Origin of the sequence: Nocardia macrotermitis, assembly GCF_009604405.1 — a bacterium.
Lineage (GTDB): Bacteria > Actinomycetota > Actinomycetes > Mycobacteriales > Mycobacteriaceae > Nocardia > Nocardia macrotermitis.
The window spans coordinates 403,700-619,597 of sequence record NZ_WEGK01000004.1 but is presented as its reverse complement, the minus strand read 5'-3'; the positions used below and the strand labels follow the sequence as shown (position 1 = coordinate 619,597).

The 215,898-nt window shown below is 66.4% G+C and carries 215 protein-coding genes, 5 tRNA genes and 1 pseudogene (1 of these 221 running past the window's edge); 128 read left to right on the top strand and 93 right to left on the bottom strand.

All coding sequences use genetic code 11. From position 1 onward, the window contains the following. Window positions 1-162: 162 nt before the first annotated feature. A complete protein-coding gene (locus NRB20_RS12880; RefSeq protein ID WP_153410245.1) occupies window positions 163-873 on the bottom strand; it encodes a DUF4253 domain-containing protein in 711 nt (236 codons plus the stop codon). 476 nt (window positions 874-1,349) lie between these two features. On the opposite strand from NRB20_RS12880, the gene NRB20_RS38045 reads away from it, so the two are divergent. The 3 genes from NRB20_RS38045 to NRB20_RS12870 all read left to right on the top strand — a co-directional run bounded on the left by NRB20_RS38045 (window position 1,350) and on the right by NRB20_RS12870 (window position 3,426). Continuing rightward, the gene (locus tag NRB20_RS38045) at window positions 1,350-2,015 is read left to right on the top strand and encodes a GTP-binding protein (RefSeq protein ID WP_319944839.1); all 666 of its coding nucleotides are present in this window, start codon (window positions 1,350-1,352) and stop codon (window positions 2,013-2,015) included. Between the two features lie 72 nt (window positions 2,016-2,087). Beyond that, complete coding sequence (locus NRB20_RS38040) at window positions 2,088-2,528, top strand: EF-Tu/IF-2/RF-3 family GTPase (RefSeq protein ID WP_227833430.1); 441 nt, start codon at window positions 2,088-2,090, stop codon at window positions 2,526-2,528. A 373-nt stretch (window positions 2,529-2,901) separates the two neighbouring features. Next, the gene (locus NRB20_RS12870; protein ID WP_319944827.1) at window positions 2,902-3,426 is read left to right on the top strand and encodes a helix-turn-helix transcriptional regulator; all 525 of its coding nucleotides are present in this window, start codon (window positions 2,902-2,904) and stop codon (window positions 3,424-3,426) included. A 38-nt stretch (window positions 3,427-3,464) separates the two neighbouring features. Here NRB20_RS12870 and hsaB read toward each other — a convergent pair whose 3' ends face one another. From hsaB to hsaA, 4 genes are all read right to left on the bottom strand, one after another. Further along, on the bottom strand, window positions 3,465-4,040 hold the full coding sequence (hsaB, locus tag NRB20_RS12865; RefSeq protein WP_153410244.1) for a 3-hydroxy-9,10-secoandrosta-1,3,5(10)-triene-9,17-dione monooxygenase reductase subunit: 576 nt from the start codon (window positions 4,038-4,040) through the stop codon (window positions 3,465-3,467). 13 nt (window positions 4,041-4,053) lie between these two features. After that, complete coding sequence (hsaC, locus tag NRB20_RS12860) at window positions 4,054-4,953, bottom strand: iron-dependent extradiol dioxygenase HsaC (RefSeq protein ID WP_153410243.1); 900 nt, start codon at window positions 4,951-4,953, stop codon at window positions 4,054-4,056. A 70-nt stretch (window positions 4,954-5,023) separates the two neighbouring features. Further along, complete coding sequence (gene hsaD, locus NRB20_RS12855) at window positions 5,024-5,905, bottom strand: 4,5:9,10-diseco-3-hydroxy-5,9,17-trioxoandrosta-1(10),2-diene-4-oate hydrolase (RefSeq protein WP_153410242.1); 882 nt, start codon at window positions 5,903-5,905, stop codon at window positions 5,024-5,026. After that, window positions 5,905-7,074 (bottom strand): 3-hydroxy-9,10-secoandrosta-1,3,5(10)-triene-9,17-dione monooxygenase oxygenase subunit, encoded by a 1,170-nt coding sequence (gene hsaA / locus NRB20_RS12850; RefSeq protein WP_153410241.1) that lies wholly within the window; start codon window positions 7,072-7,074, stop codon window positions 5,905-5,907. The genes hsaD and hsaA overlap by 1 nt, the downstream gene beginning before the upstream one ends. Window positions 7,075-7,300: 226 nt before the next feature. Between hsaA and NRB20_RS12845 the strand changes: the two genes are divergently transcribed. Together NRB20_RS12845 and NRB20_RS12840 are read left to right on the top strand one after the other, a co-directional pair. Continuing rightward, window positions 7,301-8,500: a Rieske 2Fe-2S domain-containing protein gene (locus NRB20_RS12845; RefSeq protein ID WP_153410240.1), complete on the top strand. Its 1,200-nt coding sequence runs from the start codon at window positions 7,301-7,303 to the stop codon at window positions 8,498-8,500. Next, window positions 8,500-8,820 carry a hypothetical protein gene (locus NRB20_RS12840; protein ID WP_153410239.1) on the top strand — a complete coding sequence of 107 codons (321 nt, stop codon included), beginning with the start codon at window positions 8,500-8,502 and terminating at the stop codon, window positions 8,818-8,820. The genes NRB20_RS12845 and NRB20_RS12840 overlap by 1 nt, the downstream gene beginning before the upstream one ends. Before the next feature lie 66 nt (window positions 8,821-8,886). Here NRB20_RS12840 and NRB20_RS12835 read toward each other — a convergent pair whose 3' ends face one another. Together NRB20_RS12835 and NRB20_RS12830 are read right to left on the bottom strand one after the other, a co-directional pair. After that, a complete protein-coding gene (locus NRB20_RS12835; RefSeq protein WP_319944826.1) occupies window positions 8,887-9,294 on the bottom strand; it encodes a cupin domain-containing protein in 408 nt (135 codons plus the stop codon). 17 nt (window positions 9,295-9,311) lie between these two features. Further along, window positions 9,312-9,962, bottom strand: a complete 651-nt coding sequence (locus NRB20_RS12830; protein ID WP_194289819.1) for a TetR/AcrR family transcriptional regulator — start codon at window positions 9,960-9,962, stop codon at window positions 9,312-9,314. Between the two features lie 166 nt (window positions 9,963-10,128). Here NRB20_RS12830 and NRB20_RS12825 point away from each other — a divergent pair, with 166 nt between their 5' ends. Then, complete coding sequence (locus NRB20_RS12825) at window positions 10,129-10,875, top strand: SIR2 family NAD-dependent protein deacylase (protein WP_153410237.1); 747 nt, start codon at window positions 10,129-10,131, stop codon at window positions 10,873-10,875. Between the two features lie 257 nt (window positions 10,876-11,132). Here the strand turns inward: NRB20_RS12825 and NRB20_RS12820 are convergent, their stop codons facing one another. The 3 genes from NRB20_RS12820 to NRB20_RS12810 form a co-directional block, all read right to left on the bottom strand. Beyond that, the gene (locus NRB20_RS12820) at window positions 11,133-11,690 is read right to left on the bottom strand and encodes a hypothetical protein (RefSeq protein ID WP_153410236.1); all 558 of its coding nucleotides are present in this window, start codon (window positions 11,688-11,690) and stop codon (window positions 11,133-11,135) included. Between the two features lie 252 nt (window positions 11,691-11,942). Beyond that, the gene (locus tag NRB20_RS12815; RefSeq protein ID WP_227833429.1) at window positions 11,943-13,220 is read right to left on the bottom strand and encodes an MFS transporter; all 1,278 of its coding nucleotides are present in this window, start codon (window positions 13,218-13,220) and stop codon (window positions 11,943-11,945) included. A gap of 27 nt (window positions 13,221-13,247) precedes the next feature. Continuing rightward, window positions 13,248-13,706: a MarR family winged helix-turn-helix transcriptional regulator gene (locus tag NRB20_RS12810; protein ID WP_319944825.1), complete on the bottom strand. Its 459-nt coding sequence runs from the start codon at window positions 13,704-13,706 to the stop codon at window positions 13,248-13,250. 179 nt (window positions 13,707-13,885) lie between these two features. Between NRB20_RS12810 and NRB20_RS12805 the strand changes: the two genes are divergently transcribed. The 3 genes from NRB20_RS12805 to NRB20_RS12795 are packed head-to-tail and all read left to right on the top strand — an operon-like array spanning window position 13,886 to window position 16,505. Beyond that, window positions 13,886-14,392 carry a hypothetical protein gene (locus NRB20_RS12805; RefSeq protein ID WP_153410234.1) on the top strand — a complete coding sequence of 169 codons (507 nt, stop codon included), beginning with the start codon at window positions 13,886-13,888 and terminating at the stop codon, window positions 14,390-14,392. Beyond that, complete coding sequence (locus NRB20_RS12800; protein ID WP_153410233.1) at window positions 14,389-16,026, top strand: hypothetical protein; 1,638 nt, start codon at window positions 14,389-14,391, stop codon at window positions 16,024-16,026. Before NRB20_RS12805 ends, NRB20_RS12800 begins: the two co-directional genes overlap by 4 nt. After that, on the top strand, window positions 16,023-16,505 hold the full coding sequence (locus NRB20_RS12795; protein WP_194289818.1) for a hypothetical protein: 483 nt from the start codon (window positions 16,023-16,025) through the stop codon (window positions 16,503-16,505). Before NRB20_RS12800 ends, NRB20_RS12795 begins: the two co-directional genes overlap by 4 nt. Before the next feature lie 105 nt (window positions 16,506-16,610). Here the strand turns inward: NRB20_RS12795 and NRB20_RS12790 are convergent, their stop codons facing one another. From NRB20_RS12790 to NRB20_RS12770, 5 genes are all read right to left on the bottom strand, one after another. Further along, the gene (locus NRB20_RS12790; protein WP_319944824.1) at window positions 16,611-17,660 is read right to left on the bottom strand and encodes an acyl-CoA dehydrogenase family protein; all 1,050 of its coding nucleotides are present in this window, start codon (window positions 17,658-17,660) and stop codon (window positions 16,611-16,613) included. Between the two features lie 172 nt (window positions 17,661-17,832). Continuing rightward, window positions 17,833-18,819 (bottom strand): acyl-CoA dehydrogenase family protein, encoded by a 987-nt coding sequence (locus NRB20_RS12785; protein WP_153410232.1) that lies wholly within the window; start codon window positions 18,817-18,819, stop codon window positions 17,833-17,835. 28 nt (window positions 18,820-18,847) lie between these two features. Then, the gene (locus NRB20_RS12780) at window positions 18,848-19,978 is read right to left on the bottom strand and encodes an acyl-CoA dehydrogenase family protein (protein ID WP_153410231.1); all 1,131 of its coding nucleotides are present in this window, start codon (window positions 19,976-19,978) and stop codon (window positions 18,848-18,850) included. Then, window positions 19,979-20,899 carry an enoyl-CoA hydratase gene (locus NRB20_RS12775; RefSeq protein ID WP_319944823.1) on the bottom strand — a complete coding sequence of 307 codons (921 nt, stop codon included), beginning with the start codon at window positions 20,897-20,899 and terminating at the stop codon, window positions 19,979-19,981. It abuts the gene before it with no gap. Next, the gene (locus NRB20_RS12770) at window positions 20,896-22,464 is read right to left on the bottom strand and encodes a FadD3 family acyl-CoA ligase (RefSeq protein WP_319944822.1); all 1,569 of its coding nucleotides are present in this window, start codon (window positions 22,462-22,464) and stop codon (window positions 20,896-20,898) included. The genes NRB20_RS12775 and NRB20_RS12770 overlap by 4 nt, the downstream gene beginning before the upstream one ends. Window positions 22,465-22,540: 76 nt before the next feature. On the opposite strand from NRB20_RS12770, the gene NRB20_RS12765 reads away from it, so the two are divergent. Continuing rightward, window positions 22,541-23,827 carry an acyl-CoA dehydrogenase family protein gene (locus NRB20_RS12765; RefSeq protein ID WP_319944821.1) on the top strand — a complete coding sequence of 429 codons (1,287 nt, stop codon included), beginning with the start codon at window positions 22,541-22,543 and terminating at the stop codon, window positions 23,825-23,827. 70 nt (window positions 23,828-23,897) lie between these two features. After that, window positions 23,898-24,698, top strand: coding sequence for an SDR family oxidoreductase (locus NRB20_RS12760; protein WP_319944838.1), 801 nt, complete (start codon window positions 23,898-23,900; stop codon window positions 24,696-24,698). Between the two features lie 245 nt (window positions 24,699-24,943). On the opposite strand, the gene NRB20_RS12755 is transcribed toward NRB20_RS12760, so the two are convergent. Further along, the gene (locus tag NRB20_RS12755) at window positions 24,944-25,333 is read right to left on the bottom strand and encodes a winged helix-turn-helix transcriptional regulator (RefSeq protein ID WP_153410228.1); all 390 of its coding nucleotides are present in this window, start codon (window positions 25,331-25,333) and stop codon (window positions 24,944-24,946) included. A 105-nt stretch (window positions 25,334-25,438) separates the two neighbouring features. Between NRB20_RS12755 and NRB20_RS12750 the strand changes: the two genes are divergently transcribed. Continuing rightward, entirely contained in the window at window positions 25,439-25,807 is a 369-nt protein-coding gene (locus NRB20_RS12750) for a DoxX family protein (protein WP_319944820.1), read from the top strand. 166 nt (window positions 25,808-25,973) lie between these two features. Further along, the gene (locus NRB20_RS12745) at window positions 25,974-26,762 is read left to right on the top strand and encodes a VOC family protein (RefSeq protein ID WP_153410227.1); all 789 of its coding nucleotides are present in this window, start codon (window positions 25,974-25,976) and stop codon (window positions 26,760-26,762) included. Between the two features lie 123 nt (window positions 26,763-26,885). Here NRB20_RS12745 and NRB20_RS12740 read toward each other — a convergent pair whose 3' ends face one another. The 13 genes from NRB20_RS12740 to NRB20_RS12680 form a co-directional block, all read right to left on the bottom strand. Then, entirely contained in the window at window positions 26,886-27,536 is a 651-nt protein-coding gene (locus tag NRB20_RS12740; RefSeq protein ID WP_153410361.1) for a cation transporter, read from the bottom strand. A 20-nt stretch (window positions 27,537-27,556) separates the two neighbouring features. Then, window positions 27,557-27,931, bottom strand: coding sequence for an ArsR/SmtB family transcription factor (locus NRB20_RS12735; protein WP_153410226.1), 375 nt, complete (start codon window positions 27,929-27,931; stop codon window positions 27,557-27,559). A 45-nt stretch (window positions 27,932-27,976) separates the two neighbouring features. Continuing rightward, complete coding sequence (locus NRB20_RS12730; RefSeq protein ID WP_153410225.1) at window positions 27,977-28,387, bottom strand: PPOX class F420-dependent oxidoreductase; 411 nt, start codon at window positions 28,385-28,387, stop codon at window positions 27,977-27,979. A gap of 44 nt (window positions 28,388-28,431) precedes the next feature. Then, a complete protein-coding gene (locus NRB20_RS12725) occupies window positions 28,432-28,794 on the bottom strand; it encodes a hypothetical protein (RefSeq protein ID WP_153410224.1) in 363 nt (120 codons plus the stop codon). A gap of 208 nt (window positions 28,795-29,002) precedes the next feature. Further along, on the bottom strand, window positions 29,003-29,782 hold the full coding sequence (locus tag NRB20_RS12720; RefSeq protein WP_153410223.1) for a hypothetical protein: 780 nt from the start codon (window positions 29,780-29,782) through the stop codon (window positions 29,003-29,005). 25 nt (window positions 29,783-29,807) lie between these two features. After that, the gene (locus tag NRB20_RS12715; protein ID WP_153410222.1) at window positions 29,808-32,021 is read right to left on the bottom strand and encodes an ATP-binding protein; all 2,214 of its coding nucleotides are present in this window, start codon (window positions 32,019-32,021) and stop codon (window positions 29,808-29,810) included. Between the two features lie 139 nt (window positions 32,022-32,160). Next, window positions 32,161-32,877, bottom strand: a complete 717-nt coding sequence (locus tag NRB20_RS12710; protein ID WP_227833428.1) for a Crp/Fnr family transcriptional regulator — start codon at window positions 32,875-32,877, stop codon at window positions 32,161-32,163. Window positions 32,878-33,051: 174 nt separating this feature from the next. Then, window positions 33,052-33,816 (bottom strand): ESX secretion-associated protein EspG, encoded by a 765-nt coding sequence (locus NRB20_RS12705; protein WP_153410221.1) that lies wholly within the window; start codon window positions 33,814-33,816, stop codon window positions 33,052-33,054. Window positions 33,817-33,936: 120 nt separating this feature from the next. Continuing rightward, window positions 33,937-35,097 (bottom strand): WXG100 family type VII secretion target, encoded by a 1,161-nt coding sequence (locus tag NRB20_RS12700; RefSeq protein ID WP_153410220.1) that lies wholly within the window; start codon window positions 35,095-35,097, stop codon window positions 33,937-33,939. Further along, entirely contained in the window at window positions 35,097-35,618 is a 522-nt protein-coding gene (locus tag NRB20_RS12695; protein ID WP_153410219.1) for a hypothetical protein, read from the bottom strand. The genes NRB20_RS12700 and NRB20_RS12695 overlap by 1 nt, the downstream gene beginning before the upstream one ends. Before the next feature lie 42 nt (window positions 35,619-35,660). Then, on the bottom strand, window positions 35,661-36,245 hold the full coding sequence (locus NRB20_RS12690) for a DUF3558 domain-containing protein (RefSeq protein WP_153410218.1): 585 nt from the start codon (window positions 36,243-36,245) through the stop codon (window positions 35,661-35,663). Window positions 36,246-36,540: 295 nt separating this feature from the next. Then, entirely contained in the window at window positions 36,541-37,146 is a 606-nt protein-coding gene (locus NRB20_RS12685) for a hypothetical protein (protein ID WP_153410217.1), read from the bottom strand. Beyond that, window positions 37,143-38,015 (bottom strand): DUF4254 domain-containing protein, encoded by an 873-nt coding sequence (locus tag NRB20_RS12680; protein ID WP_194289817.1) that lies wholly within the window; start codon window positions 38,013-38,015, stop codon window positions 37,143-37,145. Before NRB20_RS12680 ends, NRB20_RS12685 begins: the two co-directional genes overlap by 4 nt. Before the next feature lie 20 nt (window positions 38,016-38,035). On the opposite strand from NRB20_RS12680, the gene NRB20_RS12675 reads away from it, so the two are divergent. Together NRB20_RS12675 and NRB20_RS12670 are read left to right on the top strand one after the other, a co-directional pair. Beyond that, on the top strand, window positions 38,036-38,920 hold the full coding sequence (locus tag NRB20_RS12675) for a Scr1 family TA system antitoxin-like transcriptional regulator (protein WP_153410215.1): 885 nt from the start codon (window positions 38,036-38,038) through the stop codon (window positions 38,918-38,920). After that, window positions 38,911-39,120: a DUF397 domain-containing protein gene (locus NRB20_RS12670; RefSeq protein WP_406603819.1), complete on the top strand. Its 210-nt coding sequence runs from the start codon at window positions 38,911-38,913 to the stop codon at window positions 39,118-39,120. The genes NRB20_RS12675 and NRB20_RS12670 overlap by 10 nt, the downstream gene beginning before the upstream one ends. Window positions 39,121-39,314: 194 nt before the next feature. Here NRB20_RS12670 and NRB20_RS12665 read toward each other — a convergent pair whose 3' ends face one another. Further along, a complete protein-coding gene (locus NRB20_RS12665) occupies window positions 39,315-40,028 on the bottom strand; it encodes a hypothetical protein (protein WP_153410214.1) in 714 nt (237 codons plus the stop codon). Window positions 40,029-40,216: 188 nt separating this feature from the next. Here NRB20_RS12665 and NRB20_RS12660 point away from each other — a divergent pair, with 188 nt between their 5' ends. From NRB20_RS12660 to NRB20_RS12630, 7 genes are all read left to right on the top strand, one after another. After that, a complete protein-coding gene (locus NRB20_RS12660; protein WP_153410213.1) occupies window positions 40,217-40,540 on the top strand; it encodes a WXG100 family type VII secretion target in 324 nt (107 codons plus the stop codon). Then, entirely contained in the window at window positions 40,537-40,836 is a 300-nt protein-coding gene (locus tag NRB20_RS12655; protein WP_153410212.1) for a WXG100 family type VII secretion target, read from the top strand. The genes NRB20_RS12660 and NRB20_RS12655 overlap by 4 nt, the downstream gene beginning before the upstream one ends. Before the next feature lie 256 nt (window positions 40,837-41,092). Continuing rightward, window positions 41,093-42,751 carry a hypothetical protein gene (locus NRB20_RS12650; RefSeq protein ID WP_153410211.1) on the top strand — a complete coding sequence of 553 codons (1,659 nt, stop codon included), beginning with the start codon at window positions 41,093-41,095 and terminating at the stop codon, window positions 42,749-42,751. Beyond that, window positions 42,742-43,227: a hypothetical protein gene (locus tag NRB20_RS12645; protein WP_153410210.1), complete on the top strand. Its 486-nt coding sequence runs from the start codon at window positions 42,742-42,744 to the stop codon at window positions 43,225-43,227. The genes NRB20_RS12650 and NRB20_RS12645 overlap by 10 nt, the downstream gene beginning before the upstream one ends. After that, window positions 43,224-43,766: a hypothetical protein gene (locus NRB20_RS12640; RefSeq protein WP_194289816.1), complete on the top strand. Its 543-nt coding sequence runs from the start codon at window positions 43,224-43,226 to the stop codon at window positions 43,764-43,766. The genes NRB20_RS12645 and NRB20_RS12640 overlap by 4 nt, the downstream gene beginning before the upstream one ends. Before the next feature lie 73 nt (window positions 43,767-43,839). Continuing rightward, a complete protein-coding gene (locus tag NRB20_RS12635) occupies window positions 43,840-44,160 on the top strand; it encodes a MerR family DNA-binding protein (RefSeq protein WP_319944818.1) in 321 nt (106 codons plus the stop codon). Window positions 44,161-44,293: 133 nt separating this feature from the next. After that, window positions 44,294-45,145 (top strand): alpha/beta fold hydrolase, encoded by an 852-nt coding sequence (locus NRB20_RS12630; RefSeq protein WP_153410207.1) that lies wholly within the window; start codon window positions 44,294-44,296, stop codon window positions 45,143-45,145. 104 nt (window positions 45,146-45,249) lie between these two features. Here NRB20_RS12630 and NRB20_RS12625 read toward each other — a convergent pair whose 3' ends face one another. Further along, the gene (locus tag NRB20_RS12625) at window positions 45,250-45,828 is read right to left on the bottom strand and encodes a hypothetical protein (RefSeq protein WP_153410206.1); all 579 of its coding nucleotides are present in this window, start codon (window positions 45,826-45,828) and stop codon (window positions 45,250-45,252) included. 182 nt (window positions 45,829-46,010) lie between these two features. Here NRB20_RS12625 and NRB20_RS12620 point away from each other — a divergent pair, with 182 nt between their 5' ends. The 4 genes from NRB20_RS12620 to NRB20_RS12605 all read left to right on the top strand — a co-directional run bounded on the left by NRB20_RS12620 (window position 46,011) and on the right by NRB20_RS12605 (window position 50,994). Next, entirely contained in the window at window positions 46,011-46,742 is a 732-nt protein-coding gene (locus NRB20_RS12620) for a hypothetical protein (RefSeq protein WP_153410205.1), read from the top strand. 25 nt (window positions 46,743-46,767) lie between these two features. Beyond that, window positions 46,768-47,436, top strand: coding sequence for a TetR/AcrR family transcriptional regulator (locus NRB20_RS12615; protein ID WP_153410204.1), 669 nt, complete (start codon window positions 46,768-46,770; stop codon window positions 47,434-47,436). A 42-nt stretch (window positions 47,437-47,478) separates the two neighbouring features. Then, window positions 47,479-48,630, top strand: a complete 1,152-nt coding sequence (locus NRB20_RS12610; protein ID WP_153410359.1) for an acetyl-CoA C-acetyltransferase — start codon at window positions 47,479-47,481, stop codon at window positions 48,628-48,630. A 402-nt stretch (window positions 48,631-49,032) separates the two neighbouring features. Next, complete coding sequence (locus tag NRB20_RS12605; RefSeq protein WP_319944817.1) at window positions 49,033-50,994, top strand: molybdopterin-containing oxidoreductase family protein; 1,962 nt, start codon at window positions 49,033-49,035, stop codon at window positions 50,992-50,994. 266 nt (window positions 50,995-51,260) lie between these two features. On the opposite strand, the gene NRB20_RS12600 is transcribed toward NRB20_RS12605, so the two are convergent. Genes NRB20_RS12600 through NRB20_RS12585 form a run of 4 tightly spaced genes read right to left on the bottom strand, consistent with a single transcriptional unit; the run spans window position 51,261 to window position 54,747 of the window. Beyond that, the gene (locus tag NRB20_RS12600; RefSeq protein ID WP_319944816.1) at window positions 51,261-52,346 is read right to left on the bottom strand and encodes an NAD(P)H-dependent flavin oxidoreductase; all 1,086 of its coding nucleotides are present in this window, start codon (window positions 52,344-52,346) and stop codon (window positions 51,261-51,263) included. Continuing rightward, on the bottom strand, window positions 52,343-53,101 hold the full coding sequence (locus NRB20_RS12595; RefSeq protein WP_153410203.1) for a CoA-transferase subunit beta: 759 nt from the start codon (window positions 53,099-53,101) through the stop codon (window positions 52,343-52,345). Before NRB20_RS12595 ends, NRB20_RS12600 begins: the two co-directional genes overlap by 4 nt. Beyond that, a complete protein-coding gene (locus NRB20_RS12590) occupies window positions 53,101-53,976 on the bottom strand; it encodes a CoA transferase subunit A (RefSeq protein WP_153410202.1) in 876 nt (291 codons plus the stop codon). Before NRB20_RS12590 ends, NRB20_RS12595 begins: the two co-directional genes overlap by 1 nt. A 6-nt stretch (window positions 53,977-53,982) precedes the next feature. Next, the gene (locus NRB20_RS12585) at window positions 53,983-54,747 is read right to left on the bottom strand and encodes an enoyl-CoA hydratase family protein (RefSeq protein ID WP_153410201.1); all 765 of its coding nucleotides are present in this window, start codon (window positions 54,745-54,747) and stop codon (window positions 53,983-53,985) included. Window positions 54,748-54,802: 55 nt separating this feature from the next. Between NRB20_RS12585 and NRB20_RS12580 the strand changes: the two genes are divergently transcribed. From NRB20_RS12580 to NRB20_RS12560, 5 genes are all read left to right on the top strand, one after another. Beyond that, window positions 54,803-55,591, top strand: a complete 789-nt coding sequence (locus NRB20_RS12580; protein ID WP_319944837.1) for an SDR family oxidoreductase — start codon at window positions 54,803-54,805, stop codon at window positions 55,589-55,591. Window positions 55,592-55,648: 57 nt separating this feature from the next. After that, window positions 55,649-56,563 carry an SDR family oxidoreductase gene (locus NRB20_RS12575; RefSeq protein WP_153410200.1) on the top strand — a complete coding sequence of 305 codons (915 nt, stop codon included), beginning with the start codon at window positions 55,649-55,651 and terminating at the stop codon, window positions 56,561-56,563. A gap of 386 nt (window positions 56,564-56,949) precedes the next feature. Then, the gene (locus tag NRB20_RS12570) at window positions 56,950-58,557 is read left to right on the top strand and encodes a hypothetical protein (protein ID WP_153410199.1); all 1,608 of its coding nucleotides are present in this window, start codon (window positions 56,950-56,952) and stop codon (window positions 58,555-58,557) included. Window positions 58,558-58,568: 11 nt separating this feature from the next. Further along, window positions 58,569-59,081, top strand: coding sequence for an ImmA/IrrE family metallo-endopeptidase (locus tag NRB20_RS12565; protein WP_153410198.1), 513 nt, complete (start codon window positions 58,569-58,571; stop codon window positions 59,079-59,081). A 223-nt stretch (window positions 59,082-59,304) separates the two neighbouring features. Beyond that, window positions 59,305-60,324: a hypothetical protein gene (locus NRB20_RS12560; protein WP_153410197.1), complete on the top strand. Its 1,020-nt coding sequence runs from the start codon at window positions 59,305-59,307 to the stop codon at window positions 60,322-60,324. A gap of 308 nt (window positions 60,325-60,632) precedes the next feature. Here the strand turns inward: NRB20_RS12560 and NRB20_RS12555 are convergent, their stop codons facing one another. Next, complete coding sequence (locus tag NRB20_RS12555) at window positions 60,633-61,049, bottom strand: helix-turn-helix domain-containing protein (protein WP_011207048.1); 417 nt, start codon at window positions 61,047-61,049, stop codon at window positions 60,633-60,635. A 501-nt stretch (window positions 61,050-61,550) separates the two neighbouring features. Next, window positions 61,551-62,717, bottom strand: a complete 1,167-nt coding sequence (locus tag NRB20_RS12550; protein WP_153410196.1) for a steroid 3-ketoacyl-CoA thiolase — start codon at window positions 62,715-62,717, stop codon at window positions 61,551-61,553. A gap of 135 nt (window positions 62,718-62,852) precedes the next feature. Here NRB20_RS12550 and NRB20_RS12545 point away from each other — a divergent pair, with 135 nt between their 5' ends. After that, window positions 62,853-64,088 carry a cytochrome P450 gene (locus NRB20_RS12545; RefSeq protein WP_319944815.1) on the top strand — a complete coding sequence of 412 codons (1,236 nt, stop codon included), beginning with the start codon at window positions 62,853-62,855 and terminating at the stop codon, window positions 64,086-64,088. 82 nt (window positions 64,089-64,170) lie between these two features. Here NRB20_RS12545 and NRB20_RS12540 read toward each other — a convergent pair whose 3' ends face one another. From NRB20_RS12540 to NRB20_RS12520, 5 genes are read right to left on the bottom strand one after another with little or no spacing between them, the layout of a single operon-like run. Further along, window positions 64,171-64,584 carry a nuclear transport factor 2 family protein gene (locus NRB20_RS12540; protein WP_319944814.1) on the bottom strand — a complete coding sequence of 138 codons (414 nt, stop codon included), beginning with the start codon at window positions 64,582-64,584 and terminating at the stop codon, window positions 64,171-64,173. Beyond that, complete coding sequence (locus NRB20_RS12535; protein WP_319944813.1) at window positions 64,581-65,453, bottom strand: TIGR03619 family F420-dependent LLM class oxidoreductase; 873 nt, start codon at window positions 65,451-65,453, stop codon at window positions 64,581-64,583. The genes NRB20_RS12540 and NRB20_RS12535 overlap by 4 nt, the downstream gene beginning before the upstream one ends. After that, complete coding sequence (locus NRB20_RS12530; RefSeq protein ID WP_153410195.1) at window positions 65,450-66,616, bottom strand: thiolase domain-containing protein; 1,167 nt, start codon at window positions 66,614-66,616, stop codon at window positions 65,450-65,452. The genes NRB20_RS12535 and NRB20_RS12530 overlap by 4 nt, the downstream gene beginning before the upstream one ends. Continuing rightward, the gene (locus NRB20_RS12525; RefSeq protein WP_153410194.1) at window positions 66,613-67,644 is read right to left on the bottom strand and encodes a thiolase domain-containing protein; all 1,032 of its coding nucleotides are present in this window, start codon (window positions 67,642-67,644) and stop codon (window positions 66,613-66,615) included. The genes NRB20_RS12530 and NRB20_RS12525 overlap by 4 nt, the downstream gene beginning before the upstream one ends. A 10-nt stretch (window positions 67,645-67,654) precedes the next feature. Then, a complete protein-coding gene (locus NRB20_RS12520) occupies window positions 67,655-68,653 on the bottom strand; it encodes a Zn-ribbon domain-containing OB-fold protein (RefSeq protein ID WP_153410193.1) in 999 nt (332 codons plus the stop codon). Window positions 68,654-68,732: 79 nt separating this feature from the next. Between NRB20_RS12520 and NRB20_RS12515 the strand changes: the two genes are divergently transcribed. From NRB20_RS12515 to NRB20_RS12500, 4 genes are all read left to right on the top strand, one after another. Further along, window positions 68,733-69,770, top strand: a complete 1,038-nt coding sequence (locus tag NRB20_RS12515) for an LLM class F420-dependent oxidoreductase (protein WP_153410192.1) — start codon at window positions 68,733-68,735, stop codon at window positions 69,768-69,770. Between the two features lie 237 nt (window positions 69,771-70,007). Further along, window positions 70,008-71,660, top strand: a complete 1,653-nt coding sequence (locus NRB20_RS12510) for an acyl-CoA synthetase (protein ID WP_319944812.1) — start codon at window positions 70,008-70,010, stop codon at window positions 71,658-71,660. 304 nt (window positions 71,661-71,964) lie between these two features. Beyond that, complete coding sequence (locus NRB20_RS12505) at window positions 71,965-72,969, top strand: aldo/keto reductase (RefSeq protein ID WP_227833427.1); 1,005 nt, start codon at window positions 71,965-71,967, stop codon at window positions 72,967-72,969. 108 nt (window positions 72,970-73,077) lie between these two features. Further along, window positions 73,078-74,067 (top strand): sigma-70 family RNA polymerase sigma factor, encoded by a 990-nt coding sequence (locus NRB20_RS12500; RefSeq protein WP_153410190.1) that lies wholly within the window; start codon window positions 73,078-73,080, stop codon window positions 74,065-74,067. Between the two features lie 7 nt (window positions 74,068-74,074). Here NRB20_RS12500 and NRB20_RS12495 read toward each other — a convergent pair whose 3' ends face one another. Next, a complete protein-coding gene (locus tag NRB20_RS12495) occupies window positions 74,075-74,488 on the bottom strand; it encodes a VOC family protein (RefSeq protein WP_153410189.1) in 414 nt (137 codons plus the stop codon). A gap of 90 nt (window positions 74,489-74,578) precedes the next feature. Beyond that, a complete protein-coding gene (locus NRB20_RS12490; protein ID WP_153410188.1) occupies window positions 74,579-75,145 on the bottom strand; it encodes a TetR/AcrR family transcriptional regulator in 567 nt (188 codons plus the stop codon). A 96-nt stretch (window positions 75,146-75,241) separates the two neighbouring features. On the opposite strand from NRB20_RS12490, the gene NRB20_RS12485 reads away from it, so the two are divergent. From NRB20_RS12485 to NRB20_RS12475, 3 genes are all read left to right on the top strand, one after another. Continuing rightward, window positions 75,242-76,150, top strand: a complete 909-nt coding sequence (locus tag NRB20_RS12485; protein WP_153410187.1) for an aldo/keto reductase — start codon at window positions 75,242-75,244, stop codon at window positions 76,148-76,150. A gap of 69 nt (window positions 76,151-76,219) precedes the next feature. Beyond that, window positions 76,220-76,417 carry a hypothetical protein gene (locus tag NRB20_RS12480; RefSeq protein WP_153410186.1) on the top strand — a complete coding sequence of 66 codons (198 nt, stop codon included), beginning with the start codon at window positions 76,220-76,222 and terminating at the stop codon, window positions 76,415-76,417. Continuing rightward, the gene (locus tag NRB20_RS12475; protein WP_406603818.1) at window positions 76,414-76,785 is read left to right on the top strand and encodes a type II toxin-antitoxin system death-on-curing family toxin; all 372 of its coding nucleotides are present in this window, start codon (window positions 76,414-76,416) and stop codon (window positions 76,783-76,785) included. Before NRB20_RS12480 ends, NRB20_RS12475 begins: the two co-directional genes overlap by 4 nt. A gap of 73 nt (window positions 76,786-76,858) precedes the next feature. On the opposite strand, the gene NRB20_RS12470 is transcribed toward NRB20_RS12475, so the two are convergent. Beyond that, a complete protein-coding gene (locus NRB20_RS12470; protein ID WP_153410184.1) occupies window positions 76,859-77,971 on the bottom strand; it encodes an acyl-CoA dehydrogenase family protein in 1,113 nt (370 codons plus the stop codon). Window positions 77,972-77,991: 20 nt separating this feature from the next. Further along, window positions 77,992-79,185 carry an acyl-CoA dehydrogenase family protein gene (locus NRB20_RS12465; RefSeq protein WP_153410183.1) on the bottom strand — a complete coding sequence of 398 codons (1,194 nt, stop codon included), beginning with the start codon at window positions 79,183-79,185 and terminating at the stop codon, window positions 77,992-77,994. Between the two features lie 191 nt (window positions 79,186-79,376). Here NRB20_RS12465 and NRB20_RS12460 point away from each other — a divergent pair, with 191 nt between their 5' ends. The 12 genes from NRB20_RS12460 to NRB20_RS12405 all read left to right on the top strand — a co-directional run bounded on the left by NRB20_RS12460 (window position 79,377) and on the right by NRB20_RS12405 (window position 91,048). After that, window positions 79,377-79,565, top strand: a complete 189-nt coding sequence (locus tag NRB20_RS12460; RefSeq protein WP_040818010.1) for a ferredoxin — start codon at window positions 79,377-79,379, stop codon at window positions 79,563-79,565. 43 nt (window positions 79,566-79,608) lie between these two features. Further along, the gene (locus NRB20_RS12455) at window positions 79,609-80,514 is read left to right on the top strand and encodes a 3-oxoacyl-ACP reductase (protein WP_319944811.1); all 906 of its coding nucleotides are present in this window, start codon (window positions 79,609-79,611) and stop codon (window positions 80,512-80,514) included. A 271-nt stretch (window positions 80,515-80,785) separates the two neighbouring features. Then, window positions 80,786-81,550 carry an MlaE family ABC transporter permease gene (locus NRB20_RS12450; protein WP_040818015.1) on the top strand — a complete coding sequence of 255 codons (765 nt, stop codon included), beginning with the start codon at window positions 80,786-80,788 and terminating at the stop codon, window positions 81,548-81,550. A gap of 4 nt (window positions 81,551-81,554) precedes the next feature. Then, window positions 81,555-82,406: an MlaE family ABC transporter permease gene (locus NRB20_RS12445; protein ID WP_153410182.1), complete on the top strand. Its 852-nt coding sequence runs from the start codon at window positions 81,555-81,557 to the stop codon at window positions 82,404-82,406. A gap of 6 nt (window positions 82,407-82,412) precedes the next feature. Continuing rightward, window positions 82,413-83,636 (top strand): MCE family protein, encoded by a 1,224-nt coding sequence (locus NRB20_RS12440; protein WP_153410181.1) that lies wholly within the window; start codon window positions 82,413-82,415, stop codon window positions 83,634-83,636. Continuing rightward, window positions 83,633-84,664 (top strand): MCE family protein, encoded by a 1,032-nt coding sequence (locus NRB20_RS12435; protein WP_319944810.1) that lies wholly within the window; start codon window positions 83,633-83,635, stop codon window positions 84,662-84,664. The genes NRB20_RS12440 and NRB20_RS12435 overlap by 4 nt, the downstream gene beginning before the upstream one ends. Next, window positions 84,661-85,725 carry an MCE family protein gene (locus tag NRB20_RS12430; RefSeq protein ID WP_319944809.1) on the top strand — a complete coding sequence of 355 codons (1,065 nt, stop codon included), beginning with the start codon at window positions 84,661-84,663 and terminating at the stop codon, window positions 85,723-85,725. Before NRB20_RS12435 ends, NRB20_RS12430 begins: the two co-directional genes overlap by 4 nt. Then, entirely contained in the window at window positions 85,722-87,011 is a 1,290-nt protein-coding gene (locus tag NRB20_RS12425) for an MCE family protein (RefSeq protein WP_153410180.1), read from the top strand. The genes NRB20_RS12430 and NRB20_RS12425 overlap by 4 nt, the downstream gene beginning before the upstream one ends. Next, a complete protein-coding gene (locus NRB20_RS12420; RefSeq protein WP_153410179.1) occupies window positions 87,011-88,249 on the top strand; it encodes an MCE family protein in 1,239 nt (412 codons plus the stop codon). Before NRB20_RS12425 ends, NRB20_RS12420 begins: the two co-directional genes overlap by 1 nt. Beyond that, window positions 88,246-89,670 (top strand): MCE family protein, encoded by a 1,425-nt coding sequence (locus tag NRB20_RS12415; RefSeq protein WP_319944808.1) that lies wholly within the window; start codon window positions 88,246-88,248, stop codon window positions 89,668-89,670. Before NRB20_RS12420 ends, NRB20_RS12415 begins: the two co-directional genes overlap by 4 nt. A gap of 104 nt (window positions 89,671-89,774) precedes the next feature. Then, window positions 89,775-90,557 (top strand): hypothetical protein, encoded by a 783-nt coding sequence (locus tag NRB20_RS12410; protein WP_153410178.1) that lies wholly within the window; start codon window positions 89,775-89,777, stop codon window positions 90,555-90,557. Then, window positions 90,554-91,048: a h domain protein gene (locus NRB20_RS12405; RefSeq protein ID WP_153410177.1), complete on the top strand. Its 495-nt coding sequence runs from the start codon at window positions 90,554-90,556 to the stop codon at window positions 91,046-91,048. Before NRB20_RS12410 ends, NRB20_RS12405 begins: the two co-directional genes overlap by 4 nt. A 125-nt stretch (window positions 91,049-91,173) precedes the next feature. Here NRB20_RS12405 and NRB20_RS12400 read toward each other — a convergent pair whose 3' ends face one another. Both NRB20_RS12400 and NRB20_RS37530 read right to left on the bottom strand, forming a co-directional pair. Then, window positions 91,174-92,706, bottom strand: a complete 1,533-nt coding sequence (locus NRB20_RS12400) for an alpha,alpha-trehalose-phosphate synthase (UDP-forming) (RefSeq protein ID WP_406603817.1) — start codon at window positions 92,704-92,706, stop codon at window positions 91,174-91,176. Window positions 92,707-92,782: 76 nt separating this feature from the next. Beyond that, window positions 92,783-92,950: a hypothetical protein gene (locus NRB20_RS37530; RefSeq protein ID WP_169541807.1), complete on the bottom strand. Its 168-nt coding sequence runs from the start codon at window positions 92,948-92,950 to the stop codon at window positions 92,783-92,785. Between the two features lie 169 nt (window positions 92,951-93,119). On the opposite strand from NRB20_RS37530, the gene NRB20_RS12395 reads away from it, so the two are divergent. From NRB20_RS12395 to NRB20_RS12385, 3 genes are all read left to right on the top strand, one after another. Continuing rightward, entirely contained in the window at window positions 93,120-93,953 is an 834-nt protein-coding gene (locus tag NRB20_RS12395) for an alpha/beta fold hydrolase (protein ID WP_153410175.1), read from the top strand. A gap of 153 nt (window positions 93,954-94,106) precedes the next feature. Next, the gene (locus NRB20_RS12390; protein WP_153410174.1) at window positions 94,107-94,349 is read left to right on the top strand and encodes an MbtH family protein; all 243 of its coding nucleotides are present in this window, start codon (window positions 94,107-94,109) and stop codon (window positions 94,347-94,349) included. Between the two features lie 121 nt (window positions 94,350-94,470). Further along, window positions 94,471-94,542: transfer RNA gene (locus NRB20_RS12385), tRNA-Thr, on the top strand. A gap of 100 nt (window positions 94,543-94,642) precedes the next feature. Here the strand turns inward: NRB20_RS12385 and NRB20_RS12380 are convergent. Further along, entirely contained in the window at window positions 94,643-95,422 is a 780-nt protein-coding gene (locus NRB20_RS12380; protein WP_153410173.1) for an SDR family NAD(P)-dependent oxidoreductase, read from the bottom strand. 86 nt (window positions 95,423-95,508) lie between these two features. Here NRB20_RS12380 and NRB20_RS12375 point away from each other — a divergent pair, with 86 nt between their 5' ends. Further along, window positions 95,509-96,360 carry a helix-turn-helix transcriptional regulator gene (locus tag NRB20_RS12375; protein ID WP_153410172.1) on the top strand — a complete coding sequence of 284 codons (852 nt, stop codon included), beginning with the start codon at window positions 95,509-95,511 and terminating at the stop codon, window positions 96,358-96,360. A gap of 225 nt (window positions 96,361-96,585) precedes the next feature. Here the strand turns inward: NRB20_RS12375 and NRB20_RS12370 are convergent, their stop codons facing one another. After that, a complete protein-coding gene (locus tag NRB20_RS12370) occupies window positions 96,586-97,386 on the bottom strand; it encodes an SAM-dependent methyltransferase (RefSeq protein ID WP_319944807.1) in 801 nt (266 codons plus the stop codon). Window positions 97,387-97,690: 304 nt separating this feature from the next. Between NRB20_RS12370 and NRB20_RS12365 the strand changes: the two genes are divergently transcribed. The 3 genes from NRB20_RS12365 (at window position 97,691) to NRB20_RS12355 (ending at window position 100,848) form a co-directional block, all read left to right on the top strand. Then, window positions 97,691-98,317 (top strand): hypothetical protein, encoded by a 627-nt coding sequence (locus NRB20_RS12365; RefSeq protein WP_153410171.1) that lies wholly within the window; start codon window positions 97,691-97,693, stop codon window positions 98,315-98,317. 268 nt (window positions 98,318-98,585) lie between these two features. Next, window positions 98,586-99,323, top strand: coding sequence for a response regulator transcription factor (locus NRB20_RS12360; RefSeq protein ID WP_194289815.1), 738 nt, complete (start codon window positions 98,586-98,588; stop codon window positions 99,321-99,323). A 148-nt stretch (window positions 99,324-99,471) separates the two neighbouring features. Next, window positions 99,472-100,848, top strand: a complete 1,377-nt coding sequence (locus NRB20_RS12355; protein ID WP_319944836.1) for a sensor histidine kinase — start codon at window positions 99,472-99,474, stop codon at window positions 100,846-100,848. Between the two features lie 61 nt (window positions 100,849-100,909). Here the strand turns inward: NRB20_RS12355 and NRB20_RS12350 are convergent, their stop codons facing one another. Next, window positions 100,910-101,335 carry an HIT family protein gene (locus NRB20_RS12350; protein ID WP_153410169.1) on the bottom strand — a complete coding sequence of 142 codons (426 nt, stop codon included), beginning with the start codon at window positions 101,333-101,335 and terminating at the stop codon, window positions 100,910-100,912. Between the two features lie 154 nt (window positions 101,336-101,489). On the opposite strand from NRB20_RS12350, the gene purD reads away from it, so the two are divergent. Next, complete coding sequence (gene purD / locus NRB20_RS12345; RefSeq protein ID WP_319944806.1) at window positions 101,490-102,770, top strand: phosphoribosylamine--glycine ligase; 1,281 nt, start codon at window positions 101,490-101,492, stop codon at window positions 102,768-102,770. Between the two features lie 239 nt (window positions 102,771-103,009). On the opposite strand, the gene NRB20_RS12340 is transcribed toward purD, so the two are convergent. Continuing rightward, complete coding sequence (locus NRB20_RS12340; RefSeq protein WP_153410168.1) at window positions 103,010-104,032, bottom strand: peptidoglycan DD-metalloendopeptidase family protein; 1,023 nt, start codon at window positions 104,030-104,032, stop codon at window positions 103,010-103,012. A 125-nt stretch (window positions 104,033-104,157) separates the two neighbouring features. On the opposite strand from NRB20_RS12340, the gene NRB20_RS12335 reads away from it, so the two are divergent. From NRB20_RS12335 to NRB20_RS12315, 5 genes and pseudogenes are all read left to right on the top strand, one after another. Further along, window positions 104,158-105,342, top strand: coding sequence for a pyridoxal phosphate-dependent aminotransferase (locus NRB20_RS12335; protein WP_319944805.1), 1,185 nt, complete (start codon window positions 104,158-104,160; stop codon window positions 105,340-105,342). A gap of 185 nt (window positions 105,343-105,527) precedes the next feature. After that, window positions 105,528-106,142 (top strand): annotated as a pseudogene (locus tag NRB20_RS12330) (TetR/AcrR family transcriptional regulator); the annotation flags it as partial. Window positions 106,143-106,357: 215 nt separating this feature from the next. Then, entirely contained in the window at window positions 106,358-107,779 is a 1,422-nt protein-coding gene (gene purB / locus NRB20_RS12325; protein ID WP_319944803.1) for an adenylosuccinate lyase, read from the top strand. 77 nt (window positions 107,780-107,856) lie between these two features. Further along, window positions 107,857-108,291, top strand: coding sequence for an HIT family protein (locus NRB20_RS12320; protein WP_153410167.1), 435 nt, complete (start codon window positions 107,857-107,859; stop codon window positions 108,289-108,291). 136 nt (window positions 108,292-108,427) lie between these two features. Beyond that, a complete protein-coding gene (locus tag NRB20_RS12315; protein ID WP_153410166.1) occupies window positions 108,428-109,384 on the top strand; it encodes an alpha/beta hydrolase in 957 nt (318 codons plus the stop codon). A 15-nt stretch (window positions 109,385-109,399) separates the two neighbouring features. Here the strand turns inward: NRB20_RS12315 and NRB20_RS12310 are convergent, their stop codons facing one another. Further along, window positions 109,400-109,612 (bottom strand): DUF397 domain-containing protein, encoded by a 213-nt coding sequence (locus NRB20_RS12310; RefSeq protein WP_406603815.1) that lies wholly within the window; start codon window positions 109,610-109,612, stop codon window positions 109,400-109,402. A gap of 196 nt (window positions 109,613-109,808) precedes the next feature. Here NRB20_RS12310 and NRB20_RS12305 point away from each other — a divergent pair, with 196 nt between their 5' ends. Continuing rightward, the gene (locus NRB20_RS12305) at window positions 109,809-110,024 is read left to right on the top strand and encodes a hypothetical protein (RefSeq protein WP_153410165.1); all 216 of its coding nucleotides are present in this window, start codon (window positions 109,809-109,811) and stop codon (window positions 110,022-110,024) included. Between the two features lie 105 nt (window positions 110,025-110,129). Further along, window positions 110,130-112,316, top strand: a complete 2,187-nt coding sequence (locus tag NRB20_RS12300; RefSeq protein ID WP_153410164.1) for a S9 family peptidase — start codon at window positions 110,130-110,132, stop codon at window positions 112,314-112,316. Between the two features lie 280 nt (window positions 112,317-112,596). On the opposite strand, the gene NRB20_RS12295 is transcribed toward NRB20_RS12300, so the two are convergent. After that, window positions 112,597-112,887 carry a hypothetical protein gene (locus NRB20_RS12295; protein ID WP_153410163.1) on the bottom strand — a complete coding sequence of 97 codons (291 nt, stop codon included), beginning with the start codon at window positions 112,885-112,887 and terminating at the stop codon, window positions 112,597-112,599. An 81-nt stretch (window positions 112,888-112,968) separates the two neighbouring features. Then, complete coding sequence (locus NRB20_RS12290; RefSeq protein ID WP_153410162.1) at window positions 112,969-113,259, bottom strand: hypothetical protein; 291 nt, start codon at window positions 113,257-113,259, stop codon at window positions 112,969-112,971. Window positions 113,260-113,479: 220 nt separating this feature from the next. Here NRB20_RS12290 and NRB20_RS12285 point away from each other — a divergent pair, with 220 nt between their 5' ends. Then, window positions 113,480-114,187 (top strand): DUF2334 domain-containing protein, encoded by a 708-nt coding sequence (locus NRB20_RS12285; protein WP_153410161.1) that lies wholly within the window; start codon window positions 113,480-113,482, stop codon window positions 114,185-114,187. 191 nt (window positions 114,188-114,378) lie between these two features. Here NRB20_RS12285 and NRB20_RS12280 read toward each other — a convergent pair whose 3' ends face one another. Further along, window positions 114,379-115,797 (bottom strand): glutamate decarboxylase, encoded by a 1,419-nt coding sequence (locus NRB20_RS12280; protein ID WP_153410160.1) that lies wholly within the window; start codon window positions 115,795-115,797, stop codon window positions 114,379-114,381. Between the two features lie 99 nt (window positions 115,798-115,896). Here NRB20_RS12280 and NRB20_RS12275 point away from each other — a divergent pair, with 99 nt between their 5' ends. Beyond that, window positions 115,897-117,288 carry a dipeptidase gene (locus NRB20_RS12275; RefSeq protein ID WP_406603814.1) on the top strand — a complete coding sequence of 464 codons (1,392 nt, stop codon included), beginning with the start codon at window positions 115,897-115,899 and terminating at the stop codon, window positions 117,286-117,288. Between the two features lie 154 nt (window positions 117,289-117,442). On the opposite strand, the gene NRB20_RS12270 is transcribed toward NRB20_RS12275, so the two are convergent. From NRB20_RS12270 to NRB20_RS12255, 4 genes are all read right to left on the bottom strand, one after another. Next, window positions 117,443-118,087 (bottom strand): MBL fold metallo-hydrolase, encoded by a 645-nt coding sequence (locus tag NRB20_RS12270; RefSeq protein ID WP_153410159.1) that lies wholly within the window; start codon window positions 118,085-118,087, stop codon window positions 117,443-117,445. Window positions 118,088-118,151: 64 nt separating this feature from the next. Beyond that, the gene (locus NRB20_RS12265) at window positions 118,152-119,702 is read right to left on the bottom strand and encodes a serine/threonine-protein kinase (RefSeq protein WP_153410158.1); all 1,551 of its coding nucleotides are present in this window, start codon (window positions 119,700-119,702) and stop codon (window positions 118,152-118,154) included. Continuing rightward, a complete protein-coding gene (locus NRB20_RS12260; protein ID WP_454786539.1) occupies window positions 119,695-120,915 on the bottom strand; it encodes a DUF7373 family lipoprotein in 1,221 nt (406 codons plus the stop codon). The genes NRB20_RS12265 and NRB20_RS12260 overlap by 8 nt, the downstream gene beginning before the upstream one ends. A 68-nt stretch (window positions 120,916-120,983) precedes the next feature. Then, window positions 120,984-122,498 (bottom strand): serine/threonine protein kinase, encoded by a 1,515-nt coding sequence (locus tag NRB20_RS12255; protein WP_194289814.1) that lies wholly within the window; start codon window positions 122,496-122,498, stop codon window positions 120,984-120,986. A gap of 216 nt (window positions 122,499-122,714) precedes the next feature. On the opposite strand from NRB20_RS12255, the gene purS reads away from it, so the two are divergent. Together purS and purQ are read left to right on the top strand one after the other, a co-directional pair. Then, window positions 122,715-122,948 (top strand): phosphoribosylformylglycinamidine synthase subunit PurS, encoded by a 234-nt coding sequence (gene purS / locus NRB20_RS12250; protein WP_319944802.1) that lies wholly within the window; start codon window positions 122,715-122,717, stop codon window positions 122,946-122,948. After that, the gene (gene purQ, locus NRB20_RS12245; protein ID WP_153410155.1) at window positions 122,948-123,628 is read left to right on the top strand and encodes a phosphoribosylformylglycinamidine synthase subunit PurQ; all 681 of its coding nucleotides are present in this window, start codon (window positions 122,948-122,950) and stop codon (window positions 123,626-123,628) included. The genes purS and purQ overlap by 1 nt, the downstream gene beginning before the upstream one ends. Before the next feature lie 120 nt (window positions 123,629-123,748). On the opposite strand, the gene NRB20_RS12240 is transcribed toward purQ, so the two are convergent. Next, complete coding sequence (locus NRB20_RS12240) at window positions 123,749-124,789, bottom strand: substrate-binding domain-containing protein (protein ID WP_319944801.1); 1,041 nt, start codon at window positions 124,787-124,789, stop codon at window positions 123,749-123,751. Window positions 124,790-124,873: 84 nt separating this feature from the next. Here NRB20_RS12240 and NRB20_RS12235 point away from each other — a divergent pair, with 84 nt between their 5' ends. Both NRB20_RS12235 and NRB20_RS12230 read left to right on the top strand, forming a co-directional pair. Continuing rightward, window positions 124,874-125,314 carry a MarR family transcriptional regulator gene (locus NRB20_RS12235; protein WP_153410153.1) on the top strand — a complete coding sequence of 147 codons (441 nt, stop codon included), beginning with the start codon at window positions 124,874-124,876 and terminating at the stop codon, window positions 125,312-125,314. Between the two features lie 79 nt (window positions 125,315-125,393). After that, the gene (locus NRB20_RS12230; RefSeq protein WP_153410152.1) at window positions 125,394-126,686 is read left to right on the top strand and encodes a M18 family aminopeptidase; all 1,293 of its coding nucleotides are present in this window, start codon (window positions 125,394-125,396) and stop codon (window positions 126,684-126,686) included. On the opposite strand, the gene NRB20_RS12225 is transcribed toward NRB20_RS12230, so the two are convergent. After that, window positions 126,632-127,981, bottom strand: a complete 1,350-nt coding sequence (locus NRB20_RS12225; RefSeq protein ID WP_319944800.1) for a glycosyltransferase 87 family protein — start codon at window positions 127,979-127,981, stop codon at window positions 126,632-126,634. The genes NRB20_RS12230 and NRB20_RS12225 overlap by 55 nt on opposite strands. A 241-nt stretch (window positions 127,982-128,222) precedes the next feature. On the opposite strand from NRB20_RS12225, the gene purL reads away from it, so the two are divergent. From purL to NRB20_RS12210, 3 genes are all read left to right on the top strand, one after another. Further along, window positions 128,223-130,514, top strand: coding sequence for a phosphoribosylformylglycinamidine synthase subunit PurL (gene purL, locus NRB20_RS12220; RefSeq protein WP_319944799.1), 2,292 nt, complete (start codon window positions 128,223-128,225; stop codon window positions 130,512-130,514). Window positions 130,515-130,576: 62 nt separating this feature from the next. Next, window positions 130,577-130,798, top strand: coding sequence for a type II toxin-antitoxin system VapB family antitoxin (vapB, locus tag NRB20_RS12215; RefSeq protein ID WP_153410151.1), 222 nt, complete (start codon window positions 130,577-130,579; stop codon window positions 130,796-130,798). Further along, entirely contained in the window at window positions 130,789-131,205 is a 417-nt protein-coding gene (locus NRB20_RS12210) for a PIN domain nuclease (protein ID WP_153410150.1), read from the top strand. Before vapB ends, NRB20_RS12210 begins: the two co-directional genes overlap by 10 nt. Window positions 131,206-131,263: 58 nt before the next feature. On the opposite strand, the gene NRB20_RS12205 is transcribed toward NRB20_RS12210, so the two are convergent. After that, entirely contained in the window at window positions 131,264-131,551 is a 288-nt protein-coding gene (locus NRB20_RS12205; RefSeq protein WP_153410149.1) for a YiaA/YiaB family inner membrane protein, read from the bottom strand. A gap of 135 nt (window positions 131,552-131,686) precedes the next feature. On the opposite strand from NRB20_RS12205, the gene NRB20_RS12200 reads away from it, so the two are divergent. Genes NRB20_RS12200 through NRB20_RS12190 form a run of 3 tightly spaced genes read left to right on the top strand, consistent with a single transcriptional unit; the run spans window position 131,687 to window position 134,652 of the window. Continuing rightward, entirely contained in the window at window positions 131,687-133,444 is a 1,758-nt protein-coding gene (locus tag NRB20_RS12200) for an alpha/beta hydrolase (RefSeq protein ID WP_153410148.1), read from the top strand. Beyond that, window positions 133,441-134,241, top strand: a complete 801-nt coding sequence (locus tag NRB20_RS12195) for a CPBP family intramembrane glutamic endopeptidase (protein ID WP_153410147.1) — start codon at window positions 133,441-133,443, stop codon at window positions 134,239-134,241. The genes NRB20_RS12200 and NRB20_RS12195 overlap by 4 nt, the downstream gene beginning before the upstream one ends. Window positions 134,242-134,265: 24 nt before the next feature. Then, window positions 134,266-134,652, top strand: a complete 387-nt coding sequence (locus tag NRB20_RS12190) for a sterol carrier family protein (RefSeq protein WP_319944798.1) — start codon at window positions 134,266-134,268, stop codon at window positions 134,650-134,652. 34 nt (window positions 134,653-134,686) lie between these two features. On the opposite strand, the gene NRB20_RS12185 is transcribed toward NRB20_RS12190, so the two are convergent. Next, complete coding sequence (locus NRB20_RS12185) at window positions 134,687-135,919, bottom strand: YhgE/Pip domain-containing protein (RefSeq protein ID WP_153410145.1); 1,233 nt, start codon at window positions 135,917-135,919, stop codon at window positions 134,687-134,689. A 193-nt stretch (window positions 135,920-136,112) separates the two neighbouring features. Between NRB20_RS12185 and purF the strand changes: the two genes are divergently transcribed. The 6 genes from purF (at window position 136,113) to NRB20_RS12155 (ending at window position 145,414) form a co-directional block, all read left to right on the top strand. Further along, on the top strand, window positions 136,113-137,690 hold the full coding sequence (gene purF, locus NRB20_RS12180) for an amidophosphoribosyltransferase (protein WP_319944797.1): 1,578 nt from the start codon (window positions 136,113-136,115) through the stop codon (window positions 137,688-137,690). 223 nt (window positions 137,691-137,913) lie between these two features. Continuing rightward, complete coding sequence (locus NRB20_RS12175) at window positions 137,914-139,470, top strand: ABC transporter substrate-binding protein (RefSeq protein WP_153410144.1); 1,557 nt, start codon at window positions 137,914-137,916, stop codon at window positions 139,468-139,470. A gap of 281 nt (window positions 139,471-139,751) precedes the next feature. Continuing rightward, entirely contained in the window at window positions 139,752-141,308 is a 1,557-nt protein-coding gene (locus NRB20_RS12170; protein ID WP_153410337.1) for an ABC transporter substrate-binding protein, read from the top strand. A gap of 134 nt (window positions 141,309-141,442) precedes the next feature. Further along, entirely contained in the window at window positions 141,443-142,396 is a 954-nt protein-coding gene (locus NRB20_RS12165; protein WP_454786541.1) for an ABC transporter permease, read from the top strand. Between the two features lie 17 nt (window positions 142,397-142,413). Further along, the gene (locus NRB20_RS12160) at window positions 142,414-143,385 is read left to right on the top strand and encodes an ABC transporter permease (protein ID WP_153410336.1); all 972 of its coding nucleotides are present in this window, start codon (window positions 142,414-142,416) and stop codon (window positions 143,383-143,385) included. Continuing rightward, window positions 143,378-145,414 (top strand): dipeptide ABC transporter ATP-binding protein, encoded by a 2,037-nt coding sequence (locus tag NRB20_RS12155; protein WP_153410142.1) that lies wholly within the window; start codon window positions 143,378-143,380, stop codon window positions 145,412-145,414. Before NRB20_RS12160 ends, NRB20_RS12155 begins: the two co-directional genes overlap by 8 nt. Window positions 145,415-145,611: 197 nt before the next feature. Here NRB20_RS12155 and NRB20_RS12150 read toward each other — a convergent pair whose 3' ends face one another. Both NRB20_RS12150 and NRB20_RS12145 read right to left on the bottom strand, forming a co-directional pair. Then, a complete protein-coding gene (locus NRB20_RS12150; RefSeq protein ID WP_153410141.1) occupies window positions 145,612-146,232 on the bottom strand; it encodes a TetR/AcrR family transcriptional regulator in 621 nt (206 codons plus the stop codon). After that, window positions 146,219-147,085, bottom strand: a complete 867-nt coding sequence (locus NRB20_RS12145; protein ID WP_153410140.1) for an alpha/beta fold hydrolase — start codon at window positions 147,083-147,085, stop codon at window positions 146,219-146,221. The genes NRB20_RS12150 and NRB20_RS12145 overlap by 14 nt, the downstream gene beginning before the upstream one ends. Window positions 147,086-147,257: 172 nt before the next feature. Between NRB20_RS12145 and purM the strand changes: the two genes are divergently transcribed. Further along, entirely contained in the window at window positions 147,258-148,355 is a 1,098-nt protein-coding gene (purM, locus tag NRB20_RS12140) for a phosphoribosylformylglycinamidine cyclo-ligase (RefSeq protein WP_153410139.1), read from the top strand. Window positions 148,356-148,711: 356 nt separating this feature from the next. On the opposite strand, the gene NRB20_RS12135 is transcribed toward purM, so the two are convergent. The 4 genes from NRB20_RS12135 to ygfZ form a co-directional block, all read right to left on the bottom strand. After that, window positions 148,712-148,927: a DUF3073 domain-containing protein gene (locus NRB20_RS12135; RefSeq protein WP_153410138.1), complete on the bottom strand. Its 216-nt coding sequence runs from the start codon at window positions 148,925-148,927 to the stop codon at window positions 148,712-148,714. 172 nt (window positions 148,928-149,099) lie between these two features. After that, window positions 149,100-150,065: an asparaginase gene (locus tag NRB20_RS12130; protein ID WP_319944796.1), complete on the bottom strand. Its 966-nt coding sequence runs from the start codon at window positions 150,063-150,065 to the stop codon at window positions 149,100-149,102. Next, complete coding sequence (locus NRB20_RS12125; RefSeq protein WP_227833466.1) at window positions 150,062-150,742, bottom strand: MOSC domain-containing protein; 681 nt, start codon at window positions 150,740-150,742, stop codon at window positions 150,062-150,064. Before NRB20_RS12125 ends, NRB20_RS12130 begins: the two co-directional genes overlap by 4 nt. 113 nt (window positions 150,743-150,855) lie before the next feature. Beyond that, window positions 150,856-151,971: a CAF17-like 4Fe-4S cluster assembly/insertion protein YgfZ gene (gene ygfZ / locus NRB20_RS12120; protein ID WP_319944795.1), complete on the bottom strand. Its 1,116-nt coding sequence runs from the start codon at window positions 151,969-151,971 to the stop codon at window positions 150,856-150,858. Window positions 151,972-152,149: 178 nt separating this feature from the next. Here ygfZ and NRB20_RS12115 point away from each other — a divergent pair, with 178 nt between their 5' ends. The 6 genes from NRB20_RS12115 (at window position 152,150) to NRB20_RS12090 (ending at window position 160,114) form a co-directional block, all read left to right on the top strand. Beyond that, window positions 152,150-153,061 carry an aminodeoxychorismate lyase gene (locus tag NRB20_RS12115; RefSeq protein WP_153410136.1) on the top strand — a complete coding sequence of 304 codons (912 nt, stop codon included), beginning with the start codon at window positions 152,150-152,152 and terminating at the stop codon, window positions 153,059-153,061. A 200-nt stretch (window positions 153,062-153,261) separates the two neighbouring features. Next, window positions 153,262-154,704 (top strand): cytochrome ubiquinol oxidase subunit I, encoded by a 1,443-nt coding sequence (locus tag NRB20_RS12110; protein ID WP_153410135.1) that lies wholly within the window; start codon window positions 153,262-153,264, stop codon window positions 154,702-154,704. A 13-nt stretch (window positions 154,705-154,717) separates the two neighbouring features. Then, window positions 154,718-155,782, top strand: coding sequence for a cytochrome d ubiquinol oxidase subunit II (gene cydB, locus NRB20_RS12105; RefSeq protein WP_153410134.1), 1,065 nt, complete (start codon window positions 154,718-154,720; stop codon window positions 155,780-155,782). A 3-nt stretch (window positions 155,783-155,785) separates the two neighbouring features. Continuing rightward, window positions 155,786-157,579, top strand: coding sequence for a thiol reductant ABC exporter subunit CydD (cydD, locus tag NRB20_RS12100; protein ID WP_153410133.1), 1,794 nt, complete (start codon window positions 155,786-155,788; stop codon window positions 157,577-157,579). After that, entirely contained in the window at window positions 157,576-159,279 is a 1,704-nt protein-coding gene (locus NRB20_RS12095) for an ATP-binding cassette domain-containing protein (protein WP_194289813.1), read from the top strand. The genes cydD and NRB20_RS12095 overlap by 4 nt, the downstream gene beginning before the upstream one ends. Window positions 159,280-159,529: 250 nt before the next feature. Next, on the top strand, window positions 159,530-160,114 hold the full coding sequence (locus NRB20_RS12090; protein WP_153410132.1) for a Uma2 family endonuclease: 585 nt from the start codon (window positions 159,530-159,532) through the stop codon (window positions 160,112-160,114). Between the two features lies 1 nt (window position 160,115). Here the strand turns inward: NRB20_RS12090 and NRB20_RS12085 are convergent, their stop codons facing one another. The 6 genes from NRB20_RS12085 to NRB20_RS12060 all read right to left on the bottom strand — a co-directional run bounded on the left by NRB20_RS12085 (window position 160,116) and on the right by NRB20_RS12060 (window position 164,388). Next, complete coding sequence (locus tag NRB20_RS12085; RefSeq protein WP_319944794.1) at window positions 160,116-160,769, bottom strand: FABP family protein; 654 nt, start codon at window positions 160,767-160,769, stop codon at window positions 160,116-160,118. Between the two features lie 299 nt (window positions 160,770-161,068). Then, on the bottom strand, window positions 161,069-161,374 hold the full coding sequence (locus NRB20_RS12080) for a DUF1416 domain-containing protein (RefSeq protein WP_153410130.1): 306 nt from the start codon (window positions 161,372-161,374) through the stop codon (window positions 161,069-161,071). A gap of 5 nt (window positions 161,375-161,379) precedes the next feature. Then, window positions 161,380-162,213 carry a sulfurtransferase gene (locus NRB20_RS12075; RefSeq protein ID WP_153410129.1) on the bottom strand — a complete coding sequence of 278 codons (834 nt, stop codon included), beginning with the start codon at window positions 162,211-162,213 and terminating at the stop codon, window positions 161,380-161,382. A gap of 28 nt (window positions 162,214-162,241) precedes the next feature. Beyond that, complete coding sequence (locus NRB20_RS12070; RefSeq protein ID WP_153410128.1) at window positions 162,242-162,733, bottom strand: DUF4395 domain-containing protein; 492 nt, start codon at window positions 162,731-162,733, stop codon at window positions 162,242-162,244. 375 nt (window positions 162,734-163,108) lie between these two features. Next, complete coding sequence (locus NRB20_RS12065; protein ID WP_153410127.1) at window positions 163,109-163,570, bottom strand: thioredoxin family protein; 462 nt, start codon at window positions 163,568-163,570, stop codon at window positions 163,109-163,111. After that, complete coding sequence (locus NRB20_RS12060) at window positions 163,567-164,388, bottom strand: LmeA family phospholipid-binding protein (protein ID WP_319944835.1); 822 nt, start codon at window positions 164,386-164,388, stop codon at window positions 163,567-163,569. The genes NRB20_RS12065 and NRB20_RS12060 overlap by 4 nt, the downstream gene beginning before the upstream one ends. 488 nt (window positions 164,389-164,876) lie before the next feature. On the opposite strand from NRB20_RS12060, the gene NRB20_RS12055 reads away from it, so the two are divergent. The 6 genes from NRB20_RS12055 to pstB all read left to right on the top strand — a co-directional run bounded on the left by NRB20_RS12055 (window position 164,877) and on the right by pstB (window position 170,755). After that, the gene (locus NRB20_RS12055; RefSeq protein WP_319944793.1) at window positions 164,877-165,641 is read left to right on the top strand and encodes a winged helix-turn-helix transcriptional regulator; all 765 of its coding nucleotides are present in this window, start codon (window positions 164,877-164,879) and stop codon (window positions 165,639-165,641) included. Next, the gene (mshD, locus tag NRB20_RS12050; RefSeq protein ID WP_406603813.1) at window positions 165,638-166,582 is read left to right on the top strand and encodes a mycothiol synthase; all 945 of its coding nucleotides are present in this window, start codon (window positions 165,638-165,640) and stop codon (window positions 166,580-166,582) included. The genes NRB20_RS12055 and mshD overlap by 4 nt, the downstream gene beginning before the upstream one ends. Window positions 166,583-166,872: 290 nt before the next feature. Then, the gene (gene pstS, locus NRB20_RS12045; RefSeq protein ID WP_319944792.1) at window positions 166,873-167,994 is read left to right on the top strand and encodes a phosphate ABC transporter substrate-binding protein PstS; all 1,122 of its coding nucleotides are present in this window, start codon (window positions 166,873-166,875) and stop codon (window positions 167,992-167,994) included. Window positions 167,995-168,085: 91 nt separating this feature from the next. Further along, entirely contained in the window at window positions 168,086-169,057 is a 972-nt protein-coding gene (gene pstC, locus NRB20_RS12040; RefSeq protein ID WP_227833425.1) for a phosphate ABC transporter permease subunit PstC, read from the top strand. After that, window positions 169,057-169,959 carry a phosphate ABC transporter permease PstA gene (gene pstA, locus NRB20_RS12035; protein WP_194289812.1) on the top strand — a complete coding sequence of 301 codons (903 nt, stop codon included), beginning with the start codon at window positions 169,057-169,059 and terminating at the stop codon, window positions 169,957-169,959. The genes pstC and pstA overlap by 1 nt, the downstream gene beginning before the upstream one ends. 19 nt (window positions 169,960-169,978) lie before the next feature. Further along, complete coding sequence (gene pstB, locus NRB20_RS12030; RefSeq protein WP_153410123.1) at window positions 169,979-170,755, top strand: phosphate ABC transporter ATP-binding protein PstB; 777 nt, start codon at window positions 169,979-169,981, stop codon at window positions 170,753-170,755. Between the two features lie 283 nt (window positions 170,756-171,038). On the opposite strand, the gene phoU is transcribed toward pstB, so the two are convergent. The 5 genes from phoU to NRB20_RS12005 form a co-directional block, all read right to left on the bottom strand. Beyond that, the gene (phoU, locus tag NRB20_RS12025) at window positions 171,039-171,713 is read right to left on the bottom strand and encodes a phosphate signaling complex protein PhoU (protein ID WP_153410122.1); all 675 of its coding nucleotides are present in this window, start codon (window positions 171,711-171,713) and stop codon (window positions 171,039-171,041) included. Window positions 171,714-171,814: 101 nt separating this feature from the next. Further along, window positions 171,815-173,224, bottom strand: coding sequence for an LCP family protein (locus tag NRB20_RS12020; protein WP_406603812.1), 1,410 nt, complete (start codon window positions 173,222-173,224; stop codon window positions 171,815-171,817). A gap of 1,211 nt (window positions 173,225-174,435) precedes the next feature. Beyond that, window positions 174,436-175,584: a tRNA dihydrouridine synthase DusB gene (dusB, locus tag NRB20_RS12015; protein WP_227833424.1), complete on the bottom strand. Its 1,149-nt coding sequence runs from the start codon at window positions 175,582-175,584 to the stop codon at window positions 174,436-174,438. Between the two features lie 109 nt (window positions 175,585-175,693). Continuing rightward, the gene (locus NRB20_RS12010; RefSeq protein ID WP_153410119.1) at window positions 175,694-176,665 is read right to left on the bottom strand and encodes an acyl-ACP desaturase; all 972 of its coding nucleotides are present in this window, start codon (window positions 176,663-176,665) and stop codon (window positions 175,694-175,696) included. 444 nt (window positions 176,666-177,109) lie between these two features. Beyond that, window positions 177,110-177,182, bottom strand: a tRNA-Lys gene (locus NRB20_RS12005). Window positions 177,183-178,115: 933 nt separating this feature from the next. On the opposite strand from NRB20_RS12005, the gene NRB20_RS12000 reads away from it, so the two are divergent. The 4 genes from NRB20_RS12000 (at window position 178,116) to NRB20_RS11985 (ending at window position 179,175) form a co-directional block, all read left to right on the top strand. Beyond that, window positions 178,116-178,790 (top strand): TetR/AcrR family transcriptional regulator, encoded by a 675-nt coding sequence (locus NRB20_RS12000; protein WP_153410118.1) that lies wholly within the window; start codon window positions 178,116-178,118, stop codon window positions 178,788-178,790. A 91-nt stretch (window positions 178,791-178,881) separates the two neighbouring features. Continuing rightward, a tRNA-Glu gene (locus tag NRB20_RS11995) sits at window positions 178,882-178,954 on the top strand. A 40-nt stretch (window positions 178,955-178,994) separates the two neighbouring features. After that, a tRNA-Asp gene (locus NRB20_RS11990) sits at window positions 178,995-179,068 on the top strand. A gap of 33 nt (window positions 179,069-179,101) precedes the next feature. Next, window positions 179,102-179,175, top strand: a tRNA-Phe gene (locus NRB20_RS11985). Between the two features lie 1,741 nt (window positions 179,176-180,916). On the opposite strand, the gene NRB20_RS11980 is transcribed toward NRB20_RS11985, so the two are convergent. From NRB20_RS11980 to NRB20_RS38035, 3 genes are read right to left on the bottom strand one after another with little or no spacing between them, the layout of a single operon-like run. Beyond that, on the bottom strand, window positions 180,917-181,183 hold the full coding sequence (locus tag NRB20_RS11980) for a DUF397 domain-containing protein (protein ID WP_319944791.1): 267 nt from the start codon (window positions 181,181-181,183) through the stop codon (window positions 180,917-180,919). A 47-nt stretch (window positions 181,184-181,230) separates the two neighbouring features. Then, a complete protein-coding gene (locus NRB20_RS11975) occupies window positions 181,231-181,749 on the bottom strand; it encodes a hypothetical protein (RefSeq protein WP_153410117.1) in 519 nt (172 codons plus the stop codon). Then, window positions 181,746-181,919 (bottom strand): hypothetical protein, encoded by a 174-nt coding sequence (locus NRB20_RS38035; protein WP_227833423.1) that lies wholly within the window; start codon window positions 181,917-181,919, stop codon window positions 181,746-181,748. Before NRB20_RS38035 ends, NRB20_RS11975 begins: the two co-directional genes overlap by 4 nt. A 673-nt stretch (window positions 181,920-182,592) precedes the next feature. Between NRB20_RS38035 and NRB20_RS11965 the strand changes: the two genes are divergently transcribed. Both NRB20_RS11965 and NRB20_RS11960 read left to right on the top strand, forming a co-directional pair. Beyond that, window positions 182,593-183,126 (top strand): DUF6879 family protein, encoded by a 534-nt coding sequence (locus tag NRB20_RS11965; RefSeq protein ID WP_153410115.1) that lies wholly within the window; start codon window positions 182,593-182,595, stop codon window positions 183,124-183,126. Continuing rightward, window positions 183,123-183,986, top strand: coding sequence for a helix-turn-helix domain-containing protein (locus NRB20_RS11960; RefSeq protein WP_153410114.1), 864 nt, complete (start codon window positions 183,123-183,125; stop codon window positions 183,984-183,986). The genes NRB20_RS11965 and NRB20_RS11960 overlap by 4 nt, the downstream gene beginning before the upstream one ends. On the opposite strand, the gene NRB20_RS11955 is transcribed toward NRB20_RS11960, so the two are convergent. The 3 genes from NRB20_RS11955 to NRB20_RS11945 are packed head-to-tail and all read right to left on the bottom strand — an operon-like array spanning window position 183,963 to window position 186,057. Continuing rightward, a complete protein-coding gene (locus NRB20_RS11955) occupies window positions 183,963-184,682 on the bottom strand; it encodes a beta/alpha barrel domain-containing protein (RefSeq protein WP_153410113.1) in 720 nt (239 codons plus the stop codon). The genes NRB20_RS11960 and NRB20_RS11955 overlap by 24 nt on opposite strands. Beyond that, window positions 184,682-185,218 (bottom strand): kinase, encoded by a 537-nt coding sequence (locus NRB20_RS11950; protein WP_153410112.1) that lies wholly within the window; start codon window positions 185,216-185,218, stop codon window positions 184,682-184,684. The genes NRB20_RS11955 and NRB20_RS11950 overlap by 1 nt, the downstream gene beginning before the upstream one ends. Window positions 185,219-185,223: 5 nt before the next feature. Continuing rightward, a complete protein-coding gene (locus NRB20_RS11945) occupies window positions 185,224-186,057 on the bottom strand; it encodes a GntR family transcriptional regulator (RefSeq protein WP_153410111.1) in 834 nt (277 codons plus the stop codon). Between the two features lie 278 nt (window positions 186,058-186,335). Here NRB20_RS11945 and NRB20_RS11940 point away from each other — a divergent pair, with 278 nt between their 5' ends. The 15 genes from NRB20_RS11940 (at window position 186,336) to NRB20_RS11875 (ending at window position 195,142) form a co-directional block, all read left to right on the top strand. Next, the gene (locus tag NRB20_RS11940) at window positions 186,336-186,818 is read left to right on the top strand and encodes a hypothetical protein (protein WP_153410110.1); all 483 of its coding nucleotides are present in this window, start codon (window positions 186,336-186,338) and stop codon (window positions 186,816-186,818) included. Next, window positions 186,815-187,069 carry a hypothetical protein gene (locus NRB20_RS11935; protein ID WP_406603811.1) on the top strand — a complete coding sequence of 85 codons (255 nt, stop codon included), beginning with the start codon at window positions 186,815-186,817 and terminating at the stop codon, window positions 187,067-187,069. Before NRB20_RS11940 ends, NRB20_RS11935 begins: the two co-directional genes overlap by 4 nt. Continuing rightward, a complete protein-coding gene (locus NRB20_RS11930) occupies window positions 187,066-187,266 on the top strand; it encodes a hypothetical protein (protein WP_153410109.1) in 201 nt (66 codons plus the stop codon). Before NRB20_RS11935 ends, NRB20_RS11930 begins: the two co-directional genes overlap by 4 nt. A gap of 17 nt (window positions 187,267-187,283) precedes the next feature. Continuing rightward, a complete protein-coding gene (locus NRB20_RS11925; RefSeq protein WP_153410108.1) occupies window positions 187,284-187,952 on the top strand; it encodes a DUF2637 domain-containing protein in 669 nt (222 codons plus the stop codon). A 36-nt stretch (window positions 187,953-187,988) separates the two neighbouring features. Next, window positions 187,989-189,272 carry an FtsK/SpoIIIE domain-containing protein gene (locus NRB20_RS11920; RefSeq protein ID WP_319944790.1) on the top strand — a complete coding sequence of 428 codons (1,284 nt, stop codon included), beginning with the start codon at window positions 187,989-187,991 and terminating at the stop codon, window positions 189,270-189,272. Continuing rightward, the gene (locus NRB20_RS11915) at window positions 189,269-189,589 is read left to right on the top strand and encodes a hypothetical protein (protein ID WP_153410106.1); all 321 of its coding nucleotides are present in this window, start codon (window positions 189,269-189,271) and stop codon (window positions 189,587-189,589) included. The genes NRB20_RS11920 and NRB20_RS11915 overlap by 4 nt, the downstream gene beginning before the upstream one ends. Beyond that, window positions 189,589-189,816: a hypothetical protein gene (locus NRB20_RS11910; RefSeq protein WP_153410105.1), complete on the top strand. Its 228-nt coding sequence runs from the start codon at window positions 189,589-189,591 to the stop codon at window positions 189,814-189,816. The genes NRB20_RS11915 and NRB20_RS11910 overlap by 1 nt, the downstream gene beginning before the upstream one ends. Further along, entirely contained in the window at window positions 189,813-189,989 is a 177-nt protein-coding gene (locus NRB20_RS11905) for a hypothetical protein (RefSeq protein ID WP_153410104.1), read from the top strand. The genes NRB20_RS11910 and NRB20_RS11905 overlap by 4 nt, the downstream gene beginning before the upstream one ends. Further along, window positions 189,986-190,147 (top strand): hypothetical protein, encoded by a 162-nt coding sequence (locus tag NRB20_RS11900; protein WP_153410103.1) that lies wholly within the window; start codon window positions 189,986-189,988, stop codon window positions 190,145-190,147. The genes NRB20_RS11905 and NRB20_RS11900 overlap by 4 nt, the downstream gene beginning before the upstream one ends. Continuing rightward, window positions 190,144-190,599, top strand: coding sequence for a hypothetical protein (locus tag NRB20_RS11895; protein ID WP_153410102.1), 456 nt, complete (start codon window positions 190,144-190,146; stop codon window positions 190,597-190,599). The genes NRB20_RS11900 and NRB20_RS11895 overlap by 4 nt, the downstream gene beginning before the upstream one ends. Then, entirely contained in the window at window positions 190,596-192,308 is a 1,713-nt protein-coding gene (locus tag NRB20_RS11890) for a replication initiator (protein WP_153410101.1), read from the top strand. The genes NRB20_RS11895 and NRB20_RS11890 overlap by 4 nt, the downstream gene beginning before the upstream one ends. Window positions 192,309-192,337: 29 nt before the next feature. Further along, complete coding sequence (locus NRB20_RS11885) at window positions 192,338-192,535, top strand: helix-turn-helix domain-containing protein (RefSeq protein ID WP_153410100.1); 198 nt, start codon at window positions 192,338-192,340, stop codon at window positions 192,533-192,535. Further along, window positions 192,535-193,656, top strand: a complete 1,122-nt coding sequence (locus NRB20_RS11880; protein ID WP_153410327.1) for a tyrosine-type recombinase/integrase — start codon at window positions 192,535-192,537, stop codon at window positions 193,654-193,656. The genes NRB20_RS11885 and NRB20_RS11880 overlap by 1 nt, the downstream gene beginning before the upstream one ends. 475 nt (window positions 193,657-194,131) lie before the next feature. After that, a complete protein-coding gene (locus NRB20_RS37525) occupies window positions 194,132-194,308 on the top strand; it encodes a hypothetical protein (protein ID WP_194289811.1) in 177 nt (58 codons plus the stop codon). Between the two features lie 132 nt (window positions 194,309-194,440). After that, complete coding sequence (locus tag NRB20_RS11875; RefSeq protein ID WP_406603810.1) at window positions 194,441-195,142, top strand: polyprenol monophosphomannose synthase; 702 nt, start codon at window positions 194,441-194,443, stop codon at window positions 195,140-195,142. Here the strand turns inward: NRB20_RS11875 and NRB20_RS39265 are convergent. Together NRB20_RS39265 and NRB20_RS11865 are read right to left on the bottom strand one after the other, a co-directional pair. Continuing rightward, window positions 195,139-196,641, bottom strand: coding sequence for an HAD-IB family hydrolase (locus NRB20_RS39265; RefSeq protein ID WP_319944789.1), 1,503 nt, complete (start codon window positions 196,639-196,641; stop codon window positions 195,139-195,141). The two genes, NRB20_RS11875 and NRB20_RS39265, sit on opposite strands and share 4 nt — an antisense overlap. Then, window positions 196,638-199,001 carry a glycerol-3-phosphate 1-O-acyltransferase gene (locus tag NRB20_RS11865; protein ID WP_153410098.1) on the bottom strand — a complete coding sequence of 788 codons (2,364 nt, stop codon included), beginning with the start codon at window positions 198,999-199,001 and terminating at the stop codon, window positions 196,638-196,640. The genes NRB20_RS39265 and NRB20_RS11865 overlap by 4 nt, the downstream gene beginning before the upstream one ends. A 230-nt stretch (window positions 199,002-199,231) precedes the next feature. Between NRB20_RS11865 and NRB20_RS11860 the strand changes: the two genes are divergently transcribed. Then, the gene (locus NRB20_RS11860) at window positions 199,232-200,539 is read left to right on the top strand and encodes a salicylate synthase (protein ID WP_153410326.1); all 1,308 of its coding nucleotides are present in this window, start codon (window positions 199,232-199,234) and stop codon (window positions 200,537-200,539) included. A 118-nt stretch (window positions 200,540-200,657) separates the two neighbouring features. Here NRB20_RS11860 and NRB20_RS11855 read toward each other — a convergent pair whose 3' ends face one another. Next, the gene (locus tag NRB20_RS11855) at window positions 200,658-202,265 is read right to left on the bottom strand and encodes a (2,3-dihydroxybenzoyl)adenylate synthase (protein ID WP_319944787.1); all 1,608 of its coding nucleotides are present in this window, start codon (window positions 202,263-202,265) and stop codon (window positions 200,658-200,660) included. Window positions 202,266-202,416: 151 nt separating this feature from the next. On the opposite strand from NRB20_RS11855, the gene NRB20_RS11850 reads away from it, so the two are divergent. The 4 genes from NRB20_RS11850 to NRB20_RS11835 all read left to right on the top strand — a co-directional run bounded on the left by NRB20_RS11850 (window position 202,417) and on the right by NRB20_RS11835 (window position 206,316). Next, window positions 202,417-203,292 carry an oxidoreductase gene (locus tag NRB20_RS11850; RefSeq protein WP_319944786.1) on the top strand — a complete coding sequence of 292 codons (876 nt, stop codon included), beginning with the start codon at window positions 202,417-202,419 and terminating at the stop codon, window positions 203,290-203,292. A gap of 124 nt (window positions 203,293-203,416) precedes the next feature. Then, on the top strand, window positions 203,417-203,890 hold the full coding sequence (locus tag NRB20_RS11845; protein ID WP_153410095.1) for a carboxymuconolactone decarboxylase family protein: 474 nt from the start codon (window positions 203,417-203,419) through the stop codon (window positions 203,888-203,890). A gap of 266 nt (window positions 203,891-204,156) precedes the next feature. Continuing rightward, window positions 204,157-205,251: a 3-deoxy-7-phosphoheptulonate synthase gene (locus NRB20_RS11840; protein WP_153410094.1), complete on the top strand. Its 1,095-nt coding sequence runs from the start codon at window positions 204,157-204,159 to the stop codon at window positions 205,249-205,251. A gap of 417 nt (window positions 205,252-205,668) precedes the next feature. After that, entirely contained in the window at window positions 205,669-206,316 is a 648-nt protein-coding gene (locus NRB20_RS11835) for a LysE family translocator (RefSeq protein ID WP_153410093.1), read from the top strand. 30 nt (window positions 206,317-206,346) lie between these two features. On the opposite strand, the gene NRB20_RS11830 is transcribed toward NRB20_RS11835, so the two are convergent. After that, on the bottom strand, window positions 206,347-207,510 hold the full coding sequence (locus NRB20_RS11830) for a pyridoxal phosphate-dependent aminotransferase (RefSeq protein WP_153410092.1): 1,164 nt from the start codon (window positions 207,508-207,510) through the stop codon (window positions 206,347-206,349). 270 nt (window positions 207,511-207,780) lie between these two features. Between NRB20_RS11830 and NRB20_RS11825 the strand changes: the two genes are divergently transcribed. The 4 genes from NRB20_RS11825 (at window position 207,781) to NRB20_RS11810 (ending at window position 212,459) form a co-directional block, all read left to right on the top strand. Continuing rightward, on the top strand, window positions 207,781-209,439 hold the full coding sequence (locus NRB20_RS11825; RefSeq protein WP_319944785.1) for a DNA repair helicase XPB: 1,659 nt from the start codon (window positions 207,781-207,783) through the stop codon (window positions 209,437-209,439). A gap of 31 nt (window positions 209,440-209,470) precedes the next feature. After that, entirely contained in the window at window positions 209,471-210,145 is a 675-nt protein-coding gene (locus tag NRB20_RS11820; RefSeq protein WP_153410091.1) for a DUF3239 domain-containing protein, read from the top strand. Window positions 210,146-210,294: 149 nt separating this feature from the next. Then, window positions 210,295-210,939 (top strand): LysE family translocator, encoded by a 645-nt coding sequence (locus tag NRB20_RS11815; RefSeq protein ID WP_153410090.1) that lies wholly within the window; start codon window positions 210,295-210,297, stop codon window positions 210,937-210,939. A 110-nt stretch (window positions 210,940-211,049) separates the two neighbouring features. Continuing rightward, on the top strand, window positions 211,050-212,459 hold the full coding sequence (locus tag NRB20_RS11810) for a M1 family metallopeptidase (protein ID WP_153410089.1): 1,410 nt from the start codon (window positions 211,050-211,052) through the stop codon (window positions 212,457-212,459). Window positions 212,460-213,050: 591 nt separating this feature from the next. Here NRB20_RS11810 and NRB20_RS11805 read toward each other — a convergent pair. After that, a complete protein-coding gene (locus NRB20_RS11805) occupies window positions 213,051-215,447 on the bottom strand; it encodes a helicase-associated domain-containing protein (RefSeq protein WP_153410088.1) in 2,397 nt (798 codons plus the stop codon). Between the two features lie 108 nt (window positions 215,448-215,555). Between NRB20_RS11805 and NRB20_RS11800 the strand changes: the two genes are divergently transcribed. Then, window positions 215,556-215,744 carry a hypothetical protein gene (locus NRB20_RS11800; RefSeq protein WP_319944784.1) on the top strand — a complete coding sequence of 63 codons (189 nt, stop codon included), beginning with the start codon at window positions 215,556-215,558 and terminating at the stop codon, window positions 215,742-215,744. A gap of 92 nt (window positions 215,745-215,836) precedes the next feature. Here the strand turns inward: NRB20_RS11800 and NRB20_RS11795 are convergent, their stop codons facing one another. Next, window positions 215,837-215,898, bottom strand: the end of a protein-coding gene (locus NRB20_RS11795) for a resuscitation-promoting factor Rpf1 domain-containing protein (RefSeq protein ID WP_153410087.1). The gene runs 616 nt beyond the window's last position; 62 of the gene's 678 nt are visible here — the last part of the coding sequence; the start codon falls outside the window, past its right edge; its stop codon occupies window positions 215,837-215,839.

Genomic DNA, 215,898 nt, shown 5'->3' with positions numbered 1-215,898 from the left:
CAAAACCATCACCGGCCACGACCAGATGGAACTGGCGGTGAAGTCCTTCTTCCGGCGCGTCCAGAAGCTACCCGGCCACGTCCGCAGCTACTTCCAGGCCCCACACACCATTTACGCTTCAACCGTTTAGTTCCTGGTCAATATGTCAGCCCTCGAACGGGCTCAAGCCCATTGGAATCTCCAGACGGGGCGTTTGACGAGACTTGTGGCGTAACTGTCGAGCGCCACTTCTTCCTGCCAGATGCTTGGGCAGAATCCCGCGTGTTCCAAGGTGATTCGCCGCGCCTCGGTGAGGGTGGACGGTGGTGCGGCCACGGACAGTTCCAGTGTGGTGCTGCCGAGCCGGACCACGCGGATGCCGAATCTGTCCTCCCAGGTGCGTAGGACCGCGGAGATCTTCTCCACGTCCCAGGTGTAGTCCATCGCGCCGGTCCAGCCGATCAGGGCCGGGGTGTCGGCGCTGCGGATGCTGGGGACGAGTGCGAGTCGAGTCGTGTCGGGGGCCTCGGCGGCCAGGCGGCCCGCAGCGTATCCGGGATGGACGGACAGTCGCTTGGCCGGGGCGAATCCGGGCCACCCGTTGCCCGAGTAGTCGAAGTACTCGCGGATCAGCTGGTCGCCGGGGACTCGTTCGATGACATCGGTGGTCGGGGCGGCGCCGAGGAGATCGATGTCCACCGACGAATCGAGCAGCAGCGGGTACAGGCCGGTTCGCAGATGGTCGTCGTACATCCGTTCCCACCACCGGCGGAGTGCGGGCCCGGCCTCCTCGGACACCCACATGACGGGCCTGCCGCGCCCACCTTCGGCGGAGACGACGTGCCCGGGCGGGAAGTCCTCGGGCAAGGTGTTGAACGAATTGTTGGCACACATGGCGTTTGAACCCCCTGGAGTCCGTCGGAACTCGATCGAATCTGTGCCCGCGAAGCTATGCCGGGGCACCGACAGACAGCGATTCCGCGACACAGATCCAAGGTGAGAGGTCTGTGCAGGTCAGGTGTGGTGATTCTTGTCGGTGGGGCTCGGTAACCTGCCCACATCGTTCGAGATCATGGGGAGGTTGTGGTGATGACGCACTGCACGACGGGCTCGAAAATCGGTTTCGCCGAGTGCTTTTCGGCGATAGCCTCGGTATCACCGTGGGCGAGGTGCGCTGCGGGTTCTCGGCCGGAGGAGGGAAGCGATGCGAGGCGTGTACTGCGCGGTCGTCGCCACCCGGTCTCGGTTCGAGGTGATGCCGGTGTCCATGCGGGCCCGGTGTCGGCTGCGCGGCCGACACTGAGGGACCGGACCGATCACGGGCCCGTCGTGGGCCCTGGCGAGCTGCCTGCGGGCGCTCGTGTCCGGGAATTGCGCTGTCCCGATCCGGATCAGCAGAAACGACCGAATACCGTGCGTACCAACCTGTCTCGAACCACCCCGGCCATTGTTCGCAATCTGGGCTCCTCGCCCATGTCGATGCCGGGAAGACCACTGTCACCGAGCGCATGCTCTACCTGGCCGGGGAGATCCACCGGCGCGGTGAGGTGCGCGAGGGCACGACCGTCACCGATTACGATCCGCAGGAACGGGATCGGGGCATCACCATCTTCGCCGCCGCCGTGAGCTGCGGGTGGCGCGAGCACCGGCTCAATCTGATCGATACGCCCGGGCATGTGGACTTCTCCGATGAGGTGGAGCGAGCGCTGCGGGTGCTGGACGGCGCGGTCGCGATCTTCGACGCGGTCGCCGGTGTCGAGCCGCAGAGCGAATCGGTGTGGCGGCGGGCCGATCGGTACGGGGTGCCGCGGATCGCCTTCGTGAACAAGATGGACCGCGCCGGAGCGGATCTGGATGCCGCCGTGGATTCGATTCGCCGCCGATTGCATCCGACTCCGGTCGTGGTGCAGTTGCCGATCGGCCGGGAAGGCGGGTTCTGCGGTGTCGTGGATCTGGTGCGGATGCGGGCGCTGGTGTGGGCGGACGATTCCGGTGTGCTCGCGTGCGAGCCGATTCCGGAGGAGCTGCTCGCGTAGGCGGCCCGTCGGCGTGCCGAGTTGGATGAGCTTGTGGCCGAACGACATTCGACGGCCTTCGAGGAGTATGTCGTGCGATCCGAGTTGTCGGAGGGCACCCTCGTCGAGGCGTTGCGGGCGTTGACCTGCCGCGGCGAGATCGTGGTGGTGCTGTGCGGGGCGGCCTACCGGAACCGTGGGGTCGAGCCGCTGCTCGATGCGGTGGTGGATTATCTGCCCGCGCCGCTGGATCGTCCGGCGGTGTGCGATGTCTGTGACGAGACGCGACGGCGCTCGGCGGATCCGGCGGAGCCCTTCGCGGCGCTGGTGTTCAAGGTGCAGGCGACGTCCACCGGCCGCCTGACCTACCTGCGGGTGTATTCGGGAACGCTGAGCAAGGGTGATGCGGTGCTCGATGCCGCCGTGCGGCGGAGCGAGCGCATCGGACGGATCCTGCGGGTGCAGGCGGATCGGAGAACGGAGGTGAGGCAAGCGATGGCCGGTGACCCCGCGGCCGTACCCGAGGCAGCCTGATCGCCGTCTCGGGTACGGCCCGCCCGCGCCGACAACCGCGCGTCGGACCTGTGCCGTTGTGCCGAGCTGTGCTCGTGGCGTGAGGTGCTCGACGCTTCGAGTGCGGGACCGCTCAGCGCCGGTAACTGTTCGTCGGACTTCTTCAGGCTGTGTCGCGCTGCATCCTTGTAGTGAGAGTCTGTTGTATCGGTTCCGAGCGATATATCGGTGGGGAGGTGGTGGAGCATCAGGGCGGACAGGACACGGTCGAATTCGGCGTCGGGGTCGGAGCCGATCACTTCGGCCGCGGGTTGGGCTCGGATGGTTTTGATGGCGAGATTGCCGGTGCCGCAACCAATTTCGATGACGCGGTGGCCGGGTTGGAGGTCGGCCTGTGCGATCAGGCGGTCGTGCAGGGCGGGGGTGCCCAGGACTCGGGAGAGGAGGTCGAAGGCGGGCAGCAGGATGTCGTGTCCGGCGGCGGGGAGGTAATCGTGCGGCTGACACGGGTGGTGCGCCATCAGCGTGGCATGCCGGTCCACGACTATCGGAGCGATCCGGTGACGCCGCCGGTGTCGACGATGCGGTACTCGGGTTCCGAACCCGCGCGCCGCCGGCACATCCACAACTTCCCGGCGCTGTGGTACGTGCCGACGACCGGGTCGGTGCACGTGGCCGCGGCGGGACAGGTGGTCGACGGGTCGATGATCGAATCCGTCCGTACGGGTGTGGTGTGTTCTTCGATCCGGCCGCGCTGGGTAGTGCTCACCGTGCCCGCCGCCTACTGTCCGACCCCGACCTGCCGATCGCCGAAATCGCCCGCCGCACAGGCTTTTCCGATCCGGGATACTTCAGTCGCCAGTTCCGCCGCACCTTCGGACTGGCACCCCGGAGTTGGCGTGCGACCCCACCGACCTGAGCTGGTGAGTACCGATACCGCCCACAGCAGGATCGCGCCTACAACCAGGTGTCGAGGGTGGTTGTGGTGAGGAAGTGTTCGAGGTCGGCGCGCCAGGGAGCGGGGGTGGTCTTCTCCGGTTCGATGGCGGTGTACTGGCCTCGGTAGAACAGCAGGGGTCTGCCGGACTCGGTGGATTCCGACAGGTTCTGGACGCGGCCGAATACGACGTAGTGGTCGCCGCCGTCGATGACGTTGTCCACGGTGCATTCGATGGTGGCCAGTGCGCCGTCGAGTGCGGGCAGGTTCAGGTCCGTTGTGTGCCAATCGATTCCGGCGAATTTGTCGGGTTCGCGGGAGCCGAAGCGGGCGCACACGGGTTGCTGTTCCTCGGCGAGCATGTTGACGCAGAAGCTGCCGTTGGTCTCGATCGCCTTCCAGGAGCGGGACTCCTTGGTCGGGCAGAACAGCACCAGCGGCGGGTCCAGCGACAACGCGGCGAAGGACTGGCACGCGAAGCCGATCGGGGCCGAGTCCTCACCGAACGTTGTGATCACGGTGATGCCGGTGCAGAACTGCCCCAGCACATTGCGGAACTGGCGCGGGTCGATAGCGGGTTGCTCACTCGTGGTCATCTGCACTTGCCCTCTACTTGAATCCCACCGAGAAGTCGTGACCCCACAGGCTCACGGCGGTGGACTCCCGGGCGATCCAGGAGTGATCGTCGACTTCCAGTCCCTCGCAACCGTATTCGATGTCGAAGCCGCCGGGGGTCTTCATGTAGAACGAGAGCATCTTGTCGTTGATGTGCCGGCCGAGGGTGGCGGACATCTTGACCTTCTTGCGCGCCGCGCGATCCAGACACAGGCCGACGTCGTCGGAGTTCTCCACCTCGACCATCAGGTGCACGATGCCGGTCGGGTTCGGCAGTGGCAGGAACGCCAGCGCGTGGTGGCGCGGGTTGCAGCCGTAGAACCGCAGCCAGGCCGGGTCGCCGTCGGCGGGACGGCCGACCATCTGCGGGGGCAGCCGCATCGAGTCGCGCAGCCGGAAGCCGAGAACGTCCTGGTAGAACGCCTGTGCCGCAGCGTCGTCGGTGCAGGTCAGCACGACGTGGCCGAGGCCCTGTTCGGCGGTGACGAACTTGTGCCCGTACGGGCTGACGAACCGGCGGGCCAGATACTGCGCACCGTAGAACGCCTCGAGGGTGTTCTCGCCCGGATCCTGGAACCGGATCATGCCCTCGACGCGGCGGTCGGCGAGTTCCTCCTTGGTGGCCTCGGTGAACGGGACGTCCGCCTTGGTCAGGGTCTCCCGAAGACGTTGCAGCGCAGGGGCATCGGTGACCTCCCAGCCCGAGACCTGCAACCGGTCCCGCTCGCCGGGCACGATGACCAGGCGGGCGGGGAAGTCGTCCATGCGCAGGTAGAGGGCGTCGGGGTTGGAGCCCTCGCCCTCCATCATGCCGAGCACCTTGAGCCCGTACTCGCGCCAGGCCGCCATATCGGTGGCCTCGATGCGCATGTACCCGAGCGCACGAATACTCATATTCACCTCTCCTGTGTCTTGCGGGACACCCGCACCCGGTCGGCACGATGACAGGCTTCGCCATGGTATGTCATCGTGCCTCCTTGACCCCGAGCAGGAAATCGGTTGTCAGACGGTTGAATTCGTTGAACTTCTCCGCCTGGGCCCAGTGCCCGCAGCCGCCGAACACATGCAGTTGTACCCGCGGAATGGACTTGACCGCCACCAGCGCGCCGTCGAGCGGGTTGACCCGGTCCTCGCGGCCCCAGATCAGCAGGACGGGCTGACGCAGCTTGTAGGCGTCGCGCCAGAGCATGCCCTTCTCGAAGTCGGCCGAGGCGAAGGATTTGCCCATCGCGCGCATGGCGGCCAGCGACTCGGGGGTGCGGGCGAGTTCGAAGCGCTCGTCGATCAGCTCGTCGGTCACGAGTTTCTGGTCGAAAACCATGATGCGGATGAACTTTTCGATGTTCTCGCGGGTCGGTTCGCCGACGAAGGTGCTCAGCGCCTTCACGCCCTCGGTCGGGTCGGGCCCGAACAGGTTCGTGCTCACGCCGCCGGGACCCATCAGCACGAGCTTGCCCGCGCGGTCGGGGGAGTCGAGTGCGAACCGCACCGCCGCACCGCCACCGAGCGAATTGCCCAGAACGTGTACGCGGTCGGTGATTTCGAGCGTGTCGAGCAGATCCCGCAACGCCGAGGCGCTGTGCACGAAGTACTGCGGATGCTCGGTCGGCTTGTCGGACAGGCCGAATCCGGGCTGATCCACGGCCAGCACGTGAAAGTCCTTCGCCAACACCGGAATATTGCGCGCGAAGTTGGCCCACGAGGACGCGCCCGGACCGCCGCCGTGCAGCAGCACGATGGTGGGACCGTTGCCCACGCCCGCCTCGTGATAGTGCAGTTTCAGGTCGGGGCGGACCTGGGCGTAGCGGGAGGTGGACTCGAAGGTGATCTCCGAAACCGCGGTCATCACACCATCCCGTCGGTGACCGGCAGGCCGAACGCGTGCGTGCCGTACATCGTGTAGGCGCGCTCGGGATCGTTGGCGGCGTGCACCCGTCCGGCGTGCGCGTCGCGCCAGAAGCGTTGCAGGGGAGTGCCGTTCGCCAATGCGGTGGCGCCGGAACTCTCGAACATCTTGTCGATCGACGCGATGGCCCGGCCGGTGGCGCGGACCTGGTCGCGGCGGGCGGCCACGCGCAGCTCGAACGGGATCTCCGCGCCCGCGACGAGCAGCTTGTACTCGTCGGCGACGTTGCCCGAGAGCTGACGCCAGGCGGCGTCGATATCGCTGGCGGCCTCGGCGATGCGGACCTTGGCGAACGGGTCGTCCTTGGCCTTCTCACCGGCGTACGCGGCGCGCAGGCGCTTGCCCTGGTGCTCGACGTGCGCCTCGAGCGCGCCGTAGGCCATGCCGACGATCGGGGTGGAGATGGTGGTGGGATGGATTGTGCCCCAAGGCATCTTGTAGACCGGGTCGGTGTTCTCGGCCAGGCCGGGCGCGGTGAGGTCGTTCATCGACTTGTAGCTCAGGAAGCGGTGCCGCGGCACGAAGACGTTCTCCAGCACCAGGGTGTTGGAGCCGGTTCCCTTGAGGCCCACCACATTCCACACGTCGTCGATGCGGTAGTCGGTGCGCGGGACCAGGAAGCTGCCGAAGTCGACCGGCTTGCCGTTCTTGATCACCGGGCCGCCGACGAAGGTCCAGCTGGCGTGGTCGCTGCCCGAGGACCAGGCCCAGGAGCCGTTGACGATGTAACCGTCGCCGCTCTCGGTGACCACGCCCGCGCCCATGGGGGCGTAGGAGGAGGAGATCCGCACCGCCGGGTCCTCACCCCAGACTTCCTGCTGGGTCTGCTGGCTGAACTGGGCCAGATGCCAGTTGTGCACGCCGATGATGCCGGACACCCAACCGGTGGAGCCGCAGGCGCTGGCGATCTTGCGCACGGTGTCGTAGAAGATGACCGGATCGCACGCGTAGCCGCCCCACTGGCGCGGTTGCAGCAGCTTGAAGAAACCGGTCTCCTGTAGCGCCTTCATGGTCTCGTCGGGGATGCGGCGCAGATCCTCTGCCTCCTGCGCCTGTTCGCGCAGCTTCGGCAACAGCGCTTCGACCCGTTCGGTCACTTCTTGCGTCATCTCGGTGGCTGCTCCTGGCTCGATCGGTGCGGGGATCCTTCATCCTGGGGCTGATGTGTCCCCGGGACTGATGCTTACTCTGAGACTAGAACACGTTCCTGTTCATGTCGAGAACGGGTGTTCGCTGGGGGTGGTAGGTGGCCCGTGCCTGGTAGTCGTACGAATGACTGGCGCTGCGCGGGACAATTTTGTAACGTGTTCTAGTAATCGTAGAGGAGGGATCGCAATGGCAGGAACCCCACCACGGGGCGGGAAGGTCCGCGAGATCGATGTCGGCACCGCGCCCACCCGGTATGCGCGGGGATGGCATTGCCTCGGCCTGGCCGCACCGTTCCGGGACGGCAAGCCGCACGCCATCTCGGTGTTCGGCACCAAACTGGTGATTTTCGCCGACAGCAACGGCGAGCTGCAGGTACTGGACGCGTACTGCCGGCACATGGGCGGCGATCTGAGCATGGGCGAGGTCAAGGGCGATTCGGTCGCCTGCCCGTTCCACGACTGGCGCTGGGGCGGCAACGGCCGCTGCACCGGGATTCCGTACGGCCGCCGGGTGCCACCCCTGGCCAAGACCCGCTCCTGGATCACCCTCGAGCGCAACGGGCAACTGTTCATCTGGCACGACCACGAGGGCAACCCGCCGCCGGACGAGGTCACCATCCCGCACATCGAGGGCCCGTACACCGACGCCGAGGGCAACGCGACCGAAACCCTCGACGACGGCTGGACCGAGTGGACCTGGAACTCGATGCTGATCGAGGGCGCCAACTGCCGCGAGATCATCGACAACGTGGTCGACATGGCGCACTTCTTCTACATCCACTTCGCGTATCCGACGTTCTTCAAGAACGTCTTCGAAGGGCATGTGGCCTCGCAGTTCCTGGAGACCAAATCGCGCCCGGACGTGGGTATGGGCTCGCAGTACGGTGATTCGCTGCTCAAATCGGTGGCCGCGTACTACGGACCCTCGTACATGATCAATCCGCTGAACAATTTCTACGGTGGGTTCGAGGTCAAGAGCGTGCTGATCAACTGCCACTATCCGGTGTCGCAGGATTCGTTCGTGTTGCAGTACGGCATCACCGTGCAGAAGCCGAAGGGCCTGGACGACGTGTCGTCCAAGAAGCTCGCGGAGAAGATGACCGAGGGCATCGGCGTCGGCTTCCTGCAGGATGTGGAGATCTGGAAGCACAAGTCCAAGATCGAGAATCCGCTGCTGTGCGAGGAGGACGGGCCGGTCTATCAGCTGCGTCGCTGGTACGACCAGTTCTACGTCGACGTCGCCGAGGTCGATCCCAAGAGCACCCAGCGTTTCGAGTTCGAGGTCGACACGACCAAGGCGAACGAGGCGTGGGAGGCGGAGGTCGCCGAGAACCTGCGCCGCAAGCGGGAATCCGACGAGGCGGCCGCCGCGGAGGCGGGTGTGTGATGACCACCTGGGCGAAGGCGCCGGATTTCGCGGATCGTCCGGAGCGGCGGGCGCAGGTGCGTGCCCAGACGGTCGTGGACAAACAGCACTATCTCGAATCGGGGATGACGCCGCTGTCGTGTCTGACGTGCGGGTCGAAAGTCCTTGTGCGCAAGTCGAGTTCGCAGCAGACCTCGGTGCAGTGGACGGTGGATCCGGCGCGGAGTTGTCCGGTGTTCAAGGAGTTGGCCGGTGGGCCGGGGCGTCCCGAGGGGTGCCCGAATCTGCAGCGTGCGATCGAGCATGCCGTGCACGAGGGGATCATCGCCGTCGAGGAGTAGATCTGTTGTGCGAGAACGCACCTCGTCCGAAGTTTCGGGCGGGGTGCGTTCTGGTGTGGGGACGGGTCAGTCCAGGCGGAAGTCCTGGAAGTCGAATCCGGGGGCGACGATGCAGCTGACCAGGACGTATTCGTCGGTGGCGGGTCTCGCGGACTGGCTGACACCACCCGGCACGACCGCTTGAAGTAGTTGCCCCGCTTCGACATTCGGGCCGAGGGTGATCTCGTCGCCGCCGATGTTCAGCAGCAGCGGACCGCCGCGCTGCCACAGCCAGATCTCGTCGGAGCGGACCGTGTGCGGGGCGGAGTGCTCGTGCGGCAGCAGCAGGAAGTGGATCGCGGTTGCCGCCGTGCGCGGGCCGTCGTAGCCCTCGGGGGTGAATTGCACTGGGCTGCGGTAGGTTTCGCGGAACCAGCCGCCTTCGGGGTGGGGTTGCAGGTCCAGGGCGCGGGCGAGTTCGGGGCGTTCGGTCACGGATTCTCCTGCGGCGGTCACTTGCTCGGATGTGGTCGGCTGTAGGCCAGGGTGACGTGCGTGAAGAGGTCGACGCGCTGGGTGCGGGCGGTGTGGCTGGCGGGTTCGAGCAGGCACTGGGTCGCGGTGCCGTCGTGGACGGCGACCAGGGCGCGGCCCAGGGCCCGCGGATCGGTCACGGTGCGGCCCGCGCGGTCCAGCAGGGCGCCCAGGACCGGCAGCAGGGCCGCGACGATCGCCTCCTCGCGCGCGGCCATCACCCGGCGCAGTGGCGGGTTGCGCAGGGCGTGCGCGGTGAATTCGTAGGTGATGCGAAACCACTTGTCGTCCAGGGGAATCGCGTCCAGGACCCGGGCGACTCCGGCGCGCAGGTCGTTCACCTCGGCGACTTCGTCCAGGACCGCGGACAACTCGTGCAGCATGCCCGCCGACCGCTGCTCCCACATCGCCAGGAACAACTCCTCGAGCGAGGAGAAATTCGAATAGAACGCGCCGCGCGTGTATCCGGCCGCGTCGCAGATCTGCTCTACGGTGCAGCGGCCGAAACCCTCGCGCGCGAACGCCTCGAACGCCGCGTCCAGCAGTCGCTGCCGAGTCTCGGCGCGCCGCTTGGTGACCCGGGGCGGACGCGGCGTCGCCGCATCGGTCTCATCGGCCCGCACGGACATCGTCACCTCCTGCCGCATCGAATACACGACCGTATCAAATTCGGGTTTGCGCTGGTCGCTCGTGCTGCTGGGGTGCGGTGCGCCGCGCGCGGCCGGATGTCGCGCGGAGTGCGTGCGCGTCGCGGACCGGCCGCGCACGGTCGCGGCGCGGGTTAGTGTGGGCGGTATGAGCTGGCGACAGCGTGGCGGTGCGGTCGGGGTGCTGACCGGTGCGGGGATTTCGACCGACTCCGGAATTCCGGATTTTCGCGGGCCGCGCGGGGTGTGGACCGAGGATCCGATCGCGGAACTGCTGTCGACCTACGACAACTACATGGCCGATCCCGCACTGCGACAACGTTCCTGGATCGCGCGCCGGGACAATCCGGCCTGGGCCGCGCGGCCCAATGCCGCGCATCGCGCACTGGTCCGCCTCGCCGAATCCCGCACGGTCGGGATCATCACGCAGAACATCGATCGGCTGCATCAGCGCGCCGGTTCGCCGCCGGAATCGGTGGTGGAGATCCACGGCAACATGTTCGAAGTCGAGTGCACCACATGCGATTTCCGCACCACCATGTCCGCGACGCTGGAACGGGTGGCCGCCGGTGAACCGGATCCGCCCTGTCCCGAATGTGGCGGCATCCTCAAGGCCGCGGTCATCATGTTCGGCCAGCAGTTGAATCTGCGCAGTATGCTCACCGCCCAGCTGATCGCCGAAACCTCGGAAATCTTTCTGGCCGTGGGCACTTCACTCCAGGTCGAACCCGCCGCCTCGCTGTGCGCCATCGCCGTCGAGCACGGCGCGGACCTGATCATCGTCAACGCCGAACCCACCCCCTACGACCCGATGGCCACCGAGGTCGTCCGCGACCTCATCGGTACGGCCCTGCCGCAACTGGTCGCCGACCTGCTCGCCCGCTCCGATTCGTAGGCGAGCCGAGCGCCCTGCCGACGATCGCCGCAGTGCCCACCAGGTCTCGACCGCGCTGTTGCACTGCGGATTCCACATCGGGGAGCGCTCGGGATCTGTGGATGATCGATGGGGCGTGGCAGTTATGCGGAGAAGGCATGGGCCGCAGCGAATTCCGCGGTACCGATCGATCGTGATCCCGCCCCCCCGGAAACGCGAACGGCCGCCGGGGCATCTCGCGAGGAGATGCCGCGGCGGCCGTTTCGGCTGTTATCGGATCAGTTGCCCGAGAGCAGACGGAAGAAGGTGGCGTTGATCTGGCCGCTGTTCGGGCTGCCGACCGCACCGCCGATGGCCGCGCCGAGCGCGCAACCGGGCAGCACGAAGAACCAGAAGCCCAGCAGGCAGCCGATGATCGCGCCGACCGCGCCGCCGTGCTGCACGCCCCACACCCACTGGTTGATCAGCGCGTTGCCGGTGTCGGTGAAGGCGATCTGCTTCAGGGTCACCGAACGGCCGTTGTTGCTGATGGTGGCCGCGACCGGGACGGTCTTGCCGTGCAGGGTCATCGGGATCGACTCGGTGGTCTTCCCCGCGACGTCCTTGATGTCGATCGAGTGGGTGGCCGCATTGGAGACGAAACGACCCGCGGGCAGCGTCGCGGTGATGGTGTGCGCGGTGGTGTCGTTGGTGGCGGACACCTGCTGGGTGGCGACGTTCTGCGTCGGCTGCGTGACCGGGGTCGCGCCCGCGGTGCTGGAACCGATCATCACCGCGCCGGCGGTGAGAACGGCGAGGGCCACGCTGCGGCCGAGGGTCTGGATCGAAACTGTCACGAGGATTCCTTCAGCGGTAAAAGATTGTCGGGTCGTGACGAAAGGGCGCCTCGAAAAACTTGCTCCCCATTCGGCATCGGGCTCACACTATGTGGAAATCGGCCGCATGTAAATTGGCTGTGGCACATATTCCCCGGTTCCGGGTGCGGTAATCGACGTTGCCGTCAATGGTTGTCCCAAATGTGCCAGGAATTCGCCCGAGGGCCGCTCCGGATGGGAGCGGCCCTCGGGGATTTGCGATGGTGAACCGGATCAGTCCTCGCCGACGCTGATCGCCCGCGCCTCCTCGACGCTGTGCGGTGCGGGCTCGTGATCGTCCACGTGCGCCAGGTACGAACGTCCGGCCAGCAGCACCAGCACCCCGACCGCGGTGCACGCCGCGCCCACCCAGAACGGCAGGGCCATATGCTGTTCGCCCAGCTTGCCGGCCAGATACGGGGCCGCCGCGCCGCCGACGAACCGGACGAAGCTGTACGCGGCCGAGGCGGTCGAACGCTCCACCGGCGCGGAGATCATCACGGCCTCGGTGATCAGGGTGTTGTTGACGCCCAGGAACAGTCCGGCCAGCACGGTGCCGACGATCAGCACGATCTTGTGGTCCGCGAAGATCGCCATCACCGCGAGATCAGCGGCGAACAGGGCCAGCGCCAGCGCGATCATCCGCACGGTGCCGAATCGGCGTTGCAGGCGCGGCGCCAGGAATACCGAGGCCAGCGCGAGCATCAGACCCCAGCCGAAGAAGATGAAGCCGATCGAATAGGTGCCCATGTTCAGCGGGAACGGGGTGTAGGCCAGCAGGGTGAAGAAACCGAAGTTGTACAGCAGCGCGGTGATGCTCACCAAGAGCAGGCCGCGGTGCCGTAACGCCTTGAACGGCGCGGTGATCGAGGTGTGCTGTGCGGGTTTGGGGACCTCGGGCAGCATCACGACGATGGCGACGAACGCCACGGCCATCAGCACCGAAACGCCGAAGAACGGTGCGCGCCAGCTGATTCCGCCCAGTACGCCGCCGACCAGCGGTCCCGCGGCGATGCCGATCCCCAGCGCGGCCTCGTAGAGGATGATCGAGCGCGCCACGCCGCCGGTGGCCGCGCCCACGATGGTGGCCAGCGCGGTCGCGATGAACAGCGCGTTACCCAGGCCCCAGCCCGCGCGGAAGCCGACGATCTGCCCGACGGTGCCGGAACTGCCTGCCAGCGCGGCGAATACGACGATGATCGCCAGGCCCGCCAGCAGCGTCTTCTTCGCGCCGAAGCGACTGGACACCACGCCGGTGATCAGCATGGCGATGCCGGTTACCAGCATGTAGCTGGTGAACAGCAACGTCACCTGGGAGGTGGAGGCGTGCAGTTGTTCGCCGATCGGCTTGAGGATCGGATCGACGAGGCCGATTCCCATGAATGCGATGACCGAGGCGAACGCTACGGCCCAGACCGATTTGGGCTGTTTCGCCCGGGCCGGGCTCGCCGGACGGGGTGTGGTGGTCGGTGCGTCGGCGGTGTCGGCGCGCGGAGACAAAGTCATGCTCATCGGAGATGCTCCTGCGGAATCTGCTTGTTACGCGGCCGATTTCAGGGCCTCGAGCAATTCGTCCAACTCGCCGCGCAGATGGGCGAGCCGGGCGGTGTCGAAACCGGGCAATCGTGTCGTGAGGGCGGTGCCGATCGCGCGGCGGGACACGGCCAGACGGTCGCGTCCCACCGGCGTCAGCGCGACGACTACGGCTCTGGAGTCGCCGGGATCTGCTGTGCGGCTTACCAATCCGGCCGCGGCCATCCTGCCGATCAGCGTCGTTGCCGTCGGCTGGGAGCAGCCGTCGATCCGGGCGAACTCGCTGACCCGCAACGCGCCCCGCTCGTCCAGGACCGACATCGCCCGCAGCATCGCGTTCGGGAGGTCGTCCTCGCGGAGTGTGCGGGCCAGGCGGGTCAGCTGCGCCGCGGCCGAGACGATGTCGACCACGTGCTCACTCCCCTCGGGGAGGGGTGCGGATTCGGATGCCTGGTTCAACTGCACGCTTATTAATTTACATAGGCTAACTAAGTAAGTACATAGGTTGGCTATGTAAATAGCTGTGAGATCCCCCACCGGGATGCGGTGAATCATCCCCAGGGCTGGTGGGTCCGATTCGCGCGTCGGTGTGCTGCCGATGGGTAACGTCCCGCGTGCCTTCGGCCGGAGAAATGAGGGATGACGTGGGGGATCAAGGAAGTTCGGCAACGGGTGACACCGTGCCCGGCGGTAGTGGCAACTCCGATTCGGGCGTGCATGTCGACCCGGACGGTCTCATCCATCCCATCGCGATAGTCGCCCAGGCGGCATCCACCTATCAGACGGCGATCGGATCTCTGATCGGACTGGACCTGACCGGCCTGTTCAACTTCTTCTCGGACGCGCCCGAGATGGGAGATGCTGCCGTCCAGTCGGCGTGGGATGCGTTCCAGTCGGCCTGGTTGTCGGAGGCCGATGCCGCGACGAAAGCCCTGAACGAATTGGCGACCCACGTGCCCAAGTCGGTGCACGCACTCCAGCACGCCGACAACCAGGGCGGAAAGTCGGTCGGGGGTGAGGGGGGCTCTTCCTCGGGTACCGGTCCGGCCAGCGGACCTCCGAGCAGCGCGCCCCCGAGCGGCACCAACAGCGGAACGAAGGGCACGACCCCCTCCGGAGGCGTCGCCCACGGCCGGGTGCACGCCGAGTGACCGCCGAGCAGGTGTTCGAACAGGCGCTGGATCTCCTCGATTCGGCGAAGGACCTGTCGAATCTCATCACCAGCGCCATCATCGGTATCGCGTTGCAGCCGCCGACGCCCGCGGGTTCGCCGTCGCGGATCGCGGGTTCTCCCGCAGGGACGGGCGGCACCGCGCTCACCTACGGCACGATCGGCACCAACCTGTTCGATACCAGCTCGGACCTGAGAACCGTCGCCGACAGTTTGTTGCCGACCGCATGGCGGGGGCAGGCCGCCGAGAGCGCGACCCAGGCCACCCGCGCGGTGGCGGCGCAGGCGGAAGCGGCGGGAGTCGCATTCAGTTCCGCGTTCTCGGCGTTGACGGATTGGGGAGGGAAACTCGCCGACGCCCAGCGGCGTGACGCGCGGGGGCAGGAGCTGCTGCGGAAAGCCGATGGCATGGTCATGGGCGACGGCCTGTTCTCGTTCGGGAAGGGGGCGACCGCGGAGGCGCGCGCGCTGGCGGAGGAGGGCTGCAAGGACCGGCTCGCCGCGGCGAAGATCATCACAGGCGCGGCTTCGGACGCGGCCGACGTGCTCAATCAGCTCGCGGCGACCGCGCGTGCGCGGCAGATGAATTCACCGGACATCGATCCGTTGACCTCGGTGGTGCTCGGGTATTCCTCGGATACCGGCTGGACCAGTGACCCGCTGATCAGCATCACGAACCCCAACGGTCTCGCCCGCGCGTCGCAGGCATTGAACGCCATGTCCGCCGCCGATCGCGCCGCGTTCGAGAAAATGCTCGCGAATGCCAGGTCGCCGCAGGAGGCCGCCTATCTGTGGAAGGCGCTGGGCGCCGGTTACGGCCTGTCCGACGTGCAGAAATTCGATCAGGTGATCCATCCGCACGGCGATGATACGAAATGGCTGTCGCAGCATCTCGACCCGCATATCAACGACATCTACAGCCGCGAGACGGGTAATAAGGGCCAGTACACGGTGAATTACGCGGGACAGTCGAATTACGATGTGCCGGTGCCGGGTAAACCCGGTTACGTTTACCGGTACGACTTCTACAACCAACTCACCAACGGCGACAAGAACACCGGAGACTGCGTCGCCGCATCGACCGTCATGGCGCGAGCCGCGAATGATCCCGTGTTCATGCTCGGCATGACCACTGGGCAGGGGCCGATGGCAGTCAGTGGAGCCAAGGTGGGCGATGACAGCCCGAAAGCAGTCCACAACCGGTTGGAACAGAACTACACCAGCAACTACAACCTCAACAAAGCCGACCCGACGGCGAACGCCAACACGCTTCTCAAACCCGCCACCGGCAGTTCGTATCAGGATGTCTCCGTGCACACCCCCGAGGAGCGAAGGGCGGCGCTCCCTCACATCGAGGCCGCGGTGGACTCGGGGAAGCCGGTTCCGCTGGGTGTCTTTCCGACCGACCCGAAGCCGGACAAGGACGGAGTCGTCTACGGCCATCAGGTGATGATTCTCGCGGCCCAGGGCGACAAACTCGAGATCTACAATCCGTGGGGGTTCACCGAATGGGTCACCAAACAGCAGTTCATCGACGGACAGCTCGGTGAACTGACCAGCAAGACGCCGACCGGCGGGTTGGCCGATCCGTCCAGCGTCGAGTTGCCGCAATGACGGCTCGACGTACCGACGAGATGCTGCGCGGACTCGATGTCGAGGCCGCGATCGTCGTGGGAATGCCGGAGGGCGAGGCGCGTCGCGCGATGTTCTCCGATGCCGCTCTCGCGGCATCGCATCTGGCCGAGGCTCTGGGAGCCGGGCCGTATCCGCTGGAGTTCCTGGCGGGATGTGTGCGGTCGATGGGGTTACCCGGAGCGCTCGAACTGCCCGAGCCGTTGATCGGCGCGGAACGTACGGAACTCGTGCGGCGATGGATGTCGGCGGCGGTCCAGGGGGCCGGAGGGACCGATATTGCTCGTGACGAATTGTTCGCCCGATGGTTGGAACGGGTCGCGGTGCTGATCGCATTGCGTCGGCAGGTCGCATCGCGGGGTGCGGTGGGGCCGGAGTCGCCGGTCGAGCAGAGTGGCGCCGGGAACGATGACTCCACCGCGATCGCGGAGCCTGGCGACGGGGATCGAGGACGGACGTAGAAACCCCCGGAGTCGAGAGGAAGACTCCGGGGGTTCCTTACCGGTGCCGAGCGACTCCGCAGCGGTGCGCGGGCACCGAGTCGATCGGCGGAAACAAGCTGCTGATCAGGCCGGGCGGGCCAAGGGACGGGGCGGCTGGCCGAAGAGTTGGGCGTCGGCGTGGGCGCGTTTGAAGAACAGGTGCGCGTCGTGTTCCCAGGTGATGGCGATGCCGCCGTGCATCTGGACGGTCTCGCCGACGATCGTGGCGAAGGTGCGCGAGCAGTGGATGCGGGCGGCCGCGATGTCCAGGGGATCGGCACTGCCCCGGGCCAGATCGGCGATGACGGCGTAGGCGGCCGAGCGCGACGATTCGACCAGGACGTACATATCGGCCATGCGGTGCTTGAGGGCCTGGAAGCTGCCGATCGGGCGGCCGAACTGCACCCGGGACTTGCTGTATTCGACCGTCATCTGCAAACAGGCGTCCGCCGCCCCGACCTGTTCGGCCGCCAGTGTGGCCCAGGCGATTTCGCGCAGCCGGGTGATCGCCTGCGGGTCGCCGCCGAGCCGGTTGGCCGGTGCGGCGGTGAAGGTGATCGTGGTCAGGCGGCGGGTGGGATCCATCACCGGTGCGGTGGTGCGGGTGAGTTCCGGTGCGGCCGCGTCGATTTCGTAGCAGCCGTCGGCGGTGACCACGATCAGGGTGTCGGCGGTGTCGCCATCGAGGACGTAATGGGCTGTGCCGGTGAGCTTTCCGTCCTCGACATGAACTCCGGGCGTGTCCCAGCCCGTCGCGTCCGCCCAGCAGACCGCGAGCGTGCGTCCGCCCTCGGCGACCTCGGGCAGCAGCCGCTCGCACGCCTCGGTGGCGCCCGAGAGCAGCAACGCCTGCACACCCAGCACCGCCGAGCCGAACATCGGCGGCGCGTGCAGGGTGCGGCCGAGCTCCTCGACCACCGTCAGCGCCTCGACCAGACCGGCCCCGATCCCGCCGAACTCCTCGGGCACGGCCAACGCGGCCACGCCGACCTGCTCACACAGCAGCGTCCACAGCGCCGGGTCGTATCCGGCCTCGCCGTCGATCGCGCGGCGCAGCACGTCGCGATCGCCGTGCTTGGCCAGCACCGCGCGCACCGTACTGGCGAGTTCCTTCAGTTCGGCCGTGCTGCTCACGGGGTTCCTCCTGTGTTCTCGTCGTGGGAGACCGGGCTCGGCGGCGCGTCGGTGTCGGATCGAACCGTGTGGTTCGGCTCGGTCGGCCAGCGGCCGATGCGGGATCGTCCGGCAATCCGGCGGTTCGGGCCCCGGTGTGCCGGGCCGATCCGGTGGGGCGGTTCACCGGTTCTCACGCGGCCTCCGGATCACGCAGCGCCGCGGCCACCCGTGAGCGGTGGAAATCGGTTGTGCCCCAGGCAGATTGCAGGGCATTGACCTTGGTTATCCACAGCGACAGGTCGCATTCGGCGGTGTAGCCGATGGCGCCGTGCACCTGTAGGGCGATGCGGGCGGTGCGGTAGGCGGCCTCGGCGCAGGCGATCTTGGCGGCCGAGATATCGCGCGGAGTGGGCGTCAGGGCCGCGTTGAACAGCAGCGGCTGCGCCATTTCCAGGCCGATCAGGGCGTTGGCCAGGTGGTGTTTGATCGCCTGGTACTGGCCGATCGGCTTGCCGAACTGGTGGCGCTGCCGCACGTACGCGACGCTGGTGTCCAACATCGCGCGGCCCGCGCCGAGCAGCACCGCAGCGGTCGCCAGGGCTCCGGCGTCGAATGCCGCCGCGGCCGCCGCCCGCACCGAATCACCTTCGGCGAGAAGATCTTCCGCGGCCACGGGGAACAGGCGGCGGGCGCGGTCCACGGAGCGGACGGCCGCGGTGTGCCGCGCGGTGTACAGCCGGTCGCCGTCCACCAGCAGGATCACCTCGGCGGTGTCGGCGTCCAGCGCGGGGGTCTCGGGAGACAGCGCCAGGGTGCCCAGCGTGCGGCCCTCGGCGAACGCGCCCAACCAGCGCTCGGCCGACGCGCTGTCCGGAAGTGCTTGCAGCAGTGCGGGAATCGCGGCGGCGGTCTCCACCAGCGGTCCGGGCACGGCGGCCCGGCCGAATTCGGTGAAGGCGACCACCGAGTCGATCGTCTCCGCGCCCATACCGTCGTGCGCCTCGTCGATCGCCAGGCCCACCGCGCCCGCCTCGGCGAGCTGGCGGATCAGTGCGCGCCCGCCGTCGTGCTCACCCTCGGCCCAGGCGCGGATGACGCCGGGCGTCCCGGCCGCCTCGCTCATCTTGCGCAGGCTGTCGGCGAAATCCCGCTGTTCGGGGGAAAGTGCAAATCTCATCGAACGGTCCAATCCGGGTCGGGCGGGTTCAGCGGGGCAGGCCGAGCAGGCGTTCGGCGATGATGTTGCGCTGAATCTCGTTGGTGCCCGCGTAGATCGGGCCCGCGAGGGAGAACAGGTAGCCGTCGGTCCAGGTGCTCTCCTGTTCGGCGGCGGGGCCGAGCAACTCCAGGGCCGTCTCGTGCATGGCGATGTCCAGATCGGACCAGAACACCTTGTTGACCGAGGATTCCGCGCCGAGTTTGCCGCCCTCGGACAGCCGGGTCACGGTCGCGAAGGTGTTGAGCCGGTACGCCTCGGCCCCGATCCAGGCGTCCACCACGCGATTTCGCGCCGCGGTGTCGCTCGCCTCGGTGTTCGCGCGCCACAGGTCGATGAGCCGATCCGCGGTCGCGCTGAACCGGCCCGGACTGCGCAGCGACAGGCCGCGCTCGTTGCTGGAGGTCGCCATCGCCACCCGCCAGCCGTCGTTCGGCTCCCCGATGACGTCCTGATCGGGCACGAAGACGTTGTCCAGGAAGATCTCCGCGAATCCGGGCTCGCCGTCGAGTTGCGGAATCGGGCGCACGGTAACGCCTTCCGCGGTCAGCGGGAACATCACGTAGGTCAGCCCGCGATGTCGTTCGGCCTCGGGATCGCTGCGGAACAGCCCGAATCCCCAGTCCGCGAACGATGCTCGCGAACTCCAGGTCTTCTGCCCGTTGAGCACCCAGCCGCCCTCGGCCCGCTTGGCGCTCGAGCGGATACCGGCCAGATCGCTGCCCGCTTCGGGCTCGGACCATGCCTGAGCCCAGATATCTTCTCCCCGAGCCATTCTCGGCAGGATCCGCGCGAGCTGCTCGGGCGTGCCGTGCTCGAACAACGTCGGCGCGAGCAGGAAGATACCGTTCTGACCGACTCGTCCGGGCGCGCCCGCGGCGTAGTACTCCTGCTCGAACAACACCCATTCCAGCAGGGAGACATCGCGTCCGCCGTATTCACGCGGCCAGGCCACCACCGACAGTCGGGCATCGGCCAGGGTGGCCTCCCACGCCCGATGCGCCTCGAAACCTGCTGCGGTATCCATCGACGGCAGCGGCGTCGCGGGGACGTTGGCGCGCAGGAATTCCCGTACTTCCAGCTGGAATTGCGCTGCGCCCGAATCGATTTCCAGATCCATCTAGTTCGCCCTGTTCTCTGCGGTACTCGCGTCGGTGGACGCTGCGGATACGGTCGCGCTGTCCTTCATCGACTTGGCGTTCATCCCGCCCAGCGAATCCGCGCCGACCTCGGCATTGTGCGCGTGCGCGAAATGATGCAGCCCGAAGACCGAATCCATTCCCGAGCGCAGTCCCATCTGGTCCTCACACTGATTGACGGCCTTCTTGGTCAGCGCCAACCCGAATTGCGGCATGGTGGCGATCTTCTCGGCCAGTGCGAAGGTCGCGGACTCGAGTTCGGTGCGCGGCACCACCCGGTTCACCATGCCCCACTCGTACGCCTGCGCCGCGCTGAAACGGTCACCGGTGTAGAGCACTTCCTTGGCCCGGCGCGGGCCCAGCACCCACGGGTGCGCGAAGTACTCGACGCCCGGAATGCCCATGCGCACAACGGGATCGGAGAAGAACGCGTCCTCGGAAGCGACGATCAGATCGCAGACCCAGGCCAGCATCAGCCCACCGGCGATACACGCGCTGTGCACCATCGCGATGGTCGGCTTGGGGATCTCGCGCCAGCGGCGGCACATGCCGAGATACACCTCGAGTTCGCGCGCGTAACGCTGATCGCCGCCGGGCCGGTCGAGATGGTCCCACCACAGCGCGGCCTTGTTCTCGTACCGCACGTGATGATCGCGGCCCGGGGTGCCGATGTCGTGCCCGGCGCTGAAGTGTTCGCCGTTGCCCGCCAACACGATTGCCTTCACCTCGGGGTCCTCGACCGCGCGGGTGAACGCCGCGTCCAGCGCGTAGGTCATCACCGAGTTCTGGGCGTTGCGGTAGTCCGGGCGGTTCATCGTGACGACCGCGATCGGGCCGCGCCGGGTGTAGGTGACCACCTCGCCCTCGTCGGGCACGGCGCCGGGAGTCGTTGCGTTGGTCACGAATTCTCCTCGCGTAGTTGCCGTTTGAGGACTTTTCCGGCCGCGCTGTAGGGCAGCTGATCGCGGAATTCCACGAAACGCGGGACCTTGAAGTTGGCGAGAGTCTGCTTGGCGTGGGCGATCACGTCCTCGGTGGTGATCGTCGAGCCCGCGCGGCGGACGATGTACGCCTTGCCGACCTCGCCCATCCGCTCGTCCGGCACGCCGATGACCGCCGAATCCGCGACGCCGTCCAGGCGGGCCAAGGTCTGCTCGACCTCGGCGGGATAGACGTTGAAACCGCCGTTGATGTAGAGGTCCTTGAGCCGGTCGGTGATCTTCAGGTAGCCGCGTTCGTCCAGGACGCCGACGTCGCCGGTGTGCAGCCAGCCCTCGGAATCTATTGTCCGGGCGGTGTTCTCGGGATCGTCGAGATAGCCGAGCATCACGTTCGGGCCGCGCAGCAGCACCTCGCCCTGGTCGCCGATGCGCACCTCGAAGTCGGCGATCGGGCCGCCGCAGGTGTTGGCGACGGTCTCCGCGGCGTCGTCGGGCTGACACATGGTGCCGAAGCCGGCCGACTCGGACAGGCCGTACGCGGTGACCACGACGTCGAATTCCAGTTCCCCGCGCATTCTTTCGATCAGTACCACCGGCACGGTCGCCGCGCCGGTGACCGCGACGCGCAGACTGCTCAGATCGAAATCCGCGCGATCGGGGTGATCGAGAATGGTCTGATAGATCGTCGGGGGACCGGTCAGCACGGTGATCCGGAGCTCGTGCACCATCCGCATCGCCTGCGGCACATCGAAACTCGCCTGCGGAACGATGGTCGCACCGGTCACCAGGCAGGCCAGCATCGCGGCCTTGTAACCGAAGTTGTGGAAGAACGGCGGGATGACCAGATAGCGGTCCTCGCTGTGCAGCGTCGAGCAGGCGACCCACCCGCGCACCACACTCAGCGCCTGGCGATGCGCGACGAGGGTGCCCTTGCTGCGGCCGGTGGTGCCGGAGGTGAACAGGATGTCCGAAATATCCTCGGGGTCAATGGATTCGCCGCGTGCGAGGATGTCGTCGCGGGAAATCCGCGCGGAGATCGCGGGGAGATCGGACCAGTCGAGTATCGCGGTGGATCCCTGAGCGGCGGCGGTCTTCGCCGAATCACCTTCCGCTGGCATCACGATGATCGTGTCGATATCGAGATCCGGTGCCGCAGCGCGCAATTCGGCCAGACGGTCACGACCCAGGAACGGCCCGGCGATGAACAACGCCTTCGCGTGCACCCGCTCGAGCACGTCCACGGCCTCGTCGGCCACGTAACGGGTGTTCAGCGGAACCAGCGCCGCACCGGCGTAGTGCGAGGCCAGCGCCGCGACGACCCAGTGGTAGGTGTTCGGAGCCCAGATCGAGATCCGGTCACCGCGCCCCACACCGCGGGCGATGAGCGCGCCCGCGACCTGTTGTACCTGGTCGAGCAGTTGAGTCCAGCTCAGCTGCACCTCGCCGTCGTGGACGGCCGGTGCGTCGCCGTGGGCGCGCGCGGCATCGTGCAGGGCCCGGGGGGTGGTCTGCGAAAGGGTGGTCACGAGCGTCCTCCCGCGGCGAGCCGCGATTCGAAACTGTCGGTTAACAAGCAAGTGCTTGGTAGGTTACTCTACCGGAGTGAGTGTGATCCAGACCCCCGATGCCGCGGCCGGTACCGACACGTCCGCGGATGTGAAGTTCCGTGCCGACGTGCGCGAATGGCTGGTCGAGAACCTCGAGAGCGAATTCCGTGAGCTGCGCGGACTGGGCGGGCCCGGTCGCGAGCACGAGGCGTTCGACGAGCGGCTCGAATGGGACCGCCACCTCGCCGCGGCCGGCTGGACCTGCCTGGGCTGGCCCGAACAGTACGGCGGGCGCGATGCCACACTGCGCCAACAGGTGATCTTCCACGAGGAGTACGCGAAGGCCGACGCGCCCAGCCGCGTGTCGCACCTGGGCGAGGAGCTGCTGGGCCCGACGCTGCTGGCGTTCGGCACCGAGGAGCAGAAGCAGCGCTTCCTGCCCGGCATCCGCTCGGTCACCGAACTGTGGTGCCAGGGATATTCCGAGCCGGGCGCAGGCTCGGACCTGGCCGCAGTGACCACCTCGGCGCGGCTCGAGGGCGACGAGTGGCGGATCAACGGCCAGAAGATCTGGACCTCGCTGGCGCATCTGGCCGACTGGTGTTTCGTCATCGCGCGCACCGAGCCGGGGTCGAGTCGGCATCACGGCCTGTCGTATCTGCTGGTGCCGATGCGGCAGGACGGCGTCGAGGTCCGGCCGATCATCCAGCTCACCGGCACGGCCGAATTCAACGAGGTGTTCTTCGACGACGCCCGCACCGAGGCGAGTCTGGTCGTCGGCGAGCCCGGCAAGGGCTGGGGCGTCGCCATGGGCACCCTCACCTTCGAACGTGGCATTTCCACTGTCGGACAACAGATCCGGTTCGCCCGCGAGCTCGCCGATCTGGAAGCGGTCGCTCGCGACAACGGCGCGCTGGAGAACCCGGTGCTCGCCGAACGTATCGATCAGGCGTGGGTCGGTCTGCGCGTGCTGCGCGCACATGCGTTGCGCACCTTGGCATCCGCGCACGAGAATGTCGACCCGCGCACCGCCGCCGGGCAGGCGTCGGTCTCGAAGTTGTTGTGGGCCAACTGGCATCGCGATCTCGGCGAACTCGCCATGGATGTCCTGGGCGCGCCCGGCCTTATCGCGCAGAGTCCGATGGGCGGCCTCCCGGGGCCCTCCGTGGTTACGCAAGCTGCCGCCTCCGGGCCCGTCGGTCGGCCGCCGACCGACGACCTGAACGAATGGCAACGCCTGTTCCTGTTCAGCCGCGCGGACACCATCTACGGCGGCTCGAACGAGGTGCAGCGCAACATCATCTCCGAACGCGTCCTCGGCCTCCCGCGCGAGGCCCGCTAACCCCTGACCGGATCGGCCGCACCCGGCCGGATCGACCGATCGGACAACGGATCCGATCAGACCTGGAGGAATCACAGTGACCGATCTTTCTGTTGCGCCGCAGCCGGTTTCGGGACACGGGCTGCTGGCCGGGAGGATCGCGGTGATCACCGCCGCGGCCGGGACCGGGATCGGATCGGCCACCGCGCGCCGCATGCTCGACGAGGGCGCCGACGTCGTCGTATCCGATTGGCACGAACGGCGTTTGAAGCAGACCGAGGAGGAACTGGCCGCGGAATACCCGCAGCGCCGGGTCGCCTCGGTGGTCTGCGACGTCACCAGCACCGAGCAGGTGGACGAGCTGATCGCCGCGGCCGCGAAAGCGTTGGGGCGCATCGACATTCTGGTCAACAACGCCGGACTGGGCGGCGAGACGCCGGTCGTCGACATGACCGACGAGCAGTGGGACCGCGTCCTGGACATCACGCTCAACGGCACGTTCCGCTGCACCCGCGCGGCGCTGAAGTACTTCCGCGAGGCCGGACACGGCGGCGTCATCGTCAACAACGCCAGCGTGCTGGGCTGGCGCGCCCAGCACGGCCAGGCCCACTACGCCGCCGCCAAGGCGGGCGTCATGGCCCTGACCCGTTGCAGCGCAGTGGAAGCCGCCGACCTGGGCGTCCGCATCAACGCCGTCGCCCCCAGCATCGCCCGCCACCCCTTCCTCGACAAGGTCTCCTCCACCGAACTTCTGGACCGCCTCGCCGCCGGAGAAGCCTTCGGCCGCGCCGCCGAACCCTGGGAGGTCGCCGCCACCATCGCCATGCTCGCCAGCGACTACACGTCGTACATGACCGGCGAGGTGGTTTCGGTCAGCAGCCAGCGGGCGTAGGACTCGTACCTGCGCCTCTGCGGAATCGCCGCGCGTTCGTCGTCGTGGGTTGTCTCTGCCGAATCGCCGTGTGCTCCTCGCCCATGGAGGCGCTCGTCGGCGCGTCGAGACCGGTGTGCGCGGGCCACGCTCGGGACCATCCTGACGTGAATTCTTCAGGGCAGCAGGAAGATTGCCGACACATCGGATCAGGCGGGCGAGGTCGTTCCGGGCGGGTCGAGGCCGACGGGCGGCGCGATTCGGGCCTACTCTGCGGCGGAGTCGTCCGCGACCCGACCCCGTGACGTGCGGTTGGCGTTGATCTCGTCGCGGTGGGCCATGGCCCATTCGGCGAGGTCGGCGACCATGGGGAGCAGGGTGCGGCCCAGGTCAGTGAGGGCGTATTCGATGCGTGGGGGGACTTCGGCGTAGGCGGTGCGGGTGACCAGGCCGTCTTCGACGAGGTTGCTCAGGGTGCGGGTGAGCATGCGCTGGGAGATGCCGGGGATCGCGTCCTTCAGCTCGCCGTAGCGCAGGGGGGCGTCGTGCAGGGTGCCGATGAGCAGCAGGCTCCACTTGTCGCCGATGCGGTCGAAGATCTCGCGGACCGCGCCGGTGTCGGGGATCCGTACCGGCTTCGGTGTGATTTGCGTCATAGTTGAGCCTCGTTTCCTGGGCACATACATCGTTGTGCCTTTTGTCGACGTATCGACATTCACACACGATATGACCACGGGTCATCGGTGCGGAATGGGTAAACGGTGGATATCACTCTGTGGATCGTGCAGGGTCTGCTCGCGGCGGTGTATCTGGTCGCGGGCGGGCTGAAACTCGTCCGGTCGCGTGCGCAGCTCGTGGCGACCGGGCGGCTGGACTGGATGAAGGACAACTCGGACGCGGCGGTGAAGGGGGTCGGTGCGGTCGAAGTGCTCGGCGCGCTCGGCCTGATCCTGCCCGAGGCGACCGGAATTCTGGCCGTGTTGACGCCGATCGCGGCCGTCGGCCTGGTCGTCGTGCAGGTGCTCGCGTTGCGGGTGCACCTGACCCGCGACGAGCGACAACCGTTGCCCGCCAACGTAATTCTGCTGCTGCTCGCGGCTTTCGTGGCGATCGGACGTTTCCTGGGCTGAGCTCGGCGCGCGATCGGGATCCGCGTCGATCGACTGCGATCACGTCGAACCGGTCGGTATCATCGAGGGTGCTCCCCGAGGTACCGCCGCCCGCGCGGTGTGCTCGATCCGGCGTCGCGGCGACCGCAAGTGCAGACGAGCTCGCAAACACGGAACGGAGAGATCTATGCCTGTGCGCGATATGCCCTGGTCGGCGGGAACCCCGTGCTGGGTCGACTGTCAGATCGATAGCCCGGCCGAGGCGAGCGAGTTCTACTCCGCCCTGTTCGGCTGGGAGGTCAAAGGCGGCGGGCCGGAGACCGGCGGATACCTCACGGCCTCGAAGGGCGGCGCGGCCGTGGCCGGGATCGGCCCCAAACCGCAACCCGGGATGCCGTCGGTGTGGACCACGTATCTGGCCGCCGAGGACAGCGACGCGGTCGCCGGCAAGGTCGCCGCGGCGGGCGGGCAGGTGCTCGTACCGCCGTTCGACGTGCTCGACCTGGGCCGCATGGCCGTTTTCGCCGACACCACCGGCGGCGTGTTCGGCATTTGGCAGGCCCGCGCGCACAACGGGGCCGAGGCGTACAACGAGCACGGCGCGTACTGCTGGAACGAACTGCACACCCGGAGTTTGGATGCCGCGAAGCAGTTCTACGCCGACGTTTTCGGCTACACCTACACCGATGTCGGCGACGACGTGAACATGCGGTACGTGATGTTCACTCCTCCCGGCGGTACCGAGGGCGTCGGCGGTATGAACGACGACACCCTCATGCCCGGCGATCCGATGCCCGCGTACTGGTTGACGTGGTTCCAGTTCGACGGCGTGGATACCGCCGTGGAACGGGTGGTGGCGTTGGGTGGGACGGTCTTGATGCCGCCGATGGATTCGCCGTTCGGTCGGATGGCGACGGTTGCGGGGGCGCAGGGCGAGGTGTTCGGGGTCATCGATACGACCGTGCGGGCCGGATAGCGTTCGGTCGGGGAGAGGGCCGGTCGGAGGTATTCGGCTGGCCCTCAACCATTTTCGGCCGCACGCACCTGCATCGGGCGCGCTGTGGGTGCGGTCGTCGGCGGAGATTGTATCGAAGCCGAGTCAGCAGCAATCGTCGCCGCGCCAGGACTGGATGCCCTGCCAGACGGCCGCGGCCGCGACGCCAAGACCGACGATCGGGTCGAGCCACCAGACGCCGCTCCACACCGCCGTGAGCGCCAACGTAACCAGGACTGCGGCCGCTTGGATCGCGCACAGGTAGTTCTGGGTGCCCTCTCCGGCGGTTGCCGCCGAGTTCAAGCGGACGGCGAGACGATGTTTCGCGCGACCCAGCAGCGGCATAGCAACCAATGACAGTGCGGTCAGGGCTATTCCGAGCGCGGTGGTGTCGGATCGGTGCTCGCCCAACAGATTTCGCACCGACTCGATCGCGATATAAGGCGCGAGCAACCAGAACGACACGGCCACAAGCTTTTGCGCGGTCCGCTCGGCGGTTTCGGACAGGGTGCGCGCGCCGGTGAACCGCCACACCACGATCACGCTCGCCAGCCCCTCGACCGCGCTGCCCAGCGCCCAGCCCACCAATGCGATCGATCCGCACGCGAACCCCTGCCACAGTCCGATCACGCCCTCGGCGAGCATCCACACCAGGCTCACCCAGGCCAGACGGCGTGCCCAGCTCGCCGCGCGGTACCAGGCCGCGTCCTTGGTGACCGGTGCTGTGCACGAGCCGCAGCAGTCCTGTGCCGCCATCAGGTTCGCACCCGTTTCGGTCACGACGCATCTCCTGAACAGCACGAATCGATGCCGTATTCGGGGCACAGCGCGACCGCGTTCCCGGTCGCGGCCAGTACTTCCTCCGCCGCGGACAGCATCTGCACCAACTCCGGGCGGGTCAACCGGAACAGTGACGCCCGCCCCACCGGTTCGGAGTCGATGAGCCCGCAATCACGCAGGCACACAAGATGTTTCGAGACTGTCGACTGCGCCAAACCGAGTGCCTCGACCAGATCCGTCACCCGCGCGGGCCCGGTCGCCAACCGTCGCACGATCGCCAGCCGGGCAGGGTCACCCAGCGAGCGGAACAGTGCGGCGGCCGGGATCAGCTCGACCCGATCTACAGCGATGCTCGACGCTTTCATCGTCATATGGCGATGTTAGCCCCGATGGGTGGACGCGCACAACCGGGTGGTTCAGTCGGCTCGCGCATCGCGGGTGTAGAAGCCGGGCCGATCGGCAAGGATGTTCCAGCCGGTGATCCGACGCGGATGGATGCGAATGAAATGCCTGCTCAGATGCCCGTCATCATCGGGAGTGTCACCGACCGCAGTCTCGGCGCGACCGCGAATCTCCAGGAAACGCACCCCTTCCGACCCCTCCCCGAAGACGTCGTCGACGACGAAGGCGACCTCGGGATTGCTCATGACGTTCCGGTACTTCGCCGAATTCTCCATATTCATGCCGTAGACGTCGATGGTCCCGAGCTCGGCGTTGTACGTGAACCCGACGGGTTTGTTCTGCGGCGCACCCCCGGGCGCGACGGTGGCCAGCCGCCCGCGCTCCTGCGTCCGGAGATATGCCGCCTCGATCTCGATCAGAGTCATACCCCCATCCTCGAACCTCAACTTTCATTGAGGTCAAGCATGATTCACGAACCATCGGACGGCCGGTCCGCAGGTGATTCCGCACCACGCCGGAGCCCGCCGACCACAACCGCGACCGTCCCGAAGATGCCCGACAACCCGACCATCGTGGCGACCAGCGCAACCATCCCGAGCCCGATGTTCTCCCCATCGGCCCCACTCGTCGTGAGCCGAAACGCCACATAGCCGCCGACACCGAGCACGCACAGTGATAGGAACCAGGCCCGAATCACACGGTCACTGCGCTGCCGGATCAGAACCGCGAGCAACAGGCCGAGTAGACCACCCTGAATCCCGCACCACCCGTCAACGAGAATCCTTGCACCCCAATCGGATTCCAGCGCACTGCCGACTGCCGCTGCGACCATCCCGACCCCCACCAGTGCAACCTGCGACCACGCGACAACTCGGTGTTTACGCATGTCGGCTTGTCGGTAGTTCGGCGGCGAGTATCGGATGCGTACGGTATCCGAATTCGAATATTTCGGACATTGTCGGATGCTCTCATGCGCCGGGGTCGGGGTGGACGTTCAGTGTGCCATGTTGTGTCGCGTAGATGGTCCGAGGCATGGCTGCTCACCGTAGAACGATTCGGGACGGCTGAACGTCGGGTGACTCGGGTGGTGGTGAGGGAAGCTCGGGACGGTAGAGCCAGGCGTCGGCGGCAAATTTCTTGACGCGCACCGTGATTCGATGGAAGGCCGCGTCATCGATGCCAGGGTAGTCGTGCCCGACGGTGTCCTCGAAGAAGTGTTGTGACAGCACTGCCGCAGTGGTGATCGTCGGAGGTGCCTGTGTCAGGGCGTCGCGCGCCGCTGGGGCGTCCAGCAGTCGGGCGAGCACCTCCAACGGGCCTCCACTGGCTTCCTCACCTTGGGCCATGTGCACCTCGCCAGCGTGCAGGGCGACCCGGACTCGGATCTGCGTCAGCTCTGCGGACATTCGATTGTGGGCGCGCAGGCGGGCCGAAAGTTCGTGCAGCAGTGGATGAATCAAACGGGATTTCGGAATGCCCGCGGGTACGATCACCCGCATACCGTCACCGAGATCGTGGCGCGAACAGTCGTCCCAATCGATCTCACTGCGCTGCAACGACTCTCGCAATGCCGTCTGTAGCGCATCGCGGATCATCCCGAGCGCGGTGTCGCCGCGTCCCGCCGAACGCTCGATGTCCACCGCGAGCAGTGCTCGGTACTGTCTGGGTTGAGCAACGGGATCTTTTGTGGCAGAGAGAGTCTCGTGGTCGTGTGCAGCCGGGGCGTGATGTTCGACGCGGTTTCCGTGACCGCCGATGACGGGGCCGTGGGCACCGCCCTCGATATGGATACGGATGTGGGTGTCTGGCTCGTCGGCCATGAGGTGTCCTTTGTCCGATCGAGTGTCAGTGCTTGCGGGTGTAGGTCCTGCTGTCACAATTCTCGCAGTTTGAGGAACTCGGAGCGCTCATCGTCTCGGTCAGGGTATTTCCGTCCGAGGATACGGACAGCGTGATGGTGCCGTACCCGTCGATCGCGCACGTGCTCGTATCGAAAATAGGAGCCGTTCCACTCGCACTCTGATCGTTGCCGGTCAAGGTGACATCTTCCCTGTTGGAGCAACCGATCTCGGATTTCATCGGTACCGTATATCTGCCAGATCCCGATGTTGTGATTCTGAACGTCCCGGTGGGACCATTCCATGTACCGACGATTCCGTGTTCGGTCGCCGACTCGATCGCCTGGCGAACCTCTGCGATGATGCGTGGCCCAGCCACGAAGAATACGACTGCGGCGATCACCCCGGCGATGGCTTTGGCGAGTACTGCCGACCCCGCCGCCGCACTCGCACCGCCAACACCGGCCGCACCACTGACGACATTCGTTCCCGCCGAAGCCGCAACCGATTTCGCCGCCACCGTGTGTGCCGCTCCGACCGAACTCCCGTGACCCGCGGCTGATGTCAGAGCCGATCCGGCGTAATGCGGCAATTGCAACGACACCGTATGCGGCCCAGACGGCGGAACGACCAGCCCGGTCATATGCGTCGCCGCAGTGTGTCCGGATGCTGCGGCGTGCACTGGCGTCGTAGACCCCGGCGACGCGCCGATCCCGTTGGCCCCCAAGGATATTGCCGTGGGATCGTGTGGCAGCAGATACTGCTGGGCATTCGCCGCCGTCGTCGCGGCATGCTGGTTACCCAGCTCCAGCCAGCGCACAGCCGCCTCGGCCAACAGTGCGACGGCGAGCACCCGACGGCCGGTGAACATGCTGCGGATACCCTCCTCGTGCATGAAATACGCTGCCGCAGCACGATCCCCGGACTCCTCGGCGGCGAGCCAGCCCCAACCGAGCAGCCGGCCCCACATCCCGAACCGCAGTGCTCGGGCCATGGCCGGTGAGGTCGCGCGGGCAAGTGCGACAGCAAGTTTCGGCTGCCCCGCGCGTTGGGCCAATTCGAGCACCTTCTCCAGCGCCGGACCGGCGGCCGCGACTTCGGCACGCTCGACACCCGCCCGTCGCGCCCACCGGGTGAAGTACACACACAGCCCGGCGATCGGATAACGATCCGAATCATCCAGCACTGTAACAATATCCAATGCGCAGCAATATCCGGTTTCGGTGCGCGCGAGCAGGCCGAGAGCGACCATGCGATCGCATAGCCGAGCGGCCCCGCTGCCGTCACACAACCCCTCGATATGTGCCACCGACAGTTCGGCTCCCTCGAGCGTTGCCAGCAGGTTCAGAATCTGCTTCGACGTGTCGTCCAGGTGGTTCCGCAGCATCGGGACGAATTCTGCGATCTGCCCGGGTTTCGGCAGCGCGCCCGGCTGCTCACCCGCGATCCCGGCCGCGCGCTTGAGCAGTAGTGGCCTGCCATCCGCCGCCCTCCACAACTCTTCGGCGGCAGCTGTCTCCGACTCGGACAATGAACGATTCATGCTGGTACGCAACAATTTCAAGCTTGAGTCGCGGTCGAGGCCAGCGAGCTCCAGTACCGTCACCCCCTCCAGCGGCGACCGCTCGGCCGCCGCGAAGACGACGGTGCCGTCTGGTACCGCGTCGGTGAGATCGCGCATCTGCTGGAGTGTGAGGTCCGCGTCGTCGACGTAGACCGTCACCCGCACACCCGTCATCAGCCTGCGCAGCTCGGTCGGCAACGGCAGATACGGCCGACCCATCGGTTTGTAACATGCCTCGAAGATCTGCTGAGCCACGTCGGAGACCTCACCACCGGCCGCACTCACGAAGATCGTGCCGTCGGGTCCGCCAGCGAACGTCCGTGCCGCGTATCGCAGCAGCGTGCTCTTGCCGACTCCGAACGGGCCGCACAGTTGTACCGCACCGCCGTTCCGGAGTGCGGCGGACAGTGTTGCGAGTTCGCTTGCGCGGCCGAGTGGTTCGGGCTGCTGAGCGGGTAGCAGCTCGATCCGCTCGAGGCGTACCGGTGCAGGCTCCTCCTTGGGCATCAGTACGTTGACCGATGACCCGGTGGCACTGATGACGACGTTGTTGTGGCCCGCGACGATCGGAGCCGTCGCATCGCCGCCGATGTCAACCCGGTACTGCTCACCGTTCACCGAATCATCTTGTCCAGCAGCATATTGTGGATCACTCATGGCTGAAATCGCTTTCCCCGTGCGAGATTCGACGGAAGTAGCCCCTTCCGCCGTTGCTTTTGTCCTGCTGCGACGCTATCCCCGTCGCCGCGCGGAGATACCGTCGAATTATCGGATTCCCTCCCGTTCCCTCCCCGCGCTATTCGGCGAAAGCCATACGGCTCAACAGCGCCAGATCCTCGATTCGAATACTGCGATATCCAGTGGATATCGCGCCTGAATCCCGCAGCGCGCGCAGCGCCTTGTGGACGGTGGGCTCGGCCGCGCCCGACAGGGTGGCCAGCTCCGGTTGCGTTATCGGCCAACGGATCACCGCGCCGCCACCCACGCGTTCGCCGTAGGTCATCGCGATCTGGTGGAGCACCCGGGCCAGCCGGGTTGCGACATCGCAGCCGGTGAAATCGATTCGGCGACTGTTCGCCACGCGCAACTTGGTGACTATCGCTTCGTTGACCGCCAGCGCGATCGCTGGATCTCGCCGCAGGCAGTCGAGAAATTCGGCGCGGGTGACCGTCAGCGCCGCGAGCGGGCCACAGCTGGTCACGGTCGCCGAGCGGGGACGACCGTCCAGGCCGGCGAACTCGCCGACCAGATCGCCGCCCATGCGCACGGCCAGCAGTGCCTCCCGGCCGTCGTGGGTGCGCCCGGTCGCCTTGACCACACCGTCCAGCAGTATCATCACGAAAGTGGTGTCCTCGGACTCCCGCATGAGTATTCGATCCGCCGGATACCACACCCGCACGCCCAGCGCGAGCATCCGCTTACGCGAAGGTGTGGTGAGCCCGCCGAGCAAACTCGATGCGGGCCAAGCCCATTCCCCTCGCGGTCTGCGATCGTTCGGCCCCCCGAAGCTCATACGCATCAGTGTGCATCCCGCCACGCAGCGGAGTAGCGGATTCGGAAATCTTCTCTTTCGACGGGATCGACTCGTACGGATCGAGATGCGGTAGGTCGGGCAGCGATCCCGCAGCCGTGGCCTATGGCTGCGGGATCGCGGACGTCCGCCTGCGGTAGTGGATCGCCATGGGAGTCACCAGGTATCGGGTTCGTCCTCGCGGAGGCGCTCGAGGGCTCGTTCTATCCAGGTTTGGAAAGTGGTGGTGAGGTCTTGGGGGCTGGCGGGGCGGATGGTGAGGTGTTCCCTGGTCCGTTGTTGTAGATAGCGGCCGTCTCGGCCGACGTCGACCCATTGCACTGCGTACCAAGGGTTGAGGGTGTGGAAGACCGAGCCGGTGAACAGGGCGGCGGTGCCGCCGCCGTCGACAGGGCGCTTGGACAGTCGGTCGTAGCGGTCGCGTGGGGTATTGCGGCTGAAACCCTGTGCGGGACGGCGGATGTCCTCGAAGTGGAAGGTATCGGGCTTCTCCTTGCCCGGTGGGAAGGAGGGCACGATATTCGCCAGGCGCGGGGCCAGCTGCTCGGTGCGGAACAGGCGGCAGCGCACGGTGCCGTCGACGCCGTCCTGGCCCGGGTCGGCGGTTTGGGTGAGCATCATCGCGTTGAATCTCGTTCGCGCGCCGAGGATTCGGTAGTCCCGGGTCTTGCCGTTGCCGAGTGCCCGTGACTGGCCGTGGATCTGGATGCGCAGTTCGGCGTCGGTCAGAGTCCGGAAGGCGACTTCGATCAGGTCACGCTCGTCCGCGTCGTACCGGCCGTGCACCTGCTGACGATGCCGGCGGACATCGTCCTGGGTCGGGAGGCTGCTGGTGTAGCTCAGCGGGCTCGGCAGCCGATCGCGTGCGTCACCGAGCCACAGCGCGGCGAAATCCTCGGGCTCCCAACTCCATTCGGCCATCGAACATCCTTCGAACACGAATCCCGGTCGTTTCCGTACCGGGACGATGATATTTGGAATATGTGCGCGGGTCGACGCGTCGATGCGTCGGACAACCGGGTATTCGTCGGGATTCGGCGATCAGCCGCGGTTGTCGGAAGGCGGCTCGCGATCCCCGCCGATGACACCGCCGGGAAGAGTTTTGATTTCAGGACCGAGGAGGTCCAGCGTGTTCTCCATATTCCGGAGCCAATCCGGAAGTGAGTGCTCCTTGTCGTCGCTGCCGCTCTTGCCTGCCGCGCCGCCCATTCCGCCCATGCCGGCCAGATTGCCAGCCGTATTACCGGCAGCCTTCGCGGCATTCGCAGCCGCCGCGGTCGCGTTGGATCCGGTGCCCGGCACGCTCTTGCCCAATCCACCGCCACCGGCCGACGATCCCAGTCCGTTCAATGCACTGTCACCGCCCGTTCCGCTGCCGAGCCCGCTGTAATTGCTCGGAGTCGTGGAAGTCGGTGACGTTCCGCTGTAAAAGCTGCTGGGCGTGGTAGCGGTCGAACTCGAATACCCGGACATCGTCGGCATGGACGACGATGCGTAACCCGCTGTCGACGTGGAATTCGACTGGCTCGACGAGGTGTCCGACTGGCTTCCGTTGTTGCCGCTCGTGCCGCTGTGGTTTGCGCCGCTGTCGCTGGGGTTGGTGCCGGAGTTCGGGGTGTACAGGGTGGAACTGGTGGGCGTATAGGTGTACAGCGGGTTGCTGATTTCGTTCGGTTTCGGAATTACAGGGATGCTTTTGTCGGCTCCAACGAAGTTTTTAACGTAGTTGTTCTTCATTGCTTCGCGAGCTTCGTCGCGAGCCTGGTCGATCTTCTGCTTCGATCGTGAGCCGTGATGCCACATGAAATCGCCGTCCCAGAAATTCCAGCGACTTACGTGCTGCATCGGTTCCGCGACACCGTGTTTGGTGTTATTGACACCGTCTACCGCAGTGGTGACCTGGGTGGACAGTGCCTTCAATGCGTCGGTGAGATCTTCGGCACGTTGGGTGTAGTTGGAGATCGCGGTGCGGGACGCGTCGGCAGCCTTGCCCTGCCAAGCGGCTGAGCTCGAATGCTGGATGCGCGAGGCGAAGAACGCCGACGCAGCGGACCACTCCTGGGCGAGCTTGTCGTAATCCTGTAGCGCTGAGTGAGCCTTGTTGGTGTCCAGCGGATTGAACTTGTTGTAAATATCCCAATGTGAGTAGCTGTCGGCATTCTCGCCGTTTCCGGGAATCTTTGCCGATTCGTAGGAAACCATTAGATCGACTTTCCTACGCCGCTCACCACGATGCCGGGTTGAATGTTTGTCGAAATCGGACTCTTCGGTAGATCGGCTTTCAATCTATTGTACTCGGCGGCGAATTCTGTATCTGCATTTACGAACTTCTCGGCGATGGTTCGATGTAGCGTTTCGAGGTCATCGATAATCTTGTAATGAGCGCTTAGTATGTCATATACATTGTCATCCGAGTCTGTGGCAGCGATGCCAGCTTTGGCTGCCTTGCTTCGGAATCTTGATACAAGTGTCGGTGCGGAGGTCAGTCCATCGGTGCGGTCGCCGAGACCCCAGTCGCTTCGGTTGGCTATGCGGTCCGCGATTCTCTGCAAGTCCTGAATCTTCTGCTTCATGGCTTGGCAGTCGCGCTCTATGTAGACGAACTCATCTGCGTTGACAACCACATCGGATTTGTCGAAACTGACGCTCAGGTTTCCATTCTGTGCTTCCGTGATCAGACTTGCCAATGGGCCCGTATTTGAAGACTTGCTAGCGTCAGTCATTGTGTGGGTCCTCCCCTTGGTGTGATCCGTGATCGAATAATCTCAGGCGGTTGCGGGTATCGATTGAGCGATCTCTTTGCCCAGCTTCTTTGCGATCTCACAAGAGTCCAGATTCCCGGTTGCTTTGCGCTCAGGCGGATTGGTGACTGTGAGCTCGAGTCCGCCATCCTTCAGCGCCAGATGAATCAGACATTCTCCGTGAGAATCTGCTATATCAGCACGATGGTAAGTCACAGCTTCTCGGCCGGAGATGGTCAAATGCTCGGTGACTGTGAACTTCTTGTTGGCCTCCACCATGGGGACCGTGACATTCGTTACGCTGACATTCAGGCCGTATCCGTCGCCTTCGTAGGCTCCCCACCCGCAGTCGCGCCATTTGGCCCCGCCATCGCCGTCCTGCTCGGTCGCTTGGTCATCCGAACGGTCCAGATGTTCGGCGGTAACCACGGACTGCGGCAACTGACAGGGATCTATCGCGGTCGGCACGCTTGCCGCAATGGTCGAGGTTGGGGCCGCTGCCGACGAGTTGGCACCCGATGTCCCACCACTGTCGTTGCACCCTGCGAGCAGGGCGGTTGCACCGATAGCTACTGCCGCACAACGGGTTACGCGTCCCCAGTCGGTCATGTCGTCCTCTCGGCCCGATATCACGGTGAAGAGGGCCGGATCGACTTCCCACCCCTCAACGGCTCGAATCGAACGTACCTGCTCTCGGCGTGCGCTTCAATACAGGGAGCCGGCATCACATGTCTGTTCTCGCCGCGCAGCTGGCGCGCCATATGGAGAGAAGTGGATCGACTGCCCAGCCGATCGGAGGCTCGGGTCGACGGGCGTGACCGACTCTGCGTCCAGAGGGATTGTCCGGTCCGGACAGATGCACAGGCGAAAAGGTTCGTGCTCGAGAGGATTGTCGATAGTTGCGTCAGATCCAACGGGTCAGTTCCGGGCGGGCGAGTTCGCACCAGAGGACTGTGCGGCCGTGGTGTTCGTGGCGGCCGTACAGGTGGGCCACGTGTTGGACCTGGGTGGAGATGAGGTTGTCGGCGGCGGAGATGAGGTGGGCGTTTTCGGGGGAGTCGTGGACTTCGATGACGAGGCGGCCCGCGGAGAGGGCTCGGAGGCGGAGGGTGAGGCGGGTTACCCGGCTCGGGTCGTCCTCGGCTACGGCGGTGACGAAGGCTTTCACCAACTCGTAGGTGACCAGAACGCCGTCGAAGAGGAGGTCGTACCACCACCAGGCGGTGAGTTTCCTGCGGACGAACCATCCGGCGACGGTTACCGCATTCCATTGGGCCGCAAGGTCTATGCGTTCGCTGCCCGCACCCGGGAAGGTGCCGGGTGGGGGCATGCCGCGGCCGAGTCCCGCGCGAGATGCCAGGTGGGCGGCGAGCATTCCCAATCTTCCTGCGAGGACGTTGATTTCGCGATCATCGAGGACTGCGGCGACGGCGTCGAGGGTGGCATGGTCGTAGCTTGCGATGCGCCGGAGTTCGTCTCGGACGAGGTGAGTCTTGTTGTCTCCGTTCATGTTGTCGCCTGTCGGATGATCGGGGGACAGGGGTTGAGTCGGAGGTCGGCGAGTTCGGGGACTCGGCGGCGGCCGACTTGGATTTCCGAGGCCAGGTCCTCGTAGGCGACGGCGAGTTCGGACATGCGTTGCCAGAGGTAGTGGCGGTGGAGTTCGCGCACGTCCTGAGTCAAGGAGGCTTGTGCTGCGACCGAGTATTCGGCGATCCGGTCGATCACCGTGCCGAGGGTTTCGGTGTGCAGAAACGGTGCAGTAGGGGTTTGTGTGCCGCTCGCCGACACCCAGCGGTCTACTTCGCGCACGGTATTTCGCCGGACGCTATCTATTACTGGAATATTCGCAATGGAACAATCCAAACGGGACTGGTGCAATCTGGTCAGTTCTCGACACGCCAGGAGAATTGGATGATTCGGCGTGGCAGTGCCCGTGCATGCCTGCACGAGTAGGACTTTCGATGGCAATTGTGATGCGGTCATGCTGTCCCCTCCGGCGGCATGAGCTGCGCGGCGAGCTTGTGCTGACGTTCCGCGCTCGAGTTGGGATGCGGTATCACCGCAGGTGAACTGGGCTTCACACTCCTTCGGGCTGCTGCGGCCCATCGGCCTGTGGAACGTTCCAGTCGAACTGGTATTCGATAAACTCTTGTCGAGACCTCTGATCGCGTGGTAATCATGGAGTTCCCCGGAATTGAGTCGGAAAATGTTGGTCGAACGTCCGGAAACCGGCCGGTAAGCGGTGCGTTCGAAGCCTCTGTGCGGCTGCGGTTCCATGTCACACCGTCGTAGTTGATCGCGCAATCGAAATCCAAGAATCGGTCCGTTTCGAAAAAACGAATCGGCTCGGTTCAAGCCTAAGAATTCCCAGGTCATGATGAGGAGGATCGCTCGCAATGCCCGCTGTACCGAACGTCCCATCCGTTCCGCGTCGCCAGGTCGCGCACATTCTGTCGAAGCTGCATGCCGAGTCCGGTCTGTACATCAAGGACATCGCCGAGCGGATCGACCTCCACCACACGACGGTGTCCAGAATGCTCAAGGGCGAACCGTGCAAGCTCAAGGCGATCTACCTCGACAAGCTGTGTGACATCTACGGCGCTGAGGATGCGGTCAGACGTGAGCTGAAAGTGCTTGCTGTGGAAGCGGAGTCGGCACACGGTTGGTGGCACACGCTGACCGACACGGAGTCTGCGAACCAGTTGGGGACCTACATCACCCTCGAGACAACCGCCGCGACCATCACGACCTATCAGAACACCCGTCTGCCCGGTCTGATCCAGACTCCGGAGTACGCGCGCGCCCTGCTGCGCACCAGTCCGTATCTCGGCTCGGAGGAAGTGGAACACAACATCGAGATCAGGATGGGGCGGCGGATCGCCCTGACCAAGCCCGAGGCGAGGCTGGATATCATCTTGGACGAGAACGTAATTCGACGATTTCTCGCCGAACCGGACGTGGCGGAAGGGCAGCTCCGGCACATCATCGGCACGTCGAGAATGCCGAGCGTACGGATCCGGCTCGTCCCGTTCGAGGTGGGGATCTATCGGGGTACCGAGACCGGTCCGTTCAGCATCCTCGAGTTCGCTGCCATCGGGAACCTCAATCCCGACCCGCCGGTGGTGTATGTCGAGTCCGGAGTCGGGAGTGCTCTCTACTTCGATACGTCCGAACAGGTGGCGCGGTATCGTAAATCGTGGTCTGAGATCGAGCGAGTCGTACTGAACGCGCCCAGGACTCGGGCTCGTCTGACCGAGATCATGCAGGAGGTATCCCGGTGAACGCTCCGAGCGCCGAATGGTTCAAGAGCAGCTACAGCACGCAGAGCGGCGACTGTGTCGAGGTCGCCTTCTTGTCCTCCGACGCTGTTGGCGTCCGCGACTCGAAGAACCCGACCGGCCCCGCGCTCTCCTTCACCCCATCCGAATGGGATGCCTTCACCACGCGCCTTCGCTCGGGAACATTCGCGGATCCTGCCTGATCGGATCACCTTGGGGTGCAGTCGGATCGAGACCCGATTGCGAGTCAGTGCGGCCCTCACGCATCTCAACCGATGTCGCGGGGCGCAGTGGCAGGGGTTGACTCCGAGTATCAAGGGACATTGACGGATCGGCGTTGCGGCCTTGGCGGAAGCCTGTCGTGCCGACAGGCGCGGCCGCACCCCCTCCGAACTCGTTACGCCTCCTCCGAACTCGTGGTCGCACCTGACGTGTCGGTGTACAGGTCCGCCACTGCGTCCGCGAATGCCGGGTGTGCGCGGATCACGACCGTGGTGGGTGCATCGTCCTCGATCGGGCGGCATCTCACATACGTTGCCGATCGCAGGTAGGCGGCCCCAGCGACCATGAGGCTGAACGGGAACCACCCAGGAGCGACCACCAAGCGCAACTTCTCGAACAATTCTCCGCTCGCCCCTGACTGGAGACCCGCGAACATGACGAACAGCGCCAGCGGGCCGACTGCTGCAAAGATGTGGCCGATCCATCGGAAGACCAGAGCCGCCCACCGACACCGCCGGCAGATCGGCCACCGCCCCTCCAACGTGGCACTCACATTCAGAACCCGCCCCATCGCGTACCCGAACGTAATGGTGACCCACAACGCCGCCCGCGCAAAGGACGCCACCGAAACCTGTTCCTGCCCAAGCAATCCCGGCCGAAAGTTGATGCCGATCGACCGCCACTGATCCGCATCCCTACCGTGCTTGACGCAGAGCTCCGGAAGTGGTTGCGCCACTTGTAATGTCAGCAGCTCGTCTCGTTCGACCCGTATCGGCACGGTTCGCTGAAGTTGCTCGAATACGGTCATGTCCTCGCCGCTCGGCCGAACAGCGATCGATACATCCTCGGACATCATGCCCCCTGCATCCCTGCCGATTGCCTGCATCATCCGGCCATCACTCGAGCGATGCCGAGTAGGTCGCAGTCATTCTAATCTCGGCGAGCTGTGGACCGGTCACCTGTGTGGGCTGTCGAGATCGATTGTCGCGGCGCATGATCGGTACGGGGCGGCAGGAGTCTGCCGTCGATCGGAAGCGGCGGGTAGTGGCGACAGGATTGTCGTGGTAGCGTCCGGCTATGAGCGAAGATGGGGGAAATTCGGAATTTTCGGTCATTCCGGATGATGTTGCGGCACTGGGAAAATACGCCTACGACCTCGCCGAAACTTTGCGCTCGGCGCTTATCGACGCGGGGCGCGAGGTGCAGGCGGTGACCGGGAAGGATTGGTCCGGTGCGGCGGCGACCAGTTTCGCGGAGGGCTGGGCCGAAACGCAAGATGGTGGCGGCAAGATCATCGATGCGTTGACCATGATGGCTTCGACGCTCGGTGTCACCGCGAAATCCTATGTCGCACAGGATAATCAGTTCGCAGGCGAAGTCTCCAGTCTGGACCTGCCGTGACCGGGGAATACAGCGTCGATCTGAACCAACTCGACGACCTGGTCACCCGCCTGTCGAGCCTGGCCCAGTTCATCAATGAACACCTCGACACTCTCGACAGTAAATCCGCGGCCGTGCACGCCGGCTCCTGGTCCGGCACCGCCGCCTCGGCCCACGAAACCGCGCACCGCGAATGGTCCGCTGCGGCAGCCGAATTCGTCGCAGGAATCACCGAGATGAGCACCGCCGCTCGAAACGCCCACACCCGATATACCGGTGCCGCGACAGCGAACACCCGCATGTTCGGTCGCCGGTAGTGGTCACCGTGAACCCCCAGACCCCGATCCCCGACGCTCTGGACCGGCATGTCGCCGAATCCCACACCTCATAACCTGCTGGCGTGCGCCACGACGAGAGCGGGTGCCGTGACCGATGGCGGCAGCTCGCCACCCTGGCTCAGCTACACTGACCGATGATGGTGTGCCGCTGCGGATTTCCAACGCGCGACTGACTGTCAATAACAAGCGATCTGTCGGCCCCGGTCGCAGAGTGGGGTTGATGTGGGGGTGACCGGTGAGACTCGATATCGACGTTCAGGTCTATTACTCCGCCGCTCGCCGACTGAATTCACTGGCTGAGGAAGTGGGCCAGGCCGCGACAGCGCTCGGGACAGGTGTGCGAGGTACGGCGGGCATGGGTGGTGCGGACCCAGCGACCGCATGGAACAGTGCCTACCAGAGGCTCGCAGACGACGTGATCGACACCGTACGCGCGTACTGGTCGGCTCTGCGGCGTTTGTCCGACATTCTGAACATCTGCGGATGGAATTGGGACACAGCCGAACACAACGCGCTTATCGGTAAGAACAAGTCCGCCGCTCCTGCCAAGCCGACCTTGAACACCGCGTCGGAATTGAACCTGCCGCATGTACCCGAACCAGGCAATGGCAGTGGACTCGGGCTCTTCATCGATCCGCTGATGGCGACACCCCTGTTCATGGTGGGCACCTCACTGGGCGGCCTGCGGATTCCCGGCGGCGATATCCACCGACTGGAGGCCGCTGCCACCGCCTGGAATGCCTTCGCCATCAGCGACCCATTCGAGACCAGCCCGGCCCTACGGCAGATCAGCGACTCCTTCGGCGCGATCAACGCGCCCGAGGTGATGGACATCCAGGAAATCCTCATCACGCTGGAGAACGGCCAGGCCGCGATCTGGAACGCCGCGGGTGGGCTCGCCAAAGGCGTCCGCGCCTACCACGACGAATTGGTGAATTTCCGTGCCGCACTCGCCGCAGAGGCACCCGATGCATTCCTGCACGAAACCGTGACCGTGACTACCACCGCCACCGAAGTCCGGATCACCCTCACCGGCAAGATCACCGACAACATCGACACCGCCGCAACCGCTCTGGAGAACGTATTCACCCGGCATCCACTGTCCGGGCTGCTGCGTACGCCGGTATTCGGCGGTGCCGAGAGTGGCGATATCATCGGCCGGATGCGGTCCATCGCCGAGATTCCGCTCGTCCCGGAATCGGGAAACCAGCAGGACAATACTCGCCTGGACGGCGCCATGGCCACCATTGAGACTTGGGAAGCGGCCCCCACCACGCTGTCTGCGGTTGACGTGAGCAAGATCGACCCAACCTTGCGGCCCTGGACCGAAGCTGCCGTCACCTACGGAAACCAGGCCGGCATCGACCCCCGCCTGGTCCTGGCGATCGTCGCGAATGAGGGCGCAACCCGCACCCTGCAAGGCGGGAGCGGACTCAGCGACGAATACGACATCGGCCGATACCTCACCGACCCTGCCCGTGTAGCAGGCGGCTACCTCGGGATCGGCGGCAACAAGGAAGGCAACTCGCTGGGCCTGACAAACATGAAAGAGAACACCTTCAACGACGTGAAGGCGGCCTTCCCTGACCAATTCAAGAACGACGACTGGCACGACCTCATCGGCAACAATGACCTCGCTATCAAGGCCACCACATACAAACTTAAACTGATCGAGAACCAATTTGGTCCCCAGGTCCATGACGATATCAAATCTAAATACACGTTAAACCAGTTCCTGGCTGCCAGTTACAATGCGGGTGACAAGGAAACAAGCCGGTACGTACAGACTGGCTCGATCGGGCCAGCGGCCACCAGTTACATGGAACGGGCCACACAGCATTTCAACCATGCACAGGATCTCCTGTGCAGCAGCGGAGCATACATATGCAACTGAACCGAACCACATCGGTCCGGCGCTCGATATGGCTGGCATTCTCGGTGGTGATACTCGCGGCGATAGTCTCGATGCTGCTGTGGTTCTGGCTACATCGAGAGTCACAATCCAGCAAGTACCTGGACAATGTCATCGTATCCGGTTTCGACAAGATCGCCCAGAACGAACTCGGCAACAACGGCAGCGGCGATTATCCACCATCGGCTTCCGCTTACTTCCTCGGTCCTTCGGGCCGTGTGAATATTACGGCTCCAGGGTTCACAGTGACCAGAGTCGACCCACCGGACGACTTTCCAGGCATGAAGTTGACGGTGTTGTATCGCGGAGTGGCACCGCAAGACTGCGTCCTCCTCGTCAACCACCTCTACCCAACTGCACAGATTCCGAATTGGGCCAACCTATCCGGAAAACAGCGGTCTGCATTCGAAAGCGGTTCGTCACAAGTACTCGAAATTGGAGTGTTCTGTGGCGGGTGAGCGAGACGCAACCCAGCATTTCAGGATCTAATGTGCGGCAGCAGGGTGCACGCATGCAACTGAACTCAACTGCATCGGTCCGGCGATGGATATTTCTGGTTATATTTCTAGCCGCACTCGGCGCGGCGATCGCGGTATTGCTGTGGTGCTGGATTCGTCGAGAGGGGCAGTCCAGCAGACATCTGGACCAGGTCACCATCTCAGGGTTCGACAAGGTTGCGCAGAAGGAAATTCCTAGCAACGGCAGCGGTGACTTCCCGCCGACGGCTTCTGCGTATTTCATCGGCCCGTCCGGCCGTATGGATGTCACGGCTCCGGGTTTTTCCATTACCAGGATTGATCCCCCGAATGAACTGCCCGGTATGAACGAGGCCGTAATATATCTCGGAAAGGCCCCACCCAACTGTTCTCTCGATATCAGCCGGATCTATCCGACTGCTCTTCTCCCGAGTTGGGTGCACCTCTCCGGACAGCAGCGGTTGGCCTTCGAAAGCGGGACGGCGCAAGTGCTCGCGGTCGGAACCATGTGTCGTGGATGAGTTGTAATCGCCGCACCGCTCGTGCCGTTGGTGAGGGCTCGGCGGATGTTGTTGATGCCTGTTCATCGACCCGGTGCGTCGCAACTCCGCGGGACGACGCCTGTTCAACGATCAGGAAGTCGGCTGGTTGCGGGTCTGCGCGAAACTGCGCGCGTCGGGCATGCCGCTGCCGCGGATCCGCCGCTACGCCGACCTCGCCCGGCAGGGCGCCGACACCGTGCACGAACGTTTCGATCTGGTGCGTGAGAACGAATCCGCAGTGCGGCAACAGATTTCGGATCTCCAGGATGCGCTGGCGGTGATCCGCGGGAAGATCACCCTGTACGCCGATCACCTCGCCGCGGGTTCCGCCGACGAACTCTGGTGCGACGGTCCCGAGTGCGCCTCGGTGTGAGACCATCGATGGGTGGCGGCTGTCGGAGAGAATCAGCAGCCGTCGCGGTTCCAAGCTTCATGAACACCCGGATGTAGTTCGTTTTGCATGCTCGATGTCTGCAATCGTCGACCACAACTTCGGGAGGCTTGTCATGAGCGATGCGATGGACCGATTCGCTGACCTGTCCGAGGTCAGAATGTGTTACCGCGACGAGGGCGATCCTGCGGGGACGCCCATGTTGCTGATCATGGGGCTCAACTCGCAGCTGATCCACTGGCCGCAGGAAATCGTCGACGGCCTCTGCATGCGGGGCTATCGAGTGATCCGCCCCGACAACCGGGACAGCGGACTGACCGAATGGAGGATCCCCGAGAGCCAGTACTACCTGCGGGCGATCGCGCGGGACAGTATGGAGCTGCTCGACCACCTCGGCATCGAACAGGCGCATATCGTCGGCGCGTCGATGGGCGGGATGGTCGCTCAACTGGTCGCGATCGAGCACGCGCCGCGCACGCTGTCGCTGTGTTCGATCATGAGCACACCGCACGCCAGCATCGGGATGGCCGACGGTGAGGTGCTCCAGGAATTGATGAAACCGCTGCCGCCGGAACGTGATGCGGCGATCGAACAGATCGTCGCGCTGTACGCGATGATCGGTTCGAAGACCTACGCGGAGAGTGAGCGGGAGCGTCGCTACGCCCTGGCCGCCCGTGCCTACGATCGCGCCCGTCATCCCGAGGGGGCGGCCCGGCAGACGACCGCGGCGATCGTCGCCCCGGACCGTCGCCGCGCACTCCAGCAGTTGCAGGTGCCCGCGCTGGTCATCCACGGCACCGAGGATTCGCTGATCAAGATCGCCGGAGGTCAGGCTACCCACGACGCGATTCCCGGATCGGGGTATCTGCCGCTCGAGGGGATGGGGCACGACATTCCCGCGCCGCTGTTCCGCGTGGTTGTCGACGCCATCACCGAGAACGCCGCTCGGCGTCCGGTGATCGTCTGAGTCCATTTCGCGTTCCGTCACCGGGTGGTCATAGCTGACGATCCCCCGGTGACGGGACCGGCACTGTGCCCGCGATCCCGGCTGCCGCTTCGGGATTCCCGTGCTCAGGTGGGGAATACGGACGAGACGAGGCCCATCACGATCGAGGTCAGCGAGAGTGATCCGGTTCCGAACGCGGCCGCCGCGCCGCAGCCGATGAGGATGTCGTCGGCCTCCGGTTCCGGCGGGGTGATCGTCCGTCGCATGATGGGGATGCGCACGGGATACGCCCATTCGAGCCCGACGCTGCCGTCCCGGTAGGCGGTGAGTAGCGCGAATTCGTTTTCGATCTCGCGGGGATGCCCGTTGAGGACCCTGCACGTCGTCAGATCCTTCGGGCTGAGACTCGTTGTCCTGGAACCGAATTCGAGCATCACCCGATAGCTTCTCCGCACGATCCGCCCGCTGCCGGGCCTGATCGTCACCGGTTCACCGCCCAGATCGGCGGTCAGGAAATTCCCGTCCCGGGTTCCGATCGGAACGTTCTTCCGTGTCCTCGGACCACTGCGTTCGATCCGGAACACCCTCGACGCATCCGACTCGAGCCAGGTCGCCACGCTGGATTCGGTGTGCTCGATGACGACGTCACCGAATTCACCACCATCGGATCGAGCCTGCACAACCCCCACCCCTCCCACCCGCACGAGATCTCCTGAAAGTCTGCCAGATCCAGCCCCGGAACCGAACCGAGTTCCGCGCGCGACCCCCCGCCCGGCGAAGACAGCGAACTCCGGGCGTTCGAAAAATCGCTGGCGCCGACCACCCCGGACTGTGCGATCCTGAGGTAGGCCGGTTCGGTGGAAATTTTTCGAAGGGACCACGGCCCATGGGTCCGGACCACCGTGACAACGAAAAGCTGGAACTAGAGCTGGTGCGCGAAGTGGTACTGGCTCGAAGACGGCTGGACGGCAAGGTGATGGCCGCGTTGGCGCTGGGTGCGGAACTTCTCGATCACGAATCGGATGCTGTCGTCGCGGCGCGCGCCGCACAGATTCTCGAGGAGTATGCGGTGGATGAGGACGAGGTCGCACGCGATCCGCGGTGTGCGTTGCGGGCCGATATGGCTCGGGATCGGGCGCGGGCGGCGCGGATCGGGCTGCTGACCGCGCCGGGGGACCAGGAGTCCGATGACGATCTACGGCGGCGTCGGCGCACCTCGCTGCTGTGCGAGGTGCGGTCGGATCTGCTCGCGGTGGTGCGGCGGTGCCGCCGATTCAGTTACGACCGGGTGGCCTTCGCCGACGGGATCGCGGAGGGATTGTGCGCGGCCACGGACAAATTGGTGGACGGCGCGGATATGGACACCTATCGCGCCTGGCAGCGGGGGATGGTGTTGAAACTGATCGAGGAACCGGCCGCGAGCGGGCCGCCGCGGGTGCTGGCGACGGTCGACGCGGGGCCGGGGCGGGGGCCGCTGACCGTCGAATGGGACAGTTGCGAACGGCGATTGGCGCTGGTCGCGCGGATGGCGCGGGCGGGGGTGTCACCGGTGGCGATCTGTGATCGGTTGCTCGCGGATCTGTCGGTGTCCTCGCCGCTGCGGTATTCGGTGCGCTGAACCGTCGGGCGTCGCGTCGCCGCCGATGCCGTTGGACCAAGCAAATGCTTGGTTGTACTATGGCGGAGTGCCCGCACCCGACGCCACCAAATCCGCACGTCGCACCGAACTGCTCGCCATCGCGGCAGGTCTGTTCGCCGAGCGCGGGCTGCGTGCGACCACGGTCCGCGATATCGCCGACGCCGCCGGAATCCTGTCCGGCAGTCTCTACCATCACTTCGATTCCAAGGAATCCATGGTCGACGAGATCCTGCGCGGATTCCTCGACGACCTGTTCGGGCGGTACCGGGAGATCGACGCGGCCGGGCTGCCCGCCCGCGACACGCTCGAGGCATTGGTCATCGCGTCCTTCGAATCCTTCGACCGCTCGCACGCCGCCGTCGCGATCTATCAGGCCGAGGCCAAAAGGCTCAGTGGCACACCGCGTTTCGATTACATCGACGAGTACAACCGGGAGTTCCGCGAGCTGTGGCGGCGGGTGCTCGACAAGGGCGTCGGCGACGGCAGTTTCCGGCCCGAGCTCGATACCGAACTGGCCCTTCGCTTTCTGCGCGACACCGTCTGGGTGTCCGTGCGCTGGTACAAACCCGGCGGCCGCATCACCGTGGACAACCTGGCCAAGCAGTACCTGACCATCGTGCTGGACGGTCTCACCGACCCCGGCGCGAAATCCACAGTCCAGCAAGGTAAGTAGGAGTCACCCATGTCAGCACCTTCCCGTCGCCAGTACTCGCCCTTGCGGGAGGCGTACGTCGTCGACGCCGTGCGCACACCGGTCGGTAAGCGCGGCGGCTCGCTAGCGGGTGTGCACCCGGCCGATCTCGGCGCCGCGGCCCTGCGAGGTCTGTTGGGGCGCAACACGATCGATCCCGCCGTGGTGGACGACGTGATCGTCGGTTGCGTGGACAATATCGGGCCGCAGGCCGGAAACATCGGGCGCACAATGTGGTTGACCGCCGGGTACCCCGAGCATGTGCCGGGCGTCACGGTGGACCGGCAGTGCGGTTCGAGTCAGCAGGCGATCAACTTCGGCGCGCAGGCCATCATGAGCGGTACCGCCGAGGTCATCGTCGCGGGCGGTGTGCAGAACATGAGCGCGATCCCGATCTCCGCGGCCATGCTCGCCGGTAAGGAGTACGGGTTCGATTCGCCGTTCGTCGGTGCGCAGGGCTGGGACCACCGCTACGGCACCGGTGAGGTGTCGCAGTTCAACGGCGCGCAGTTGATCGCCGAGAAGTGGGACATCAGCCGCGAGGATATGGAGCGTTGGGCGCTGCGCAGCCACGAGCGGGCGCGAAAAGCCATCGCGGAGGGCACATTCGACCGCGAGATCGTGCCGGTGGGTGACTTCTGGATCGATGAGGGCCCGCGCGAGACCACCCTGGAGAAGATGGCCGGGCTCAAACCGCTGAGCGAGGGCAGCCGCCTCACCGCCGCGGTCGCCAGCCAGATCTCCGACGGCGCGAGTGCGACCCTGCTCGCCTCGGACTGGGCCGTCGCCGAATACGGCCTGACCCCCCGCGCCCGCATCCACCACGTCAGCGCCCGCGGCGCGGACCCGATCTACATGCTCACCGCCCCCATCCCCGCCACCAAGTGGGCACTGGAGAAAACCGGCCTGAGCATCGAGGACATCGACGTCATCGAGATCAACGAGGCCTTCGCCTCGGTCGTGCTGGCCTGGCTGAAGGAAACCGGCGCCGACCCCGACAAGGTCAACGTCAACGGCGGCGCGATCGCCCTCGGCCACCCCCTCGGCGCCACCGGCGCCAAACTGTTCGCCTCACTGCTGAACGAACTCGAACGAGTCAACGGCCGCTACGGTCTGCTCACCATCTGCGAGGGCGGCGGCACGGCCAACGTGACCATCATCGAGCGTTTGAGCTGAATTCGGTTGTGGCCGAGGGGCGTTCGCAACCCCTCGGCGCTTCCGCCCGCGGTGGAATTGCTTTCGGTGCAGCAGCCAGCGTACGCAGCGCATCAGCTGAACCGCTTCGAACATCGAGTAGCGGTCGATCAGCTTTCGGAATACCTGATCCACGGTTTCGGGTGGGGTGCGACGGCGACGGCGGGTCTTCATGACGGTTCGTTCCATCGAATAGTCCGAACTATATTTCGGAACGTTCGAATATTGCCGCTCCTGGAGTGGCGAAGTCGATGGGCCAGGGCTCGCGGATGCGGCGATCAGTGGGAATGTAATGCGGGGATTGCGGTCTCGAGCTGGGGTGATGTTGAAGGTGGGGTGGTTCGGGGCGGTGGGTGGTCGGTGGGGTGGGGATACGATCGATGGGTGAAGGTGTTCGGGGCTTGTGCGTTGGATTGTCCTGATGGGTGCTCCTGGGAAGTGACCGTCGAGGGCGGGGTTGCGGTGGGGATGCGGGGCGCCAAGGCGCATCCGGTGACGCGGGGGGCGTTGTGCGTGAAGGTGAATCGGTATCTGGAGCAGGTGAATGCGGCGGATCGGATTCGGTATCCGATGCGGCGGGTGGGGCGCAAGGGGGAGGGGCGGTTCGAGCGGATCGAGTGGGACGAGGCGTTGGGGGAGATCGCCGAGCGGTTGGGTGGGATTGTGGAAGAGTATGGGGGAGAGGCGATCTGGCCGTTTCCGGGGACCGGGAATCTGGGGTACATCCAGGGGACCGAGGGGTTTCCGGTGCGGCGGTTCTTCAATGTGCTGGGGGCATCGCTGCATGATCCGACGATTTGTTCGGCGGCCGGGTCGGCGGGGTTGAAATACACGCTGGGGACGGCGGGGGGAATGGATCCGGAGGATTTCGCGCATTCGGGGCTGGTGTTGCTGTGGGGGACCAATCCGTTGACCTCGGGGCATCACATCTGGAAGTTCATCCAGGACAGCGGGGCCTATACGGTCGCGATCGATCCGGTGCGCAGCCGGACCGCCGAACGGTGCGATGAGCATCTCGCGCCGCTGCCCGGGACCGATGCGGCGTTGGCGCTCGGGTTGATGAACGTCATCGTGACCAGGGGTGCGCACGATGCCGGATATCTCGCCGAGAAAACCGTCGGGTGGTACGAATTTCGCAGTCGCATAATGGAATTCACGCCGGATCGGGTGGCGGGTATCACGGGGCTGCCGGTCGAGCGGATCGTCGAACTCGGGGAGCGGATCGCGCGCACGCGGCCGACCGCGATCCGGGCCTCGCAGGGGATCCAGCGGCATGCCGGTGGCGGGATGGCGCTGCGTACCATGGCGTGTCTGCCCGCGGTGACCGGTGATTGGGCGATTCGTGGTGGGGGACTGCACTATTCGACATCGGGGCACTACCAGCTCGACGTGCCGAGTCTGGCGCGATTCGATCTGCTGCCGAATCCGGTGCGCACGTTGTCGCAGACGCGGGTGGGGGCGGGGCTGCTCGAGGCGTCCGATCCGCCGGTCAAGGCGTTGTTCGTGATCGCGGCCAATCCGGTGGGTTCCAATCCCGAACAGCGCGCGGTGATCGAGGGGCTCTCCCGCGAGGATCTGTTCACCGTTGTGCTGGAACACTTTCCGACTGACACCGTCGACTACGCCGATATCGTGCTGCCCTCGACCATGCAACCCGAACACACGGATTTCGTTGCGGCATACGGGAATCTGTATCTGGCGTGGAACGAGAAGGCGGTCGAGCCGCCGGGCGAATGCCTGTCCACGACCGAGACGTTTCGCAGACTCGCGCGCCGGATGGGACTGACCGAACCCGCGCTGTACGAATCGGACGAGGACCTGCTGCGAACCGTGTTGCGGGGCTACGACATCGACCGATTACGCACGGAAGGTTTCCTCAAGATCGAGCCGCGTCCGGTGCCGATCGAGAAGATCAACTTCATCTCCCCGCTCGCCGAACGCGCCGGACACGATCCGCTCCCCGGCTACACCCCGCCGGGCGACCCTGGCACCGGCCTGATCCTGATATCCGCCGCGCCACACTATTTCCTGAACACCACCTTCGGCTCGAACCCGGAATTGCGCCGCCGCACCGGTGAATCCCGCATCACCATCCACCCCGACGACGCTGCCGCACGTGACATCGCCGAGGGCACACCGGTTCTGGTCGCCAACGCCCGCGGCTCCTTCGAAGCGATCGCCGAGGTCTCCGACCGCGTCCGCCCCGGCGTAGCGGCCACCACCAAGGGCCGCTGGGCCAAGTTCACCAACGGTGCCACCGTGAATGCGACCATCGCCGAACGTGATTCGGACTTCGCGGGCGGCGCGGTATTCCACGACAACCGGGTCGAGATCACCCCGCGCTGAGTCCACGTCTCGCTCGGTGCCGTGGGGATCCGCTCGAAACGGCCGATGAATTCTGCCGTGTCATGCCGTCTGTATCGCGAACCCTCACCGGTCTCACGCACGACGCGCGGCCGGACGTTCTGCCGCAGCCGCCGGGCGAGGGGTCTCGGCGGTGCGGTGGGCGAGGGTGCCGCTTGCGCATCGAGCCAGCCGCGAATCCGAGCGAAGCGCAGGCCGCCCCGTGAGAGGTGGTCGGGGCGGCCTGCGGTGATCGGCTCGGGAACCGATCATGTTGTGGGGGTGCTGCTTTCCGCGCGCAGCTCGGCGAGGGCGTCGATGCGGGCGACGGCCTCGTCGACGATGCGGTCGATCAGATCGGCCACCGTGGGCAGATCCTCGATGATGCCGGTGACCTGACCCGCGGCCAGCACGCCGGCGTGCGTATTGCCTTCCACCAGACCGGCTTTGAGCAGCATGGGGGTATTGGCCGCCATGATGACCTGGGACCAGGTGAGGTCCTTCTGCTTACGCATGGTCAGGCCGTCGCGCACGATCGTGGACCACTTCATCCCGGTCATCGACTTGAACTTCGCGGCATTGGCGACCGCGGCGGTCAGACCACGCCAACTGCCCGAATGTTCCAGTCGGTCAACGAGATCGGTGTTGAGCACCCGGTGTGGCATACCGTCCACCTTGCGGGAGACGACCGTGTCCGCAAGTCCGCGCCGCAGATACTCCTGCTTCACCGAATCGGGCACGCTGCTGTCCTGGGTGAGCAGGAACCGGGTGCCCATCGCGACGCCCGCCGCGCCGTAGGACAGCGCCGCCGCCAGTCCGCGACCGTCGAAGAAGCCGCCGCCCGCGATCACCGGAATATCGACCGCGTCCAGCACCGAGGGCAGCAGCAGCGTGGTGGCGACCGGGCCGGTGTGGCCACCACCCTCGCCGCCCTGCACGATCACCGCGTCCGCGCCCCAGGAGGCGACCTTCACCGCGTGCTTGGCCGCGCCGATCGACGGCACGACCACCACGCCGTTGTCCTTCAGCCGCGCGATGAGTTCCTTCTTGGGCGCGAGCGCGAACGACGCGACCTTGACGCCCTCGCGGATCATCAGCTCGATCCGGTCCGGCGCGTCGGTGGCGTCGGCGCGGATGTTGACCCCGAAAGGCTTGTCCGTCTTGGCCTTCGTCTTGGCGATGGCCTCCTCGAGTTCGGCGAGGGTCATCGTCGCCGAGGCCAGGATGCCCAGCCCGCCCGCGTTGGCGGTGCCCGCGACCAGGCTCGGGCCGGCCACCCAGCCCATCCCGGTCTGCACGATCGGATGTTCGATACCGGCCAGCTCGGTCAGAGCGGTCCGCAGGCGTTGGGTCACGAGGTGACCTCCTTCTCGCGAATACCCTTGGGATCCAGGACATTCCGGATGATATTCAGTTCCTCGTCGGTGGGCAGCCGGGATTCGCCCGCCTCGGCCAGACCCGCGACCTCGAACGAGGTGTTCTCCGCGACCTCGTCGGCACTCACGCCCGGATGCAGCGACAGCGCGTGCAACGTGTGGTCCGGACCGCCGAAGTCGAACACGCCCAGATTCGACACCACCCGGTGCAGGTGGTGGAACCGGTACGCCGGATTCTCGGAATCGACCTTGTCGTAACCGATTCCGGACACGATGTCAACGGTGTCGCAGAACACCCGCTTGCTGTGCCGGGGCACGAAATAGCTGGTCGGATGGTTGATCGTATTGCCCGGAGCCCCGCGCACGCCGAACATCTGCCGCGTCGGCTGTTGCAGCGGCCCGAACGCGGACAGGTTCTGGTTGCCGTGGCGGTCGATCTGGTTCGCGCCCATGACCACGTGGCGGCGACCGGAATTCACCACGTCGAACACCTTGGAGAACGGAATCCAGCCCTCCACAGGCGCTTTCCCGCCGATCGGCGGCACCTCGGCGAAGAACAGCGCCTCACCGTCGGACAGCAGCAGGTCCGGTTCGAAGGTCAGCCGCGCGAGCCGCGCCCCGATGGTGGTGATGGTGGACATCGGCGAGGCCATGATTTCGCCTGCGCCACGGAAGATCTCGGCCGCGGCGATCACGCAGATCTCGGCCCGAGTGATGGTGGTTACTTCTGTCATTACTGCTGCTCCTCGCCGAAAGCCTTGACGGCGGCCTGGTATTCGTCCTCGGACACGTCCAGATAGCGGGCCTTGAACTCGGCCCACGACTCGGGCGTCTTGGCGGCCTCGACGTAGTGCCGCTGGAACTTCTCGTCCCGCCGGTAACTCCCGGAGAAGGTGAAGTGCGCGCCGCCGGGCGCCTCGACCACACCGTCGACCATCATGCGGTTGAGGATGAGTGCCTGCTGCGGAACGGATTTCACCAGTTCCTCGGTCTCCACCAGCCGGTCCACCGACAGGTAGCGTTTCTCGGCGGCCAAGGTGTAGAGATCGTCCATGTACGGGTCGACGCCGGTGTACGCGGCGTTGCCGTGCTGGTCGCCCAGATCCAGATGCACGAACGCCGCGTCCAGATTCAGCGCGGGCATGGCGACGAGCGTCTCGGCCTTACCGTCCGTGAGGTACGGCGAGACAACGGTTTTCAGCTCGCCTTCCCAGAAATCGATGACGGCGGAACCCAATCCGGCCCGCACCGGCAGGAACGGCAGTCGCGCCGCCGCGGCCTGCAATCCGGATTTCACCATGCCCTCGTCCATTTCGCGCACGGTGATCGCACCCTCGGTGCGGGCCTTGGCGAACCACGGATCGTAGAACGGCGCGGAATCCAGGGATACGAAGCCGTAGTACGCCTTTCGCACCTTGCCCGCCGAACACAGCAGGCCCAGATCCGGACCGCCGTAGGTGACGACGGTGAGATCGGTGACGTCCGAACGCAACAGCGCCCGCACGAAGGCCATCGGCTTGCGCCGCGAGCCCCAGCCGCCGATGCCGATGGTCATCCCGCTGCGCAGCTCGCCGACGGCCGCGTCGAGAGTTGTTCGCTTGTCGCGCATGGCTTTCTACTTCTCCTTCTTCTGGGCGGCTAGGTCGTCGTCGAACCGCGCCCGGATCTCGTCGGCCACGCCCGCCAGGTTCAACTCCATGGTGAAACCCTGCTCGAACCGGTAGGAGCGGTGCACATCCTGCACATCGATCCCGTTCAGCGCCTTCTTGGCCGCCCGGATGACCCGGCCGTCCTTGTTCGCGATGTTCTTCGCGACTTCCATTGCGGCGGCGTCGAGTTCGGCTCGCGGCACCACCTTGTACACCGACCCGAAGTGGTGCAGCTGCTGCGCGGTGAGCTTGCCCGCGGTGAAGAACATCGTCCGCATCAGATGCTGCGGGACCAGGCGCGCGAGATGGGTGGCCGCGCCGAGGGCTCCGCGATCCACCTCGGGCAGGCCGAAGGTGGCGTCGTCGGAGGCGACGATGACATCGGAATTGCCGACCAGGCCGATGCCGCCGCCGAGGCAGAAACCGTTGACGGCGGTGACGACGGGGACCTCGCAGTCGTACACGGCCGCGAACGCCTCGAAGCAGCCGTGGTTGGCGCGGATCAGCGCGGTGTGCCCGGAATCGGCGTTCATCTCCTTGATGTCCACGCCCGCGTTGAAGCCGCGGCCCTCCGCGCGCAACACCACCACCCGGGTCTGCGGCGCGCGCCCGGCCTCGCGGATGGCGTCGGCCAGGGCGAACCACCCGTCCGAGGGCAGGGCATTGACCGGCGGGTAGTCGACGGTGACGACCTCGACGCCCTCGGTTTCGGTGTGACGGTTGATCCCCATCTCAGTCCCATCGTTGGCAAAACAAGCAAGTGCTTGGTAGGTTAGCACGGTGGCAATCGAAGTGGACCTGTCCGGATCCGTAGTTCTCGTGACGGGCGGCGTGCGGGGTGTGGGGGCCGGTATCAGCCGGGTCTTCCTGGACGCCGGGGCAACCGTGGTGACCTGCGCGCGGCGTCCCGGCGACGCCCCGGTCGAGAGTTCGGGCCGCACGGCCGAATACCTGCCCTGCGATGTGCGCGACGGTGACGCGGTCACCGCGCTCGTCGATGCGATCGTGGCCCGCTACGGCCGCCTGGACCACGTGGTCAACAACGCCGGGGGCGCGCCGTTCGCGCCCGCCGCCACCGCCAGCAAGAACTTCCACTCGAAGATCGTCGAGCTGAATCTGCTTGCTCCACTGCTGGTTTCGCAGGCCGCGAACGCGGTGATGCAGACGCAGGAGACCGGCGGTTCGATCGTGATGGTCTCCAGCGTGAGCGGGCACCGGCCCTCACCCGGCAGCGCGGCGTACGGCGCGGCCAAGGCCGGGATCGACAGTCTGGTCTCCTCGCTGGCCATCGAATGGGCCCCGAAGGTACGGATCAATTCGGTGATCGTGGGCATGGTCCACACCGAGAGCAGCCATCTGCACTACGGCGATCAGGACGGCATCGACGCGGTCGGCGCGACCGTGCCGCTCGGACGGCTGGCCGCCCCCGAGGAGATCGGCCGCTGCGCGCTGTTCCTGTCCTCGCCGCTGGCCTCCTATGTCACCGGCGGCACGCTGCTCGCGCACGGCGGCGGCGAGCGTCCGGCCTTCCTGGATGCCGCGACCGTCAACGAGACCGCCGCCGCGCCGCACTGAAATTTCGCGCCCGCACTGAAATGCACAGCACCACAAGGGAAATGAGAGCAGAAGAACATGGCTGAGGAGAACAAGCTCTGCGCCGGACGCACCGTCATCGTGACCGGAGCCGGTGGCGGCCTGGGCCGGGCGCACGCGCTGGCCTTCGCCGCGGCCGGGGCCAATGTGGTGGTCAACGACATCGGCGCGGAACTCGACGGCACCCCGCGCACCGATTCCCCGGCCGCGCAGGTGGTGCAGGAGATCCTCGAACTCGGCGGCAAGGCCGTGGTCAACGGTGACGACGTCGCCGACTGGGCGGGCGCGAAACGCCTGATCACGCAGGCCGTGGAGACCTTCGGCGGGCTGGACGTGCTGGTCAACAACGCCGGTATCGTGCGGGACCGGATGCTGGTGAACCTCTCCGAGCAGGAGTGGGACGCGGTCGTGCGGGTGCATCTGAAGGGCCACTTCGCGACCATGCGGCACGCCGCGGAGTACTGGCGCGGTGAGGCGAAGGCCGGGAACACCGTGGACGCGCGCATCATCAACACCAGTTCGGGCGCGGGCCTGCAAGGCAGCGTCGGACAGGGCAACTACGCCGCGGCCAAGGCCGGTATCGCCGCGCTTACCATCACCGCGTCGGCCGAATTCGGACGGTACGGCGTCACCGTCAACGCGATCGCCCCCTCGGCCCGCACCCGGATGACCGAAACCGTGTTCGCGGACATGATGGCCCGCCCCGACGACGGCTTCGACGCCATGGCCCCGGAGAACGTCTCACCGCTGCTGGTGTGGCTGGGCAGCGCCGATTCCGCCGGGGTGACCGGACGGATGTTCGAGGTCGAGGGTGGTAAGGTCGCGCTCGCGGACGGCTGGCGGCACGGCGTTCCGGTCGATCGCGGCGCGCGCTGGGAGCCCGCCGAGGTCGGCGCGGCGGTACGCGAGCTGATTGCCGGAGCGACGCCACCGGAGGCCGTGTACGGAGCGTGAATCCCGCGTCACGTCCCGGGTCCGGGTGACCTGGGACGACACGCGTGGCCCGGATCGTGCGACGCGCCGGAACCTTCCCCCGGCAACGATCCGGACACCTCACCGCGCCGAATATCCCTGTGCGAGTTGCGATGACCCGGTGGGTCACCGGCCCGCCCGGCTGCTCCACGCCGCCGGGACGGGCCGCCTGCCAGGGCCTTTGCGATTCGGTGCGTGATACGGCCGCGAGAGCATGTGGGCTGCCCGCTACGAGTGGGATGTCTCACATGATCCCGCTGCGCGAGCAAACAACCCGCAGTTATGATGATCGGCATCGTTCAAATCCCGGGTGAGCACGCGACGGGGTACAGATCTGCGCTGAACATGATGAAGGGGAAGGCAAGCGCATGGCCATAGGTCGCACTCTGCGCGTCCTGACAGTGACCGGCATGGCTGCCGGTTACGCGCTGCTGGGCGCGTTCGCCGCCCAGGCGCAGCCCACCCCGCCCTGTCTCCAGTGCAGTCCGGCAACCCCTACCAACCAGGCGAAACCGGGTAAGCAGCAGCCGCAGAGCAACCCGTTGCGGCCGGGCGGTCCGATCATTCCGAACAACCCGGTCGAGCCCGGGAACGCGGTGCGGCCTGGGACCCGGATCACGCCGAGTAATCCGGTGCGGCCGGGTAGCGCGGTCGCGCCGGGCAGTCCATTGCAGCTCGGGAATCCGATCGCGCCGGGTAATACCGTCGCGCCGAGCAATCCGGTGAAGCCCGGAACACCGATCGCGCCGGGCAACCAGGTGAAGCCGGGAACCCCGATTGCACCAGGCAACGCGTTGAAGCCCGGCAGTCCGATCACACCGACCAACCCCGCGAAGCCGAACAGTTCGGTGAAGCCGGGCAACGTGGCGCGCTCGGACACTCCGGTGGATCCCGAGCACGGCATTCCCCTGAGGATTCCGGGCCGGTCCACATCGGACACGTCGGTCCAGGAACAACAGTCGCCGCAGCGCATCACGCCCGCGCACGCACGTCCGGGTCTGCCCGTGAAGCCCACTCCGGCCGCCGGAATCGAAGGTCTGGCCGGTCTGCTGGGCCTGCTCGGAACAGGTTCGGCCGCAGTCGGTTCCGCTGCGGCGGGCCCTGCGGTGGCATTGGCCGGAACAGGTTCGGCGGCCGTCGGCTCGGCCGCCGCGGGGACCGGTTCGGCCCTCGCGGGAACCGGTTCCGCCGCTGCCGCCGCAGCCGCAGGGCTCGGTGTAACCGGTTCCGCCGCAGCGGGTTCCGCTGCCGCCGGTACCGGCGCGGCACTGCTGGGCACCGGTTCCGCCGCCACCGCACTGCTCGCCGCTTTGCTCGGAACAGGCTCCGCCGCAGTCGGTACCGCTGCGGTCGGTACCGGCGCTGCGCTGCTCGGCACCGGTTCCGCGGCAGGTGCCGCGCTGCTCGGCACGGGTTCGGCGGTCGGTCCGGTACTGGCCGCGATCCTCGGAACAGGTTCCGCCGCAACGGGTTCCGCACTCGCCGGACTCGCCGGAACCGGTTCGGCACTGACCGGTTCGGCCGCACTCGGTTCCGCCGCCGCAGCCTCCCCGCTGCTGCTCCTGCTGCTGTTGCAACCGCCGCCGACACCGCCCGCCCCCTCCGCGCCGCTGGCTATCCCGCCCGCGCCCGCGGCCCCCGGTGGCGCGGCTCCCGCAGCCCCGGCTCCGGCCGTCGCCGCACCTGCCGTACCCGCCGTGCCCGCGCACGCACCGGCCCCCGCTCCGGCTCCGGCCGCCCCGCACGCCGCCGCCCCGCACGCCGCGCCGTCGGCACCCGCGCCGCAGGCGCAGCCGAATCCGGATGTGCGTCCGACCTCGGCGAACTCCGGTCTGCCCAAGCCCGAGGTGCTCACCGTGCTCGGCGGCCTGGTCGCCATGGCGCTGGCCGCGGCCGCGTCCGGCGCGATCAGCTTCCAGAGCGCGTCGGCCGCCCAGGCACGCATCGACGCCGCGCGCGCGGAATTCTTCCGGTAGGGGGTGAGGTCATGACCGAGAGTCGCGCACAGAGCAGCCGTTCGTATCGTCGCGTGGCAGCGGCAGTCGATGCGGTCTGCGCGGTGGCCGCCGATTTCGACGCCACCGACCTGGACGAGGTGGTCCTGGCCGTCTCCGCCGAACGTCGCCGCCCCATCGAGATCGCCGACGCCCAGTTGGGTCCCGGTGTGTGCGGTCAGCGGCGGAGTTATCCGGACCGGGACGTCATCGTGCTGGCCTCGGCGCTGCCGAGCCGCGAGCACACCCTCGCGCACGAGTTGGGGCACATCATCTTCGACCATCCCGGCGAGATGGCCACCGAGGTCACCCTCGAGGCCAGCGACGACCTGATCGCGTACATGCTCAGCCAGCGCGCACATCAGCAGATCGTCGAGGACGGCGAGGACGAACAGGCCGAATGGGAAGCCGAAACCTTCGCCAACATGCTGATGACCCGCCTGCGCGTATTCCACAACCGCGGCGCGGGCGTCTCGGTACTCCGTTTCGACGAGGCCCTCGGATGAGCGCGCCCATCCCGCTCCGGATCGGGCCGGGCGACAACGTGGTTCGTGTCGGCTCGCACCTCGGATGGACAGAACGCACGGCCAGGGTGTCGGCCGATACCGGCATGCGCCGGATGAGCCGAGGCGAGTTCGGTGGCGTGGCGCGCCTCGGGCCGACGTTGCCCGGCATCAGTGAGACAGCCGATTATGCAGGGGCGCAAGGATATTCGCGAGGGGTGGCGGCATGACTTTCTGGTTGACCGCGTTGTTGATCTGGATGGCGGCCGGCGCCCGGGTGGGCCGGGTGCTGGTGAAACCGGCGACCACCGCGCGGGTGGCGATCGTGGTCGCGGTGGCCTCGGTGGCCGCCGCGGCGACCGTGTCGGTGCCGGAAATCGCTGTGGCGCTGGACAATCTGGTGCCGCACGGGATCAACGGCATGATGTTCGGCGATCGGGTGACCGCGGCGGCCTGGCTGCTGTTCACCGTCGCGACCTCGGTGGTCGCGGCGGCGGCGTGGCCGGTGGTGTCGCGGCAGAACCTGCGGCAGATCGCGTTGGCGATCTACGGCGCCGGCCTGATCGCGATCGCGCTCACGGTGGCCTGGTCGGTGCTGTTCGGCTGGGTGGTGACCCTGCTGGGCTGCGGGTTCATCGCCGTGACGGGTCTGCGGAATCTGGACTGGACCGCGCTGGGCCGCGGTATCGCGCTCTACACCTTCGGCACCGTCGTGGTCGGCGTGCTCGCGGCATTGTCGGTGCGGCGGTTGGCGATCGGCGAGCCGCCCGCGCGGCCCTCGGAACCCGGCTGGTACTGGCCGATCTGGCAGCTCGGCAGCCTGCTGATCGCGGTGGGCGCGGTGTGGATCGTCATCGAGTTGTGGGTGCGGGCGCGGGTGCTGCTGCGGCAGATCCGGCCGCTGCACCACACCATGACCAAGCGTTTTCCGGAGGTCGTCGCGCACGATCAGACCGGTTCGACGACGCAGCTCAAGGCGTCGGACCACGTCGCGCAGATCCTGGACGCGCTGTACCTGCAATCCGGCGGCGGCGTCGAACTGGCCGCCGCGGGGCCACCGCCGGGCTCGACCGACCGCCGCGCTCAACTCGTCGCGCGCTGGGCGCACAACCCGCTCGGCGATGTGGTGGTCGATGCCCGCTGGATCGCGCCGCCGCAGGGCCTGAGCCCGCGTGGCTGGGTGCAGGCGATCGCGCGCGCGTTCGACGCCGAACCGGGGCATCCGGCACTCTCGCGCCGCGCCTGAAAATTCCGGCGCGAAAGTCCGGTATGCATGTTTTGTCTTCTGTGATTACGGGAACACTTGCCGATTCTTTTGGTGCCGAGTCACAAACGCTCGGTGTTCGCCGAACCAACCGGTATGGCGCTGTCGATCACATCGACTAATCGGTTGTCTCGGTTGTAAGCACATGTGTAAGCACAACTGATGACCGCGGCACAACCGCGAGGTATGTGCGCACAGTTGTGGGCCGAAGCGCTACTCGCTTCGGTTATCGACCCAAAAGCGACACAGCGCGGATACAGGTTCCGCGCTGTGTCGCTTTGTGGGACTTCCTATTCCGTGCCGTCCGGCGGGATCTCGGGCAAACCCTCACTCGCCCGTAGCTTCTCGGCCATGGAGGTCAGGAGGTTCTGCGATTCCTCGGAGAGGTCGAACGCCCTACTCGACAGACGACGCAGTCCATAGCCTTGCAGCTGGGACAGCAGCTCGAGATCGTGATCGATCTTGGCCGCGTAGATGTCGTTGAAGAAGTAGTCCGGTTTGACCTTGAAGAACTTCGCCAGCGCGGCCACCGTCTCGTCAGAGGGGTTTGTGCGCTGTCCCGACCGCAGCTGAGAGAGATACGGTTTCGAGATCGGATGGCCGGAGGCCGTCAGCGCAGCCGCCACCTCGGCGTTGGTGTGCGGCTTACGCCCCGGGGGATGCACGGTTTCGAACAGCTTGTTCAGCCGCGCCGCGAAATCAGCCATTGTGAGCCGCCCAATTCCCTTCGCTGTACTAACAGTCGTTATCTCGGATACGTATCATTGATATTAGCGGCTGAGTAACTGAAAACCTACGCCTGATTCGCGATTTCCTTGAAGCTTCCAGACGCCCGGTTCGTGAACAGGTGGTCGCGAGGGCGTTTGCGGGCCACCGCAACGGTTGTCGGGAACCGCAGGTAGAGGCCGGTTCTAGCCCGTCGCGAGGGTCCTTCGTCCCACGCTCATGGTAGCCAAGGAATAGCTGACGTCTCATCGTCCTGTCTGTACTGGTGATTGTGTGGCGTACGACACGTTCCGGTAATCCCGGCGTGAAGATTCGACAACCGCTGATAAGAGCGCTGTTCGGACTCGCGGGGCTCCGAACTGGGCTGTCGCATGTGCGCCAGCGACGCACATGAGGACCTTACTCATGACTCCGCCCCGGCGCACGGGATGGTGCGCGCCGGGGCGGAGATGCCGGGATCGTTGCTGACCGAATTGCCGGTATCAGATCCGTTCGATGATGGTGCCGGTGGCCAGGGCGCCGCCGCAGCACATCAGGATCATCGCGGTGCTCTGATCGGTGCGTTCGAGTTCGTGCAGGGCCGTGGTGATCAGGCGCGCGCCCGTGCTGCCGACCGGATGCCCGATCGCGATCGCGCCGCCGTTGACGTTCACCCGGTCCAGATCCGGCTTGTGCACCGAGGCCCAGGACAGCACGACCGAGGCGAACGCCTCGTTGATCTCGAACAGGTCCAGATCGCCGATGCTCATCCCGCTGCGCTCGAGCAGGCGCGTGCACGCCTGCACCGGACCGTCGAGGTGGAACTCGGGCTCGCCGCCGACCAGGCACTGCGCCACGATGCGGGCGCGCGGGCGCAAACCCTTTCGCGCCGCGGCCTTTTCGTCCATCAGCAGCACCGCGGCCGCGCCGTCGGAGATCTGCGAGGAGGTTCCGGCGGTGTGCACGCCGCCCTCGATGACGGGCTCGAGTTTGGCCAGGCCCTCGCGGGTGGTCTCGCGCAGGCCCTGATCCCGGTTGACGTCCAGCGTCTCGCCGGTGAGCTTGCCCTCCTTGTCGACCTGCGGCGCGCCCGCGACGGTGAGCACCTCGCGATCGAAGCGGCCCTGCGCCCACGCCTGCGCGGCCAGCCGCTGCGAACGCTCGCCCCACTCCTCGACGTCGTCGCGAGTCAGCCCGCGCCGCTTGGCAATTCGCTCCGCGGCCTCGAACTGGTTGGGCATATCGATATCCCAGGACGCGGGCCGGCGCGGTCCGGCGTTCTCGCCGACGTTGGCGCCCAGCGGCACGTGACTCATCGACTCGATGCCGCACGCGAGGCCGACCTCGATGGCGTCGGTGGCGATCAGGCCGGCGACCAGACCGGCGGCCTGCTGCGCGGAGCCGCACTGGTTGTCGATCGTCACCGCGCCGGTCTGCCACGGCAGTCCGGCGTGCAGCCACGCGGTGCGGGTGACGTTGTTGCCTTGTTCGCCGACCTGCATCACGCAGCCGCCGACGACCTGTTCGACGAGGGCGGGATCCACCGCGGCCCTGTCGAGCACGCCCTTTTGTGCGACGCCGAGGAGTTCGGCCGCGTGCAGACCGGCCAGCCAGCCGTTGCGCTTACCGATCGGGGTGCGCGCGGCCTCGACGATGACGGGTGTTCCCATGGCTATCCTCCCGTAGGGAAACTGTAACAAGTTCTCCAGATGTCCTGCGAGCAGAATCCTGCTTCTTTACTACTGATACCACCTATGCTGCAATGAAGATAGAACGTGTTTCAGTTAGTTGAAGGAGACAAGCCGGTGGTTGACACTCGCATCGCGCCGAACCTGCCCACGGGCTTCGACGTGACCGATCCGCAGATCTGGGCGGAACGGGTGCCGGTCGAGGAATTGGCCGAGCTGCGCCGGAGCGCACCGATCTGGTGGAATCCCAAATCGCCCGAGGTGGGCGGGTTCCAGGACGACGGCTTCTGGGTCGTCAGCAAGCACGCTGACGTCAAGGAGGTGTCGCGTCGCAGCGACGTGTTCTCCAACTTCGAAAACACCGCCATCCCGCGGTTCAACGACGACATCCAGCGCGAGAACATCGAGATGCAGCGTTTCGTGCTGCTCAACCAGGATGCTCCGCAGCACACCCGGATGCGCAAGCTGATCGCGAAGGGCTTCACCCCGCGCGCGGTCAACGGGCTGCGTGACGAGCTGTCCGCGCGGGCCAAGGGCATCGTCGAGGCGGCCGCCGCGTCCGGTGCCGGCGATTTCGTCACCCAGGTCGCGTGTGAGCTGCCCCTGCAGGCCATCGCCGAGCTGATCGGCGTGCCGCAGGAAGACCGGATGAAGTTGTTCCAGTGGTCCAACGACATGACCGGTTACGACGACCCGGAGTCGACCGCCGACCCGCTGCTGGCCTCGACCGAGATCCTCGGTTACGCCTGGCAGATGGCCGAGGCGCGCAAGGCCAACCCGGCCGGTGACATCGTGACCGAGCTGGTCAACGCCGATATCGACGGCGAGGCGCTGACCTCGGAGGAGTTCGGCTTCTTCGTGATCCTGCTGGCCGTGGCCGGTAACGAGACCACCCGCAACGCCATCTCGCACGGCATGGTCGCGTTCCTGGAGAACCCGGATCAGTGGGAGCTGTACAAGAAGGAGCGTCCGGCGACCGCGGCCGACGAGATCATCCGCTGGGGCACGCCGGTCTCCTCGTTCCAGCGCACCGCGCTCGAGGACACCGAGCTGTCCGGGGTGCAGATCAAGAAGGGCCAGCGGGTGGTGCTGGTGTACCGCTCGGCCAACTTCGACGAGGAGGTGTTCGAGAATCCGTACGCCTTCGACATCACCCGGGATCCCAACCCGCACTTGGCCTTCGGTGGTACCGGCGCGCACTTCTGCATCGGCGCGAATCTGGCCCGGCTGGAGATCGACCTGATCTTCAACGCGATCGCCGATCATCTGCCGGACATCTCGCGGCTGGGTGATCCCAAGCGGCTGCGGTCCGGATGGCTCAACGGCATCAAGGAATTCCAGGTCCAGTACTGAGACAGCGCGAAGGGCGGGCACCGGATCGGTGCCCGCCCTTCGCGTTTCGTCACTGCCGAAAACCGTTGTCACCGCACGGGTTTCACTCCTGCGGGCGGATCGTGCGCATGGCGCGATCGGTTTCCCAGTAGGCGCGCAATGCCGCGATCCTGCCGTCGTCGTCGACGCGGTAGGTGAAAACGCCTTCGGCGTCGATGATCTGGCCGCCGATCCGGGTGCGGATCAGACCGGTGAACGCCACTTCGGGACCGCAGGCGAACGAATCACCGAAGACGAACTCGATGGATTCGGTCGCCGCGATCGCCTTGTCCCAGAACGCCGAAATCGCGTCGCGCCCACGGTGTCCCTTGCCCTCGGGATCGAATCCGGACGGGCCGATCGGATCCTCGACGATGCCGTCCGGGGCGAACAGATCCAGCCAGGCTTCCTTGTCGCGGGCGCGCACCGCCGCCTGCGAGGCGAAACCGGCCCGCCGGGCGGGATGTTCGTCGCTCACTTCGCCCCCTCGAGGTACTGATCGGCGAAGCGGCGCAACGAATCCTGTTTGGCCGCGAGTTCGGAGTCGAAGCCCAGGCCGTCGAAGATCCACGGGACGACGATGGAGTCGGTGACCCCGGCCGCGGCCAGTTCCTCGTAGCCGGACTTGCCGAAGCGGTCGATGCAGACCACCTGGATCTCGAACGGGTCTGCGGCACGGCCGTATTCGGCACGCAGCTTGGTGAGTTCTGCGATGGTGGTGACGATGTCGTCGTATTTCATCATCGCCGAGGTCCAGCCGTCACCCACGCGGGCGGCCCGGCGCAGGGCCGCGGCGGTGTGGCCGCCGATGTAGAACGGCACCGGCGCGGTGGGCGCGGGACTCATCTGGAGATTGTCGAAATCGTAGAACTCGCCGTGGAATTCGACCATGCCGCCGCCCAGCACGAGCTTGATCACGTCGATCATCTCGTCCACGCGCGCGCCGCGGCGGGCATAGGGCACCCCGCACCACTCGAATTCCTCGGGGGCCCAGCCGATTCCGACGCCGAAGCCGAACCGGTTGCCGCTCATGGCCGCCACCGAGCCGACCTGACGGGCCAGCAGCAGCGGATTGCGGGAGCCGAGTTTGAGGACGTTGGTGTAGAAGTGGATCTTCTCGGTGACCGCGGCCATGGCCGTCGCACCGATCAGCGGATCCACCCACGGGGTGTCCGGGCCCCAGAAGCGGTTGCCGTCCGGGGTGTACGGATACTTCTCGGACTGGGATTGCATGTAGAACAACGAATCCGGCAGCGCGATACTCGAAAACCCGCACTCCTCGGCCGTTTTCGCGAGCTCGGGCAGCTGCTCGAGCGGGCTCATCGCGATGCCGACGGTGAATTTCACGGCTGCTCGCTCCCGACCACCCACATCGAGTAGTACTGCGCCCCACCGCCGTACGCGTGACCGAACGCCTTGCGCGCGTTCTCCACCTGGTAGTCCCCGGCGCGACCCATGACCTGCTTGGCCGCCTCGGCGAACCGGATCATGCCCGACGCGCCGATCGGGTTGGAGCTGAGCACCCCACCCGACGGGTTGACCGGCAGCTTCCCGCCGATGCGGGTCTCCCCGGCGTCGGTCAGCTTCCAGCCCTCACCCTCGGGCGTGAAACCCAGGTTCTCCAGCCACATCGGCTCGAACCAGGAGAACGGCACGTAGATCTCGGCCGCGTCGATCTCCTCGATCGGGTTGGTGATCCCGGCCTGCTTCCACAGGGCCGCGGCGGCATCCCGACCGGCCTGCGGATTCACCTGGTCGCGACCGGAATACGCGAGCGGTTCGGTGCGCATGGCGGTGCCGTGCACCCAGGCGACCTTCTTGCCGTCGGCCTCGGCCGCGCGCGCGGAGGCTTCGTCACCGAAGACGATCGCGCACGCGCCGTCCGACGACGGGCAGGTCTCGTCGAAACGCACCGGGTCCCAGAGCATCTGGGACGCGAGCACCTTCTCCAGGGTGATATCGGCCTGTTGCAGGTGGGCCAGCGGGTTGCGCGAGCCGTTGAGCCGGTCCTTCACCGCGACCATCGCGCCGATGTGCAAGGGCGCGTTGGTGCGTCGGATGTAGGCGCGGATGTGCGGCGCGAAATACCCACCGGCACCGGCGCCCACGGGTTTGGTGAACGGGACCGGGTTCGACAGTGCCCACATGGCATTGGATTCGGACTGCTTCTCCCACGCCACCGCGAGCACCTTGCCGTGGATACCGGCCTGCACGTGGTTGGCCGCGACGATCGCGGTCGAGCCGCCCACCGAACCGGCGGTGTGCACGCGCAGCAGCGGTTTCCCGGTGGCGCCCAACGCATCCGCCATGAACAGCTCGGGCATCATCGAGCCCTCGAACAGGTCCGGGGCCTTACCGATGACGACGGCGTCGATCTCGGCCATCGTCACACCGGCGTCGTCGAGGGCGCGATCGATCGCCTCGCGGCACATGCCCGACATGGACACGTCGCGACGTTTCGTCACATGATGGGTCTGCCCGGTGCCCAGCACCGCTGCGGGGGAGCTCATTTGGCCTCCAGAGTGGCGACGAGGTTCTGCTGCAGCGCCGGGCCGCTCGAGGCGTGGGCCAGGGCGCGATCGGCGGTGCCGTTGATGATTTCGGTTGCCGCGTAACCGATCCGCTCGAGTCCGGCGGAGAACATCGGATTACCGGACAGCGCGCCGCCGGACGGGTTGATCCGGGTCTGCGCGCCGATTCCGATGGCCTGCTTCAGGATCAGCTGTTCGTGGCTGTACTGCGCGTGCAGTTCGGCGACGTCGAAGTCGGCGGAGTTCGAGCCGATGGCCGCCTTCGCCGCCGCGGCGGTCGAGGGCGAGGTGGTCAGATCGCGGGCGCCCAGCATCGGGGTGTCGATGCGATGGGCGATACCGGTCAGCCAGGCGGGACGCTCGCAGAGTTCGCGGGCGCGGTCACCGGAGGCCAGCACGATGGCCGCCGCGCCGTCGGTGATCGGGGCGATGTCGTGCTCGCGCAACGGATTCGCGACGAACGGGGCCGCGAGGCGCTGGTCGATCTCGGCGTCGTCGGCGGCGTTCACCGCGGCCATGTCACGCTCGGTCCAGCGCCCGGCGTCCAGGCCCGCGCGGGCCTGCAAACCGGCCACCGACACCGCGTCCGGCCACAGCGGGGCCACGAGATACGGATCGGTCTGCAAGGTCAGCACCTGCCGCAGCGTGCTGGCCGACGCCTTGCCGAAGCCGTACACCAGGGCCGTATCCACCTGTCCGGAACGGAGTTTCACGTACGCCTCGTACAGCGCCCAGGCCGCGTCCATCTCCACGTGCGATTCGTTGATCGGCGGCACCGCGCCGATCGAGTCGATCGCCGATATGAACGAGAAGGCCCGTCCGGCAAGGTAATCCGAGGATCCCGAGCACCAGAAGCCGATATCGGACACGCCGATCCCGAGCTTGGAGTACAGGGCGTCGAAGCAGGGGATCAGCATCTCCACGCCGTTGGTGGTGCCGTAGGTCTCCGGCACGTGCGGTGCGTGGGCGAAACCCACGACCGCGATCTCGTTTGTGTTGTCGCTCAAGGGTTTTCTCCTAGAGATGCTGCGAGAAGGTCTCGTAGGCGGCGTCGGGTTCGCCGGTGGGTTCGAAGTGCGAGACGTTGTCCAGGCCGTTGAAGCTCCACTCCTCGCGGGGCTTCCATGCGGCCTTGACCCGCATACCCATGCGGACCTCGCTCACCTCGCAGCCGAGCACCAGGTGCAGGAACGGGATGTCGCTGCCGTCGAGCAGCACGTAGGCGGCTACGTACGGCGGTTTGATGCGCTGCCCCTGGAACGGGACGTTCACGATGCAGTACGTGGTGACGATGCCGGTGTCGGTCAGCTCGACATAGTCCTCGGTGGGCTCGCCGGTGCGCGGATCCGCGCCGCGCGGCGGGAAGTACACCTTGCCGTCGGCCGCGCGGGCACCCAGCAGCCGGCCCTCGGCGATCGCCTTCAGGAACACCGTCTCCTGCGGGGAGGCGGTGTGCTTGTAGCTCAGGTCGATCGGGGTGACGATGCCGGTCACGGGCTCGGCGGACTCGCCCGGCGCGGTGGGCGCGGCGGAGGTGTCACCGGGTTCGAAGGCGACGATGTCGTGGATGTCGCCGGTGCGTTCGGCGGCCCAGCGCACCCGCACCCGCTGGCCGGTCCGGATGTCCTCGGGCGAGGCGACGTCGACCGCGTGCAGCAGGGCGGTGTCCGCGCCGTCGAGCTTGATCAGCGCCCAGGCGAAGGGACGATCGAACGGCTGGCCCGGCAGCGGTTCGGCCACCCAGGTCCAGCTCTGCACGGTGCCGACATCGGCGACGTGGACGAAGTCGGTCAGCGGTTCGGCGGTGGCGGGATCGTATTCGGCCGGGGGCACGATCACCCGGCCGTCCGACCCGCGCACGCCGACGATGCGGCCCTCGCGCAGTCCGGTCAGGAATCGGCCTATGGTCGGGCCGACCGATCGGGTGTAGTCGAACTTCATCCGCAGCTCGGCGGCCAGTACTTCGGGATCGGGTTCCGATTTCGAACCGCGTCCGTGCGCAATTGTGCCGGTCATGGTGTTCCCTTGGGTCACGATATCGAGTAGAACAGGTTCTTATTCTGGTGGCAAGAGTAGCGCGGGCAAGGAGACGATCATGAAGTTCGGGTTGCAGCTCGGATATTGGGGCGCGAGCCCGCCGGTCGGTGCGGCGCAGGTGGTGACCGCCGCCGAGGAGATCGGATTCGACGCGGTGTTCACCGCCGAATCATGGGGTTCGGACGCGTTCACGCCGCTGGCCTGGTGGGGTGCGGCCACACAACGGGTGCGGCTGGGCACCTCGGTGGTGCAGATGTCCGCGCGCACCCCGACCGCGACCGCGATGGCCGCGCTGACCATGGATCATCTCAGCGGCGGGCGGCACATTCTGGGACTGGGCGTGTCGGGGCCGCAGGTGGTGGAGGGCTGGTACGGGCAGCCGTTCGCCAAGCCGCTCGCGCGCACCCGGGAGTACGTCGACATCGTGCGGCAGGTGCTCGCGCGCGAGGCCAAGGTGACCAGCGACGGGCCGCATTATCCGTTGCCCTACAACGGTTCCGGCGCGACCGGTCTGGGTAAGCCGCTCAAGCCGATCACCCATCCGCTGCGCGCGGACGTGCCGATCTGGCTGGGTGCGGAAGGCCCCAAGAACGTGGCGCTGACCGCGGAGATCGCCGACGGCTGGCTGGCCATCTACTACACGCCGCGGCTGGCCGGGATGTACGACGAATGGCTCGACGAGGGGTTCGCGCGGGCGGGTGCGCGACGTTCGCGGGAGGATTTCGAGATCGCCGCGAGCTGCCAGGTCGTGGTCACCGACGACCCGCGCAGCGAGATCGACCGGATCAAACCGGTGATGGCGCTGTACATCGGCGGTATGGGCGCGGAGGAGTTGAACTTCCACGCCCAGGTCTACCGGCGGATGGGGTACGGCAACGAGGTCGACGAGATCACCCGGCTGTTCCGCTCGGGCCGCAAGGACGAGGCCGCGCAGGTGGTGCCGGACGAGCTGATCCTGGACACCATGATCGTCGGCGACGAGACGCAGGTGCGCAGCCAGTTGCAGGTGTGGGAGAAGGCCGGGGTGGGGATGTTGCTGGTGTCGGCGCGGGACACCGAGCAACTCGAGAAGCTCGCGCCGCTCGTGCGGGGATAGGTCGATGCCGCCGGATCTTGCGCTGAACGAGATCCGGCCACATCGATGGAGGCGTGCTGAAGCACGTCACCTCTTGCTCACCCAGTTCCGCCAGCCATCGATAACGCCAGCAACAAAGGCCGCGGCCCTTCGGGGGCCGCGGCCATGCCGGAGCGGAGCGGAGGCCAAAGATTCAGAATTAGTGAACCCTGTAAATCAAGTCTTGTCAGGCGCGAGAACGCGTTCTATTTTTGTCGTGTGAGCCATAACATAGCGGACCTTGTCGAACACACGATCGACCTCGTGCCGGAGCGCGTCGCGCTGGCCGATGACACCCGCTCGGTGACCTATGCCGAGTTGGAGGATCGGGCCAACCGGCTGGCGCATCACCTGCTGGAGCACGGTGTGCGGCCGGGCGACAAGGTCGGCATCTACTCGCGCAACACCATCGAGGCCGTCGAGGCCATGGTGGCGGTGTTCAAGGCGCGGGCCGTCATGGTCAACGTGAACTTCCGGTACGTCGAGAACGAACTGCAATACATCTTCGAGAACTCCGACATGGTCGCGCTCATCCACGAGCGCCGCTACACCGATCGGGTCAGCGCGGTACGGCCGAACACGCCGAAGCTCCGGACCGTGCTGGTGGTGAACGACGGCACCGAGGATCAGTACCCGCTCGCCGACGGTTCGGTGGAATACGAAGCGGCGCTTGCGGCTTCGCGCGGGGAACGGGACTTCGGCGACCGGTCGCCCGACGACATCTTCATGATCTACACCGGCGGCACCACCGGCATGCCCAAGGGTGTGATGTGGCGGCAGGAGGACTGGTGGCGGGTGCTGGGCGGCGGCATCAACTTCGTCACCGGCGAATACATCGAGGATGAGTGGCAGCAGGCCAAGAACGGCGCGGGCGGCGCGCAGATGGTGCGCTACCCGATTCCGCCGATGATCCACGGCGGGTCGCAGGCCGCGACGTTCCACAGCCTGTTCGACGGCGGTAAGGCGATCATGCTGCCGGAGTTCACCGGGCACGGCGTGTGGCAGGCCATCGACCGGCACGGGGTGAACCTCATCTTCATCACCGGTGACGCGATGGCGCGTCCGATGCTCGACGCACTCGAGGCGGGCAACCCGGAATCCGGTGAGTCCTACCAGCATTCGAATCTGTGGGCGATGGCCAGCAGTGCGGCGCTGTTCTCGCCCGCGCTGAAGGACAAGTTCATGGAGCACCTGCCCAATACGGTGATCACCGATTCGATCGGCTCCTCGGAGACCGGCTTCGGCGGGCTGTCCATCGCGGCCAAGGGCGCGACCCACACCGGCGGTCCGCGGGTCAAGATCGATTCGGCCACAGAGGTTCTCGACGAGGACGGCACTCCGGTGACGCCCGGTTCCGGTCAGGTCGGCATCCTCGCGCGCAAGGGGCACATCCCGCTGGGCTACTACAACGACCCGGTCAAGACCGCGGCAACGTTCAAGGAGTTCAACGGAGTTCGCTACTCCATCCCCGGCGACTTCGCCCGCGTGGAGGAGGACGGCTCGGTCACCATGCTCGGCCGTGGCTCGGTCAGCATCAACAGTGGTGGCGAGAAGATCTACCCCGAAGAGGTCGAAGGCGCGCTCAAGTGTCACCCGGAGGTGTTCGACGCCTTGGTGATCGGCGTTCCGGACGAGCGCTGGGGCCACCGGGTGGCGGCGGTGGTGCAGTGTCGCGGCGAGGTGCGTCCCACCCTCGAACAGCTGCGTCCCGTTCTGGCGCAGGAGATCTCGTCCTACAAGCTGCCGCGCAGCCTGTGGTTCGTGGACGAGATCAAGCGTTCGCCCGCGGGTAAGCCCGACTACAAGTGGGCGCACGCGCAGGCCGAGGCGCGGCCCGCCGACGAGGAAGCGCACGCTCCGGCGACGAAGTAGTTCGGTGCGCGACAAACCGTTGTCGCGCAACGCCTGAACCCGCTGCTCGAGATCGGGAAGGGCTCGCTCGGAGAGGTAGTGGAAAGCCCGCCGAAGTAAGGAAGCGTGCGCTCTGGCCTTGGCGGGCATCGTTGTACTGGATGTTACGAGAAGCGCGCCGCGGATGGAACTGGTCGACGGTGTGTTGATGCGGCGTTCCGGTCGACAGCCTGTGCAAGTGGGCCGATCCGATCCATCGGCGAGCCGATGGATCGGATCGGAAACTCTATTGGTGCGCAGGGGATCACGCGGCGACGATGGGGGCATGCAGCAGCGCACTCTCGGTAATGCCGGGCCCGTCGTCTCCGCGATCGGTCTGGGTTGTATGGGTTTCTCGCAGGGGTACGGCGCGGTCGACGACGACGAGTCGGTCGCGGCGATTCATACCGCTATCGATTCCGGGGCAACGCTTTTCGATACCGCGCAGAGTTACGGCGGTGGGCACAACGAGCGGTTGTTGGCGCGGGCGTTGCGTGGGGCGGGGCCGCAGGTGCGGGTGGCCACGAAATTCGGGATCGTGCGTGGTGCGGACGGCGTGCACCTGGACGCGAAACCCGAACGGGTGCGCGAGTATTGCGATGCCTCGCTGGCCCGGCTCGGGCGTGAGGTGATCGATCTGTACTACCTGCATCGGGTCGATCCCGAGGTGCCGATCGCCGAAACCATCGGTGCCATGGCCGAACTCGTGCGGGCGGGCAAGGTGCGCAATCTCGGTGTGTCCGAGGTGAATCCGGAGCAGCTCGCGCAGGCGGCGGCGGTGCATCCGATCGCGGCGGTGCAGTTCGAATGGTCGATGCTGTGGCGGGAGCCGGAGCGTGATGTGGTGCCCGCCGCGCGTGAACTGGGTGCCGGGTTGGTGCCCTACAGTCCGCTCGGGCGCGGATTGCTCACCGCGACACTGACTTCCGAGACCGTCACGACCAGCGATTTCCGGCGTAACGATCCGCGGTTCGCCGGGGAGAATCTGGCGAGCAATATGTCGCGGGTGGAGGCGTTGCGGGCCCTCGCGGATCGGCTGGGGATCACGCCCGGTCAGTTGGCGTTGACGTGGCTGCTGGCGCAGGGGCCGGATGTGGCGCCGATTCCGGGCAGCCGTCGCGCGGCGCGGATCGTGGAGAATCTCGCGGCCGCGTCGATCGAGCTCGGCGCCGATGATCGCGCCGAATTGGACAAGATCGTCGCCGACGGGTGGGCAGGGGATCGGCAGTCCTTCGCCGCGCACGGCACGTCGCGGTCGGACGCCTTATCGAGTGACATAGATCACGTTTGAGTCAGGGTTGTCGAGGATTCGGGGGGTTTACTTGTCGGTGCCCTGTGCAAGGCTGTGTGGCATGACTCACCACAGTGGATTCACAGCCGAGCGCTAGCGGGAGCGGACATGAACGAGACACGCACCACCGGTGCCATCGACGAGGTGTTGCAGCAGTTCGAGGGATACCGGCGGGAGCTGTGCGCATACGCCTACCGGATGTTGGGTTCCTCGTTCGAGGCCGAGGACGCGGTGCAGGAGACCTTCACCCGCGCCTGGAAGTCCTACGCGTCGTTCGAGGGCCGGGCCAGCCTTCGGTCGTGGCTGTACAAGATCACCACCAACGTCTGCCTGGACATGCTCGACGGCCCGCAGCGCCGCGCCCGGCCGATGGATCTGAACGGTCCGTCGAGCCCTGGTAGCCCGCTACCGCCCCCGCAGCCGGACTACGTGTGGATCGAGCCGATCCCCAACGGCCTGGCCTTCGGCGCGGATCCGGCCGAGCACGCGACGGCGAAGGATTCGCTGCGGCTGGCGTTCGTGGCCGCGGTGCAGCATCTCCCGGCCACCCAGCGCGCGATCCTGATCATGCGCGAGGTGCTGCGGTTCTCCGCCAACGAGACCGCCGACATGCTCACCATGTCCCCGGCCTCGGTCAACAGCGCGCTGCAGCGGGCCCGCGCGACCATGTCCAAGGTGCAGCCCAGCGTCGGCGACGACTACGACGAATCCGACGAGAAACAGCGCCAACTCGTCGACGGTTTCGTCGCGGCCTTCGAGGCATACGACATGGACGCACTCACCACACTGCTGAAAAACGATGTGGCACTGTCGATGCCGCCGTTCGACCTGTGGATCTCCGGCCCCTCCCACGTCGCGGACTTCATGCTCAGTCCCGGCCCCTCGGCCTGCCGCGGCTCCCGCCTCGTCCCACTCGCCGGCGCCAACGCCCTCCCCGCCTTCGGCCAGTACAAACCGGGCGAACGCCCCGGCATCCTGGAACCGTGGGCCGTGGTCATCCTCGAACTCGACGCCGACGGCATCGGCGGCCTGAACTTCTTCCTCGACACCGACCGCCTCTTCCCCCTCTTCGGCCTGCCTCCGGAGTTGCACGGCTAGCGGCGGCTCACTCCGGATATGCCATGTGGAACGGTTCCCACTGGTGGCCGTCGAGGTCGATGAAAGTGCGGCTGTACATGCCTACGGCGCGTTCCTGGGCGCGTTTGTCGGGGTTGATCTCCTCGGTGGCGCCGGCGCGTAGGGCGGCGGTGAGGAGGTCGTCGACCTCCTGGCGGCTGGGCAGGGCCAGGGCGTAGAGGGAGCCGGTGATGATGACGGTGTCGGCGACCGGGCGTTGGATGAACGTCTCGAAGAAGCGTCTGATCAGGAGCATGACGCAGATGTTGTCGTCGATCAGGACGCAGGCGGCGTTGTCGTCGGTGAACTGCTGGTCGATCTTCCAGCCGAGCGTCTCGTAGAAGCGCTTGGAGCGGTCCAGATCGTCGACGGGGAGATTGACGAAGATCATCTTGCTCGGCATGGCGGTCCTCTCGGCGGACGGACGGGTGGGGCGACACCAATACCGACGAGCCGGGCCGGGGAAATTCACCGGATGACTGTGCGATGCGGCTCAGGGGCGTGCGCGCAGGCCCTCCATGAGCAGGTCCATCATGCGGCCCGCCTGTTCGCGTTGCTCGGGTGCGCCGCTGGCCAGGAAGATGCCGAGCAGGCTGACGACCACGTCCTCGGCGGGGACGTCGGGGCGCAGGGTGCCCTGTTCGGCGCCGACATCGATGAGTTTCTGTACGGCTGTGGACAATTCGGCGCGCGCCTCGGTCGCGGTGATCGCGCCGGAGGCGATGACCGCGCGCAGGGCGTCGGCCATCTCGCGTTTGGCGGAGATGTAGTCGCCGAAGCGGTCCATCCAGACGCGCAGTGCCGCCGCGGCGTCGGGTGCGGTGAGCAGGTCGTCGACGGCTTCGCAGAGGCGTCGGCGTTCGGCCCGGTAGACCGCCTCGATCAGATCCTCGCGCGTGGGGAAATGCCGGTAGAGCGTGCCGATGCCGACCCCGGCCGCGCGCGCGATCGCCTCCAGGGACACCTTGTCGTTCTCGGCGAACGCGGTTTTCGCGGCGTCGAGCAGGCGCTCGCGGTTGCGGTGCGCGTCGGCGCGCGGGGCTCGGGTCTTGGTTACCAAGCGGAGGGTCCTCCGTTTCTGCTACGCTCGGACTATGCGGAGGATCCTCCGCATAGTCTCCGATTCCACTATCCCACGCAGAACAGGATGACGCAGATGGCAGTTCGACAGGAATTCAGCGCACCCGGCGGCACGGCCGCGCTCGGCCCCCGGACCGTCGCCCGGATCGGTTACGGCGCAATGCAATTGACCGATCACGATGGCCGCGATTACGACCGGCAGGCCGGTATCGACATCCTTCGCGAGGCCGTCGAACAGGGTGTGAACCACATCGATACCGCGCAGTTCTACGGAGCCGGCGCGGTCAACGAGCTGATCCGCGAGGCGCTCTCGCCGTACCCGGCGGATCTGGTCCTGGCCACGAAGGTGGGTGCGGTCCACGACCCGGAAGTCCGCCTGCGCGCCGCCCAGCAGCCGAAGCAACTGCGCGCCCAGGTGGAGGCGAATCTCGTTGCGCTGGGCACGGATTCGCTCGGCGTGGTCAACATGCGCCGCGCCGACGCCCCGCCCGGCATCATCGCCGAGGGCGACCAGGTGGTCGACCTCGACGACCAACTCGCCGAACTCATCGCCCTACGCGACGAGGGCAAGATCGAGGCCATCGGCCTGAGTCACATCTCCGCGGACCAGCTCCGCCAGGCCCTCCCCGCCGAAATAGCCTGCGTCCAGAACCTGCACAGCCTCCTGAACCGCGAAAATGAACCGGTCCTGGACCTGTGCCGCGCCCACGACATCGCCTGGGTCCCCTACTTCCCCCTCGGCTCCGCCTTCCCCGCCTTCTCCAAGGTCACCGAACACCCCGAAGTCCTCTCCGCCGCAACAACTCTCAACACCACCCCCGCCCAGATCGGCTTGGCCTGGCAACTGGCCCACTACACCCACACCCTGCTGATCCCCGGCACCTCCAACCCCGCCCACCTCGCCGAGAACCTCGCCACCGGTTCGGTACAGCTCCCCGCCGACATCATGAAAACCCTCGACGACCTGGCGCGGGCCGCTGGATAGGGCACCGGCCGAGCGTCACCAGCTCAAAGTTGTCGGCACTATCCGGTACCATTCGGTACCATAGGAAGTATGGCAGGTCTCAATGTCAGGTTCACTGACGATGAACTGAATGCCTTGCGCACACGCGCCGAGGCGGAGGGGGTCAGTATGCAGGTGTTCGTGCACGACGCTGTGATAACCGCGATCAACGAACGAGCTCGTCTGTTCAACGAGGCGGCGGAGCATGTACTACGGGCCAGTGAGGAGCTGAATCGGAGACTGGCCTGATGCAGTACCTCACTTTGCAGGAACTGTTGAATCTGGCAGCACGGCTCGGTGCCGCGGAAGTGCGCGACTACGGTCTGCTCGATTCCGCTCTGGCACGGCCACAGTCGAGTGTCTTCGGCCAGGATGCATACCCCGATGTATGGCAGAAAGCAGCCGCATTGATGGAGTCGCTGGCCCGCAATCATGCGCTGGTCGACGGCAACAAGCGCATCTCCTGGTACGCGACCTGGGTCTTTCTGCAGCTGAACGGTCACAAGCTGGACGCGAACTTCGATGTGGACAGTGCCGAGGAGTTCGTCCTGGAGGTCTGTCAGGGGCGCTTCGAGGTGCCGGTGATCGCCGAGCGCCTGCGGCGGTTCGGTATCTGACAGCGGGTGTATCCCAAAATGCCCGCGCCGAAGAGTGGCGCGGGCGTTTCGTTGACGCGAGAGAGGTTGTGCGTCAGTGGGATTCGGCCAGTTGGGCGCCGAGGGCGCGGAGGTGGTCGGTGGCGCCGCCCAACGCGAATTCGTTGTGTTTGGCGGTGGTGAAGAACTGGTTGACGATGTGGTCGCGGTCGATGCCGACGCCGCCGTGGACGTGCACGACGGTGTGGGAGACGCGGTGTCCGGCTTCGGCGGCCCAGAATTTGGCGGTGTGGATCTCCGCGGTGGCGGGCAGGTTCTCGGACAGCAGCCAGGCGGCCTGCTGGACGGCCAGGCGGATGCCCTGGACGTCGATGTAGCTGTCCGCCAGGCGCTGGGCCACGGCCTGGAAGCTGCCGATCTTGCGGTTGAACTGCTCGCGTTCGCGGGCGTAGTCGGCCACCAGTTCCAGGCCCTTCTCCAGCACGCCCAGCTGATGGGCGGACAGGCCCAGCCAGGCCCGGTGCAGGATCCAGTCCAGGATCTCCGCACCCTGGTCGAGGGTGCCGACCAATTCCGCCGGGGTGCCGGAGAATTCGACCTCGGCCTCGGGGGTGCGGTCGGTGACGACCTGATCGGTGAGCCGCACGGTGGCGTCGGCAGGATCGACCAGGAACACCGCCGCCTGCCCGGATACCGTGGCGGGCACCAGGATTCGCGATGCCTGCCGCGCGAACGGCACGGTGATCTTCAAGCCGGTGACGCGCCAGAGGTCGCCGTCCCGCGCCGCGGTGGTGACCGGTTTCGCGGGCTCCCAGTTGCGTTCCTCGCTCAACGCGACGGTGAGAATCGTTGCGCCCGAAGCGGCTTCGGCCGCAACCTCACGCTGCGACGCCGAACCGAACTCCGCCAGCGCCCCCGCGCCCAGCACGATCGACCACAGATACGGCACCGGCGCGACCGAACGCCCGAGCTCCCGCAGCACCGCGCTCTGCTCCAGCACGCCGAACCCGCCGCCGCCCACGGTCTCCGGCAGCGCCGCGGCCAGCACACCGGTCTCGGCGAGGGAGTGCCACAGCGGTTCGTCGAACCGCACGACGCCGTTGTCCTTGTCCAGCTCACGCAGCCGATCGGCGGTGACCAGCTTGCCGGTCACCTCGGCGGTGAGTCGCGCCAGATCCTGCTGCGCTTCGGTGAGAGTGAAATCCATTGTGCTACTCAGCTTTCCATTCAGCGCGCGGCGGCGGGCTGCTTCAGGGCGGTCATGGCGATGATGTCGCGCTGCACCTCGTTGGTGCCGCCGCCGAAGGTCAGGATCAGGCACGCGCGATGCATGCGCTCGAGGCGGCCGAGCAGCTGCGCGCCCGCCGACCCCTGACGCAGATACGCCTGCGGGCCCAGCACTTCCATCAGCGTGCGGTACGCCTCGGTGGCCAGTTCGGTGCCGAGCACCTTGCAGGTGGAGGCGTTCCACGGTTTGGGCGCGGAGTCGCCGCCCGCGTCCGCTCCGGACGCTATTTCCCAGTTCAGCAACTTCAGATATTCGACCTTGGCGTGCACCCGGGCCAGATTCAGCTGCACCCACTCGTTGTCGATGACGCGCCCGCCGTTGGAATCCTTGTTCTCCCTGGCCCATTCGACCGTCTGCGCCAACGCCAGTTGCAGCGCGGCCGCCGAGGTCAGCGCGACGCGCTCGTGGTTGAGCTGATTGGTGACCAGCGACCAGCCGCCGTTCTCCGGGCCCACCATGGCGCTGTGCGGGATGCGCACGTCCTGGTAGTAGGTGGCGCTGGTGTCCGGCCCGGCCATGGTGTGCACCGGCGTCCAGGAGAAGCCCTCGGCGCTGGTCGGCATGATGAACATGCTGATGCCCTTGTGCTTCTTGGCATTCGGATCGGTGCGCACGGCCAGCCAGACGTAGTCGGCGTACTGGATCAGGCTCGTCCACATCTTCTGCCCGTTGACGATCCAGTCGTCGCCGTCGCGCACCGCGCCGGTGCGCAGCGAGGCCAGATCGGTGCCCGCGCCGGGTTCGGAGTAGCCGATGGCGAAGTGCAGCTCACCCGCGGCGATCCTGGGCAGGAAGAACTTCTTCTGCTCCTCGGTGCCGTAGTGCATGATCGTCGGCGCGACCGAGTTGATGGTCAGGAACGGCACCGGGGCGCCCGCGATGGCGGCCTCGTCGGTGAAGATCAGCTGATCCATGGTGGAGCGATCCTGGCCGCCGTACTCCTTCGGCCAGCTCAGCGTGAGCCACCCGTCGTGACCCATCTGCTGGACCACCTCGCGATAGACGTTGCCCTGGCCGTATTCGCCGGTCTGCGCCGAGAGCGCGGCCCGTCGCTCGGGGGTGATCAGCGTGGCGAAATACTCGCGCAGTTCCGCGCGTAGTTGTTCCTGCTGCGGGGTATACGCAATCCGCATGGCGGTAACCTCGTCGTTCCTTCGGGTAGCCGACTCGTTCGATAGCCAGCCGACATGGACTGGGCGGTTGTCCCGATCATTGCACAACTACTGAAACATGTTCCAGTATGGACCCGGAACCGGGTCGCTTCCGCCTCGTTGGCCGAGGTGGGCTTGTAGGCTCGGGCTATCAGTGGCGAAGGAGTTGTCAAATGAAGGTCAGTGTGGATTTCGACCAGTGCGAGGCCAACGGCATCTGCGTCGGATACGCCCCCGACGTGTTCGAACTCGATGACGAGGACAATCTGCACGTCACCTCGGGCGATGTGCCGGACGACCAGCTCGACGACGTGAAGACCGCGGTCGCGCAGTGTCCCAAGGCGGCGTTGAAGCTCGTCTGAATCGATGCTTGCCGTTAACTGGAACACGTTCTAGAGTCACCGTGTGAGTGAATCCGATATCAGCCTGTCCGGTCGAGTGGCCATTGTGACGGGGGCCGGTGCCGGGCTGGGGCGGGCGGATGCGCTCGCCCTGGCCGCTGCCGGGGCCTCCGTGGTCGTCAACGATCTTGTCGAGAACGACGCGGTATCAGCAACTCTCGCCGATATTCGCGCACTGGGCGCCAAGGCCGAATTCGTGCCGGGGAGTATTGCGGAACGAGCCACCGCGGACGAGTTGATTCGCACCGCCGACGAGACGTTCGGCAGTGTCGACATCGTGGTGAACAATGCCGGAATTGTCCGTGACGGCATGCTTTTCAATCTCACCGACGACGACTGGGATTCGGTCCTCGCCGTTCATCTGCGCGGACATTTCCTGTTGTCCCGCAATGCCGCCGCGTACTGGCGCGGCAAATCCAAGGCGGCCGGCGCGCCGGTCTACGGCCGTTTGATCAACACCTCGTCCGAGGCCGGTCTGCTCGGCCCGGCCGGGCAGCCGAACTACGGCGCCGCCAAGGCCGGAATCACCGCGCTGACCCTGTCCGCGGCCCGCGGCCTGGAACGATATGGCGTGCGCGCCAACGCGATCTGCCCGCGAGCGCGCACCTCGATGACCGAGCAGGTCTTCTCCGACGCCCCCGAGGACGGTGTGGATCCGCTCTCGCCCGATCATGTCGGCCGGCTGGTCGCCTATCTCGCCTCGCCCGCCGCGGACGCGGTGAACGGTCAGGTATTCGTCGTCTACGGCCCGATGGTCGCGTTGATGGCCGCCCCGGAAGTCGAACGACGTTTCGACGCGGCGGGTGTGGAATGGTCGCCGCGGGATCTGGCCGACACGCTCGGCGGATATTTTGCCGAACGTCCGGCGGGGCGTACGTTTTCGGCGTCGTCGCTGCATGAACTGGGCTAGTAGCCGACAGCTACCGGCGCTGTTGTTGATCGCCGGTCCATCACTTGGTAGACATGGGGATCGACGGTGTGGGGCGACTCACAAAGATTCCTCTTACGCCGTATGAACAAGTTCTAACTTCCGATCACCGTTCGGCAGGAAAGGGCAGTTCAATATCGCCAAACGGTGCCCGACAACAGGGTGAACGTGTTCTAATCTTTCAGACTGGCGGGTCGGTTGAGACCGCCGTCACAAGCTCGACGTGCAAGGCATGGCAAGGAGGGAATCGGGAATGAACGAGGTTCTTGCCGTGCCGTTGCGAGCGGTCGGCGGGTTCTTCGAACTCACTGCCGCGGTGGCGAAGGCGACCGTGCGGCCGCCTTTTCAGCGTCGTGAATTCGTCGACCAGGCGTGGTTCATCGCCCGAGTTTCGATCCTGCCGACCCTGCTGGTCGCGATCCCGTTCACCGTGCTGGTGAGCTTCACGCTCAACATCCTGCTGCGCGAGATCGGCGCGGCCGACCTGTCCGGTGCGGGCGCCGCGTTCGGCACCGTCACCCAGGTCGGGCCGATCGTGACGGTGCTGATCGTCGCGGGGGCCGGCGCCACCGCGATATGCGCGGACCTGGGCGCACGCACCATTCGCGAGGAGATCGACGCGATGAAGGTGCTGGGTATCGATCCCATCCACCGGCTGGTGGTGCCGCGCGTACTGGCCTCGATGTTCGTCGCGGCGCTGCTGAACGGCCTGGTCTGCCTGATCGGCATCGGCGGCGGCTTCCTGTTCTCGGTCTTCCTGCAAGGGGTGAATCCGGGCGCGTTCGTCAACGGGATCACCCTGCTCACCCACCTGCCCGAACTCGTCATCGCCGAGGTCAAGGCGACCCTGTTCGGCCTGGCGGCCGGGCTGATGGCCTGCTACCTGGGGCTGAACGTGCGCGGCGGTCCCAAGAGCGTCGGTGACGCGGTGAATCAGACGGTGGTGTTCTCCTTCATGGTCCTGTTCGTTCTGAACGTGGTGGTCACCGCGGTCGGCATCAAGTTCACGGTGCGGTGAGGTCATGGCCTTCGTAATCCACGCCCGCTTCCCGCGTACTGTTCGACGGGTGCGCAGACTGTCCGACTCGCTCGACAGCGTCGGTCATCACGCGCTCTTCTACGCCGAATCACTGCGCGCGGTGCCCAAGGCGCTGATCAGCTACCGCACCGAGACCATTCGGCTGATCGCCGAAATCAGCATGGGCACGGGCGCTTTGGCCGTCATCGGCGGCACGGTCGTGATCGTCGGCTTCCTGACGTTGTTCGCCGGCGGCACCATCGCGGTGCAGGGCTACAGCTCGCTGGGCAATATCGGTGTCGAGGCGCTGACCGGATTCTTCGCCGCCTTCCTGAACGTTCGCATTGCGGCGCCGGTGATTTCGGGTATCGGCCTGGCCGCCACCATCGGCGCGGGCGCGACCGCGCAGCTGGGTGCGATGCGGGTGGCCGAGGAGATCGACGCGCTCGAATCGATGGCGATCCGCCCGGTGCCGTTCCTGGTCGGCACCCGCGTGCTGGCCGGGATGATCGCGATCGTGCCGCTGTACGCGCTGGCGGTGATCGCCTCGTTCGTCGCGAGTCGCTTTGCGACCGTGGTGATCTACGGGCAGTCGGCCGGTGTGTACGACCACTACTTCTCGACCTTCCTGATTCCCAGCGACATTCTGTGGTCGTTCGTGCAGGCGATCGTCATGGCGTTGTCGGTCATGATGATTCACACCTATTACGGCTATCACGCGACCGGCGGCCCGGTCGGTGTCGGCATCGCGGTCGGTAACGCGGTGCGTACCTCGCTGGTGGCGGTGGTGACGGTGACCCTGCTGGTCTCGCTGGCCATCTACGGCACCTCCGGCAATTTCCATCTCTCCGGGTAGGGCGGTATGGCGAGAAATACACTTGTCGAAAAGGAAAACGCCGGAAGGGTTTTCGGTGCCGGGTGGGGCGTCAAGCTGGCTGGTCTGGGCCTGGTGCTGAGCCTGGTGGCCATCGTCGCGCTCGCGTTGACGATGTTCGCGGGAGGTTTCCAGAGCACCGAGGCCGTCTACGTCGACTCTCCCCGGGCGGGCCTGGTCATGGACAAGGACGCCAAGGTCAAGATGCGCGGCGTGGATATCGGTACGGTGCAAGCCATTTCGTACACCGGCGAGGGTGCGCGGCTGAAATTGGCGATCGATCCCGATCAGCTGAAACTGGTGCCCTCGAATGCGGGCGTGGATATCCGATCCACCACCGTGTTCGGCGCCAAATACGTGAATTTCACTGTGCCGCAGAATCCTTCGTCCGATCATCTGCGACCGGGCACGACGCTGAGCGCGCAGCAGGTGACCGTCGAATTCAACACGCTGTTCCAACATCTGACCGAGGTGCTGGGCAAGGTCTCGCCGGAGAAGCTGAACGCCACGCTGACCGCGCTGGGCACCGCCCTGCAGGGCCGTGGTGACGAACTCGGACAGCTGCTGGTCAACAGCGATCAGTATCTGAAGGACATCAACCCGAGCATGCCGGACCTGCGCAGCGATCTGCGCACCAGCGTCCCGGTGACGAATCTGTACGCCGACGTCGCCCCGGATCTGCTGCACACCACCGACAACTTCGCGGTCACGAGCAAAACCCTGGTGGACCGCAAGAACGACCTGGACGCGGTGCTGCTCAACCTGATCGGCCTGGTGAACACCACCGAGCCGATCCTGAAGCAGAACCAGCAACCGCTGGTGACCGCGCTGGATCTGCTGCGTCCCACCACCGCGCTGCTGGGCGAGTACAGCCCCGCGCTGTACTGCATGGTGGTCGGCGTCGCCAACGCCGTCCCGGTGGCCAACCAGGTCTTCGGCGGCCTGGGCCCGTACGTGACGCTCAACGCCAGCTTCATGCCCGGCGGCACCCCGTACCAGTATCCGAAGGATCTCCCGAAGGTGAACGCCACCGGCGGACCGCGCTGCGACAACATCCTCGATCGCAAACCCGGCAGCCACTCCAACTACCTGGTCACCGACACCTCGCAGGGTGAGGTGTGGACCCCGTCGCTGAGTTCGCATCTGAACAACCCGAACACCAGCGTCTTCCAGCTGCTGTTCGCCGGAATGCCGGGGGTGCCGAAGCCGTGAGGTTCAAACCACGGGCCGTCTCGGTCAAACTCTCGATCTTCACCCTGGTGATGGTGCTGGTGCTGGCCCTGCTGGGCGTCATCTTCAGTCAGATGCGGTTCGCCAGCGAGACCGGGTATCACGCGGTGTTCACCAGTTCCTCGGGCATGCTGCCGGGATCCAAGGTGCGCATCGCGGGGGTGCCGGTCGGCTCGGTCAAGCGGGTCTACGTGGGCGGTGATCATCTCGCGCACGTCGATTTCGAGGTCGATCACCAGTACCACCTCTACGACAGCACCCAGGCCGCGATCCGCTACGAGAACCTCGTCGGCGACCGCTACCTGGAACTCATGGACGGTCCCGGCACCGCGAAGCAGATGTCCGACGGGGACACCATCGGCACCGACCGCACCAAACCCGCCCTCGATCTGGACATGCTGCTCGGCGGGATCAAACCGCTGCTGCGCGGCCTGGATCCGGCGCAGGTCAACGATCTGACCAACGCGCTGTTGCAGGTGTTCCAGGGGCAGGGCGGCACGCTGGTGGCGCTGCTGAACAGCTCCGGGTCGTTCGCCAAGACCCTCGCCGACCGGGACGCGCTGATCGGCAGCGTGATCAACAACCTGAACACGGTGCTGGGCACCATCGACTCCAAGAACAAGGATTTCGACGCCACGCTCACCGAGCTGCAACGCCTGATCGCCGGTCTGGCGCAGGATCGCGACCAGATCGGCGAGGCGCTGCCGCGGCTGGCCGGGGCGACCGGTGATCTGACCGGTCTGCTGCGCCAGGCCCGGCCCGATCTGAAGAACGATTTCGATCAGCTGGGCCGGTTGTCGAAGAATCTCGACGACCGCACCGACGACGTGCAATGGGTGCTCGATCGTTTGCCGGAGACCTACAAGAAGCTCGTGCGCCTGGGTTCCTACGGTTCGTTCCTGAACATGTACGTCTGCGGCACCAACTTCCTGATCGACGGCCCCGACGGCAAACCCATGCATGTCAACCTGCCCGGTTTGCAGACGACCGGAAGGTGTTCGGCCCAGTGAAAGAAGAACGCTCACCACTTCTGAACATCGGCATCGTCGGTGTGGTGCTCGCGGTGGCTATCGCGTTGTCCGCGTTGCAGTTCCAGCGGCTGCCCTTCATCCGTAGCGGTGCGGAGTTCAGTGCCTACTTCGGTGACGCGGGCGGTCTGCTGCCGGGTGATCCGGTGCAGGTGGCCGGGGTGCGGTCCGGACAGGTCGAGGACGTCACGCTGGCCGGGGCCAAGGTGAAGGTGCGGTTCAGCCTCGATGAGTCGATCGTGTTGGGGCGCAAGACATCCGCGGCGATCAAGACCAACACCGTGCTCGGTCGCAAATCGCTCGAGGTGACCCCGACCGGTGACGGCGTGCTGCGCCGCGACGACATCATCCCGCTCTCGCGCACCACCTCGCCGTACTCGCTCAACGACGCGCTCGGCGATCTGGCCTCGACCGTGCAGGGCCTGGACACCGATCAGGTGAACAAGACCCTCGACACGCTCTCGGCCGCGTTCGACAAGACGCCCGGACCGCTGCGTTCGGCGCTGGACGGGGTCACCGCGCTCTCCCGCAGCCTCAACACCCGCGACAAGGCCCTGACCGAACTGCTCTCGCACGCGCAGAACGTCACCAAGGTGCTCTCGGATCGCGCGAACCAGATCAACACCCTGCTGCTCAGCGGTAACGATCTGCTCGGTGAACTGAACGCCCGGCGCACCGCGCTGAGCCAGCTGATCGTCTACGTCAACGGCCTGGCCCAGCAGCTCACCGGCTTCGTCCAGGACAACGAGACCTCGCTGAAACCCGATCTGGACAACCTGAATTCGCTGCTGGGGCTGTTGCAGAAGAACAAGGACCAGCTGGGCAAGGCCCTGGACGCGCTCGGCCCGTACGCCGGTGCGCTCGGTGAACAGGTCGGCAGCGGTCCGTACTTCCAGGCGTACGTCTCCAACGCCACGAGTATGACGCTGCAACCGCTGGTCGACGCGCTGGTCTGGCCGCAGCACGTGCCGCAGTCGTTCCAGAACTACATCAACCATCCGCCGCTGAATGTCGGTCCCTCCATCCAGGAGCCTCCGCGATGAACGCTCTACAACAGGTGCGAAAGGTGCCCCGCTGGGTGCGTTACGTCGCCGCGGCCCTGGTCGTCGCCCTGGCGGCGTGGATCGGCTACGGCGCGGTGACCAATATCGGCAAGACGCACATCACCGCCTATTTCCCGACCACGACCGGCATCTACGCCGGTGACGGCGTGGAGATCCTCGGGGTCAAGGTCGGCAAGATCAACTCGATCGAACCGGGCAAGGACAACGTCAAGGTGACGATGACCGTCGACCGCGGCGTGGACATCCCCGCCGACGCGAAGGCCGTGATCATCGCGCCCTCGCTGATCTCGGCGCGTTTCATCCAGCTCGCGCCCGCCTACACCGGCGGGCCGAAGATGCACGACGACGCGACCATTCCGATCGAACGCACCGCGGTGCCGGTCGAATGGGACGACATCAAGGCCGAGCTGACCAAGCTGTCCAAGGCGCTGGGACCGATCGGCCAGGACAAGCAGGGCTCGTTCGGACGTTTCGTGAACACCGCCTCGGACAACCTCGCCAACGGCAACGCGCAGGCGTTCCGGGACACGCTGAAGGAGCTGTCCAGCACGCTGAGCACGTTGTCGGACGGGCGGACCGATCTGTTCGGGACGATCAAGAACTTGCAGCAGTTCGTCGACGTGCTGTCCAAGAGCGACGATCAGATCGTCCAGTTCGGCGGGCGGCTGGCCTCGGTGTCCTCGGTGCTGAACAACGTCTCGGGCGATCTCGGTGCGGGACTGGACAATCTGGACACCGCCGTCGCCGACATCCAGCGGTTCCTGAACGAACGCGGCCCGGCGTTGACCGAGAGCGTGCAGCGCCTCGCCGACGTCACCCAGCTGCTGGTGGACAAGAAGTCCGATATCGAGCGGGTGCTGCATTCGGGTCCGACCGCGCTGGCGAACTTCTACCAGATCTACAAGCCCGCGCAGGGCACGTTGACCGGCGCGGTGGTCGGCACCAACTTCGCCAACCCGTTCGCCTTCCTGTGCGGCGCGGTCGAGGGTCTGCAATCCGATGATTCGGACAAGACCGCCGCGCTCTGTAAGCAGTACGTCGCGCCGGTGATCCAGTCGCTGATGATGAATTACCCACCGGTGCTGTTGAATCCGGCGTCCGGGCAGGGTGCGTTCCCGAGCCAGCTGACCTACAGCACGCCGGATCTGGCCAAGCGGGTGAACACCCATCCCGACGCCGCGCCCGCCGCGGCGCCGGTCGCCACGCCCCCGGTCGTGGTTCCGAAAGGTATTGCCGGACTTCTTATTCCGGGAGGTGGGCACTGATGAGCCGGGGTAGTACACGCAGGCGGCTCGCGGGTGCGGCCATCGGACTGGTGGTGGCGCTGGGCGTCACGGGCTGTCAGTGGGACGGGCTCAACACGCTGCCGATGCCGGGCGCCGCAGGTACCGGCGACGGCGCGTGGCAGGTGCGCATCCAGATGCCGAATGTGACCACGCTGACCCGCAATTCGCCGGTGATGGTGGACGATGTCACGGTCGGCACGGTCAAGAACATCGAGGTGCAGGGCTGGCACGCGCTGGTCACCGTCAGCCTCGAACGCGGAGTTCACCTGCCCGCCAACGCCATCGCGCGGATCGGGCAGACCAGCCTGCTGGGCAGCAACCACGTCGAGCTGGCCGCGCCGCCGTCGAATCCGCAGGGGGAGTTGAAGAACGGCGATGTGATCCCGCTCGATCGGGCCGGTGACTATCCGACCACCGAGCAGACGCTGTCCTCACTGTCGGTGGTGCTCAACGGCGGCGGTATCTCGCAGCTGGAGACGATCACCACCGAGCTGAACAAGACGTTCCACGGGCGCGCCGACTCGATCCGGGATCTGTTGCCGCAGTTGAAACAACTGACCGGCACGCTGGATCAGCAGACCCAGGACATCATCGCCGCGATGAGCGGGCTGGATCGCGTCTCGGGGGTGTTCGCCCAGCAGAAGGATCAGGTCACCACCGCGATCACCAAGATCCACCCGGCGTTGACCGTGCTCGCCGATCGTCGCCAGAACCTCACCAAAACCCTTGTGGCACTGGGTAATCTGAGCGACGTCGTACAGCAGATCATCGAGCAGGGCGGGGCGAGCCTGAAGGCGGATCTGGCGAACCTCGGCCCGGCGCTGAAATCGCTGGCCGACACCGGCGGCAAACTGGCCGATTCGTTGCAGATCCTGCTGACCTTCCCGTTCCCGATGAAGAACCTCGACAAGGCGCTCAAGGGCGACTACCTGAATCTGCTGATGACGGTGGATCTGACCGGCGCGCGCGTCGATTCGAACTTCCTCACCGGCACCCCGCTGGGTGGGCGGTTCGGCGGCGTCGAGGGCGCGCTGGGCACCATCGCCCCGCAGACCGCGCAGGGTAAGGGCGATCCGGTGCACGGACCGTTGCAGACCCAGCCGAAGCCGCAGACGGCCGCGCCGACGCCGAGTATCCCCGGGCTGCCCGCGATTCCGGGGCTGCCCGCCATTCCGGGGATCACCGTTCCCGGCCCGTCGCAAGGAGGCGGCCGGTGAAACTCACCAAGTTCGTCCGCACCCAGCTGGTCATCTTCGCGGTGCTGACCCTGGTCGGCCTGCTGGTGATGGCCGGGAGCTACGTGCACCTGCCCGCCATGTTCGGCATCGGCCGGTACGGGGTGACGGTGAAGCTGACCGCGACCGGCGGGCTGTACCCGACCGCCAACGTCGCCTATCGCGGCACCAATATCGGCAAGGTCGACAGCGTCGTGCTGACCCCGCAGGGGGTGGACGCGAAACTGTCCATCCAGAGCGGGTTCAAGGTGCCCGGCGATGTCGAGGCGTACGTCAAGAGCGTGTCGGCGATCGGTGAGCAGTACGTCGATCTGGTGCCCGCGGAGAATCCGAAGGGCGGCAATCTGGCCGACGGTTCGGTGATTCCGGAGGATCGCACCAAGCTGCCGCAGGACGTCGGTGCGATGCTGGATCAGGCCGACCGGCTGCTGTCCACGGTCGCGGACACCAAGTTGCGCGAGTTGATCGATGACGCGTTCACCGCGTTCAACGGTGCGGGCCCGGACCTGCAGAAGTTCATCGACTCCGCGTCGCTGCTGGTGCAGGAGGCGCAGAAGAACACCGGGCCGACCAAGGATCTGCTGCGCAAGATCGGCCCGCTGCTGGACACCCAGAACCGTTCCGCGGATTCGGTCCGCACCTGGACCCACGATCTGGTCGCGGTGACCGATCAACTGCGCCAACACGATCCGTCGCTGAACCAGTTGTTGCAGCGCACGCCGGGGGCCGCGCAGCAGGTCAGCAAGACCTTCCAGGACCTGCAACCCACGTTGCCGATCCTGCTGTCGAATCTGGTGAGCACCGGGCAGGTCGGGGTCACGTACCACGCCGGTATCGAACAGATCCTGGTGATCTACCCGCAGATGATCTCCGCGTTGCTGACCGTGGTGCGCGGGCCCGCCGAATACGGCGCGATGGTCGACTTCATGCTCGGCATCAACGATCCGCCCGGCTGCATCACCGGCTTCCTGCCGCCGAGTCAGCGCCGCTCGCCCGCGCTGCAGGACACTCCGGACACGCCGGGCAATCTGTACTGCAAGGTGCCGCAGAACGCCAAGGAGGCCGTGCGCGGTATCCGCAACACGCCGTGTCAGGACGTGCCCGGTAAGCGCGCCCCGACCCCGGAGCTGTGCCACGACCCGCGCGGTTACGTGCCCGAGGGCAACAATCCGCCGTTCGGCGCCCCGCAGCCGGTGGACAATTCCGGTGCGCCGCTGCCGAATTCGGCGTCGAAGCCCGGAACCGTCCATCCGGCCGCATTCGAGAACAGGAGTTACGACCCGGCAACCGGAACCTTCACCGGCCCCGACGGACGCACCTATCGGGAGGGGGACGTCAAGCCCGGAGGTTCGGGCACGGTACCGTCCGGGTGGCAGGCGATGCTCGAGGAGCAACAACGATGAGCGAAACCACACCCCCAACACCCCCCACATCAGGCGCCACGGGACGAGTCCGGCGGCGCGCGAGTCGCCCGGCCGGTTCCGCGGGGCCGCAGGATTCCGTGCCGATGGACGTGGTACCCGAGCCGGAGACCACGGCGGCGGGGAAGCGCGCCGTGGCCGACGTCGGCGCGAAGTCCGCGACCTCCGGCGAATCTTCGGCGAAATCCGTTGCGGCCGAAGATAATGCGACGGCGAAGCTGCGGAGGACCGGCGTCGATCAGGGCAGCGATGCCGGTGCCGGGCCGAATGATGCCGCTGCTGATCCGACGGTGAAGCTGGGTAAGGCAGCCGCTGCGGACCCGGTCGACGCGCCGGAGGGTGAGGATGAGCTCGGTGCCGAGGGCGACGGGTTCTGGAGTTCGATGCGGCCACTGGAGTGGGTCGTAGTGGCGGTGGCGGTGCTCGCGCTGCTCGGGTTGGCCGGGGGCGGCGGGGTGTACTTCTATCACCAGTCGCACGCCGACGCGCTGGCCTCGGAGCGCGGCGAATATCTCCAGACCGCCAAGCAGGCCATTCTGAATCTCACCAACATCAAGGACGACACCGCCTCGCAGGACATCGACCGGGTGCTGTCGGTGGCGTCGGGCGATCTCAAGGCCGAGTACTCCCAGCGCAAGGACGCCTATGCGCAGGTGGTCAAGGAGGCCAAGGTCAAGGCCAGCGGTGAGGTGATCGAGGCCGCGATCGAGAGTCAGCAGGACGATTCGGCGCAGGTGCTCGTCGCGGCCAAGCAGACCCTCACCAATGCGGGCGATTCGCAGCCGCAGGACCGGTACTACCGGTTCCGGGTGACCGTGAACCGCGGTGACGGCGGCGTCACCGCGTCGAAGGTGGAGTTCGTGGCATGACATCGCGAGAGAAGCGTCTTCCGATCCTGAGCGTCATCGCCGGTGTGCTGGTGGTCGCGGCCGTGGCCGTCGGGGCCTTCGCCGGATACCGGTTCTGGAACGACCGTCAGGCCGAACAGGCGCGCACCGCATCGGTGGATGCCGCGCGTCGCACGGTGGCGGCCATGTTCACCTACGATTTCAACACCGTCGACACCCAGTTGCCCAAGGCCGCGGACTCGCTGACGCCGACGTTCAAGGGCGACTACCTGAAGCTGATCAACGCGGCCATCGCCCCGGGCGCCAAGCAGAAGCAACTCACGGTGCAGGCCACCACGCAGGCGGCCGGCGTGGTGTCCGCCGACCGCTCACACGCGGTGGTGCTGCTCTACCTGAACGAGGTGACGACCAGCGCGGCCTCCCCGCAGGGCACCGTCACCCCCAGCCGGGTCCGGGTGTCGCTGGAGAAGGACGGCGGCCGCTGGCTGGTCGGTGAGGTCACGCCGGTCTGAGATTCGTTCCGCCGCAATCGGATCGAGTCCCGGGATCCGGCGCGGATCGCTCCGGGCGAATCCCGGGTGGTCGCGATTCGCCGGTGTCCGAGGGGGTTCGGTCGATCCGATCACGGAAAACGTTGTCAGCGACCGGGATCCAGGTCGGCGTCGGTCAGCAGCGCGCTACCGGCCACCTGTCCCTGCGCCAACGCGTCGAGAAACGCTCTGGCCCAACGGTCCACGTCGTGTGCGAGCACCTGACGACGTAGCGCGCGCATCCGCCGCCGACGGGTATCGGCGTTGTCGGTGAGCGCGGCCATGATGGCATCCTTCACACTGTCCAGATCGTGTGGGTTGCACAGGTACGCCTGCCGCAATTCGGCTGCCGCGCCGGTGAATTCGCTCAACACCAACGCGCCGTTGAGCCCGCTGTGACTGGCCACGTACTCCTTGGCGACCAGATTCATCCCGTCGCGCAACGGCGTCACCAGCATCGCGTCGGCGGCCACGAAGAACGCGAGCAGCTCCTCGCGCGGAATCGGCCGGTGCAGATAGTGCACGACCGGATAACCCACCCGCGCGAATTCACCGTTGATGCGGCCGACCTGACGCTCGATATCCCCACGCATCCGGATGTAGCTCTGCACCCGCTCCCGGCTCGGCGTCGCCAGCTGCACCATCACCGTATCGGCCGGATCGATCCGGCCCTCGCGCAACAACTCCTCGAGCGCGGCCAGGCGGATGTCGATGCCCTTGGTGTAATCGAGCCGATCCACGCCCAGCAGAATGTGTTTCGGGTTCCCGAGTTCGGACCGGATCTGCGCGGCCCGCTCCCGCACCGAACGTCGCCGGGACTGCTCGTCCAGTTCGGCCGAGGCGATCGAGATCGGGAATGCGCCGACCCGCACGGTGCGGAAACCCACCTGCACCACACCGAGTTTCGAGCGCACGCCGACCGTGCCGCGTGAAGTCGGTTGTCCGGCAAGGCGTTTGGCCAGGTACAGGAAGTTCTGCGCGCCGCCGGGCAGGTGGAAGCCGATCAGGTCCGCCCCCAGCAGACCCTCGATGATCTCGGTCCGCCACGGCATCTGCATGAACAGTTCCACCGGCGGGAACGGGATGTGCAGGAAGAAACCGATCGTCACGTCCGGGCGCAGCATCCGGAGCATCTTGGGCACCAGTTGCAGCTGGTAATCCTGCACCCAGACCGTCGCCCCCTCGGCGGCCACCTTCGCGGTGTACTCCGCGAAACGCCGATTGACCTCGACGTACGCGCTCCACCAGTGCCGTCGGTACTCCGGCCGCACGATCACGTCGTGATACAGCGGCCACAGTGTGCCGTTGGAGAACCCCTCGTAGTAGTCCGCGACCTCGGTCGCGGTCAGCGGCACCGGATGCAGTTCCAGGCCGTCCTCGATGATCGGGTCCAGGTCCACGTCGGGGACTCCGGCCCAGCCCACCCAGGCCCCATTGTTGTTGCGCAACACCGGTTCCAGTGCGGTGACCAGTCCGCCGGGGCTGCGCTTCCAGCGCGTCGTACCGTCGGGCAGCTGCTGCAAATCCACCGGCAGCCGGTTGGCGACCACGACGAATCCGGAGCCCGCGCCGTGTGGGGCGCTCGCGGGCGATTGGTCCCCCGCGTCCGATCTTCGCTGATCCGACGGGTTTGCGCTCATCTGGTCCATTACTGGAACCTCCGGTTTGCCGCGGGCCGGGAGAGCCCTGTGGAGTTGTAGTCGCGGGTCGGAGCGGTTATTCGCCCCGGCCGCCGGGAGCGATGCCGAGCATGGACAACAGCATCCGGCATTCGTCCGCATCTTCAGCGTAGGCGGCGACGACCCGCTGGGCCTGTCGAGCCGTCTCGTCGGCGAGCGGCTCCAGATCGTCGTCCGCGATGTCGTTGGCGCCCTTCGCGGCCATCCTCGTGTCCTCTCGGCTGTGGGTTGAGTTCTCACGGTTGCGAGATGTCAATGGTATCGGTCGTGGGAATGGGTGCGGTTCGGCCCAACCCTGAAACGGGGAGGTTCGGGATGGCTATACCGTGGGAAGACAGTAGTGGGAAGTGTGAACAGGAAGGGTTTGGAACATCATGCCGTTGGCCACGGTGAACGGAATCGCACTGAACTATCAGGTGAAGGGGGACAAGGCCAAGGGCAGCGATATCAAGGGCGCGGCCCCGCTGGTCGTCCTGGTCATGGGGACCGGAAGCCCGGGGCGGGTGTGGGAGCTGCATCAGGTGCCCGCACTGGTCGCGGCCGGATATCGGGTGTGCACCTTCGACAATCGCGGTATCGCGCCGTCGTACGAGGCCGCCTCCGGGATGACGATCGAGGAGTTGGTGCGCGATACCGCCGCGCTGATCGAGTTCCTGGACGAGGGCCCGGTGCTGTTGGCCGGGACGTCGATGGGTGCGCGGGTGTCGCAGGAACTCGCGCTGGCCCGCCCCGATCTGGTGCGCAAGGCGGTCTTCCTGGCCGGGCACGGGCGGCTGGACCAGTTCCAGAAGACGTTGTCGCTGGGTGAGCACGAACTCGACGCCAGCGGGGTGAAGCTGCCGCCTAAGTACGAGGCCGCGCTGACCGCTGTGATGAATCTTTCACCCGCGACCCTCGCCGATACCAACGCGGCGCGGGACTGGTTGGATCTGTTCGAGTTCACCGGCGGACCGGTCCCGGCCGGCATCCGGGCGCAGCGCGCGATGGATCACGATTTCGACCGGTTGCAGGCGTATCGCGGGATCAAGGTGCCGTGCCTGTCGGTCGGATTCGCCGACGACCGGATGATCCCGCCCTACTTGGCACGCGAGGTCGCGCAGGTCATCCCGGCCGCGCGGTATCAGGAGATCCCGGACGCCGGGCACTACGGCTATCTGGAACGTCCCGACGCGGTGAACAAGGTGCTGCTGGAGTTCTTCGGCGGCTGAGGGCCGTCACCGGCCCTGAAGAGGTAACGGCCCGACGGTAACGCCGGTCTTGCTAGGGTCGACATTACGTACGGGGGTCGCCCGGGCGACCGTCGACGTTTCGTACCCATAGCGCATTCCCAACACACACAGCGCCAGTATCAGTGAGGTGAGATGAGCACCAACCCCTTCGATGACGAAGACGGACGCTTCTTCGTTCTGGTCAACGACGAGGAGCAGCATTCCCTCTGGCCGGCTTTCGCGGAGGTCCCCGCCGGGTGGCGGGTCGTGTTCGGTGAGGACAGCCGGGCCGCCTGCGTCGAGTACGTCGAGAAGAACTGGACCGACATGCGTCCCAAGAGCCTGCGCGACGCGATGGCCGCCGACGACGCGGCCCGCCAGGTCACCAAGTCCTGACCCGCTAGTTTCGCATGGGCACGACCGGCGACCGCATGCCCGCCATGCGGTCGCCCACCCCTGCCCACCTCCCCTTTTCCCCCAAAGCCATCCCCCCGGTTATGATGGCTCCGCTTTTCCCGCCTCCTTAGCTCAGTGGTAGAGCACTCGCCTTGTAAGCGAAAGGTCGTCAGTTCAATCCTGACAGGGGGCTCATACAGCTCTGACCTGCTTGATCAGGTCAGAGCTTTTTTCGTCGAGCGAGCGCAGTTCTCGGCTTTCCTCATCTGGTGAATGAACTCATGAGGTAGGTGTCAGGCGCCCGCGCCGCCGTCTACGGGGATTATCGCGCCGGTGATCATGGCGGCGCGGTTGCTCAGGAGCCAGGCTGCGGGTTCGGCTACTTCTCGGGGGGTTGCCATGCGGCCCAAGGGGATCGAGGTGGTTATGTGGGCCTTGATGCCGGGGGTGGCGGATTCCCAGGTTTCGATCATTTCGGTGGCGGTGCCGCCGGGGGTGAGGGCGTTGACGCGGATGTTGTCGGGGGCCCAGGTGACAGCGGCGGTTTCGGTGAGGCTGTTGAGGGCTCGTTTCATGGCGCCGTAGGCGGGGAGGGCGGGGTTGGCGCGGCGGCTGCCGATGCTGGAGGTGTTGACGATCGCGCCGCCGCCGGTGCGGCGCATCAGGGCGGCTTCGGCGGTCATGGCGGTCCAGTGGGCGCGGAAGTTGACGGTGAACTGTTGGTCGATGTCGGCGTCGCTGGTGGTGTCGAGCGGGCCGGGCTGCTGGATGGCGGCGGCGTTGTTGAACGCGCCGTCCAGGCGGCCGTACAGTTCGTCGACGCGGTCCAGAGCCGCGCGGATGGTGTCGCGGTCGGCGAGGTCGACGGTGACGGCGTGGGCGTCGCCGCCGTCGGCGCGGATGTCGGTGACGAGGCGTTCGAGGGCGTCGGTGCTGCGGGCGGCCAGTACGACGGCCGCGCCTTCGTGTGCGAACAGCTTGGCCGCGGCCGCGCCGATGCCCCGGCTCGCGCCGGTGATGAAGACGACCTTGCCGGTCAGCAGGCCCGAGGTGATGATCTCCGTGTTGGTCATGGTGACAGTGTCGGGTCGGTGCGCGCACCGGATTCAGGTACAGCTGGTACCAGGATCCGCGGCCGCGCGAGGGGCACACTCGGGGTATGGACAGAGCTGAACTCGGGGCGTTTCTGCGCAGTCGGCGCGAGCGGTTGCGGCCGCAGGACGTCGGCCTGCCCACCGGCCCGCGACGTCGCACACCCGGCCTGCGCCGCGAGGAGGTCGCGGTGCTGGCGCACATCTCCACCGAGTACTACGTGCGGCTCGAGCAGGGCCGGGCCCCGCGTCCGTCGAGCGAGGTGCTCGCCGGGATCGCGGGCGCGCTGCGGCTCACCGACGCCGAATCCGATCACCTGCACGTGCTTGCGGGCAGTGCGCCGAACCGGACCGGACGGCATCGCCGCGACGTGCGCCCCAGCATCCTGGCCCTGCTCGAAAGATTGCCGCAGACAGCGGCTTTCGTGACCTCCGCGATCTTCGACGTACTCGCCTGGAACGATCTCGCGGCCGCCCTCATGGAGGATTTCGGCCGCCTCGACGAACGCGACCGCAACCTCGCCCGTCGTGCCTTCCTCACGCCCACACGGGACGGGCATCCGCTGTACGGCGTCTCCGACGCGACCGAATTCCGCCAGCACGTGGTGATGACGTTGCGCTCCACCCTCGCCCGCTACCCGTCCGATCCGGCGGTGATCGAACTGATCGGCGAACTGCGTTCCGGCAGTACCGAATTCGACCGTCTGTGGCAGCGTCACGACATCCAGTCCGCATCGGTTCTCACCAAAACCTTCGAACATCCGGCGGTCGGCAGGATCACCGTGGACTGCGATTCCCTCGCCCTCACCGACCGCGACCAGAACCTCGTCCTCTACAGCGCGCCGCCGGGCTCACGCGACGCGGAAGCGCTGGCGTTGCTGAACGTCCTCGGCGTAGATGCCGCCGACTACCGGCAGTAACCACCTGAACATCGGTCGGCGCTTGCCGGAACAGCGTTTCCGGTGTCTGTCGAACAGAGCCCAAGGTGTTGTCGGAGCAGAGCCCAAGGTAGTTGTCGGAAAAGAACTTTCAGCGTTCACCGGAACAGAGTCCTGGGTGGTAGACGGAACTGAGCTTTCGATGTCTCCGGGAACAGCGCCCTCGGCATGAACCGAAACACAACCCTCGGCATCTCCCGAAAACGCTCAGTTCTTACGAGCGACCCCGGCCCAACACCCGGCCTCGGCATCCCGCCATTCGGGCAGCTCCGCTTCGGTCCGCCACCGATGCACGCCGACAACACCGGGATCCAGCAGCTCGTAACCATCGAACAGACTGGTGACCTCGTCGCGGTTGCGGTTCTGCGCGTGCACGCCGCTGGCACGGTAGGTGGCCAGGGCGCGGCGCATGGTTTCGGGGGCGAAATCGGCGGTGATATGCGAGATGACCAGGTAGGAGCCGGGTGCCAGGGCGTTCATGAGGGTGTCGACGATGCCGCGCGGATCCTGTTCGTCGCGGATGAAGTGCAGGACGGCGATCAGACTGACCGCGACCGGTTCGTCGAGATCCAGGGTTTCGGCGAAGGCCGGAGCCGAAAGGATGGCCTGCGGATCGGTGGCGTCGGCGTCGATGTAGGCGACCTTGCCCTCGGGCGTGCTGGTCATCAGGGCGTGGGCGTAGGCCAGGACCAGCGGGTCGTTGTCGACGTACACCACGCGCGCGGCGGGATCGAGTTCCTGCGCGGTCTGGTGCAGATTCGGCTCGGTCGGGATGCCGGCGCCGATATCGAGGAACTGCCGGATACCCAGGTCACTCAACGTGCGCACCGCGCGAGTCATGAAGGCGCGGTTGTGATGGACGCCCGAGGCCACGGTCGGCCACACCTCGAGGATCTTGGCCGCGGCCTCGCGATCGACCTCGTAATTGTCCTTGCCGCCGAGGAAATAGTCGTAGATGCGCGCGCTACTGGGTTTCGTCGGATCAACGACCCGCTTGTTCGTCGTCACTCGATCTCACGGTCGGCAGGACTCGCTGCGCGGAGTGGATTTCCATCGGCTGCAATGCAATTCGCATGATAGTACGCCGCGGGGCCGATTGTGCGGGGAACGGTCCGGGGATGCGTCGACCGGGGGCGGTCGGACACGTGCCGCGCCCCGCCCGCGCCCCTGGCAATTTCCGGCGATCGTACATGTATTCCCTTTCATGGGAACGATTCTCACGGGTGAAAATACGTGCGACATATCCGCCGACATCCTTTAGCGTCGGTGTCCGCACCCATTCGGGGGCAAGTCGATGGGAGGAATCCAGGCAATGAAGTTCGGAAAGATCACCGCTGTCGTATTCATGGCGATCGCGGCTACCGGAATCGCCGCGGCCACCGCCAACGGGCAGCCCACGGTGGCGGCGCCGCAGCAGCAACCGGCACCGGCCGTGGTGAACAACGCGACCTCCGGCGTCGATCACGGAGTCGCTTATCACACAACGGTTTCCAAGCAGGACAGGGCCACCACGACCACGGTGCGGAACGGTCGATTCGAGGTCGCCGGAAACGGCCACGTGGTGCTGCATGCCGCGGACGGCACGACATTGGCCGATGTGCCGCAGACCTATCAACTCGGCGGTCGTGCCCTTCCGATCGCCCGCACCATCGCCGCGGACGGTAAAACCCTCACGCTGACGCCGAAGCCGAGCGCCGAAGACGTCGCGGTATTGAAGAACATCGCCTACGAACATCTCCGCGACGAGATCATCAAGAACGGCGTCGGCATCATTCTCGGTGTGATTGTCGGCGGATTTGTCGGCGCATTGCTCGGATTCGGATTCCTTTCCCTGATCACCGCGCCCATCGGCTGGGTCATCGGCGGCATCGCCGGTGGATACCTCCAGGGCGGACAGGAATTCCTGGACGCGGTGCAGGGCGCGGCCCGAGGCCACTGACGGCTCGGTACGAGCGAATTGCACGGTGCGCGAACACTTCCGGTGTTCGCGCACCGTCGTGTGCGGAAGCGGCGCGCCGATTCGTGTGACGGGATCCACCCGGATGTCGTCGGCTCGCGCCGCACGGCCTCCAGCGTGTCGCCCGCGGCCCGACGTGCGAACATCGCCCCCGCTCGCGGCAGGTTCTGAGCGGAACCGTAGATCCTTCCCAGGAAACTCCCAGGCAACGTTCAGCCGGTTACGCGGTCGGCGGGGGACGATGTCCCCCATGAATGGTGTGCCAGCGGATCGGGTGCCCGAGGCCAGGATTCTGGTCGTCGACGATGAGCCCATGATCGTCGAACTGCTGTCGGTGAGCCTGCGCTACCAGGGGTTCGAGGTGACATCGGCGGCCAACGGGGCCGAGGGGCTGGACAAGGCCAAGACCTTCCGGCCCGACGCGCTGATCGTCGATGTGATGATGCCGGGCATGGACGGTTTCGGGCTGCTGCGGCGGCTGCGCGCCGACGGCATCGAGGCCCCGGTGCTGTTCCTGACCGCGCGCGACGAGGTGGAGGACAAGGTCACCGGGCTGACGCTCGGCGCGGACGACTACGTCACCAAGCCGTTCAGCCTGGAGGAGGTCGTCGCGCGACTGCGGGTCATCCTGCGACGTTCCGGGCACGCCGTCGAGGAACGCAAATCCTCGCGAATCCGGTTCGAGGACATCGAATTGGACGACGACACGCACGAGGTGTGGAAGGCGGGGGAGCCGGTGTCGCTGTCCCCGACCGAATTCACGCTGCTGCGTTATTTCATGGTGAATGCGGGCACGGTGCTGAGTAAGCCGCGCATTCTCGATCACGTGTGGCGCTACGACTTCGGCGGTGAGGTCGGGGTGGTCGAGACCTACGTCTCCTACCTGCGCAAGAAGGTCGATACCGGCCCGGATCAGCTGATTCACACGCTGCGCGGGGTCGGTTATGTGATGCGGTCGCCGAGTCGACGGAATTCCTCGGCGAAATGAGCGTCCGCCGCGTCCCCCGCACCGGAGGTTTTCGGCCATAAACGACAGTGGATCGGATGACGCCGCAGGTTCGGCCGGGGTGCAGAATACGGGTACGGCCGGTCGCGTCGCGAGATTTCGCGATGCGGTGACACGTCGCGCGGCGGCGGTGCCGTTGCGCGTGACATTGGTTGTGGCACTGGTGATTCTGGCCGGGTTGGGCCTGATCATCTCGGGTGTGGTCGTCACCTCGGTCATGCAACGCGTCGTACTCGGCGGTGTGGACCGGCAGCTGTTCGACGCCGCGCACATCTGGGCGCGTCCGGACGCGCATCTGCCCAGCCGCCTGCCGCCGATGTTCTACGTGCGCACCACGAATGCGCAGGGCGTGGTCGAATTGCGTTCCGCCCCTTCGGCGGCCGTGCCCGATCTGCCGTCCGATCTGGACAGTCATCCGCGCACGGTCGGTTCGGTCGGCAAGCCGTCGGATCGTTGGCGGGCACTGGAAGTCGTGCATCCGGACGGTGTCAGTGTGGTCGCGGTGCATCTGGACCAGGGCAAGAACATCGTCGATCGGTTGATCGTCCTGCAGATCGTGGTCGGGGCGGCGGTGCTGGTGGTGCTCGCGGCCGTCGCGCAATTGGTGATCCGCCGCAGTCTGCGGCCGTTGCGGGAGGTGGAGAAGACCGCGTCCGCGATCGCGGGCGGTGATCTGCATCGACGAGTTCCGGTGCGCGGCAACAGCACCGAGGTCGATCTGCTGTCCCAGTCGTTGAACAGCATGCTCGCGCAGATCCAGCAGGCGTTCGCGGCCACCGAGGCGTCGGAGGAGGGGGCGCGGCGTTCGGAGGCGAAGATGCGGCGGTTCGTCGCCGACGCCAGTCACGAACTGCGCACGCCGCTGACGACGATCCAGGGTTTCGCCGAGCTGTATCGGCAAGGGGCCGTTCCGGAGCCGGAACTGCTGATGGACCGGATCGAGCGCGAGTCCAAGCGGATGGGTCTGCTGGTGGAGGATCTGCTGATGCTGGCGCGGCTGGACGCACAGCGCCCGCTGGAGCGGCGGCCGGTGGATCTGCTGGCGATCGGGAGCGACACCGTGCACAATCTGCGCGCGCTCGACGCGACCAAGCATCCGGACGGTCCGCCGCGGCCCATCGATCTCGAAATCCGTTCCGGTGAGGGAACTCTGGAGGTTTCCGGGGATGAGGCGCGGTTGCGTCAGGTGCTGGGCAATCTGGCCGGGAACGCGCTCGTGCACACCCCTGCCGGAACCGCGGTGACCGTTCGGCTGACGCCGGCCGAGCACGAGGTGCTGATGGAGGTCGTCGACACCGGACCCGGGTTGCCGCCCGCGGAGGCCGAGCGCATCTTCGAGCGCTTCTACCGCACCGACACCTCGCGCAGCCGGGACAGCGGCGGCACCGGACTCGGGTTGTCGATCGTGCAGGCGCTGGTCGCCTCGCACGGCGGCACGGTGTCGGTGGACAGTGTCCTCGGCGAGGGGACCACGTTCACGGTCCGGTTGCCGCGCGAGGCGCCTTGAGTTCGGTGTGTGGCATCCACGCCGCGAATTCGGTTCGGGGCGTTCGGGATTCGGTTGTGGGTCAGTCCGGGACGTTCGCGCCGTAACCCAGATCGCGCAGGGCCTGCTTGATCTTGGCCTGCGCCTCGTCGAGGGATTCCTTGCTGGGCTCGGGGTCCGCGCCGGAGATGTTGAAATCGCCGAGTTCGAAGGCCGGGAACACGTGCAGGTGCAGGTGCGGGACCTCGAGTCCGGCGATCAGCAGCCCCGCGCGGGGTGCGCCCCAGGCTGCGCGCACGGCCTTCCCGATCTTCTGCGCGACCGTGTTGATCCGGGCGAACGCCTCGGGTTCGAGGTCCTGCCACTGATCGATCTCCTGGCGCGGCACCACCAGTGTGTGCCCCTGGGTGATCGGGTTGATCGTGAGGAACGCGACGAATTCCTCGTCCTCCCAGACGAACCGTCCGGGCAGCTGACCGGCGATGATCGCGCTGAAAACAGAAGCCATGGTCTGCATTCTGCCCTGTCCGGTGCGGCGGTGTGGTCTTCGGCCGGAGCTGCACACACCGGTCGGTCTCGACTGCGGCGAGTCGAGCTGCGGCACGCGGGTACCCGGCGAATACCTGCGAAGGGCGATTCGGCGGTCACCTAAGCTGTGCTGCGTGCGCGTACTCGTCATCGGTTCCGGAGCTCGTGAACACGCCTTGGTAGTGGCCCTGCGCCGGGATCCGGGGGTGAGCGCGGTCTGCGCCGCGCCCGGCAACCCCGGAATCGCGCAGCAGGCCGATGTGCGGCCGGTCGATCCGGCCAGCGCGGAGGCCGTGGTCGCGCTGGCCGCCGACTATGCCGCCGATCTGGTGGTGATCGGTCCCGAGGTGCCGCTGGTGCTGGGCATCGCCGACGCGGTGCGCGCGGCCGGGATCGCCTGCTTCGGGCCGTCCGCCGCGGCCGCGCGGATCGAGGGTTCCAAGGCGTTCGCCAAGGATGTGATGGCCGCGGCCGGTGTGCGTACCGCGCACAGCGAGATCGTGGATCATCCCGGCGAACTCGACGCCGCGCTGGACCGGTTCGGCCCGACCTGGGTGGTCAAGGACGACGGGCTGGCCGCAGGTAAGGGCGTGGTGGTCACCGCCGAGCGGTCCGCGGCCCGCGATCACGCCGCCGAACTGCTCGAGCAGGGGCATCCGGTGCTGCTGGAATCCTTCCTGGACGGGCCCGAGGTGTCGCTGTTCTGTCTGGTCGACGGCGAGACGGTGGTGCCGCTGCTGCCCGCGCAGGATCACAAGCGGGTCGGCGACGGCGATATCGGACCCAATACCGGCGGCATGGGCGCGTACACGCCGCTGCCGTGGCTGCCCGCCGAGGCGGTCGCCGAGATCGTCGAGACAGTCGTGAAACCCGTTGCGGCCGAGATGGTTCGGCGTGAGGTGCCGTTCTCGGGCCTGCTCTACGCCGGGCTCGCGATGGGGCAGGCCGGACCCGCGGTGGTCGAATTCAACTGCCGCTTCGGCGATCCCGAGACCCAGGCGGTGCTGGCGCTGCTGGACAGCCCGCTCGGTGCGCTGCTGAACGCCACTGCCACCGGCGCTCTCGCCGATGTCGAGCCGCCGCGCTGGCAGGACGGCGCGGCGATCACCGTCGTGCTGGCCGCGGAGAACTACCCGGGCCGCCCCCGCAACGGTGACGTGATCACCGGTACCGGCCCCGAATCCGCCGAGCCGAATACCGAAGTGCTGCATGCCGGTACGGCCCTGCGCGAGGACGGCGCACTGATCTCCGCCGGCGGCCGCGTCCTGAACGTCGTCGCGACCGGTGCCGACCTCACCGAGGCCCGCACCCGCGCCTACGCCCGCATCGCCGCGATCAAGCTGGCGGGCAGCCACTTCCGCACCGACATCGCGTTGGGAGCTGTCGAGAACCGCATCGCCATCCCCTCGGCCTGAGCGATCCGCGATCTCGGGCGGTCCAGTCGCGTCATTCGGTGCGCCCGAAGGTGATTCGAGGGTGTCGATGTGCTCGTCCGGGTGTCTGTCGGGCCATCTGGGTCGGTTGTGTGATTGCGCGCGTTCGAAAGGCTCATGCCGGGCGAGTGGCGCTGTGGCGTGCTGCTCTCTGCCGACCGACAGTGGCCGGGATATGTTGTCTCGGAGCGGTTTCGCCGAGATGCCTGCTCGACCGGGTATCAGCCGACCCTGATGCCGTGCAGGGCCAACCACGGTTGCGGGTCGACATGCTGGCCGTTGATCAGGATCTCGAAATGCAGGTGGGGGCCGGTGGAGTCGCCGCGGTTGCCGACGCGGGCGATCTGTTGACCGGCGCGGACGTGTTCGCCGACCGAGACCGAGAAGTCGTACATGTGGCCGTAGACGGAGATGGTGCCGTCGGCGTGCTGGATGCGGACCCACAGGCCGAAACCCTGGGCCGGGCCCGCGTTGATGACGGTGCCGTCTGCGACCGCGTAGATGGGGGAGCCGATCGGCGCGGCGATATCGATGCCGTAATGGAAAGTGCCCCAGCGTGATCCGTAGCCGGAGGTGAACACGCCGCGGGCGGGCAGCGCGTAGCCGCCGATGCTGCCCTCCAGGCCGCCGGGCAGCGAGGTGCTCGCGCCGTCGAGCAGCGGGGAGGGTTGTCCGGCCGCCGCGGCGGCGGCCTCGGCCTTGGCCCGCTCCATGGTGGCGCGGGCGGCGTCGGCCACCACATCCTGTTCGCGCAATCGCTCGCCGTTGTCGATGGCGGCGAGATCGCGGGCGCTGGTCGCCGGATCGGCCTGCACCTGCAACGGGTACGCCACCGGAATACGTTGTGCCACACCGGGATCTGGCGTCGAGTCGATGGTGTGCGGCGCGATCGCGTCCCCGGCGGCGAACAGTCCGACGATCACCATGACCCCGACCAGCACCCGATGCGCGAGCACCCAGCCGCGTCCCCGGAGCCAAGCCCCGCGTGCCTCGCCCCGCCAGTTCCGCCGCCGCAGCTCACGCCAGTCGATGCCCGCGATGGCGCGCCCGATTCCGATGATGGCCCGCACGATTCCAGCCACGACGCCTCGCACCCGCCGCCCCGCGCCCCGCACGAGCCCACCGGCACGACGAATCGGCCGCTTTCCCGAACGACGTTCCCGATGCAACTCGGTACGCCAGTCGGGGCGGATCACCGTCCGGCTACCGCCGGAAATCGTCGTATGGCGTGCCTCGTCGGGCATTCGCCGACGATAACAGGGCAATGGCCGTACCCGGTCCGATGGGCACGTCGGCGTAATACGGGTGTCATCCCATCCGCCGGGCGGTGCCCGTCCGCGACCTCCGGGACGTGATCTACCGTCGTCGGGTGCGCAGTGAATCCCGTCGGTCCACCGTTCCCGCCTTCTACGTCATGGACGTGTGGAAGGCGGCCGCCGAACGTGCCCGCACGCACGGCGATGTCCTGGTGCTGGCCGCGGGACAACCCTCCACCCCCGCGCCCGCGCCGGTGCTGCGCGCGACCCGGGCGGCCCTGGACGCCGAACTGCTCGGCTACACCGAGACTTTCGGCACGCTGGAGTTGCGCACGGCGATCGCCGGATATCACCGTGACACCTACGGCATCGCGGTCGACGCCGAGGACGTCGTGGTCACCACGGGATCCTCCGGCGCGTTCACGCTGATCTTCCTGGCCGCCTTCGACATCGGCGACACCGTCGTGGTGGCCCGGCCGGGTTATCCGGCGTATCGGAATACCTTGTCGGCATTGGGATGCCGTGTGGTGGAACTGGATTGCGGTGCGCAGACCCGGTTCCAGCCGACGGTCGAGATGCTCGAGGCGCTGCCCGAACCGCCCGCCGGACTGATCGTCGCGAGTCCGGCCAATCCGACCGGAACCATGATCGCCCCGGCCGAACTGGCCGCGCTGGCCCGCTGGTGCGACGCCCACGGCACGCTGTTGATCTCCGACGAGATCTACCACGGCATCGTCTACGAATCGGATTCGACCGGGACCGCGTCGGATGCCACCGCGACCTCCTCGGCCTGGGAGACCTCCCGCGAATCGGTGGTCATCGGTTCGGTCTCGAAGTACTTCTCCATGACCGGCTGGCGGCTGGGCTGGATGCTGGTGCCCCCGGGCCTGCGCCCGGCGCTGCAACGCCTGGCCTCGAATATGACCGTCTGCCCGCCCGCGATCTCGCAGTACGCCGCGGTGCACGCCTTCGACGCCGAATCACGCCGCGAACTCGACGGCCACGTGCGCCGCTACGCCCGCAACCGCGCGCTGCTGCTGGACGGCCTGCCCCGCCTGGGCATCACCGAACTGGCCCCCGCCGACGGTGCGTTCTACGCCTACGCCGATATCGCGCACCTGACCGACGACGCCACCCGCTGGTGCGCGGACCTGCTCGCGGCCACGGGTGTGGCCCTGGCACCGGGCACCGACTTCGATACCAGCAACGGTTCGCACACCGTCCGGCTGTCTTTCGCCGGGGCGAGCGCCGATATCGAGGAGGCCCTGGCCCGCATGGGCCGCTTCCTGGGCGTTTGACCAGGCATCCGAAGCGGATTGTGCCGCAAAGACTTTCCCCAGACGCCCACCGCGACGCCCGCGGATGGGGTACAAAAGCCATGGTTGTATTTTCAACACCTGCACGTTTGCCCACTCGAACTGGATTCTCACAGATCGCACCGATTTGGCACGGATGAACCGATGATGACTGGCACGATGACACGGTGATCACCGCGACGACCCCGAAAGGTGAAAGGCGTCGCCAAGCGTTGGTCGCGGCTGCCGCCGAGTTGCTACTCGAGGGAGGATTCGACGCAGTGCGCCACCGCTCGGTGGCCACCCGCGCGGACCTCCCCCTGGCCTCGACGACCTACTACTTCGAGTCGCTCGAGGATTTGATCGCGCGCGCGGTCGAGTTCAGCGGCAACGCCGAACTCGAGGCGATGCGCCGACGCATCGGCGACGTCCCGCACCGCCGCCGCGGCACCGACGCGACCGTCGACCTGGTCCTGGACCTCCTGGTCGGCACCGACGGCCCCGATCAGGCCGCCCGCGGCCGGTTGATCGCCCGCTACGAGCGGTCGGTGGCCTCGGCCCGGCATCCGGAGTTACGCGACGTGCAGTTACGACTACGCGCGCAGCTCGAGGAGCTGCTCGCCGAGGCGCTGCGCCGCTCGGACCGGGTGGTGCGCGCCGAACAGCTGCGGCGGCTGGTGGCCATGGTGGATGGCGCGGTCGTCGCGGCACTGACCGAACTGGATCCGCAACCGCGGCGCACTGCGCGCGGCGCACTGCTCGAGCTGATCGACGTGATCGCCCCGCCCGCACCGCAGCACATCCCGCCGCACTCGATGGCCGCGCACACGATTCCGCCGCATCCGGGCCAACCGCACCCGGTTCCGCAGCATCGGCCCGAGCCCCAGCAACTGGACAGGCACCGATCGTTGGACTGATCGCGGACCGTAGACTGGGTGTTCATGAGCGAGCTTGCGAGCGAATCATCGGCACAGCACCCAAGGGGCATGACGGAGCCGAGCGTTAGCGAGGCGCAGTCGTGACCCTCGTGCCGAACGTTCTCGCCACCCGCTACGCAAGTCCCGCACTGGTGCGGTTGTGGTCGCCCGAGCACAAGATCGTGCTGGAGCGCCGGCTGTGGCTGGAGGTGCTGCGGGCGCAGTCCGAGCTGGGGATCGATCTCCCCGACGGGGTGCTCACCGATTACGAGCGGGTGCTCGAGCGGGTCGACCTGGCCTCGATCGCCGAGCGGGAACGGGTCACCCGGCACGATGTGAAGGCGCGGATCGAGGAGTTCAACGCCCTGGCCGGGCACGAACACATCCACAAGGGCATGACCAGCCGCGATCTCACCGAGAACGTCGAGCAGTTGCAGATCCGGCTGTCCCTCGAGCACGTCTACGCGCACGGCGTCGCCGTGGCCGCGCGACTGGCCGAGCGGGCTGCGGAGTACCAGGCGCTGGTGATGGCCGGACGTTCGCACAACGTCGCCGCGCAGGCCACCACGCTCGGTAAGCGATTCGCTTCCGCCGCAGACGAAGTGCTGATCGCGCTGACCCGGGTGCGGGAGCTGATCGACCGATATCCGTTGCGCGGCATCAAGGGTCCGATGGGCACCGCGCAGGACATGCTCGATCTGCTCGGCGGCGACGCGGGCAAACTCGCGCAGCTGGAACAGAAAGTGGCGCGGCACTTGGGATTCGCGTCGGTGCTCACCAGCGTTGGCCAGGTGTATCCGCGCTCGCTGGATCACGACGTGCTCTCCGCGCTGGTCCAGATCGGCGCGGGCCCTTCGTCTTTCGCGCACACGGTGCGGCTGATGGCCGGAAACGAGTTGGTCACCGAGGGTTTCGCGCCCGGCCAGGTCGGTTCCTCGGCGATGCCGCACAAGATGAACACCCGCTCCTGCGAGCGCGTCAACGGCTTGCAGGTGGTGTTGCGCGGATACGCGTCGATGGCCGCGGAACTGGCCGGGGCGCAGTGGAACGAGGGCGACGTGTTCTGCTCGGTGGTGCGTCGCGTCGCGCTGCCGGACGCGTTCTTCGCCGTCGACGGGATGATGGAGACCTTCCTGACGGTGCTCGCCGAATTCGGCGCGTATCCGGCGGTGATCGAGCGCGAACTGAACCGCTACCTGCCGTTCCTGGCCACCACCCGCATCCTGATGGCCGCCGTGCGCGCCGGGGTCGGGCGGGAGAGCGCGCACGAGGTCATCAAGGAACACGCCGTCGCGGTCGCGTTGGCCATGCGTGAGCAGGGCCGCGAACCCGATCTGCTGGACCGCCTCGCCGCCGACGACCGCATGCCGCTGGACCGCGCCGCCCTCGACGCCGCGCTGTCCGATCGTTCCGCCTTCGTCGGCGCGGCCGAGGCCCAGGTCGCCGATGTCGTCGCGCAGGTCGAGAAGCTGGTCGAGGCCAATCCCGAGGCAGCTCGCTACACCCCCGCGCCGATTCTCTGATCGGTCCCGAACGGGGCTGGGCGAGAAAGTAACTGGGATGTCACCATGCGACGTGGCGGATGGCCTATAAACGCTGTATGGATCCCTACACGATCTTCGCCGACATCATCGCGGGCCGGGCACCGGCATCGATCGTCTACCAGGATCCGGATGCGTTGGCGTTCATGGACATTCGCCCGATGACGCCCGGACATCTGCTCGTGGCGCCGAAGGTGCCCGCGCGGTCGCTGGCCGAACTGGATCCCGAGATCGGCGGCAAGCTGTTCCGGGTGGGGCAGCGGCTGGCGGCGGCGCTGCGGGACAGTGAGGTGAACTGCGACGGAGTGAATTTCTTTCTCGCCGACGGGGTTACGGCCGGGCAGGAGGTTTTCCACGTCCACCTGCACGTCATCCCGCGCACCCCGGGCGACGGGTTCGGGCTGCGCGGGCGGCCGCGCACACCGCCGCGCGCGGACCTGGACTATCTGGCCGGATCCATCCGCGGTGCGCTGGAACGTTCGGCATCGAACTAGCTCGTTCGCCGGGCGTGTCGTGCGCTCGAGCCGGTGATTTGCTCGTAAGAAGCTACTTGGTCAAATCAACCCCGGAGATGGGTACGGGGGTTATCTTGAATGTTCTGGTTCACAGGGCCGATGGAGGTGGGGATAGATGCGGTACGGGTCGATAGCTGTTGTGGTGCTGGCCATGGTGCTGGGCGTTTCCGCGACGCTGGTCGGGCAACCGCGAGCCACCGCGGCCCGGATCGTCGGGATCACCGAACTGGGTCCGACCAGGTCCGCGCTGTTCATCGACTCACCCGCGATGGGCCACGTCATGCAGGTGCAGGTGCTGCATCCGGCCGGCTCGCACTCCCGGCCCTCCTACTACCTGCTCGACGGCCTGGATCCGGGCGCGGACCAGAGCACCTGGACCAATGCCACCGACGCCGAACCGTTCTTCGCGAACAAGAACGTCAACGTGGTGCTGCCGATGGGCGGGGAGGCCGGCTACTACACGAACTGGCAGCGCGACGACCCGAATCTCGGTCACTACCAATGGGAGACGTTCCTGACCAGGGAGCTGCCGCCGATCATCGACAGCGAGTTCGACGGCAACGGCGTCAACGGGATCGGTGGCCTGTCCATGGGCGGAATCGCGGCTTTCGTTCTGGCCGTACGCAATCCGGCGCTGTACCGCGCGGTCGTCGGCTACAGCGCCTGCCCGGACATGAGCCTGGCGCAGGGGCCGATCATGTTCTCGATCGCGAATCGCGGTGGTAATCCGGGCAATATGTGGGGCGGGCCGGGCGATCCGGACTGGGCCGCGCACGATCCGGCGCTGCTCGCGAATCGCTTGCGCGGCAAGACGATCTACCTCTCCACCGGTTCCGGGATGCCCGGCCCGCACGAGATGGAGCTGAAACCGCAACTGGCGGAGAACATTCTGACCGGCGTCCCGATCGAGGCCGCCGTGGACACCTGCGTCACCGCGTACGCACAGCGCCTGCGCGCGTTGCACATTCCGGCGAATATCGTCCAGAGTCCGGTCGGCACGCATTCGTGGGCCTACTGGAAGGACGATCTGCACGCCTCCTGGCCCACGGTCGCGCGGGCGCTGGGCGCGTGAGCGGCGACGCGAGGATCAGGCTCCGGGCCGGTTGAACTCGCCGTCCTTGGCTCCCGCGACGAACGCCCGCCACTCGCCGGGGGTGAAGATCAGCACCGGGCCGTCGGGATTCTTCGCATCGCGCAGGCCGATGTTCCCGGTGGCCAGGAACGCGACCTCCACGCCCCCGGTCTCGCTGCTGCGGTGCCAGACGGCATCGGGTTCGATCTCACGGTTCTTCGCTTCCACGGATGCTCCTGTGCTGGTTCGCGATCCAAATATGACCACCCGAGAATAGTTCGCGTGTGTCCTCGGACTCGTGTGGTTTATCCGGTGAGCTCAGCGGAAACCCAGACTTCGTGGCGGGAAAATCGCGCCCACCGGTTCATCCGGACCGGCGTTCGCGTCGCGTCACCGCACGGTACGACAAAGGATGGAGCACCGCATGGCACCCGTCTTCGACAGTTGCGCGGTGGTGCCCGGGCACCTCACCGTCGAACAGGCTCACAACATCTTGCGTATCCACAACACCTGCCCCGCCGACCAGTGTCTGCGCCGCAAGGCTGCCTTGTTCTTCCTGATGGAATCCCGCCGCGCCGATCGGGGCGTGGTCGGGCCGCGGCTGCCGGGATCCACGCCGCGGGCGCGCGGGCTCAGGTAGTCCGTCTGGCGCTCGCACCGGTTCGCGCACCGCTTGCACGTGCGGCATCGAGTTGCCGCACCGGGTCCGGCCGGTCTTGTCGGACGCGCCCACTACGGTGGACGCATGGCTCTCGACACTGGTACCGGCCCGATCCGCAACGCCGCCGATCCGTCCGTGGTGACGCCGCCGATCGCGAAGCGGGTCCCGGCGCAGCGCGCGCACCACGGCGACGTCGTCGTCGACGAGTACGAGTGGTTGCGCGACAAGGAGGATCCGGAGGTCATCGCCTACCTGGAGGCGGAGAACGCCTACACCGAGGCGTGCACCGCGCAGCTACGGCCGTTGCGGGAGAAGATCTTCGACGAGATCAAGTCCCGCACCCAGGAGACCGATCTGTCGGTGCCGGTCCGGATGGGCGATTTCTGGTACTACTCGCGCAGTTTCGAGGGTAAACAGTACGGCGCGCACTGCCGCTGCCCGATCGGCGCACAGGACGACTGGACCCCGCCCACGCTCGACGCCGCCACCGAGGTGCCCGGCGAGCAGGTCCTGCTGGACAGCAACCTGCTGGCCGAGGGGCACGACTACTTCGCCGTCGGCGCGTACTCGATCAGCAACGACGGCACCCTGCTGGCCTATTCGGTGGATACCGTCGGCGACGAGCGGTACGTGCTGCGCTTCAAGGATCTGCGCACCGGCGCCGAGCTCGCCGACGAGATCTCCGGCACCGTCCCCGACGCGACCTGGTCGCTGGACGGTACGCACGTCTTCTATCAGACCTACGACGAGGCCTGGCGTTCGGACACCGTCTGGCGGCACCGCCTCGGCACGCCCAACGAGCAGGACGTCCGGGTATTCCACGAGCCCGACGAGCGCTTCTCGGTCGGCATGGACACCACCCGCTCGGAGAAGTACCTGATCATCGGGGTGCATTCGAAGATCACCACCGAGATCCGGGTGCTGGAATCCGATGATCCCGAGGGTGAGTTCCGGGTGCTGCTGCCGCGCCGGGAGGGCGTGGAGTACACCGCCGAGCACGCGATCATCGGCGGGCGGGACCGATTCCTGATCCTGCACAACGGCGAGGTGCCCGCACCCGGCGGCGGCACGGTGAAGGCGGAGAACTTCGTCCTGGCCGAGGCCCCCGTGACCGACCCGTCGGATATGACCATCCTGATCGAACACCGCGAGGACGTGCGGCTCGAGGGGGTGGACTGTTTCGCCGATCAGCTGGCGCTGTCCTATCGGCGCGGGGCGCTGCCGCGAGTCGCGGTGTGGCCCTTGACTTCCGAGGGCTACGGCGAGCTGCGCGAACTGGATTTCGGACTCGAACTGTTCTCCGCGGGCGTGCTGGGCAATCCGGAGTGGGCGCAGCCGACGCTGCGGGTCGGGGTGACCTCGTACATCACGCCGGTGCGGGTGTTCGACTACGTGCCCGCGTCCGGTGAGCTGCTGCTGCGCAAGGAACAGGCCGTGCTGGGCGGCTACGACGCGAACGACTACGAGCAGCACCGGGATTGGGCCGTCGCCGCCGACGGCACCCGGATCCCGATCTCGCTGGTGCGTCGCAAGGATCTCCCGGCCGACGGACCGAAGCCGTTGCTGCTCTACGGATACGGCTCCTACGAGGCCAGTATGGATCCGGGGTTCTCGGTGTCACGGCTGTCGCTGCTGGATCGCGGCATGGTGTTCGCGGTCGCGCACGTGCGCGGCGGCGGCGAGATGGGCCGCCTGTGGTACGAGCACGGCAAGACACTGCGCAAGAAGAACACCTTCACCGATTTCGTCTCCTGCGCAAGGCATCTCATCGATACCGGCGTCACCGCGCCGGATCGCCTGGTCGCCGACGGCGGCAGTGCGGGCGGGCTGCTGGTCGGCGCGGTCGCCAACCTCGCGCCCGAACTGTTCGCGGGCATTCTCGCGGCCGTCCCGTTCGTCGACCCGCTGACCTCGATCCTGGACCCGTCCCTGCCGCTGACCGTCACCGAATGGGACGAGTGGGGTAATCCGCTGGAGGATCCGGCGGTGTACGAGTACATGAAGTCGTACTCGCCGTACGAGAACGTCCGCGCGGTCGACTACCCCGCGATCCTGGCCACCACCGGCCTGAACGACACCCGCGTCCTGTACGTCGAACCGGCCAAGTGGATCGCCCGGCTGCGCGCCGTCGCCACCGGCCACTCCCGCCTACTGCTCAAGACCGAGATGAGCGCGGGCCACGGCGGCGTCAGCGGCAAATACGAGAAGTGGAAGGAAGTCGCGTTCGAATACGCCTGGGTGCTGGACACTCTCGGCCTCGGCGACCGCTGAGAGGCGATGTGCCGCTGACGTGCGAGTGGCACTATCGGTAGAGACGGGTGGATTGCGGCACGACCGTGAGGTGCCGCTACGCCTGATCGGGTAGTGCGCGTGTACCCCGCAGAGGTGGCGCAGTACAACCGCAGATGTGCGAGCGAGTGCCACCTGCGTTCGAGGATCGGTGCGAACAGGCGGGCGCTCGTGCGGCCCGTCTGCTCGACGCACTGATTCCATTCGGGTGCAGTGGATTTCGGCTCGTTCGGTCGAATTTCGCCGGGTTCGGTAAAGCGATTCAGCGGATTCCGCAGGCGTGGATCAGTTGCAGGAGCTGCTGGTGCTGCTGGCCCTGGACGAGCTGATAGCCGGGGACCTTCGCGTTCATCATCTGGTCGTAGTTGTCGGCGATCTGGTCAGGGGTGGCGTTCGGGTGCTGGGCGCGCACCGTGTTCACGATCTGCTGGGTGCTGGCGCACATCTGATCGGGGGAGGGGTTCAGGTTCGGGAGCGGGGGTGCTGCCTGCGCGAATGCGGGGGCGAACAGCAGGAGGGCGGCGGACAGGGCGGTGAGTGCTGCGGCTTTCACAGAGGCGCAGCCTATTGAGGTGACGGAGCCGGTGGCGCTCGCTTGCCATCAAGGGAACGTGCGCTCCGTCACCATCGCGGGCTAGGCCAGGTGGCAGCTGGCGATCTGGTCGAGGATGAACTGGCGCTGGCGATCCCGGGTGGCCTGCGGCAGACCCTTGAACGCGCCCTTCTTGTCCAGGAACGCCATGTAGCCGTCGGTGATCTGCTGCGGCGTGGCGTGCGGGTTGGTCTTGCGTTCCATGTCGACCACGGCCTTGGTCGCCTCGCACTGCTGCTGCGGTGTGAAGATGTGCGGCGGATCCGCTTGTGCCACAACGGGTAAGGCGATGAACAACGGGACAGCCAGTGCGGCCACGAGTGCTGTTTTCACCCGATCGATCCTAGGTGAGGCGATGTCGCGCGAGTCTCATGACCGGACGGTATGTTCCGTGGTCGGACGCTATTCGCCGATACCGGACAGTGCCCGATCATCGGATGATGGGTCCGATTCGGTGGCGCGAATTCGTCGCGGCGTCACCGGGACTGCACGGTCCGGACACTTCCCGCGCGCATGGTGGGGCTATGAGCGGCATCGGCAGAGGGGTGCGGGTATGCGTGCACAATTGATCGTCTCGGTGTCGGGGATCCGGGACACCACCCGCGCGCAGGCGCAGGCATTCGCCGCGGAGATGGACCAGCGTGAGGTTCCGCTGTCGCTGCTGGTGGCCCCGCGCCTGAAGGGCAAGTACCGGCTGACCGACGACGCCGCCACCCAGGAGTGGCTGCGGGAACGTCGCGAGGGCGGCGACGCGGTCGTGCTGCACGGCTACGACCAGGCCGCCACCAAGAGCCGCCGCGCCGAATTTGCCACGCTGCCCCGGCACGAGGCGCGGCTGCGGCTGATGGCCGCCGATCGCGTCCTGGAGCAGGTGGGGCTGCGCACCCGGCTGTTCGCCGCGCCGCGCTGGAACGCCTCCGAGGGTGCGATGGCCGCGCTGCCGGACGTCGGTTTCCGCCTGGCCCTGAGCCTGACGGCCATGCACGACCTGGAACGCGATGTGGCACAACGCTCCTGGGTGCACGGCATGGGCGAGGGCTTCCGCGCCGAACCCTGGTGGTGCCACGCGCTGGTGATGAGCGCGGCCCGCACCGCCCGCCGCGGCGGTGTCCTGCGCCTCGCGGTGTCGGCCAGCCAGCTGAGCCGTCCCGGCCCGCATCAGGCCGTCCTGGACGCGGTCGACCTGGCCCTGTTCCACAACGCCCGCCCCGAGGTCTACCGCTGGGAGCCCTACGTCGCGGGCGCCTCGCACGCCGCCTGAGACCCGTCCCGGACTCGGGCCGCGATTCGGCGACCGGCAGCAGACTGTCGAAAATGCTTCTGGCCCACCATTTCCCGTCTGCATCGCTGGCTGAGCGGGAGGTCGGTGTCGGATATATCGGCGTTGTCGACAGCCTGGTATGGATGTCGGCACGGTGCAGGTGACCGGGCCGGTCGACGACCATGTGCTTGCTACTGCGCAGCCTGTTCGGCCCGACGACGTCGGAATTCAGCGGTCGAAACCTCCGCCGTGGCGCTGTGCGTGAACCCGCCGGACTCCTCGCGGGTCAGCGAGCTGCTCGGCGGGTGCTTGTCCAGCTGAGCCAGTGCGCGGTCCATGTCGGCGAGCAGCAGATCGGCCATATCGTGGCTGAAACCGTGTCGGACCAGCACCCGCATGATGGTCTCGTCCTGGCGGTCGGCGGGCAGCGGGTAGGCCGCGACCAGCCAGCCGCGGGTGCGCAGCCGATCGGACAGGTCGTAGAGGTTGAAGGTCTGCTCGCCGGTCAGCCGCCACGACACCGCCGCGATGCCGCGCAGCGGATCGGCGTCGTGGATGAGCTCGAACGGCCCGAACTTGCGCACACCGTCGGCCAGGTACCCCGCGACCTCGTACGCCGCGGACTGCACCCGGGTGTATCCGTCGCGTCCGAGCCGGATGAAGTTGTAGTACGAGGTGACGACCTGACCGCCGGGCCGCGAGAAGTTCAGGTTGAACGTGGCCATATTGCCGCCGAGATAGTCGACGTTGAACACCAGCTCGTCCGGCAGATCCGCGGCCTCGCGCCAGATCGCCCAGCCCGCGCCCAGCGGCGCCAGCCCCGTCTTGTGCCCGGACGCGTTGATCGACTTGACCCGCGGCAACCGGAAGTCCCAGACCAGATCGGGCGCGGTGAACGGGGCCATGAATCCGCCGCTGGCCGCGTCGACGTGGATCGGAATGTCCAGGCCGGTGCGTTCCTGCAGGGCGTCCAGCGCCCGGCTGATCCCCGCGACGTCCTCGAACAGCCCGGTGAAGGTCTGCCCGAACGTCGGCACCACCATGATGGTGTTCGCGTCGCAGTGCGCGGCGATATCGTCCGGATGCAGGGTGAGCCGGTCCCCGCGCAACGGGACCTGCCGGATCTCCACATCGAAGTAGCGCGCGAATTTCTCCCAACACACCTGCACCGGGCCACACACGAAATTCGGGATGCCGCGCCCACCGCGCGCCCGCCAGCGGAATTTCGCGGCCAGCCCGCCCAGCATCGCGGCCTCGCTGGAACCGGTCGTGGAGGTGCCGCGGGTGCCGGTCGGATCGGGGGAGTGCCACAGGTCCGCGAGCATGCGGGTGCAGCGCGCCTCGAGTTCGGCGGTCTGCGGGTATTCGTCCTTGTCGACGATGTTCTTGTCCAGCGATTCGTCCATCAGCCGCCGGGCCTGATCCTCGACCCAGGTGGTGCAGAAGGTCGCCAGATTCATCCGGGAGACGCCGTCGAGCATGAGTTCGTCGTGGACGAGCTGGTAGGCGGCCTGCGGCAGGATTTCCGAGCTCGGGAATTCCGTTTTCGGCGCACCGTCCCGGAACGGGGATGTCGCGAACAGATCCTCGGAATCGGGTGATTCGGGCATCGTCTCTCCTGGTCATCGCGCATGTGACGAATTCGCGGGCGGTCGCCAGCATCTCACAGCGGCGGGGTGGCCGGGTGGCAGGATGGGCGGAACAGCGGCATGACGACGAAACGGGTTGAGATGACGGATGACGCGCGGACCGCCGCGTTGCGGACACAGGTGCGCTCGCTGATGACGCGGGCGAAAGACGATCTGGCGGAACTGGTTTCGTATCGATCGGTGCACGATCCGCGGCAGTTCCCGGCGCAGGAGTGCCGTCGCGCCGCGCAGTGGGTGCTGGACGCGTTCGTCGAGGTCGGGCTGACCGATGCCGGGCTGCACGAGACCTCGGACGGGAGTCTGGCCGTCGTCGCCCGGTATCCCGCACCCGCCGGAGCCCCGACGGTCCTGCTCTACTCCCACTACGACGTACAACCGCCGCTCGACGAAAGTGCTTGGCGCACACCGGTATGGGAGCTCACCGAACGCGACGGCCGCTGGTACGGCCGCGGCGCGGCGGACTGCAAGGGTAACGTCCTGGCGCATCTCACCGCCCTGCGCGCACTGCGGGAAACCCTGGGCGACAACGGTTTCCCGGTCGGAATCACGCTGGTGTGCGAGGGGTCGGAGGAGCAGGGCACCGGCGGTCTCGAGGAATTCGTCCCCGAACACGCGGACCTGTTGCGCGCGGACGCCCTGGTGATCGGCGACAGCGGTAACGCGGCGGTCGGCGTGCCCACCTTCACCCAGACCCTGCGCGGCACGGTGAACGTGATCGTCAGCGTGGAAACCCTTGCCGGACCGATGCATTCGGGCATGTTCGGCGGCCCGGCCCCCGATGCGCTCGCCGCGCTCATCCACCTGCTCGCGACCCTGCGCGACGAGCACGGCAATACGACCGTCGCCGGTCTGCCCGCCGATCAGGTCTGGGACGGCACGCAGTATCCGCCCGAGCGGTTCCGCGCCGACGCCGGTGTACTCGACGGCGTCGACCTGCTCGGCGACGGCACCGTCGCCGATATGGCCTGGGCGCGCCCCGCGGTGACCGTCCTGGGCATCGACGCCCCGAACGTGGTCGGCGCGGTCGCGGCCGTGCAGGGTGCGGCCCGTGCGCTGATCAACCTGCGCATCCCGCCCGGTATCGATCCCGAGCCGGCGCTGAAAGCCCTTACCGCACACCTGGAATCGAATACGCCGTGGCACGCGCGCGTCACCGTGCAACCCGACGCGGCCGGCGCGCCGTTCCGCTCCGGCACCGGCGGTCCGGCCCGTCGCGCGATGGAGGCCGCCTTCGCCGCCGCGTACGGCCGTGCGTCGACCACCCAGGGTCAGGGCGGCTCGATCCCGCTGTGCAACGTCTTCGCCGAGACCTACCCCGACGCCGAGATCATGCTGATCGGCGTCGAGGAACCCAGCTGCCTCATCCACGCCCCCAACGAGAGCGTGGACCCCGGCGAGATCGAAAACATCGCCCTCACCGAGGCGCTTTTCCTCGCCACCTACGGTTCCTGAACCGGAACCATTGGGGCGCATCGGAATTCGGCGTCACCGGTGCCGTGACAACTTCGTCGGTGCGAGTTCCCGAACAGCCGCTGTGATCCGATGACGCGCCGCAGCGGGGTTTCGGCATATCCACCGTGGACATGCCGGAACCCCTTGGCGCGGATCAGAATTCGGCGTCCGTCTCCGGCGTGACGATCGCGAGCTCGGTGTCGGCCGGTCCCATCTCCCGCAGCCGCCCGAAGTAGATCCCCTGGGCCGCGGGCTCGATGATCCCGTAGTGGATGGGCATGGCGGTGCGCGGCGAAACCGCGCGCAGATAGTCCACGGCCTCGCTCAACCGCATCCACGGGGCGGCCGCCGGGATGGCCAGCACACCCACCGGCGACGGCGGCACCCACAGCGAATCGCCCGGATGCACGAACCGCGCCGGATCCTGCGGGGTGCCCAGCTGGAACACGGTGTTGTCGATGACCGGGATGTCCGGGTGGATCACCGCGTGCCGCCCGCCACCACCGGTTATCTGCACGCCGCCGACGCTCAGCACGTTCCCGGCGTGCACGGCCTCCCACGGCTCCTCGCGCAGCTGCGCGGTCTGGGGGTCGCTCAGCAGCCGGGCCTGCGGGTTGTTCTCCAGCAGCGCGCCGATGCGGGCGGGATCGATGTGGTCCGGGTGCTGATGCGTGATCGCGATCGCGTCCAGCCCGGTGAGTCCCTCGAAACCGTGCGAGAAGTTGCCGGGATCGAACAGGATCTTCACCCCGTCGATCTCGACCAGCACACACGAATGACCGAAGTGAGCAATGCGCATGAGCCGACTCTATGCCCGCACCACGGGCCACGCCGCGCATCACCCCACTCGTCGGCACGGCATCTCACAGCGGAACCTGCGGCCACCAGCGGTCGATCAGGTCCTGCGGGTTACCCGTGATGTCCTGCGCTTCGAGCTCGCAGAATTTGTGCGCGGGGTCGGCGAATCGAATTTCGAGCCACCCGTAGGTTGTGGACCCGTCCGCACTGACACCCCAGAACATCGAGCCATTGGCATTGCCGCGCGCCCAGTCGGTGCTGCCGAGCACCGGATCGGTTTCGGCGTCGATGACGCTTTTTATGGGAGTGCGGTTCTGGTCGCACGTCACCATAAGCATGTGAAGAGGTGCGTCATTGCCCTCACATAAAATGGTGGAAGAATTATCGGGTAATGCCTGGTTCGTAGCTTCGCCCAGGTATACAATGCACATCATTTGCTGATTTCCGCCCTTGAAAGGCGTTGACGGCAGCAGGTTCGGGAAAGCCTGAACTATGAACTCGTGACTTCCCCACGGGGTGCCGCTTTTCTCTGTGCCGGTCGATGTCGGTGTTACCGAACTCGCGATTGTGGTAGTGGGAGGCTTTGCTGCCTCGTGCCCGCCGGGAAGGGTGATCGTAAGAGCGGCCACCGTTATGATGCACAGCGCCGATGCTGCCAGCGATGCGATTGCCGTCCGGGTACGGAATGGACGAAGCCGCTCGGCGCGGTGCGTGGTACGAGCCTGCGGCGCGATGGCGGATGTCGCGCCATCTCTCCCCGTCGACGTGAAGGCCGCCCGAGCGGCCTGCGCGAGTTCGCCGCACGAGTTCGGCCGGTCGGCTGGATTCTTGGCCATAGCCGCGCACAACACATTGTCGATCTCGGGCGGCAGTGCGGGATTCACCGATGATGCCAGCGGTGGCGGCTTCAGCAGATGGGCGTAGGCCAGCTGCTCCGGAGTGGTTCCGGTGAACGGTTTCCGGCCGGTGAGTAGTTCGAAGAGTGTGCAGCCCAGCGCGTAGACATCGACTCGGTGGTCGAGTGGGGCGGATTCGATCTGTTCGGGCGCTGCGTAGGCGAATGTCCCCAGCACGGTGCCGGGGGCGGTGATCTGGGGCCCATACCCTGCCCGCGCGATTCCGAAGTCGGCCACGTATACCCGATCCGGTTGCTCATCGCGCGGCTCCAGCAGGAGATTGCTCGGCTTGACGTCGCGGTGTAGCAGCCCGGAACGATGGGCGGCATCCAATCCGCCCGCCGCCTCGGCGACAATGTGTATCGCCTGTTCGGGCGGCAATCCGTCCGGATATTTCCCGATCAACCGAGATCCGTCGTATCCCTCGATGAACTGCATCGACAGCCACAGTCGCCCGTCCGCTATCCCGCAGTCGCGGACCGCTACCAGGTTCGGATGGCGCAAGCCGGCGACCAGCTGGGACTCTCGGACGAACCTGGCTCGGAACTCGGCATCGTCGGCGTATTCGGCCGACAGCACCTTCACGGCGTCGAATCGCGGCAACCTGGGATGTGCGGCAAGATAGACGTCGGCCATTCCGCCGCCACCGAGATGCCGAACGATCCGGTAGCCGGCGAAAATCGAATCCGGAATCAGCAGACCGCGCATCACGTTACTCACTGTCGGTATTCATCAGTAGGCCGTACTGTGCCGCGATGCGGTGCTGTGTATTCACCTTGTCGCGCCCCAACAGTATGCCGATATACCGGCCGTACAGGGTGATGCAGGTATATGGGGCGGAGTATTGAGCGTAGTCCTGCAGGCTCGGGTTCGAGAAACATGCGGTATCGTCGGCTCCCGGTATGTCGGGCAGCCGCTGTTGGGCGGTATTCGAAATAAGTTTCTGCAACATCGTATTGAAATGTTTGCGCGCTTTGACGGTATCGAAGTGTCGGTAGAGTTGGGTGAAATTGTTCTCCGCTATCGCATCGACTCCGGTGTCGTACGTGACGCGATACCACAATCGCGCGGCTCTGCCTTCGAAAACGAGTCCGAACGGATTGACGGACCCCTCCTGCGACAATGTTGCGTCGGTAGTGTTCGAGAATGCGACGACGGCAGGGTAGGGCCATCTGTTGGGGGCATACGGAACCAGGCGTCGCAGCATGCCGTCCTGGTCGAGCGGCAGTGACTGAAAGCGGTCCTCCGGGGTCGCCGAAAAATGATCCAACATGGGGAGTTGCTTGTCGAAAGCGGTTCGGGCAAGTCCGGTGAGGGCCTGCTGGTCGGCCGTCTGATTTCGCAGCAGTAAGCTCACCACGTAGGGTCCGTGTGCTATCGACGCGGCCATCGTCGGAAGGCCCGGACGCCAGTGGGCATGGGCATTCGGATATCCATCGACCGAGACCGCCACGTTCGCGCTGTTCAACTCGGAGTCGGTGCTGTCGATTTTGCTCGCGACGACACTCGCCGTCGGCTCGTCGGGAAAGCGCAGCACGATCACGATCAACTGCCGGGCCGATGCGGGCGAGTCGACAGTAGCGTATTCGGCGTCCGATCCGTCTATGGCGCATCCGGCGATCATCCGGTAGTGCTCCAGGACTTTACTGACCGGTTTGGCCAGCAGGGCAATCGCTTTCCGTGGCGTCGGCAGCGGCTGTATGCCCCACGCATTGATGCTGTATTTCAACGAGGGATCGACATCGGCGGGATCGACCATAGCGGAACTCATGCGAGCCGATTCGATGACTCGGCCGTATTCACGTGTGCTGTTCGGTACGTCGAGGGGGCGCACAGAGTACGGTGAAATCTGAAGAGTGGTCGGATCCGACTGCTGACGCACCGGAATACCCGCTGTTGTGCAACCGGACACGAGTACCGATACGACGGCCATGGTGCACACTGCGAATATCCATCGCAGGAGTGGCGGCCTGGTGACCGGATTCGGCATCGACCTGCGTGTCACAGCGGCGCTCCCGGCCACCAGCGCGTCATCAACTCCGCACCACTGTCGGTATCGCCCAGGACGGAAATATTGCAGAAACGTCTACCGGGGTCGTCGAAGTATATGTTCAAGACGCCGACATTGTCGTCGACCTGTAGCCCGCGTTTCTGTAGGCCTATATGCGGAGAGGTTCCCCAGAACAGATGGCCCGACCCGGATGGGCGACTCCAGGATGCGCTACCTTCCATGGTTTCGATCGGAGTGTTCATGCCGGTCATCTGCGATCTGTCCAGATTGCAGTCGATGAAAATTCCGGATACGGGATCCATGTTTCCTCCGCAGTTGACTTCGACGAGTCCGCTCGAATCTTTCGATGGCTTTTCGAAGCGTGGGTCGGTTTGGTCGGGAAAGAAATGACATGCGGACAGTTCTTCGTACCCGGAACCGAGTGGAAATTGCGGTAGCAGTCTCGGAAATGTTTCTGCGACAAAAGCGTACGGACCCCATTCCGCCGATTCGGTGGTGTTGTCCACGGGCGGGTTGGCCAGCGGCCGCACGGGAGTGTGACGCGAATTCGACAGCACCCAGATCCCCGCCGCGATCCCGAGGACGACGACCGTCCCGAGCGCCACCGCCGCGCCGATGGCATGCCTACGTCGACGGCCGGGCCGCTTTTCGTGGTCCGGTGCTGCGGTCAATGCGTCGCGGGCCGCCGCGGCCAGGGCGCCGCAGGTCTCGTACCGGTCGCGCGGATCTTTCGCGAGCGCGGTCGTGATCACCTTGTCGAAGGCCGCTGGAACCTGCTGTGACCGTTGCGATGGACACGGCACCGGAGCGTTCAGATGCGCGTACACCATCGCCCCGACACTGTCCCGCGTGTAAGGCACTGTGCGAGTGAGTAATTCGAACAGCGTGCAGCCGAGGGCGTAGACGTCGCACCGCCGGTCGAGCTCGGCGGCGGACAGTTGTTCGGGCGCGGCGTACGCGAGCGTCATCGGCGCCGGTCCGGCGGCGTGCAGAGTTGTGGAATTCGTTGCCAGGCGGGCGATTCCGAAGTCGGCCAGCAGCGCTCGCTCCTGACCGTCCATGGCCGAGGTGACGAGTATGTTGTTCGGCTTGACATCGCAGTGGAGCAATCCCGCGGCATGGATCTCGTCGAGTCCCTGCGCGACCTCGCTCACGATCCGCACCGCCCGCTCCGGAGACAGGGCGGTCCCTTGCGAACGAAGCAACTCGCCCGCATTGCTACCGTCTATGTATTGGTTCGCAATCCACAGTGTGCCGTGCTGCTCGCCACGGTCGAGAACCTCGACGAGATTCGGATGATGCAGGCGCGCAGCCACTTCCGCCTCGTGCAGAAATCTCTTCCGGAACTCGTCGTCGAGTTCGTGGGACTCGGCCAGCACCTTGATCGCGTCGTACCTCGGTAGCCGTGGATGGCGAGCGAGGTAGACCACGCCGGCTCCCCCCGACCCCAGCACCCGCTCGATCCGATAGCCGGAGATCTCGTCGCCCTCCCGCAGCGGCCCCACCCGCTCCTCCTTCGTGCGCCGCGATGCCCTCGGAAAGCGTCGACCGACTCCATAGTGCCAATGCCACTCGGCGGGTGTCACGCGATTTCCGGCATCCGGGTCGGCTATCCATGCCCGCGCCCCTCCCCAGTTCACCGGCTGTGACCCGCCGCTGAAGGTGTGCGCCGACCCGATTAGGCTGTGCGGGTAATCCCCCACCAGCCTTAGGAGCAGCGCGTGGCACGAGTCGTGGTCGAGGTGATGCCGAAGGCCGAGATCCTGGATCCGCAGGGTCAGGCCATCGTCGGCGCCCTCGGACGCCTGGATATCCCGGGTGTGTCGGATGTGCGGCAGGGCAAGCGATTCGAACTCGACGTCGACGACAGCGTCAGCGACGCGGAGCTCGCGAAGATCGCCGAGTCGCTGCTGGCCAACACCGTCATCGAGGACTGGAAAGTGGTGCGGCTGTAATGTCCGTGCGCATCGGTGTCATCACCTTCCCCGGAACGCTGGACGATGTGGACGCCGCCCGCGCGGTGCGGCTGGCCGGCGCCGAGGCCGTGAGCCTGTGGCATGCCGACGCCGATCTCCAGGGCGTCGACGCGGTGATCGTGCCCGGCGGCTTCTCCTACGGCGACTACCTGCGGGCCGGCGCCATCGCCCGGTTCGCGCCGGTGATGGGCGAGGTCGTCGAGGCCGCGCGCAAGGGTATGCCGACCCTGGGCATCTGCAACGGTTTCCAGGTGCTGTGCGAGGCGGGCCTGCTGCCCGGCGCGCTGACCCGCAACGAGGGCCTGCACTTCGTCTGCCGCGACCAGTGGTTGCGCGTGGACGCCACCGATACCGCGTGGACGGCCCGCTACGAGCCCGGCGCGCAGATCCTGATCCCGGTCAAGAACGCCGAGGGCCGCTACCAGGCGTCGCAGTCGGTGCTGGACGAACTCGAGGGTGAGGGCCGCGTGGTGTTCCGCTACGTCGGCGGCAACCCGAACGGTTCGCAGCGCGACATCGCCGGAATCGCCTCGCCCGACGGCCGGATCGTCGGTCTGATGCCGCACCCCGAGCACGCCACCGAACCACTCACCGGCCCCAGCGACGACGGCCTGGGCATGTTCCTGTCGGTCGTGGACACACTCGTCGCCGCCGTCTGAGCCGGTCCGTCCGGGCCTCGGCGGGTGTTCTCGATCCTGCTGCGGGTCAGCACGTTCTGTGTGGGTCGGCTCTGTCCGGTGCCGAGCCCGCGTGCTGCTGCGTGGGCTCGGCTCGATCGGTCAGTGGACCAGACTGTCCACGACGTGCAACTGCACACCTTCGGCACGGGCGATCAGCGCCTCGGCCCGTTCGGGTCGATCACCTCGGAAAACCCTTCCGCCGGAAGGGGTTTCGAGTACGAGCCCGTCGGTCATGGCCGCGCGCATGCGGGGCACCTCGAGTGAGCCGAGCGTGCGCGCCATCGAGCCGATCAGGTGGATCGCCTCGTAACTGGTATTGCTGAAGAAGGTCATGGCGGGCGCGAACCGCCCGTGCAGGCGGTGATAGCGCGCCAGCCGATCCGGATCGCCGATCTGATCCGGGAAGTACGCCGAGGCGACGTAGAGGTTCTCGTTGGCCGCCGGACCGGCCGCCAGCAGCACGGTCTCATCGATCGCCGGACTCAGCCGCACCTGGTACGCGGCCCGGCCGGTCTGCGCGAACTGCTGATTGAACCGCACCGCGTCCGTCCCGACCAGCAGCAGCACGATGCCGTCGGCCAGATCCAGCCGCGGATCGCGCAGCAACGCGCCGAAATCCTCGGTGCCCAGCGGAACGAAATGCTCCAGCACCACCGCGCCCGGATGCCGCGCCCGCACCGCCCGCGCGGTGGCGCGCGGCCAGATGTAGTCGTTGCCGACGATCGCCCAGCGCCGGGTGCCGTACTGGCGGTGCAGCCAGTCCATGGCGGGCAGCACGTTCCCGGCGGGGCTCTCGCCGACCATCACGACCCCGGGCGGCTCGTCGGGCAGATCCTCGTGGATCGTCGCGAACAGGTAGGGGACCCGGCCGTCGGCGGCGCGGGCGACCGCGCGCCGGACCGCGGAGGTGTGCCAGCCGGTGATCGCGTCGATCATGCCGGTGGCCAGGAGTGCGGAGACCTCCCGCGCGACCTCGGTCGGTGCGCGCCCGCCGTCCACGGTGGTCACCCGGACCTCGCGGCCGAGAATTCCTGCGCCGCTGTTGATTTCCGACACCGCGAGCGCGACCGCGGCCTCGCAGGGCGGCGCCATGATTCCACCGGAACCTTGCAGCGGGACGATGTTGAGGACTTCTGTCACATCGTCCGTGCCTTCGTGGAACGGCGACATTCGGTACCCTTCTCCTCGTCGGAGGAAAATAGGAAATGGGCGGAAGAAATTATTATGTCGACCATTGTAAGCGGATTTTCCACGTTGCACGGCGCACTACGTGCTGCGGAACGCGGTTGGCTCCGCCACCTCGAGACCGCCCTGTCCGCGCGACGGCTCTCGGCGGACCATTGGGCCATGCTGTCCAATTTGTCCGATGAGGTCGGAATCACCATGTCCGAATTGGCCTGCCGCGCACAACTCCCGCCCTCCTCGGCCACGCGTCACGCCGATGCCCTCGCCGAACGCGGCCTGATTTTCCGCATCGCGGCCGAGGACGACCGCCGCCGTATTCTCATCGGACTCAGCAAACGCGGTGTCGAAGTCGTGGAATCGGTTCGCACCGAAGAACGTCGCGCCGAGGAACAATTGCGCAAACGAATCGGCGCCCGCAATCAGGCCGAACTGCTGCGGCTGCTGGAACTCGTGGTGCAGGTGCCCGTCCACGATCACTGAGATCGGTCGGCACCGAGTGGAACCGCCGAACCCGGGGGCCGCGAACACGCCGGGTCGACGCGGGGGCCAAGATTGCGGAATGCCTGTTTCGACCACCGCTACGCCGCCCGGACTGTGCGCTTTCGTCGACGCCTCGCCCTCGCCGTTCCATGTGGTGCGCACCGTCGCCGACGAGTTGACCGCCAACGGTTTCCGGGAGCTGTCCGAGTCCCGAGCCTGGGAGTTGCCCGCCGCGGGCCGGTATTTCGTGGTGCGTGGCGGCTCGCTCATCGCGTGGGTGGAAACCGGTGCGGCGCAACCGTTCCGGGTGGTCGGCGCGCACACCGACAGCCCGAATCTGCGGGTGAAACAGCATCCGGATCTGACCTCGGCGGGCTGGCAGCTGGTCGGGCTCGAGCCGTACGGCGGGGCGTGGCTGAACTCCTGGCTGGACCGGGATCTGGGGATTTCCGGGCGGATCACGGTCCGTGCGGGAAATGCGTTGGCGGAGAAGCTGATCCGGGTCGACGAGCCGCTGCTGCGGGTGCCGCAGCTGGCGATCCACCTGTCCGAGGATCGGCGCGGGGTGAGCCTGGATCCGCAACGTCACGTCAACGCGGTGTGGGGTGTGGGCGGCGAGCCGCGTCCGTTCCTGGACTACCTGGCCGAGCACGCCGGTATCGATCCGGAAGCGGTGCTGGGCTGGGAGTTGATGACCCACGACCTGACCCCGAGCGCCCCGGTCGGCCGCGATCTCGACCTGATCAGCGCGCCCCGCCTGGACAATCAGGCCACCTGCTACGCGGGTCTGCACGCCTTCCTCGCGGCGGTGGCCGAACCCGGCGCGGCGACGCCGGTGCTGGTGATGTTCGATCACGAGGAGGTCGGCAGCCAGTCCGATCGCGGCGCGCAGTCCGATCTGCTGCCCTCGATCCTGGAGCGGATCGTGCTCGCGCGCGGCGGCGGACGTTCGGAATACCTTGCCGCCCTGGCGGGTTCGGTGCTGGCCTCGGGCGATATGGCGCATGCGACGCACCCCAACTATCCCGAGCGGCACGAGCCCGCGCACCGGATCGAGATCAACGCGGGCCCGGTGCTGAAGGTGAATCAGAATCTGCGCTACGCCACCGACGCGGTCGGCGCGGGCGCGTTCGCGCTGGCCTGCGCGCAGGCGGAGGTGCCGCTCCAGCGCTACGTGCATCGCGCGGATCTGCCCTGCGGATCGACCATCGGCCCGATGTCCGCCGCGCGCACCGGCATGACCACCGTCGACGTCGGCGCACCCCAGTTGGCCATGCATTCCGCGCGCGAGCTGATGGGCGCGCACGATGTGGCGGCCTATTCGGCGGCGTTGGCGGCCTTCCTGGCACCGGCCGAGCCCACCGCGCGGTAGATCGGCCGGTAGGCCACGACCGCGATGACCAGCACCGCGAACGTCACCAGCACATAACTCGACCCGACCAGCTCCTCCCACACCGCCCAACCCCGTTCGCGATCGCCGCCGTGCGGCAGCAGCCACTGCGGCCCGACCATGAACATCACCACGATCGCGGCCGTCGCGAGCAGGTAGCGCCGACTGCGCCCGCCGCGTTCGACGGCGTCGGCGGCGACCAGGGCGGCCGGGGCCACCCACACCCAGTGATGCGACCAGGAGACCGGCGAAATCAGCAGTACCGCAGCGGCATTCACGGTCAGCGCGGCAATGGTCGCGGCGTTCGAGGCGGGTGCGGGAGTATCGGGGGATTCGTGGCGGCGGGCGAACGCGGCGTCGTCGAAGAGTCGTTTCATCAGGATCGCGGCGAGCGCCACCGCGATCAGCGAGGTGACCAGCCACAGGATCGTCGCATTCGAGGTGTCCAGTCCGAGCCGGAACGCGAACCCCTTGAGCGACTGGTTGCCCGCGTAATAGGGCGGCCCGATGCGGCCGGTGTCGGGCAGGATGTGGAACCAGTAGCGCGTCGATTCCCGTGGGAACAGCGCGAATCCGGCCGCGATCGCGCCCAGCGCCGAGAGCGCCACGTTGCGCGCGGCACGCCAGTCGCGGCGGATGAGGAAGTACAGCAGGAATCCGCCGGGGGTCAGTTTGATCGCCACCGCGATCCCGATCAGCATGCCGCGCGGCCAGAAAGGCTTGCGCACCAACGTATCCAGTGCGATCGCGGTCATCAGGAACAGATTGATCTGCCCGAAGTTGTAGGTCTGCCGGATCGGCTCGGACAGGCCCAGCAGGGCGACCGCGCCGATCACCAGCGCCAGTCCGGTCCGCCGGTCCAGCCGGGGCCGCAACCGCCGCAGCACCAGCCACACCGTCAGTGCCAGGCTGCCGATGGCCAGCGCCAGCACCAGCCATTCGGCGGGCAGCAGCGGCAGCAGCGCGAGCGGGGTGAAGACCAGCGCGGCCAGCGGGGGATAGGTGAACGGCAGTTCGAGCCCGCCGACCTTCGGCAGCGGCCCGTACAGGTCGCCGCCGTCGAGCCAGACGCGCGCGCCGTCGCGATAGACCTGGAGATCGATGTAACCGCGCCACAGCCCGGCCGCCATGGAGATGATCGCGGAAACCACGAACAGGGCGATCGCGATCGCCACCACGCGCCGTCGTCCGGCCTCCGGATCCGACCCAGCCGCCGGCTCGTTCGAGCTGTTCGAGGGCTTTTCGTCCGGATCCGCGACCTGGGATCGCTCGTTCACGCGCCAAGAGTATCCGGTGCGCCGAAATGCCTCGCGCGACACGGCTCGAGGGTCTCGTAGGTCACGTTTCCCGGCGTACACGCATCACGACTCGGGACCTTCGGGGGCTGTGGGTGGGGCCGCACTGAACACGGTGTAAGGCGTGGTTTCGGTACACATTAGACTCGCTGGGTATCTGCCGAATCCCTGCTTCAGGGCTCATGGCAATCACGTGCCCGCCGAAAGGACCCTGGTACTCACCGTGACTGTCCACGTCGACACCGTCAGCACCGCCGCGGCAACTCCGGAGACCCCGCAGCCGTACAAGGAGTTGGGGCTCAAGGACGACGAGTACGCCCGGATCCGGGAGATCCTGGGCCGTCGGCCCACCGACGCCGAACTGGCGATGTACTCGGTGATGTGGAGCGAGCACTGCTCGTACAAGTCTTCGAAGGTGCATCTGCGGTACTTCGGGGAGACCACCACCGACGAGATGCGCGCGTCCATGCTGGCCGGGATCGGCGAGAACGCGGGCGTGGTCGACATCGGCGACGGCTGGGCGGTCACCTTCAAGGTGGAGAGCCACAATCACCCGTCGTACGTGGAGCCGTACCAGGGTGCGGCGACCGGCGTCGGCGGCATCGTGCGCGACATCATGGCGATGGGCGCGCGGCCGATCGCGGTGATGGATCAGTTGCGTTTCGGTGCGGCCGATCATCCCGACACCCGGCGCGTGGTCGACGGCGTGGTGCGTGGCGTGGGCGGGTACGGCAACTCGCTGGGCCTGCCGAACGTCGGCGGCGAGACCGTGTTCGACGCGTCGTACCAGGGAAATCCGCTGGTGAACGCGCTGTGCGCGGGCGTGATGCGGGTGGAGGATCTGCATCTGGCCTTCGCCTCGGGCGCGGGTAACAAGATCATCCTGTTCGGCGCGCGGACCGGCCTGGACGGGATCGGCGGCGTCTCGGTGCTGGCCTCGGACACGTTCTCCGGGGACGAGTCCGGCACCGGTCGGAAGAAACTCCCCAGCGTGCAGGTGGGCGACCCGTTCACCGAGAAGGTGCTCATCGAGTGCTGTCTCGAGTTGTACGCGGCCGGTCTGGTGGTCGGTATCCAGGACCTCGGCGGTGCCGGATTGTCCTGTGCCACTTCCGAACTCGCTGCCGCGGGCGATGGCGGTATGCGTATCGAACTGGATCAGGTGCCGTTGCGCGCGGCGAATATGACTCCGGCGGAGATTCTTTCGAGCGAATCACAGGAGCGCATGTGCGCGGTGGTGACGCCGGAGAATGTGGACGCGTTCATGGCCGTCTGCCGCAAGTGGGACACCCTCGCGACGGTGATCGGCGAGGTCACCGATGGTGATCACCTGGTCATCACCTGGCACGGCGAGACCGTGGTGGACGTTCCGCCGCGCACCGTCGCGCACGAGGGTCCGGTCTACGAGCGTCCCGTGCAGCGTCCCGATTCGCAGGACGCGCTGATCGCCGACACCACCGCGTCGCTGAGCCGCCCGAAGACCGGCGAGGAACTGCGCGCGACGTTGCTGAAGATGATCGGCAGCCCGCAGCTGAGCAGCCGCCGCTGGATCACCGAGCAGTACGACCGCTATGTGCGCGGCAACACGGTGCTGGCCGAGCACGCCGACGCCGGTGTCATCCGGATCGACGAAACCTCCGGTCGCGGAATCGCATTGGCGACCGATGCCTCGGGCCGCTACACCAAGCTCGACCCGTACACCGGCGCGCAGCTCGCGCTGGCCGAGGCGTTCCGCAATGTCGCGACGACGGGCGCGACCCCGAAGGCCGTCACCAACTGCCTGAACTTCGGCTCCCCGGAGGACCCGGGCGTGATGTGGCAGTTCCAGCAGGCCGTGCGCGGACTCGCGGATGGTTGTGCGGCACTGGGCATTCCGGTCACCGGCGGCAACGTCAGCTTCTACAACCAGACCGGCCAGACCGCGATCCTGCCGACGCCGGTGGTGGGCGTGCTGGGCGTCATCGATGACGTGCACCGCCGCATCCCGACCGGCCTGGGCCTCGAGCCCGGCGAGACGCTGATCCTGCTCGGCGACACCCGCGACGAATTCGACGGATCCATCTGGGCGCAGGTCGAACACGACCACCTCGGCGGCGTCCCGCCGCGGGTCGACCTGGCCCGCGAGCAACTCCTGGCCGAGGTCCTCACCTCCGGCTCTCGCGACGGAATGATCAGTGCCGCACACGATCTCAGCGAGGGCGGCCTCATCCAGACGGTCGTGGAAGCCGCACTGGCGGGCGAAACCGGTTGCCGCATCCTGCTTCCCGAGCATGCCGACCCCTTCGTGACCCTGTTCTCCGAATCCGCCGGCCGCGTCCTGGTCGCCGTCCCCCGCTCGGAGGAAACCCGCTTCACCAAGATGTGCGACGCCCGCACCCTCCCGTGGGTCCGCATCGGCGTCGTCGACCAGGGTTCCGATTCGGTCGAGGTCCAGGGCCAGTTCACCGTCCCCCTCACCGAACTCCGCGACGTCTTCGAAGCCACCCTGCCCCGCCTGTTCGGCTCGGGGCACTGATCCCTCCGGCTGTCGCCGACATCGTGATATCATGGGATATCTTCAACTAGGGGAGGTATCCGATGTCGACCGACTTGCTAGTTCGTGATGTTCCGGACAACGTCGTCGCGGCGATCGACGCCAAGGCCAAGCGGCTGGGTGTGTCGCGGACGGAGTACGTGCGGCGCACCCTTGCCAGAGAATTGCCCGATGAACGACGCGTGACCATGGCCGATCTGAGATGGTTTTCCGAGACTTTCGCCGATCTCGCCGATGAAGAGGTCATGCGCCGCGCATGGGAGTGACAAATTGGATCATCGATAAGTCGGCTTTGGTTCGCGTGGCAGTATCCCCTGATGGGGAAGCGTGGCTGAACCGAATGGATCAGGGGTTGGTTCGAATCACAACCGTAACCCACCTCGAGATCGGTTACTCAGCCAGATCCGGAGTGGATCTTCGCGCTGGAATGCGTCGCCCGCCGTTGTCCCTGTTGCAGATCGAGTACCTCACGCCGACTGTCGAGGGCAGGGCGGTCGAAGTGCAGGCCATGCTGGCTGATCGGGGTCATCATCGGGCCCCATCGGCAGCCGATCTGTTGATCGCTGCGGCCGGTGAAATCATCGGGCTCACTGTGCTGCACCTCGACAAGGATTTCGAGTTGATCGCCGAGGTGACGGGTCAGCCCATGGAACGGTTGCGGATCGACACCTGACCGATCGTGAGCCCTATCCCCTCCGGCAGGGCTCACTGCGGTGCGGCGTGTCCACGGCTCAGGCCGCGCGGAACGGATCGTGTTCTGCCATCAGCTTTTCCAGGCGGGCCTCGTCGATGCGGTGGTGGACGCGGGCGGCCTCGTGCTGGTCGCGCACGACCTTGGCGAGGGTGAAGGTGCTGCTCACCAGGAACAGCATGGTCATCAGGAGGAAGCCGCGCTGCCAGATGTCCAGGGGCAGGTAGATGATGCCCGCGGCGGTGGCGATGAAGGCGACGCCGAAGGCGATGGCGGCCTGGGCCAGGAAGGCCGAGGTGCTCTTGGACTGGGTTTCGGGAGTGCTCATGGTTCGAGTGTGGCGATCGGCGGGGTGGGCGGCCTGCGTACAACTACTCGAGGGCGGGCGGGTAGTTCCCGCGCGCGAGACCCCTCGCTGTGTGACATCCCATGATTTCGCGGGGCCGGCGGCCATACTCGAAGGATGCCCGAGACCGCCGAGGCTCCCACGACGCCGCGTTCGCGCCGGGGCGTCCTCGCGCGCCGGGCGTCCGGGCTGCTGCATCGCCTGGAGAAGGACGTCATCGACCTCAACTATGCCGGACTGGTCGTCGCGACGGTGTTCTTCGCCTGGTCGGTGACCCCGTCGCTGCTGCCGCGCGACTGGCTGTTCCAGGGCCTGATCAGCGGTTCCAACGCGGTCATCGGCTACGGCGTCGGCTGCGTGTTCGACTGGGCGTTCCGGCGGTGGATCCGGCCGAAACTGCCCTGGAAACCGCCCCGGCTGCGGGTGCAGTACGCGGTGAAACTGGCCGTGCTGGTGCTGTGCGTGCTGACCGCGGGCTACATGCTGGTGCTCTCGGCGGACTGGCAGCGGCAGATCTACGCGCTGATGGGGATGACCGGCACCACCACCTCCGGATATCTGCGCGTCGGCGGGTTGAGCCTGCTGGTCGGCACGGCGGTGGTCGGGGTGTACCGGTTGTTGCGGATCATCGTGCGACTGCTGGCCCGGCTGCTGAGCCGCTGGGTGCGGATTCCGCCGCGCTTCGCGCCGACCGTCGGCACCGCGTTGCTGGCGGTGCTGGTCGTGTCGCTGTTCAACGGCGTCGCGTCGAAAGCCTTTTTCGCGGTGGCGAATTCGGCGTTCAGCGTGCGTAATGACAAGATGACCCCGTACGCGGTGCAGCCGCGGGACCCGGATCGTTCGGGCAGCCCGCAGTCGCTGGCCGCGTGGAACACGCTCGGTTCCGAGGGGCGCTGGTTCGTCTCGCACGGGCCGGACGCGTTCCGGATCGAGGCGGTCACGGGACGGCCCGCGAAGGAACCGATTCGGGCGTACGTCGGCCTGGATTCGATGAAACACGGTGAGAGCCAACCGGATCTGGCCGTCGCCGAACTCGAGCGGACGCACGCGTTCGAGCGCAAGGTGCTGGTGGTGGTCACCACGACCGGCACCGGGTGGGTGAACTCCATGTCCGCCAACGCGATCGAGTACATGTACGGCGGCGACACCGCGATCGTGGCCTCGCAGTACTCGTATCTGCCCAGCGTGCTGTCCTTCCTGGCGGACCGGCAGAAGGTGGCACAGTCGGGGCGCGAGATGTTCGACGCGATCTACCGGGCGTGGTCGCGGCACTCGCCGCAGACGCGGCCGAAACTGCTGGTCTACGGCGAATCGCTGGGCTCGCAGGGCTCGGAGGCGGCGTTCTCCGGGCTGGCCGATCTGCGCGCGCGGGTGGACGGTGCGCTGTGGGTGGGGCCGCCGAATTCGAATCGGCTGTGGAGCCAGTTCGTCACCCGGCGGGACCCGGGATCGCGCGAGGTGGAGCCGGTCTACGCCGACGGGCTGGTGGTGCGTTTCGCCGCGAACGCCGCCGACCTGTCCAAACCCTCACCCGAATGGCGGCGGCCACGCATCGCCTATCTGCAACACGCGTCGGATCCGATCGTGTGGTGGTCGCCGGATCTGATCTTCTCCCAACCGAATTGGCTGTCCGAGCCTCGCGGTTCGGACGTCTCCACGCAGATGCGCTGGTGGCCGTTCGTGACCTTCTGGCAGGTCGCTGCCGACCTCGCGCACGCCCAGAGCGTCAGCGACGGCCACGGTCACAACTACGGCAGTCTCGTTCTGGACGGCTGGGCCGCGGTCCTACCGCCCCCGGACTGGAACGCGGACCTGGAGAATCGCATCCGCACCCAGATCGAACTCTCCGAAGCCTTCGAGCAGGCCGTCAAGTGAACCTGAAAACCCTGGCGGCCATGGGGTTTCCACTTCTGTGGAACAACTGGTTGCTCCCGCGCCTGCGCTTTGGACTGCGCGGCCGAACCGCCGCCAACGCTGTCTTCGCCACGGCCTACGCCGCCGCATTCCGAACCCGATGCCCGCGCGGAAGCGGTGAATTCGGTTCCAGCGCAGTGCATCACAATGCCGCTATCCGAACATCGGCGATGCCGGGTGGCGGAGATGACGCGCGATCTGTGCCGCGGATTGATCTATCGTCCAACCTGGTGGTTGCACGGTTCCGGGATTGTCGCGCAATACACGACAGTCGCGGATTACGATGCGCCGCAGCACTGTTCACGATTGTCATCATCGGCTACTGCGTCGCACTCCTCATTCCTTCCCTGCGTATTCGACTGGCTGAATTTGCCACTCGCGCACCGGAAATCGGCCTCGCCGAATGGGCGGGTGTGCATATTCCGATCGGCACGGTGTTCACCGAGGAACTGGTCTTTCGCGGCACTCTGGATCCGATGCTGGACGAGACCATAGAACCGTTCGGAATCTGGTTGGGCGCAACGACTTTCGGTCTGTGGCATATCACCCCAGCCCGTGCCGCCCACGATAACGTCCCCGCAACCGTGGCCGCGACAGCCTTGACCGGCGTGATCCTGACCTGGTTATACCGCCGCACGGGCAGCGTGATCACCCCGGCCGCACTGCATCTGGCCGTCAACGCGGGCGGCGCGATCGCACCCCGCATCGCACTGTGGGCAACCCGCACCGGAACAGTCCAACAGACTCAGGGCTGCTGACGGCCGCTGAGTAGTCTCGGGATCGTGGCGCGACGAGGTGCGGTGGATCCGGCGGAGGTAAGGGCGGCGGTGGTGGCCGTGAGCGAGTGGTTACGCGAGGAGAACTCCCAGGCTCCCGCGCGGACCGAACTCGCCGCGGCAGTGCGCGGGACGGCCCGGACCCTGGCGGCCGGCGCGCCGGGAGGTTCGGTGGAGGTCCGGGTGCCGCCGTTCGTGGCGGTGCAGTGCATCGAGGGACCCCGGCACACCCGCGGCACCCCACCCAACGTCGTCGAGACCGATCCACGCACCTGGCTGCTGCTGGCGACCGGTCTGCTCGACTACGACGAGGCAGTGAACTCCGGTGCGCTGACCGTATCCGGAATCCGCGCAAGCGAACTCGCACACTGGCTCCCGATCGTCCCACTCTGAACGGGCATCGTCGTCAAGCCGAATGCGCTGTAACTCAAGCAGTTTCGGCCTTGACAGCAGGCTTACGCTCCAACCCCTTGTGATCGTAGTACCGCGTGATACACAACCCCAGCACCAGCCCGATCACCAATCCCAGTGCCGCCATCCAGAATCCACGCGAGAGCCCGGCGTCACCGCTGCCGTTGAAGTACAGAATCGCCCGGGTCCCCAGGAACACCTGATGCATCGGTTCGAAGGTGGCCATCCACCCGAAGTACTTCGGCGTCGCCTCGATCGGAATCGTGCCACCGGAGGACGGCAGTCCCAGGATGATGAACACGATCATATTGATGATCAACCCCGAGGTACCGACCGCGGCCAGCACCGCGGTACAGGTGAACCCGACCGCGATGATCACGAACGCGCCGTACAGGAACAACGCCAGCGGTTGATCGATCTGCATCCCCAACCCACTGCCGATCCCCAGCAGCACCGCCGAGACGATCACCCCCATCGCCACCACGGCCGCCCATTTGAGCAGCAACGTCTTGGTCCGGGTGATGCTCGCGCGCGGATAGTGCACGTACCACGGACCCCATTCGGTGGGCAGGAAGCCCAGCGCGGAGTCGATCAGCTGATGCACGATCATCGCCCCGACCATGCCGATCAGCAGCAGGAGCAGCCCGTAGAAGAAGGCCGTGAGCCCCTCCCCGGAACCGCCGGGCAGCGGCCGGAACTGGTCGGTCACGATATCGAGCGGGTGCGCGAGCACGATCCGCGTCGCCCCGGACAGCTGCGTCATCCCGCCACCCGAGCCGAGCTGCGCCTCGACCTGCGCGGTCAACTGCTTGCCGACGGTCGTGTCGACCTGCGTCAGCGCCTGATTGCCGAACCGCTGCACGATCTGCGTGGCGAACGCGCCGGTGCGCGGGTTGGTCTGCAACGTGATGATCGGCCGTTCGATATCGCCCGGCACCACACTGCCGACCCCGAGAATCCCGAGCCGCTTGGTGAAGTCGCTCGGGATGATGACCGTCCCGTAGACCTTCCCGCTCTGCATCTGCAACTGCGCCTCGTTCAGACCCAGCACGCGCAGATCGATCTGGTCGGCGGGCACGGCCTTGCGCAGCCCGTCCTGCACCTGATCGCCGAAGTTGACCTGTTTACCCGAGATGGTGTCGCCGACGTCCTGGTTGACCAGTGCGATCGGGAAGTCGTGCAGATTCTTCTCCGGGTTGATGACGTAATCGAGATACATCACACCCAGCAGCGCCCCGAGCAGAGTCATCACGATGATCGGAAAAGTCCATCTGACCGGGCTCAGTCGCCGGGGCTTCGCACGCTCTTCCGCACTGTCGGTAGACGTCACCGACGCACGGTAGCAGCAAACCGCGTGCCATCCGGGTGATCCCGACGCAGGTTTCACGCGGATGACCCGTAGAATGATCGTAGCCACCAGCCCGCCGAACTTGGAGCAAACGGTGACCAACGACGATCAGTCGGTCGAGAGCCCGAATTCACCCGTCGAACCCGATGCGGATCGGCCCGAGAACGAGCCGCGCGAGGAGTGCGGCGTCTTCGGAGTCTGGGCTCCGGGTGAGGATGTGGCCAAGCTCACCTACTACGGTCTCTATGCATTGCAGCATCGCGGACAGGAGGCGGCGGGTATCGCGGTCTCCGATGGTTCGCAGGTGCTGGTGTTCAAGGATCTGGGCCTGGTGAGCCAGGTGTTCGACGAGCAGACGCTGGCGGCCATGCCGGGTCACGTCGCGGTCGGGCACTGCCGGTATTCCACCACCGGCGCGGTCACCTGGGAGAACGCCCAGCCGATCTTCCGCACCACCTCCGTCGGCACCGGAATCGCCCTGGGCCACAACGGAAATCTGGTCAACACCGCCGAACTCGCCTCGCGCGCACGGGAATTCGGTCTGATCAACCGGATGCCGGGTTCGGTCGCGGCCACCTCGGATTCGGACGTGATGACCGCGCTGCTCGCGCACGCGGCCACCGACAAGAGCATCGAGCAGGCCGCGATGGAACTGCTGCCGACCCTGCGCGGCGCGTTCTGCCTGACCTTCATGGACGAGCGCACGCTGTACGCCGCGCGCGATCCGCACGGGGTGCGGCCGCTGTGCCTGGGCCGCTTGGATCGTGGCTGGGTGGTTGCCAGCGAAACCGCCGCACTCGACATTGTCGGCGCCTCCTTCGTGCGCGAGATCGAGCCCGGCGAACTACTGGCGATCGACGCGGACGGGGTGCGTTCCTCGCGGTTCGCCAATCCCGAACCCAAGGGCTGCGTCTTCGAATACGTCTATCTGGCCCGCCCGGACAGCACCATCTCCGGACGTTCGGTGCACGCCACCCGCGTGGACATCGGCCGCCGCCTCGCCGGTGAGCATCCGGTCGAGGCCGATCTGGTCATCCCCGTGCCCGAGTCGGGCACTCCGGCCGCAGTCGGTTACGCGCAGGGGTCGGGCACGCCGTACGGCCAGGGCCTGATGAAGAACGCCTACGTCGGGCGCACCTTCATCCAGCCCAGCCAGACCATCCGTCAGCTCGGCATCCGGCTCAAGCTCAACCCGCTGCGCGAGGTGATCCGCGGCAAACGCCTTGTCGTGGTGGACGATTCGATCGTGCGCGGCAACACCCAGCGCGCGCTGATCCGGATGCTGCGCGAGGCCGGGGCGTTGGAGATCCACGTCCGCATCGCCTCGCCGCCGGTGAAGTGGCCGTGCTTCTACGGCATCGACTTCGCCTCGCGCGCGGAGCTGATCGCCAACGGGGCGGGCGGTGAGGGCTCGGTCGAGGAGATGGTCGAGAACGTGCGGCGCTCGATCGGCGCCGACACCCTGGGCTACATCTCCATCGAGGGCATGATCGCGGCCACCGAGCAACCGCGCACGCGGCTGTGCTGCGCGTGTTTCGACGGCGAGTACCCGATCCCGCTGCCGACCGAGGCCGCGATCGGAAAGAATGTGCTGGAGACCATCCTCAGCGGCAAATCCGAGTCGCAACTGCTGGGTGACAACGCGAATGCGAGCGCCCTGAGCCGCCCCTAGCGGTGCCGAAGTTCCGGTTCGAACACCAATTGTTGCGAAACGCAACATATCCGCAATGCCCTGGCGGTACTGTCCCGCCATATCGAAGTTGACGCGGCCGCACCGTCCCGTGACCCGGGACGCGTGCGCCGCGTGTGCGAGATGAGGGACAGTCATGCGGTTAACGGCGACACATGCGTCGGCGGCCCGATCGGGTCGCGTGAAAACTATTGCGGCAGTAGGAATGGCGGGACTCGCGCTGGTCGCGGTCGCCGGGTGCGGTGCCGGCCGCACCAACGGCGGCGGCAGCGGCAGCGGGTTGGTCATCGGGACCACGGACAAGATCTTCTCGTTGGATCCGGCCGCGGCTTACGATCACGGCTCCCTGGTGCCGGAGACACAGATCTATCAGCAACTGCTGAACTTCGCTCCGGGTGCGACCACGGCGACACCGGATGTCGCGCAGCAATGCGGATTCTCCACGCCGACAACGTTTTCCTGCACGGTGAAATCGGGCCTGAAGTTCGCCAACGGCGATCCGCTGACCGCGGCCAGCGTGAAGTTCTCCTTCGATCGGATGCTGAAGATCAATGATCCGAACGGCCCGGCCTCGCTGCTGGGCAATCTGGATCACACCGACGCCCCGGATGCCAGCACCGTGGTGTTCACGCTCAAGAACGCCAACGACCAGACCTTCGCGCCGGTGCTGGCCACGCAGGCCGGGCCGATCGTCGACGAGAAGGTGTTCCCGGCCGACAAGGTGCTGGACGACGACGCGGTCGTGAAGGCCAAGGGGTACTCCGGCCCCTACACGATCACCAGCTACGACAAGAACAAACTCGTTCAGTACCAGGCGAATCCCGATTACAACGGCATCCTCGGCAAGCCGAAGACCGCCACGGTGTCGGAGAAGTACTACGCGTCCAGCGACAATCTCAAGCTCGACATCCAGAACGGCAATATCGATGTCGCCTACCGCAGTCTGAGCCCGACGGACCTGGAGTCGCTCGGCAAGAACGACAAGCTGGCCGTGCATTCGAATCCCGGCGGCGAACTGCGCTACATCGTGTTCAACCTGAACACCATGCCGGGTAACACCCCCGAGCAGAAGCTGGCCGTCCGCAAGGCGGTGGCCTCCAGCCTCGACCGCGAGGCGCTGTCCACCGGGGTGTACAAGGGCACCTATCAGCCCGCGTATTCGCCTGTACCGCAGGGATATCCGGGCGCGATCGAGCCGTACAAGACCATCTACGGCGAGAAGCCGGACAAGGCCGAGGCGGCCAAATTCCTCTCCGACGCCGGTGTGCAGGCACCGGTGACGCTGAATCTGCAATACAACCCGGACCACTACGGTTCGAGTAGTTCCGAGGAGTACGCGGCGGTCAAGAGCCAGCTCGAGGCCACCGGGCTGTTCAAGGTGAACTTGCAGTCCACCGAGTGGGTGACCTACTCCAAGGAGCGGGTGCACGACGGGTATCCGGTCTTCCAGATGGGTTGGTTCCCGGATTATCCGGACGCGGACGACTATCTGACCCCGTTCTTCGCGCCGAACAACTTCCTGCAGAACCACTTCGAGGATCCGGGCCTCACCGCGCAGATGATCGCCGAGGCCACCGAGCAGGACAAGGACAAGCGCACCGCGATCATCGAGCAGATCCAGACCGAGATGGCGCAGAACTTCCTCTCGATCATTCCGCTGCTGTCGGGTAAGCAGGTCGCGGTGTCGACCAAGGGTGTGCAGGGTGTGGAGAGCACGCTCGATCCGTCGACCAAGTTCCGTTTCAGCGTCCTGAGCAAGTGACGTTCTCGACGGTAACTGTCGACGATAGGCTCAGCCTGATGAAAAAGGTTTTCGTGGGCGTTCTGCTATGGAATCCCGCGAACACCTTCCCTCATCGGCAATCAGTCTCATGGATCGACCACCAAATGTTGTTGGCGGCAACATTTCTGAAACCGACCGCCAGTACTGTTCCGCCCGATGGAAGTTCACCGCTGCACACGCCGCTCGCCGACCACGAGCGGTGGGTGCCGCGTGGCGAGATGAGGGTGGTTATGCGGGTCACAACTGTTGCGGCGGTGGGAATGGCGGGGCTGGCGCTGGTCGCGGTCGCCGGGTGCGGTGCCGGTCGCACCAATGGCGGCGGGAGCGGCGGCGGCCTGGTCGTCGGGACAACGGACAAGATCTTCTCGATCGATCCGGCGGGTTCCTACGATGCGGGATCGTCCATGGTGCAGGCGCAGATCTATCAGCAGGTACTGAATTACGCGCCGGGCAATGCCACGCCGCAACCGGATGCCGCGCGGCAGTGCTCGTTCACCGCTCCGGCGGTCTACACCTGCACGTTGCGGGCCGGGCTGAGGTTCGCCAACGGTGATCCGCTGACCGCCGCGAGCGTCAAGTACTCCTTCGATCGTGTGCAGCGGATCAAGGATCCGAACGGGCCGGTCTCGCTGCTGTCGAACCTGGACCACACCGACGCTCCCGACGCCACCACGGTCGCGTTCACCTTGAAGCACGCCGACGACCAGACCTTCGCACAGATCCTTGCCACTCCGGCGGGCCAGATCGTGGACGAGAAGGTCTACCCGGCCGACAAGGTGCTGGACGACGATGCGGTGGTGCGGGCGAAAGGGTACTCCGGCCCCTACTCGATCAGCAGCTACGACAAGAACAAACTCGTTCAGTACCAAGCGAATTCGGGCTACCAGGGCATCCTGGGCAAGCCCAGGACCGCGACGGTGGCGGAGAAGTACTACGCCTCGAGCAACAACCTGAAACTCGAGGTGCAGAACGGCAATATCGACGTCGCCTACCGCAGTCTGACGCCGACCGATCTGGACTCGCTCGGCAAGGACGACAAAGTGACCGTGCACAAGGGGCCGGGCGGGGAGCTGCGCTACATCGTGTTCAATCTGAACACGATGCCCGGTGACACCCCCGAGCAGAAGCTTGCGGTGCGCAAGGCGGTGGCCTCGAGCATCGATCGCGACGCGCTGTCCACCCAGGTCTACCGGGGTCTCTATTCGCCCGCGTATTCCTTTGTGCCGCAGGGCTACCCGGGTGCGATCGAGCCGTACAAGGACCTCTACGGGGCGGCGCCGGACAAGGCCGCGGCCGCGAAGTTCCTCACCGACGCCGGAGTGCGGACCCCGGTGCAGATCAACTTGCAGTACAACCCGGATCACTACGGCGCCTCCGGGTCCGAGGAGTACGCGGCGATCAAGAGTCAGCTCGAGGCCACCGGATTGTTCACCGTGAATCTGCAATCCACCGAGTGGGTGACCTACAACAAGGAGCGGACGAAGGACGCCTACCCGGTGTACCAGCTGGGCTGGTTCCCGGACTATCCGGATGCCGATGACTACCTGCTTCCGCTGGTCGGCCCGGACAGCTTCCCGCAGAACCACTTTCAGGATCCCGGTATCGACGCACAACTCATCACCGAGGAGACCGAGCCGGACAGGAACAAGCGGCTCGCCCTCATTCAACAGCTCCAGCGTGATCTGGCGGACAAGTTCGTACCCATCGTGCCGCTGCTGTCGGGCAGGTCGGTCGCGGTCGCGAGGAAGGATGTACAAGGTGTGGACTCCACTCTCGACCTGGCGGACAAGTTCCGCTTCGGTGTGCTGAGCAGATGACGGCAACCATCGGATCGGAGCCGGAGACTCCGGCTGCATCGAATACGCAGCGCCGCAGTGGATCTCGGTACGGGGTGCTGCTGCGCTACCTGGGTGTGCGGCTGTTGCTGATCGTGCCGACGGCCTGGATCCTGGTGACGGTCGTGTTCTTCCTGATGCGGGTGGTCGGCGATCCGATCAGTGCCGCGCTGGGCGGGCGGCTGCCACCGGATCAGATCGCCGAACGCAAGCGCGCGGCCGGGTTCGACCGGCCGATCCTGACCCAGTACTGGGAGTACATCTCCGGGCTGCTGCGCGGGGATTTCGGTCGCTCCCAGGACAATCGGGCGATCAGCGACATCATCGGCAGCTACGGCGCGGCCACGCTGGAACTGGTGGTGTGGGCGCTGATCGTGGCGTTCCTGGTCGGCGTTCCGCTCGGCCGACTGGCCGCCAAACGCCGCGACCGACCCACCGACGTGGGCCTGCGGTTGTTCGCGATCGTGGTCTACGCCGCGCCGGTGTTCTTCGTCGGCCTGCTGCTCAAACTGGTCTTCGCGATCGAACTGGGCTGGCTGCCGGTGGCCGGGCGAGCGAGTACGAATGTCGAACTCGCACTACAGAACGTCTCGCCGAAGACCAACATCCTGTTCATCGACGCAATCCTCTACGGGGACAGCGGATATCTGCTCGACGTGGTGAAACACGCTGTGCTGCCGGCGATCGCGCTGGGACTGCTGACCGCGGGCATCTTCCTGCGGCTGGTCCGGATCAATCTGATCCAGACGCTGCGCAGCGATTTCGTGGACGCGGCGCGGGCGCGCGGACTCTCGGATCGGGTGGTGACGGGACGACACGCGTTCCGCAACGCCATGATTCCGATCGTCACCGTGATGGGGATGCAGATCGCGATGATGCTCGGCGGTGCCGTGCTCACCGAGATCACCTTCGAATGGAAGGGGCTGGGCTATCAGCTCGCGCAGTATCTCCAGGCCCGCGACTTCGTCGCGGTACAGGGCATCGTGGCGTTCCTCGCGCTGGTCGTCGCGGTGATGAGTTTCCTGGTGGATATCGTTGTGGCACTTATCGATCCGAGAGTGAGGTTCTAGTGACCGCTCCTGAATTGATGGCCGAGCCGGTGGTCGTGCCGCCGGTGCCGCGACGCGGTATTCCGGGCATGCGGCTGTTCTCGCTGACCGCCGGAATCCAGCGGGTGACGTTGATCGCCGGGCTCGCGCTGATCGGACTGTTCGTGATCGTCGCACTGTTCGCGCCGTTGATCGCGCCCTACGAATTCGCCCAGATCTCCGATCACGGTGTGGATTTCGTGCGGCAGCAGGCGCCCTCGGCGCAGCACTGGTTCGGTACCTCGGTGCGTGGGGAGGATGTGTTCTCCCGGGTGATATACGGCGCGCGCACGGCGTTGATCGTGATCGCGATCTCGCTGGTGCTGTCGCTGTTCGTCGGTGTGCCACTGGGTTTGGTGTCCGGGTACGTCGGGCGCTGGGTGGACCGGGTGCTGGTGCTGTTCATGGACGCGATGTACGCGTTCCCGACGCTGCTGCTGGCGATCGTGGTGTCCATCGTGGTGGCGGGCGGTAATTCGTCGAGTTTCGGCGGTGTGCTGTCGGCGTCGGTGGCGATCACGGTGATCTATGTGCCGCAATACTTTCGGGTGGTGCGCAATGCGACGGTCGCGGTGAAGACCGAACCGTACGTCGACGCCGCGCGGGTGACCGGTGCGCCGATCGGGCGAATCCTGTTCCGGCACATCTTCCCCAACGTCACCCAGTCGCTGCCGGTGATCATCACGCTCAACGGTTCCGAGGCGATCCTGACGCTGGCGGCGCTGGGTTTCCTCGGCTACGGCATCGAACCGACCCAAGCCGCGGAGTGGGGTTACGACCTGAACAAGGCGTTGTCCGATGTGTCCGACGGGATCTGGTGGACGGGGATCTTCCCCGGCGTCGCGATCGTGCTGGTCGTGCTGGGGATGACGATGGTGGGGGAGAGCCTGAACGAGGTGCTCAATCCGCTGCTGCGGACGCGCCGGGCGGCCTCGGGCGGGAACGACAGCGCGGGAGACGCCGATGACTGAGACAACGGAACGCACTGCGGCACTGTCGATCTCCTCGCTCTCGGTCACCTTCGCCACCGACGCCGGGACGGTCGACGCGGTGCGCGATGTGTCCTACGAGGTGTTCCCCGGTGAGGTGCTCGCGATCGTCGGCGAATCGGGTTCGGGCAAATCGGTGAGTTCGCGCACCGCGATCGGCCTGCTGCCGCACACCGCGCGCGTGCGCGGCACGGTGACCGTCGGCACGCACACCATCACCACGATGTCGGACAAACAGCTGACCGCGATCCGCGGCGGTGACATCTCGATGGTGTTCCAGGAGCCCGGCGCGGCCCTGGACCCGCTGTTCACCGTCGGCTTCCAGCTCGCCGAAGCCATTCGCGCCCATACGAATACGGGCCGCAAGGCCGCCAAGGCCCGTGCCATCGAGTTGCTGCGCACGGTCGGCCTGCCCGATCCGGAACATCGGGTGGACTTCTATCCGCATCAGCTCTCCGGCGGCCAGAAGCAGCGCGTGATGATCGCCATCGCCATCGCGTGCGAGCCCAAGGTGATCATCGCCGACGAACCGACCACCGCCCTGGACGTCACCGTCCAGGCCGAGATCCTGGAACTGCTCCGCGATCTGCGCGACCGCATCGGCAGCGCCATCGTCCTGATCACCCACAACATGGGCGTTGTCGCCGACCTGGCCGACCGCGTAGTGGTCATGCGCTCGGGCAAGGTCGTCGAAACCGCCCCCGTCGAACAACTCTTCGCCGCCCCCCAGGAGCAATACACCCGAGACCTCCTCGCCGCCGTCCCCCACCTCGGCGCAGGTCTCGAACCCACCGCCGAACCGGTCTCACCCATTGCGCCACAAGCGGATTCGACGGTTCCGGCCACCGAATCGAAGCGGCTCGAGTCGGAGAGTGCGCCGGACCCGGGCGAATCGACCGGTGAACCTGCGGTGGGAGAGTCTGCCAGTGCCGAAGCCGTCCGGGGCGAGTCGGCGAGCGGGGCGGAGCCGATCGTTTCGGCTGATGAGCCTGCGGTGGGAGCGTCTGCCAGCAGCGTCGAAGCTGTCGGGGGCGAGTCGGCGAGCGGGTCGGAGCCGATCGTTTCGGCTGATGAGCCTGCGGTGGAGGCATCGGACCGACCGGAGTCGGAGTCGTCAACGAGTGGCTCCGATCCGGTTGAACGTCGTGGCGACCTGAATGCGGGCGAAGCGGCTGCCGAGCCGGTACTCGAAGTCCGGGATCTCGTGGTCGAGTTCCCGGGTGCCCTGGGCCGCACGGCATTTCGCGCTGTCGATACGGTGAGTTTCAGTATCGCCCGCGGTGAGACTCTCGGTCTGGTGGGGGAATCCGGGTCGGGGAAGACGACGATCGGGCGGTGTGTGGCTGCGCTGCAACGGCCTTCGGCGGGGGTGATCCGGGTGCAGGGGCAGGAGCTGACCGGGTTGTCGGAGCGGAAGTTGCGGCCGGTGCGCAGGCGGCTCGGTTTCGTGTTCCAGGATCCCGCGACGTCGCTGAATCCGCGTTTGACCGTGGGACAGTGCATCGCCGAACCGCTGGTGGTGCATTGCGCGGCCAAGGGGGCCGAGCTGCGGTCCCGGGTGCGCGCCATCCTGGACGCCGTGCAGCTACCCGAGGGCGCCGAAAGCCGTTATCCCCATGAGCTTTCCGGCGGCCAGCGGCAGCGGGCGAGTCTGGCGCGGGCGCTGGTGCTGAATCCGGATCTGCTGGTCGCGGACGAACCGACCAGCGCCCTGGACGTCTCGGTGCAGGCGCGGGTGCTGGAACTGTTCGCCGAACTGCAACGCGAATTCGGCTGGGCCTGCCTGTTCGTCAGCCACGACCTGGCCGTGGTGGATCAGCTCGCCGCGCGGATCATGGTGTTGCGCAACGGTTCCGTGGTCGAGGAGGGTACCCGCGACGAGATCCTGCGACATCCGTCCCAGGAGTACACCCAGCGCCTGGTCGCGGCGGTGCCGGTCCCGGACCCGGTCGAACAGCGTCGCCGCCGTCTCGCCTCGGCCGCCCTGTTCGCCGCCGACGGCACCGGATGACCAACCGGATGCGCTGCGCGGACCGCTCTCCCCTCTGCGGAATACCTTGCACCGCATCCCTTTCCGGACGAACGCTGGGCCGGTGGTAGGTGCCGGCCGAGTGTTCACCGATCCGGGGCAGCGGTCGGTGCCGGTCGCCCGCTGCCCCGGATCGGGACCACGCTCCGGCTTCTACGGTGTCGAAAACGCTTGCGACGTCAGGCTTCCGGCGGTGCGGGCGGCCGCAGCAGCCCGCTGATCATCAGCAGAATGCACTGTTCCGCTTCCGCCCGTGCGGTTTCCGGATCCTCGGCATTGGCCACCAGCATCCCCGCCTCGGTGACCGCACTCAGGATCAGATGTGCCAGTACGCGAACGGGCGCGTCCACGGCCAGCCCGGCCGCGACCGCCCGCTCGAGCATGTTCGTGATCAGCCCGAGCCCGTGACGGCTCTCCATCTCACGCCAGCCCGCCCAGCCCAGCACGGCCGGGCCGTCGGCCATGGCGATCCGCACCGTCTCGGCGCGACTGCACATGTCCAGGAAGGTGCGCAGCCCGGTGGCCATCGCGGCCATCAGATCGTTCGGATCGGGCAGCGCCGCCACCGAACGTTCGATCTCGGCGGTGTTGTCGGCCTCGAGTTGTTCGAGCACGGCCAGGAACAATCCCCTCTTGTCGCCGTAGTGATGGTGCAGCGCACCCCGGGTGACCCCGGCCTCGGACACGATCTCCTCGGCCGACACACCCGCGTATCCGCGCTCGGCGAACAGCCGGTAGCCGACCTGTTCGAGTGCGGTGCGGGTGCTCCGGGAGCGATCCTCCTGACTACGGCGTGGCATGCAGCCGAGTGAACTCCACGATCAACTCGGTGAGCAACTCGGGCTGATCCTCGGCGATGAAGGTGTAGGAATCCGCGACGGTCTTCAATGTCGCATTGGGCAGATCACCCGCGAGACGTTGCGCGAACGACAGTTTGAACGCCCTGTCCTCGCTCGCCCACGCCAGCAGGATCGGCAGTTCCAGACTCGGGAACCGCTCGGCCGCGGCCAGCGTGTACCGGTTGTGCACCCCGCGCAGGAACCGCCGCAGATCCGCCCGTATCGCCGCGGAATTCCGGGTCGGCAGCAGATACGAGTCGGTGATCTCGGGGGGCGGCTGCCGCTTGGTGACCAGCCCGAACGCGATCGGCAACCGCAGCGCCGGACGGAACCGCATCAGCTCGATCACCGACCGCAGCACCCCCGGTATCGCCGCCAGCCTGGGCAGCGGGGTGAACGGCTGCGGGAAGAACTTCTCGTACGCGTCGCAGTTGGTCAATACCACGCGCGCGACCCGGGATCGGTTGCGCGTCAACAGGATCTGCGTGATCGCCCCGCCGGTGTCGTTCGCCACCAACGTCACATCGCGCAGGTCGAGCCGTTCCAGGAACGCGGCGATGAGATCGGCCGCGCCGGTGGGGGACAGGTCCGCCTCGGGCACCGGAATCGTGTGCGCGCCGAACGGCCAGTCCGGCGTGAGACAGCGGTGACCGGCCGCGGCCACTCCGGGCACGACCTTGCGCCACAGATCGGCGTTGACGAGCAGTCCGTGCACGAACACCACCGGATCGCCGGAACCGGTGTCGTGGTAGCGGATCCGCGCGCCGGGCAGGTCCACATGATCGATCGGGCCTAGTGCGGTACTGGTTGCCATGATTCCTCCGGGACTCGGGGAGTAGCTGCCCGCCCAGATTCACATACGTACGGTATGTATGTCAATGGTGGAGTATTCCGGGAAACAGTGCGGTAGGTGCATGCCCGTTACTCCACTCCGGTAGCGTGATCAGGCATCTATCCGCCGATTCGGTTTGGAGCTTTCCCCGAAAATGACTGAGCAGACCCCGAGTGGTGCCGGTATGGACGGCCGGGGCGGCGCTTCGTACGCTGCCGCCGGTGTGGATATCGAGGCGGGTGACCGCGCGGTCGAGCTGTTCGCGCCCCTGGCCCGCAAGGCCACCCGGCCCGAGGTGCAGGGCGGACTCGGCGGATTCGCCGGGCTGTTCGCACTCAAGGGCGGTTACCGCGAACCGGTCCTGGCCTCCTCCACCGACGGCGTCGGTACCAAACTCGCGGTCGCGCAGGCCATGGACAAGCACGACACCGTCGGACTGGACCTGGTCGCCATGGTCGTCGACGATCTGGTCGTCTGCGGCGCGGAACCGCTGTTCCTGCAGGACTACATCGCGGTCGGCAAGGTCGTCCCGGAACGGGTCGCGCAGATCGTGTCCGGTGTCGCGGAGGGCTGCATTCTGGCCGGCTGCGCCCTGCTCGGCGGCGAGACCGCCGAACACCCCGGCCTGATGGAGGACGACCACTACGACATCTCCGCGACCGGCGTCGGCGTGGTCGAGGCCGACGCGGTACTCGGCCCGGATCGGGTGCGTCCCGGTGACGTGGTCATCGCAATGGGTTCCTCGGGCCTGCACTCCAACGGCTACAGCCTTGCCCGCAAGGTGCTGCTGGAGATCGACCGGATGTCGCTGGCCGGACACGTCGAGGAGTTCGGCCGCACCCTCGGTGAGGAACTGCTCGAACCCACCAAGATCTACGCCAAGGACTGCCTGGCCCTGGTCGCCGAGACCGATGTGCGCACCTTCGCGCACGTCACCGGCGGCGGGCTGGCCGGAAACCTGTCCCGGGTGGTGCCCGCGGGCCTGGTCGCCGAGCTCGATCGCGGCACCTGGAATCCCGCGCCGGTGTTCAAGCTGATCGCCCAGCGCGGCCGGGTCGAGCGTGCGGAGATGGAGAAGACGTTCAACATGGGCGTCGGCATGGTCGCGGTCGTCGCGCCCGAGGACGCCGACCGCGCGCTGGCCGTCCTCACCGCCCGGCACATCGCCTGCTGGACCCTCGGCACGGTGAAGAAGGCCAAGGATGCCGACGCCGACCGCGTCGTCCTCGAGGGTGTGCACCCGCGCTTCTGATACCGCGGTGAAACCCGGAACGGCACCGTCGCCCACGTGGGCGACGGTGCCGTTCGAGATTCGTGGTACAGACGGATCAACTGATTTCGTGAGTACATGGGTGACTTGCCGGGCACGCCCGAAAAGTTCCCAACGAATCACCGCCTGCCCGACACGCAAAAGATCCCCGCATTCAACGGCACGCTGAAATCGCGGGGAGACGGATGAGCATCGATGTCCCGTTCGGATAACGGGACGCTCGATGCGGGTTGTTGAGCTCTCAGCTGGTGATGCGAGGCGCTCGACAGGCCCGGGCCCGATACTGACGTGTGAAGGGGGAGGCCCGGCTGGCCTCCCCCTTCACACGGCGATCCAGGTCAGCGGCGCCAGTTGTCGTAGTCGTCGTCGGTGTCGTTCCAGCGCGACAGCGATTCGTCGTTGTCGTGCTCGTCGGACAGCACATCGCCGCGCTGCGAGTTGTGGGAGTGTCCCGACAGCTCGCGCTGAAGGCTCGTGAAGTCGGTCGATGGCGAGCTGTACTTGAGCTCGCGAGCAACCTTGGTCTGCTTTGCCTTAGCCCGGCCACGGCCCATGGCTGACCCCCTCACGTCACTGCGGAGCGGCCTGGGGTGGTTTGGCGGCCCCGTTCGAATTAATACTCTTCCTGACAGACACTTTAGCGTGTGTCAGGCGGTCGCGCTTCCAGGAGTGGGCGAAGACTCCCGAACTGATCGCGTTTGCCGGGTTGTCGCCCCCGGGACCGAGTTATCCGAACAGGCCCGGGACCGCGCGGACCAGCCCGACCCGGGCGCCGCCGCCGAGCACCGCGGGAGTCGCCAGATCCGCGTGCGCATCGGTCCACTCCACTCCCATCCGACGCAGAATTGCCTGCGTCAGGGGCATGCGGGCGCGGTCGTGACCGTCGTCGATCTTGTACGCGAACGCACGTCCGTCCGGTAGCGCACCCGCGTGCACACCGTCCGCGCCGATCTTGCAGACCAGTCCCGGGGTGGCCCGCATGGTCAGCAGATCGGGGCCGTCCGTGCCGGAAATCACTCGCGGATTGTTACGAATCGCCTCGGCGACGCGCCGCTGCGGCGTTCCGGCGTCGCCGGTGGTCATCGCCGCGTAGGCGCGGGCCAGATTCACCAGCGAGACCGGCACGATCGGCAGACCGCAGCCGTCGATGCCCAGATCGGTTTCCGGTTCGCCGGTGATCTCGGCGATCGTCGCGGACACCGACTGCTGCAGTGGATGCGCGGAATGCAGGTACCCGGTCGTCGGCCAGCCGTTGATCTTGCAGGTCGCGAGCATGGCGGCGTGTTTGCCCGAGCAGTTCATGTAGATCCGGCGAGCGGCCTTCGCGCGGTCGCGCCCGGCCAGGGCCTCGGCCCGCGCCACCTCGTCCGAGGGCAGGTCCGGCGGGCATTCGAGCTGGTCCTCGGTGAAACCGAAGCGGTCCAGCAGTCGCTGCACGAGCGCGATGTGGTCCGGTTCGCCGAAGTGCGAGGCGGTCGAGATGGCCAGCTCGGCCTCGTCCTGCGGTTCGAAACCGTTGCGCAGCAAGGTGATCGCCTGCATCGGCTTGTTGGTCGAACGCGGGAAGATCGGCAGATGCACCTCGCCCAGGGCGACCTCGGGCTCGCCGTCGGCGTCCAGGATCACCACCGATCCGCGGTGCACGCATTCGCGGAATCCGGACCGAACCACCTCGACCAGTTCGACACTCACGACCGCACCTCACCACTGTCCGGTCCGGACGCGCCCCGTGCCGACGATTCCGCCACCACACCTCCCGGTTGTTCTGTTCGCACTCGATTCGCCCGGCGCGCATGGCGTTCGACCTGCATGCGGACATCGTCGGAGACGGTGGGCTCGACGGCCAGCAGCAGCGCGAGCCGCTCGGGATCATGCCCGGTGAACAGGTCGCGGACCGTGACGCCGTGCTCGGGGACGTACTCGACGCGCACCCGATCGCCCGCGCCGATCGTGCCCTCGGTCAACACCCGCAGGTAGGCGCCGGTATCGGACTGCTGAGTGAAGCGTTTGACCCACTGCCGCTCGTTGCTCCAGTACTGGAACGTCGCGCACGGCACGCGCGGCGCGCTCACCTCGAGCACCGTGTCACCGACGCGCCACCGCTCGCCGAGGACCGAATCACTCACCGCCAGACCGGAAATCCGCAGATTCTCGCCGAACCAGCCGGGCTCCAGCGACCGCCGCAGCTGCACACCCCAGCGGCGCGCGTCCTGTTCGTCGTAGGCGTAGACGGCCTGATGCACGCCACCGTGATTCACCGGATCGCACACGTGATCGCCGTCGAGTCCCAACGCGCGCACCGCGACTCGGCCCGCGACCGGACGCTTGTCGATCGCGGTCCGCCCGACCCGGTTCACCTTCGCGGGCATCTCGAGATCGGCGTGCACGACACACACCGCCAGGATCTCCCCGACCGCGCCGACCCCGGACCGTGGGGCCGCGGCCGGTGCATGCCGCACCGCGGATTCGCCGACGGGCGCGTTCATCGCCCGCGCAATCTCTCCACCGCGAGGCGGCCGGCCTGCGGTTCGTCGTCCGAGGGCACCGAATCCGGATCGATGGCCGCGGCCATCGGGCCCGCCTCGAGCTGGGCGTCGGCGGGGACGGCCCGTTTGACCAGGGCCAACGCGACCGGCCCCAGCTCGTAATGGTCGATCAAGGTGCCCAGGCGGCCCACCGCGCGACCGCCCGCGGTCACCGGATCACCGATCTCGGGACGGGAATCGGCCGAACCGTCCAGATGCAGCAGCACCAGATGACGTGGCGGCTTACCGAGGTTGTGCACCCGCGCGACGGTCTCCTGACCGCGATAGCAGCCCTTGTGCAGATGGACCGCGCCGAATTCGCCGATGTCGCCGATCCAGCCGACCTCGTGCGGAATGGTGCGATCGTCGGTGTCCACGCCGATGCGCGGTCGTAGCGAGGCCACCCGCAGCGCCTCGAACGCCCAGAGTCCGGCCGGCGCCACACCCGCGGCGGTGAGCCGGGACCACCACTCGTGCAGATCCTCGCGCGGCACCAGCAGATCGAAACTGTCACCTGTGGGCCACGGCATACGTCGCAGGAATCCGCCAGCGGGTAGCGCAATTGCGCCATATATCGGAGGTAGCTGTTCGACCCCGAGCGTCTCGGTGAGTGCCGCGACGCCGGGGCCCAGCAGGGTCAGCAGCGCGTGTTCGGGTGCGGCCTCGGGCTTCGCGTCGGCCCAGAACACCATCTTGCGCAAGTAGTCCAGCAGGGCCGGGCCGCGCTCACCCTCGGTGTCGATCCACAGCGTGCCATCCAGGTCGGTGAGCACGAAGTGATGCAGTACCCGGCCGTTCAGATCCAGGTCCAGATCCTCGGCCGACTCACCGTCGGCGAGATCGGTGATGTGCTGGCTGGAGATGGTGTGCAGCCAGGACAGCCGTTCCGCGCCGGTGATGGTCAGGACGAAACGATGGGAACGATCGACCACGGCCGCGCGCTTGGTGGCGGCGCGCTGTTCACCGAACGGGTCACCGTGATGCCAGGCGACCGCGGCATCGGGGGTGCCGGGTGAGCCCGCGACGGCCCCCGGAACTGTCAGCAGCGGACTGGGCGGGAGATCCACGGACACACCTCCACAATAGGCGAACTCGCGGCGGGCGGGTCGGCGCGCGCGGTGCGGTGGAATGTCACGGTTCGTTTGCTGTGGTGTTCCTCACGGGTTGCCGGGTGATCCGCGCGGATGTGACACCGCTCGACGGCAGTTCGTACTCGCTCGCGGAGGCGTCCGTTCGCCTAGGCTGCTGCGCATGGTGGATCGAGTTCTGGTGACACTCGACGGCGCGGTCCAGGACCCGGACGCGCCGTTGCTCTCTGCGGACGATTTCGGCGCACTGCGCGGTGACGGCGTCTTCGAAACGGTTCTGGTACGCGAGGGTAAACCCTGTGCGCTGGAACTGCATCTGGCCCGGCTACGGCGTTCGGCACAGGCGCTCGATCTACCGGAACCCGATCTCGGGCAATGGCGTTCGGTGGTCGAGGTGGCGGCCAAGGAGTGGGGCAGCGAGCGCGAGGGCCAGCTGCGCATGGTGCTGACCCGCGGTCGCGAGAGCGCCGGTCCGGCGTCGCCGATCACCTCCGGCGCACTGTCCGAGACACCGGACTCGACCGCGTACGTGCTCGTCGCCGGGGTCGCTGATCGGGTGAAAAAGGCTCGCACCGAAGGGATTTCGGTGATCACCCTGGCGCGCGGGGTGTCGGTGGATCTCGCGCAGAGTGCGCCGTGGCTGCTGATGGGCGCGAAATCGCTGTCGTACGCGACGAATATGGCCGCGCTGCGTTTCGCCGCGCGTCAGGACGCGGACGATGTCGTCTTCACCAGCACCGAACATCGGGTGCTCGAGGGGCCGCGGTCGACCGTGGTGATCCAGCGGGACAAGCAGTTGCTCACCCCGCCCGCCAAACACGGTGTGCTGCCGGGCATCACGCAGCGCGCGCTGTTCGCCGAGGCCGAGCGGGCGGGCTGGAAGTGCGAGTACCGGTCGTTCTTCGTCGCGGATCTGATCACCGCGGACAGCGTGTGGCTGTTGTCGAGCGTCACGTTGGCCGCGCGGGTGGCCTCGCTGGACGGGCTGCGGATGTCCGCTCCGGACTGCGCTCCGGAGATCAGTGAAATGGTCGATCGGGGTATCGCGCGGAACTGGAATCTCGCCGACTGGTAGCTGTATTTTTGGCCTCCGCTTCGCTCCCCCGCTCCGTCAGTCCAGAATCGAGCCGGGCCCCGACCCTTGCGGTCGGCGTTATCCGGAGTTGGTCTCGGAGCTACGGCGAAAGACGCGATGTCGTGATGTAAGACTCGTTGTTCTGACGAGGGTCTGGCGTAGCCTTACTACGACACGTAGTAGTAGGGGTAGGAGGCCGGATGAACGTTGTCGACATATCGCGGTGGCAGTTCGGTATCACGACGGTCTATCACTTCATGTTCGTGCCGCTCACCATCGGTTTGGCGCCCCTGGTCGCGGGGATGCAGACCGCGTGGGTGGTCACCGGGAGGGATCACTGGTATCGGCTGACGAAGTTCTTCGGCAAGCTGTTCATGATCAACTTCGCGCTGGGGGTCGCGACCGGCATCGTGCAGGAATTCCAGTTCGGGATGAACTGGAGCGAGTACTCGCGATTCGTCGGCGACGTCTTCGGCGCGCCCCTGGCCATGGAGGGGCTGGTCGCCTTCTTCATGGAATCCACGTTCCTCGGGCTGTGGATCTTCGGCTGGACCCGGCTGCCCAAACTGGTGCATCTGGCGACGATCTGGCTGGTCGCGATCGGGGTGAACGCGTCGGCGTTCTTCATCATCGCGGCCAACTCGTTCATGCAGCATCCGGTCGGCGCGGTCTACAACCCGGCGACCAAACGCGCTGAGCTGCACAGCATTTGGCAGCTGCTCACCAACAACACCGCGCTGGCCGCGTTTCCGCACGTGGTCGCCGGATCCTTCCTCACCGCAGCCACTTTCGTGGCCGGTATCGGTTGCTGGTGGATGGTTCGGGAATCGCGCAAGGGCAACGTCGACCTGGCCCGCGATATGTGGCGGCCCGCCGCGCGGATGGGCATGTGGGTGATCATCGTCGCGGGCGTCGCGCTGGTGTTCACCGGCGACGTGCAGGGCAAGCTCATGTTCAAACAGCAGCCGATGAAGATGGCCTCGGCCGAATCGCTGTGCCACGGGCAGACCGATCCGGACTTCTCGGTGCTCACCGTCGGCACGCACAACAACTGCGACAGCGTCACCCACCTCATCGAGGTGCCCGCGGTGCTGCCCTGGCTGGCCGAGGGCAAGTTCAGCGGCGTCACGCTGGGCGGGGTGAAGGATCTGCAGGTCAGCTACAACGAGAAGTACGGGCCGGGGGACTATCGGCCGAATCTGTTCGTGACCTACTGGACGTTCCGCGCGATGATCACCTGGGCGGGCGGCTCCGCGCTGATCGCGCTGGTCGGGCTGTGGCTGACCCGGCGCGGGCGGATTCCCGGACAGCGCTGGCTCGGCTGGCTGGGTCTGCTCGTCATCCCGACGCCCTTCCTGGGCAACAGCGCCGGCTGGGTGTTCACCGAGATGGGCCGCCAGCCGTGGGTGGTCGCGCCCAATCCGACCGGTGACCCGAACATTCGAATGACGGTGCAGCAGGCCGTATCCGGCAACACCGCGGGCACCGTGCTGACCTCATTGATCGTCTTCACCGCGCTGTACGGGGTGCTGGCGGTCGTGTGGTTCTTCCTGATGCGCCGGTACGTCGTCGAGGGGCCCGAGGAGAAATCCGCGGTGAGCGCGGAAGACGGTGCCGTCGAGAAGCTTTCGTTCGCCTACTGAGGGAGTCGAGCAAATGAGTCTGCCGGAATTCTGGTTCCTGGTGATCGGTGTGCTGTTCACCGGCTATTTCGTGCTGGAGGGCTTCGACTTCGGCGTCGGCATGCTGATGCCGATCCTCGGCCGCGGCTCCGAGACGCGAAAACGTGTGGTGCTCAACACGATCGGACCCGTCTGGGACGGTAACGAGGTGTGGCTGATCACCGCGGGCGGTGCGCTGTTCGCGGCGTTCCCGGAGTGGTACGCGAGCCTGTTCTCGGGGTTCTATCTGGCGCTGCTGTTGATTCTGGTCGCGTTGATCGTGCGGATCGCCGGCATCGAATACCGCAGCAAGATCGACGATCCGCGCTGGCGGGCCGGGTGCGACGCGGCGATCCTCTTCGGATCCTGGGTGCCCGCGCTGGCCTGGGGACTGGCCTTCGCGAACATGGTGCGCGGCGTACAACTCAACGAGCACAAGCAGATTCACGGCAGTCTGCTCGATCTGCTCGGGCCCTACGCGTTGCTCGGGGCGCTCACCACGGCGCTGCTGTTCCTGCTGCACGGTGCGGTGTTCATCGGGCTCAAGACCGGTGGTGAGGTGCGGGACGGTGCGCGGCGGGTCGCGCGGATCGTGCTGGGGCCCACGGTGCTGGTGGTGGCCGGGTTCGGCCTGTGGACGCAGCTCGCGCACGGTAAGGGCTGGACGTGGATTCCGTTGGCGCTGGCCGTGATCGGGCTCGCACTCGCGGCCGCGGCGACGTTGCGCGGGCGGGACGGCTGGGCGTTCACCGGGACCGCGCTGACCGTCGTCTCGGCGATGGTGCTGCTGTTCGGCGCGCTGTTCCCGTACGTCCTGCCGTCGTGCATCGACCCGTCGTTCGGGCTGAGTGTGGACGGGCGGATGGTCGACGGGCATGCGACCGTGAGCGCGTCCTCGACGCACTACACGCTGATGGTGATGAGTTGGTGCGCGGTGATCGTGACGCCGGTCGTGCTGCTGTACCAGGGCTGGACGTACTGGGTGTTCCGCAAGCGGCTGACCGTCGAGCAGATCCCGCCCGCGACCGGTCTGTCGTTGCAACGCGGCACCGCGAGCTGAGTCATGGCCGGACCCGTCGACCCGAGACTGTGGCGGTACGCGCGTTCCGCCCGGCGGTATCTCGTTGTCAGCGTGGGACTTTCGCTGGTGACGACCGGATGCATCGTGGTGGGTGCGATGCTGCTGGCGCGGATGCTGGCCGGGGTGATCACCGACCCCGCGCGACGTTCGATCGGCTCGTGGGGCGTGGAGATCGTGGTGTTCGCTCTCGCGATCGGCGGCCGGGGCGTGGCGACCTGGTGGCAGTCGCGCCTCGCGCATCGGGCCGGTGCGCGGGTCGTCGCCGAGCTGGAACAGGCCGTCCTGGTCGCCGGTTCCGAGCTCGCGCCGCGTGAATTGGATTCGCGCCGAACGGAATTGGCAGTCGTCGTCGGCAGCGCGCTGAGCGGATTACGCGCCTACCTGACCGGCTACCTCCCCGCACTACTCCTGGCGGCCCTGGTCCCACCGATCGTATTGGCGGTCATCGCGATCCACGACCCGCCCGCCGGTCTGATCATCCTCATCACCCTCCCTCTCATCCCGATATTCATGATCCTGATCGGCCTGATGACCCAGGGCCGCTCCGCCGCCACCCTCACCGCCACTACCCGCCTGTCCGACCAACTCCTCGACCTGTTCGCCGGGATGCCGACCTTGCGTGCGCTGGGACGCGAAACCGCCGGGCGTGCAGCGGGTTCCGGGATGACGATGAGTCATCGGGTGCGGGCGTTGGGGGAGTCGTTGCAGGTGCGGACGATGGCGGCGTTGCGGGTGGCGTTTCTGTCCTCGATGGTGTTGGAGATGCTGGCCACGCTGTGTGTGGCATTGGTGGCGGTGTCGATCGGGATGCGGTTGGTGTTCGGGCATATGGGGTTGTACGCGGGGTTGCTCGGGTTGATTCTGGCTCCGGAGGTGTATCTGCCGCTGCGGGCGGTGGGGGAGCGGTTCCACGCGGCGCGGGATGGGATGGCGGCGGCGGAGCGGGCGTTCGCGGTGCTGGAATCCGAAGGGCGCGAGGTGGGTTCCGCTGGTGCCGGGCGGATTTCGGATTTCCGGGGCGAGGTCGAGATTCGGGACCTTTCGGTGCGGTCTCGGGACGGTTTCGCGCCTGCCGGATTGTCCGCGGTACTGCGGCCCGGTGCGATCACAGTGCTGGCAGGTCCCAACGGATGCGGTAAATCGACTGTGCTGCAATCGATTCTGGGCACGATGTGGCCCGACTCCGGATCGGTTCTGGTGGACGGGGTTCCGGTGCGTGAGCTGGATTCCCGGTCCTGGTGGTCGCGGGTCGCCTGGCTGCCGCAACGTCCGGTGCTGCTACCCGGCACCCTGCGCGAGAATCTCGAACTGCTCGGCCCTGCCACCGACGCCGCACTCCTGGAATCGGCCTGTGTCGCCACCGGATTCGATGCTGTTCTCCGCGACCTTCCGAACGGCTGGAACACCGTGGTCGGCACCGGTGGCCTGGGCCTGTCCCTCGGACAGCGTCAACGCCTCGCCCTGACCCGGGTCCTGGCCGCCGACCGCCCGATCCTGCTGCTGGACGAACCCACCGCCCACCTGGACGATCGCAGCGCCGCCACCGTCCTGTCCGCTCTCACCGCCCGTGCTCGCCGCGGCGCGACCATCGTCATCGTGGCCCACCGCCCCGACCTGCTGGCCTTCGCCGACAATCTTGTGGAAGTCCGTGCGTACCGGGATGATTCGGTGGCACGCGACGCCGATCTCCCGGAAGTGGGGGCCGTGGCCGATCGGTTCGGCAGCTCTCGGCCACTCGGGGAGTTGCACGTCGGGCCTCGGGAGGAGCTCCGATGACCAACGCGTGGGCGGATTTCCGGCGGATGCGGAAGATGCTGGGCCTGTCGGGCCGGCGGGTCGCGGTGTCGATCGGGTGGGGTGTGCTGGCGCTGGGGAGCGGGCTGGCATTGTCGGGGTTGGCCGCGTGGTTGATCGCGCGGGCCTGGGAGATGCCGCCGGTGCTGGATCTGAGTGTCGCCGTGGTTGCCGTTCGGGCACTGGGGATTTCGCGAGGATTGTGCCGGTATCTGGAACGACTGGCGACGCACGACGTGGCACTGCGGGCGATGACGACCGCGCGGACCGGGGTGTACACGGCGTTGGCGCGGGCCGACATCTGGACGCCGCGTTCCCGGAGCGCCGCCGAACCCGCTGGCGCACAGGATGATCCGACCAGGCTGCGACGCGGGGACCTGCTGACCCGGATCGTCAGCGATATCGATGATCTCGGCACGGTAGTGGTTCGTGCGGTCGTCCCGATCGCGGTCGCGACCATCCTGTCGGTCGCCGCCGTCGCCGTGCTCGCAACCGTATCCTTGCCTGCCGCAGCGATTCTCGCGCTCGCACTGGCCGTCGCCGGAATCTTCGCCCCGTGGTTGTCCGCGCGAGCGGCCCGGGAAGCCGAACTCGCCGTCCGCGACGACCGCACCGAATTCACCGCCGCCGCGATGACGGTGCTCGACCACGCCCCCGAACTGCGCGTCGCCGGACGCCTCGACGCCGCGCTGGAAACGGCCGCGTCCGCGAGCCGCCGCGCGGTCACCGCCGAGGATCGCGCCGCCGCCCACAGCGCCTGGGCCGCCGCGGCAACCCCCGTCTCGATCGGGGTGAGCGTGCTGGGCGCGCTGCTCATCGGCATCGCCCTCTACGGCGCCCCCGGAATCGCCGGAATGCCCGAGGGCACACTGCAATCCGTCCCGCCGGGCGCACTCACCCCGATGGCCATGGCCGTCCTCGTCCTGCTGCCGCTGTCCGCGTTCGAGGCGGTGGGCGTACTTCCCGCCGCTGCCCAGGCGTTGACCAGAGGCCGGGCCGCACTGCATCGCATCACCGCCGCCGAGCACACGAAAGACCTTCGCGCACAACCGGATCGACTGCGACAACTACCCGAACTGCCCGCCGGCCGCCGGATCGCGGTCCTCGGCCCGAGCGGCGCGGGCAAGACCACCCTGCTCATGGCCTGGGCCGGACTCTTCGACACCCCGCGCCCCGGAATCACCTTCTTCGCCGAGGACGCCCACCTCTTCGGCACCACCGTCCTGGAGAACCTGCGCGTATCCCGCGGTGACATCACCGAGGCGCAGGCCATCGCGGCCCTGCGCGCGGTAGGCGCCGGTGACTGGCTCGACTCGCTCCCCGAGGGCCTGTACACCGACCTGATCGGCGGCGCGGCAGCGGTATCGGGCGGTCAACGCCGCCGCCTCCTGCTCGCCCGCGCCCTGCTCTCCCCGGCCGACGTCCTACTCCTGGACGAACCCACCGAACACCTGGAAGCCGACACCGGCGCCACCCTCCTGCGCGCCCTGCTCGACGCCACCAGCGGCCTGATCGCCCCCGACCGCACGGTGGTCGTAGTCACCCACCAACTCCCCCCGAACCACCACGCCGACACCGTCATCCACCTCTCCAGCACCGGCCACATCACCACCGAAACCCGCCCCACCAGCAATTTCGCCCCCCGCGAAAATACGTTGCCGACCCCCGCCACCACCCGTTAGATTCGAATCACACTGGAAGGAGGTGGTTCGACGAATGAGTATTCAAAGGACACGTGAGGTGGCTGTCAGCTGAGCGCCACCGCTGCCACGGGCAACCGTTAGCGCGAAGCGCCCGGCGAATCCAAGGCAGCCACCCGGCCCCCGAGTCCCCGGCCAGTCCGACCGGGACCGCGCGAGAAATCCGCGGAACGACTCGGGGGTCGTTCCTTTTCGTCATGGTCCATTTTCGACCAGGGGTTACGCTGTGAGCATGACTGTCGAGCCGGTACCCGACTGGCTGATACCGCCCCCCGAGGGGTTCACGGTCGATGCGTTTCTGCGGTTGTCCAACCTGCCTCGCCACACTGAACTGATCGACGGGAGCCTGATCTTTGTGAGCCCGCAGGTGAAGTGGCACAGGCAGGTGATCGACCATTTGCGGCGCGAACTGGATCTGCAGGCACCGGAGAATCTACGAGCTGATCGTGAGATGGCCGTCAAGCTCGGCGTGCGTCAAATGCCGGAACCGGACGTTCTCGTCGTCACTTCCGAGGCATTCGATCGGGCAGATCCCGACAGCTACTACTTCGCGGAGGATGTGGTCCTCGCGGTCGAAGTGGTCTCCAAGGATTCGCAGGAGCGGGACCGCGACACCAAGCCGGGCAAATATGCGAAGGCCGGGATCCGCCATTACTGGCGGGTCGAGCGCAACGGCGCGGCTCCGGTCGTCTATGCCTATGAACTTGATCCCGCGACCAATTCCTATGCGCTGCTTGGCATTTTCCATGACATCCTGAAGATCCCGGTGCCATTTCCGGTGGAGATCGGCCTGGTGATCGAGCAGGGGCGGGGCTGAATCAGCCGATGTAGCGCTGGAGGCGGGCCGAGAGGCGGGGCTCCAGGGCGCCGTCGGCGACTATTCGTTCCTCGACGTAGCCGAGGTCGCCGCCTTCGACGATGCCGTAGAGGCGTTTCGCGCCGCCCACCACCGCGCCGGATTGGCTGCGGATGACGACGTCGGTGGCGAGTTCCCAGGAGGACTGGGTCAGGGCCTGGCCGTAGAACAGTTCGACGACGCCGGAGCTGTGCGTGAGCAGCAGTTCGATGACCTCGTCGTCGCCGTCGATACCGACTCGCCAGAAACCGCTCTCGCGCAGATCCGGGCCGTCGTAGTTGCCCTCGGTGTCGAGCACCCAGGAGCGGGACTGCCAGGTCAGGTAGTCGCCGCCGTCGTGCGAGACGATGATCTGCTGACCGAAGTGGTAGTCGCCGCGCTCGGGATCGTTGCCCTCGCCCTCGCCGCGCCACACGCCGACCAGCGGCAGCAGCGCGAGCATCGAGGAACTCAGGTCCGGGCCCTGGCGCAGGTTCGCGGTGTCCTCGGGCAGCGGCAGATCCGGCAACTGCGGAATGTTGCGCGGCGCGGTCGATTTCGCCCGTTCGGCGGCCTCGTGCACCGCGGCGTCACCACTGCGGCGCGCGGAGTCGACCCCGTTGTCCGTAGCGGACACCGAGCCGTTCGATGTTGAGTTCTCGACGTGCCCGGAATCGGTCACGACTCGGTGAAGAGCCGGTAGAGGACGTACAGACCGAACCAAGCGATCAGCACGGAAACGAGAACCAGCAAAATCTCGAATGTAAGGACCACACCGGGAGTCTATCGACCTGCGACCCCGGGACGGAAACCGGGATGTTGTGAGATGGGCCGTATCCGGAAAACCCGCCGGAGTCGCATGCGGGCCGCGGAACGCACCGAGCGGCAGCCCGCTTCCGCAGGCTGCCGCTCGGTCGAATTCAGTTGTCCGGCAAATTACTTCGCGACGGAGACGTCCACGTTGTGGATGCCCGCGCCCTCGGGCGAGACCTTCGCGGTGCCGTTGCCCGAGGAGGACAGGGCGCGCAGGGTCCAGGTGCCGGGGGCGGCGAAGAAGCGGAAGTCACCGGTGCCCGAGGCGACGACCTCGGCGGTGAACTCGTCGCCGGAGTCCAGCAGACGGACGAACGCACCACCGACGGGGTTGCCGTCGGCGTCGAGGACACGGCCGGTCAGGACCGTCTCCTTCTCGGTGTCGACATTGGCAGGCAGGGTCTGACCCTGGGTAGGTGCTGCGCACATAGGAATTAGGCTCCCAACTCGATCGGTGCTCCCACGAGGGAGCCGTACTCGGTCCAGCTTCCGTCGTAGTTCTTGACATTCTTGTGGCCAAGCAGCTCCTGCAGCACGAACCAGGTGTGCGAGGAACGCTCGCCGATGCGGCAGTAGGCGATGGTCTCCTTCTCGCCGTCCAGACCCGCATCCTTGTACAGCTCCGCCAGCTCCTCGTCGGAACGGAAGGTGCCGTCCTCGTTCGCGGCCTTGCTCCACGGCACGTTGATCGCGGTGGGGATGTGGCCGGGACGCTGGCTCTGCTCCTGCGGCAGGTGCGCCGGCGCGAGGATCTTGCCGGAGAACTCGTCGGGCGAACGCACGTCGACGAGGTTCTTGGTGCCGATCGCGGCGATGGTGTCATCGCGGAACGCGCGGATCGACAGGTCCTGCTCACCGGCCTTGTAGGTGGCGGCGGGGCGGCTCACGGCGTCCTTCGACAGCGGACGGCCGTCCAGCTCCCACTTCTTGCGGCCGCCGTCGAGCAGCTTCACGTTCTGGTGGCCGTACAGCTTGAAGTACCAGTACGCGTACGCGGCGAACCAGTTGTTGTTGCCGCCGTACAGGACCACGGTGTCGTCGTTGGAGATACCACGCGCCGACAGCAGATCGGAGAACTGCTCACGGTTGACGAAGTCGCGACGGACCGCATCCTGCAGGTCCTGCTTCCAGTCGACCTTGACGGCACCTTCGATGTGGCCCGTGTCGTAGGCGGAGGTGTCCTCGTCGACCTCGACGATGACGACGCCGGGGGCGTTGAGGTTCTCTTCTACCCAGTCTGCGGAGACCAGGACATCGGAGCGAGCCATGTTGTTCCTTTCGATGTGACTTGCCGGGCTAGGAGGGGGACTGTGTGGGCGCGGGGAGGATCCGCTGCACCAGGGGATACATCATGCAGCCCAGGCAGATGCCGAACGCCGCGTTGAGGAATGCCGCGAACAGCGCGAAGGCGGCGAAGATGGCGCCGACCACGGCACTGCCGGAGACGAAGCCGATGAAGCTGACCACCGCGAAGATCAGCCCGACGAGCTGGGCGAACCGCAGCGGCGCGACGGGTTCGACCTCGCTGGGCGGGCCGACACGGGGCGCGACGAACGTCGCGTAGATCAACCCGTACGGGCTGCGTCGCGGGCCCAGCAGCGCGCCGAGCGCGAACGCCACGGCCTGCAGGGCGATGATCACCGCGGCGGCCGGAACCGATACGGCGGAGACGAGTAGTACCACGATCAGCACGCCGGTGGTGAGCCACGCCGCGAAGCGGGGGCCCCGGACGTCGACCTGGCCGGGCCGGGCGGGCTGCGTCGATAAATCGGTGTCGGATTGAGACATCGGAAGAACTCCTGCGCTGCGTACGTCAGTCTGTATCGGAATCAGATAACCGGGGGATCTACGAGATCGCTCACGCGGTAGGACAACCGGTCGGCAGCGGGGAACAGTAAAGGCCGACCGGCTACATGCACAGGCAGCAACAGCCGCCGAGGCGGCACAGATCAACTGTGCGGCGACGGGTGAGCATCAGCTCTCGGCGGGTTTGCACGTCGATCAGTTTACCCGGTTCGGCGCGGAAATTGGACCCGGGGTCGGGAATCGGTGCGATCGACCTGCTCACGGCCGGTCAGCACGCGGATTCGGACGCGATTGTCCGGGTTCGCACCCCTCGCCGCCCGGCCGCGGCCGCGTCGGTTCGCCAGACGCGGCGAGGGCTCAGGCGCAGCGGGCCTCGGGCTCGGTGAGCGGCAGCAGCGCGCTGCGCAGATCCGCGGCCTTGGGCACACCGGAGATCCGGAAGCGTTCGCGGCCCTGCGCGTCGAACACGAACGTGGTGGGCAGGGACAGCACGTTCAACTCGCGGGCCAGCGCGGGTTCGGCATCGATGTCGACCTCGATATCGCGCGGCGCGGCCTCGGTCTCGGCCAGATCGGCGACCACGCCGCCGACGACCCGCCGCACCGCGGCGCACGGACCACACCATTCGGCGGAGAAATGCAGTACCGCGGGCTGTGCCGCGCCGACGCCCACAGCCGTCAGAAGTGCTGCGCGCTCGGCATTTTCGGGCGCGGCGGCCTTGGCGGGGGCGGTGCGAACACGTCCCTCGCGGCGACGCAGCAGCAGGCCGATGGCCGCGCCGACCACCAGCACCGCGACGAGAATCCAGATCTGGGTCATGGCTGGGCGAACCTGTCCATATCGATCGTCATATTTTCGCCCTCCCCTTCGACGATGATATTGCCGCCGAGCGCCTTGACGCTGGTCGGGTGCACGCCGAAGGGCAGATCACGGGTGTCGATGGTCCGGGTGAACCGGGCCAGCACCGCGTTCTTGTCCAGGTCGGGGCTCAGTTCGAACGAGTTCATCACCGAATTCCCCACCGGGTTCGCGCCGGCGGTCTCCTCGCCGTGATACAGATCCGTCGCGACGATGCGGACCTGATCGCCGTCCAGCATCAGATCGGCCTTCACACTGACCCGCTCGGTGCTGCGCGGTTCCGGACCCAGCGGGATGGTGCCGCTGAGGATGAGCGCGCCCTGGGTGGTGACGCCCGAACCGCCGGAGCCGCCCGTGCCGTCGGACTTGTCGGCCGGCGGCCCGCGCATGTCCAGGTCGGGGATGTTGAACAGGCGGCCGAGTTCGACCGGTTCGATGCGCATCCGCCCGGACACCCGATCCACCGGAACCGCCCGGGTGTCGCCGTCGAGCAGCGCGTGCGCGGGGAGGTGGACGCCGTTGAGGGTCGCCTCGACCAGGATCTGGCCCGGGATGTCCGGCCGGTTCGCGCTGGCCCGGATGTCGACGTTGCGGAAATCACCGTGCCAGGCCTGCAGCACGAACGGGAAGCCGTGCATGGTCACGCTCGGGTCGGCGCTGAGCTCACCGCCGGCCCGCAACGATCGCGAAACGCGGTATTCGGAATAGGCCGCCGCGGTGAAATCCACCACCACCGCGATCGCGGTCAGCAGCAGCAGTCCCAGCACGATCTTGCGCACCAGCACCGCGCGCATCGGCGGGCGAACCGCCACGGCGTCCGCGGTGTCCGGTGCGGCGGCGGACAGGTCCGCGGCCGGGGTCTTCGTCGGATTAGTCATGATCGCGGCCGCCTCTGCGGGATTCGGCGGACAACGCCGGTCCGGGGCGGTCGGATGAGGTCCCGGTCATGCGCTCGCCTGCCCGCGCACAGCTCGGGCGGGCCGGTCGCCAGGTTCGTCGCCGGGTCGGCGCGGTACGGCTGGTCGGGTCGTCGGGGTACCCGGTGAGTTACCCATGCATGCACGATATCTGTTGTCGACGCGATCAGCCCGGGGCGTTCGCTGAACCGGATGCCGCCGCGCCCGGCGCGGGGTGTGCCGTGCGCCCGGAATGCGTGGTCAACCCGGCAGACGCGCTAATGTAGGCACGAATTACCAGTGCTAACGAGCATGATGTCGCGGATGTACACCGAGGTTGCCGCGGACATGCCAGATTGGGAGGAGAGCCGGTGGAGCTGCTCCTGCTGACCTCGGACCCGAACCCGGAGTCGGTCCTGCCCTCGCTGGCGTTGTTACCCCACAACGTCCGTCCCGCGCCCACGGAGGTCTCCTCCCTGCTCGAGGCGGGGTCGGCCGATGTGGCGCTGGTCGACGCGCGGACCGATCTGGCCGCCGCGCGCGGGCTGTGCCGGTTGCTCGGCAGCACCGGATCCTCGGTGCCGGTCGTCGCGGTCCTCACCGAGGGCGGGTTGGTCGCGGTCAATGCGGACTGGGGCCTGGACGACATCCTGCTGCCCGGTACCGGGCCCGCCGAACTCGACGCCCGGCTGCGGCTGCTGGTCGCGCGCAACGGCGGTTCGGCCAGTCCGGAGAACACCGGCAAGATCACCCTGGGCGAGTTGGTGATCGACGAGGGCACCTACACCGCGCGGCTGCGCGGTCGCCCGCTCGATCTGACGTACAAGGAATTCGAACTGCTGAAGTACCTCGCGCAGCATGCGGGCCGGGTATTCACCCGGGCCCAGCTGTTGCAGGAGGTCTGGGGTTACGACTTCTTCGGCGGCACCCGCACGGTGGACGTCCACGTGCGGCGGTTGCGCGCCAAACTCGGCAGTGAATACGAGTCGCTGATCGGCACGGTGCGCAACGTCGGGTACAAGGCGGTGCGACCGGCGCGTTCGAATGCCAAGGCCGATCCGGCCCAGGCCGCCGCCGAGGACGACGCGTCCGTCGACGACGTACAACCGGCCCCGGTCAACGGTTCGCTGTCGTGAGCGACGATCGAGCGGAGCTGTCGGGCTGGACCAGCGAGCTGCCCGCCGACGTCGCGTCGCAGGTTCGCGGACTGCTCGCGCGGGCCGACGAATCCGACGGCGTCGCAGCGGTTTCCGAACAGGCCGTGCTGTCCCTGGACGCGCCCGGCACGGCCCGGCAGCTGCTCGCGATGCGTGAGGACGCGGTCGCCGGATACGCGAATCTCGTTGCGGCACATGGTGATCACCCGGCGATGGCGGAGGTCGTGGTGGATCCGCGGCATCGCGGTCGCGGGATCGGTGCGGCCCTGGTGGCCGCGGCGCTGGCCGAGGGCGGCCGGGGCGCGCGGGTCTGGGCGCACGGGAATCTGCCCTCCGCGCGGGCCGTCGCGGGGCGTCTCGGACTGAGTGTGGCGCGGGAGTTGTGGCAGATGCGCCGCCCGCTGGCGAATTCTGAGCTACCGGAGTTGGTGGTGCCGTCCGGACTCACCTTGCGGACCTACGCCGGTCCCGGCGACGACGCGGAACTGCTGCGAGTGAACAATGCGGCGTTCGACTGGCATCCCGAACAGGGCGGCTGGTCCGAGGCCGACATCACGGTCCGTCGCGAATCGTCCTGGTTCGATCCGAAGGGCCTGTTCATCGCGGTGGACACCGCCCGGCCCGAACGGATCCTGGGCTTTCACTGGACCAAGGTGCACGACGCCTCGGACGCCCCGGAGAATGCCGCGGAACAGGCGGAACCGCCGGTCGGCGAGGTGTACGTGGTCGGTATCGATCCCGCCGCGCAGGGGCGCGGTCTGGGTCGGCTGCTGACCCTCGCGGGCCTGCACCACCTGCGCGATCGGGGTCTGGGCGAGGTGCTGCTCTACACCGAGGCGGACAACACCGCGGCGGTGCACACCTACACCCGGCTCGGCTTCGGCACCGCGCACGTGGACGCCGCCTACGCCGCCCGCTGATCCGGCTCTCGCGCGGGTCGATTCCGCGCCGTACGTACTCCGGGTGGCCTCACAGCGAACACTCAGGATGACGTGGGTAACACTGGGGCAAATGTCACAGCAACAACTCGAAATAGCGTCGGCTTGTTCACTCCCCGTTCACTTGCCCAGGTCCAACTGTCCACCGGCCGAACCTACGTTACTTATGGGCAGTACCCGCTGCTCGGTGTGCGCGTTCTGTGAACAGCCACCATGGCACTCGTCCGATCGTTGAGGGATCGGACGTGTCTCGAGCGTTACCGGAGGATTAGGTGAATCTCAAGCGCAGCGGCGCTCTCATCGGCGTGCTGGCCGCGGCCGGGGCTCTGACCCTGTCGGCCTGTGGCAGCGACAACAACTCCGCGTCGACCGGCAACACCGCCCCGAAGGTCAGCGTCGATTGCGGTGGCAAGAAGGCGCTCAAGGCGAGTGGTTCCACGGCGCAGAAGAACGCCATGGACCGCTTCATCGCGGCCTACCAGCAGAACTGCAACGGCTACAAGCTGGACTACACCGGCAGTGGCTCGGGTGCGGGCATCAACGACTTCATCGGCGGCCAGACCGATTTCGCCGGTTCGGACTCCCCGCTGGACCCGAAGAAGGGTGAGGTCGACAAGGCCGCGCAGCGCTGCGGCTCGACCGCGTGGGATCTGCCGACGGTCTTCGGCCCCATCGCGATCACCTACAACATCACCGGTGTCGACAGCCTGGTGCTCGACGGCCCGACGGCCGCCAAGGTGTTCAGCGGCCAGATCAAGAACTGGAACGACCCGGCCATCAAGGCGCTGAACAGCGGTATCGCGGACAAGCTCCCGGACCTGGCCATCAACGTGGTCTTCCGTAGCGATCAGTCGGGCACCACCGACAACTTCCAGCACTACCTGGACGCGGCGTCCAAGGGCGCGTGGGGCAAGGGCGCGGGCAAGGTCTTCAACGGCGGCGTCGGCGAGGGCGCCCAGGGCAACGACGGCACGTCGGCCGCGATCAACCGCACCCCCGGCTCGATCACCTACAACGAGTGGTCCTTCGCCAAGGCGCAGAACCTGCACATCGCGCGCATCCTGACCGACGCCTCGGTCAAGCCGGTCGAGCTGAACACCACCTCGGCCAGCGCGGCGGTCGCGAGCGTCAAGATCAAGGGCACGGGCAACGACCTGGTGCTGGACACCTCGTCGTTCTACAACCCGACCGACGCGACCGCCTACCCGATCATGCTCGGCACCTACGAGGTGGTCTGCTCGAAGTACAGCGACGCCGACACCGCCAAGGCTGTCAAGGCGTTCCTGACCTCCGCGGTCAACAACGGCCAGGTCGGCCTGGACTCCGTCGGCTACATCCCGCTGCCGGATTCCTTCAAGGCCAAGCTGACCACCGCCATCACCGCCATCTCCTGATAGCTGCCGACCCATGACCGTGCACAACGATGTCACCGCCGGGGGCCGGTCGGAAACGACCGGCCCCGGGGCGGGCGGAGATAATTCTCGAATGCCGAGCGATCCCGCCACTGATCCCGCGAAGTCCTCCCGGGCGAAAGCCAGCAACAAGTCGGAATTGATCTTCCGGTCGCTGGCCACCGCCGCGGGTGCGACGATCGTCGCCGCCATCGCGTTGATCGCCCTGTTCCTCCTGATCAAGGCGGTGCCTTCGATCGGGGCGAACAAGGCGAACTTCTTCACCAGCAGCCAGTTCAACACCAACGATGCCAACAACTTGAAGTTCGGTATCAAGGACCTGTTCATGGTCACGGTGATGAGCGCACTCATGGCGCTGGTGATCGCGGTGCCGATCGGCGTCGGTATCGCGCTGTTCCTGACCCAGTACGCGCCCAAGGCGCTGGCCCGGCCGTTCTCGATGCTGGTCGACCTGCTGGCGGCGGTGCCATCGATTGTGTTCGGTCTGTGGGGATTCCTGGTGCTGGCCGAGAAGCTGGTGCCGGTGGAGCGATTCTTCAACAAGACCTTCGGCTGGTTCTTCCTGTTCGATCAGGGCAATGTCTCGATCGACGGCGGCGGCACGATCTTCACCGCCGGCGTGGTGTTGGCCGTGATGATCCTGCCGATCATCACCTCGGTCAGCCGCGAGGTCTTCAACCTGACGCCGCGCGCGCACATCGAAGCCGCGCAGGCGCTCGGCGCGACCAAGTGGGAAGTGGTGCGGATGACCGTGCTGCCCTACGGTCGCAGCGGTGTGATCGCCGGATCGATGCTCGGCCTCGGCCGCGCCCTCGGTGAGACCATCGCGGTACTGATCGTGTTGCGCACCGCGCAGCAGGCGGGCCACTGGTCGCTGTTCGACGGCGGATACACCTTTGCCTCCAAAATCGCCTCTGCCGCTTCGGAATTCAGCCAGGCGCTGCCGACCGGCGCGTACATCGCCGCGGGCTTCGTGCTGTTCGTGCTGACCTTCGTGGTCAACGCGCTGGCCCGGATCGCCGCGGGCGGGAAGGTGAACGGCTGATGACCACGGCAACTCTGGACAAGCCGATCAAGGCCCCCGCCTTCCGGGAGATCTCGCTCGGCCGCAGGATCCGCAACAACATCGCGACGTCGGTGATGTCGTTGTGCTTCGCGATCGCGCTGGTGCCGCTGGCCTGGGTGCTGATCGTGGTGGTGAGCAAGGGCTACCACTCGATCGTCCGCAGCGGCTGGTGGACCAACTCGCAGTACGGGGTGCTGCCCGAGCAGTTCGCCGGTGGTGTGTACCACGCCATCGTCGGCACCGTCGCACAGGCGCTCGTCGCGGCGATCATCGCCATCCCGCTCGGTGTGATGGCCGCGGTCTACCTGATCGAATACGGCGGCGGCCGGCTGGCGAAGGTCACCACCTTCATGGTCGACATCCTCGCCGGTGTGCCGTCGATCGTGGCCGCGCTGTTCGTGTTCTCGCTGTGGATCGCGACGTTCAAGTTCCAGCAGAGCGCGTTGGCCGTGTCGTTCGCCCTGGTGCTGTTGATGCTGCCGGTGGTGGTGCGCAGTACCGAGGAGATGCTCAAGCTGGTTCCCGACGAATTGCGGGAAGCCTCCTACGCTCTGGGCATTCCGAAGTGGAAAACCATTCTGCGGATCGTGATTCCGACCGCGCTGCCCGGCATGATCAGCGGCATGCTGCTGGCCGTGGCCCGCGTGATGGGTGAGACCGCGCCGGTGCTGGTGCTGGTCGGCTATTCGCAGTCGATCAACTTCAATATCCTCGACGGCAACATGGCCTCGCTGCCGCTGCTGATCTACCAGGAGCTGTCCAACCCCCAGCCCGCCGGCGTGGCGATGGTGTGGGGTGCGTCGCTGACCCTGATCCTGATCATCGCCCTGCTGTACCTGGGCGCCGCGGTCGTCAACAAGCTGCTCACGCGGAACCGATAGAAGCGAACGGAATAACGACATGGCCAAGCGGATCGACGTCAAAGATCTGAACATCTACTACGGCAGGTTCCACGCCGTCTCCGATGTGTCGCTGACCGTGCTGCCGCGCAGCGTCACCGCGTTCATCGGTCCCTCGGGTTGCGGTAAGTCGACCGTGCTGCGTTCGCTGAACCGCATGCACGAGGTCACGCCCGGCGCGCGCGTCGAGGGTGGCGTGCTGCTGGACGGCGAGGACATCTACGGCGCGTCGATCGACGCGGTCGGCGTGCGCCGCACCATCGGCATGGTGTTCCAGCGCCCGAACCCGTTCCCCACCATGTCGATTCGCGACAACGTGGTGGCCGGGCTGCGGTTGCAGGGTGTGCGCAACAAGAAGGAACTGGGCGAGGTGGCCGAGCGGTCGCTGCGCGGCGCCAACCTCTGGAACGAGGTCAAGGACCGGCTCGACAAGCCCGGCGGCGGCCTGTCCGGTGGTCAGCAGCAGCGTCTGTGCATCGCCCGCGCGATCGCGGTCTCGCCCGACGTGCTGCTGATGGACGAGCCCTGTTCGGCGCTGGACCCGATCTCCACCCTGGCGATCGAGGACCTGGTCTCCGAACTGAAGAAGCAGTACACGATCGTCATCGTGACCCACAACATGCAGCAGGCCGCCCGCGTCAGCGACCAGACGGCCTTCTTCAACCTCAAGGAGCAGGGCAAGCCCGGCAACCTGGTGGAGATCGACGAGACGGAGAAGATCTTCTCCAACCCCTCGCAGAAGGCGACCGAGGACTACATCTCCGGCCGTTTCGGGTAACGGGGAGATCCCCCCGAAAACCACTGTTGCGCTGCGAATCTGGGCCGTCTGGTACCAGATTCGCAGCGCTCCTCCGCCTCCCCGCGACTTCAGCGTGCCGTCGAGCGCGGGGAGCTTCGAGTGTCGGGCCGGCGGTCAAAGGTTCGGTTGCCTCTCGGGCGTACCCGGCGAGTTACCCATGTGCTCCTGAAATCAGTTGTTGCGCTGCGAATTCGGTATCAATCGGACCAGATTCGCAGCGTAACAACTGTTTTGGGGGCGAATGAGTGTTTCCCCTTGTAACTCAGATTCTTTCGGCGTCTGCGCTGTCTTGGTCGGGGGGCAGGACGCCGGTGACCAGGAAGACCACGCGGCGGCCGATCTCGACGGCGTGGTCGGCGAAACGCTCGTAGTAGCGGCCCAGCAGGGTGACGTCGACCGCGGCCGCGACGCCGTGCTTCCACTCGCGGTCCATCAGCAGGGAGAACAGGTGGCGGTGGAGGTCGTCCATCGCCTCGTCCTCGTCGTTGAGCTGGGCGGCGCGTTCGGGATCGCGGGTCTCGAGCACCTCCTTGGCAGTGTTGCCCATGCTCACCGCGATCCGGCCCATCTCGGCGAAGTAGCCGTTGACGGCCTCGGGCAGCGCGTGATTGGGGTGCCGCCGCCGGGCGACCTTGGCCACGTGCAACGCCAGCGCGCCCATGCGGTTCACGTCCGCGACGATCTGGATGGCGCTGACGACCTGCCGCAGATCACCCGCGACCGGGGCCTGCAGGGCCAGCAGCGCGAACGCCCGCTCCTCGGCGAGCGTGATCATCTCGGCGATCCGGTCGGATTCGGTGATCACCTGTTCGGCCAGTGCGAGATCCGCCTGCAGCAGCGACTGCGTCGCCCTGTCCATGGCCGAACCCGCCATACCGGCCATTTCGCCCAGCATGGTGGCGAGTTCGCCCATTTGCTCGTTGTAGATGACACGCATGGAACGAAAGAGTAGCTCTCGGCCCTGACCAAGTCACGAACTGCGGATGAACCGCTGGTGCTCGCCGTCGCGCACGGTATCGGCGCAGGTGGTGGGGTATCTCAGCGGCAGTTGTCGTCCGCGGCGTTGACGTGTTCGAGATCGTCGGGAAGTGTGACCGGATTCGCCGCGCCCGTACTGTCCGCCGGGGCCGAGGCGATGGGCGGCAGCGGTGTGCCGAACGTCGGCGGGGTGTGCACCACGCCGGTGAAATTCTTACCGAGCGCGACCTGGACGATACTGCCCAGATCCGAGGTGACCTGGAGTTTCGCGCCCGGAATCGCCGACGCCACGGTCGCGGCCTCGTCCCGGTGACCGCTCGAATAGCGGACCAGGGTCGAGGAGAGTGTGCCCTGGGGATAGGTGTCCACGCTGTAGATCTGGAAGCCCGGCGCGGCCAGTTTGGTGGCGGTCGCGCTCGCGGTCCCCGAAATGCCCGAGGCATTGGAGACCTGCACCGAGATCGTCGTCGGATCGGCCGCGGTGAGCTGCGGCGGCGCGGGCGCGGTCGAGGTGGGGGCCGGTTCGGTGGTGTGGTGTTCGCCGGGGAGCGGGTCGTCGTCGATGATCGCGTGGAAGATCGCCTTGATGTCGGATTCGCGGGGGATCTCGTTGCCGTAGGAGGTGGTGCCCGCGGTCGGCACGGTCAGGAAGGTGATCGCGCCGGCGGCCACCTTCTGCAGGGAGCGGCCCAGCATCAGCAGGTCCTTGGTGTCCACGTTGTCCATGAAGGCGTGCGAGGTGAAGGCCGCGATGAAGCCGTTCAGTTTCACCGGATCGAACAGGACGCGGTTCGACAGCGCGCTGCGCAGCAGGGAGGACAGGAACAGTTGCTGGCGGTGGATGCGGTCGTAGTCGCTGCGTTCCTCGCCGATGACGTGCCGGGCGCGCACGTAGTCCAGCGCGGTGACGCCGTTGATGGTCTGGCGGCCCGGGTTGGCCAGGATGGTGCCGAGTTCGGTGTCCACGAGCGGCGTCGCGGTGCACACCTGCACGCCGCCGACGGTGTCGACCATCGATTCGAATCCGGCGAAGTCCAGGCCGACGAAGTGGTTGATCTTGAGTCCGGACAGTTTCTGGATCACCTTGATCAGGCATTTCGGCCCGCCGAGGGCGTACGCGCCGTTGAGCTTGTCGCCCATCGCCGAGGGGTAGTCGGTGCCGGTGTACTGCGCCTGATCGTTGTTCCAGCCCTCGCAGACCGGCCGCGTCACATCCAGATCGCGCGGAAACGACACCACGACAACACGTTTGCGACTGGCCGGGATGTTCACCAGCATCACCGTGTCCGACCGTGCCCCCTCCACGTCGGTGGGATCGCCCGCCCCGAGGGTGCTGTCCACGCCCGCCCGCGAATCCGTCCCCGCGATCAGGAAATTCTCGTCACCCAACTGCCCGACCGGATCCACGATGTCATGCGACCCCACATCCAACGCCTGCACCTTCGTGAACCCTTTATCGGTGGCGCGCAAGTAATTCCACCCCGCCCCCGTCAACAACAGTGTCGCCACCGCGGCCAACGCCGCAATCGTCCGCCCGGCAACCCGCAACCCCCGCCGCCCGCGACGCCCCTCGCCCCGCCGAAACCGCTGCACCCCAAAGCGTTTCGGAGCGGCAGTGGCTTCGCCCCGGTCCGCCCCCGATTGCTGCACCCTGTCATCGAATTGCGTTCCAGCGGAAGCCTTCTCATCCCCTCGCCAAGCCTCGACGAGCAACGCCCGCTCGGCATCCGACGGTTCGGTCTCGTCCTCCCCGCCCGACATCCTCTCCCCAACACCGGAATCAGCCTGCGCCCCACCGGAATTACCTGCTTCTGCCCCGCCTGTCTTCCCTACACCTGTCACGTCGTCCGAGACCTGCTGCCGACTCGGAGATGTGGCGCTGGAGTTCGCCGGATCATCCTGCGAATCAGTGTGCGCCGCAGCGGAATTGTGGTTCTCGGTTCGTCCGGTCGCCCGTACGTCGGTCGCATCGTCGGACTCGAGCTGTCGACCCGACGGTACTGCGCTGGGTTCGTCCGTGGTGGTCCATGGATCGGCATCTACCGCGCCGGAACTGCCTTCCGCAGCGTATGCGCCCGACGCCGCGTCGAGCACATCGCCGGACCTCGGACGTCGACTCAACGGCCCTGCGCTGGAGTTGTCGAGGGTAGCCGGTTGATCGGAATGTGCAGCTCCGGAATGGCCTTCCCCGGCGCGCGCGTTCGGCATCGCGACGGTTGAGTCGCCGGACTCGGTGCGCTGGGGTGGATGCGTTTCATCGGGGCTACCCGGGTCCTGCCGCGGGCGGGAGTGAGGCTCGTCGGTCGAGGATTCGTTCGTGACCGCAGGCTCGGTGTCCTCCTGCTCCGCTTCGGGTGAATCGGCGGAGCCGGCCCGACTTGGCAAATACGCCGCATACCATGTCCCAGCGGTCTCCCGGGACCGCCGGGCACCCTCACCCGCACCCCGAACCGCAGCGCGTCGCTCCCAGGGAGCCCGCCCGACCGAATGCGGCGATTCCCCACCGTGACCGTCGTCGCCCATCAACGAACCTCACCTCGCCTAGTGTCGACGATGGAACCGCGCCGAGAGCAGAATCGTGTCGATGATAGTGAGGGTAATCACCGGAATGGCTGAACATGGCTGTTCCGGGCGTGTATCCGGCCGCGAGGCGGGGATTCGGGGGGCGAAGGGCGGTGCGTTCAGCCGCCGCTGTGCATGACGTCGGCGGCGCTGGGGACGGTGGCGTCTTCAGGGTCGTCGAGCCAGCCGTCGGGGAGGGAGACCTTGGTTTGGGGGGAGCCTTGGCGGCCGCGGGGGCCGGTGGCGGCTGCGGTGGGGAAGGGGGCGGTGGGGTCGAGGTGGGTGGTGAGGTCTCGGATCTGGTCGAGGGTGGAGACGGTGGCGAACTTTCGGCGAAGGTCGGAGCCGACGGGGAAGCCCATGAAGTACCAGGCCATGTGTTTGCGGATGTCGCGCATGGCTTTGTCGTGGCCGTCGTGTTCGACGAGGAGTTCGGCGTGGCGGATGAGGATTTCGCCGACGCGGCCGAGGGTGGGGGGTTCGGGGGCGGGTTCGCCGCGCAGGGCGGCGGAGAGTTCGGCGAAGAGCCAGGGGCGGCCGAGGCAGCCGCGGCCGACAACGACTCCGTCGCAACCGGTTTCGGCGATCATGCGCAGGGCGTCGGTGGCGGTGAAGATGTCGCCGTTGCCGAGGACGGGGATGGTGGTGACGGCTTCTTTGAGGCGTGTGATGGCGGTCCAGTCGGCTTGGCCGGAGTACAGCTGGGCCGCGGTGCGCGCGTGCAGTGAGACCGCTGCCGCGCCTTCGGCTTCGGCGATGCGGCCGGTGTCCAGGTAGGTGTGGTGGTCGTCGTCGATACCGATCCGGAATTTGAAGGTGACCGGCACTTCGCCTGCGGCGGCGACCATTTCGCGCACGATGTTCGCGAACAGCCGCCGTTTGTAGGGCAGTGCGGAGCCGCCGCCGAGCCGGGTGACCTTGCGCACCGGACAACCCAGATTCATATCGATGTGATCGGCCCAGCCCTCGCCGACGATGATCCGCACCGCCTCGCCGAGGGTTTTCGGATCGACGCCGTACAGCTGCATCGACCGCGGGCTCTCGTCCGGCCCGAACGACATCATGTGCAGCGTCTTCTCGTTGCGCTCGACCACCGCGCGCGCGGTGATCATCTCGCACACGTAGATCGCGGTGGAGCTGCCGAACTCCCGGCACAGCGTCCGGAACGCGACATTGGTGATCCCGGCCATCGGCGCGAGCACCACCGGCGGATCGACCGGGTACGGGCCGATCCGCAGTTGGGGCCTGGCCTCGATCACCGCAGTCATGGGTTCCATTCTCGCATCCGCCGGTCAGTGGCCGATATCACGTGACCGCGGACGAGAACGCCCGGGTTCGGTGTCCGTCGAGGGACAGCGAACCCGGGCGCCGTACGACTCAGCCGACCGACGCGGTCGCCAGTTCGCGGTCGCGCTTGGCGGCCTCGCGGGCGAGCATGCGGTCGCGCTGCTCCTCGAACTTGGTCACATCCTTGGACAGCTTGTCCAGGAAGACCGCCAGCCGGTCGCGGGTCTGCTCGCCACGCGCGGTGAAGTCCTCGCGCTCGAAGATCCGCCACTTCTTGAGCACCGGCTGCACGACCTCCTCGAGGTGCTGACGCAGGTCGTAGATGCCGTGCTTGGCCATCAACACGCCGTTGCGGCGGAAGTTGGGCATGCCCGCGCCGGGCATCTGGAAGTTCTCCAGGATCAGCGCGACGGCGTCCAGGGCCTGGTCGGGCGCCAGGTCCAGGGCCGCGCCGCACAGGTTGCGGTAGAAGATCATGTGCAGGTTCTCGTCGGCGGCGACGCGCTGCAACATGCGATCGGCGATCGGGTCGTCGCACACCTTGCCGGTGTTCCGGTGCGAGACGCGGGTGGCCAGCTCCTGGAAGGTCACGTACGCGACCGAGTGCAGGAATCCGGCGTCGACCTCGGTGGGGGAGGCGAAACCGTTGGTCATGTGGACCATTCGGGCCTGTTCCAGGGCGACCGGGTCCACGCCGCGGGTGACCACGAGGTAGTCACGGATGACGATCCCGTGCCGGTTCTCCTCGGCGGTCCACCGCCCGACCCAGGTGCCCCAGGCGCCGTCCTGGGAGAAGTTCTCGGCGATCTCGCGGTGATAGGAGGGGAGGTTGTCCTCGGTGAGCAGGTTGGTGATCATCGCGGCCTTGGCGACCTCGTTGAGCTTGGACTGCCCCGGCTCCCAGTCGATACCGCCCATCGCCGCGAAGTTGCGGCCTTCGTCCCACGGCACGTAGTCGTGCGGATGCCATTCCTTGGCCATCGAGAGGTGACGGTTGACGTTCTCTTCGGCAACCGGCTCCAACTCCGTGAGCAGCTCGAGTTGAGTCAGATCCCTTGCCATGCTTACGCCCTTCGGTCTTGTCCTGCCATCGTGCTCGTCGCCCCCCGCTCGTCCATGCGCCTTGCGGCCCCGGCACTGCGGCCCATACCTTACGGCACTGTAGGTGTGATGCGAAACGCATCGGACGGGGTTGCCACCAGATGATGTAACCCGCGGGCTCCCGATTGTGAGCTGGCACAATACGGAAGTCGACGCTTTCGAGTGTAGGCGGCGAGGCGCTTTCATGGGGATCATCGTCCGGGGCGGGGATCTCGTTAGCCCGCATGGTTGCCGATGCTTTCCTGCGGTCCGCGGACCGCGCCGTCCATCGCCGCTCGCCTGAGGTCCCGAAGTGAAGCGAATATTAGCCACACAATCGCTCCGATGCCGGATCGGCCAGCGCCACAGCACATCTCGGCGTACATGCGACAGGTCCGCCGGAACGTGTGTTCCGGCGGACCCGAGTGCCCCCACCAGGGCTCGAACCTGGGACCTGCGGATTAAAAGTCCGTAGCTCTACCAACTGAGCTATAGGGGCGCGGCTGGCAAGTCTAATGTGCGCCTCGCGAAAGTGGTAACCGGTATCCGTCCGGGGTGTCCGGGCGCTCGATCCGCGCAGGTCGGCGGGATTTGCTGATGGCGTCGGCGCCGGTGTGCGCAAATCTGCGGCGGCGCTGGGCCGCCCGGCGGCGACGTGGATCCGGGTTCCGGGACGCTTGATCGGGCTCCGGTTGGTCTCCGCGCGCGGCTCGGGTCGGCGGTCGGACGCGTTCGAGGTGAGGGGGTAATCCCGTTGACCTCCAATTTGTTTCAGCGACGAAGTGTGTAAACATCATCCAATCGCGGTGCGTGACAAGGAAATTGGCAGTGGAGGTGCGAGTGTCGAGGGATCGGCCCGGCAGGCGGCCCGGCGGTGGGGTGGCGCGTCCGGCCGGCGGTGGGGTGAGACGGCCGGGGTGTGGCGGTGGCGAACCGTGCTGTGGGATGGTGGAATTCGCGAAAGGAACGTCGCGAGAAAATGGTAACCGAAGATTTGCCGCAAACTTCGGAAAGAGGATTGAGCGAACTGACTTTCCGGTAGCCGCTCCGATCGACATCGATACGGAGTACGGTGATCTGTCGGTGAATTCCGAAAGAATCCGGGTGTGCCCGGTGGGAGGGGATTCGGCCCATGGTTGATGTACCCGCTTGTGTCGCGACCGGTCCGGCCGTTCGCGGGGCCCTGGAGATTTCGTCGCAGGAGGCAGATCCGAGAACGTTGAGCCCGGGTGCGCACCCCCTGCGGCGCACCCGGGCCCGGAGAACTATACCAGCCGGTGTGTTTCAGGTTCTCTCGCGACTTTTCGTACTCAGAGTTTGAAAAACCGGGCTGTAGCCCGAATCTCGGTATTAAAAAATCTCATAACTCGCATCGAGGACTGTTCCCACTGGGAGTCCTGCGGCGGTAAGTAGCTTCGGAGGCGTTTCGAGCATGGCACGGCAGCAAGAGCGGGCCCGCCGGACTCGCGCGGCGATCATCAGGTCGGCCGCGGTGGAATTCGGGAAAAGCGGCTATGCCGCTGCATCGTTGAACCGCATTCTGGAAGGGTCTCGCGCGACCAAGGGCGCGATGTACTTCCACTTCGACTCCAAGGAGGATCTGGCGCGCGCGGTGTTGGACGCCGCGGTCGAGCGGTATCGGACCAGCATCGAACGCTGGCTCGGCAGAACCGATCTCGGCCCCCTCGACATCCTGCGGGGGATGCTCGACGAGGTCGCGTTGCGCCTGGACAACGACATCATCATCCAGGCCGAGTTCCGGCTGATCATCGAACCGGAGTTCCATCGCGACGTGCAGGCGGGCGGCGGGCGCATCCTCGGCCGCGCCATCCGGATGCTGGCGGTACGCGCGATCGATCAGAAGCAGCTGCGGCACGACGCGGATCCGGACAAGTTCGCGCGCACCCTCACCGCGGCCCTGGCCGGGCAGCGCTACGTCACCGACATGGTCGGCGGCCCGGTCGATATGCGGATGCGGTTCACCGAGGCGCTGGAGATCATCGTCGAGGCGATGGGCACCCCGGAGTGGCTGGAGGAGTTCCGCACCGTGGGCTGGCGGGCCAGTGCCCGTCCGGACGACCTGAATGTCGGCACCGCGAGCCCCTGACCAGCCGATTTGGGTTTCACGCCGGAGCTGTCATAAGCTATCCCAGCTCCCAACGGAAGCCGTTGAGGTACGGACCGGAGAGATCCGGCGGGCCCCCTTCGTCTAGCGGCCTAGGACGCCGCCCTTTCAAGGCGGTAGCGCGGGTTCGAATCCCGTAGGGGGTACGGCGGTGGTGACACCGTTGAGAGCGCAGTAGTAGAGCAAGGCCCTGTGGCGCAGTTGGTTAGCGCGCCGCCCTGTCACGGCGGAGGTCGCGGGTTCGAGTCCCGTCAGGGTCGCAAGACTGTATTGGCATTCGTTCGGGTGCCTCCGGCCAGGTAGCTCAGTTGGTACGAGCGTCCGCCTGAAAAGCGGAAGGTCGCCGGTTCGATCCCGGCCTTGGCCACTCAATCCCCCTCGGCAAATCTGCTGGTCGAGGGGGATTTCTCGTTTAATCTCCTCGAATGCCCTTTGCCCGGCGTTGACCGCCGTTGTCCGCTGAAATCTGATGCTTAGGGCACGTGGGGGGCACGGCTTTTCTGGCCGGTAGGTCGCCTCCTGAGCCACCCCAGACTTCTTCTCCCCGGCCTTCCTCATACTTGTCATCCTCGGCGGAAGGCGGCCGGGTCAAGGGTGTCGTTTCCCTTGACGCGGTTGGCTGGAGCGAGACAATCAGGCAATGAGGAAGGGGGAATCGCGCACTGAAAGCCGCGGAATGTAAGGCTGGGTAGTGGCGGCGAATTGTTGATCCGTCACGGATTTCCGTACTCGGGAATGTGCGAGGAATATCACCATGATTCATGTCCGAGCGTTCCGCTATTCGGTTCCGGGAGAGGCGTGGGCCGAATAGCGAGGTTGTGGTGCTTTGATTGTGACGAGGAGGACTTCGGCTCCGATGAGTTCCTGGTTCGCAACCACAGCCAGTCGACCGGGCCGGGTGTCCGCGGCTTCGTGCTCGACTGCGGGAGGTCAGCCGGGAACGGCTCGCATCGTGCCCAGCACTGCTCGGTCGTTGAATTACGTGGCCAGAGGCCGGGTGTCCGCGTGCTGCCACGTCGACCGAAGCGGAGCCGCTGTGCCCAAGCTGTCCAGGTGATCGACGTCGTCCGTGCTGGACGGACCGAGAACTCGGCTGTGGTCGGACAGTCCGGTCTGCTGTCCGTGGCCAGTGCTGTCCGTGCGGACAGGGAATGCGCTGTCCGGGATCAGGATTCGTGGGTGTGCGGGCTGCCGCCGACGCGCCGCCGTGCAGCGAGCTTCGAGCGGAGCGGCGTAGCGCGGCGGCGGCGGCCCGCTAGGGCCGCTGCCGCTCTTGATCCTGTATGGCGGAATTCGGCAATGCTTCGCACCGTACGTGCGGTGCGAACGAAAGCCGGGACGGTGGCCGATCGACGCTGAGTGCCGGACGTTCGCTGGGACAGCGTGGGAACTCCGGGATCGCTTGGGGTCCAACGGTTCCGGTCGGTGCTGTGGCGTAGGCTGAGCCCACCTCCAGCCGAGGGGCGGTGGACATGGTCCACACACCGCGCCCAGGAAGGAGGTGGTGGGGATGGCGAAACATCGCCGGGCAAAGAGCAAGGCCCCGGTCGATTACGGCATCATGCTTGGAGGCTTTGCCGTGATCGCCGGGGCGCTCATGCTGGTCCGCTGGTTGCGGGCTAGGTAGTCCCACCAGGTGAGGGCGTCGTGCATGGCGTCCTCACCGCCAGCATCACTTACGTGACAGTCCAACTGTACAGGTGGTCGATTCAGAACGACAGCAGAAGACCTAGTTGGGCGGCTGGGCAGGCCCGTACTCCCTTCCCGGCTGTCGGCGGTGCAGGCGGTTGGCGAGTGTCTGGTAAGCCACGTGCTTGCGTATGCAGGTGTCCGCTGTGCACCAGTCATGATCTTCTATCACGGCGATTGCTCCAGCGATGGTGAGCGGAAAGTCTGGAGTGTCATGTTCCACAGGGGATTTCAGAACTCGATCTTCGGCTCTACGTCGGGTGCGGCCTATGAAGGCTATGAGTGCGAGGATTGTCAGGGAGATCGCGATGAGCGCGATAATCAGTCGCAGTGGCATGGATTCCGTTGAGTCTGCTGGAGGATGGGGCTCGCCCCGACCGTGCTGCGAATGGCCGAGGCGAGCAAGTCTGGCTGTGCGGTCAGCGGAATTCGCCAGCGATGACACCGTCCTGGAAGGCTGTCCATTCGGCGGGGGTGGCGATGATGGCCGGGCCGTTCGGGTCCGACTGCCGGATTGCGATGTTGCCGTTCTCGAGGGTTGCCACGTGCAGGCAATTGCCGCTCGGAACGGACGCGGTGGCCTTGCGGAAGGGAACCTTGGTGGGCAGCTGTGCGGCGTTTTCGGCGAAGGTGTTGTGCATGTGGATGTCCCATCGGTCGGGCGGCGTCGGGCCGCTATTGATCACCGGCCCCGATCGAGGCCGGTCGTCTACGGGGTAGAGGTGCTGGGGGCTTATGCGGTCGGCGGGGCCGTAGTGCGTGCGCGGCGCACACCGAGGAGGATGCGCAGCACCTGGCCCCAATCCGTCGCGGTCACAGCACGGGCCGGAACTGGTCGCATACTGTTGGGATGCGGGACCAGCCCTGATGCACCCGGATTCCGTTGTGGCAGAGTCGGATTGGCGTCGCCTGCGTTGTTCGGATCGAGTAGTTCGTATCGCCCCTGCGAGTATTGGGCCTCGGGCAGGAGTGTGATCACATCGCTTATCCGGGCTACTTCGGTGAGCTGAATGTGATTCTCGTCCAGGGTGATTACCGCGTCAGGCTGCCATTTGGTGATGGGGAGCCACAGGTTCGGAGTCTTGTCGGTGTCGAACACCGCCAGTACTCGATAAGCGAGACGGTCGGCGTAGCGCTCGAGCTGTTTCAGGCGGAACTCGAACATCTCCCCGCACAGGGACGGTCGAATCGCGATGATCGCGGTTGGCTCCGGCGCGGTGGTCGCGAAGTGGTCGGTTCGGTCTTCGCTCATATCGATGTGTTGAGTTGGGCGTAGGTGTGGCCGTCGTGCACAGTGATGACGTCAGCGACCGCAATCAACTCTGCTGGCGGCTCCTGGTCTTCGAAGTGCTCGAGGCTGGGCGTGAAGATCGCATTCGCCTCGAAACGATCGACTACGGCGCGTAGCTGTGCGATTGGCATCGAGGTGTGGTTGCTGAAGGCTACTGTTCGAGTCAGTGTGTATCCGAGACGTGCTGCAAGAGAGCGTATTTGGGTTTCATCCCATGGTTGCTGCGTGCCGGAGACGTCACGGCGGAGGTAACCGATTGCGGTAGGCCGCGTCATGTTCAAGCCCCTTTGGGTCGACTAGTAGGCGACCCGGAACCAGGGGGAGGTTGAACCGGTTCCGGGTGCCGGTATCGACGCTATGGACTACTAGTTGCCCGTCGCTACGAAGTTTCTCGAAGTTTCTCGATATTTGTTCGATCATTGCCGATTTTTCCCTGTATATGGGATCATGGTAGTTGTAAGAAATCACTCGAAACGCACTGGACAGGGAGTTCCCGCATGCGTCTAAAATTCCTCGGTAAGAACACGACCGGTCAGCAATCGCCGACACTGTATGCCTCTGACGAGGGCACATATGTGTCTCAAGGGTGGAGAACCGATGTTCCGAACCAAATCGAGATTCCGCACAGGCTCTTGCAGTTTCTCGAGCCTGGTACCTGCCTGGGTACTCTGCTAACCGATACAGGACACGGCACCTTCACCTTGAGTGGTCGGCCGGTCGTCGACGCCGAGACGTTGGCGCAGATGGACATCCCGGCTCACGAGCTGGCCGTGGAAGTCCCCGTAGGACAGGAGATTCGACCCGATGCTTCTGCATCACGGCGAGGATGCGAACCGCCTCTTCCGTGAGAATTGGACCGTAGCGGTTCATCTCGAACTCCAGGACACCTACACGACTCCTGAAGAAGACGAACCGCTACGGCGGTTTCTCGCGGGCGAATCCGATGACTACGCATGGTGGTACGACGGCTGGGGAGCCGCTGTCCGCGAAATGACCCGCCAGGGTAAGACGATTCGACGTATGAGGGTCGTCACTGAGCCGCACACCGATTACACACGATTTGCACTTGCCATCGCACGGTTGAATGCTGCTGCGGGCGAAGATATCCGATACATACCGCGGCACACCGTGGCCGAGGAGGCGTTGGGTAGAGACGACTGGTGGATCTTTGATGATGGGCTGGTAGCCTTCAGCGTCTTCACGCCGGGCGGTGCGGGCGCGGGGCTGGCCACGACGACTGATCCTGCGATCGTCTCGCACCTTGGTGATATTCGAGATCGAGTCTGGGCGTGTGGAATTCCGTACGCCGAGTACGCCGCCGGTGATGGCGGGCGATGACGGACCCGGCGCAGCAAGGGCGGCAGCTTCTCGGCGGGCGACTGCGGGAGATTCGGCGGGATGCTGGTCTGACGGCGCGAGCGGTGGCCGAAGCTCATGGTTGGCCGCGGTCGAAGATGTCGAAGATCGAACTCGGACAGCAGACTCCGACCGAGGACGATATCCGGGATTGGTGTGCGTCGTGCGATGCGCAAGACCAGGTATCAGACCTGATCGCGACCCTCCGGAATGTCCAAGCCGCGTACCTCGAAACCAAGCGGATGCGGTTGCCGGTTCGGCAGCGGCAATCCATTGCCTGGGAGGCTGAGACACGGCTCATGCGCTGGTACGAGCCGTGGGTGGTACCAGGATTGTTGCAAACTCCGGATTATGCGGAAGCGCTGCTGATGAAGGTGCTCGAGTTCTACCACGATTCGACCGACGACCTGGACAGCATGCTCGCGGCCCGCCTGGAGCGGCAGCACGTTCTCTATCGCGGAAACCATCGTTTCAGCTTCGTTATCGCAGAGCAGGTCCTGCACACCACCGTGGGCAACGACGACATCATGCTCGGACAGCTGGATCGGCTTCTGATTGCGATGACCTTGCCCCGCGTCGTCGTCGGCGTCATACCGTCGCGGACGGAATACATTGTGCCGCAATCGAATTTCTGCATGTTTGATCGTCGGCGTGTACTGGTCGAGACAATCACGGCTGAACTGACCATCTCGCAGCCGCGCGAGATCGCGCTGTACGAGAAGACTTTCGACGTTCTGACAAAGCAGGCAGTCTACGGGGCCGATGCGCGCGATATCGTCGCAGCAGCGCTCGCAAGTCGTCGGAACGGCACTGCGCGATCAGATTTCGACAGCGCGACGTAGCAGCTCGTCGGCACGGGTCGCTCGTGATGGCAACGCGTCGAGATCTGCTTGCACGACATCGACGGCGGACTGGATGGAATCGACGTCCGGTGTCGGAAAATTCTCGCTGAAGGCGCTCAACGGGGTCGCGACGACTCCGGACGCGCCAGCACGGACAGAACCCACGATGTCTCGACTCGAGCCGTCCCATAGCCGGAAGTCCTGGCCGACTGCCGCCCGAATCTCGGCGATCGCGCTGGCGCTCACTTTCGCGAGTTTTCCGCCAGCGGGGAGAACGCCCTGTGCGCTGGCCCTGCGTGCGAGAACAGGGTCGAATAGCTGGCCGCCGAACATCGGATGGCTGTAGATGGTCGCTCCGCTCGGCAGCTCCCGCAGAAACTTCAACGAGTGCGCCTGATCGGTAGTCCTCATGGCTGCCATTGGCGTCACAGAACGATCTTTCGCTCGCACGAAATCCTCTGCCTCCCAACAACATGCGAGGATTCGGCTCGGCTCGGTGACCTCGAGCCAGAGATCGATCACCGCGGCTCGATCGTCGGCTGACATGGCCTGACCTTGCGTTGTGGATCCAGAGAGGATGAAGGAATCGACCCAGGTAGCGGCTGCGCGAATCGCATAGCGCCGGGTGGCTCCGAGATCGAGCTTCCCATCTTCGGATCGAAGGTTCAGCGCGGGCACGATGACATCGAATTCCATTACAGTGCAACAACTTTCCGGATCTGCTCGGCTGCCTCTGTGGGCGAATGAACGGCGGTATCGATGCTCAGTTCGGCGAGGTCTGCCGGGAGTCTGACGGTCGAATCCCACGCGGTGAGGCGCTCGGCAACATCGCCGGTATCGCGATCTCGGATACGCCGTTCGGCCACATCACGTGGGCACCACAGCTCGACGACTGTCCAGTTGATCTCGGGCATTGCGGCGCATACCGCGCTGATCGCTTCGGGTTGTCCAAGGTGCAGGATCGGAACTCGCTGTGCCGCAACAATGTTGACCAGCTCTGGCCGGTCGACAATGTAGACGGCGTTGTAGCGCTCGTTCTTCCAGATGATGTCTCCGGCGGCGGCCAATTCCGCTACATGCTCCGCGGTTGTCATCCTGTACGTAGCGGTTCGACCGGCACCGACTTTCAGCCGCCGAAACAGCACATAGGCTGAATCGGCGGTCGACAGTGCGGCGGTGACCGTGTCCTTGCCCGATGTGGGCGGACCGTACAGGATGACAGCTGCGGACATGGTCTCTACTTTGCCAGTGTGTGAAGGAACTCTTTGGTTTGCAGCTGCAAGGGTTCGCTATCGCGATTGTTCGCGATGATCGTGTGAGGCCACGGAGGGCGGAAATTCACATTCACACCGCCGTCGATGTATTCCTTCCAGTGGTTGAGCTTCCAGGTATCCCGGATCGCTCCCCGTCGCTTGACGTATGAGTACATCGAGTCCGCATCGCACTGGACCCAAACCACCGACAGATCCGCGCCGACCGCTGCCAGAGAAGCCGCGGTGCGTTCGAACCAGCCTCGCTGATTGAACTCTCTGAGGAATGGCGCAGTGACGATCGTGCTGACGCCGCACTGGATGTTCTCCTGCATGGCCGCTTCGAGGCACTCGTACTCCGCAGGGCGGATCGTTTCGAGATAGATCCCGCTCTCGCGGTCCTGCATGGATGATCCGAGCTGCACGAGGGCCGCATCGACAATCGAGCGCGTGATCGTGTCCTTGTCCAACATCGCCCAGCGGGTTTCTCGCGCAAGGATTCGACCGAACTCGGTCTTGCCCGATCCGGCGTAACCGCCCACGATGACGGCCCGGGGCCTCCGTGACTCGTTGTTGCGCACCTGCGTCGAGACGGACTCGGCGACGATTCGCCCCGACCGTGGGCGGGTGTAGATCAGTCCCTCGCCGGTGAGTATCTCCATCGCATCGTTGATCGCGCCGACCGAGACCTCGAACTGTGCTGCGAGCTCACGAGTTGAAGGGATTCGCTGTCCAGGCTGTAGCCGACCAGCCTCGATGTCGTTCCGAATCTGATGGGCAATCTGACGGTGCCTGGCATCTCCTGGCATCCCATCTGACATGGATCTGATCACCTTCCTGTTCGCTACCTCCCCGCTCGCGATTTTAGCAAACCCGCTGCAAGATCACGTTTTCTATGCAGATGGGAGCTTTGGTAGCCAAAGATTCGCCAGAAAAAGTTCGTGATACCACTAGCGATCAGAAGCGATCAGCTGATATCTTCGAGTCGGGCCGAACGTGACAAACGTCTCGGACTGAAAGGGAAGAAGCAGGTAGCAGACCTAGCAGGGGCGTTCAGTGTGACGCCATCTGATCGGTTCAGTCGAGAAGGAGAGCGGCAATGGCGATCAAGAAGAACAACCGGTTCCCGATCACTCACGGTGAGGCGTTTCCGCATCGGTTGATGTTGATGACTCCGATCGCTCCGGCGATCAAGTACAACCCGGACCGCAATGCGGCCCCGGAGCAGAAGTTCGACTTCGATCCGAAGACGGGGGAGGGGACGGGGTTGCCGTTGTGGACGGCGACGGTGACCGACCCGCACGAGGCCACGGACGGCAAGGGTAAGCGTGCGTCGTTCGAGATCACGTTCATTGCTCAGGTGCAGCCGGTTCCGGCGGGTGAGCAGGTGGCTCCGGGGACTGATCTGTGGTGGATCGAGTTGGAGGGGTTGACCGCTGAGCCGAAGGTGATGGGGCAGGGGGAGTTCAAGTACCTCGGTTACACGTATCGAGCGACCGGGATCAAGGGCGACAACTCCGGTGCCAAGCAGGCTCCGGCGAATCCGGGTGCGTCGCGTCCGCGTGATGAGAAGGCTGCGTGATCGTCATGTCGACTTACATGAGCGCGTCTGTGTCCGCTCCTGAGGGGATCGAGGTGAATTACCACCCGGAGCGCCCGATGAGTTTCGGGGATGGCGTGGTTCCGGCTGGCGTCGATGTGCGGTTCACCGGTACTACGGCGTATCTGAGCCTGTCGATCGAGGATGCTCGCGCCTTGGCGGAGCAGTTGCCGCAGATCCTGATGCTGCATGACGCCGCAGAGCGTGTGGCTGCTGAGAAGGCGGTGGCGTGATGTGGCTGCGTAGGTTGTTGGGTTTGCGGTCGCGTCGGGTGTGGGTGGAGGTCGATTACGACGCGAAGCGGGATCTGGTCGTGCTCTATGTGGATGGTGAGGGCGCGGGCCTGAGTGCGTGGCAGGTCGAGGGGTTGATTGCTGACCTGCGTGCTGCGGCGTCGAGGCGGCTCAACATCCCTGGAATGCCGGTCTGATGTCCACGCGCAAGACGATGGTGGCGGTGCAGGCGCTCGCGGTCCTGGTGATCGTGGGCGTCGGTGCTGCCGCGTTCGTTCTCTCGTTCACCACGCTGCGGGATCTGGCCAAGCTGGCCCACATTCCCGCGTCGACGGCGTGGTTGTTCCCGTTGATCGTGGACGGCACGATCATCCAGGCCACGCTGGGCTGGCTGGTGCTGGCCAAGTCCCCGGAACGCAAGTACTTCATGGGCGTGCTGGCGGCGGGGTCGCTGATCTCGGTGGCGGGCAACAGCATTCACGCGGTGGCGAATGGTCATCAGCTTCCGGCGTGGTTGTGCGCGATCGTGGCGGCTATCGCTCCGATCAGTTTGTTGATCGACACTCACGGCCTGGCGGTGCTGTTCCGTGCGGCCCAGTATCAACCGGCCGATGTTCGGGCACCTGCTCCTGTGGTGTCGCCTGAAGCTGTTGCGGCCGTGGATGATTCCCCGGCTGCTGACCTTGCCGCGGCTTCGGCTGTGGTTCCTGATCCTGTCGAGCCTGCCCCGGCCCCGGCTGCGGTTTCTGCTCCGTCGCCGGTGCCTGTGCGGGCTGCGGCTCCTGTTCGTCCAGCGCGGCCGATGGTTCCGGTGGCGCGTCCTGTTCCCCCGGTGCGACCGGCGCAGCAGATGCTGCCGATCCCCGTTCCTTCTGGGAGTTGATTCCTCATGAACTTGGCAGCGATATTGCCTCCGTTGGTGACCATCGTCGGTACGACCGCGTTCATGGCGCGGATGATGATCGGTTCTCGCGGTGAGCAGGTGGAGACGGTGACCGACTGGGTTGCTGAGGCTCCGATGGAGTTGAAGACCTCGATCCTGGTGTTCTGCGATCCCGAGCAAGAGCGGATGATGTGGCGGGAGCTGGGATTCGGTTCGGTCGAGGCCGGTTTCCCCACGGTTCTGGATGTCCAGTACACCTCGTACGGGGTGGACGTCGAGGTGCAGATGCGCGGCGGGCACAGGGTCGCGGACTGGACCGATCAAGGCGCTCTGGATGCTCTGGCGCAGTACGTCGGCGCGCCGGAAGTGACCGCGTTGTCGGTGTATCCGGGGTTCATTCGTCTCCAGGTGAGGGTGGTCGACACTCTCGCTACTCCGTCACTGTTGCCGGTGGTGGTCTCCGATGATGTGGACCTGGAGGCGGTCCCGGCGGGGGTGTTCGAAGACGGTCGGACGTGGACTGTTCCGGTCCAGGGCCGTCACATCCTCGCCGGGGGCCGGATGGGGTCGGGTAAGTCGAGCCTGTTGTGGTCCCTGGTCAACGGGATGGGTCCGGCGATCCGCTCGGGCCGGGTGGAGTTGCGGGTCATCGACCCCAAGGGCGGCATGGAACTGGGATTCCTGGAACCGTTGTGCACCCGGTTCGCGTGCACGACCGCTGAGGAGATGGTCGAGCTCCTGGAGGAGACGGTCACCGATTTGCAGGAGGCGACGCAGCGGTATCGGGGCAAGGTCCGCAAGCCGGTCCCGACTCCCGAGAACCCGTTGGTGGTCACGATCATCGATGAGGCCGCGACGTTGTCGGCGTTCTCGGATCCGAAGGTCCAGGCCCGGTTCGAGCGTGCTCACGGGTTGTTGCTCTCGCAGGGCCGCGCACCGTTGTATTCGGTGATCGAGACGGTGATCGATCCGTCGAAAGAGAATGTGCCGCAACGGCAATTGCTGCCCTATCGGATCGGTATGGGCCTGGACGAAGCAAGCCAGGTGGCCATGATCCACGGCCAGGGCGCGCGGAACCGCGGCTCGTACTGCGATCGGATCCCGTATACGACTCCGGGTGTGTGCTACGTCCAGGAGGACGGCACGGCCGGTTTCCAGCGGGCTCGGGCGTTCATGGTGTCCAACGAGGACATCGACCGCATCGTGGCCGAATACGCCCCGCCGCAACCGGATTTCGCGCCGCAGGGCGATTACAGCGACTTCGACCCGGACGACCTGGGCGAGGGTATCTCCGGCGACGACCAGGAGCGGGCGGCATGAATACCGGCTTCCTGGTCCAGGCGCACGTGGTCATCGTCTGCGACGGCTGTGGGGACCGCTACAGCGAAACCGATTCTGCGGGACTGTGTTTCACCTCGGTGAACCAGGCGATCGCGTACATCACCCGGCGCGGTGCCGGGAACGGCTGGATGTACGACGGCGACAAAGTGTGGTGCGACGGCTGCGTTGCCTCGGCCCGCTGCATTGATCACGGACATGTCTTCCCCGAATTCCGTCGACGCTTGCGCGGCTCCCGGCCTGATCCGGAGATCTGCTCGGTGTGCGGGATCTCTATCACCGAAATCGAGGAAATCTGATGAGTATCAACGACTTTCAGCGTCCTGGTCACGCTGCCCGGTTGGAGGCCGAAGCGCTCGATGCCGTGGTGGATCTGCGCGTGCGGCGGCGCTGCCACTACGAGCGGTCGGGCATGGACTCGATGTCTCTGGCGGTGCACCTGTGGGCCGACACTGGAGACGTACCGGGTTGGGCTGACGGCATCGACTCGGACTCGGACGACACCGATGGGGGATGGGCGGCATGATCACCAACACGGTTCCGGTCTGCTGCGGCGTGCCGATGGTCCGGCACATGCGTCCGGTCTACGGCACGGGCACCTTCGCCCCGGTGTTCCGTTGCCCGGTATGCACTTTCGGATTCGTCGGCGACGGCCTGGCCCTCGCGCTGGTCGATCGTCATGAGGGGCGGGTGGCATGAACGCGAAAAAGAAAGCAGCGCAGGTGAATCCGATCGTGCGCAAGGCCGCCGATCAGATCACGCAGCGGCGTTCGAGCAAGCCCACGGCGAAGGATCTGCCTCGGCGCGAGGGCGATGGTCAGCTGTCGCTGTTCGATTCGTCAGGGGAGCGGAAATGACTGTGTCGACGGTGGCGGTCGTGGTGGCCGGGGTGTGCGTCGCGGGGATGGTGCTGTGGCGACTGTGGAGTCCGCAGACCTTCGAGCGGTGGATCCTGTGGGCACCTCGGGCGTGGTTCCTGGGCTGGTGGCGGTATCGGCGAGTGTGGACCAAACGCATGAGCGCCTGCGGGCTGTCGGTCACGTACGGGGATTCGGTGTTGATTCCGCGGCTGCGTTCGGTGCGGGTCGGCCGTACCACTGATCGGCTGCTGGTGCGGATGTGCGCGGGGCAGTCCCCATGGGACTACGAAGGCCGGGCCTGGCGGATCGCGGACACGTTCGGCGTGCACGAGTGCCGCGCTCAGATCGTCGGCCCTTCGACGGTGGGAATCGTTCTGCGGCAGTCGGATTCGGGTGAGGAATCGATGGCTCTGCCCCGACTCGGGGCGCGTGGGAAGGATGCGGCATGACCGAGAATGCGGAACCGGTTCCGGCGCGGGTGACCGCTGCGCAGCGTCGGGCTCAGCCGAATCTGATCGATATCGCTGAGGCGGTCGCGGAGAAGTTCGAGGTGTGCCGTCGGCCGATCGCGATGCGGGTGGAGGACCCGAAAACCGGGACGGTCACCTACGAGGGTGCCCCGTGTAAGTCCACCATCGAATCGGTGTGCCCGGCGTGTGCCAAGGCGCATCGGATGCTGCGGATCGCTCAGTGCCGTGAGGGCTGGCACATGGCCGCCGAGCCTGCCGACGACAAGGTCGATCCGACCGAGCAGCAGACCGAATTGCTCACCGCGCGTGCGGATCTGGCGGCGGAATATCGTCGCGCGGTCGATGACGGTGATCAGGAGTTGGCGACCGCGCTGCGCGAACACGTGTGGGATCTGGATCGTGAGTTGCGGGCGACCGGGATGCGGGGCCGGTTGCCCGCGCTGGATGTGGTGGACGCCGGGCCTCGTCGGCGGTCGACCCGTCGCCGTCAGGACGTGCCGAACCTGCCGCGTAAGAAGGTCGAAAAGCGGACTGTCGGACCGACTTTCGCCGGGTTCCAGCCGAGTATGTTCGTCACGCTGACCATGCCGTCCTACGGGCGGATCAACCGCGACGGCGCGACCGACGAGAAGGGCCAGCCGTGTTCGGACGGGTCTCCGGCGCATCCGGGCAGCTACAACTACCGTGGCGCGGCGCGGGATATCGTGCACTTCTCCAAGCTGGTGGACCGGTGGATCCAGAACCTTCGCCGCGCGGTGGGCTGGGACGTGCAGTACTTCGCGACCGTGGAACCGCAGAAGCGCGGGGCTCCGCACCTGCACATCCTGATCCGTGGCGCGATTCCCCGGGAGATCCTGCGGCAGGTCACCGCGGCTACCTATCACCAGGTGTGGTGGCCTCGGTTCGATCCGGAGAACCGCGTCTACGGCGGCGACGACCAACCGGTGTGGGACCACAAGAAGGCCACCTTCACCGACCCGCACACCGGGCAGGCGTTGACCTACTGGGACGACGCCCTGGACGTCCTGAGCGAGATCGATGATCTCGATCCCGCGCACACGCTGCGGTTCGGCGACCAGATGGACCGCCAGCACATGCAAGGCGTGTTGGCCGGGACCGAAAAGGCCGGCCGGACCATCGGCTACGTCACCAAGTACCTGGTGAAATCGATCGGGGAAATCGTGGCGCCACGCTCCGAGCGCGCCAAGGACCACTACGACCGCCTTCACGCCGAGTTGCAGCATGTTCCCTGCTCGCCCCGCTGCCCGGTGTGGCTCGAATACGGCATCGTCCCGCGCGGGGTGACCAGCAAGACCATCCCTGGCCGCTGCAAGGGCAAAGCCCACCGCTGGGACACCCTGGGCCTGCCCGGCCGCCGGGTGCTGGTCTCGCGTCGCTGGTCCGGCAAAACCCTGCCCGACCATCGTGCGGACCGCGCGGAATTTGTTCGGCAACTCCTGGCCGAGGTCGGCATCACCAAACCGGACACCTCCCACCTGAAGGTCACCCCGGTCGAACCCGGCGACAGATCCCGCCCCCTGCGCGAGCACCTGATCATGGGCGCGATCTCCCGCCGCACAGCATGGCGAGCGGAATACCTACTGGCCCGAATGGCCGCAGAACCACCAGGCATTCCACATGGAAACGTTGCAGCACAACAAGATTCGATGGATAGGGGTGTGGCATGAGCGCGGGCGTCGGTGAGGGATCGACATATATGGACGTCGACCAGGCTGCGGTCTACCTGGGCGTCGGGGTGCGGTTCATCCGCCGATTGGTGGCTGAACGGCGCGTGGTGTTCTACAAAGTGGGCGGACATCTGCGCTTCAAGGTCGCTGACCTGGAGGCGTTCGCTCAAGCGGGCAGGGTCGAGCCGATCCAGGTTCGTTGGAGTGGCGGCAAGGCGGTGGCGTGATGGCTCGGAGGAGATTCGGCAAGGTTCGCAAGCTGCCCTCGGGGCGCTTTCAAGCGTCGTTCATCGCTCCGAGTGGTGAACGCCAGAATGCGCCGAATACCTTCCGTACCAAGACCGATGCGGACCGTTGGTTGGTGAAGGTCGAAGCCGACATCAGCAAGGGCACGTGGCTGGACGAGAAGCTGAGCTTGGAGCGGTTCGAGGACTATGCGAAGGCGTATCTCCGGGACAATGCCGACGTTGGAAAGCGTTGGGAGGAAACGTGTTTGCGCAACCTGCGACTGCACATGGTCGACCTGTTGAACAAGCCGCTGATCACGATCACGCCGCCGGTGGTCCGCAAGTGGCACGCTGACGCGCTCGCCGGATCGGGTGGCAAGACTTCGATTGCGCAGTCGTATCGATTCCTGCGGGCCGTGATGAACCAGGCGAAGCGCGATCAGGCGATTGCGGTGAATCCGTGCCAGATTCGCGGCGCTGGCTCGGACACGGCGCAGGAACGATCGGTAGCCAGTCCTGCCGAGGTGGCCGAGCTGGTCGACGCGATCACGCCGTACTACCGGGCTGCCGTGCTGATTGCGGCTTGGTGTGGGCTGCGACGTGGCGAGATCATCGGGTTGCAGGTGGCCGACGTCGACCTTTCGGCAAATCAGCTGTCGGTCCGGCGTAACCGGGTTGAGCTGCTGGAATCGGATGTGGCGTTCGACAAGGATCCGAAGACCGAGGCCGGGATGCGGGCGGTTGCGATTCCTCCGCACCTCCGGCCGTACCTCGTGGAGCACATGGAGAAGTGGGCCGGTAAGCCCTGGCTGTTCGTCGGTCGCGATGGTCAGCGAATGCGCGGCAATGCGATCTACCAGGCGCATGTCCGCGCTCGGAACAAGGTCGGCGTCGACATTTCGTTCCACGATCTCCGGCATACCGGCCAGACTTTGGCGGCCAGCACCGGAGCTACGTTGGCGGACCTCAAAAAGCGGATGGGCCACGCTTCCAACGCTGCGGCGGCTCGGTACCTGCACGCCGTCGACGGCCGCGATGCCGAGGTAGCCCAGGAACTGAGCAAGATCGCGGCTCGAGGTGAGGCGATCAAGCTGCCTCGCACGATCATCGTCAAGCATTGATCGTGGGGCACGGGTGGGGCACAATCGCTCTCTGCAAGTCTGTGACCAGTGATTATGTGCCCGCCTGAAAAGCGGAAGGTCGCCGGTTCGATCCCGGCCTTGGCCACCAGAACAGCTCCGATCTCCGGGTACTCATCGAGTGCCCGGAGATTTTGCGTTTCGGCGCCACCTGCTGTTCGTAGAAGGTGGGGATGGCCCTCCATGGGACGTGTTGTCGTGGCAGCTATGCGCAGCCTTTGATCATGCAGTTCATTGTTGAGAGCGGCAACAAATTATATCGACGCTGGTTGTCTGCAATTCCGGGAATTGTTGCTGTGTCATTTGTTTTCGACAGAGGTATCCGCAGGAGTTTCATGTCGGATCATTCGCAGTGGGAGATTTCACATAACGAGCGATGTGCGGGGGCCGGGATGACGGGTGGATCTCATGACGGCGTACGGGTGTCACCGTGCCCGCGAGATGGGATCATGATCACATGGGCGACTCCGAATCGGATTGGTACTACTGCTTGAAACATCACCGCGCCGAACAGAGCAAGCGGTGCTGGTTCGCGGACCGCATGGGGCCCTATCCGGATCGGGCCACCGCCGAGCGGGCCCTGGAGATCGTGCGGGCCCGCAATGCCAGTGAGGACGCGCGCGACGAGGGCTGAGCGGGCCGGGCTGCACGCGGTGCGGGGGTGGAGAACACGGTGCGGGGGTGAGAAGTCGATGAGCTACGGTCAGGGGTGTACACACGCGCGCGTGAACGAGCGGAAGGCTGACCCTTGAAGGTGACCGTTGTGGTGCCGACCTATAACGAGCGGGACAACCTGCCCGTGGCGGTGGAGCGCCTGACCTCGCTGCCGGTCGCCGACCTGCATATTCTCGTCGTCGATGACAATTCGCCGGACGGTACCGGCGAACTCGCGGATAAACTTGCCGCCGAACTGCCCGATGTGGTGGGGGTGCTGCACCGGACCGAGAAGGACGGGCTGGGCCGGGCCTACATCGCGGGCATCACGCGGGCGCTGGACGAGGGGGCCGAGGTCGTCATCCAGATGGACGCGGATCTGTCGCATCCGGCCGAGGTGATTCCGGCGATGCTGGAGAAGCTGGAGACCTCCGGGGCGGGCGTGGTGCTCGGATCCCGGTATGTTCCCGGCGGTTCCACCGCCGAGGAGTGGAAGTGGTACCGCAAGGCGCTCTCGGCGTGGGCCAACTTCTACGTGAACCTGATTCTGCGCCTGGGCGTCAAGGACGGCACCGCCGGATTCAAGGCGTGGCAGGCCGACACCCTGCGCGCGATCGACGTCGCCTCGATCCGCAGCAACGGCTACTCCTTCCAGGTCGAGATGAACTACCGGACCATCAAGAAGGGCATCGCCATCGCCGAGGTGCCGATCCGCTTCGAGGAGCGCACCAAGGGCGCGTCCAAGATGAGCCTGAAGGTGCAGCTGGAGTCGGCGGCGATGCCGTGGAAGCTGCTGTTCGGGCGTCAGGTCTAGGAACCGGCCAGGCCCCGGACCCGGTGCGGGCGGCGTTCGTCCGGCTCCGGCCAGTCCAGCAGGGTGGTGACGAACAGTTGCCGCACTCGCTCGATCTCGGCGGTCATATCGGCCGGATTCCAGTCGCTCACATCGATGGGCGGCAGTACCGCCACGTCGACCGTGCCGCCGCGCACTATCGCGGAATTACGCCAGGTGATTTCACCGGCATTGCGGATGACCATCGGAATGATCGGCACCCCGGCCTGCGCGGCGATATGGAATGCGCCCTTCTTGAACGGGCCCACTCGCGGCGTCAGGGAACGGGTGCCTTCCGGCGCGATGACAATCGATAACCCGGCCCGCAGTGTTTCCACCACCGGGGCCAGTGCCGCGCGGGTGCCCGTGGTGTCGGAACGATCGATGAAAGTCGCCCCTGCGAAACGCAACAGCGGCCCGAATACCGGATTGCTGGTCACTTCTTTCTTCACGATTCCGGTGAAGCCCGCGCCCAGCACCGCGCCCAGTACGACCATGTCGAATTGACTCTGATGATTGAAGATGAATACCGCAGGCCGGGGTGCGCGGGCGTATTCGGCGCCGATGATCCGCATGCGCACGCGCGTTCCGCCCAGGGCGCCGCTCGCGGCGTGGGTGATCATCGAATCGGCCATCCGCCGCTGGTTCCGGGTGGTGGCGGTGGTCGCCACACCGGTCAGTGCGCCGCCTAGTAGACCGGCGAAACCCACTGTGGTGCGGGCGATGTCGCGGGCGCCGGCCTCGGCCCGGGGGCGGAAGCACAGCACCGGCCAGTCCTGTTCGGCGGCGCGCATGGCCATGCGCGGGCCCGGGTTCACGGCCGTGGGATTGGCGAGGAGTTCGAGCAGCGGGATGTCGGGGGCGGCGTCGGCGTAGGCGTAGCCCCGGCTGAGATCCAGGTCGTGGGTGGCCGCGAAACGTCGGACCGCGTCGGCTTTACCGTTGCGCCACAGCGGTTTTCCCTCGACGTGTCCGGTCAGGACGCCGTCGTGCACGGCCATTCGGGTGTACAGGACGTGCCGGAAGCCCAATTCCGTTGCGGCGGGCAGGACTTGGAACGCGGACAGGCAGGTGGTCAGGATCAGCGTGTGCCCGGCGGCCTCGTGGGCGCGGATCAGTCGCCACGCCTCGGGGTAGAGGTGGCCGTGGATGGTGTCGCGGAACAGGGCCGCGCCCAGGTCGGTGAGTTCGGATTCGGGATGTCCGGCCCACAGGTGCATCACGCGCTGGAGGAAGCGCTCGTATTCGCCCTCGGCGCGGGAGCCGCGGATGTTGGTGAGCAGCGAGGCGATCAGGTCGGCGCGTTCGCCACGGTGTAGCAGTCGCCCGAGTGCCGAGCCGGGGGTGAAGCCGTGCACCACGGTGCCGCCGAAGTCGAAGACGGCCGGGACGCGCGGGCCCTCGGGGCCGGAACGAATCGCGGCGATGGCCTCGTCGAGCGTGCGCGTCGCGGCGGAATTCGCGGTGCCGGAGGTGGTCACGGTCCCTCCGTGCGATTCGACGGGTCCAGGGCGGCCGCGCGGGAGATGCGTGCCCCGATGACGCGCAGTTCGTCGGCGAAAGCCCTTCTGCGAGCGGGGAGATCGACGCCGTCCGGATCCAGCAGGCCGTGATTGTCGGCGAGTTTCACCGCGCTGGCGAACAATTCCGAGGAGACCGATTCGGGACTGTGCAGGCGCTGCTGCAACAGCATCTGGCGGCCGACCGCGAGACATTCGTCGATGAACTGTTTGCCGTCCAGCGGCGCGGGCTCCTGCGCGGCGAGGCGTTCGGCGACGACCAGTTGGGCGTCGAAGAACGACCGCAGCACGCGGTGGGCCATGATGAATCCGGAATCGGCGAAGGCGGCCAGAATATCGCTGCCGACCGTGCCGTCGGCCGTGCGATCGCGCCAATTCGGGTCCGCCAGTAGCATTTCCGAGGTCATCTCGGCGGCGAATTCGGTGCGTTCGGGGAAGAAGAATTCGAATTTCAACAGGTCGCGCAGCCGGTAGGCGGTGTCCCAGCCCGCGTCGAGCTGTGCGCCCTCGGGGGCCTCGACCGCGGCCAGCACCGACAGTTCGAGGATGGCGCGGTTGACGAACCAGTGCACGGCGCTGTTGCGATAGAACGCCGCCTCCAGGTGTGCGCCGGTCTGGATCGAGTACACCGGCTCCACGCCGCCGCGGTAGACGGTCACCACGCGGGCCAGGGAGAGCTGTTCCAGGACCGCGGCCAGGCCGAAATCGTCGTCCACCGTGTCGAATTCGCCGCTGGGCAGTCGGCGCTGGCGGATGTAGCCGCGGACCGGTTCCAGGGCCATGCGGACCTCGCCGAGCGTCAGCGCGCGTTCGTGCACGCCGAGCAGGACCAGGGTGACCAGGGCGTTGACGGTGATCGGGGTGACGGCGTTGATGCCGACGGCCACCTCGAAGGCCAACCGCTGCACGGCCTTTCGCTCCCGCACCTCGACGTCCGGTGCGGTGGGATCGGCGGGTCGCAGCGGATCGCCGTTGGCGTCCAGGCGTTCTCGTGCCGACAGCGGCGCGCCGAAACGGATGTAGACGTTCCCGGCCGAATGCTGCTGGTTGCGGATGTAGCGGGCCAGCCAGGGCAGGCCCTCGGGTTTCTTGACGCCACCGGCCTGCTCGCTGGCGATCGCGCCGAGTTCGTTGAGCCGCTCGTAGGTGATCGACACCGGGACCAGCATCACGTCGTCGATCCGGCGCGAACGGATCGCCGCGGCAAGGTAATTCAGCAGGCCGTAGCGGGGCGGGCGGAGCTTTCCGGTGCGGGTGCGGCCGCCCTCGAAGTACCACTCCAGGTTGAAGCGCTTGGCCAGCAGGTAGGCGAAGTACTCCTCGACCACCGCCTTGTACACCTCGTCGTCGCCGAAGCTGCGGCGGATGAACACGGTGCCGGTGCGCCGCGCGATCGGGCCCATCGGCCAGAACCGCAGATTCGCGCCGCCGATCACGTGATTGGGCGGGAAGTCGTTGCGGGCCAGGGCATCACCGAGTACGAACGCGTCCACGTAGGAGCGGTGCGAGGGCAGGAACACCAGCGGATGGCCCTGGTTGATGCGGCGCAGTTCGGCCAAGCCGGAGCGGTCGTAGTCGACCTTCCAGGCCGAGGCGTGCACCGGGCGCATGGCCTGGGTGAACAGGTCCGAGACCAGACGGCTCTGTGCCGCAACGAGTTCCCGCAATCCCTTCTCCGCGCGGCGGTACACCTCGCGCGGGCTCGCGCCGATGTCGTCGGCGATGCCGTCGAGGCGGCGCAGGAATTCGGGGGAGTCCAGGATCTCCTCGGCGACCAGCCGCGGCACCTTGTAGCGGTCGCCGATGACGGCGCGCTCGGCGCGTTCGAGCGCGACGATCCCGGCCCGGACGATGGCGCGGGCGAACGGATCCGCGGCCGCGGCGGCGGTGGGATTGTTCGCGCGCAGCTCGCTCAGGCGGGCGGGTTGCCCGGTGAGCACGAGGTGGCGATCGGGCGCCTTGTGCACGAGACGTCGTTGCAGCAGCCGATGCGGTCTGCGGGGATTGCTGAGCGTGGCCAGATCGGCGAAGGTCATGCGCCGCACGCCATCTCGTTCCGCGGGTAGCCACAGCACCCGGATCGGTACCACCAGCGGATCGTCCCGGCGGCCGACCAGCCGCAGCGCCACCGCCTCGGCATCCAGATCGAGCTGGGTGACCGGGGCGTCGACCCCGAATTCCGCGTCGATACCGCCCTCGGCGAGCCAACCGCCGATCAGTTCGCGTTCCACCGGCGAACCGGCGTCCACGAGGGCGACCACCGACCTCGGGGCATCACCCGGTGTGGGCGGAGCCGGAACGTCGGGGCGGTGATCGATCATGGCGTGGACCTCCTACGTGTGACGCAATCCCCATTGAAGCCCGTTCGAGGTGTTTCGCGCAGGAGGTTGGCGAGGAGTTCGCCGGATCGGTGTTCTGGTTCCCGCCGTCCCAAAATCTTGTCAGGTAATGCTAACCTCACCACTGTTGATTAGGTAAGCATAACCTTGGAGGTTCGGTGTCGACCACGGACGACCGCGTGCGGATCGGGTATGAAGAGGGTCCGGGGGCGATGCTCACCGCGGATCGCGACGGCCCCGGGGGATTCGATGCGCCCGCGGCGATGGCCGCGCTGGCGGCCTGTGACCGGTTCGGGGAGTACGTGATGTACGAACGCCCCGGCGAGTGGGTTTTCGCGGCCGATCCGATCGGCAGTGTCGAACTCGACGCCTCCGAACTCCGGATCGGCTGGGACGGAAGCAATTCCGCGCAGTCGTGGCAGGGGCGTCCGGCGCAGGTGATCGATCGGGCGCTGGCCGGGCTGCCGCTGGCCGGGCGTAATGCGTACGGCTGGATCGGATTCGAGTTCTGCGCCTGGGCCTTGGAGGCGACCGCGCATCTGTCCGAGCGCACCCCGCTGGCTCATCTGATGATCCCGCGCATCGAGGTGCACATCGACGCCGACGGTGTACGGATCAGTGGCGCAACCGATTCCGAGAGTGCCGAGATCCGTGAGCTGATCGACTCCGCGCAGGACAGCGGGCTGCCGCGGGCGCATCCGGTCGACATCTCCGCGGATCCGACCGGTTACCGGGATCGGGTGGGTACCGCGGTCGACGAGATCCGCGGCGGCCGCTATCAGAAGGTGATCCTCTCGCGCCGAGTGGAATTGCCGTTCCCGGTGGACGTGCCCGCCAGTTATCGGCTGGGCCGGGTGCACAACACTCCGGCGCGCTCGTTCCTGTTGCGGCTGGGCGGTCTGGAGGCGGCCGGATACAGTCCGGAGCTGGTGGTATCGGTCGACGCCGATCGCGTGGTGACCACCGAACCGCTCGCGGGGACAAGGGCATTCGGTCGTGGCGCGGAGGTCGACGCGGCCGCGCGCGCCGAACTGGTGTCCGATCCGAAGGAGATCGTCGAGCACGCGATCTCGGTGCAGACCTCCTTTACCGAGATCGCCGCGGTGGCCGCGCCGGACACCACGGTCGTCTCGGATTTCATGGCCGTGCGCGAGCGTGGGAGTGTGCAGCATCTGGCCTCCACGGTGCGCGGTCGCCTCGACAGCGGTCGAAGCCCCTGGGAGGCATTGGAAAAGCTGTTCCCGTCGGTGACCGCGTCGGGAATTCCCAAGCGGGACGGGGTCGATGCGGTGTTCCGGCTCGATCACGACGCGCGCGGGTTGTATTCCGGTGCGGTGGTGACGGTTTCGGGCGAGGGCGCGTTGGAGGCGACGCTGGTGTTGCGCGCGGTCTATCAGACGCCCGACGGCGCGTGGTTGCGTGCCGGTGCCGGGATCGTGTCTCAGTCCACTCCCACCAGGGAATTCGAGGAGACCTGCGAGAAGCTGCGCAGTGTTGCTCCGTACGTGGTGAAGGCTTAGTTGTCACACGGGCCGCCCGCGGGGCCCTGTCGCGGGCGGCTCGTCGTGATCGGCGCATGCGGTGATCAGTGGGATGCCTTGTGCCGCAGCCGTGATCGAGCTCGGCTGCGGGCGGGGTTCACAGCGACGCGCGCAGCGCCTTCTTGTCGATCTTCCCGACGGCGGTCAGCGGCAGACTCGTCGAGAAGTGCAGCAGGTCAGGGTGTTTGAACCCGGCCAGGCCACGGTCGGTGAGGAACTGTCTGAGCTCGGCGAGGGTCGGATTCTCGCTCTGGGTGACCAGGACGACGCAGACCTTCTCGCCCAGTACGGGATCGGGCAGTCCGACCGCGGCCGCGTGCCGGATCGCGGGGTGGGCGAGCAGATGTTCCTCGAGTTCGTCGCAGGAGACGTTCTCGCCGCCGCGATTGATCACATCCTTGATCCGGCCGGACACGATGAGATGGCCGCTCGGCAGCTGCCGCACCAGATCTCCGCTGCGGTAGTAGCCGTCGGGGGTGAACGAGCGTGAATTGTGTTCCGGCGCACGGTAGTAACCGCGCAACGTGTACGGCCCGCGGGTCAGCAGCTCGCCCTCTTCGCCGGGCGGGACGTCGTTGCCGGACGCGTCGACCACGCGGATCTCGTCGTCGGGGGAGAGCGGTCGGCCCTGGGTGGTGCAGACGAGATCGTCCGAATCGTCCAGGCGGGTGTAGTTGATCAGGCCCTCCGCCATGCCGAACACCTGTTGCAGGGTCGCGCCGAGCGTGGGCCGTACCGTGCGGGCGTTCGCCTCGGCGAGTTTGGCCCCGCCGACCTGCAACAACCGCAGCGAGGACAGATCGGCGTCCTCCCATTCGGTTGCGGCGCACCACAATTGCGCCAGCGGCGGGACGACCGAGGTCACCGTGACGCGATGACGTTCGATGGCCGCGAACGCGGATTCCGGACTTGGATCGGACAGCAGCGCGATCGCCCCGCCGGTCCCGATCGTGCCCAGGATGCCGGGACAGGACAGCGGAAAGTTGTGCGCCGCCGGCAGAGTCGCGAGGTAGACGTCCTGCGGGCCGAATCCGCAGATCTCGGCGCTGGCCCGCGCGTTGTAGCCGTAGTCGTCGTGGGTGCGGGCGATGAGTTTGGGCAGGCCGGTGGTGCCGCCCGAGACCAGCATCACCGCGATCGCGCCGGCGGGCACCTCGGGTAGCGAATCCCCGTCGCGGGGAAGGGAATCCAGTGCGGTGAACGGGCCCGGATCGCCGACGACGAAGACCTGCCGCAGTCGGGGTACCCGGGCTTGCACCTGCGCCGCCAGTTCGCGATGGTCGAAATCGCCGACGCGGTCGGCTGTGAGATATGCCACCGCACCGGACAATTCGGTCAGATGCTCGATCTCGGCCCGGCGATGCGCGGGCAGGGTCAGCACCGGAATCGCCCCGGCACGCAGCAGGCCGAACAGTGCGACAACGAATTCCGGGACGTTCGGCAACTGCACGAGCACCCGGTCGCCGGGTTCGATACCGGTGGCCAGGAAGCCGTGCGCCATCCGGTCCGCCGCGGCGTCGAGTTCGCGATAACTGCGGGTCCCGGCCTCGTCCAGCAGCGCCGGGCGATCCGGCCACTGCCGGGCCGCCGCGCGCAGCAGTTCACCGAGGGGGCGGCCGTCCCAGTATCCGGCCGCGCGATACGCCTCGGCGAATTCGGTTGGGATGGGGGTGAATCCGTCGTGTGCCGTCGATGTCGATGTCACAGGTCCTGCCTCACGCTCACGATGCAACCCGGGATGCCGGTTACTCAGGTTAGGCAACCCTATCTCATGAATTTCTGGGATGTGCCGGCAGTTGCCCGGCCGGATCGCCGGGTGCGACACGCCGGGGAAGCCGGGCTCTAGACTCGGGGGCGTGAGTGAGTGGGATATCGCCGACATCCCCGATCAGAGCGGCCGGACCTTCATCGTCACCGGAGCCAATGGCGGACTGGGTGAGGTGACCGCGCGAGCGCTGGCCGGTGCGGGCGCGCGGGTGATCATGGCCTGTCGCAACGAGGTGAAGGCGCGGGCGGTAGCGGACAGTATCGGCGAGCGCGCGCAGGTGCGCCGCCTGGATCTGGCCGACCTGGACTCGGTGCGCGAGTTCGCCGACGCCGTCGGCCCCGCCGACGTGCTGATCAACAACGCCGGAGTGATGGCGCTGCCGCTGACCCACACCGCGCAGGGCTTCGAAATGCAGTTCGGCACAAACCATCTCGGCCATTTCGCGCTCACCGGACTGCTGCTGGACAAGATCTCCGACCGGATCGTCACGGTATCCAGCGGTGCGCATCTGATCGGGCGGATCAATCTGGCCGATCCGAACTGGGAACATCGCCGGTACAACCGCTGGCAGGCGTACGGGCAGGCCAAACTCGCGAATCTGATGTTCGCCCGCGAATTGCAGCGCCGCCTGACCTTGCACGGTTCGGACAAGCTCTCCGTCTCCGCGCACCCCGGCTACGCCGCGACCGATCTGATGTTCCACACCGATTCCCTGGTCCACCTGATCATGCCGCTGGGCAACCGCATCCTGGCGCAGAGCGCGGAGATGGGCGCGCTGCCGAGCCTGTACGCCGCCACCGCCGACGTCGAACCCGGCGGTTTCTACGGCCCGAACCGTCTCGGCGGCATGCGCGGGCACCCCGGTCCCAGCGGTTCCTCGGCCGCCTCCAAGGACGAGGTCACCGCCCGCCGCCTGTGGGATCTGTCCGAACAGCTGACCAAGGTCACCTACAACTTCGGCTGACAGCGAATATCCCGATGCGGGTGATGCAGGTCACTTTCCCGGATGTCACACCGGGCCGGGGTACGGCGTCTTCCTTGTGTAGCGCCGCCGACGGGGCGGCATCGCGAGAGTGAGGACAACAGTCATGGAAGCTCGTGTGAACGCATTCGAGATCGACGTCATCGCGAAGGTCATCAAGCGGCTGGGCGCCGTGGGGCAGATCCTCGATCAGTCGACGCTGCCCAAGCGCACGCAGGAACTGGTGAAGTTGCGGGCCAGCCAGATCAACGGCTGCGGCTTCTGCACCGATATGCACGCCAAGGACGCGGTGGCGGGCGGCGAGGACTGGGTGCGGCTCAACCTGGTCGCGGCCTGGCGCGAGGCCACCGTCTTCACCGAGCCCGAGCGGGCCGCGCTCGCCCTGGCCGAGGAGGGCACCCGGATCGCCGACGCGCAGACCGGCGTCAGCGACGAGGTCTGGGAGCAGGTGCGCAAGCATTACGACGACGAGCAGATCGGCGCGCTGATCTCGGTCATCGCGGTGATCAACGCCTACAACCGGTTCAATGTGATCGCGCAGACGCCCGCGGGTAGCTACCAGCCGGGCATGTTCGGCTGAGTATGAGACGCGGAATACGGCCCGGCGCAGGATCTTTCGATCCGATCCGGGCCGCGTCCCGGATGCGGTGCGGATGGGACAGGATGTGCGCCGGGTGGGATCTGCTAGAGTCGCCGACGTGCAGCGCGCGTATTTCTGGTTTATCTCCCCGGCCCCGGGTGGGTCGGTCGGTGAACCGCGCTGACCTAATTCACCCCGAGCCGGACTACCGGCTCGACGGGTAAATCCTCTCGGTGGGCCGGCCTAGAGATCAGGAACCCACCACGATGACCATCGCAGCCGATGCCGCCGCGAATCCTCTCGCCGATCTGGACGACCGTCGCACGCTGAGCGTGAGCCCGTTGCTCTCGCCCGCCGACGTGCGACGCTCGCACCCCATCGACAACACCCTCGCCGATATCGTCCGCGCGGGCCGCAAGGCCACCGTCGACGTGCTGAACGGGGACGACGACCGCCTGATGGTCATCGTCGGACCGTGTTCGGTGCACGATACCGAGGCCGCGATGGACTACGCGCGGCGGCTGGCCGCCAAATCCGCCGAACTGTCCGACCGGCTGCACGTGGTGATGCGGGTGTACTTCGAGAAGCCGCGCACCACGCTCGGCTGGAAGGGCCTGATCAACGATCCGCACCTGGACGGGTCGTTCGACGTCAACACCGGACTCGGCCTGGGGCGGCGGCTGCTGGTCGACATCACCGCGCTCGGGCTGCCGGTCGCGTGCGAATTCCTCGATCCGATCACCCCGCAGTACATCGCTGACCTGGTCTCGTACGGTGCGATCGGTGCGCGGACCGCGGCCAGTCAGGTGCACCGGCAGCTGTCCAGCGCGTTGTCGATGCCGGTCGGGATCAAGAACGGGACCGACGGTGATGTGCAGGTCGCCGTGGACGGGGTGCGGGCGGCGGGGGCCAGCCACGTCTTCCCGGGGACCGATCTGGACGGGCGGTCGGCGTTGATCCGGACGTCGGGGAATCCGGACTGCCACGTCATCCTGCGGGGTGGCAGCAACGGGACCAACTACGACGCCGCGTCGGTCGCCGAGGCGTGCCTGCGGTTGGAGAAGGCGAAGCTGCCGCAGCGCGTGGTGGTCGACGCCAGTCATGGCAACAGCAACAAGGATCACAACCGGCAGGTCGACGTCGTCACCGATATCGCCGAACGTCGCGCGGCGGGTGACCGCAGCGTCGTCGGGCTGATGATGGAAAGCTTCCTGATCGCGGGCCGCCAGGACCTGACCCTCGGCCACGCCGCCGACCTCACCTACGGCCAATCCATCACCGACGCCTGCCTCGATTGGGATACCACCGCAGCGCAATTGGACCGGTTGGCCGAGGCCGCCGGTTCCGCTGAGAATTCGTGACATCGCCGACTCGACATCAGGCGCGGCTCGGGTGGCGGTCGAATGCGGCCGCCACCCGAGCATGCCCGGGGCTGTGCGTCCGCTGAACTGCGTGCTCGGCGAGTCACATGCTCGATGACTGTGTGGTACCGGGAAGTATCCTCGCCCCGAGACGCCTTGCGCCATTCACCGTCGGACAGTACGAGCTCCGGGCGTGATCCCTCTTCGGACCGGCATCACACAGCATGCTGCGGTAGTGCGCTTGTGCGTGGATCATGTTGCATCGGCAAAGATTTCGCACCTTCGACGAGTGGTCCAGGTGGTTGGTGCCGGACGCTTCGGCGGATGGTCGGGCGGGCGTGTCGAGTGCTCGGTCGGAGGCCAGTGGGTTCGGATTGGACCGCGACAGTGGGGGATCGGGCGGGCCAGTATGAGTTCATGATCGGGATGACTGCGGTGGTCGGGGTTGTGTTGGCGGCGCTGGGGCTGGTGCTGACGCCCGGGCCGAACATGATGTATCTGGTGTCGCGGACGGTGTCGCAGGGGCGGCGGGCGGGGTTGGTGTCGTTGGGCGGGGTCGCGGTCGGATTTCTGTGCTATCTGACGGCTGCGGCGGCGGGGATCACGACGGTGTTCGCGGTGGTGCCGGAGTTGTACGTCGGGGTGAAGCTGGCGGGGGCGCTGTATCTCGGGTGGTTGGCGTGGAAGACGTTGCGGCCCGGGGGAATATCGGCGTTCGCGCCCAGTGCGCTCCCGGCGGATTCGACGTGGCGGCTGTTCGGGATGGGGCTGCTGACCAATCTGCTGAATCCGAAGATCGCGATCATGTACATGGCGTTGATCCCGCAGTTCGTGGTGCCCGCGCAGGGACGGATCTGGTTGCAGAGCCTGTGCCTGGGCGGGGTGCAGATCGCCGTCGCGCTCACCGTGAACGGGCTGATCGTGCTGGGTGCGGGGGCCATCGCGGGGTTCCTCGGGGAACGGCCGCTGTGGTTGCGGATTCAGCGGTGGGTCACCGGGACTCTGCTCGGCACGATCGCTGTCGTGCTCGCGACCGAGCATTCGCGTCCGCTACCGGCCGCGTGATCGTCGCTGCGGCACGTGAGGCGCTCTCGATCAGTTGGGCGTGAGGCGGCGGACTCCCTCGGCGATGGTTTCCTCCTTCTTGCAGAACGTGAAGCGCACCAAGCGATTCCAGGATTCCTTGTCGTCGGCGAAGACGGACACGGGGACCGCGGCCACACCGAGACGCTCAGGGAGTTCGCGGCAGAAGGTCATGGCGTCGGCGGCGGTCAAGGGCGTGATATCGGCGCACACGAAATAGGTCCCGTCGCTGCGTTTGACGCCGAATTCGGCCTCTTGCAGAGCCTTGGACAGCCGGATGCGCTTGTCCGACAAGGTATCCCGCAATGTCGCCACCCAGGGCATCTCGTTGTCGAGAGCGTGCGCGACAGCGGGCTGGAACGGCCCGCCGCCGACGAAGGTGAGGAATTGTTTGGCGGCCAGCACCCCGTCGAGCAGCGGCGCGGGCGCGCAGGCCCAGCCGATCTTCCAGCCGGTGACACTGAAAGTCTTTGCGGCACTGGATATCACGACGGTACGTTCGAACATGCCGGGCAGGGTGGAGATGCTGATGTGCTCGTGCCCGTCGAAGGTCAAGTGCTCGTAGACCTCGTCGGTGACCACGATGAGATCGTGTTCGCGAGCCAGTTCGGCGATGGCCAGCAGATCCGCGCGACCCAGTACCGTCCCGGTCGGGTTGTGCGGCGAATTCAACAGCAGCAGACGGGTTTTCGGGGTGATCGCGGCGCGCAGACTGTCCAGGTCGAGGGCGAAACCGTCGCCGTCGGGCACCAGGCGTGCGGTGCGGCGGGTGGCTCCGGCCAGGGCGACCGCCGCGGCGTACGAGTCGTAGTACGGCTCGATCAGCACCACCTCCTCGCCGGGCTCGACCAGGCCGAGGACCGCGGCGCTGATCGCCTCGGTGGCGCCGACCGTGACCAGGATCTCGCGGTCCGGATCGTAGGAGGTGCCGTACCGCGCGGCGCGATCCCGCGCGATCGCCTGCCGCAACACCGGCACCCCGCGACCGGGCGGATACTGATTGAACCCCTCCGCGATCGCTCGCTCGGCCACCTCGAGCATGGATTTCGGCCCGTCCGAGTCCGGAAAACCCTGTCCCAGATTGACCGCGCCGTGCCGCACGGCCAGTTCGGTCATCTCGGCGAAGATGGTCGAGGCGAACGGGCGGAGACGCGCGACGGTCGGCGGGTTCTGCATGGTCACAAACGTAGCGCGTGCGGTGCGGAGCGCTGGTGCCCGGGAACTTGCCCGAATTTCCGCTTCGCGAGAACTCGGCGGCCCGCCGGGAAGATCATCCGGGGATGCGGTGTTCACCGAATGGATGGGCACCGGCTCGCGCGGATGTCCCCCGAACGTGGTGAATCAACGCCCTGAGCGGGTACATTGCGTGCTCACACCCGGTGGCGGCGGAGGTGTCGGACCCATCGGTAAGAATGGACTCCGGCCCGCGAACCCGCAGGAGGCGCCGTGACAGACGGACCACTCATCGTTCAGAGCGACAAGACCCTCTTGCTCGAAGTCGAGCACGAGCAGGCCGATGCCGCGCGTCAGGCGATCGCGCCCTTCGCCGAACTCGAGCGCGCGCCCGAACATGTGCACACCTATCGGGTGACCCCGCTCGCGCTGTGGAACGCGCGCGCGGCCGGGCACGACGCCGAACAGGTCGTCGACGCGCTGGTGAAGTACTCCCGGTACGCGGTGCCGCAGCCGCTGCTGGTCGACGTTGTGGACACCATGGCCCGGTACGGCCGGTTGCAGCTGATGAAGCACCCCGCGCACGGGCTGGTACTGGCCAGCCTGGATCGCGCGGTGCTCGAAGAAGTGTTGCGGCACAATAAGATCCAGCCCATGCTGGGCGCGCGCATCGATGACGACACGGTTCAGGTGCACCCGTCCGAGCGCGGCCGGATCAAGCAGATGCTGCTCAAGATCGGCTGGCCCGCCGAGGATCTGGCCGGATACGTCGACGGCGAGGCGCACGCGATCGACCTGGACTTCGGCACCCACGCCTGGGAACTGCGCGATTATCAGGAGCTGGCCGCGGATTCGTTCTGGGCCGGTGGTTCGGGCGTGGTGGTGCTGCCGTGCGGCGCGGGTAAGACCATGGTCGGCGCTGCCGCGATGGCCAGGGCCAAGGCCACCACGCTGATCCTGGTGACCAATACGGTCGCCGGTCGGCAGTGGCGTCGGGAGTTGCTGGCCCGCACCTCGCTCACCGAGGACGAGATCGGCGAATACTCCGGTGAGCGCAAGGAGATCCGGCCCGTCACCATCGCGACGTACCAGGTCATCACCCGTAAGACCAAGGGTGAGTACCGGCATCTGGAGTTGTTCGACAGTCGCGACTGGGGCCTGGTCATCTACGACGAGGTGCATCTGCTGCCCGCCCCGGTCTTCCGGATGACGGCCGATCTGCAATCGCGTCGCCGCCTCGGCCTCACCGCGACCCTGGTGCGGGAGGACGGCCGCGAGGGCGATGTGTTCTCGCTGATCGGCCCCAAGCGGTACGACGCGCCGTGGAAGGACATCGAGGCGCAGGGCTGGATCGCCCCGGCCGACTGCGTCGAGGTCCGGGTGACGCTCACCGACGCCGAACGCATGGCCTACGCGACCGCCGAACCCGAGGAGCGCTACAAACTGTGCTCCACCGCGCGCACCAAACTCCCCGTGGTGGAGTCGATTCTGGCCCGGCACAAGGAATCTCCGAGCCTGGTCATCGGCGCGTACCTGGATCAGCTGGACGAGTTGGGCGAACATCTGAACGCCCCGGTGATCCAGGGCTCGACCCGCACCAAGGAGCGCGAGGCGCTGTTCGACGCGTTCCGCAACGGGGAGATTCCGGTGCTGGTGGTGAGCAAGGTCGCCAACTTCTCCATCGACCTGCCCGAAGCCTCTGTGGCAGTGCAGGTTTCGGGGACCTTCGGCTCCCGGCAGGAAGAGGCCCAGCGCCTCGGGCGGCTGCTGCGGCCGAAACACGACGGCGGCCAGGCGCACTTCTATTCGGTGGTGTCCCGCGACACGCTGGATGCAGAATATGCTGCGCACAGGCAGCGTTTCCTGGCAGAACAGGGCTACGCCTACCGCATCACCGACGCCGACGACCTGCTGGGCCCCGCGATCGGCTAGGCGCCACGAGCAACCGGAGGACAGGACTGGCATGACCACACGCCCGCCTTTCGAGTTCGTGGTCGACCGCGCGCACGCACACGCGGTGAACGAGGTCGTCGCGGATACTCGGCGGCTTCGGGTGATCGCGTTCGTCGTGACGGTCGTGCTCGGGCTGGGGACCGCCTGGTTGATCTGGTTGAACCACCCGTATTCGTTCCTGCTGGCCGTGGCGTTCGCGCTGGGCACGGTGACGGCGCTGTTCGTGGCGCTGTGGTCGCCGCATCGGGCGCGGATCGAGAAGCTGTATGCCGAGGGGGAACTCGTCCCGGCGATCGTCTCGGATCGGAATCCGCGGGGCGCGTTGCTGTTGGCGCTGGTCAATGTGGCCAAATCCGGTGCGGCGCCGCGATATGCGCTGATCACCCGGACCGTGCGGTCGCTGCCCGGACATCGGTCCTGGCCGGGTGAGCAGATTCCGTCGGTGACTGTGCGGGCCGATCGGGCGCCGCTGTCGGTGGGTGGGTTGCGGCAGACGGTCGGGGCCATGCCGATCGCCTGGGGGACGCGGGATCCGGACGTCCTCACGCGCGCTCGCGAGGCCATTCCGGAGGCCGAGTGGAAGCTGTTGGCCGACAACCGATCCCTGGCCGAGAAGGTGCGGACCGCGGATTTCGGTCGGCTGCTGCTGGATCCGCATCAGCTGCCCGAGGAGATGCGCGGATAGCCGATCGGGTCCGTGCCGACGGTCGATGCGGGCCGTAGCGGACTGTCGAGTGAGCTTGCGTCGGCGGTTGATGCGGGGTCCTCGCGGACTGATCGGGTGCGCCCACGCGGACAGCTAAAAGGTCTTGCGCGCCTTCGTATCATCGAGGGATGGTCCCTGTCGCGAATCTGCTCGCCTTCATCGTGGCCGGAACGATCATCATCGTGATTCCGGGGCCGGGCGTCCTGTTCACCGTCGGCCGCGCGCTGACCCACGGCAAGCGCGCCGCACTGGTTTCGGTAGTGGGGCACAGTCTCGGCGTCCAGGTCATGTTGGCACTGGTCGCGGGCGGGCTCGGCACGCTGGTCGCGGCCTCGGTGGTCGCGTTGACGATCGTCAAGATCTGCGGCGGACTGTATCTGATGTACATCGGCGCGCAGGCGATCCGGCAGCGGCGTTCGCTGCGCACGGCCCTGACCGCGTCGAGTTCGGCGCAACCGGCGACGCATCGGCGGGTACTCCGGCAGGGCTTCATCGTCGGGGTGACCAATCCGAAGGCGATCATCTTCTTCTCCGCGATGCTGCCGCAGTTCGTGGACCGCGCACACGGTTCGGTGCCGTTGCAGATGCTGGTGCTGGGCTGGATCTTCATGCTCATCGCCCTGGTCTCGGACAGCACCTGGGCGCTGCTGGCCGGGACCGCCCGCGACTGGTTCGCGCGGTCGCCGCGGCGGCTGGAGGCGGTCGGCGGGGCCGGTGGCGTGATGATCATGGGGCTGGGGGCGAGTGTGGCGGTCTCGGGCACCGGCGGTTAGCCGTCGCGATCGGCCGGGTGCGCCGCGGCGGCCCGGGCTTTCGGCTGCGTTAGCATCGACCGTCGCCGGAACCGTGTGCTGTGTGCCGAGAAGGGGTGGAGAGAATCCGCATGACATCGCACAAGTGGGTGTGCGCAGTCCTGACCGGTGTGTTGTTGGCGGCGGGGTCGTCGCTGCCCGCGCAGGCGCGCACGACCGCGGATCCGCTGGTCGGTGCGCCGGGTCTCGGCGATCCCTACTATCCCGACGACGGCAACGGTGGCTATCACGTCGGCCACTACGGTGTCGCGATCGATTACGATCCGCCGACGCATCATCTGAACGGCACCGCGCGCTTGGACGCCGTCGCCAATCAGCCGCTGCGCATGTTCACATTGGACTTCAACGGCCCTGACGTGCAACAGGTTTCGGTGAACAACCTGCCCGCCGGCTTCGCTCGCACCGGCGGGCACAAGCTGAATGTCACACCGGCACTGCCGATTCTGCCCGGACTGCCGTTCACGGTGACCGTTCGCTACGCCGGTGTCGAGGCGAACAATCCCGATCACGGCTGGACCTACTCGCGCAGCGGCGGCGCATTCGCTGCGGGAGAACCACATTCGGCGGCGACCTGGTATCCGCTCAACGACACTCCGTTGGACAAGGCGACTTTCGATCTGACCGTGACGGTTCCGCAGGAGTGGCAGGTCATTTCGAACGGTCTGCGGGTGCGCGACGACGTGCACGGTTCGCAGCGGACCGTGGAGTGGGCGACGCGGCATCCGGTGCTGGGATATCTGACCACCGTCGCGATCGATCATCTCGACTTCCTGAATCAGCGGCGCGCGAACGGGACTCCGCTGATCAGCGCCTTCGCCCCGCGTTCGGCGGTGCGCAAGGATCTCGAACGCCGGTTGCCGGAGGTGCTGGACTTTCTCGAATCCCTGTACGGCCCTTACCCGTTCGAAAGCGGCGGCGGTATCTACGTCGACACCGATCTGCACTTCTCGCTGGAGACCCAGACCCGGCCGGTGTACGCGCCGTGGACCGATCTGAACACGGTCGTGCACGAGAACACCCATCAGTGGTGGGGCGATTCGATGTCGGTGACGCACTGGTCCGACATCTGCCTGAACGAGTGTTTCGCCAGCTACACCGCCGACTACCTGTGGCCGGAACGCAAGCAGGGCAAGGATGTCGACGCGCTGTACCGCAGGACCGTCGCCGCATACCGTGACCGCGCGGGCTTCTGGCAGACCCGGCTGCAAAACCCCGGTGCCGGAAAGGAATTCACCTCGGTCTACTCGCGCGGCCCGCTGTTCCTGCACGCGCTGCGCCGTCTGATCGGCGACGGGGTCTTCTTCGGTTCGGTCGCGGAGTTCGTCCGCTCGCACGCGTACGGCCACGCTTCGATGCCCGAGTTCCGGCGGTACATCCAGTCTCGCACACCGATCGATCTGTCCGGCTTCTTTGCCGCCTGGCTCGACGGTGACACTCGCCCCGCCGATCGGTACCTCTACCCCGGAAATCTGCACGCCTGACGCGGCTCGGGGTATTGCCCACGGCTGCATCGGGTTTCGGTGCGCACCAGGCAGTGCGGTGACACACGACAGCTGGGCTGATTCCGTCCGCATCCTGGCGTCGTGCGTGTTCCCTCGGCTGTCGCATCCGCGCTGATCGTGCCCGCTGTACGACCGATCGAACAGTGCGGCAGCCTCCGGCGCTGGCCTGTCGGCTGGCGGCTGTGGGTGAAATCCGCTGCGGCCGCGCCGATTCGGACGATGACGTGTGTGCGTCAACTTCGCCGCCGTAACGCATGCGCGGCCCCGGACGACAATGATGGGACGTGTGTATCGACCGAACAGTCCATTGTGAGACCTAACGGTGCGACGCCGTTAACAATTGTGCTTACAATCTGTTCGCAGAATGCTCCGAGGGAAGGCCGAATACATGAATATCTATGGGCTGATGCTGCTCAGCAACACGCTGGGTCGCTCCCTCGGCTACCTGATGCTCGGCATCGAGGGGCTGTCGCAGCTGTACCGCACCGACTACTGAGCGAATCCGATCGGCGCTGCTCTCGGCGAGCGTAATCTCTTGTCGCCGAAGGAAAACGGGTTGTCGACCGGTATCTACTGGTCGATCAGCGCCACCGAGGCGATCCGGTGCAGGGTGAAGTTGCGCACCGCACCGGTCACCGGATCCAGGGCATTGAGCTGTCCGCCCGAGACCTGAAGTGGTTCGACGATGCGCTGGGTGGCGACGCCCTGGGCGTCGACGTATCCGATGCGTACCGGACGTCCACCCTGCACGGCGACCTGGAGCAGACCCATGGTCGCCGCGGTACTGGTGCGGGAACCGTCCGCACGCACCGCCCGACCCGACTTCGCCTGTGCCGCACGCTCTCCCGCGCGCAACTCCGCCACCAGCTGCCCGAGCTGCTCACTGCTGGGCAACGCCGGACGCCAGGCATTGCGGGTGTTCGGGCGGGCCGGAATGCGCGCGCCCCGCGGCCGCAGATCCACGATCGAACCCGCGGAATCCTCACCCGCCGGGGTGAATCCCGCCGCGCGCAGTTCGTCGAGTACCTCGGCGAGGGTGGCCTGCGAGATCGCGACCGTCGGCGCGACCGCCCGCAGCGCCAACTGTTCGGCGACCGGCGCGGCGAGCACCTCGGCCAGCAGCGCGGGATCCTCACTGCGCACGAACGATTGCGCGATACCGGCCCGCAACCGGCCGTGCCGGCGGGCCACGTCATCGATCAGATAGGTCAGCGACTGCGGGACCGGCGTGCGCGAATGCGTGGTGAACAGCTGATGCAGTTCGGCCGCGGTCATCCCGGCGTCCAGGGCGCGCCGCACCGAGGTCTCGCCGATCCGGTAAACGGTTGCCGCACCGGCCGATTCGATATCGGCGACCAGCGCGATCCGGCTCTGTAGCTCCGGGACCAGCGGTCCGGGCGCGATCACCGTCAGATCCGCCTGCACCAGCACGTGATCGACGGGATCCGGTAGCGCGGAATCCATTTCGGCCTCGGCGTTGCGCAGCGACTCCTCGGGGACGGCCGGATCGCCGGGACCGGTCGGGCCGTGCAGCAGTGCGCGCCCGGCGGAGGTCAGCGCGTCGCGACCGACCAGCCCCAGCGTCGCGGCCTCGGCGAGCGTGCGTTCCACGGCCTCGATGTGGAAATGTCTGCGTAGCCGTGGTTGCCGCCACGCCAGCACGCGGGCCAGATCGGTGGCCGATACCCCGGTGCCAGGCGGGAATTCGGCCAGCAGGCTCAGCATCGCGCGCCGATCCCGGACCGCGTGCATATTGCGCAGTTCGATCGACAATGCCGCCAGCGGTTTGTCATTGGCGTCGCGCAGGCCGATCATCCACGGGAAGCGATCCAATTCCAGCCAGGCGTGCGCGAGCGTCACCCAGCGGCGGGCCGGGGAATGGTCGCGCCAGCCGTCGGCGGTGGTCGTGGGGGCCCAGCAGTCGTCCAGGGCGTCGTCCGGCGGGGCCGGTTCGGGAATTCCCTTGTCCAGCAGGCGGGCCGCCGCGAGCACCTCGGCGAGCAGGCCGACCCGGGTCTCCTCGACGCCGGTCTGCTTGGCGATCCGGCGCAACTCCCGCACCCCCAGCCCGCCCGAGCGCAGCGCGGGTGCGGGCACGGTACCCACCGTCTCGAGGATGTCCCCGCAGTGGCGCAGCAGCTCACCCACCTCGCCGGCGGCCGCGGCATTGACATCGGCCGCGGTGTGTTTGACCGGAGCCGGTTCGGGCTGGACGAGCGCGTGCGGATCGGTCACCGGCTCGCGGCGCAGCACCTGACCGACCGCGTGCGGCAGTTCGACGGTCTCCTCGTCGATCCAGTTCAGCAGGCGATGGGCGAGCAGCCGCTGGATCGGGCGGTCCGGCGCGGTGCCGGGGGCCGCGTCGCGGGTGCGGCCGCGCGGGCCGGTGGCGGCGAGCTTGTCCAGCAGGGCGCGTTCGGGATGCGCGATCTCGGTCAGCGCCCGCACGATCTCCGATTCGGTCAGGGCGTCGGGAATTTCGGTGGTGCTGCCCAGTTGCCAGGGCAGCGCGTCCTTCGCGGACGCGACCAGATGCAGTTCCTTCGTCCCCCAGACCAACGCGCGGGCGGTGAGCCGGGCCACCGACGCATCGACCGTTCTGGCGGGCACGCGATCGCGGAGCAGCTCGTGTAACTGCTTGCGCGGCAGCGGGGTCGCGGTACGTCCGGGAAAGGCCGAGCCGTGCACGGTCAGGGTTTCGATGACGGCGAAATCGAGCGTGTTCAGATCGTCGCAGGCCCGCAGCACCGAGGCGCGCTGTTCGGCCCGCGCGGCCAGTACGGCCATCGACGCGGGCAGCGGCACGGCCAGATCCGGCCGCAGTTCCAGCAGGGCGACCAGATCCTCGTCGGCGCGGGCGGACAACCAATCGGCCAGCGGCCCGGCACCGGCCGCGCCTCGGGCGGCGGGAGCGGTTCCCGTGGGACGGTCGTCCCCGGTCCGGGGCGTGCGGTCGGTCGTGGTCATCCTGTCCAGCGTACGGCGACACGCGGGTGGGCGCTGGGGGACCTGACACCGTCGCCGAGTGCCGATGCGAGCGTGTACTGATCGGAGCGGGCGTGCCAGAATGATCCCGTGGTGAACAAATCGAAGAAACCCTACGTCGACAACGGCTGGCCGCAGCTCGCCAATGGCGACCACGCGGTCACCGAACTCTCGTCGGCCCGTTCCGGTGGCCTTTCGCCCTTCGGCGAGGACACCGAGTTTCCGGTACCAGCGGAAGAGATCGCCTACGTGCACCCGCACACGGTGATCAATCGCTGACCACGTAGCAGAGAAGGCCCCACATCCTTTCGGATGTGGGGCCTTCTCTTGTTTCCCGATAAAAAGCTGAAACGTGCCTCAGGCAGACTCGATCAGTTGGGCAGGAAGCTCTTGTTCGCCTCGAAGAAGTTGACCACGCTCGGGTCGAGCTTGA

Coding starts and splice junctions, on each gene's coding strand:
- NRB20_RS12880 (WP_153410245.1), bottom strand. CDS start 873: ATGTGTGCCAACAATTCGTTCAACACCTTGCCCGAGGACTTCCCGCCC.
- hsaB (WP_153410244.1), bottom strand. CDS start 4,040: ATGACCACGAGTGAGCAACCCGCTATCGACCCGCGCCAGTTCCGCAAT.
- hsaC (WP_153410243.1), bottom strand. CDS start 4,953: ATGAGTATTCGTGCGCTCGGGTACATGCGCATCGAGGCCACCGATATG.
- hsaD (WP_153410242.1), bottom strand. CDS start 5,905: ATGACCGCGGTTTCGGAGATCACCTTCGAGTCCACCTCCCGCTACGCC.
- hsaA (WP_153410241.1), bottom strand. CDS start 7,074: ATGACGCAAGAAGTGACCGAACGGGTCGAAGCGCTGTTGCCGAAGCTG.
- NRB20_RS12845 (WP_153410240.1), top strand. CDS start 7,301: ATGGCAGGAACCCCACCACGGGGCGGGAAGGTCCGCGAGATCGATGTC.
- NRB20_RS12840 (WP_153410239.1), top strand. CDS start 8,500: ATGACCACCTGGGCGAAGGCGCCGGATTTCGCGGATCGTCCGGAGCGG.
- NRB20_RS12830 (WP_194289819.1), bottom strand. CDS start 9,962: ATGTCCGTGCGGGCCGATGAGACCGATGCGGCGACGCCGCGTCCGCCC.
- NRB20_RS12825 (WP_153410237.1), top strand. CDS start 10,129: ATGAGCTGGCGACAGCGTGGCGGTGCGGTCGGGGTGCTGACCGGTGCG.
- NRB20_RS12815 (WP_227833429.1), bottom strand. CDS start 13,220: ATGAGCATGACTTTGTCTCCGCGCGCCGACACCGCCGACGCACCGACC.
- NRB20_RS12795 (WP_194289818.1), top strand. CDS start 16,023: ATGACGGCTCGACGTACCGACGAGATGCTGCGCGGACTCGATGTCGAG.
- NRB20_RS12785 (WP_153410232.1), bottom strand. CDS start 18,819: ATGAGATTTGCACTTTCCCCCGAACAGCGGGATTTCGCCGACAGCCTG.
- NRB20_RS12780 (WP_153410231.1), bottom strand. CDS start 19,978: ATGGATCTGGAAATCGATTCGGGCGCAGCGCAATTCCAGCTGGAAGTA.
- NRB20_RS12755 (WP_153410228.1), bottom strand. CDS start 25,333: ATGACGCAAATCACACCGAAGCCGGTACGGATCCCCGACACCGGCGCG.
- NRB20_RS12745 (WP_153410227.1), top strand. CDS start 25,974: ATGCCTGTGCGCGATATGCCCTGGTCGGCGGGAACCCCGTGCTGGGTC.
- NRB20_RS12740 (WP_153410361.1), bottom strand. CDS start 27,536: ATGGCGGCACAGGACTGCTGCGGCTCGTGCACAGCACCGGTCACCAAG.
- NRB20_RS12735 (WP_153410226.1), bottom strand. CDS start 27,931: ATGACGATGAAAGCGTCGAGCATCGCTGTAGATCGGGTCGAGCTGATC.
- NRB20_RS12730 (WP_153410225.1), bottom strand. CDS start 28,387: ATGACTCTGATCGAGATCGAGGCGGCATATCTCCGGACGCAGGAGCGC.
- NRB20_RS12725 (WP_153410224.1), bottom strand. CDS start 28,794: ATGGTCGCAGCGGCAGTCGGCAGTGCGCTGGAATCCGATTGGGGTGCA.
- NRB20_RS12720 (WP_153410223.1), bottom strand. CDS start 29,782: ATGGCCGACGAGCCAGACACCCACATCCGTATCCATATCGAGGGCGGT.
- NRB20_RS12715 (WP_153410222.1), bottom strand. CDS start 32,021: ATGAGTGATCCACAATATGCTGCTGGACAAGATGATTCGGTGAACGGT.
- NRB20_RS12710 (WP_227833428.1), bottom strand. CDS start 32,877: ATGAGCTTCGGGGGGCCGAACGATCGCAGACCGCGAGGGGAATGGGCT.
- NRB20_RS12705 (WP_153410221.1), bottom strand. CDS start 33,816: ATGGCCGAATGGAGTTGGGAGCCCGAGGATTTCGCCGCGCTGTGGCTC.
- NRB20_RS12700 (WP_153410220.1), bottom strand. CDS start 35,097: ATGGTTTCCTACGAATCGGCAAAGATTCCCGGAAACGGCGAGAATGCC.
- NRB20_RS12695 (WP_153410219.1), bottom strand. CDS start 35,618: ATGACTGACGCTAGCAAGTCTTCAAATACGGGCCCATTGGCAAGTCTG.
- NRB20_RS12690 (WP_153410218.1), bottom strand. CDS start 36,245: ATGACCGACTGGGGACGCGTAACCCGTTGTGCGGCAGTAGCTATCGGT.
- NRB20_RS12685 (WP_153410217.1), bottom strand. CDS start 37,146: ATGAACGGAGACAACAAGACTCACCTCGTCCGAGACGAACTCCGGCGC.
- NRB20_RS12680 (WP_194289817.1), bottom strand. CDS start 38,015: ATGACCTGGGAATTCTTAGGCTTGAACCGAGCCGATTCGTTTTTTCGA.
- NRB20_RS12675 (WP_153410215.1), top strand. CDS start 38,036: ATGCCCGCTGTACCGAACGTCCCATCCGTTCCGCGTCGCCAGGTCGCG.
- NRB20_RS12665 (WP_153410214.1), bottom strand. CDS start 40,028: ATGATGCAGGCAATCGGCAGGGATGCAGGGGGCATGATGTCCGAGGAT.
- NRB20_RS12660 (WP_153410213.1), top strand. CDS start 40,217: ATGAGCGAAGATGGGGGAAATTCGGAATTTTCGGTCATTCCGGATGAT.
- NRB20_RS12645 (WP_153410210.1), top strand. CDS start 42,742: ATGCAACTGAACCGAACCACATCGGTCCGGCGCTCGATATGGCTGGCA.
- NRB20_RS12630 (WP_153410207.1), top strand. CDS start 44,294: ATGAGCGATGCGATGGACCGATTCGCTGACCTGTCCGAGGTCAGAATG.
- NRB20_RS12620 (WP_153410205.1), top strand. CDS start 46,011: ATGGGTCCGGACCACCGTGACAACGAAAAGCTGGAACTAGAGCTGGTG.
- NRB20_RS12615 (WP_153410204.1), top strand. CDS start 46,768: ATGCCGTTGGACCAAGCAAATGCTTGGTTGTACTATGGCGGAGTGCCC.
- NRB20_RS12595 (WP_153410203.1), bottom strand. CDS start 53,101: ATGACAGAAGTAACCACCATCACTCGGGCCGAGATCTGCGTGATCGCC.
- NRB20_RS12590 (WP_153410202.1), bottom strand. CDS start 53,976: ATGCGCGACAAGCGAACAACTCTCGACGCGGCCGTCGGCGAGCTGCGC.
- NRB20_RS12585 (WP_153410201.1), bottom strand. CDS start 54,747: ATGGGGATCAACCGTCACACCGAAACCGAGGGCGTCGAGGTCGTCACC.
- NRB20_RS12575 (WP_153410200.1), top strand. CDS start 55,649: ATGGCTGAGGAGAACAAGCTCTGCGCCGGACGCACCGTCATCGTGACC.
- NRB20_RS12570 (WP_153410199.1), top strand. CDS start 56,950: ATGGCCATAGGTCGCACTCTGCGCGTCCTGACAGTGACCGGCATGGCT.
- NRB20_RS12565 (WP_153410198.1), top strand. CDS start 58,569: ATGACCGAGAGTCGCGCACAGAGCAGCCGTTCGTATCGTCGCGTGGCA.
- NRB20_RS12560 (WP_153410197.1), top strand. CDS start 59,305: ATGACTTTCTGGTTGACCGCGTTGTTGATCTGGATGGCGGCCGGCGCC.
- NRB20_RS12555 (WP_011207048.1), bottom strand. CDS start 61,049: ATGGCTGATTTCGCGGCGCGGCTGAACAAGCTGTTCGAAACCGTGCAT.
- NRB20_RS12550 (WP_153410196.1), bottom strand. CDS start 62,717: ATGGGAACACCCGTCATCGTCGAGGCCGCGCGCACCCCGATCGGTAAG.
- NRB20_RS12530 (WP_153410195.1), bottom strand. CDS start 66,616: ATGAGCTCCCCCGCAGCGGTGCTGGGCACCGGGCAGACCCATCATGTG.
- NRB20_RS12520 (WP_153410193.1), bottom strand. CDS start 68,653: ATGACCGGCACAATTGCGCACGGACGCGGTTCGAAATCGGAACCCGAT.
- NRB20_RS12515 (WP_153410192.1), top strand. CDS start 68,733: ATGAAGTTCGGGTTGCAGCTCGGATATTGGGGCGCGAGCCCGCCGGTC.
- NRB20_RS12505 (WP_227833427.1), top strand. CDS start 71,965: ATGCAGCAGCGCACTCTCGGTAATGCCGGGCCCGTCGTCTCCGCGATC.
- NRB20_RS12500 (WP_153410190.1), top strand. CDS start 73,078: ATGAACGAGACACGCACCACCGGTGCCATCGACGAGGTGTTGCAGCAG.
- NRB20_RS12495 (WP_153410189.1), bottom strand. CDS start 74,488: ATGCCGAGCAAGATGATCTTCGTCAATCTCCCCGTCGACGATCTGGAC.
- NRB20_RS12485 (WP_153410187.1), top strand. CDS start 75,242: ATGGCAGTTCGACAGGAATTCAGCGCACCCGGCGGCACGGCCGCGCTC.
- NRB20_RS12480 (WP_153410186.1), top strand. CDS start 76,220: ATGGCAGGTCTCAATGTCAGGTTCACTGACGATGAACTGAATGCCTTG.
- NRB20_RS12470 (WP_153410184.1), bottom strand. CDS start 77,971: ATGGATTTCACTCTCACCGAAGCGCAGCAGGATCTGGCGCGACTCACC.
- NRB20_RS12465 (WP_153410183.1), bottom strand. CDS start 79,185: ATGCGGATTGCGTATACCCCGCAGCAGGAACAACTACGCGCGGAACTG.
- NRB20_RS12460 (WP_040818010.1), top strand. CDS start 79,377: ATGAAGGTCAGTGTGGATTTCGACCAGTGCGAGGCCAACGGCATCTGC.
- NRB20_RS12450 (WP_040818015.1), top strand. CDS start 80,786: ATGAACGAGGTTCTTGCCGTGCCGTTGCGAGCGGTCGGCGGGTTCTTC.
- NRB20_RS12445 (WP_153410182.1), top strand. CDS start 81,555: ATGGCCTTCGTAATCCACGCCCGCTTCCCGCGTACTGTTCGACGGGTG.
- NRB20_RS12440 (WP_153410181.1), top strand. CDS start 82,413: ATGGCGAGAAATACACTTGTCGAAAAGGAAAACGCCGGAAGGGTTTTC.
- NRB20_RS12425 (WP_153410180.1), top strand. CDS start 85,722: ATGAACGCTCTACAACAGGTGCGAAAGGTGCCCCGCTGGGTGCGTTAC.
- NRB20_RS12420 (WP_153410179.1), top strand. CDS start 87,011: ATGAGCCGGGGTAGTACACGCAGGCGGCTCGCGGGTGCGGCCATCGGA.
- NRB20_RS12410 (WP_153410178.1), top strand. CDS start 89,775: ATGGACGTGGTACCCGAGCCGGAGACCACGGCGGCGGGGAAGCGCGCC.
- NRB20_RS12405 (WP_153410177.1), top strand. CDS start 90,554: ATGACATCGCGAGAGAAGCGTCTTCCGATCCTGAGCGTCATCGCCGGT.
- NRB20_RS12400 (WP_406603817.1), bottom strand. CDS start 92,706: ATGAGCGCAAACCCGTCGGATCAGCGAAGATCGGACGCGGGGGACCAA.
- NRB20_RS37530 (WP_169541807.1), bottom strand. CDS start 92,950: ATGGCCGCGAAGGGCGCCAACGACATCGCGGACGACGATCTGGAGCCG.
- NRB20_RS12395 (WP_153410175.1), top strand. CDS start 93,120: ATGCCGTTGGCCACGGTGAACGGAATCGCACTGAACTATCAGGTGAAG.
- NRB20_RS12390 (WP_153410174.1), top strand. CDS start 94,107: ATGAGCACCAACCCCTTCGATGACGAAGACGGACGCTTCTTCGTTCTG.
- NRB20_RS12380 (WP_153410173.1), bottom strand. CDS start 95,422: ATGACCAACACGGAGATCATCACCTCGGGCCTGCTGACCGGCAAGGTC.
- NRB20_RS12375 (WP_153410172.1), top strand. CDS start 95,509: ATGGACAGAGCTGAACTCGGGGCGTTTCTGCGCAGTCGGCGCGAGCGG.
- NRB20_RS12365 (WP_153410171.1), top strand. CDS start 97,691: ATGAAGTTCGGAAAGATCACCGCTGTCGTATTCATGGCGATCGCGGCT.
- NRB20_RS12360 (WP_194289815.1), top strand. CDS start 98,586: ATGAATGGTGTGCCAGCGGATCGGGTGCCCGAGGCCAGGATTCTGGTC.
- NRB20_RS12350 (WP_153410169.1), bottom strand. CDS start 101,335: ATGGCTTCTGTTTTCAGCGCGATCATCGCCGGTCAGCTGCCCGGACGG.
- NRB20_RS12340 (WP_153410168.1), bottom strand. CDS start 104,032: ATGCCCGACGAGGCACGCCATACGACGATTTCCGGCGGTAGCCGGACG.
- NRB20_RS12320 (WP_153410167.1), top strand. CDS start 107,857: ATGGATCCCTACACGATCTTCGCCGACATCATCGCGGGCCGGGCACCG.
- NRB20_RS12315 (WP_153410166.1), top strand. CDS start 108,428: ATGCGGTACGGGTCGATAGCTGTTGTGGTGCTGGCCATGGTGCTGGGC.
- NRB20_RS12305 (WP_153410165.1), top strand. CDS start 109,809: ATGGCACCCGTCTTCGACAGTTGCGCGGTGGTGCCCGGGCACCTCACC.
- NRB20_RS12300 (WP_153410164.1), top strand. CDS start 110,130: ATGGCTCTCGACACTGGTACCGGCCCGATCCGCAACGCCGCCGATCCG.
- NRB20_RS12285 (WP_153410161.1), top strand. CDS start 113,480: ATGCGTGCACAATTGATCGTCTCGGTGTCGGGGATCCGGGACACCACC.
- NRB20_RS12280 (WP_153410160.1), bottom strand. CDS start 115,797: ATGCCCGAATCACCCGATTCCGAGGATCTGTTCGCGACATCCCCGTTC.
- NRB20_RS12275 (WP_406603814.1), top strand. CDS start 115,897: ATGACGACGAAACGGGTTGAGATGACGGATGACGCGCGGACCGCCGCG.
- NRB20_RS12270 (WP_153410159.1), bottom strand. CDS start 118,087: ATGCGCATTGCTCACTTCGGTCATTCGTGTGTGCTGGTCGAGATCGAC.
- NRB20_RS12260 (WP_454786539.1), bottom strand. CDS start 120,915: ATGGCCGTCGTATCGGTACTCGTGTCCGGTTGCACAACAGCGGGTATT.
- purQ (WP_153410155.1), top strand. CDS start 122,948: ATGTCCGTGCGCATCGGTGTCATCACCTTCCCCGGAACGCTGGACGAT.
- NRB20_RS12235 (WP_153410153.1), top strand. CDS start 124,874: ATGTCGACCATTGTAAGCGGATTTTCCACGTTGCACGGCGCACTACGT.
- NRB20_RS12230 (WP_153410152.1), top strand. CDS start 125,394: ATGCCTGTTTCGACCACCGCTACGCCGCCCGGACTGTGCGCTTTCGTC.
- vapB (WP_153410151.1), top strand. CDS start 130,577: ATGTCGACCGACTTGCTAGTTCGTGATGTTCCGGACAACGTCGTCGCG.
- NRB20_RS12210 (WP_153410150.1), top strand. CDS start 130,789: ATGGGAGTGACAAATTGGATCATCGATAAGTCGGCTTTGGTTCGCGTG.
- NRB20_RS12205 (WP_153410149.1), bottom strand. CDS start 131,551: ATGAGCACTCCCGAAACCCAGTCCAAGAGCACCTCGGCCTTCCTGGCC.
- NRB20_RS12200 (WP_153410148.1), top strand. CDS start 131,687: ATGCCCGAGACCGCCGAGGCTCCCACGACGCCGCGTTCGCGCCGGGGC.
- NRB20_RS12185 (WP_153410145.1), bottom strand. CDS start 135,919: ATGACTCTGCTCGGGGCGCTGCTGGGTGTGATGTATCTCGATTACGTC.
- NRB20_RS12175 (WP_153410144.1), top strand. CDS start 137,914: ATGGCGGGACTCGCGCTGGTCGCGGTCGCCGGGTGCGGTGCCGGCCGC.
- NRB20_RS12170 (WP_153410337.1), top strand. CDS start 139,752: ATGGCGGGGCTGGCGCTGGTCGCGGTCGCCGGGTGCGGTGCCGGTCGC.
- NRB20_RS12160 (WP_153410336.1), top strand. CDS start 142,414: ATGGCCGAGCCGGTGGTCGTGCCGCCGGTGCCGCGACGCGGTATTCCG.
- NRB20_RS12155 (WP_153410142.1), top strand. CDS start 143,378: ATGACTGAGACAACGGAACGCACTGCGGCACTGTCGATCTCCTCGCTC.
- NRB20_RS12150 (WP_153410141.1), bottom strand. CDS start 146,232: ATGCCACGCCGTAGTCAGGAGGATCGCTCCCGGAGCACCCGCACCGCA.
- NRB20_RS12145 (WP_153410140.1), bottom strand. CDS start 147,085: ATGGCAACCAGTACCGCACTAGGCCCGATCGATCATGTGGACCTGCCC.
- purM (WP_153410139.1), top strand. CDS start 147,258: ATGACTGAGCAGACCCCGAGTGGTGCCGGTATGGACGGCCGGGGCGGC.
- NRB20_RS12135 (WP_153410138.1), bottom strand. CDS start 148,927: ATGGGCCGTGGCCGGGCTAAGGCAAAGCAGACCAAGGTTGCTCGCGAG.
- NRB20_RS12125 (WP_227833466.1), bottom strand. CDS start 150,742: ATGCCCGCGAAGGTGAACCGGGTCGGGCGGACCGCGATCGACAAGCGT.
- NRB20_RS12115 (WP_153410136.1), top strand. CDS start 152,150: ATGGTGGATCGAGTTCTGGTGACACTCGACGGCGCGGTCCAGGACCCG.
- NRB20_RS12110 (WP_153410135.1), top strand. CDS start 153,262: ATGAACGTTGTCGACATATCGCGGTGGCAGTTCGGTATCACGACGGTC.
- cydB (WP_153410134.1), top strand. CDS start 154,718: ATGAGTCTGCCGGAATTCTGGTTCCTGGTGATCGGTGTGCTGTTCACC.
- cydD (WP_153410133.1), top strand. CDS start 155,786: ATGGCCGGACCCGTCGACCCGAGACTGTGGCGGTACGCGCGTTCCGCC.
- NRB20_RS12095 (WP_194289813.1), top strand. CDS start 157,576: ATGACCAACGCGTGGGCGGATTTCCGGCGGATGCGGAAGATGCTGGGC.
- NRB20_RS12090 (WP_153410132.1), top strand. CDS start 159,530: ATGACTGTCGAGCCGGTACCCGACTGGCTGATACCGCCCCCCGAGGGG.
- NRB20_RS12080 (WP_153410130.1), bottom strand. CDS start 161,374: ATGTGCGCAGCACCTACCCAGGGTCAGACCCTGCCTGCCAATGTCGAC.
- NRB20_RS12075 (WP_153410129.1), bottom strand. CDS start 162,213: ATGGCTCGCTCCGATGTCCTGGTCTCCGCAGACTGGGTAGAAGAGAAC.
- NRB20_RS12070 (WP_153410128.1), bottom strand. CDS start 162,733: ATGTCTCAATCCGACACCGATTTATCGACGCAGCCCGCCCGGCCCGGC.
- NRB20_RS12065 (WP_153410127.1), bottom strand. CDS start 163,570: ATGACCCAGATCTGGATTCTCGTCGCGGTGCTGGTGGTCGGCGCGGCC.
- pstC (WP_227833425.1), top strand. CDS start 168,086: ATGCCGAGCGATCCCGCCACTGATCCCGCGAAGTCCTCCCGGGCGAAA.
- pstA (WP_194289812.1), top strand. CDS start 169,057: ATGACCACGGCAACTCTGGACAAGCCGATCAAGGCCCCCGCCTTCCGG.
- pstB (WP_153410123.1), top strand. CDS start 169,979: ATGGCCAAGCGGATCGACGTCAAAGATCTGAACATCTACTACGGCAGG.
- phoU (WP_153410122.1), bottom strand. CDS start 171,713: ATGCGTGTCATCTACAACGAGCAAATGGGCGAACTCGCCACCATGCTG.
- dusB (WP_227833424.1), bottom strand. CDS start 175,584: ATGACTGCGGTGATCGAGGCCAGGCCCCAACTGCGGATCGGCCCGTAC.
- NRB20_RS12010 (WP_153410119.1), bottom strand. CDS start 176,665: ATGGCAAGGGATCTGACTCAACTCGAGCTGCTCACGGAGTTGGAGCCG.
- NRB20_RS12000 (WP_153410118.1), top strand. CDS start 178,116: ATGGCACGGCAGCAAGAGCGGGCCCGCCGGACTCGCGCGGCGATCATC.
- NRB20_RS11975 (WP_153410117.1), bottom strand. CDS start 181,749: ATGAGCGAAGACCGAACCGACCACTTCGCGACCACCGCGCCGGAGCCA.
- NRB20_RS38035 (WP_227833423.1), bottom strand. CDS start 181,919: ATGCCAATCGCACAGCTACGCGCCGTAGTCGATCGTTTCGAGGCGAAT.
- NRB20_RS11965 (WP_153410115.1), top strand. CDS start 182,593: ATGCTTCTGCATCACGGCGAGGATGCGAACCGCCTCTTCCGTGAGAAT.
- NRB20_RS11960 (WP_153410114.1), top strand. CDS start 183,123: ATGACGGACCCGGCGCAGCAAGGGCGGCAGCTTCTCGGCGGGCGACTG.
- NRB20_RS11955 (WP_153410113.1), bottom strand. CDS start 184,682: ATGGAATTCGATGTCATCGTGCCCGCGCTGAACCTTCGATCCGAAGAT.
- NRB20_RS11950 (WP_153410112.1), bottom strand. CDS start 185,218: ATGTCCGCAGCTGTCATCCTGTACGGTCCGCCCACATCGGGCAAGGAC.
- NRB20_RS11945 (WP_153410111.1), bottom strand. CDS start 186,057: ATGTCAGATGGGATGCCAGGAGATGCCAGGCACCGTCAGATTGCCCAT.
- NRB20_RS11940 (WP_153410110.1), top strand. CDS start 186,336: ATGGCGATCAAGAAGAACAACCGGTTCCCGATCACTCACGGTGAGGCG.
- NRB20_RS11925 (WP_153410108.1), top strand. CDS start 187,284: ATGGTGGCGGTGCAGGCGCTCGCGGTCCTGGTGATCGTGGGCGTCGGT.
- NRB20_RS11915 (WP_153410106.1), top strand. CDS start 189,269: ATGAATACCGGCTTCCTGGTCCAGGCGCACGTGGTCATCGTCTGCGAC.
- NRB20_RS11910 (WP_153410105.1), top strand. CDS start 189,589: ATGAGTATCAACGACTTTCAGCGTCCTGGTCACGCTGCCCGGTTGGAG.
- NRB20_RS11905 (WP_153410104.1), top strand. CDS start 189,813: ATGATCACCAACACGGTTCCGGTCTGCTGCGGCGTGCCGATGGTCCGG.
- NRB20_RS11900 (WP_153410103.1), top strand. CDS start 189,986: ATGAACGCGAAAAAGAAAGCAGCGCAGGTGAATCCGATCGTGCGCAAG.
- NRB20_RS11895 (WP_153410102.1), top strand. CDS start 190,144: ATGACTGTGTCGACGGTGGCGGTCGTGGTGGCCGGGGTGTGCGTCGCG.
- NRB20_RS11890 (WP_153410101.1), top strand. CDS start 190,596: ATGACCGAGAATGCGGAACCGGTTCCGGCGCGGGTGACCGCTGCGCAG.
- NRB20_RS11885 (WP_153410100.1), top strand. CDS start 192,338: ATGGACGTCGACCAGGCTGCGGTCTACCTGGGCGTCGGGGTGCGGTTC.
- NRB20_RS11880 (WP_153410327.1), top strand. CDS start 192,535: ATGGCTCGGAGGAGATTCGGCAAGGTTCGCAAGCTGCCCTCGGGGCGC.
- NRB20_RS37525 (WP_194289811.1), top strand. CDS start 194,132: ATGGGCGACTCCGAATCGGATTGGTACTACTGCTTGAAACATCACCGC.
- NRB20_RS11865 (WP_153410098.1), bottom strand. CDS start 199,001: ATGATCGATCACCGCCCCGACGTTCCGGCTCCGCCCACACCGGGTGAT.
- NRB20_RS11860 (WP_153410326.1), top strand. CDS start 199,232: ATGCTCACCGCGGATCGCGACGGCCCCGGGGGATTCGATGCGCCCGCG.
- NRB20_RS11845 (WP_153410095.1), top strand. CDS start 203,417: ATGGAAGCTCGTGTGAACGCATTCGAGATCGACGTCATCGCGAAGGTC.
- NRB20_RS11840 (WP_153410094.1), top strand. CDS start 204,157: ATGACCATCGCAGCCGATGCCGCCGCGAATCCTCTCGCCGATCTGGAC.
- NRB20_RS11835 (WP_153410093.1), top strand. CDS start 205,669: ATGATCGGGATGACTGCGGTGGTCGGGGTTGTGTTGGCGGCGCTGGGG.
- NRB20_RS11830 (WP_153410092.1), bottom strand. CDS start 207,510: ATGCAGAACCCGCCGACCGTCGCGCGTCTCCGCCCGTTCGCCTCGACC.
- NRB20_RS11820 (WP_153410091.1), top strand. CDS start 209,471: ATGACCACACGCCCGCCTTTCGAGTTCGTGGTCGACCGCGCGCACGCA.
- NRB20_RS11815 (WP_153410090.1), top strand. CDS start 210,295: ATGGTCCCTGTCGCGAATCTGCTCGCCTTCATCGTGGCCGGAACGATC.
- NRB20_RS11810 (WP_153410089.1), top strand. CDS start 211,050: ATGACATCGCACAAGTGGGTGTGCGCAGTCCTGACCGGTGTGTTGTTG.
- NRB20_RS11805 (WP_153410088.1), bottom strand. CDS start 215,447: ATGACCACGACCGACCGCACGCCCCGGACCGGGGACGACCGTCCCACG.